Genomic DNA, 230686 nt, shown 5'->3' with positions numbered 1-230686 from the left:
GACCTGCTCGTTCGCCTGGGTGCGACGACGGAGACCGTGCCGCGCTGCGACCTCGCCGAGCGCCCGGAACGTGGCCTCGCCGTCGGAGTGCACCCCGGCCGGCCCCACGGCGAGCTGGAGTCCGCCGTCCGGGTCGACCCCGCCCACGGCCCGCTCGTGCAGCAGCCCGGTCGCGATCGCCTCCGCCGAGTCCGCGGCACGCTCCGGCTCGTCCCGCGCCGACCCGCGCACGAAGACCAGCCGTCCGCCGAGCCCCCGGACGGCGTCGACGGTCGCTGCGGCGAGCGCCACCGTGTCGTCGGTGGCCGCGTCCGCGGGCCAGTTCAGGTGGTGGTCGCCAACGGTCGTGACGCCGGACAGGAGGCCCTCCGCAGCTCCGGCAGCCGCCGCCAGTCCGTACAACTCGGGGTCGTGCCCGGCCCGGCCGTACGCCGCGGCCATCGTCGGCAGCCACTCGGCCATGGGGACGCCGCGGGTGCCGGGGAGGGTGCGGAAGGCGGTCTGCAGCAGGTGGTGGTGCGCGTTGACGAGGCCGGGCGTGACGACGCAGCCGGACGCGTCGAGCGTCGTGGCGAGGTCGCTGCCGTCGTCGAGGACGACGTCGCCCTCCCGTTCGGTGCGGGGGTCGACGAGGACACGGCGGGCACCGGTGACGGTCAGCATGCGAGGGATTCTGGCAGCCGCCTGTTTCCGGCCCGTGTCACCGCCGTGACGCGTTCCGATCGCGATCCGATCGCGTTCCGGCGGAGCCGCGAGCATCGTCCGGGAAACCCGGCGGTGACACCCGCGAAACACGGGCACCCTAGGTTCGCCCCATGACGCAGACCCTGATCCGCGCCGGCTGGGTGCTCACCGCCGCACCGGACGACTCCGCCACGCCCGCAGCGATCCGCGACGGCGCCGTGCTGCTCGACGGGGACCGCATCGCCGCCGTCGGCACCTTCGCCGAGCTGTCCGCCGCACACCCGGACGCACCGGTCCGCGGGGGCGCGTACGACATCGTGACGCCGGGCTTCGTGAACACGCACGGACACTTCAGCGAGGGGCTCATCACGGGCATCGGCTCGCAGTACACGCTGTGGGAGTGGCTGACGGCGCTGATCGGTCGCGTCAACCCGGTGATGACCCGCGAGAAGGCGTACGCCGGCACGGTGCTGCAGGGGATCCAACTGCTCCGGAGCGGCGTGACGACCGCGAACGACATGTTCTGCGCGGACCCGATGCCCGACGAGCCGGCCACGCCCGGTGTCGTGCAGGCCCTCGAGGACCTGGGCCTGCGCGGCGTCGTGTCGTTCGGCTCCGGCGACGTCGACCGCGACTTCGGCGCGACGCCGATCCTCGAGGAGTTCGAGGCGCTGCGCGAGGCCGCCGACGCCAGCCGCTACAGCACGTTCCGGGTCGGCGTCTCGTCGATCGGGCGGTACACCGACGACACCTGGCAGGAGCACGTCGACTACGCGGTCGCGGGCGGCCACGGAGTGCACGTGCACTTCCACGAGGTGCGCGAGGAGGTCACGGCCGCCCGGCAGCGCACCGGCCGCACGGCGATCGGCCACGCCGAGGCGACGGGCATGTTCCAGGTCCCGGTGATCGCCGCGCACAGCGTCTGGGTCGACCGCGAGGACCGCGAGCGCTACGCCACGAACGGCGTCGGCGTCGCCCACAACCCTGTCGCGAACGGCATCCTGGCCAGCGGCATCGCCCCGGTCGCCGAACTGCGGGCACTCGGCGTCCCAGTCGGCATCGGGGTCGACGGCCCTGCGTCGAACGACTCGCAGGACTTCCTGCAGGCGATGAAGACCGCGGCCCTGCTCGCCCGTGTCCGCGACCTGCAGGCCACCGCGATGAGCGCCCGGGAGGCGTTCGAGATGGGCACGATCGGCGGCGCCCGAGCCCTGCGCATGGAGGGCGAGATCGGCTCGCTCGAGCCCGGCAAGCGCGCTGACCTGGTCGCGTTCGACGGCGACTCCCCCACGCTCGCGAACGTGCACGACCCCTACCAGGCTGTCGTCTTCGTGGCCGGCAGCCGTGAGGTCCGCGACGTCTGGGTCGACGGCGAGCTGAGCGTCGCCGACGGCGACGTCACGAAGGTGGACGTCCGCGAGGCGGTGGACCGAGCACGACCGTTGGCCCGACAGCTGGTCGCCGAGGCGGGCCTGGAGCGCCTGTCGGCGCTCACCGGGGGCGCGCTCGACGACACCGAACGTCCGTAGCGGCGGACGCGATCCGGGCCGGGGACGCGCCGGACGGGAGGCGGTGCGCACGTCGTGTGCACCGCCTCCCGTCCGTCACCCCTCCGCTCGACGGCCCGTCACAGTTCCAGGACCAGGCGCGGGCAGCCGCGCCGGGCGCGCGACACGCAGACCATCATCGTGCGGTCGTCGGCCTGCTCCTCGGGACTGAGCACGGTGTCCCGGTGCTCCACCGCGCCCTCGAGGACGGGGGTCTCGCAGGTGCCGCACGTGCCCTCACGGCACGAGGACAGGACGAAGGCGCCAGCCTCCTCCGCGACCTCGAGCAGCGTGCGGTCGGCCGGTACCGTGACGGTCACGCCGGTGACGGCGAGCTCGACCTCGAAGGGTTCCCCCGGGGCGTCCACGTCGGCGGCCGGCTCGAACCGTTCGACGCGCACGCTGCCCGCGGGCCAGTGCGCGGCGGCCGACTCGACGGCGTCCATGAGCCCGCGCGGGCCGCAGCAGTACACGACGGCGTCCCGCGGCTCGGCGAGGAGTCCGATCACGTTCAGCCGCGGGTGCTCGTCCGCCGCGGCGACGACGACCCGGTCGGGATGCGCCGCCACGAGCTCGTCGACGAAGGCCATGCGGCTCCGGCTGCGACCGGCGTAGTGGAGTTCCCAGGGCGTGCCGGCGCGTTCCGCGGCGTCGATCATCGCCACGAGGGGCGTGATCCCGATGCCACCGGCGACGAACACCGCGGGCCGCGTCGGGTCGAAGCCGAAGTGGTTCCGCGGTCCGGCGACCACGACCTCGGCGCCGACCGCGAGCCCCTCGTGCACGGCGCGTGATCCTCCGCGGCCGTCCGGCTCCCGCAGCACCGCGATGCGCCAGTGCCCTTCGAGCGTGGTCGTGACGAGCGAGTACTGCCGCTCGGTGCCCGGCGCGACCTCGAGGTCGACGTGCGCCCCGGGCTCCCAGTCGGGCAGCGGCTCGCCGTCGACCGGTGCGAGGTCGAGCGCGACGACGTCGGTCGCGACCTGACGGCGAGCGGCGACCCGCAGGCGGCGACGCTCCGGTGCGGCGGTCACGCGACGTCTCCGCTCGGGACCGCTCCGGCGCTCGCGACCACGCCGGCACGCGGCGTCTCCTTGACCACGATCATGTGGAACCGGCTGCCGTCCGCGCTGCACCAGCGGTGCCCGGTGCCGCCGCGGTAGTAGGCGGAGTCCCCCGGTCCGAGGCGCAGGGGCGCCTGCCCGCGGAGGTCGAGCAGGACGTCGCCGGCGAGCACGGTGAGGAACTCGTCCTCGCGGTGCTCGAAGTACTCGCCGAGGTCCGTGTTCTCCCCGGTCCACTCGAGCGGCTCGAAGGCGTGCGGGCCGGCGTGCACGAGGAGCCGCGCCTCGCCGCTGGAGAACGGGCCGCGCGCACCCTCGCCCGCGCGGATCACCTCGGGGCCCCGGTCGTCCCGGTCCGACCGTTCCGGGGCGCCGGCGGCGAGCAGTTCGACCTGCGTGGTGCCCAGCGCCGCGGCGATCTTCTCGAGGGAGACCATGCTCGCGCGGGAGTGCCCGCGTTCGACCTGGCTGAGGAACGGGTGCGACAGCCCGGTCAGCTCGGCGACCTGCACGAGGGTCAGGCGTGCGGCGCGTCTGCGGGCGCGGATGTGCTCCCCGATCCGCTGGGTCTGGTCGTCGACGACGCGGTCGGTCTCGGTGGTGGTGCCGGTGCTCACGCGCACTCCTCTCGGCCTGGTGGTGGCGCTCCGACGCCCTCGCGCGGACGGCTGACGACCCGCCCGCCGGAACCGTCGTTCCGGGTTCCCGGTCGGACCGGGACGGGTGTCACACACGGCAACCGCCTCGAAACGAGAGGGAAACACTGCCGCCCTAGCATCGGAGATGTTGATGCGATCAACATTCTCACACACGATCAGGAGGCCCCGCATGGACGCCACAGCACCCCGTCAGGTCGGGCTCCTGCGCTCCGCGCTGCTGCCGGACGGACGCCTGGTCGACGTCGCGATCGACGGTGACACCGTGTCGGCCGTCGCTCCCGCCGGCACCCTCACCGCACCCGCCGACGCGGTGCTCGACCTCGACGGACGTCTGCTGCTCACCGCACCGGCCGAACCGCACGCGCACCTCGACAAGGCCCTGAGCGCCGACGCCATCCGCCCGCCGCTCGGCGACCTCGGCGCCGCGATCGCCTCGTGGTCCGCGCACGCCACCACGATGACCGTCGAGGACGTCGCCGACCGAGCACGGACCGCCGCGCTGGCCCTGCTCGCGGCCGGCACCACCGCTGTCCGCACCCACGTGGACGTCCTGAGCGGCCGCCGCACCGCGGACGACGCGCCCGCCTCGGTCGAGTCGGCCACCCGCGGCGCCCGGGCCCTCGTGCAGGTCCGTGACGAGCTCGCCGGCCTCATGGACATCGAGCTCGTCGCCCTCGCCGGGCCGCTCGCGCCCGACCACCACGTCGAGGCCGTCCTCGACTGCGGCGTCGACCTGGTCGGTGGTGCCCCGCACCTCGCCGAGGACCCGCTCGCCGACGTCGACCGACTGCTCGCGATCGCCGAGCGCCGCGGGGTCGGGGTCGACCTGCACACCGACGAGAGCCTGGACGGGCCGGTCACCCTCGACCACTACGCCCGCGCCGTCACGCGGCTGTCGCGCGACGAGCGCACGGGCCGGCAGTACTCCGCCGGGCACTGCGTCCGGCTCGGCACGCTCGTCCAGGAGCGCCTGGCCGAGGTCGTCGCCGACGTCGCCGCAGCGGACCTCGGCATCATCACCCTGCCGATCACCAACCTGTACCTGCAGGGGTGGCAGCACCCGGTGTCGACGCCGCGTGGGCTCACCGCGATCCGGGCGCTCACCGAGGCCGGCGTGCGGGTCGCCGCGGGCGCGGACAACGTCCGCGACCCGTTCAACCCGGTCGGGCGGAGCGACGCCCTCGAGACGGCGAGCCTGCTCGTGTCGGCCGGGCACGTCACGCCGGACCAGGCGTACGCGATGGTGAGCGACACCGCCCGGAGCGTGATGGGCCTCCCGGCCGCAGGTCCCGCCCCCGGACGGCGGGCCGACCTGCTCGCCATCGCCGCGACGAGCGTCACCGACGCGGTGGCCAACGCGCCCGCCGACCGCATCGTCCTGTCCCGCGGGCGGCTCGTCGCCCGCACCGAGGTCCGCACGACGGTCGCTGCACCGGCGTCCGCCCGTGCCGCGGCCCCCCTCCCCGCCTGACCCCTCGACCCCCACCACCACGAACCCGTGAACCGAGAACCCGAGGTGCCCGTGACCACCACCGCTCCGCCACCCGTCACCACGACGGACACGCTGCTCGACTTCCGGAACGTCGAGATGACCTTCCCGAACGGCACCGTCGCCCTGCAGGGCGTCGACCTCACCGTCGACCGGGGGCAGTTCGTCTCCGTCGTCGGCCCCTCCGGCTGCGGCAAGTCGACCCTGCTCCGCATCGCCTCCGGCCTCGAGTCGGCGTCCGACGGGACCGCCGACGTCGCCGCCGACCGGATCGGGTACGTGTTCCAGGACGCGACCCTGCTGCCGTGGCGCACCGTGCAGGGCAACGTCGAGCTGCTCGCCGAGCTCGGGCACGTGTCGAAGGCCGAACGGGCCGCCAAGGCCGCGCGGGCGATCGACCTGGTCGGGCTGAACGGCTTCGAGACGAACCTGCCGAAGCAGCTGTCCGGCGGCATGCGGATGCGCGTCTCGCTCGCCCGGTCGCTGACGCTCGACCCCGAGCTGTTCCTGTTCGACGAGCCGTTCGGTGCCCTCGACGAGATCACCCGCGAGCGCCTGAACGACGAGCTCCTGCGGCTCTTCGTCGAGCAGCAGTTCGCCGGGCTGTTCATCACCCACTCGGTGTCCGAGGCCGTGTACCTGTCCACCGAGGTCGTCGTCATGTCCGGACGCCCGGGCAGCATCGTCGGCCGGTTCGACGTGCCGTTCCCGATGCCCCGCGACCCCGACATCCGCTTCACCCCCGAGTTCGCCGAGCTGGTCGGCGAGGTCTCGCACGCGCTCCGGGAAGGACACCGCTGATGGTCACCCTGCAGGAGGTCGCCGAGACCCGCGCCGTCCGAGCGGCCGCACGCCGCACCGCCCCGCGCTCCCGCCGGAGCGTGTCCTGGTGGCAGCCGGTCGTCGTCCTCGCCGTGCTCGTCGGCGTCTGGTACGCCGCTGCCGCGTACTACGACCACGTCCGCGGCCTCGCGTTCCTGGTGCCGTACCCGCACCTCGTGGCGGAGGCGATCGTCGCCCCGACGATGCCCGACGGGTCGCCCTCGACCTTCGGCAGCGACCTCTGGTCCGCGCTCGGTCGCACCACGGTGGTGTCCCTCGTCGGCCTCGGCTTCGCGATCGTGATCGGCGTCGTCTGGGCGATGGCGATGGCGCAGGCGAAGTGGCTCGAGCGCTCGCTCTACCCGTACGCAGTCGTGCTGCAGTGCGTGCCGATCCTCGCGCTCGTGCCGCTCATCGGTGCCCTCTTCGGCTACGAGTTCGCCAGCCGGGTCATCGTCACGGTGATGATCGCCCTGTTCCCGATGGTGTCGAACACCCTGTTCGGGCTGCAGTCCGCCGACCGTGGGCAGCGTGAGCTCTTCCGGCTGCAGCGGGCGAGCCGGTTCGCCCAGCTGGTGAAGCTGCAGTTCCCCGCCGCGCTGCCGTCGATCTTCGTCGGCCTGCGGACCTCGGCCGGCCTGAGCGTCATCGGCGCGATCGTCGGCGACCAGTTCTTCCAGCGCGGCAACCCCGGGCTCGGCGTCCTCATCCAGGTGACCGCCTCGCGGCTGATGGGACCGGAGCTCTACGCGACGATCATCATCGCCTCGCTGTACGGCGTCGCCGTCTTCCTCGTGTTCGGACTGATCGGCCGTCTGGCCGTCGGTCGCTGGCACGACTTCAGCTGACCCGCGTCGCGGCGGCCTCCCCCCGGTGCACCGCGGCGCGGGTCTCCCCCGCCTTCCCCTTCCTCCCGTCCCCTCACCCGACCCACAGCACCACGAGACCCGCACCACGAACGGAGCCTCCATGCGCACCACCACCCGACTCGGCGTCGCCACCGCAGCCCTCGCGGCGACCGCCCTCGCCCTGACCGGATGCGCCGCCGGTTCGTCCGCCGGCACCACGGCGTCGACCGCCAGCGCGAAGGCCGCGACCGGCCCCGCGATCGACCTGTCCGACGTCTGCCCGGCGACGATCGTCGTCCAGACCGACTGGAACCCCGAGGGCGAGCACGGCCACCTGTACGAGATGCTCGGCCCGAACCCGTCGATCGACGCGTCGAGCAAGACCGTCACCGGCGACCTGTACGCCAACGGCAAGTCGACCGGCGTGAAGCTCGAGATCCGCGCCGGCGGCCCCGCGATCGGCTACACGAAGGTCGCGTCGCAGATGTACCAGGACAAGGACATCACCCTCGGCTACATGTCCACCGACGAGCAGGTGCAGTTCTCCGGCAACCTGCCCACCACCGCGGTCTTCGCCGAGAACGACTCGTCCCCGATGTCGATCATGTGGGACCCGAAGACCTACCCCGACGTGGACTCCATCGAGGACCTCGGCAAGGAGCTCGAGAAGAACGGCGGCGTCGTCCGCTACTTCAACGGTGCCGCGTACATGACGTACCTCGAGCAGTCCGGCATCCTGCCGAAGCAGGTCCTCGACGGCAGCTACGACGGCACCCCGTCGAAGTTCGTCTCCGCCGGCGGCAAGGACGCTCAGCAGGGCTTCGCCACCGCCGAGCCGTACATCTACCAGAACCAGGTCGCCGCCTGGGGCAAGAAGGTCGCCTACAAGCCGGTCTCGAGCACCGGGTGGAACCCCTACCCCGAGGCCATGTCCGTCCGCACCGGCGACCTGTCGAAGCTCGAGCCGTGCCTGAAGAAGCTCGTGCCCGTCATGCAGCAGGCCGACGTCGACTACCTCAAGGCCCCCGAGGCGACCAACGACCTCATCACCCAGCTCGTGCAGCAGTACAACAACGGCTGGACCTACGACTCGAAGGTCGGCGCGTTCGCGGCGTCGCAGCTGGTGAAGCTCGGCATGGCGAAGGACACCGACGGCTACATCGGCTCGATGGACGAGCAGCGCATGCAGGACTTCATCGAGAAGGCCACCCCGGTCTTCGCCGGCACCGGTGACGTGAAGAGCGACCTGAAGCCGTCCGACCTGTACACGAACGAGTTCCTCGACAAGTCCATCGGTCTGGGCAACTGACACCGGCCGAGCCGACCACATCCGGACGGGAGGCACGGCACACGTCGTGTGTCGTGCCTCCCGTCCGACGTCTCCCGCACCACCCACCCCACAGGAGTGAGCATGACCACCGTCACCCCCGCCTCCCCCACCGTCCCGGCCGAGGCGCTCGCGGCGCTCCGCGCCGAGCTCGTCGACCTGCTCGGTGAACGCGGCGTCAGCGCCGACGAGCGCACCCGCGCCCGCGCCTCCGTCGACGAGGCGACCATGAGCCCGATCCTCAGCGAACAGCTGCCGCTGGGCCTCGCCGACCTCGTCGCCTACCCGGCGTCCGCCGAGCACGTCGCCGCGACGCTCGCCGCGGCGGTCCGGCACGGCGTCCCGGTCACCACGCGCGGCAAGGGCACCGGCAACTACGGCCAGGGCATCCCGCTGCACGGCGGGCTCGTGCTCGACACGTCGCGGGCGCGCGCCGTCGTCGAGGTCGGCGACGGCTGGATCACCGCCGAGGCCGGCGCCTCGATGGTGGCCCTCGAGCAGGCCGCGGCCGCAGCGGGGCAGCAGCTCTGGATGTACCCGTCGACGGCGCAGTCCACCATCGGCGGGTTCCTGTCCGGCGGGTCCGGCGGCACCGGCTCGATCGCCCACGGGTCGAACTGGCAGGGGTTCGTCACCGCGCTCGACGTCGCACTGCCCGGCTCGGACGAGCTGCTGCACGTCGAGGGTGACGAGGCACAGCCGTTCGTGCACACCTACGGCACCGCCGGCGTCATCGCCCGGGCGACCGTCCGGCTCGAGCCGCTGCAGGAGTGGCGTGCGGTGTACGCGTCGTTCCCGACCTTCGAGGACGCCCTCGTCGCCGTCCGCACCCTGCGCGGACTCGACCCCGTGCCGCGACTCGTCAGCGCCGACCGGGCCGAGGTCGCCGCGACCCTGCCGTCGGACACGGCGATCCCGGACGACCGTGCGAGCCTGCGCGCGATCATCGACGACGTCGTGCTCGACGAGGCCCGCGCCCTGATCGAGCAGGCCGGCGGCACCGTGACCGACGTCCGCGAGGGCCTGCAGCAGACCACCAGGGTGTCGATGCTGTCCTACAACCACCCGATCTGGTGGCTGAAGCGGAACACCCCGGACACCGAGTACTTCCACGTCGAGGTCGGCGGCGAGGCGCTCATCGACCGGATCGCCGAGGTCGAGGCGGTCTACCCGGGCGGGATGCTGCACATCGAGGCGGCGCACGTCGGCCCGATCGGCATGCTCACCGCGCCCTACACCGGGGCCGAGGACGTCTACGCCGGCTACCCGGTGCTCCGTGAGCTGGGCGTCCGGGTGCACAGCCCGCACCAGTACTACGTCGACCACGGCGTCGAGGAGCTCGTCGCCCTGAAGCGGCGCACCGACCCCGAGGGGCTGCTCAACCCAGGGCACGTCATCGACCCATCGCTCGTCGTCAGCGGCGGTTCGACCGCCTCGGCGCAGCCCGTCGTGCCGGGGTTCGGCAAGTGAGCGGCGTGGCGCGGCCCGGTGCGGCTGTCCGCTCGCGTCTGCTCGCCGAGCTGTCGGGTCCGGCGGTCGCCGCCGGGATCGGTCCCGACTCGATCGTCGTGCAGCCGACCGGTGCCGTCGAGCACCACGGTCCGCACCTGCCGCTCGTCACCGACTTCCTGCTCGCCGACCACATCGGCGGCGCGGCCGTCGAGCGAGCCGCCGCCGAGGGCCTCGACGTCTGGCAGCTGCCGACGCTGGCGTTCACGAAGTCGGACGAGCACAGCTGGGCACCGGGGACCGTGTGGCTCGACGAGTCGACGATGTTCGACACCGCGGTGCAGGTCGGCCGGGCCGTCGCGCTGATGGGTGCCGGGTCGCTCGTCTTCGCGAACGGGCACGGCGGGAACGTCGCCCTGCTGCAGGTCGCGCTGCGGGAGATCCGGAAGCGGTACGGCCTGAAGACGTTCCTGATGCCGACGCTCGCGCGGATGCCCGGCCCGTCCGGCGAGGACGCGGACGAGCGCGGGCTCGGGATCCACGGCGGAGCGGCGGAGACGTCGATGATCCTGCACCTGCGGCCCGACCTGGTGGACATGTCGCTCGCGGAGCGGTGGGTGCCGGACCACCTGGCGGAGTTCTCGCGGATCGCGTTCAACGGTGGCCCGGTGTCCTTCGGGTGGTTGTCGAACGACTTCGGGACGCCCGGGGTCGTCGGGGACGCGAGTCGGGCGACCGCGGCGTACGGGCAGGCGCTCTGGGACCTGTCGCTCGACGAGGCCGTGGCGTCACTGCACGAGATCGCTCGGTTCGACCCGGCGGTCGCGAAGCCTGCGATCGGCGCCGGCGCCGGCGCGGGTGCTGCCGGCGCCGGTGCTGCTGGTGCCGATGCCGGTGCCGGTGCCGGTGCCGGTGCCAGCGGCGCTGGTCCGCTCGCGGCGGACGTGGTGGCGGTGCCGTGACCGTCCTGCCGGGGCAGGCGGCCGCGCAGGACGACGCTGCCGCCGCCCCGGCCGACCCGCTCGTGCTGGCGGCGTCGTGGCTGCCGTCGGCCGAGGACGGCCCCGGCCCGACGATGACCCTGTCCACGCTCGGCCTCGACGGCTACCCCTCAGCCCGGACCGTGCTGCTGTCGCGCTTCGACGGGGAGCGCCTGCACTTCCACACCGACAGCCGGAGCCGGAAGGCCGCCGAGCTCGCCGCACTCCCCCGCGCCGCCGTCACCCTCGTCTGGCCCGAGGCCGCACGGCAGCTCGTGGTCGTCGGGGACGTTGCACCCGTGACCGACGCCGAGGCCCGCGCCGCGTACGCCGCCAGGACCCGGTACCTGCAGGTGCTGGCGTGGGTGAACGACCACGAGGCCGCGGCCGACACCGCCGCACGACGGCGGGAGCTCTGGGCGGCGTTCGAGCACGAGCGGCCCGACACCGACCTGGAACCGCCGTCGACGTGGGCCGGGTTCGCGCTCACGCCGGTGCGGATGCTGTTCTGGCGGGGCGCGACTGATGCCGCGAGCAACCGGCTCGCCTACGAGCGCCAGGCCGACGGCTCGTGGTCGCAGGAGTCCTGGCCCGGCTGACGCGGTAAGGCTCAGTCCTGTCGACCTCGCCAGACGAGTGCGCCAGCGTCGTACTGGTGCTTGACCGTCGACCAACAGGCCCGGACACCGGCAAGTCGATCGGCAGAGATGCCCCTGCCGTAGCGCACCTTCACGCTCGCATCGTGCAGCACGAGGTACTCGGCGTAGATCGGATGGTAGAGCGTCCGGACGAGGTCGTTGACCCCGACGTCGCGCCTTCCGCCGACGATGCGACCTTCGTGCCGGCTGGTCTCGCGGTGCTGCACGGAGATGCGCGGATCGACCTTCGGGAGATCGACCAGCGAGTCGAAGAGCGGATCGACCAGGATCGCCGCCCGCACGCGGTGGTACGCGGCGTAGAAGTACGCAACCGCTGCCCACTCCTCGCCCCGCTCGTCGAGCAGCTGGGCAGCAGCGTCGTGACATGCGGCACGAGAAAGGCAGTCCGTCGGAGCCGTCAAGTTCTGTGTCTGCGGCACGTCAGACCATCGCGTAGCTCGGCCGGGACGTCACAGGTGCGGTTCGGATCGTGTCGACATCGACGAAGCGGAGGCGGAGGACCGCATCCTGGAGGAACAGCGCTTCGAGCTGCGCGAACGCGTTGGCAACGTCCAGCATCGCCCCCGTCGTCTCGTGGACCAGCGCCGCGCTCACCGTCGCGGTCAGGTCGGCAGCGTCGAGTGTCACGGACAGCGCGCTGAGTCGGTCGCGCCCGAATGATGCGACCGCGTGTTCCCCGATGGACTGCGCGAGTGCTCGAAGCTCAATTTCGCTCGTCATGGCGGCGACGGTAGCAGTGCGGATGGCCGGACCTCACGTATTCCACATACCTGTCGGTGCTGCAGGCGAGGATCGGGTCGGACGGGCGGTCGAGGTCACGACCGGCCGCGCGAGCGCAGCGTGACCTCCTGGATCGTCGCTGTCACCGTCGACGGGTCATCGGCCGAGGTCTGCGCCGAGCACGACCACGCGACCGGCTCCGTCACCGTCCCACGCTCCTCGCGCTGCACGGATGACTCGCCCGTGACGGAGGCCGATGCCGTCCCGCTCTGTCCGGCCGGACCCTGCTCGACGCCCGTCGAACGGGTGTCGACGACCTTCCACGGGGTCATCCCGTACTCGTCCCGCCACCACGCGACGATCGCCGGCCCGACCTTCGTCTCGCAGGCCGCCCGCGCGACGCCGTCGAACGCGGTCTGCTGCCGCGTGCACCCGGTGAGCGCGACGAGCACCACCACGACGACCGTGGCCGCGACGGTGCGGCTCCTCATGCCCTTCATGGTGCCGAACGCCGCGCGGCGGGTACAGCGCGGCGACGACGGAGTGCGCATCGCGGCCTGCGGTCGCCGGCATCGAACCACGTTCCCGACATCGAACCAGTGCGCGCGCCTGGTTCGACGTCGGAACCGTGGTTCGACCCTGCACTCGGAGCGGCCGCGCAACGCCCGCCGACGACCCGCGCCCGGCGCTACGCCCCGCCGAGCGCCCGCGTCGCCAGGTGCAGCGCGAGCCGGGTCTCCGGGTCGCCGAGGTCCACCCCGAGCAGCCGCTGCACCCGGTCGATCCGGTCCGCCACGGTGTTCCGGTGCACCCCGAGCACCGCGGCCGTCTCCGCCACCGAGGACTCCGCGTCGAGGAACGCCGCCAGGGTCGAGCGGAGCGCCCCGCCCCCGCGCTCCAGCGGCGCGAGGAGCTGCTCGGCCGCGGGCAGGAACGTGTCCGTCTGCGTCCACGCGAGCAGCAGCTGCGCGAGCCCGAGCCGGTCGACGTGCACGAAGAAGCCCGACTCCGGACGCGCGGCAGCCAGGCGGACGGCGTCACCCGCCTCGCCGAGCGTCCGCACGAGTCCCGCCGGACCGGCGTGCACGCTGCCGACACCGGCGTTCGTGTCGACCGCGGAGCGCAGGGCGTTCTGCGCCGCACGGACCGAGGCGGCGAGCGCGGCGACCGCGGCACGGTCGGGTTCGTCGGGCGTCGAGGACCACACCGCCCACCCGTCGGTCTGCTCCACGACCACGACGTCGAGACCGTGCCCACCGAAGGCCGTCTCGACCTCGCCCCGGAGCGCCACCGCGTCGACCGGTCCACGTGCGACGAGCCGGACGCCGACGTGCCAGGCGTCGAGCTCCCACCCGGCGGCGATGGTCCGCTGCACCAGTGGCGGCGCGGGCGCTCCGTCGGCGGCGCGGAGGTCGTCGAGCATCGCCATCCGGTAGCGGGCGTCGCGCTCGTCGTCGAGCCGGGTGAGCACGAGCCGGTGGCCGGCCGCCACCGCCGCCACCCGGAGCGCGGTCGCCAGCACCGCCCGTTCGGCGCGCAGCGGCGTCGTGGTCCCGACCGCGAGCCACGCCCGCGGTCCGATGCCGGTCGGGACGGGCACGGCCACGACGGTCTCGCGGTCGTCGGTCGCCCAGACCGGTTCGCTCGTCCCCACCGTGCGGGCGAGCAGTGCGGCGGTCGCCGGTGCGACGCCCGCCCCGCGCAGGGGGCGCCCCGACGCGTCGAGGAACCGGATCGCGTGGCCGAGCTCACGCTCGAGCCGAACGAACAGCTCGTCCAGGGCGGGCCCGGCGTCGAGCCCGATGCCCGCCGCGACCACGGCGGCTCGGGCAGCCGGCGCGTCGCCCGACCCGATGAGCTCGTGCACCCGGACGGAGGCCGCCCACGGATCCGGCGTGACGACCACCGCCACGCCGAGTCGCTCGGCGAGGGCGGCGGTGCCGGCTCCCGGCCGCGGCGTGCCGTCGACGGTCCCGACGACGAGCACGGGGACCCCGGCGGTCGCCGCGCGACGGAGCAGCACGTCGAACCGCGCGTCGAACCGTTCGACCGGGGTGAGCAGGACGACCGCTCCGTCCGCCGTCCCGAGCAGCCGACCGACGTGCTCCGGTGGGCCGACGAGTCCGCGCACCGTACCGACCGTGCCCGACGCCGGTCCGACGAGCAGCGCCGTGCCCTCCGGCAGCAGGGGCAGGAACTCGGCGACCGGGATCACGCTGCGACCTCCGGCACGACGTCGGCGTCGATCCCGAACGCCCGCGGCGAGACGCGCGCCGTCCGGTCCGGCGTCGCCCACCACCACGGCGCACCGGGCAGCACGAGCACGGCGAGCTCGTCCCCGACGCGTGCGCGCTCGGTGGCGACGGGACGCAGGGAGCGCGCGTCGACGACGACGATGCAGCTCGGCGTGCTCGCGACCGGCTCGCCGTCCACGAGGCAGTGCACCCACTCGCTGCCCGCCTCGACCCGGACGACGGCTCCGGTCGTCGCGTCGCGGATCGCCATCGATCCGTGGACGAAGGCGACGACGTCACCGCTGCGCTGCACGTCGAGCACGCGGCCGCGGGCGACGACACGCGCGCCCTCGATCCCGCGGACGAGGTCCTCGACCCCGCCCGCGGCAGCGGCGGCGCGACCGGCGCGCAGGGCCCGGTCGACACTCCCCGTGACGCAGCGCCCGGCGAGCACCGTGGCGTCGACCGGGCCGACCGCGAACGCCGCCCACCCGCCGCTGTGCGACACCGCCTCACGCCACACGGTCTCCAGGTCGCGGGCATCGGCCGTGTCGACCACGATGCGCAGGCCGCTCGACGTCACCGCCGCCGCGGTGACCACCGGCAGCGCGTCGACGAACAGGGACAGCTGGTCGATGCGCGGCGTCGCCCGACCGACCAGGTCCGCGTCGACGAGCGGCAGGCCCGCCGCGTGCGCCGTGAGCGCCGCCGCCGGCCCGGTGACGCCACCGATCTGCGCGGCGACGACCGCGTCGGCCCGACGGCCGGTCCAGCGCTCGACGGCGGCGAGCGCGTCGGGCAGCTCACGACCGCTCGGCGTCTTCTCCTCGAGGACCGTGGTCGAGCCGACGAGTCCGACGGCGACCACCGCGCCGAGACCGGCGTCGACCGGGACGACGGGCACCCCGCCGGTCCCGAGCGCGCGCCGGAGCGCGTGCGCCGTGTGGTCCACCTGGCCGCCACCGCCGCACCCCAGGAGCGCGGTGCCGCGTGCGAAGTCGTCGACGTCGTCGGCCTGGAGGCCCGTCACGACCCCGTCACGCTGCTCACCACGGTGCACACCAGCGATCCTCGCGCATCGACACCGCTCAGCGCGCCCCCACCGGGGTGCGCTCGTGCAGCTGCTCGACGGGGACGAACGCGTCGTCCAGGCCGAAGCACGACGGTCCGAAGACCGCGAGGGCCTCGGGGGTGCGCATCAGGTCCGGTGTCGAGACCCCGATCACCCGGACGCGCTGGCCGTAGCGCAGCCGCTCCGTGGTGATCGGTTCGGCGGTCTCCGCGTCGAGGACGCAGATCAGGTCGGGCACGACGGCGACCAGGCGGCCGTCCCGTCGGGCGACGAGGTTCTCGTTCTGGAACGCGATCTCCAGCTCGGAGCCGTCGGCACCCTGCACGACCGCGCGACCCTTCGCGAACCCGTCGACCGTGCGGCGCTCGACGTCGACGACCTTGCCGTCGAACAGCTCGCGCAGGTGCGTGTAGATCGTCTGCCCGAACGCCTCTGCGAGTCCCTCGACGGGGTCGCGGTGCTCCTCGCGTGCCCGGCTGATCGCGCGCCCGACCGACAGCGCCAGGGACAGCGTCCTGGGCACCGCGGTCGCGCGGACCTGGCTACCGGTCATCGCGTACTCGGCGATGTACGCGACACCGCCGAGCCGGATCGTCACGCCGCGGGCGAGCCACTCCATCTGCCGGTTGTCGTGCCCGGTGTCGATGACGACGCCGTGGCCGTTCTCGTCGCTGATCGCGAGCGGGGACCCGGGCACCCCGTACACCGAGAACGTCTCCATCTGCAGCTCGGGGAACGCACGGCCCATCCCGTCCGCGTCGACGACGGGCAGGCCGCCGGTGGCGCCGACGAGCAGCGGGATCATCGAGTTGATGCCGCCGCACTCGATCGGCATCGTCGCCGTTGCGGTCCGGCCGAGGTGTGCCTCGAGCCGCCGGAGGGCGCCGAGCGGCTCCGGACCCGCCGGCAGGCGCTCGAGCACCACGGTCGGGGCGCCCATCTGCGCGGTGGGGATGACGAGGGCGTCGTCGGGCACCTCGGAGGGGTCGAGGACCGTCACCGGGCCGTGCTCCTCGATCGCCGCCTTGACGAGCAGCATCCCGATGAGCGGGTCGCCGCCGCCACCGGTGCCGAGCAGCGCGGCGCCGCGGGCGAGGTCGGGCAGGTCGTCGACGTCGATGGTCCAGCTCATGCGTGTTCTCCCTCGCTGACGGTGCCGTCGTGGCGGACCGCCGGGGTGTCGTAGCCGAAGTAGCGGGGTCCGGCGAGCGCGAGGCCCGCCGGGGTGTGCCAGCGCGGGTCGGCCGGGGCCGTGACGATCCGGACGCGCGCGCCGAACCGCAGCCCCTCGGTGGTGATCGGTTCGCCGGTCTCGGCGTCCAGGGTGACGATCAGGTCGGGGGTGGTGGTGCGGACCGACCCGGCCACCTCGACCAGCAGGTGCTCGTTCTGGAACCGGAGCACGGCCTCCAGGCCGGTGTCGCTACCGGAACCGGCGATGCGGGCGGTCCCGCGGGCGAAGCCGGTGACGGTCCCCCGTTCGACGTCGGCGACCTTGCCCTCGAACACGACGGTGCCGCCGAGCACCGCGGTGACGGCGACCACGGGGTCCTCGTTCGCGGCGCGGGCGTCGACGAGGGCCTCGCCGATCGCGACGCTGAGCGACAGGCTGCCGCGGACGTACGACTGCTTGAGCTCGGAGCCGGACATCGCGTACTGCGCCGTGATCGCGGAGCAGCCCATCTCGACCGTCGCGGTGCGGGCGAGCCGCTCCGCCCACCGGTTGTCGACGGTGGCGAAGACGGCGGTGTTGCCCTTCTCGTCGGCGAGTGCCATCGGGGTCGCACTGATGCCGGACAGCGTCGGCAGGACCATCTGGACCTCGGGGAAGGCGCGGCCCATGCCGTCGCCGTCGACGAGCGGCAGGCCGAGCTCGGCCGCGGCGACGATCGGGCTGGTGGAGTTGACGCCGCCGACCTCGATGCAGGCGACGTGCGTCGGGGTGACGCCCAGGTGGGTCGCCAGGCTGCGGATCGCCTCGGCGAACTGCGCGCCGGACGGCAGCTTCTCCACCATCACGGTCGGGGCGCCGATCATCGCGACGTTGAGCACCACGGCGTCGTCGGGCAGGTCCTCGACCTGCACGACCGGCACCGGGCCGTGCTCGCGGACCGCGGCCTCGGCGAGCAGGCGGCCGATGTACGGGTCGCCGCCGCCGCCCGTGCCGAGGACGGCGGCGCCGCGGGCCAGCGCGGAGCAGTCCGCACCGATCTCGGTGAGCGGACGGACGGTGACCGGACGCGTGTCGGCGACGGGGGCCGTGACCGTCGTCGTCATCGGACCAGCGCCCCGAGCGCGAGGTCACCGACGGCCTTCGCCCGGATCCGGGTGGCGTTGCCGGGCAGGTACGGGATGGGGACCTCGTCGAAGTCGACGATCGCGACGCTCGACGGGTCGGCACCCGCGGCGACGGCGCGGTCGACCGCTTCCTGCCGGGCCTCGTCGACCACGGCGGAGCGCCGGCCGTCGCTGATGGCGTAGACCTTGTCGACCTCACCGGAGACCTGGGCGATCGCGGCGCCGATCGCGTTCGCCACGGAGTAGTGCTCGGGCCGGTGCACGGTGCCGAGTCCGGGCAGGGTGTCCGGCAGCAGGACGGAACCGCCGCCGACGGCGACCACGGGCAGCGGGTCCGACGAGGTGCGCATGCGCTCCACGACGTCGGCGACGCGTTCGGCGATCACCGCGAGGGCCCGTTCGGCGACCTCGGCCGGCACCCCGGCGACGCGGGAGGTGTCCCCGATGGCGCCCCGACCGCCGCGGACGGCCACGTCGGTCGCGGTCAGGGTGTCGCCGCCGAACACGAGCCCCTCCTCGGTGAGCCGGTAGCCGACCGAGTCCGGCCCGACGAGCGCGCCGTCCTCGCGGATGCGGGAGCCGCCCCCGATGCCGATCGACAGCACGTCGGGCATCCGGAAGTTCGTGCGGATCCCCGCGACTGCGACCTCGCCGGTCGCCTCGCGCGGGAAGCCACCGGTCAGCACGCCGACGTCGCTCGTGGTCCCGCCGACGTCGACGACCGCGCAGGTGTCGAAGCCGGACAGCACGGCCGCCCCGCGCATCGAGTTCGTCGGGCCGGACGCGAAGGTGGCGACGGGGTACCGCCGGGCGTACTCGACGTCCATGAGCGTGCCGTCGTTCTGGCTGAGGAACAGGGGTGCGTCGATGCCGCTGCCGGCGACGGACCCGGACAGTCCGTCGACGATGCGCTCGGCGAGTTCGCGGAGCGCTGCGTTGATGATCGTGGCGTTCTCGCGCTCGAGCAGTCCGATCCGACCGATCTCGCTCGACAGCGAGAACGCGACGTCCGGCCCGAGCTCGCCGGCCATGACGTCCTGCGCCCGCTGTTCGAACTCGTCGTTGATCGGGGAGAACACCGACGAGATCGCGACCGAGCGGATGCCGGCGGCGCCGATCGCCTCGGCGTGCCTCTTCAGCTCGTCCGCGTCGAGCTCGGAGATGACCCGCCCGTCGAACTCGTGACCGCCGTGCGCCAGGAACGCCCGACCCTGCACGGCGCCGACCAGGTGCCCGGGCCAGTCGGTGAAGGGCGGCAGGGACGCGGTCGCCGGCAGGCCGAGGCGGACCGCGGCGGTCGGGGCGAGGCCACGCGCCTCGATCAACGCGTTGATGAAGTGGGTGGTGCCGATCATCACGCCGTCGATGTCCGCCGAGGTGAAGTCGCGCTGCTCGCGCAGGCCGGCGAGGGCGGCGACGATCCCGGACGTGACGTCCTGGGTCGTCGATCGCTTCACGGCCGCGGCGACCGTGCTGCCGTCCATCAGGACGGCGTCCGTGTTCGTGCCGCCGACGTCGATGCCGATGCGCATGGGGTTCCTCTCGGGGTGGTGCGGGTGGTGGTGGAGCGTGCTGGTGGAGCGTGCTCGGGTGAGGCTGGAGCGGTGGGCTGGCCGGCCGTGCCGTGTCCGGATCAGGGGGCCACGGCACGGCCGGCGACGAGGTGGCGGTCGGCAGGGGGGGCGCCGACCGCCGGCTTCAGGGGGCCGGCGCGGGGGCGGGCGCGGCCGCGGGGGCCTCGCTCGTCGTGCCGTCGCCGACCGCTGCCGGTGCCTGCTCGGTGCGGCTGACCCCGACCCCGCGGACCCATCCGGCCTTGCCGGCGATCACGTAGAGCACGAAGGCGATGACGACGGAGTTGATCGACGGGATGCCGACGGCCACGAAGTACCCGACCAGTGCTGCGACGGCCCAGATGACGAGCGTCGCCGGGACCCACGTCGGACTGGTCGCCGGCAGGCCCTCGCTCTCGCTGAGCTCACGGCGCCAGCGCTTCACGACGAAGTACTCGGCGACCATGATCCCGGCGATCGGCGGGAACACGACGCCCAGCACGATGAGGAACGGGGTGAACGCGTCGAGGAACCCGACCGCCGCCAGGACCGACCCGACGACACCGAGCACGAGGGTGACGACACCGCGGTTCACCTTGCGGCCGAACACCACGTCGATGAAGTTCGTGACGCCGAGGCTCGAGCTGTAGATGTTCCAGTCGTTGATCTTGAACGTGCCGAGCAGGATCACGAGGATGCCGACCCAGCCGACGCTCGAGGTGATGACCCGGGTGATGTCGGAGGACCCGACGGCATGGGCGAGCAGCACGCCCGCGAGCCCGATGACGTACTCCCCCAGCGTGACGCCGAGCGCGGTCTGCTTGACGACGTCCCCGACGGAGCGGTTGAAGCGCGTCATGTCGGGCGTGATCACCGCGCCGACGATGAACCCGCCCGCCACGAGCGTGGTGCCGGCGACGAAGCTGAGCTCAGGGCCGGCCGGGGCCTTCGCGGCGAGCTCGGCGATCGAGTGCTGGCTCAGCTCGACCGTGACCGCCCAGCCGACCAGGATCAGGAACAGCGGCACCGTGACGTTCGCGAGCCACTGCATCGAGTGGAAGCCGCGGAGCACGATCGCGGTGACGAGCAGGCCGAACACGAGCGACCACGCCCACGCGGGCAGGATCGGCAGGATCGCGACGAGGCCGGCGGCGGAGACACCCGACTGGATGCCGAACCAGCCGATCAGGCTCAGGCCGATCGCCAGACCGACCAGTGCCGAACCGGCCTTGCCGAACCCGGTCCACCGGGCGATGACCGACGTGTTGAGGCCCTCGCGCATGCCGATGATGCCGACGAAGACCGACACGATCTCCAGGATCACGGCGCCGAGGGTGATCGCCCAGAACGCCTGCCAGAAGCCCATGCCGAACCCGAGTGTGGCGCCGAGCAGGAACTGGGACAGGGCGGAGATCTGCCCGAACCGCTGCACCGCGACCTGGAACCAGCCGTAGCGGGCGGAGGCGGGGACACGGGACAGGGAGTGGTCGTCGACGACGACGGACGGGGCTGGTGGTGCTGACGCTGCACTGGCCATCGGATGCTCCTGGGGGAAGGGGTGCCGGTCGGGGCGACCGGGTTGCCGCAACCGTAGTGACGACCCAGGAGCGGGTGAACGTGCAGGATGTCGTTACGGGCAGGTGAATCCGTGCAGTGTGCACAGGGCCCCGCCTGGGAATGTGGCCGCCAGCTCGGCGAGCTCGCGGGAGCGGGGTTCGTGGTCCGTGGTTCGTGGTTCGAACCGCTCGTCCGACATCGAACCAGCCATCCGGCCTGGCTCGATGTCGGATCCGTGGTTCGACACGAGAGCGCCCGGCCTGGACTCCGCGATGCGTCCGGGAACGACGAAGGCCCCGCCGCAGTGCGACGGGGCCTTCTCAGGTGTGCGCTCGAAGGGACTCGAACCCCCAACCTTCTGATCCGTAGTCAGATGCTCTATCCATTGAGCTACGAGCGCATCCGGTCTTGCGACCGATGCTGGCCTTGCGGCCGTGGAAGACTCTACAACAGGTGCGGCGCGGAACGCGAATCGAGCCGCCCCGCACGGAGCCCTCGGCGTGTCGCGGGCTCAGGCGATGGTCGGCTCCTCGTCGAACACCTCGGCCAGGAACACCCGCAACGCCTGCCACGAGCGACGGTCGGCGCGCTCCTGGTACTGCGCCCCGTGGTCCGGCGCATCGGTGCCCGGGACGGCGAACGCGTGCATCGCTCCCGAGTAGGTCAGCACCTGCCAGTCGACCGACGGCACGGCGCGCATCTCGTCCTGCCACTCCGCGACCTTCGTGTCGGGCACCATCGGGTCCGCTCCCCCGGTGAGCACGAGCAACCTCGCCCGGATCGCGGACGCGTCCGACGGCTCGTGCACGATGAGGCCGCCGTGGAACGACACCGCACCGACCAGGTCGGCGCCGGTGCGGGCGAGTTCGATCGCGCCCGAGCCGCCGAAGCAGTACCCCATCACGACGATGCGCGAGTGGTCGACGTCCGGGTCTTCGCGCAGGCGGTCGAGCCCGGCCGTCAGCCGCGCGCGGAACAGCGGCAGGTCCTGGTAGTACGAGCCGGCGACCTGTCCGGCGGTGTCGTCGCCCGGGCGGACGCCCTCGCCGTACACGTCGGCACCGAACGCGACGTAGCCGAGGCGGGCGAGCATGGTCACGCGGGCCTCGACGTGCTCGTTGACACCGTGCCAGTCGTGGATCACGAGCACGGCCGGGCGCGGGCCCGACACGGCGTGGTCCTTCGCGAGCACACCGAGGAGAGCGGTGCCCTCGTGGTCGTACCGGACGGGCTCGACGCGGACGTCGGAGCCGGCGGGAGCGGGGACGGTGGACAGGACGTCGTCGGTGGTCTTCACGTCACCGGACGCTACGCCGCGCGACCGACGGACGGACGGGAGGCGCGTGGCGAGCCCGCCACGCGCCTCCAGGCCGACACGGCGTCAGTCGGCCGACGCGGTGTCAGCAGTCGATGTTGTCCCAGCTGTCGGGACCGGCCGACCCGGCCGCGTACTCGTCGAGCGGTGCCTTCCCGTCGCGCCAGGCCTGCAGGAACGGCTCGACTACCTTCCACCCCTGCACCGCGCTGTCGCCGCGCACCGACAGGGTCGCGTCGCCCTCGAGCACCCCGGCCAGGACCTCGCCGTACGCACTGAGCCGGCCCGGGTTGAAGGTCACCGACAGGGCCGTGTGGTCGATCGTGTACGGGTCGCCGGGGCCGTTCACGTTGAGCTCGAGCTGCATCTCGTCCGGGGCGATCCAGATCCGGAGCTTGTCCGGCCGCTCGGCACCGGTCAGCCCGTTCGGCACGTGTGGCGAGTCCTTGAAGGTGATGACGATCTCACGGCGCTGCTGCTCGAGCGCCTTGCCGGAGCGCAGCGTGAACGGCACGCCCGCCCAGCGCCAGTTCGCGACCTCGAGGGTGAGCTGCGCGAGGGTCTCGGTGCCGAGCGAGGAGTCGACGCCGTCCTCGTCGACGTACGACGGCAGGTCGCGATCGCCGATCGTGCCGGCGGTGTAGCGCGCACGCTTGCCCGCGGCGACGACGTCGCCACCCCAGGGCCGCACGGCACGGAGCACGAGCTCCTTCTGGGTGCGCAGGTCGTCGGCGTCGATGGACGCGGGGGCCTCCATCGCGACGACGGCCATCACCTGGAGCAGGTGGCTCTGGATCATGTCGACCAGGGCACCGGCCTTGTCGTAGTAGCGTGCACGGCCCTCGAGCCCGAGGGTCTCGTCGTAGACGATGTCGACGCGGTCGACGTGCGCCGACGAGAGCAGCGGCTCGATGATGCGGTTCGCGAAGCGGAGCCCGAGCAGGTTGAGGACCGTCGAGCGACCGAGGAAGTGGTCGACGCGGTGGATCCGCTCCTCGGGCAGGAACGAGTGCAGCAGGTCGTTGAGGTGCTCGGCGCTCTCGGCGTCGGTGCCGAACGGCTTCTCGAGCGCGAGCCGCGTCCCCGACGGCAGGTCGAGGTCCTTGAGCACGGCGCAGCTCTTCTCGGTCACGGCCGGGGGCAGCGCGAAGTAGATCGCCGGGTCGTGGTCGCACGCCGCGAGCAGGGCCTTCAGGTCGTCGGCGTCGGTGACGTCGGCCTTGCGATACGTCGAGGCGTTGACCACGTCGACCAGCCGCCTGCTCAGCTTCTCGCCGCCGTCCTGCGCCCCCTCGTCCTCCTCGTTCTTCGAGGCCTGGGCGTTCTCGAAGGACGTGCGCACCTGTGCCTTCCAGTCCTCGTCCGAGATGTCCTCGACCCCGGCGCCGACGAGCTGGACGTCCCAGTCGTCCTTGACCTCGAGGAGGGTGGCGAGACCCGGGAGCAGCAGGCGCTTGGACAGGTCCCCGCTGGCTCCGAGGATGAGCAGGCTGGTCTGGAGGCTCGACATGCCCCCGACGGTACTCACGCGTTCCGGCGCGTGGCCGGGTTGCGTCGGTACGGTGGGTCCAGTCCGGCGCGAGGGAGCACCATGAGCAGTGGGTACGGAGGGCGGCGCATCCGCGTCGCCGTGGTCGGCACCGGGATGATCGCCGGCGTGCACGCCCGGGCCGCTCGGGCAGCGGGCGCCGAGGTCGTCGGGGTGCTCGGCCGGACGCCGTCCCGGTCGGAGCAGGTCGCCGCACAGCTCGACGTGCCCCGCGGCTACGCCTCGCTCGACGAGGTGATCGCCGACGCACCCGACGTCGTGCACGTCTGCACGCCGAACGACCAGCACCACCCGCAGTCGATGGCCGTGATCCGCGCGGGCATCAACGTCGTGTGCGAGAAGCCGCTCGCGATCAGCGCCGAGCAGGCCGCCGAGCTCGTCGCCGCCGCGGACGAGGCCGGCGTGGTCGCGACCGTGCCGTTCGTCTACCGGTACCACCCGGTCGTGCGGGAGATCCGCGCGCGGGTCGCAGCCGGGGAGCTCGGACGGCTGCTCGCCGTGCACGGCCACTACCTGCAGGACTGGATGCTCGACGAGGACGCCTCGAGCTGGCGCGTCGACGCCGGCGCCGGCGGGGTGTCCCGGGCGTTCGCGGACATCGGCTCGCACTGGTGCGACCTGGTCGAGTTCGTCACCGGCGAGCCCTTCGCGTCCGTCAGCGCCGCGACGGACATCGTCTACCCGACCCGGCCGGCGGCGTCCGGGCCGTCGTTCTCGGGATCCCCGGACCCGGACCCGGTGGCGGACGCCGGGCAGCGGGCGGAGGTCACCACGGAGGACACCGCGGTCGCGACCTTCCGGACCGGTACCGGACGCATCGGCAACGTCGTCGTCTCGCAGGTCGCGGCCGGGCGGAAGAACCGGCTGTGGTTCGAGGTCGACGGCACGCTCGGGTCGGCGGCCTTCGACCAGGAGCAGCCCGAGTCGGCGTGGTTCGGCAACGAGCGCGGTGCGCAGATCGTGGTCCGTGACCCTTCCCTCGGGTTCCCCGACCAGCGGCGTCTCGCGGTCGTGCCGGCCGGGCACCCGCAGGGGTACCTCGACGCCTTCGCGGCGTTCGTCGCCGACACGTACGCGGCGGTCCGCGCGGAGGGCGAGCGGTCGGCCTGGCCCGACGGGCTGCCCACCTTCGCCGACGGCGCCCGCGCGGCGTCGGTCATCGAGACGGTCGTCGCGAGCGCTGCCGACAGCACCTGGCGCCCGATCCCCTGACCCCGCCCACGACCTGAGGGCGTACAGGAAGCGGCGAGCACGGTGGGTGCATGAGCACGACCGTGAGCGACTTCGTCATCGACCGCATCAAGGCATGGGGCGTCTCGCGCGTCTTCGGCTACCCCGGGGACGGCATCGGTGCGTTCGACGGGGCCCTCGGCAAGGCGGACGGCAGCGAGCGCGAGCTCGAGTACGTCCGCCCGACGCACGAGGAGATCGCCGCGCTGATGGCGACCGCGCACGCGAAGTTCACCGGCGAGGTCGGGGTCTGCGTCGCGACGTCGAGCCCGGGTGCCTTCCACCTGCTGAACGGTCTGTACGACGCGCAGATGGACAACCAGCCGGTCGTCGCGATCGTCGGACAGCAGGGTCTCGCCTCGATCGGCAGCTTCACGCAGCAGGAGTCGAACCTCGAGCGCGTGTTCGCCGACGTCGCCTGCTACGTGGAGACCGTCGCGACGCCGGACGCGGTCGGGGTGGTGGTCGACACGGCCTTCCGCACCGCGATGCTCCGGAAGCAGCCGGCCGTCGTCGTGCTCCCCCACGACGTGCAGGCGATGGCGTACGAGGCCCCGGCCGCCGAGCACTGGGTGTCGCGGTCGAGCGACGTCGCCCCGTCGACCCGGATCGTGCCGCCGCAGGACCAGATCGCACGCTTCGCCGAGATCCTGAACGCCGGCGAGCGCGTGACCTTCCTGGTCGGTGCCGGGGCACGCGGCGCCACGGACCTGGTGCTCGAGGCCGCGGAGAAGACCGGCGCCGGCATCATCACGGCGCTCCGCGGCAAGGACGTCGTGCCCTCCGACGTGCCGTACCACACGCAGCAGGTCGGGCTCCTCGGCTCCCGCCCGAGCCTGACGCAGGTCAAGGAGTGCGACACGATCGTGCTCCTCGGCTCGAACTACCCCTACGGCGAGTACCTGCCCGCCTCCGGTCAGGCGCGCGGCGTGCAGGTCGACATCAAGCCGGAGCAGATGGGCCTGCGGTACCCGACCGAGCTCAACCTGTGGGGCGACGTCGGCGCGACGCTGCAGGCGGTCATGCCGCTGCTCCGCGACAAGCAGGACCACGCTTGGCAGGAGAAGCTCGCCGGCGAGATGCGCGAGTGGGAGGCGGAGATGCACCGCCAGGCCGAGGTGTCCTACGACGACGGCGTCAACCCGCGCCGCGTCATCAGCGCCGTGAACGAGCGGCTCCCCGAGGGCGTCACGGTCACCTGCGACGCCGGGACCACGGCCGACTGGTACGGCCATCACATCCGGCTCCGCCGCGGCATGCACGGCGACATGTCCGGCCGACTGGCGACGATGCTCGCGGCGATGCCGTACGCGGTCACCGCGAAGTTCGCCTTCCCGGACGCCCCGGCGGTCTGCACCATCGGCGACGGCGCGTTCCAGATGCTCGGCATGAACGAGCTCATCACCGTGAAGAAGTACATGGCCCAGTGGCCGAACCAGCAGCTCGTCATCGTGGTCATGCACAACGACGACCTTGGCCAGGTCTCGTGGGAGATGCGCACCGAGGACGGCAACCCGATGTGGTCCGGCTCGCAGGACGTCGAGACGATGGACTACGCCGGCTACGCCAGACTGCTCGGCTTCGAGGGCATCGCCGTGCACGGCGACGACGAGGTCGACGCAGCCGTCGAGCGGGCGTTCGCGAACCCCGGTGTGACGCTCATCGACGCGTACGTCAGCCGCAACGTGCCGCCGCTCCCGCCGCACATCACCGCCGAGTACGCCGTGAACACCGCGAAGAGCCTGCTGAAGGGCGACCCGGCGGAGCTCGGTGTCATCAAGGACTCGGCGAAGGCCATGGCTGCCGAGGCCGTCGAGCGGGTGAAGGGTGCACTGGGGCGCGACTGACGCCGAGACCGGGTCGGGATCTGTCCCCCGAACGGGAGGAACGTCCCCCGTGGTGTGAACAACACGTGACGTGTTGCGGCAACACCTGGCGCGTTGCCTGTGCGGTTTCGTAGGTTCAGCGCCGATGAACGCTCACACTCCCCCGCGTCGCCGGCGCCTGGCCGGGGCGTCCGCCCTGGTCGCCGCCGGCGTCCTCACCGCCCTCACCGTCCCGTCCGCCGCCCTCGCCGCCGAGGGTGACACCACCATCGACCTGTACAACGTCAACGACTTCCACGGCCGCATCGCGAAGTCGATCTCCCAGACCGACGGCAAGCCGACCCCGCGCGACGGCGACGCCGCCGGCGCGGCCACCCTCGCCGGCGCGCTCGAGCAGCTCCGCGGCGCCGACCCCTCGACGTCCGCCTTCGTCAGCTCCGGCGACAACATCGGTGGTTCGACCTTCGAGTCCTTCATCCAGGACGACCAGCCGACCATCGACGTCCTCAACCAGATGGACCTGTCGGTCAGCGCCATCGGCAACCACGAGCTCGACAAGGGCCAGGACGACCTGCGCGACCGCGTGATCGGCGGCCAGGGCGAGGGCGTCCGTGCGGCGCAGTGGGACTACGTCTCCGCGAACATCCTCGACTCCGCGACGGGGAAGCCCGCGTTCCAGCCCTACTCGATCCAGGAGATCAGCGGCAAGCGCGTCGGCTTCATCGGTGCGACGGTGGACCTGATCGGCCAGGGCCTCGTCGCCCCGGACGGCATCGCCGGGCTCGAGATGGGCGACATCACGACCGAGGTGAACAAGGTCGCCACCCAGCTCACCGACGGTGACACGGCGAACGACGAGGCCGACGTGCTCGTGCTGCTCGTGCACGACGGTGCGGAGAGCACCACGAAGCCGGGCCCGAGCGACGACTCCGACTTCGCTCGCGCGGTCTACGGCGTCACCCCGAAGGTCTCGGCGATCCTGTCCGCCCACACGCACCAGACCTACGCGTACTCGATCGTCCCGACCGGCGGCACCGTCGCCCGTCCGGTGATCCAGACCGGCTCGTACGGCTTCAACCTCGGCCACGTGCGGCTCACCGTCGCGGCCGACGGCTCCGTCACCGCCGCAGCGCCCGAGAACCTGCGCCTGGTCGACGGGACCTACACGCCCGACCCCGCCGTCCAGCCCACCGTCGACGCCGCGGTCAAGGAGGCCGACCGTCTCGGCGCCGTCGAGCTCGGCACGATCGACCGCGACCTGAAGCGCGCCGTGCAGTCGAACGGTTCCGAGAACCGGGGCGGCGAGTCCACCCTCGGCAACTTCGTCGCCGAGGTCCAGCGCGACCAGACGCAGCGCCAGGGCTCGCAGATCGCCTTCATGAACCCGGGCGGCCTCCGGGCCGACATCGCCTCCGGTGCGGTCACCTACAAGGAGGCCGCGGTCGTCCAGCCGTTCGCGAACACGCTCGTCGTGCTCGACCTGACCGGCGACCAGATCCGCCGCGCCCTCGAGCAGCAGTGGCAGCCGTCCACCGCGAGCCGACCGTTCCTCAAGCTCGGCGCGTCCGCGGGCTTCGCGTACACGTACGACCCGCTGGCCGCCCCCGGCGAGCGCATCACGGGCATGACGCTCGACGGTCAGCCGATCGAGTCCGACCGCACCTACAAGGTCACGGTGAACTCGTTCCTCGCGACCGGCGGCGACAACTTCGGTGCCTTCAAGGAGGCCGCTGCCAAGCAGGACAGCGGCATGGTCGACCTCGAGGCGCAGGTCCAGTACTTCAAGGAGAAGCAAGGACAGACCGTTGCTGTCCAGCAGGACCAGCGGTCCGTCGGTGTCCGGGTCTCCGAGGCACCCGACGGCAGCTTCGGCCCCGGTGACGCCGTCCGCATCGACCTGTCGTCCCTGACCTTCAGCAACGCGGCCGACCAGGGCGGCACCGTCTCGGTCAGCGCCGGCGGCCAGGAGCTCGCGACCGCCGAGGTCGACCCGACGGTCGTGGACACCACGGACGAGCAGGGTCGCGCGACCCTCGAGTTCACCGTGCCGGGCACCCCCGCCGCGGGCGCGCAGCCGCGTGCCGCCCGGGCTGCTGCACTGGCAGCCCCGACGGCGACGACCGACGAACCGCTCGTGGTCACCCTGCCGAACGGGCAGACGATCACCCTCGCGGTGACGATCCCGGTCGAGACGGCCGTCGAGCCGGACCCGGGCACCGGCACCGGTGACCCCACGGACCCGGGCACCCCGGGCGCGGGGACGCCCGGCACGGGAACGCCGAGCGCCGGCGCCCCCGTCGGCGGCGTCTCCGACGGCGGCCGACCGAGCGCCGCCCGCGGCGACCTGGCGTTCACGGGCGCCGACCTGGTGGTCCCGGGGATCGCCGCCGGCGTCCTGCTGCTCGCCGGCACCGTGGCACTCGTCCTGGCACGCCGGAAGCGCACCGTCGAGGACGCACCGGTCCTGACGGACTGACACCGCGCCTCCCGGCCGCGCGACGGGCCGCCCCACCTGGTGGGGCGGCCCGTTCCGCTGTCCGATCCCGGACGGCCACTGCTCCGCGCCAGCCTCGCGAGGTACGCTCCCCCTGTCGCATCGCGATGCGTCGCGCCGGGTCGTCCCCCCAGGGGGCGGGCGGTGGTTCCGTCCGCCGGACTCCGCGGCGCGGGTGCTCTCCGTCTCCAGGGAAACGACGGAGGGCACCCACCTCTGCGCCCCTGGCTCAGTGGAAGAGCTGCTCCCCCACGTACGAGCCCTTCCGCGGCGCCGGCGGCACGGCGAAGACACCGGACCCGATGTGCGACACGTACTCGTTCAGGCGGTCGGACGCCCCGAGCTTCCGCTGCAGCGTCGTGAAGTGCTCCGGGTCGTTCACGTACGCCGCGAAGAGCAAGCCGGCGTCGAGCTGGCCGTACTGGTTCAGTCCGTCCGTGTAGTTGTACCCGCGGCGCAGGATCTTCACGCCGCCGTTGTTCTCGTGCGCGGCGAGGGCGACGTGCGAGCGCGCGTCGATGGCGGTCCCGCCCTCGGTGCCGTGCGGCGCCCGGGCGTGGAAGTCCGGCGCCGTGTGCTCGGACCCGCCGGACAGCGGCGCGCCCTCGACCTTCGTCCGGCCGAACACCCGCTGCTGGTCGCTGACGACGTCGGCGTCCCACGTCTCCAGGTTCATCCGGATCTTCCGGACCACCTGGTAGCTGCCGCCGGCCATCCACCCGGCGTCGTCGTCGAGCCACACGAAGCGGTCGTACTCGTCGTCCGTGGTGATGTTCCGGGTGCCGTCCTTGAACCCCATGAGGTTGCGCGGCGTCGACTGCGTGGGGCCGGCGGAGGCCCGGCCGAACCCGATGACGGTCCACCGGACGGTCGCGGTGCCCCGGGCCATCCGCGCCAGGTCCCGTACGGCGTGGTACGCCACCTGCGGGTCGTCGGCGCAGGCCTGCAGGGACAGGTCCCCGCCGGTCAGCTGCTCGTCGAGCGTGTCGCTCGGCAGCGCGGGGATCGCGGCGAGGTGCGCAGGACGCTTCGCCGCCAGGCCGAACCGCTCGTCGAAGACCCCGGGGCCGAGTCCGACGGTGACGGTGAGCGACGCCGGGCCGAGGTCGAGGGCCTCGCCCGTGTCGGCACCGACGCCGTCGCCGTGCGCGGGTTCGACGCTGCCGATCGTCCGGCCGGCCTGCAGCTGCGCGATCGCGGCGGACCACCGAGCCAGCAGGACCTGCAGCTCGGTCGCGGTGGACGCCGTCAGGTCGAACACCATGAAGACGCAGTGCCGCTGCGGGGTGGTGCGGATGCCGCCCTGCGGCTGCCGGGCGGCGGTCGCGTAGAACGGGACCGACTGCGACAGGTCGATCGACTCGTCACCGTTCGCGTCCGCGGTGAACGGGTCGACCCCGGTCGCGGCGGCCGACCCGGCGACCCCGGCGACCGCGCCGACGCCCGCGCCGGCCGCAGCGAGCCCGGCGCCGATCAGCCCGCGGCGGGAGAACCGGGAGTCGTTCACGCCGTCGCGACCTTCTCGGCGAGCCGGGACAGCGGGTCCTGCAGCGCCTGGACCTGCTGCGAGATGCGGTTGGCGTCCTGCGCCTTCGCGGCGTCGTCCCACGTCGTGAAGCCCCCGAGCGAGTCCGCGTCGCGGAAGCCGTCCATCAGCGTGTTCGTCGCGTCGAACTGTGCGGCGATCTGCTTCGTCAGCGTCGGGTCGACCTTCACCAGGCCCGGCTTGAGGTACGCGAAGGCCTGTCGGGCCCCCTCGACGTTCGCGGCGAGGTCGACCAGGTCGATGTGGCTGTACGCTTCCTCCTCCCCGGTGACCTTGTTCGACTGGACCTCCTCGAGCAGCCCGGCGGCGCCGTTCGCCAGGTCCTCGGGCTTGTAGTCGATCGACGGCACACGCTCCGCCAGGAGCTCGACGTCGGCGGTCAGTGCCGCGGCGGTCTGCTTCGTCGAGGCGGTGATCGCGCCGGCCTGGAACAGGTCCTTCTCGACGGCGTGGAAGCCGCTCCAGCCGACGGCGTCGTCGAGGTTCGACGCGCGCATGTCGATCAGGTAGTCCAGGTTGCCGGCGTTGTCGGTGGCCGAGAACCCCTTCTTGACGAATCCGTCGACGTCGCTCTCGACGTGCTCGTAGAACGGGCGGGCGGCGGCGTAGTCGCGCTTCGCTGCCTCGAGGTCACCCGCGTCCACGTCGTGCTGCAGCTGCTGCACGGCCGCGACCATGTCGGTGACCTGGCCGTCGACGTAGGTCGCGTAGCCCTTCGCACCGTCGGCCAGCAGGGTGGCGGCGCTGCTGTTCGCGGTCGAGGCGGCCTTGCCCGTGACGGTGAAGTCGGTGAGCTCGCGCTCCGCGCCGGGGCAGTACACCTGGTACTTCCCGCCGCCCAGCGTGGCGGTGAAGCGGACGGCGTCGAGCCCGGGGGCCAGGTTCTCCTTCTCGCCCAGGATGCGCTGGTCCTGCAGGAGCTCCACCTCGGTGATGGCGGTGGACGACTCGTTGTGCACCGTGAACGTGACGGGGCCTGCGGGGACCGTCGTGGTCGACACGGCGCAGGAGTCGGATCCGTCGTTCGTCAGGGTGATGGTGACGCGGGAGACCTTCCCGGTGCCGCTCGACGCGTCGTCGGCGGGCGAGCCGGCCGAGCAGCCGGTCAGGGCGAGGGCGGTGACGGTGCCGAGGGCACAGAGGACGATCAGGGGGCGGGCGACGCGGGGTCGGGCGGCCAGGGGGCGGGCGGTCCTACCGAACGGCATGGTCGAGGCTCCTTGCAGGGACGTCGGCGGGCGGTCCGCGCGACGGGTCGGTTCCGGGGGTGGTGGTCGGTGGGGCGACCGCACGACGGCGGTCGCGGAGTGCGAGCAGCGCCTGGACGGCGGCGGCGACGAGGAGCACGACCGGCAGCCAGGTGTCCCAGAGCCGCAGCTCAGCAGCGCGGGTCCGCGCGGCGGCCAGCTCCGCGGTCACGCGGTCGACCCGGTCGGTCGGCACCGCCCACACCGTGCGGTCCAGCGTGGTGGTGCGCGCGGCCGGGAGGCCCCCACCGCTCAGCGTGAGCACGTCGCGTTCCGAGCGGGTCGCGTCCAGGACACCCCCACCGACCGTGGTCAGGGTGACGGTGTCGCGGACGGCCCACCGGGCCGTGAACGGCCCGGGGTCCGTGCTCGGCGAGATGCCGACGGGGACCCGACCGAAGAGCCCGACGAGGTCGTCGAGCGTCAGCGAGGTCGGGCGGTCCGCGGCCGGGACGTCCTCGGTGACCTGCCAGCGGTCGGCGGCGACGCCCGAGCGGGTCACGCGGCGGTGGGCCGACGCGGGGAGGGTGAGACGTGCCTCCCGGCCGGTGCCCGCGATGCGCAGGACGGCGGCCGCACCGTCGACGTCGGCCGTGACGGATCGTGCGTCCCCGGAAACCGCGGTCGTGCGCGGCAGGTCGACGCCCGTGCTCGGGACGGCCAGCGCCAGCACGACCGCCGCGGCCGCGAGCCCGGCGGCGACCAGCGAGCGGACCAGCGGGACACGCGCCGCCGACGGACGCCAGCGGCGTGGCCAGACCGCGATCGCCAGGACCGGGACGACGTAGAGCAGCCAGCCGGCCACCTCGATCACGCGGGGGTCGGCGGGGATGCCGAGCACCCCGGTGACGAGCGCGCCGCGGAGCGACCCGTTCGGGGCGAGCCAGCCGAGGTCGACTGTGCGCTGCTGGCCGATGACGATCCAGCCCGCCTCGTGGGCGTGCCGCAGGGCCGTGAGGACGAGGCCGCCGGCGACGAAGACGAGGAAGACGCCGGTCCCGGTGAAGAACCGGCCGAGGTCGAGCCCGACACCGCCCGTGTAGATGCCGTAGCCGACCAGGACGGCGACCGCGATGCCGATGACCGCGCCGAGGGCGGCCGTGCCGGTGTCCGACGACGCCTGGAAGGTCGCGAGCAGGAAGACCGAGGTCTCGAAGCCCTCCTTGAGGACGGCGAGGAACGCCATCCCGGCCAACGCCCACGAGGTGCCGCGACCGAGCGCCTCGGACGCACTCGCCTGCAGGTCCCGCGACAGCGTCCGTGCGTGCGTGCGCATCCAGACGATCATCCCGGTGACGAAGACGACGGCGACCGCACCGATGATCGTCTCCATGCCCTCCTGCTGGGCCTGCGGCAGGGCCTGCTCGACGAGCTGCAGGCCGAAGCCCACCGCGATGCTCAGCGCGACCGCGGCACCGACACCGATCCACATCGGGGCGAGGGGCGCGCGGTTGCGACGGAGGAACGCGGCGATGATGCCGACGATGAGCGTCGCTTCGAGGCCTTCGCGGAGGCCGATGACGAGGGTGGCGATCATGGCGAAGGTGAGGCTAACCTAACCAGCCCGCGGCTCGCCACTCCTGCGACGTGGGGTTTGATTGTTCTCATGAACGTGCTGACCCCGGAGGCCCTGGCGTCGGTCACCGACGTGCTCGACCTCGCCGGGGTGTTCGCGTCGGCACTGCTCGGCGGATCGCTCGCGCGCACGATGGACTTCGACCTGTTCGGGTTCCTCGTGGTCGGGTTCGTCTCCGGGCTCGGCGGCGGCATGCTCCGGGACACCCTGCTGCAGAACGGCCCGCCGGTCGCGCTCGTCGACCCGCTCTACCTGCCGGTGGCGATCGCCGGGGCGCTGGTCGCGTTCCTCGTCTCGTTCTCGGAGCTCACCTGGGACCGGCTCTTCACCGTGCTCGACGCCGCCGTCATCGGGTTCTGGTCCGTGGTCGGGGTCCAGCGCACCTTCGACGCCGGGCTCGGCTGGCCGGCCGCCATCATCATGGGCACGATCACGGCGGTCGGCGGCGGCGCGATGCGCGACCTGCTGCTCCGGCGCGTGCCCGCGGTGTTCGGCGGGAACGCGCTCTACGCGACCGTGGCCGTCGCCGCGTCGGCGGTGATGGTGGTCGCGTCGTACCTCGGGTCGCCGTCGATCGGGATCATCGCCGCGATCGTGCTGTCGCTCGGGCTCCGCTACGGCGCCGTCAAGCGCGGGTGGGGGCTGCCGAACGGTCGCGACTGGCAGCCGAAGTCGACGCTCGGCGCGCTGCTGCAGCGCGGCCGACGGCTCCGCCCGGACGCCATCCGGCTGCTCCGCCGTCCCGGACGCCGGACCGGCCGCGGGGCCGTCCGCAGCGACCGGGACACGCCCGACGACGCCTGAGCAGCCCGCGACCGCAGCACCGTGACGTCGGCGGACCGCCCACTCCGGACGACCGGACCAGCGTCGTCGGGGCACCCGCGAGGTACCATCGCTACCGCCGGGTATCGACCCGGTGACCACCGTCCTCGACGCACCGACACGACCCGAACGTGGCGGTCCACCGAGCGACGGGGCGGGGGCCCCGCTGGTGCCGCGCGTGCGACCGACGCGCGGCTCGGCAGGTCTCCGAGGACTGCACCGTCAGCGGGTGCGGCACGGCCCGCGCGCCACCGACGCGCGGGGATCGACCGGACGGCGCACCACCGTCCCCGACGACGATCACGGACCAGGACCCATGAGCGACGACGCCTCCTCCCCCACCCCCAGGACACCCCGCGCCGAGGTGCGCGAACGACTGCTCGTCGCCGGAGCGGACGTGTTCGCCGAGTCCGGCGTGCACGGTGCCCGGCTCGACGACGTCGCCGCGCGCGCCGGCTTCAGCAAGGGCGCCGTCTACTCGAACTTCTCGTCGAAGCAGGACCTCGTCGCCCAGGTCATGCAGCGCTCGACGAACCGGATCCTGGCGGCACTGCAGGAGGTCGTGCGCGAGGACGTCGCCGCCACGAGCATCGCCGACGTCGTCCGGGCGGCCTTCGGACGGTACGACCAGGGACGGCAGTTCGCCCTCGTCTCCGAGCTCCGCGGCTACGCCCTGCGGCACCCGGAGTTCATGCCCGAGTTCGTCCGGCAGCGCCGCGAACTGCAGGACGGTGTGCTCGACCTGGTGCGCCTGTGGTTCGGCGCACACCCGGAGGTCGAGCCGGGCATGCCGCTCGAGGACTTCGCGACGCTGCTCGTCGGCGCCAACGTGGGGATCGTCTTCGACGGGCCGGCGCTGCCCGGGGTGAACCCGGGCGACGTCATCGCGAGCCTGGTCGACGCGGTGGTGCGCCCGCGGCGCTGAGACGCGCGGCGCACAACGCGGCACGGCGGCACGGCGGCACGCAGCAGCGCCGCATGCACCGCAGCCGCCGCCGTGCACGCGCCTAGGCCGTGCGGCGGCTCCGCCGGCCCTCGTGGGACCAGGCGGACGAGGGCAGCAGGCTCGGCGGGAACAGGCGGGACCGGACCACGCGGGCCCGCGGGACGGACGCGTCGAGGGCGACCCGCGCCTCCAGGACGGCCCGCCGGAGCGCACCAGTGTCCACGCTCGCCGCACCGTCCGCGGCGAAGCGCTCGACGTCGACCGCGTCGACGATGTTCGTCAGCTGCGGGAGGACGGCCGCGGGCACGGCATCCGTCAGGCGCCCGAGCACGGCACGCGCCGTGCGGGCCGCTGCAGCGGCGTCACCGGGTGGCGCGAGCCCCGGGGCGTACCCGTGGTCGGCGACGTCGTCGAGCACCTCGCGCCAGGCCTGCAGGGCAGGTGAGCGCCCGGCGCGCACGGCGGCGAGCCGACGCCGCCGCCGGACGACGCGGACGACCCCCGGCGCGACGAGCACCGCGAGCAGGAGCAGCAGCCCGACCGCCAGGCCGGCGGCACCAGGGCCGCCGGCCCCATCCGTCGTGGCCGCGGCACCCGGCTGGGTCGACGACGAGGGTGTCGGGGTGGGCGAGGCCTCGGCGGGCGCCGTCTCCCCAGGGGCCGGCAGCGGGGACTCGGACGGCGCGGGAGCGGCTGTCGCGGACGACTCCGTGCCCGCCTGGGCCGCGGCGTCGGAGCTCGGCGTGGGCTCGAACGACACCCAGCCGGCACCGCGGATGTACAGCTCGGGCCACGAGTGCAGCTGGCGGTTCGAGACGGTGTACTCGCCGTCCTCGGTCTGGTCGCTGCTGGCTCGGTACCCGACCGCGATGCGCGACGGGATCCCGAGCGTCCTGGCCATCACCGCCATCGACGACGCGAAGTGCACGCAGTAGCCCTGGCGGACGCGCAGGAAGGTGTCGATCACGTCCATGCTGTCGCCGTCGTAGCCCTGCTCGACCGGCGCCGTCTCGGAGTAGGTGAAGAGGTCGCTCCGGAACCACTGCTCCAGGGCACGGGCCCGCGCGTAGTCGTTCGGCAGACCGCCGGCCACCCGCTGGGCGGCCGCGCGGATGTCGCGGGGCAGGTCCTCCGGCAACGCCAGGTCGGTGCGGAGCTGGGCGTCGCTCGGCGCCGTGAAGCCCCGGCCGTCGGTCCGCCCGAGGATCCCGCTCGCCGCGATCGCGTCGAGGTACTCCCCCGACCAGGTCGAGGCGCCGAACACCTGGTACGTCGAGCCGCGCTGGGTCACGGGACCGGTCGAGCGGACCGTGTTCGAGTCCCCCATCCAGCGCCACTGCGACAGGTCGAGGTTCGTCGACTGGGACTCGACGGACACGGCGCCGCCCGGCACGGGCAGGTAGTTGCTCGACAGGCCGCTGATCCGGATCGTCAGGTCGCCGCGGCTCGCCAGACGGGGGTTGACCCCGACCGCCCACTGCTGCTGGTCAGCGGTCTCCGCGTCGGTGGCGTCGGTCACCGTCGGCACCCAGTCGCCGGTGCCGAACTCGTCGAGGTCGGCGAGCTTGAGGTACTCCGGCTGCCCGTCGGCCGTGCGGTAGCGGAACACCTCGAGCTCGTTCGGCTGACGCAGGTCGCGGCCGAGTTCGAGCAGCGTGCCGGGACGCCCGGGCTGGATCGGCGCCTGCAGCGCACCGGTGACCCCGGACAGCCAGCTGGCGTTGATCGGGACGAGCACCGGGAGACCGACGGCGACGACCAGTCCGATGGCGCCCACGACCGCGGCCGGGAACGCCCGCTGCACCGGTCGGACCGACAGCCACAGGAGCCCGAGGAAGGCGATGCCGACCAGCACGACGAGCACCGGCGACGCCGGCTCCCCCGTGACGACGCCGGGGACGATGAGCACGACGAGCGCGGGCACGGCGGCGAGCGCGACCGTCGGGGCGATCGCGGCGAGGAACAGGGACACCCCGGCGACCCAGCCGATCGCGATGGTGACGATCAGCCGGATCGCGTCGCTCTGCGGCAGCGGCGCGGGGTTGAGCCGGATGGCGGCGAGCGCCTCGCCGAGGGCGCCCTGCCGGTCGAGCCACCCGAGCGGGGGCACGTCGTTGGCGACGGCGGCGACGCAGGACCCGACTACCAGCGTGGCGACGAGGGCGATGAAGCGCACACCGGGTGCCCGACGCCGGACGGCGAGGACGACCGCGACGAGCACCGCGGCGAAGACCACGCCGGACACCCACCAGGCGGTCCCCTGGACGAGCGGACGCATCGACAGCGCCGCGACCAGGACCGGGAGCGGCGCGAGGGCCACGACCCAGGGGCCGGGAGCGTCGGACCGCTCAGCCGGGCGCCCTGGGCGCTCGGTGCCGGCGGGCGTGCGGACGCGCTCGGCCGTCGAGGTCCCGCTCACCGGGTGCTCCCCTGCGCCTGGGCACCGGGGACGGGCACCACGAGCGTGCGCCAGCCGGCGCGGTCGAGGATCCCGCGCACCAGGGGGTCCGGCGGGACGATCGTGGCGAGGATGCCCCGGCTCGACCCGCTCGTCGCGGCGACGAGCTCGGCGGCCTGCTCGGCGGTGCACCGGCCGGTGACGACGGCGGTCATGCCGTGGACGTCGCGCCCGTGGACCTCCGGCAGGACCTCGGTGACGGGACGGGCGTCGGAGCGGACCCGGACGTCGGCGAGTCCGACGAGCACGTCGGTCAGGCTGCCGACGTCACCCGCGTGCCGCCCGGCGACCGGGGTGTGGTCGCTGACGAGCACGACGCGGGAGGTCCGCGCACTGAGCGCTCGCGCGACGCTCGCGGCGACGACGACCGCGTGCTCGAACGCCGCGTCGCCGCCGAGGTCGCTGAGCTCGGCGAGGTCGTCGCGGCCGATTGCCTGGTAGGTCTCGCGTCGGACGTCGATCGCGATGACGGCCTCCGGCGGTTGCGCCTGGGTGGTCTGTCGCACGTGGAGTTCGCCGCGCCGGGCACTCTGGGCCCAGTGCACGCGGCGGATCGGGTCGCCCTGCCGGTACGGCCGGAGCTCGCTGTCGTCGGCGGAGCCGCCCTGCCCGACACGGCCCTCGTCGGCGGAGACGGCCCCCGCGAGCGCACCGGTGTCGATGGCGCCGAGCGTGGTCGAGGCGGGGACGATCACCAGTTCCTCCGCGGGGACGACCGGCCGGTCGATGCGGAGCAGCCCGAACGGGTCCTCGACGCGGATGGTCACCGGGCCGACCAGGGTCCGGCCGCGGTGCATCGCCAGTGCCTCGACGTCGAGCACCGCCGGCGGTTCGTTCGGGCCGACCAGGGCGTAGGTCTCGGCATCGGAGACGCTGGCCAGGGCGTCCTCGAGCTGCTCCCGGACCAGCAGCGTCGTCCGCGGCCCGATCGGCAACGAGGTCCCCCGCAGGGTGATCCGCTCGCGATGGACCTCGCCGACCTGCACGACCGCGCGGGCCGTCGACCGGGTGGCACGCAGCGGCGCCGCGACGACGAGCGCCATCACGATGCCGAGCACGAGCAGCACGAGCAGCAGGAGTCCTGCGGAGACGGCGATGCTCGTGGTGGCGACGAGTCCTCCGCCGACCAGGGCGATCCCGGAACCGAGCACCGTCCACCCCCGTGCCGTCGGCCGCGGGAACGGTGTGCGGCGGAGCATGGCCGCTCCGCGCCGACCGGTGCGGAGCGCCCAGGACCGCACCGCACCGGCACGCAGCGCGGTCGTCGAGGGCCCTCTGCCGTCGGGCATCAGGAGCGGACGGCTGCCGAGGCGAAGGGCACGGCGGTGTCGGACACGATCCGGACGACCACGTCACGCGCCGTGTCCTCGGCGCCCCCGCCGAGGCCGCGAGCGACCGGGACGAGCCGGTGGGACAGGATCACCGGCGCGAGGTGGGCGACGTCGTCGGGTGTGACGAAGGCGCGACCGAGCAGCGCGGCGTGGGCACGGGCGGCCTGGGCGAGGTGCAGGGTCGCGCGGGGGCTCGCACCGAGCACGAGGTCCGGGTGTGACCGGGTGGCGCGGACGATCGCGACGATGTACGCCTCGACGTCGGGCGCGACGTGCACCCCGCGCACGGCGTGCACGATCGCGCGCAGCGTCTGGACGTCGACGATGGGTCGGAGCGAGGACAGCGGGTCGCGGGTCCCGCGCGCGGCGAGCATCTGGCGCTCGGCGTCGGCGCTGGGGTAGCCCATCGCGATGCGGGCCATGAACCGGTCGCGCTGGGCCTCGGGCAGCGGGTAGGTGCCCTCCATGTCGATCGGGTTCTGCGTCGCCACGATCATGAACGGCGACTCGAGCGGCCGCGTGACACCGTCGACGGTGACCTGCGCCTCGGCCATCGCCTCGAGCAGGGCCGACTGGGTCTTCGGGCTGGTGCGGTTGATCTCGTCGCCGATCACGACGTTCGCGAACACCGGGCCGGGCGAGAACCGGAAGGTGCCGGACGACTGGTCGTAGATGTTCACGCCGGTGACGTCGGACGGGAGCATGTCCGACGTGAACTGGATGCGGTTGACCGTCCCGCCCACCGACGCGCCGAGGGCCTTGGCGAGCACGGTCTTGCCGACGCCGGGGACGTCCTCGACGAGCAGGTGGCCCTCGGCGAGCATCACCGTGAAGGCGGTGCGGATGGCGTCGACCTTGCCGTCCACCACGGTGGAGACGGCCGCGACGACGTCGTCGCCCACCGTCCGGACGTGCTCGATCGGGAAGGCTCGGTCGATCTGGTCCGGCACGCAGGCCTCCTCGTCTCGGGACAGGTGTCGTGCATGCTACAACGGCGCGGTGACAGCCGCCGGGGGATGCGTCACCGATCATCCGGAAGGCACACCCGGACGCGACCACCCGGCGGACGGGAGGCGCGGGGCGGGCCCGCCACGCGCCTCCCGTCCGCCGGTCCGCACCTCAGGACGCCGACCGCCCGACCGCGTCCGTCGCGTGCTCGTGCGGAGCGCCCCCGTCCGCCGTGCGCTCGTCCGCGCCGTCCGCCGCCGCCCGCGCCGCCTCGGCGGCGATCAGCACCCGGGCTGCGACCGCGACCCCCTCCTCGCGCCCGAGCTCGGTGTCCTCGTGCTCGATGTTGACGCGCATCTCCGGGTCGACCTCGTGCAGCGCACGGAGGAACTCGGTCCAGTACGCGGTCGGGTGTCCCTTGCCGAGCGCGACGAAGTCCCAGGACGACGGCGACGGCCAGGCGTTCGCCCACTCGTCGCCGCCCAGGTTCGTGCGGGGCTCGTCCGGCGCGAGTCGGCGGAAGGAGTTGTCGAGCACGCCGTTCAGCGCCGCCGCCGGGTTGATCCGGACGTCCTTCGCGGCGGCGTGGACGACGAGCGGCCCGAGTTCGCGGACCACGGCGACCGGGTCCATCTGCTGCCAGAACAGGTGCGACGCGTCGAGCTCGACCCCCACGTTCGTCAGCCCACCGCGCTCGACGAGTTCGCGGATCGTCGCGACGTTGAACACGAGGTTCTGCGGGTGCAGCTCGAGCGCGACCCGCACGCCGTGCTCCCCGGCGAGCGCGTCGATCTCCTGCCAGAACGGCACGGCGACGCTCCACTGGTGTTCGAGGACGTCGAGCGCGGCGGAGTTCCACGCGTTCACCACCCAGTTCGGACGGCGCCCTCCGGGCTCCCCCGCCGGCAGCCCGGACATCGTCACGACCCGCGTCTGCCCGAGCCGACCGGCCAGGCGGATGCTGCGACGGACGTCGTCGGCGTGGGTGGGGCCGATCGCCGGGTCCGGGTGCAACGGGTTGCCGTTGCAGTTGAGCCCGGCGATCTCGACACCGGTGCCGGCGAACCGCGCGAGGAACGCGTCGCGGACGGCGTCGTCGACCAGGATCGCGTCGACGTCCGGGACGTGCACGCTGGGCAGGAACCCACCGGTGTTCAGCTCGATGCCGGTGAGACCGTTCGCCGCGACGACCCGCAGGGCGTCCTCGAGCGGGCGGTCGTGCAGGATCGCGTCGTACAGCCCGAGCCTCATGCGTGCACCGCCTCGGCGACCGTCTGCACCGCGCCGTCGGCTGCCGCGGACCGGGCCACCGCGTCGAGGACCTCCATGTTGTGGACGCCGTCGTGGAAGGTCGCGTTCGTCGGCAACGGGTCGACGACGCCGGCGACCTCGTCGAGGAACGCCCGCGCCTGGTACTCGAACATCTGGTTCTGTCCCCAGCCGACACCGGGCGCGTCCATCGCCATCCCGCCGGCGACGTACGGGTGGTCCGGTCCGAGCACCACCTGGCGGTACCCTCCGGTCCGCGAGCCGTCCGACTGCAGCGCGAGACCGATCTCGGACGGACGCTCCTGGTCCCAGCGCGCCGCGCCGTGCTCGCAGAAGGCCTCGACGACCAGGCCGTTCGGGTGGCTGGTGGCGACCCGGGACGCCTCGAGCGAACCGACGACCGTGCCGTCCCCGAAGCGCGCCGAGAACGTGGCGTAGTCGTCGTTCTCCACGACGGCGCGCTCCCCGGTCAGCGGGACGTCCTGCCCGCGCAGCGCGAAGCCGGCGGCGACCGGACGCTCGGTGACCGCGGTGGTGAACGTCCCGCCGGAGACGCTCGACACCGGCCCGGCGAGGAACTCGGCGACGTACGTCAGGTGCGAGCCGACGTCGGCGAGCGTCCCGGTGCCCGGTGCCCCGGTGAAGCGCCACGAGATCGGGACGTCGGGTGAGGCGCCGTAGTCGGTCCAGTACCGACCCGAGACGTGCAGGACCCGCCCGAGGGTGCCGTCCGTCACGAGCTCCCGGATCGCCGCGAGCCCGGGCGCGCGACGGTAGGTGAAGCCGATCCGTCCGACGACCCCGCGCTCCGCCGCACGGTCGGCTGCGGACGCCATCGCCCGGGCGTCCTCGAGCGTGTCCGACAGGGGCTTCTCGCACAGCACGTGCTTGCCCGCCGCGAGCAGCCCCTCGACGACCTCGCGGTGCAGGTGGTTCGCGACGACCACGCTGACGACGTCGACGTCGTCCGCCGCGGCCACCGCACGCCAGTCGGTGTCGTGCCGTGCGTAGCCGAAGCGCCGGGCGGTCTCGGCGGCGACGGGTTCGTACACGTCGCACACCGAGACGAGCCGCACCGGCGGCAGGGTCGGTGCGAAGAGGGACGGGGCGTTGCGCCATGCGGCAGCGTGTGCCTTCCCCGCCATGCCAGCGCCGATGACGGCGACGCCGATGCTGTCGACCATGCGTGCTCTCCTTCGAGACGAGTGGGACTCTGGAACGTTCCAGAGCGCACTAGACTGTACCGACGGCAGTGCATGTCCTGTCAAGCCCCGATCCTGCGATCCGTCCGGAGGCGCCCGTGTCGCACCGCTCACCGACGATCGTCGACGTCGCCGCACGAGCCGGGGTGTCGAAGTCGCTGGTGTCGATGGTGCTGCGGGACGACCCGGGCGTCTCCCCCGCACGGCGCGCGGCCGTCCTCGCCGCCGCGGACGAGCTCGACTACCGACCGAACCGCGCTGCCGCGATCCTCGCCGGGACCCGCACGCGCACCGTCGGCGTGGTCGTGGACGACTTCCGCAACCCCTGGTTCGTGCCGATGCTCGAGGGCGTGCGCACGGCACTGGCGCCGCACGGTCTCCGGCTGACCCTGGCGGACACCCGGGCCAACGCCCACCTCGGCACGTCACCGCTCGACGACCTCCTGGCGCTCCGCGTCGACGGGGTGGTGCTCGCCGCCGAGGGCTCCGCCGACACCGCGGTCCCGCCCGGCACCCCGGTCGTCGTCGCCGGCGAACGGGCGACGGTGCCGAGCGGACTGGACGTCGTCGCGTCGGACGAGGCCGCGGGCGGGCGGCTCGCGACCGAGCACCTGCTCTCGCTCGGCCACCGGCACATCGTCCACGTCACCGGCTCGGGAGGCCCGGCTGCCGCCCGGCGCGCAGCCGCCGTCGAGCGGATGGTCGCGGCCGGCTCCGCACCGCTCGTCTACGGCAGCGGCGCCACCGCCGAGTCGACCGGGTACGAGGGCACGCGGCGGGCACTGGTGGAGCACCCGGAGACGACCGCGGTGTTCGCGGCGAACGACGTCATGGCGATGGGAGCGATCGCCGCCGTGCGCGACGCGGGCCTCCACGTGCCCGAGGACGTCTCGGTGATCGGCAACGACGAGACGCCGCTCGCATCGTCACCGCTCGTCCGGCTGACCACCGTCGACCCGCACAACGACGAGGTCGGCCGGCTCGCGGCGGAGCGCCTGGTGGACCTGATCGGCGCTCCGCGAGGGCAGGGCGCGCCGGAACGGACGCTGGTGGCGCCGACCCTGGTCGTCCGGTCGACGACCGCGCCTCCCCGCGCCTGACGGAACGCTGCCGTCCGCGCGAAGCACCTCCGCCCCGACGAGACCCCGCGGGATCCGGCGTCGTCTCAGCAACGGGAGGGCGTCTCACGCGGACGCGGCCGCTTCAGAAACCCGCCAGCGCACTGAGTGGCACGACGCCGGAACGACAGAACCCCCGCCGGCGGCGGGGGTTCCGTGGAGTGCGGAGACGGAGGGATTTGAACCCTCGGTCCCCTCAAAGGGGACTCCACCTTAGCAGGGTGGTGCACTCGGCCTGACTATGCGACGTCTCCGTGCGCTCTCGCGAGCGCGTGTCCCACCATACAGGAGGACGAGCATCCTCTCGACCTCGGCACCACCGTGCTGCGCGCGCCGCCCTGTCCACCGGACGCCGCGAGCGATCGAGCGCGGGAGGTCGGGTCCCCTGAAGTGGGGACAGGTGGGGGTTGTCGGGTCGTACCCCGACGCCTAGCATCGACGGGACGCGGACATCACGTTCCGGGGGCATCACCTCCCCGTCGCCGCGACACAGCACCAGACGTCGTCCCCCCTTCTGCCGAGCCCGACGCACCCGACCGCGGCGGCCCGGAGGGGACGGCCAGGGGGCGCGGACCCTGTCCGCGCCCCCGCCCTGGGTGCCCCTCGGGCCACCCCCGTACTTCAGGCAGCCGAGCGGAACCGGTCGGGTAGCGCGATGAGGTCCTCGGCCAACCCGAGCAGCTCCGACGCGCACACGTCGGGCTGCGCACGCTCCGCTGCAGCAGCAGCCCGCTCGACCTGCTGCACACGAGCGCGCCGCCCGACGACGGCGTCGATCCCGTTCGCCACGGCGACGTCGTCGGTGAAGAACGTGTCGAGCACCGCGCGCTGCGCCACGAGCCAGTCGGCACTGACGATCGCACCGCGTCGACGCAGGTACCACGCACCGATCTCGACGAGCGCTCCGGCCTCGGTCAGGCAGGACCGGAGCACGTGTGCGTCGAACGGCTCGTCGACCCCCTGGCACCCGGGTGCCGGATCGGCGATCATCGCCCGCGCGACCCGCAGCCGCTCGACCATCTGCCCGACGGACCAGGGCGCGACCACGACCCCGACGTATCGCTGCACGCTGACGAGTCGCAGCGACTCGAGCGGGACGAGGGCTTCGCGCACCGGCGTCCGGGAGACCTGCATGTCCCGCGCGATGTCGTCGAGTCGGAGTCGCTGTCCGCGGCGGTAGACCCCGCGCAGGACGTTCTCGAGCAGCTTGAGGAAGACGGCGTCCCGCAGCAGGCTGCGTCGGATGCCGTTCGGGTCGGGGACCCGGTCGTTCCCTGGAGACGATGACCGATCCATCGCCCCAGGGTCACGCACGACGACCACCGGGTGCTCCGGAGGCGGGCGACCGGTGGAACGATCCGGTCGGTGTCGGGATGTGGAGGAGTGACATGCCGAGACCCTCCCAGCGAGAGGGTTTCGGCGCTAAACATCACGTATACGAAATACTACTTCTTGGACGCGTCGGTGAGGACCGACAAGGGTTGGGTGATGTCCTCCAGCCCCTTGCGCGCCGCATCGACCCCGAACACCAACGCCACGACCCCACCGGCGATCATCACCGCCGACCCGAGCAGGTACCCCCAGAAGAGCGGTTCCCGAGACGAACCGTCCCCGATGAACGCGCCGTAGACGGCGGGCGCGACCGCACCGAAGATCTGCGCGAGGGCGAAGAAGTACGAGATCGCCTGCGACCGCAGTTCGAGCGGGAAGATCTCGCTCACGGTGAGGTAGGCGCTCGAGGCACCGGCCGACGCGAAGAAGAACGAGACGCACCAGAAGACGACCTGCACCGTGGCACTGATCGCGTCCGCTCGGAACAGGAACGCCGAGGTCGCCAGCACGAGCCCGGACACCAGGTACGTCAGGAAGATCATCTGCCGCCGGCCCCAGGTGTCGAAGAAGCGCCCGAGGATGATCGGCCCGAGCAGGTTGCCGATGGCGAACGGGAAGAAGTACACCGACGTTTCCGAGGTCTTCAGCCCGAAGAAGTTCGTGAGCACCAGCGCGTAGGTGAAGAAGATCGCGTTGTAGAGGAACGCCTGCGTGATCATCATCGTCGCGCCGACCAGGGTGCGGGTCGGGTACTGCTTGAGCAGGACCCGCGCGATGGTGAGGAAGCCGACCTTGTCGAGCGGGGTGACGGTCATCGCCTTGGACCGGTCGACGTCGGGTAGACGGTGGCCCGTGCTCTTCTCGACCGAGTCCTCGATCTCCGACACCGTCCGTTCGGCCTCGTCCTCGCGCCCGTGCGTCATCAGCCAGCGCGGACTCTCGGGGATGTGCCGCCGCAGGAAGATGATCGCGATGCCGAGCACCGGGCCGAGGAAGAACCCGATGCGCCAGCCGATGTTCTCCGCGAAGATCGACGGGTCGAGCAGGTAGATGTTCGCGAACGCACCGAGCGCGGCACCGCCCCAGTACGTGCCGTTGATGGCGATGTCGACGTGCCCGCGGTACTTCGACGGGATGAGCTCGTCGATCGCCGAGTTGATCGCCGCGTACTCACCGCCGATGCCGAGCCCCGCGATGAAGCGGAACGCCGCGAGGAACCAGAAGTCCTGCGCCAACCCCGCGATGCCCGAACCGATCAGGTAGATCGCGAGCGTCAGGATGAAGAGCTTCCGGCGCCCGAGCCGATCGGACAGGCGTCCGAAGACGAGGGCGCCGACGACCTGCCCGACCAGGTAGATGGTGCCGAGCAACGTCACCTGCTGCGTCGACAGGTCCAGGTCCGCCTGGAAGCCGGCGTTCGAGACGATCTGGATCTCGAGGCCGTCGAGGATCCAGGACACCCCCAGTCCCACCACCACGCTCCAGTGGAACCGCGTCCACGGCAGTCTGTCCATCCTGGCGGGGACCAGGCTCGTGATCGCCCCGTTCGTCGTACTGCTCACGAGAGCGGACCGTACTCCGGAGATTCCAGGCAGGTTCCCAGTGCCAGCGCAGCTTTACGTCCTCACAGATTCAGGAAGTCGTGCGATGTGGACGGAAGGCGCGGGGCAGGCTGGCACCGCGCCTCCCGTCCGCCTCGGATCACGGTGACGCGCGACGTCACGGCCGCACCGGTCGCACGTCGGGATCGGTAGCGTGGCGGCGTGCCGCTGCAGAACTCGACCGACCGCATCCTGACCACGCACACCGGATCGCTCCCCCGGACGCCCGAGCTGACCGCGCTCCTGGTCGCCCGCGACCAGGGGAAGCCCTTCGACGAGCAGGCGCTCCGCGAGGAGACGGCCGCCGTCCTCGCGCGGACCGTCGACGCGCAGCTCGACGCGGGGATCGACGTGGTCAACGACGGCGAGGTCCCCCGCGTCGGCTTCTCGACGTACATCAGCGAGCGCCTGTCCGGCTTCGGTGGTTCGGGGCACCGCAAGCCCACGCTCGACAGCGTGAAGTTCCCGGAGTACGCGGCGTTGCAGGCCCGGCAGATCGACGAGGGCGCCGAGTTCGCCCGCGTGTGGGACACCCCTGTGGCCCAGGGCCTGCTCGAGTACGACCAGGAACGCGCCGGCATCCGCGAGGACCTCGACGGCTTCGCTCGCGAACTCGACCGGAACGCCGCCGCCGGCCGCGCGCCGGCCGGCACGTTCATCTCGGCTGCGACCCCCGGCATCGTCGCGACGACCCTGCTGCTCGACGAGGCGAACCCGCACTACCGCGACCACCGCGAGTACGTCTTCGCACTGGCGGAGCAGCTCCGCGTCGAGTACGAGGAGATCGTCGCACGCGGGCACGTCCTGCAGCTCGACGCTCCGGACCTCGCCATGGAGCGCGTGATCCACTTCGGCGACGCGCCGCTGGACGAGTTCCTCGCGGCCGTGGACCTGCACGTCGACGCCCTGAACCACGCGCTGCGGAACATCCCCAAGGAGCAGACCCGGCTGCACGTCTGCTACGGCAACTGGCAGGGGCCGCACCAGGACGACGTCCCGGTCGACGTGCTGCTCCCCCACCTGTACCGAGCCGAGGTCGGCTCGTTCAGCATCCCGTTCGGCAACCCGCGGCACGCGCACGAGTGCCCGGCGTTCCGCGACCTGCCGCTGCCCGACGGCGCGGTGCTCGTACCCGGGGTCATCGACGTGACGACGAACTACCTGGAGCACCCGCAGCTCGTGGCGAACCGGATCGTCGAGGCGGCGGAGGCCGTCGGCGACCCGACCCGGATCGTCGCGGGGACGGACTGCGGCCTGGCCACGTTCGCCAGCTACGAGTTCGTCGCGTCGGACGTCGCGTGGGCCAAGCTCCGCGCGCTCGTCGAGGGCGCCGAGATCGCGTCGCGCCGCCTGTTCGGCTGACGCTCCCGCCGCCCGGTCCCGGCACGCTCGACTGCGAGACGCCGGCGACGGCACGAGACGCACCCGATGCGGGGAGACGCCGCCGGATCCGGCGGCGTCTCGCGCGGTCGAGGGCGTCTCGCGGTACACGGACGCGGGCCGTGACCAGGCGGACGGGAGGCGCGTGGCGGGTCCGCCACGCGCCTTCCCTCGCGCATGTCGGTGCGCGGGCGTAGCGTGCGGACCGTGACCCGACCTGACATCCACACGGTCGGCGAGCTCCGCGCTGCTGGACACGTCCAGAAGTCGGTCCGCGCCGAGATCCGCGACAACCTCCTCCAGGCCCTGCGCGACGGCCGGGACCCCTGGCCCGGCCTGCACGGGTTCGAGACCACCGTCATCCCGCAGCTCGAACGCGCGCTCATCGCCGGGCACGACGTCGTGCTGCTCGGTGAACGCGGGCAGGGCAAGACCCGCCTTCTCCGCACGCTGCAGGGACTGCTCGACGAGTGGACCCCGGTGATCACCGGGTCCGAGCTCGGCGAGCACCCCTTCGAACCGATCACGACGGCGAGCATCCGTCGCGCCGCTGACCTCGGTGACGCCCTGCCGATCGCATGGGTGCACCGCGACGAGCGCTACGTCGAGAAGCTCGCGACACCGGACACCAGCGTCGCCGACCTGATCGGCGACGTCGACCCGATGAAGGTCGCGGAAGGACGCAGCCTCGGCGACCCCGAGACCATCCACTTCGGCCTGATCCCCCGCGGTCACCGCGGCATCGTCGCGATCAACGAACTCCCCGACCTGGCGGAGCGCATCCAGGTCGCGATGCTCAACGTGATGGAGGAACGCGACGTGCAGATCCGCGGCTACGTGCTGCGCCTGCCGCTCGACGTGCTCGTCGTCGCGAGCGCCAACCCCGAGGACTACACGAACCGCGGCCGGATCATCACCCCGCTGAAGGACCGCTTCGGCGCCGAGATCCGCACGCACTACCCGATCGAGCTCGCGGACGAGGTCGCGGTCATCCGGCAAGAGGCGCAGTTGACCGCCGAGGTGCCGGACGCCCTGGTCGAGATCCTCGCGCGCTTCACCCGTGCCCTGCGGCAGTCGAGCGCCGTCGACCAGCGCAGCGGCGTCAGCGCACGCTTCGCGATCGCCGGGGCCGAGACGATCTCCGCCGCGGCCGTGCACCGTGCGGCGCGGCAGGGCGAGGAGCACCCGGTCGCCCGGCCGATCGACCTCGAGACCGCGGTCGACGTGCTCGGCGGCAAGATCGAGTTCGAGAACGGGGAAGAGGACCGTGCCGACGAGGTCCTGGAGCACCTGCTCCGCACCGCGACGGCCGAGACCGTCCGCTCGCGCTTCCGCGGGATCGACTTCGGCGTGCTCGTCGAGGCGCTCGACGGCGGCACGATGGTGACCACCGGTGAGCAGGTCAGCGCCCGGGCGTTCCTCGAGGGGCTGCCCTCGATCGGCGAGTCGGACGTGTACGACCAGGTCTGCGAGCGGCTCGGTGCGACCGACGACGGCGAGCGTGCCGGCGCGATCGAGCTCGCGCTCGAGGGGCTCTTCCTCGCCCGACGCATCAGCAAGGAGTCGGGGGGCGGCGAGGCCGTCTATGGCTAGTCGGCAGAACCGCCGCCTGACCCGTGACGCCCGCTACGGCAGGTACGAGGGCGGACCGGACCCGCTCGCTCCCCCGGTCGACCTGTCCGAGGCGCTCGACGCCATCGGCGAGGACGTCATGGGCGGCACCTCACCCGAGCGCGCGCTCCGCGAGTTCCTGCGGCGCGGCGGTCAGACCCAGCGCGGACTCGACGACCTGATGCGCCGGGTCGCCGAACGTCGGCGCGAGCTCACCAGCCGGAACAACCTCGACGGCACCCTGCGGCAGGTCAAGGAGCTGCTCGACGAGGCCCTGCTCGCCGAACGCGGTGAGCTCGCCCGGAACGTCGACCTCGACGACGGCGACCGCGCACTGGCCGAGATGCAGCTCGACAGCCTCCCGCCGTCACCCGCGAGCGCCGTGCAGGAGCTTGCCGGCTACGACTGGAAGAGCCCGACGGCTCGGCAGAAGTACGACGAGATCAAGGACCTGCTCGGGCGCGAGGTCCTCGACCAGCGCTTCGCCGGGATGAAGCAGGCGCTCGAGAACGCCTCCGACGAGGACCGCGCGGCCGTCTCGGCGATGATGCGCGACCTCAACCAGCTGCTCGAGGACCACCGACGCGGCACCGACACGCAGGAGCAGTTCGACGCCTTCATGGCGCAGCACGGGCAGCACTTCCCGTCAGAGCCGAAGAACGTCGAGGAGCTGCTCGACGACCTCGCCGCCCGGGCCGCGGCCGCCCAGCGGATGCGGAACTCGATGACGCAGGAACAGCGTGACGAGCTCGACGCCCTGGCGCAGCAGGCGTTCGGCTCGCCGGACCTGATGGGCCAGCTCGGGCAGCTCGACGACAACCTGCGCGCGCTCCGTCCCGGCGAGGACTGGGGCGGTTCGGAGCGCATGGACGGCGAGCAGGGCCTCGGGCTCGGCGACGGCACCGGGGTGTTCCAGGACATCGCCGACCTCGACGCCCTGGCCGAGCAGCTCGCGCAGTCCGGGCCGGGGTCCGACCTGGCCGACCTCGACCTCGACGCCCTGCAGCGCCAGCTCGGGGACGAGGCAACGGTCGACGCCCGCACCCTGCAGCGGTTGGAACAGGCCCTCCGCAACTCGGGCGCGGTCAAGCGCGGCTCGGACGGTCAGCTGCGTCTGACCCCGAAGGCGATGCGGCAGCTCGGCAAGAGCCTGCTCAAGGACGTCGCCGAGCGGATGTCCGGGCGGCAGGGTGCCCGTGACCTCCGCCGATCGGGTGCCTCCGGCGAGCCCTCCGGTGCCACCCGTCCGTGGGCTTTCGGCGACACCGAACCGTGGGACCTCCCCCGGTCGATCACGAACGCCCTCGTGCGCACCGCCGCGGACGGCAGGACCGGGCCCGGCGTGCGCCTGACGATCGACGACGTCGAGGTGCAGGAGACCGAGGCGCGGACGCAGGCCTGTGTGGCACTGCTCGTCGACACCTCGTTCTCGATGGCGATGGAGGACCGCTGGGTCCCGATGAAGCGCACCGCCCTCGCGCTCCACACGCTGGTCAGCACCCGGTTCCGCGGGGACGACCTGCAGCTCATCGCCTTCGGGCGCGAGGCCGAGGTGATGGACGTCGACCAGCTCGTCGGCCTCGACGCGCAGTGGGACAAGGGGACGAACCTGCACCACGCGCTGCTGTTGGCGAACCGGCACTTCCGGAAGCACCCGACGGCCCAGCCCGTGCTGCTCGTCGTGACGGACGGCGAGCCGACCTCGCACCTCGAGCCGAACGGGCAGGTGTGGTTCGGCTACCCGCCCGACCCGGTGACGATCGCACTGACGGTGCGCGAACTGGAGAACGCCGGTCGGCTCGGCGCACAGACGACGTTCTTCCGGCTCGGCGACGACCCCGGGCTGGCGCGGTTCATCGACGCGATGGCCCGGCGGGTGGACGGCTCCGTCGTGGCGCCGGAGAACGACGACCTCGGGGTCGCCGTGGTCGGCTCGTACCTCGGGGCGCGTCGCGGCGGCGCGTCCTTGTTCGGCGACGACTGGTCGGGGTAGACGCGACCGGCTGACGGACGGGAGGCGCGGTGTCGGCCGGCACCGCGCCTCCCGTCCGTCACGCCCTGCGCCCGTCCGCAAGACGCAACCTCAGCGACAGCGCGCAGCGCTGTACCGTTGCGCGCAGTCGGCACGGTTGCGTTCCGCGGAAGGAGATCCGTCAGAAGAGGGGCCAGGGGACGGCGGGGCCGTGGCCGGGCGGCGGCGGGAACACGCCGACCGCCCGCAGGGCGGCACAGCGGGCACGCAGGTTGTCGACCTCATTGCGGGTCAGGTGCTCGGCGAGCGCGACGCCGAGGTCGCCGCGGAGTGCCTCGGACACGCGGTCGAGTCCCTCGAGCTCGTCGGGGTCCAGCGGCTCCCCGATCCAGCCCCACAGGACCGTGCGGAGCTTGTGGTCGACGTGGAAGGTCAGCCCGTGGTCGACGCCGTACCGGTGGCCGTCCGGCATGGCGAGCACGTGCCCGCCCTTGCGGTCGGCGTTGTTCACCACGACGTCGAACACGGCCATCCGACGGAGCGCAGCGGTGTCCTCGTGCACGAGCGTGACCGGTCGGTCGTGCTCGTCGATCGCCTCGAGCACGGGCAGCCACGGGGCGTCCTCGGCGTCGGCCTCGTCGGTCGGCACCAGGTCGACGGCGTCCTGCTCCGGGTCGACGTCCTGCCAGCGCTGGACCATGCCGGGGCCAAACGGACCGTCACCGAGCCAGGTGGGCGGCACGATCGACCAGCCGAAGGCCTCGGAGACCAGGTGGGCGGCGACCTCACGGCCGGCGAGGGTGCCGTCGGGGAAGTCCCAGAGCGGACGCTCCCCCTCGACGGGCTTGTACACGACGGACTCGCCGTCGAGGTCGGCGAGGAAGGTGGCGTTCGACGCCTCGCGGATGCGCGCCCGGATCGTCAGTGGGCCGTCGTACCGAGGAGCGGCGGAACTCATGCGGCGGGGCTCATGCGTCGCCGGGCCGTCGACCTGCTGCGACGACCTCGCGCGTGCGCTCGACGAAGGCCCGGGCACTGCCGACGGGGATCTTCACCTGGAAGACCTCGGCCGGCTCGGGCATCTCGACGACGGCCTCGACCTCGTCACCGTCCTCGTTCGTCTCGGTGACGATCTCGAGCTCGTCCTCGATCGGGTACGCCTCGATGACCACCTGCGCGGTCGCCGGGTCGAACCCCAGGCTCAGCGCGCCCGCGCGGAACTCGGGCTCCACCGGCTGGTCGAGCGGTGCGGCGTCGCGGAGCTCGGACGGTGCTTCCGGGGGGACGCTGAAACGGTTGTCCTCGACGGTGGCGACCTCGTCGAGGAGCTCGGCGACCTTGTCCGCGAGCACCGCCGACTGCTCCTTCTCGAGCGCGACGCTGGTCACCCGCTTGCCGTCGCGTGCCTGCAGGTAGAAGGCACGCTCGCCCGGGCGGCCGACCGTCCCGACGACGAGACGTTCCGGCCAGTCGAAGCCGTGCACGATGGTGGGCATGACCCGATTGTAGGAGCGTCCGGCTCCGTCCGCTCAGGGTCGCGCGGTCCCCGGCTGGCTGTGACCCACACCGCCAGCAGGACCAGGCTCGCCGTGGCCGGCGCCGCCAGCAGGACCGGGCTCGCCGTCGCCGGACGCTCCGGCAGCCGGTCGGGGATCACCGTGTCCCGCGCCGCCGCCGACCGCCGCGTCCCCGGTCGGGGCCGGCGCCGCCGCGAGCCAGGACAGGTCGCCCGAGTCGGTGTTCGTCGCGACGACCTCGGGCCGGTGCTCGCCGTAGCGGACGACGGAGACCGATGCGGGACCGACCGCGATCCGCTGGAACAGGTCGAGGTGCATGCCGAGCGCGTCGGCGAGGACGGACTTCACGATGTCGCCGTGGCTCACCGCGACCCACACCGCGGTCGGGCCGTGCTCGGCCTCGACCTCGGCGTCGATGCGGCGGATCGCGGCGACGGCCCGGGACTGCATAATCTGCATGGACTCGCCGCCGGGGAACACCACGGCACTCGGGTTCGCCTGGACCGTGCGCCACAGCGGCTCCTGCGCCAGGTCCGCGAGCTTCCGACCCTGCCAGTCGCCGTAGTCGGCCTCGGTGATCGCCCGCTCGACGCGCACGTCGGGGCTCCCCTGCTGGCGGGCGAGCAGCGCGCGGGCGGTCTGGCGGCAGCGTTCGAGCGGGCTCGTCACGAGCGCGGCGAGCGGGATCGGCGCGATGCGTTCGGCGGCACGGTCGGCCTGCTCGCGCCCGACCCGGTCGAGAGCGACCCCGGCGGTGCGACCCGCCAGGACGCCGGTCGCGTTCGCGGTGGTGCGTCCGTGCCGGACGAGGAGGACGGTCGCCATGCGGTCGATCCTAGGCATCCCGCCCGTGGGTCCACGGAGCGGCTGGCGGACAGTGGTCGGCCCCGCGCCGGTGATGCACGAAGATGGAGCGGTGCTCGTCTCCATCGTCTACATGAGCCGCTCCGCGGTGCCCTTCGACGACCACGCACTCGCCGAGCTCCTGCGCGAGGCGCGCCTGCGGAACGAGGCGCTCGGCGTCTCCGGGCTGCTCGTCGCGAAGGGCGGCCGCTTCATGCAGCTGCTCGAGGGGCCGGCGTGGAGCGTCGACGACCGCTTCGGTGCGATCGCGCGCGATCCCCGGCACGGCGAGGTGAAGTCGCTGGTCCGCGAGGAGATCGCGCGCCGACGCTTCGACGGCTGGTCGATGGCCTACCGGTCGCTCGACGACCGCGACGTCGCCACCGAGGAGGGGTTCAGCCCGTTCCTGTCCGGCACGATGGACTTCGCGCCGGAGTTCGACGGCACGAGCGCCGCGTGGCTGCTCAAGTGGTTCCGCGATCGCGAGCTCACCGACCGCTGACGCCGGCCGCATGGCCCTGCGGGCCCGCCGGCCGTGTCGCGCTGCGGGCCCGCCGACCGCTGGCACGGCTCAGCCCGACGCAGCTCAGCCTGCCGCGGCGAAGGTGTCCGCGACCACCCCGAGCAACCGCGTCCGGTGCGCGGGTGCCGCGGTCGCCTGCACGACCAGCCGCCACATCACGGCGACGGCCGGGTCGAGGTCCGCACGACCGCTCCGCACCTCGGCGACCAGCTGCACCCCGGTGAAGTAGGGCACGACCGATCCGCCGAGCTCCTCCGGGGTGAGGTCGGTCTCGAGCTCCCCGCTGCCGATCGCGAACCGGAAGACGTCGACGATGCCACCGATCCACTGCTCGTAGAACGACGACGTCGCTCCGGAGAACTCGCCGCGCTCGAGCGACAGCCGGATGCCGGCGCGGACGATCGGGTCGGTGCGGAGCAGGTCGGCGATGTGCTTCGACGCGCCGATCAACGCGGCCAGGGGCGAGGTGGCGTCGTGGCGCACCTCGGCGAAGGTCCGCGCGTTCTGCTCGTCGATCACCCCGAGGGCGAGCGCGAGCTTCGTCGGGAAGTGGAAGTGCAGCGTTCCCTGCGCGACGTCGGCGCGTCGTGCGACGGCCGCGATCGACGTGGCGGCGAAGCCGACACGGTCGAACTCCTCCGCCGCGGCCACCAGGATCTGCTCACGTTTCCCCACGTGACCAGTGTCACGGACGGGAGGCACGGTGCGGGCCGGCACCGTGCCTCCAGTCCGAGGGTGGTCGCGCTGCGTCGTCGTGGACGACGGTCAGGCGGCGTGACGGGCCAGGGTCATCCGCTCCTCGGGGACGTCCTGCAGGTCGCGTCCGCGGAACCAGCGGAGCAGCCAGTCGGCCGGCGAGCCGGCCAGGTCGGCGGGCAGGCCGGAGCGCTCGGTGAGGAAGGTGCTGAAGCCGGGCTCCTCGCGGACCTCGAGGTCCGAGGGGTTGCCGAACGCCATCGACCACCCGTCGAAGCGGCGGGTGTCGATGTCCTCGCGGGAGAGCGACTTGACGCCGTGGTGACGGGTGTCGCGCTCGATCGCGGCGAAGCGGTCCTCGACGCTCCAGGACGGACCCTCGAGCACCTGCATGAAGCGGCCGCCCTTCGCGAGCAGCAGGCCGGAGACACCGAGCGCGTCGTTGCGCAGGCGGGCTTCACGGAGCATGGCGACCAGCTGGTCGTCGGTCATCTCGTCGACGGCGACGGACATGTACACGAGGGAGGTGAGTTGGGTCATCGGCGCCAGTCTGTGTCCTGCTGCGGTGGAGGGTCAACGCGGTCGTCCGCACACCGCACCGTGGTGCGGTGTGCGGACGATCGGCGCTGGACCGCAGGTCCCGGCACGTCGGGTCGCGGGTCCCGGCACGTCGGGTCGCGGGTCCCGGCACGTCGGGTCGCGGGTCCCGGCACGTCGGGTCGCGGGTCCCGGCACGTCGGGTCGCGGGTCCCGGCACGTCGGGTCAGGTCAGCGCGAGGAGCGTGTTCACCTGCTCGTTCACGCCGGTCAGCGACGAGACGGGCTTGCCGTTCGCGTAGATGCCGTCGAACGCCGGCTGCACGAGGGCCTGCACGTCGGCGGGGTTCCGGGTGACGGGGAACAGGAACGTCGTGCCGTCCGCCACCTGCTCGGTGAACGCGGAGACGTCGAGCCCGCGCTCCCGGAACGCGGCGACCGCGGCGTCGGTGCCCGACCGGCGGGCCGGGAAGACGATGCCTGCGCGGCCGACGATCTCCTGCGCCGCGGCGCTGCCGAGGAACGCCACCCACTTCGCTGCGGCCTCCGGGTTCCTGGCCTGCTTCGTGATCGAGTCCCCGAGGCCGTTGAACATCGACGCTCGGTGCCCGATCGGCCCCTTCGGCGTCGGGGCGATGGCGACGTCGACGCCCTGCAGGTTGGCGTAGGCGCCGATCATCCACGACCCGTTGAACGACAGCGCGACCTTCTTCGAGCCGAGCTGCACGTCCGGACCGGTCGTGGTGGAGAACACCCCGTACTTCGGCATGTAGCCCTTCTCGGCGAGCCCGAAGTACCACGAGATCGTCTTCTGGAACGCGGGGTCGTCGTAGCGGAACGCGTTCCCCCACGGGTTCTTGTTCGTGTAGAACCAGTCGATCGAGCCCGTGAACGGGGACCACTGCGTCTGGCCGAAGCCGTCGCCACCGCTGCCGTTGGCGCTCATGCCGTAGACGGCCACGTTGCTCTTGTCGAAGCCGGGCTCGTCCCCGCGACGGCCCTTGCTGTCGATCGTCAGGTGCGCGACGGCCCGTTCGAAGGTGCCGCCGTCGTCGGGGTTCCACTCGAGTGCGGCGAGGTCCTCGGCGGTGTAGCCGGCCTTCGCGATCACGTTCCGGTCGTAGAACATCGCGACCGTGTCCCAGTCCTTCGGCGACCCGTAGCGGTGCCCGTCCCGACCCTTCCAGAGCTGCGCGAGGCCGGACTGGTAGTCGTCGTCGCGGATCGTGCTCGTCGCCTCGAGCTCGTCGAGCTTGTAGAGCACGTCGAGGTCGGCGAACTGCGGGAACTTCGACAGGTGGTCGGTGAAGACGTCGGGCGCGGTCCCGGCGATGAACCCGGCGGTGAGCTTCGTCCAGTAGTCGTTCCAGCCGAGCTGCGTGATGCGGATCCTGATGTCCGGATTCTCGCGCTCGAACGCCTTCGCGACGGCCTGGTAGGCGGGGAGCTGGTTGGCGTCCCAGAGCCAGTAGGACACGGTGCCGGTCGCACCACTGCGGGGGTTCGGCGTGCTCGGTGACGAGCAGGCGGCGAGGGCGCCGAGCGCCAGGGCCGAGGCACCGCCCGCGAACAGGGCGCGGCGGGAGATGGAGTGCGTCATGTGCGGGGGTCCCTACTTGATCCCGGAGAAGCCGATGGAGTTGACGATGCGCTTGGCGAAGACGCCGAACAGCACGATCATCGGGAGGGCGGCGACGAGGGTCGCGGCCATGAGGCCCGCCCAGTCGGTGCCGGACTGCGGGGTCTGCGACTTGAAGACGCCGAGCGCGACCGTGAGGACGCGGGAGCTGTCCGTGTACGACACCATCAGCGGCCAGAAGTAGTCGTTCCACGCCGTGATGTAGGTGAGCACCGCCAGGGTCGCGATCGGTGCCGAGGCCATCGGCAGGACGAGCCGGAAGAACACCCGGACCTTCCCGGCGCCGTCGATGAGCGCGGCCTCCTCGACCTCGCGCGAGATGCCGAGGAAGAACTGCCGGAGGAAGAACACCGCGAACGGGGTCATCAGCATCGAGGGCAGCGCGATCCCGAGCAGGGTGTCGACCAGGCCGAGCGACTTGATCAGCGTGAAGTTCGGCAGGAGCGTGAAGATCGTGGGGACCATGAGCCCCGCGAGGAACACGCCGAAGACCTTGTCACGGCCCGGCCAGCGCAGTCGGGCGAAGGCGTAGGCGGCTCCGGCGGAGAAGAACACCTGCCCGACCGTGATCATCGTCGCGGTGAGGACCGAGTTGAGCAGGTACTGCCAGAAGTTGATCGCCGCGCCGGAGCCGCCCTGCGCGAGGGCCTCCTCGGTGGACTGCAGGCCGAAGACCCGCTCGAACCCTCCCAGGCTGAAGCCGGTCGGCAGCAGTGAGGTGGGATCGGCGGAGATCGCGCCGTTCGACGACAGCGCCGTGCGGAGGATCCAGTAGAAGGGGAACAGGGTCACGACGATCACGGCGATCATCGCGGTCCAGGCGAGCACCCGTCCGACCGAGGGCTTCGGACGCGGGGGCTTCGCTCCGCGGGTGGTGAGGGCGCGCGTGGTGGTGGGTTCGACCACCGGGGGCAGGGTGCTGGTCATCGTCGACTCGCTTCCGGTTGCTTCGGTGGCCGTCAGTCCAGGTCGCTCTCGCCGGAGCGCGAGAGTCGGTACTGGATGATCGTGATGATGCTCAGGACGACGAGGAGTGCCACCGAGACGGCGGACGCGTACCCGAACTGGAACCGGCCGAAGGCCAGGTTGTAGATGTAGTTCTGCACGACGTTCGTCGCGTTCGCCGGACCGCCCTGGGTGGTGATCGCGACCGTGTCGAACACCTGGAACGACCCGATGATCGTGATGATCAGGACGAGCGACAGGATCGGGCGGAGCAGGGGCACCGTGATGCGCCAGAACATCTTCCACTCGCTCGCGCCGTCGATGCGGCCGGCCTCGTAGACGCTCTCGGGCAGTGCCTGGAGGCCGGCGAAGATGAGGAGCGCGGTGTACCCGACGTTCCGCCAGACGTTGATGAACGCGATGGTCGGGATGCCCCAGACGTCGCTCTGCAGGAACGGGATCCGACCGACGCCGATCGCCGACAGGACCTCGTTGCCGATGCCGAGCTGCGTGTCGAGGATCCAGAGCCAGATGAGCGCCGCGACGACGTTCGACACCAGGTAGGGCGCCAGCACGATGCCCCGCACGAAGGTCGACTGCGTGAGCCGGTGCATCATGACGGCGATGAACAGCGCCAGGACCGTCTGGAAGCCGATGTTCAGCACCACGTACTCGACCGTGACGGCCATCGAGTTCCAGAAGATCGAGTCCTGGACCAGGCGCTCGTAGTTCTGCAGGCCCGTGAAGACCGGTGGGGTGAGCAGGTTGTACGTGGTGAAGCTGAGCCAGATGCCCCGGATCGTCGGCCAGAGCAGGAAGACCGCGAAGCCGACCGACGCGGGGGCGATGAACACGAGCGCGAGCCACAGGTCGTTCCGCCGGCGGCGGCGTGGCGTGGTGGTCCGGGCACGTGCCGGGGCGGCGCTCCGTGCGGTCCGTGGTGGTGCCGTCACCAGGGGTGACGACAGTGGGCTCTCGGTGGCCATCGCGACTCCTTCGTCTGCGGTGGACTGACGTCGGCAGTCCGTGGCCGGGAATCTACACGTGGGGACTCGACGTCACAAGCATCGATTTGTGGCGCGCTCCAAGGGGTTGTCACGTGTAGAACGCTGTGGCAGGCTGGGCCGCGATCGCGACGGAGCGACCTGCTCGGCGACACGTCCCCCCACCTCGGAAGGTCCCTGATGATCAGCATCGGAATGGTCGGAGCCGGCCAGTTCGCGCCCCAGTTCGCCAAGCTCTTCAAGATCCACCCGGACGTCGACCGGGTGGTCGTCACCGACGTCGTCGAGGGGCGCGCCGAGGACCTCGTCGCCGCTCAGCACCTCGACGGCACGCTCGAGGACTTCGACGCCGTCCTCGCCTCGGACGTCGACGCCGTCGCGATCTTCACGCAGCGGTGGACGCACGGCCCGCTCGTCGTCCGCGCCCTCCGGGCCGGCAAGCACGTCTACTCCGCCGTGCCGATGGCGATCACGGAGGACGAGATCGCCGCGATCATCGAAGCCGTCCGCGAGACCGGGCTGACCTACATGATGGGCGAGACGAGCCACTACAACCCGGCCACCGTCTTCGCGCGGAAGCGGGTCGCCGAGGGCGCCTTCGGCCGGCTGTTCTACGCCGAGGGCGACTACGTCCACGACATGGACCTCGGGTTCTACGCCGCCTACCAGTACAGCGGCGGCGAGCAGTGGAAGCGCACCGCGAGCTACCCGCCCATGCTCTACCCGACGCACTCGGTCGGTGGTGTCCTCGGCGCGATCCCCGGGCACGCGGTCAGCGTCAGCTGCATCGGCGTCAAGGACGACCGCGACGACGGGGTGTTCGACAAGGAGGTCAGCCAGTTCGACAACGACTTCTCGAATGCGACCGCCCTCTTCGAGCTCGACAACGGCGGCGTCGTGCGGATCAACGAGATGCGCCGGGTCGGCTACCCGTCGCACCTCCGCGAGTCCCGCTTCCGGTACTTCGGCACCGAGGCGAGCTTCGAGCAGCTCGCCACCGTCAGCGTGTGGCAGGACAAGGAGGCCGTGCACGACGTCAGCGACCAGATCGACACCCGCCCGACGATGGAGCTCGACGACCCGCGTCTCGCCGACGTCGACCCGGCCCTCCGCGACGCGTTCGTCTCCGGCTACGCCCCGGTGCACGACGTCGACCGGCTGCCCGCCGAGTTCGACGGGGTGCCGACCGGACACGAGGGCAGCCACCACTTCCTGGTCGACGACTTCGTCCGCGCGGTCGTCGACGGGACGCTGCCCCCGGTGAACGCCTGGGTCGCCGCGCGGTACACGCTGCCCGGCATCGTCGCGCACCGCTCGGCCCTGCAGGGCGGCGTCCGGCTCCCGGTGCCGGACCACGGGGACGCACCCGTACCCGTCACCAGCACCGTCTCGTCTAGGATCGCGAGCGAGTAACCCGCCTCGTGCGGCCCGGCCCGGCCCCGTCCCGCGACGGAGCCGGGCCGCTCCTGTCGGCCCGAGCGGTCGACCGACCGACCGACGAAGGTGATCCCGTGAGCGTGCCGACCAACCCGAGGGCGGTCACCCGCGCGGACGTCGCCCGGTACGCGGGCGTGAGCACCTCGGTCGTCAGCTACGTCGTGCACGACGGGCCGCGCCCGGTCGCCGCCGAGACGGCAGCGCGGGTGCGTGAGGCGATCCGGGTCCTCGGCTACCGACCGAACGCGAGCGCCCAGGCGCTCCGAACCGGCTCGTCGAAGATGCTCGGTCTCATCGTGCCCGAGCTCGACAACCCCTTCTGGTCGGAGCTCGCGGTAGCGGTCACGCACGCGGCGGCCGCCCGGGGGTACGACGTCCTGATCGCGAACAGCGACGGGGACGCCCAGCAGGAGCGGGAGCGACTCCGCACCCTCTCCGCCCGCCAGGTCGACGGCATCATCGTGACGAGCATCATGACGCACCCGGACCTGTCGTCGACGACCGACCCCGGCATCCCGATGGTGCTGCTCAACACCTTCTTCGAGGTGCCCGAGTACGCGAGCATCGGCGTGGACGCCCTGCGCGGCGCCCGCGAGGGCACGCAGCACCTCATCGACCACGGCTACCGGGAGATCGGGCTCGTCATGGGGCACACCGGCTCGATGGAACTCCGCGAGCAGGGGTGGATGCAGGCCCTCCGAGCCGCCGGGCTGCCGGACGGTCCGATCGTCCGCTGCTCGTTCGACCGCGCCGGCGGCTACGAGGCGGGCCTGCGGATGTTCGACGGCGGCGCCGGACCACGGGCGGTGTTCGTCAGCTCCGACCTGCAGGCCGTCGGGCTCCTGCGTGCGCTGTACGAACTCGGGCTCCGTGCGCCGGACGACGTCGCCGTGGTGTCGTTCGACGGCGTGGCCGAGGCGGACTACACGAACCCGCAGCTCACCGTCGTCCGGCAGCCCGTCGAGGCGATGGCCGCGGCCGCGGTCGACCGGGTGCTCGCACGGGAGGACCCCGACGCCCACCACCTCGACCTGGTGCCGGCGGAACTCGTGCTCGGCGCGAGCTGCGGCTGCGACGTGCGGCGCTGATGTTCTACAGCATGTAGAGTCGGCGGTCGTGCGGCACGGTGCCGCACATCCGCCCGACAGGACCCCGCGCTCCGATGCCCGTCACCGCCCCGCCGCCGTCCCGCGGCTGGTTCACCCAGCTCCTCCTCCGTCTGCACTTCACCGCAGGGCTCTTCGTCGGCCCGTTCGTCCTGGTGGCCGCGCTCTCCGGCGCCGTCTACGCCGTTGCACCGACCATCGAGCAGAGCGTGTACCGGCAGGAGCTCACGGCGCCGTCGTCCGCGCCCGCACTCCCCCTCGCCGACCAGGTCGCCGCCGCCGAGCGGTACGTCGCCGAGCGCCACCCGGACGACACCGTCGCCGAGGTCCGACCGGCCCCGGAGCCCGGCACCACCACGCGCGTGATGTTCACCGAGGAAGGACTGCTCGAGTCCCAGACCCGCGCGGTGTTCGTCGACCCCGGTGACGCCGCGGTGCGCGGGGACCTGCCGGTGTACGGCACGTCGGGCTCGCTCCCCTTCCGCACGTGGATCAGCACCGTGCACCGCAGCCTGTTCCTCGGCGACGTCGGACGGCTCTACAGCGAGACCGCGGCCTCGTGGCTCGGGATCGTGTCCCTGGCCGGCATCGGGCTGTGGGCGTTCCGCCTCCGCCGAGCCCGACGGAAGCGTGACCTGCTCCTACCGGACAACCGCGTGACCGGGTACCGGCGGACCTTCTCGTGGCACGCGGCGACGGGCGCATGGGTGCTCCTCGGCGCACTGTTCCTGTCGGCCACGGGCATCACCTGGTCGCACTTCGCGGGCGACAACGTCAGCACGCTCCGCTCGGCGCTCAGCTGGCAGGCGCCGACGGTCGACACCGCACTCGACGGCTCGTCGGCGTCGGCGTCGGGCGGCGAGCACGCCGGTCACCACGGCGGCAGTGCGATGTCGATGGGCTCCCCGACGACGACGCCCGAGCAGTTCGACCAGGTGCTCGCGGTCGCCCGCGACTCCGGCGTCCAAGCAGCCGAGGTCCGGATCCGCCCGCCGGCGACGGCCGGCACCGCGTGGACGGTCGAGGAGATCAAGCTCAGCTGGCCGGTCGCGATGAACGCCGTCGCCGTGGACCCGAGCACGATGACGGCGGTGTCCGAGGTCACCTGGGCCGACTACCCGCTCATGGCGAAGGCCGCGAAGCTCGGCATCAACACGCACATGGGAGCACTGTTCGGGCTGGCGAACCAGGTCGTGCTGCTCCTGGCGGCACTCGGGATCGCAGCGATGGTCGTGTTCGGGTACGTCATGTGGTGGCAGCGCCGACCCGCCGGTGCGCGCTCCGGTCGCGCCCCGGCAGCGGGAGCGCTGGCCCGGGCCCCGTGGTGGGGCACCGCCGCGGTGGTCAACGTCGCCGTCGGCCTCGCACTGCTGCTGCCGGTCGTCGGGGTCACCCTGCTCGGGTTCCTGCTGGTCGACGCCCTCCTCGCCACCTCCGGTCGGCGGAGGGCCCGGCAGTAGCCTGACGGGGTGACCGGGGCGAGCACACAGGAGCAGCGGGGCTGGCGATCGACGGGTCGGGCAGCCGTGTACTGGGTCCTGGCGGGACTCGGCGTGCTGGGCGGTGCGGCCACCTGGCTGTTCCTGTTCCTCATGACGGAGGAGGCGACGCGCGGCGCGACCCCGGACCGCTCGGGCCCGAACCCGAACTCCGGCCTCGCGTTCGGCGGCCTCCTGGTGGGGCACGTCGTCGGCCTCGTCGTGCTCGTCCTCGCGGCGCAGTGGGCACGGCGCGACCCGCGGTCCGCGGTGCGGTTCGCCGCCGTCGCGTTCATCGCCGACTCGCTGCTCGGGCTCGTGCTGTCGCTCCTGACGACGGGAGGCGCGCTCGTGGCCCCGTGGCCGCAGCGTCCGTACTAGCCCTGAGGACGGTCCGGTCAGGACCGGGGACGGACGGGAGGCCCGTGGCGGTGTCGCCACGGGCCTCCCGTCCGTCAGGTGGTGCGGATCAGGCGGAAGCGGGCTCCGAGATCGCGTCGCGCAGCGCAGACGCGGCGGCAGCCACGTCATCAGCGCTGTAGATCGCGCTGCCGGCGACCGCGATGCGGGCGCCCGAGGCCTGCACGGCCTCGATCGTCTCGGTGGTGATGCCGCCAGCGACCGAGAACGGGACGCCCGAGGCCTCGCCGTCGCGCAGCAGCGTCTCGAAGGTGAAGCCCTCCTCGGCCTGCTCGTCGAGGCCGGCGTGCATCTCGACGAACGCGGCGCCGAGCGCGACGACTTCCTTCGCGCGGGCGGCCTTGTCCGGTACGCCGATCAGGTCGACGACGATGCCCTTGCCGTGCGCCTCGGCGGCCTTGACTGCACCGGCGATGGTCGAGTCGCCCGCGACGCCGAGCACGGTGACGAGGTCGGCACCGGCCGAGAAGGCGATGTCGGCCTCGAGCTCGCCGGCGTCCATCGTCTTGAGGTCGGCGAAGACGACCTTGTCCGGGTGGGCCTCCTTGATCGCGGTGATCGCGGAGAGGCCGGCGCTCTTGATCAGCGGGGTGCCGAGCTCGATGACGTCGACGTAGGGCGCGGCCTTGCCGGCGAGGTCGAGGGCGGCCTCGGTGGTGAGGGTGTCCATGGCGAACTGGAGCTGCATGGTGGTGTCCTTCCGGTGGTGGTTCGTGGGGGTGTCGACGGTGCGCTCGGATGGCAGGGGCGGTGTCACGCTCGCTGTCACTCGAGGTTGGCGTGCCGCGGCCACAGGTCGTCGGCGGAGTGCCCGCTGCGCTGCCAGAGCGCGTGGAACAGGGCGTCCCCGAGCAGTGCGACGCCCTGCTCGAACAGGCTGCCGGCGTACTGCGCCGAGGTCGTGCCCGACCGGTCGGTCTTCGTCGCCGCGGGGAGCACGAGCGTGGCGTCGGCGACCTCGGACAGCGGGGAGTCGTCCGTCGTGCTCACGGCGAGCACCCGCGCGCCGACGTCCGACGCGGTCCGTGCCGCCTGCACGATGCCACTCGTCGTGCCCGAGCCGCTCGCGACGAGCAGCAGGTCGCCCTGCCGGATCGCGGGCGTCGTGACCTCGCCGACGACGTGCACGTCGAGCCCGAGGTGCATCAGGCGCATCGCGGTCATCCGCAGCGCGAGGCCCGAGCGGCCGGCGCCGTGCACGAAGACGCGCTCGGCGCCGGACAGCAGGTCGAGGGCGCGCTCGAACGGCGCCTGGTCGGCACCGCGGACGGCGGCGATCAGGTCCTGGAGCTCGTCGCCGATCAGCCCGAGGGCGTCGGCGGTCGTCGTGGTGGCCATGGATCCGATGCTCCTCGCGCGGCGTCGTGCGCGCCGCTGCCCACGCAGGCGGCACACCCACCCGATCGGGTGGGGTCGTCCGTCCGGGTGGGACGGGTAGGTTCGGTCCTCGTGGAGACGGGACCGGACGCACCAGCAAGCCGGATCGCGGCGTCGGAGCACGCGCGGACGGTCGCGGAGCAGACCGACCGCCACGCGCTGACCCTCGAGTCGGTCCTCGCCGCCCTGCGCGCGGACCGCCTGTCCGACGCCGCTGCCCGCGCCGAGGCCGTCGAGATCGCCTCCGCTGCACTCGTCGAACTCCGGACCGTGACCGACCGGCAGCGGAGCACACTGCTCGAGCCCGTCACCGGCGCGTTCTCACGGCTGCGGGCCGACCTCCGCCCGCTCGTCCGGTTCGGGGACCTCGACGTGCAGTTCGTCGAGCCGCCGGCGACCGGCAGGGCCCTGCCCGGGGACGTCGCCCACAGCGCGCGGGCCATCGTCCGGACGGCCGTGCTCGCACTGGTCGACGACGGGGTCGCCCGACGGGTCCGCATCCAGTGGGACTGCGACGGGCGCAACCTGCTCATGCAGCTGCGGGACGACGGCGCCGGCACGCTCGACACCCACGACGACGCCGTCCGGCCGATCGCCGAGCGGGTCGTCGCCCTCGACGGCACGATGCGCGTCGACTCCACGCCGGGGTGGGGCTCGACGCTCGACATCTCACTCCCCCTCGATCCCGCACCCGGGGCGGTGGACCTGCCCGACGACAGCGGGCTGACCGAGCGCGAGCGCGACGTGCTCCGGCTCGTGGTGACCGGCGTCGGGAACCGGGAGATCGCCGAGGGACTCGGGATCAGCCCGAACACGGTCAAGTACCACGTGGCGAACCTGCTCCGGAAGCACGGTGCCCGCACCCGAGCGGAGCTCGCCGCCCGCGGCGTCCGTCCCTGAGCGCTGAGCATCGGGCGCGGATCGCCTCCGTGTCGAACCACGTTTCCGACATCGAACCAGCCACCCGGACTGGTTCGATGTCGCCTTCGTGGTTCGACGCGAGCGAGTCAGGCGCCGGGGGCGAGCACCTGGAACATGACGTGGTCGCGCCACTCCCCCGCGATGCGGATGTACTGCGGCGCGAACCCGTACCGCTCGAAGCCGTTCCGCTCGAGCGCCCGCTGCGACCCGGTGTTCTCCGGCAGGGTCTCCGCCTGGACCCGGTGCAGCCCGAGCTCCCGGAACGCATGGTCCACCGCGAGCCCGACCGCACGGGTCGCGTGCCCCTGCCGCGTCCGGCCGGCACGGATCCAGTACCCGAGCGCCGCGGACTGCAGCGCTCCGCGGGTGACGCCGCTCAGGGTGATCCGCCCGAGCAACTCGTCGTCGTCCCCCACGATCACGAAGGGCACCGAGCCGCCCCTCTGCGCGGCAGCGAGCAGGACACCGATGGTCGCTCGCTGTCCGGCCTCGGTGAAGTAGCTGTCCGGCCGCGTCGGCTCGAACGGCCGCAGGTGGTCGGCGCTCGCGCGGACGATCGCGGCGAGCTCGGCTGCATCGGACAGCTCGATCAGTCGGAGGCGGGTCCCGGTGCTCATGGTGGGGGGTTTGCGTTATCTGTTTCTGCCGTGTGGCCGCAGGGATGTGCGAGAGCGCTGCGGAAGCCTTGCATGCGTTGGAGGTGTGCTCTTGCATACGGTTGAGGGTAACGATAGCGATTTCCGCCCAGGATCAACCCTCGCTGCTCCGCACCTTCAGGGGCTAACCGAGCCGCCGGGGGACGACCGAACGCTCTCACCGCGTTGGAGGGCGAGGCAGACCGCTGTGCTGAGGAGGCACAGCGCCGCAGCAATCACGAAGATGCCGCTTTGGTACCCGGGCACAGTCAACGGGAGGACCGCGCCGAGGACGGAGCCAGTTTGGATGACGGTCATGAAGATGGCCGCGCCCTGTCCGACGTCCTTACCGGTGACACGGGCCAGGACGACCACACCGATGCTCTGGAACCCGGCTGCGAACGCGGCGTACAACACCTGCGAGGCAAGGATTGTCCCGTACCCACGGAGAGCGAACAGCACCAGGAACGCAACGACCGCGATGGCGCAGATCACGGCGAGCGTGGCGAACTCCCCCAACTTCAGGGTGACCTTGCGCAGCACAGGAAGCAGAAGAAGCTCCGTGACAGCAGTCACGATGAAGAGAGGAGCGATCGCTTCATTCGATATACCGACCTGCGTGGCATACAAGGGGAGATAAATCGCACGGAGCGTGTCGACCCCTTTCATGAGGGCGACGACCAGGATAGCTCCGGCCACAAGAGCTGCGGCCACCGTTCTTGTGTGTTTGCTAGACGGGTTCGCCCCGTTGTTGGCGGGTTCCCTTACAGCCCCCGAAAAATATCGGCTCCACGCGGTGAACGCAGAGATGGCCGCGAAGCCTGATCCGACGAGGAGTGGTTCGACCCCTACGAACGAGGCCGCTGAATAGACGCCGAGGCCAAGGATGAACCCTGCGACCATCGTCTGGCGAAGACGGAAGACTACTGCTCCGGGATCCGCACTGTGCATGGCGGCAACTCGGCCGAACACCTGCGGCACCGAAGTCGTCGTCGCGAGCATCACCACCGCTCCGATGTAGAGCAGGACGGGTCGATCGGCGCCATACAACACGAGGAGCGTCCCAGCCGGCACCGCAGCGGTAGTACCCCTCAGAGCACCAGCGGGGTACCCTCGCCGCCCCAACCGAGGAACCACACCGAGGCTGTACGCCACAACGACGGCCGCGCTGACGATGAAATAGACAACGATGTCAAGCTTGCTCAAACCGGCTGCGTGGAGGTGAACAGGTATTGCAACCGACGTCACACCGGAAAACACCGATGCTGCCAACAAGAGGACGGAGGCGCTGACGGCCGGACGAGGGCCCTGCCGCGACGGCGCCGGCAGGCCGCCTCGAGCAACGCTGGTGTTCGCCCGCACCGATTCCCTGCGACTCAACGGGCCACCCGAGGCAGAGACCGTTCACGGTCGTCAGAGTTGGCGATCAGAGTTTGACAGAACGAAAGCAGCTCTTGGAGCTGCGAAGCGAACCTCATCAGATCGTGTTCATGTACGCCCGCGCCCAAGCGACGCCGCATGCTGCCGGGCGCGATCGTTCGCACAGCGTCTGCGGCAGTCAACCGGCTCAGCGAATCAGCGGGGACCGCCTGGAGTGACGACGCCACTCGAACCTGACCGCTCAGGACGCTCGCTATGCCTTTGACGCTTTCCTGTACTCGCGGCTGCGACGTCCAGGGTGACTGAGCGACGACATCTCGGATACACGCCTGCACAAGCCCCTCGCGATCGCCCCACCAATCACGCGGCGGCTCGATCGACCACCGCTCTGCATTCGACCCCGCGCGTACGTAGGTTGTGGCCTCAGCAGTCGACCACTGCATGGCCGGGAACGCATGCAGCTCTTCCAAGGGCGCTCTGCGCCACCACGCGATGTCGGCGGAGTGGTGCGGGAGGAACACCGTCGCCCGCCGCGCTCCTTGGACGCCGTTGCCGACCAGGCTTTGGCCGACGTCATGCTCGACGAGGTTCGGGTTGCTGACGTAATGCCTGAGACCGTGCCGATACGCGAACTCGTGGATTGCGTGATCGTCAGGAACGTCCTCGGACACGTCCCGAAGGTCGCTGGCGAACTGCTTCGCTGCTGCTGCCGGCATTAGCACGGCCTGAGTACCGAGGTAGGTGTCCGGTTGCGTCACCCAAGAACGCCCAGCGATAGCCGCGACTCGGAGTGCATGCGAGGTAAACGATCCCCACTCCGAGAAGAAGCTCAGGAGAGCGTCGGGCTGTGCATCGGTGGCGCGAAGCACCTGCTCCTCGAAGAACTGGTGCGGGAACACGTCGTCCTGGAGCACCAGATGATGCGTCGCGTCGCGTCGCCAGGGAGCCCAGGCCAGCCGAGCGGCGCGGATCGTGCTCGCGGGACCGTCAGGGTCAGGGTCGTATACGATCCGCGTGGGCAGGTGCCGCATTTTCACAGCCAGCGCTTCTGCCTCGGAGGCGCGCCTGGGGTGCGCCATGATGGAGATGCTGATCGACGGGGAAGTCATCTGACACCTCTCCTCACCACGACGGCGCAGGTCCCCTGCACTCGACTCGAGACCATCACGTGACCGTGATAGCCGATTTGTGAACACCGTGGCTGATGTTCAGGTCGGCGGGGGCGAACTTGTTCAAGTCATTCCGCTTGAGGCCCGCCAGGACGATGCAATTCGAGGCCACGGCTCCGGTCATCCACCCGTCGTCGTACGGGGATCGAGAACGAAGGCGGTCGCCGGACCAGGTGGCCAAGTCGTCGGCGAAGGGTTCGAAGTCGGAACGTAGACACCAGACTCCGGACAGCGGCACTCCAAAGTGCTCCAGGTAAGTCCGCTCCCCGCCGGTGTACCAGAACTCGTCTAGCCAGGCAGGTAGCTCCCCAACCACGAAGTCTTGGCACTCCTGCACGCGGCGTTCGTTTACAGGCCCAGCTAGGCCGAATCGCTTGTTCAGATCAGATATGCCGAACGGTAGAAGGTGCTCTCTTCCGTCGCCGGAGATGATCTGAATACTCCCTCCCCCCACATTGATGGCATCCAAATCACTACCACTGCCCGAGGAGGACACGGCGGCTCTGAGAAGAAGCGCCTCAGCGCGTTGATCGATTATTTCCAGACTAATTCCGAGACCCTCGCACAGACGGGTGATCGCGGCACCAAGGCGCGCGTCCCGCCGGAAGGCAGCAGTGGCGACCGCCTGCACGGTCCGAAAATCGTCTACTTCAGCGAGGACGGATCGCAGAGTTGCTGCTAGGTTTTCCGGCTCGACCACGGTTTCGAGGACTCTCCAGGTCACCGTGCGCAAAAGCAACAACTCCTCGTCGTCGTCGCGACGATAGAGCTTCACGCTGTGACTGCCGAGGTCGAGGAGATAGGACCTATTCAACTCGACCGCCTATCCGACTTCGGCTGCCCAAGTCACCCGCGGACGCCATCAACGCACCATCGCGTCGTTGTGAGTCAGCTCGCGAACGATCTGCAACTCGGCTTCGAACCTCGACCTGATCTGCGGGAAGACTTCACTGAGGGTTCGTGTGTAACCCGCGATGTTCGGGTCATTCATCGGCTCAAGCGTCAGGATCTGAAGGCCTTGCGCGATAGCGTAGCCCACCTCCATGGTGGCGGCAGTTCCCAGGTAACCGTCGACATTCGCAAGAACCAGGAACGAAGATCGTCGGATCATCGCGAAGATTGAATCCTGCAACGCTCGGGGGTCCTCGATTGGATCCTCGTCGAGTAGAGCGAATTCTTCCCCGACGTTGACGACGATGTCACTAACGGGTGCCGTCACCAAAACGCTCTCGGCGACGAGAGCACGCTTGAGCGCCAGCATCTCGTCGAAGTGCTTGCGGTACGAGCCGCTGATGATGGTCTGCAGTGCGTTGCTGTTGGTACTCATGCTTGTTTCCCTGCTGCTGAGTCGAAGATTTGGTGGGAGCTGAAAATGCTGGACGGCGCTGTCAGCAGTTCAACGAGAAGGGCGGGCGAGCGATTGCCATCCTTTGCGTCCGGCGACGCCTGCTGGCGAGGCGGAAGACCATCGATTGCACGTCGAATTTCGCTCCACGTCGGCCGGTCACCGGTCTCATCGACGGCAGGTCCCCAAACCGGCCCAGCGTTCCGCTCAACCTTCATCACGCGCGCTGTTCCGATAAGTTCGGCTCGTCGCCCGTTCGCGGACCGCTCAGGATTGGGACCGGGAAGTACGACGGCAGGTATGCCGTCGGCGATGCTCCGAAGAGTCACTCCGTGGCCACCATGATGGACCATCGCACGTAACTCAGGACCGATGGCATCCAGGTCCCAAAGCGCTCGAACATGTACACCCGGAAGCCGATCTCGCTCGAAGCGGTTCGCCTCGTACTCCTCTCCGGTGGCGATGTAGATCGGCCCCGGCCAGTCGGCGAACGCGGCACCGAATTCCGCATCGATGGATCCGACCGTCCGGTAGAACAGAAGCGCTGATGGCGTGTCCACCTCCCGCGCGCTTGGACCGTTGAGCAGGCCTGTGTGGACGAGGTCCAATCGGTCGAGATAGGGACTCGTGATGGGCTCGAGTTCCGGTGTACTCGGAACTGCCATCCTTCCCCGCGCGAACAACCAACGCGCATCGTCCACAATCGGTTCGAGTTTCAACGAATCGAGGACAGCATTGATCGATTCGACCGGCGCGGTCCACGTTACTGGGATCGTGGAGCCGTCGTAGCAATACCCCGGCACCTGATTGTCCTGGCAAACGGATACAAATGGGATACTCTCGGCAAGAGCAGCTATCACCATCGGGATACGACAATCGTTGATGATGAAGGATGGTGCCAATCGACGGAGAACCTCGCGGTCCAAAGCGACCGCTCGTTCAAGCGTTTCCTGATCGCTCCACGCAAACCAGGGGTCGACACCTTCAGCCCACGGAGGATAGACCTCGGCTGTCCATCCGGCCATTCGGACTCGTTCCAAGTGCAACGAGTTGCTGTAGCCATACAGAGCAGGATCCCATCCCGCCTCCGCGAACGCCCCGCCGATTTGCATGAGTCTTGCGATATGACCGTTTCCGCGCCCCCAAGATGTTAGGAGCAATTTGGCGCGATCGACGCGTTCAGGCGTTCCTCGCATGGCAGGAAACACCGCATCATTGCCCAACGGTCCCGCGCTGCGGGACGACGGCTTGCGATGCCCAGAGGGGCGTTTAGAACTTGCACCGGCGACCCAGCCCCGGCCCTCGCGACGCACATCTTTCACAAATCTGACCCCCTCGTCAGTCCCTAATACTAAGAAGCAATTTTCGCTTCCCACGAACACTATCAACCTAACGAGCTGTTCACCAGATCGTCAAGCACTCGTCACACATTCTCAGGAGCGGCCCGAAGCGCAATTGAGCATGACAATACGCACCTCCGCCCGACGGATGTGGCGAGTCAAGGAAAGAGCGACCGTACACCCCCCCAAGCCTTTGTCCCTGCCCTGCCCTGCCTCTGCCCCTGCCCCTGCCCCTGCCCCTGCCTGAGTCGCTCCCTGTATCGGTTCCAGGGACGCTAGCAGGAGATGTTGCAGAACGCACTAGCCAGTCTGGCTGCACCGAAGTGCGTCATGGTGCTGCGCGCGGATCTCCGCCTGCATCACCGAGGACTGAATTCTGAAACTCCATACGAGGTGCTCGTGATCAGAGACCAAGGCCGGGGTTGTCCGTCGCCGCCAGACTTGACGCAACACACGACCGATCGATGGCTGCAGAATTCGCCCGGGTAGGCACCTGCTTCGCTGCGCTGTTCTCGAATGTTCCGTTGCACGTCCTGTCCGTGGTCATCGGCGGTTCGGCCCCGCGTGTGTTGGCGTGACAGGGGACTAGAGGGACGACACGGCGTGCGGACGCAGCAGCGCGAGATGATCCCGGCCGAGTTCATAGTTTCCGGGGTGCGCTCGGCCAGCAACGGTGTGCCTTGGGCCGAAACACGTCCAGCGATGGCTGCGCAGCGACTGCGCTGTCCCGCGATGCCCTCGTAGCGCGCTGCGCCCATCGGCGACGAGGCGAAGCGCCGACGAACGCCGCGACGCGTCAACCATCTTCTGGCGGTGCCGATGAGCTGAGCGATGCTCCGAACGAAGGCCGTCGAGAAGTTGGTGTTACGACCAGTTCTGCAGTATGCCTATCTATGGGTTGTCACACGCGTGCCGACCGACGCCTGACCCGAACGGACCTTCGATGCCTCGCACATATCGTCCTTTCCTCGTCGCGAAGCGCGGCGAGACCACTGCGTTGAGCGGCTTGGCAAGCTGGTCACAGTTCGAACCCGTCCTCCGGGTTCCATCACGCGAGAAGGATTGGCAGTCCGGCGGGTTCATGAAGTCGCTGGAGGCGCATGTCGATGCCGTGATCGAACGCATCGTCGCTGCAGCTGGCTCGCATCCCGTGTTTGTCGATATCGCTCCGCTCGGCACAGAGAGCCCCGTTCATGGAGTGCACCCGATGGCGTGGATCCTTGAAGAGGCAAGTCGGCTCGGCGTACCGGTCAAGCCGCTCGTCCGATCGACGTCCTCGTCGGCAGTCCTCGCCGCTGCGAGGGCTCACCACGCTGCGACTCAGGCTGGGGTGGGCGTGTACGTCGGGGTGGAGGATTGGGAGACCGGAGCGAACGCCTCAGGACGCAGCCTCATCGCGTCCGTCGGCATCCTGGACGGCGACATCGACGTCTTCGCCGACGCTGGCCCCGCACCGACCACAGCTACCCCGGGTGACATCGATCAGGAGGTCGATGCGCTGGTTGCCGGGCACACGTTTCGATCCGTCTCCGTCGGCTCCGCAGGGTTCGTCAGCACGCGCGCCCTCCCACGGGGGATCAGCCTGCACGACCGAGTGGATTTCACGACCTGGCAGTCGACGTACGGCATCCGCGCGGGACTCGCAAAAACGCCTATCGACTTCTTCGACTACGGCATCGAGAATCCGTGGTTCGCTCCAGAGGAAGTGAACCCCGCGTTCTTGTCGATCAGCGCGCTCCTCCGGTACACCGCAGGCACTGCGTGGGTCCTGACGAAGGGTGTCGATCTCTACAAGGGTCCGGGCGGATCGAGTCGGGGCGGGGCGGCCCTGATTCCGGCACTGACGGCGCTCGCTCACCACCCGCTCTACAAGGACGTGGTGGTCACCGACGCCGATGCTTGGATCGACGACGTCGTGGCGGGCAGCTCCGGGGTGACACCCGGGAACCCGGAAGCGTGGCGCCGGTGGGGCACCCTGCGGCACGTGAGTGTCACGGTGTCGCAGGTCTCCAGTCTCGCCTGAGCCGCAAACTCTCACGAACTGCTGCACGTAGTGCGCTCGTGGGAACGCTCTCCACGAGTGCTTCCCGCAGCTGCAGTCCGTTCTTTGATCGCATGCCGCGGTCAAGGCCTCGATCTGTCAAGACGCGAAGCGCTTCGTCACGCCACAGCAAGCTCGTTAGATACCAGGGGTCGACGTGACGATTTTTCCGCGGCCGCACCCTGCGCGTGAGCGCAACCCCACTTCGCGTCCGACGAGCTTCCAGCACGCCCCACCACTCGGGGATGATCCCCTTGGCCTGCTCGGCATGTCGATCTGAGACGACGAGCGTCACGTAGTCAAAGACACGCGAGTACACGCGGATTTGGGACGGCAAGCGTCGCAAGGTGTCGCGCTCGCTCTTGATCTCGAAGCCTCGAAGATGATCGCCGATCGTCGCGACATCGACTCGGGCTTCCCCGGCGATCGCCATCTCCTCGATCACCATTGGCGCCCCTGCCGGCGCAGTGAGCTTGCGCAGCAGCGCCACCCGCAGGTCGACATCGCTCGTCGCAGGCAGCCGCCGTCGCGCCGCGGCCCGATCCGTCGCTGAGACGAACCGGCCGGCAATGTCGAGTTCCAAGGTCACGCGAATTCGATCCTCCTCGGCTCGGAGCGAAGGTATCCGAGAGCAGTTCACCACGATAGCTGCGCACACGGTCGTCCGCCGGATGCGAAACGGTCGAGGTAACTCCCTGCAGCGCGCTGTGCGCGCCGGCCAGGATCAGGCCTTTGTCAGCGCTCGGGTTCGCGTCAGGGAGGGAGCGATCGTTCTCGGCTCGGATGACGCTGGAGGGCTTGGTTGGCCGTTCTGCGTATCGACCAGCGGCACGCGAAGCGAGTTGCGTATTCGCATGGCGGAGGTCGTCCGCGCCTCCTAGGGGGCGGATTTCGCTCGCGGATCGGGCGGGGCCTCGCCCGCGACCGCGTCCGCGCGACACGCATCACTGACGCAGTGACGGTCGGAACGAGCAGAGATACCGTCAGTGGATGAAGACGTTGGTCCTTGACACCACCGAACTCCGCAGGGACTGGACGTTGACCGGCCTGACGATGCGCTTGCTCGCCTACGCCTGTCGAGAGCAGTTCCTGAACGTGCGGGTTCCCGACGTGGCGTTAGAAGAGCTGATCGCGCACCATGGTCGCGCCGTGCAAGAGGCCCTCGATGGATGGCGGAAAGCTGGCCGAACTCTCCGTCAGCTCGGTCTGCCGACGGCAAGCGACGAACCCACCGAACCTGACTACCGTGCATACCTCGAAGACAGACTGTCGGAGCACCTCGGCTTCGACGTGCTCCCGCTGCCGGAAACGTCACACACCGAACTGGTCGCTCGCGCCGTCCATAGGGTCCCGCCGTTCAACGCCAAAGGGACGGGATACCGGGACTCGCTTGTGTGGGCGAGCGTCTTGCAGCTCGTGGGCAGCGGCCATGACGTGGTCCTGGTCAGCGCGGACCGCGCTTTTGGCGACGGCGCACTGAACACAGTCCTGGCTGAGGAGGTCGCGCGGACCGGCCGTGACGTAGAACTCGTCCATGACCTGACCCCGTGGTTGCTGCAGAATCTGCCCTGGCGCGCTGAGAATCTCGCGTCGGCGTTGGCGCTCGCCCGCGATGAGGAGTTCGCGCAATTCTTCCTCGAATCGGACGCGGAGGACCTTCTCTATCCGGAACCAGAAGTGATTGGCTTCGACCAGCCGCCGTACCGATACGACGTGACCGACGTGGAGTGGGCCGGCAGCTTCGAACGTGTCGGCACGAGACGCGGCGCGGACGGCGTAAGCGTCGCCGAGTACGACGTCACGGAGAGGGTCCGCTTCCAAGCTTCGCTTCCTGCGACCGCGCTCATCGATCCGGACTGGGAATCGACCCCCGACCGGGATCGTCAAGATGTCACTGGCTCCGTCGCACTGATTGTCCGCGTCGTCGTGCTGTTCGACGACGAGTTCGGCGTGCAGATCGACGACCTCTCCTGGCGCCGCGCCGACGGGATGCGAGGCGGGCCTGGGCTGCTCGCCAGCGACAACGACATCCCACTGTTCACTGACCCCTCAGACTTCAGCGCATAGCCCGGCCGAAGTCGAATCGGCTTGATAGCGGGAAGGAAGGCGACAGCACCAGCAACTCCTGGCTTCGACCGCCGGAGTGGCCCGCCGGCTGTCCGCCGCCTCCGTCGAAGCCGGGTACACGAGAGCCGGCGCGCGTTGTCGCTGAACCGCGACGCAGAGTGGGCGTTCGCCGCGTCGGGCCCGATCGAAGCTTGAGCCGGTTTGCCGGCGCAAGACGGTGCGCCGTCCAGGTCACCCGTTGACGATGTCGGCGGTGATACGAGCGGCGTCGTTGATGGGGATCGCGAACCCGATGCCGATGTTCCCTGAGCCGTAGCCGAGCGTTGCGATCGGGCTGTTCACTCCGACTACGCGTCCCTCACCATCGACGAGAGGTCCACCGGAGTTGCCGGGGATTGATCGAGGCGTCCGTTTGCACAAGTGGTTGCGTTGACCGTTAAGAGGTCCGATCGACGGCGCTCACGACGCCGGAGGTAACGGTGCCGTTCAGTCCGAGCGGCGACCCGACTGCGATGACCTGCTGTCCAATGCGCAAGTCGGCGCTCGTTCCGAGTGCCACCGCGCTCGGCAACGCCCCGGATGCTTCGATCACCGCAATGTCGCTGTCCTCGTCGCTCCCGACGACCCGTCCGCCCACCTCGCTGCCGTCCGGAAGCACCAATCGGACACGGCCCGCTCCTGCGACGACGTGGTGGTTCGTGACGACATGTCCGGCGTCGTCGAGCACGAACCCGGAGCCGCTACCCGGGTTCGGGCGGACCTGGACGACGCTCTGCAGGATCGTCCGCGCAGCGCGTTCGACGTTGGTCGTGAGCGCCGCGGCACCGCTGCGTTGCAGCTGCCGGGTGGCACAACTCCCGGACCGCTCACCAGCGGCATGGCTGGCTTCGTGGGCAGGCAGTAGCGGTCGAGACCCCGAAACTCGTGTCGCGAGAGTACGGGGTTGAGAAGGCTGCACCCTACCTCGAGCAGGTTCCCACTCGCCGCGGTCGAGGAGGTCGTGGGCAGCGGGTGCGCGAAGGCCTCGGCCTGTTGGGGGAAACAGGCCGAGGCCAGCGGTGCGAAGATCTCCGAAGATATCTTGCGCGCGATGCTCGAGCGCGGTGGGGGAACCGTCTCGAGCAAGATTAATAGTAAGCCCCGCTTGCGCGGCCGGTCCTTGATTTCGCTCTCAGCTCCTAGGGGTTCCTTCCAAGAGTCGCGCGGTCAATGGACCGCCTCGCGTCACGCCTGTATCCAAGCCCCACGATCAGCCTCCGGAGAACGCCTGACCCGCGGATGGCGACTCGTCAGGCCGAGAGGCCAGATCAGGGTGCCGGGTACGACGGCGGGCGGAGCGTCGGCCATTACGGTGCAATGACCGGGCACCCGCGGACGCTGGCGACGGAGCCCCGTCAGGCGTGCCGCGATGATCGCTGGCCGTTCGACGGACTCGTTTCACGAACGGTCCTCCCACCGACGATCAGCCCCTTGCGGGCAGCTGCGGGCACCGCGCAAGAGGATGCGGGCTTGCCTGACGGGCAGGTTCCCCCCAGAACGCATCCGAGTCGGCGCTGCTCGAGCGTCCGAGCATGCTGAGCGCGTTACGGCTCATCCCCCAAGCGCCGAGGCGCATCAACGCATCGTCGATGCTAAGTACGCGGGAAGGCAGGGACCGGCCTGCGGAGCGGAAGTAGGGTGCCACCAGCTCCGCGACCGGTTTCGGCCGTCGTTCTGCAGCATGTAATGCCGGCGGAAGGGTTGGGCGTTCCAGCAGCGCGACAATGCCCTGCGCGAGTCGCTCCGTGGTGATCGCGGCCACCTCGACGTCGGCGGCACCGAGCCAGGCGTCCTCCTCGAGCATGAACGCCGCCAGGCGGGGAGCGATCCAGCGGTCGCCCTGCCCGTGGACCACGTGCGGTCGGATGACGGTGCCGCCTGCGGCAAGAACCACGTCTTCCGCCGCTGCGCGGGCGATCGACAAGGGTGAGCTGGGCTGCCGCCTCGTGAGTGCAGCATCACCGAATCGCCCGAAGCTCCTTCCGTACACGCCGGTGGTGCTGAGGTAGAGCAGTCTCGCGCCGCTGCCCCCCACGGCGGCGGCTACCCGCTCCGTGGTCAGCACGTTCCCTGCCCAAAGGTCGCTGGCTGTCCCGGTGGTCGTCGTCGCCGCATGTACGACGACGTCCGCTGTGTCGACGTGCGGGCGGAGGTCGACGCTCCGAAGGTCGCCGATGACGGCACCAGGGGAAGCGTCCGCCGAATTCCGCACAACCGAGTTGACTGAATGACCTTGGGCGAGGAGAGCCTCGAATAGGCGCGCGCCGATGAACCCCGTCGCACCGGTGAGTAGCACCCTCATCAGCTCACCCCAGATCCGCTGGACGCCGTCCCGATACGCTGACCTGCATAGGTCGGCGGAAGGATGCGTGCATGCCAGACGAGCGAGCCCCGCAGCAAGAGCGGTCCCTGGCGCGACGCGCTGCGATTCTGGAGTCTGCAGCGTCGGTCTTCGACCGCGTCGGCTACGGGTCGGCGAGCTTGTCGCAGATCGCCACGGAGGCGGGTCTCGGACAGGGGCTGCTCTACTTCTACTTCCGCACGAAGGAAGCGATGGCGCTGGCCGTCATTCAGGCGCAGAACGAGCGTACGTTCGCCGTGATGGGTGAGCACGCCGACCCTCACTCGCCGTTGTCTACGCTCGTTCGAGCCTCGCGGGGCATCGGGGAACTGCTGCTGTCGGACGCCGTCGTGCGTGCCGGCATCCGACTGTCCCTCGAGCAGGGCGTGTTCGCCGAACCCACGTCCGACTTCTACGACCAGTGGATTCAGGGAGTCGTGGACGCGTTCACGGCTGCCCGTGACGTGGGCGAGATCAACGAGGTCGTCGCGCCGGAACGCCTCGGAGCGAATGTTGTGGCGTATTTCACCGGGGTGCAACTGGTCTCGAACGTGCGCACCGGACGTCAGGACCTGATGGGTGCCTTGGACACGATGTGGTCGGTGCTCGTCGAAGCGCTTGCGACGCCAGAGAACAAGGACCGGCTGCGCGAAGTCGTTGGCAACACCTTCGGTGATCCCGCGAATCATTGGGCTCCCGTCGCGAGCGACGCGGTCACCTGAACGCCGAACACGTTGTTCGCGACGACGTCCGCGGTGCCGACGACGCGGCCGCCGACGGTCAGTTCGCGACGGTTCAATAGCTCGAGTTCAACGACGGCGACACGGCGCGGCGTGGGGGTGTGGCGGTGGAACGCGGCTCGTCGCATCCACATGTTCCCGCTCCGCGCTCGGCGTTCCGCGTCGCCTTGGTAGAGCGCGACTTGGGACATCTGCGCCGTGAGCATCATCACCTCCAGGAAGGACACGCTCGACAGCACTGAGGTTCGCCGCTCGTAAGTGCAGCTCACCCGGGAATCGGTTGCCAATTGCACGCGGGTAGCCTCGCCCGTCCGCCAGTCATCGTCAGCGAGCGTCGGAGGCCGGGAGCGCGTCCACTCGGACTGCACCTTCAATGACCCCACGCTGTGGAGCAAGCGCACCGTGTCGGGAGCGGGGCGCTCGACGGCAGTGCGGATCGGGACCGAGTTGAGGTCGGTGAACGGCCGGGCACCCGCTCGGACGATGAGCGAGCGCTCGTATCCGTATTCACCCAACCAGCTCATCCGATCCGCGGCGAGAGCGGACCGCACGGCGCCGGCAATGCGAATTGCGTCCACGGTGCTCAAGTGCGCCTCGCGCGCGGCTCCAGCTTTCAGGGACCAGTCCAGCGGGTAGATCACTCTCGCGACGCCGTCCGCAGCGGCGTCAGCAGTTGTGACGAGGTCGAGCATCTCGAGACTGACACGGCGGTGACCGTCGCCCAGGAAGCGATCACGCGCGGTACCGAGGAACGCATCAAAGCCGACATCTGACGCGGCAGGCTCTGGCACGGGCAGGGAAGGCATGGACATTCGAACCCCTTTTTCGAGAATGGACGTCAGTTAGTTGGTCGACCACCCGAAAAACTAGGCGAAGACGAAAACTGGGCAAACACCCAGCAATGGGACTTGTGAAGCATCGATGCACGAACGGTGCTGCTGGCAATCGCTGACACTGAGCGGTCGACATCGGCGGTGCCCAGGAGCAGATCCGCTTGCCCGCCCTCACGCGCTCATGCGCTCATGCGCTGCGAGCGACGTGCTTTCGCCCTAGGTTTGGAAGTCGGGCGATCGGCCGACTCCTGCGCCGGCGGTGCGCAGCCGCCGGCGATCACTCGAGCTGCGTCGCCTGGCGAGGGCACGGCTGAACGCTGGAGGGAACCGTTGGCAACACATTGGGACGTGACGGCCCACGCGCGAGGCCTGATGGCCGAGGTGCTTTTCGCCGAGGCGCTGTGGCGAAGCGCGTCAGACACCGAGCTGTATGGCCCGCGGCACCCGTTGGTCGATGTCGGTTCCGTCGAACGGGACATGATGGTCGACGTAAAGCTCGCGCGGCGGTTGGTCCAACGGATCAGCGCCGGCGAGCCCGAAGAGTGCGTGGAGTGGCGCGGCGCGGCCCGTGATGAACAGGCGCGGCCGGGTGTGACGCACTTCGCCCTCGTGGGGATCGCCGATGACGCGCAGCTCAGGGTCGAAGACGACCCGACTGGGATTCTTCGCTTCGCTGGCACCGCTGCCACGGAATTCATCTACCTGGTCCCGCGGGACGTCGTGAACGACGCTAGTCCGGTATGGCTGTCGAGCGGAACGCCTGGACGCGGTCTGTACCGCCATCTGCCGATCGCCGTCGCAGCGCGGTACGAGTTCCCGGGCGTGACCCGCGAACTGCGCTAGTTGGCGCTGGCGCGGCACCGGTGATCCTCGACCGCGTGCAATGCGCTCCGTATGCCCAGCACCGCACACCAGTGCAACCCTTACCCTGCGGTCATCCGATCGCCTCAGCGTCGCGGTCAACAGTTCTCGCAGTGGAGTACGTGTCGGCCTTCGCGAACCGGCGCTACGCGCTACTCACATACGGGGACGCCTGCCACCGCCGCCTGGGGTCCGCGGGCCAAAAGGGCAGAGCGGCACAAGTTGAGTCGGAACTGCCGGATCGACGAGATAGCGCAGGTCGGCGCAGTGCGCCATCCGCCGCACCGCTGATCCCGGTGCCGTGAAGCGGTTGCGATTCGAACGCCGGCTACTGCGCACAACGGGCGACGGAACCCGAGACTCAGCGCCCGGCGTGCGGTGCCTCGTCTGGTGTGCGATTCGGCGAGTCGGCGCGTCGGCGTCGTTCGAAGTCATCCAAGGGATGCTCGAGGAAGTCGAGGATCGACACGACCGTCTGCCATCCGGGCTCGTGGGTCCTCGCTGTCTCCAGTTTCTGCAGCGCTGACAGCGTCATACCCGCGGCAACTGCCACCGCTTCGCGGGTCCTCCCCCGCTCCTCGCGGATGGCGCGCAGCACTGCGCCGACTTCTTGCGCCCCGGCGGGACGCTGCTGGAAGTGCTGTCTACCCGCTGCCATAGGTCGTACATTACTAGTAATTTCCTATCGGATGTCCGCCGATTCCGGTACACTCAAAGCAGATTCCAGAACCGGCTCCGCCGGGCCGGAACTACGACGTCAACCGCGAGGAGCGCTCTGTGCCCGATTTGAAGCTTGTCTCGTCCGAGGCCAACAGCCCCCGGGTGGCGGAGTTCTTCGCCGGCATCGGGCTCGTGCGGATGGGCCTGGAACGAGCAGGCTTCGACGTGTTGTGGTCGAACGACATCGAACCCGACAAGCGCGACCTTTATGCGAAGCAGTTCGGGCCGTCTGACGCGACCGCGAACCGATCGCACACCTTCGACCTCGGCGACGTCGGCGAGGTGACCGCAGCGAACATGCCCGAAGATCTCGCGCTCGCGTGGGCGTCCTTCCCGTGCACTGACCTCTCCGTCGCGGGTGCTCGGGCGGGGCTGCATGGCACCGAGAGTGGCACGTTCTGGGAGTTCACCCGCGTCCTGCGCGAGCTTGCCGCGGAGGACCGACTCCCCGCCGTCGTCGGCTTGGAGAACGTCGTCGGCCTCGCGACGAGCCACGGCGGTGAGGACCTCGCGGCGATCGTCCGGGAGCTGAACGTGCTCGGTTACTCAGTCGACGTCCTCACGCTCGACGCCAAACGATTCGTTCCACAGTCGCGGCCCCGGCTGTTCATTGTCGGCTCGATGGAGACGCCGGAACTTGCGGTCGGAGACGACAGTGCGCTCCGGCCCGACTGGTTGAACGCCGTGTACGCCGACCCGACCCTCCGCATGCACCGCGCCGCGTTGCCGACACCGCCACTGCCGTTGGCCTCGGGGTTCTCGGACCTCGCCGAGCGCCTTCCCGCAGACGACGCACGCTGGTGGGACGAGGCGCGGACCTTGGCTTTTGAGCAGTCGCTTTCCCCCGTGCAGCGGGAGCGGATTGAGGCGTTACGCGCAGCTCCGACCACGGTGCGCCGGACCGCTTACCGCCGCACCCGCAAGGGAGTGCCGGTCTGGGAAGTACGCGCCGATGACATCGCGGGGTGCCTCCGCACCGCGCGCGGAGGGTCGTCGAAGCAGGCGGTCGTCGAGGTTGGTGGCGGGTCGTTGCAGGTGCGGTGGATGACAGGCGTTGAGTACGCGCGCCTGCAGGGCGCCGACGACTACGACATCGCTGGCGTGCGCGACTCGAAGGTGCTGTTCGGGTTCGGGGACGCCGTGTGCGTGCCCGCCGTCGCGTGGCTCGGCGAGCACTACCTGATGCCTCAGGTGCGTGCGGCATCCCGAGCCGGCAACGAGTGGCCGCGCCTGGCTGAAGTCGGCTGACCCTCGACCGAGGGTTGGTCGAGCGCCCAGCTTCTCCATAGGATCATCTCGGCGGCTGGAGGGACCGGCACGCCGAGGGGAACCCGATGACGAACCCGACCGCCGACGAATCGATCTTCAAGGGCGTCGACCTCACGAGCACGCAGCTCTCCCGCGATGTCGAACTGATCCGCAAAGCGATCGGCGAGGCACTGAAGGTTGAGGATCCGACCCAGCCCGGCAAGCCGATCGGCAAGGCGAAGGCCGGCATCTACGCGTTCTTCGACTTCGACGGGGAACCCATCTACGTCGGCCAAACCGCCGAGCAGTTCTCCGCTCGCCTCGGCCGCCACCTGACGGGGATGCGCAGCGACAGTGTCGCAAAATTCGTCCTCGACCCGTTCGAGGTGTATGCCGTCCGGATGTGGCCGCTACCGCAGGTTGCAGCGCTCCCGCGCGGTGAGCGTCGGGCGCGGCTCGACGTCTACGAGTACAAGGTGCACGCCATGCTCGCCGAGCAGTCGAAGTTCGGCGCGGTGCTCAACGAGGGCACGATCACGCCCCAGGAAGACGTGGACGACCTCCCCGAGCCGGTGACCGTAGTGATCGTTCCCGACGAGATCTTCGCCGAGCGCGCCCACCCGGACGTCCGGATCGCCCGTCGGGCGCAGACCATCTCCTTGCTTGCACGCCACATCTCCGAGCGGAAGGTCTCGAAGGGACTTCGGCGCACCCTTCTCGTGCAGAGCGAACGCCTGCAGGACCTCGCCGCGCGGCGCAGCGCGGCGCTGGCCGGTACCGAGGACCCGGCCGAAGCCGAAGTCGCCGAGGACTGACCGCTCAACGCGAGCAGAGGAGCATCCCGTGTCGCTGCAATACCGCCTGATCGCCGAAGATGACCGCGCCGACGTCGCCGACGCCGCCGCCCGCGCGTTCTCCGTTTGGATCCGCGATCAGAAATCGTTCGACCTCGACGTCACCGCTCCGGGCAGGTGGAGCCCGACGGACGGAGTCGAGGTGGTTCACGAACGCTTCGGTGACGACGAGGTCGGTGCATCCCGGTTCGTCCTGCACGAGGAGTCGTCGTCAGCTCGGTGGTCAACCACCCTGACCGCGATGCGAGGCGACGGGACATCGTGGCTCTGGTTGGACGTGGAGTGGGTTAGCGAGTCCCCGTGGGGTCAAGCTCCTGTGGTGAAGCCGCCGCGTCTGGCGCAGTACCTCCTGGTCGATGGGACTGTCCACCAGGGCCCAGTGGTGCTGCCGCCAGCGCATTTCGTGGTCGAGACGGCCGAACAGGCACGAACTGTCGCAGCGTTGGCCACGCAGCCGGAGCGCCCCTCCCCCATCGTGCTGCTGTCCCACGACAGCCGAGCGAGCGCGCAACAGCAACAGGACCGCGCCCGCTTCCTCGCCCGGGAGCTGACAGGCGTCGCACCGCTCTACCTGCTCGGCCAAGACGCCTCAGCCGAGTTCAACCGGTCGATGCCGGATGACCTCAGCGTCTTCGCCGGGGCCGCACGCACCTACATGCCGGACCGGAGTCCGCTCGCCGGTTCGCTCGGTCGGCACCGCGTGATGGGGTCGCGCTGGTTCGAAGTTGACCCGCGGTCGGCGGCGACGCGTCTGGCTCGGCCGTTGGTGACCCGGGCATTGGCGGCTCGGCCCCCGGAGCTGTATCGCGATCGTCTACGGCCCATGATGCGCCAGCACGACGGCGCCGAACAGGATGTCGAACTGCTGCTCGCGCAAACGATCGCCGCGGAGGAACGGGCGGACACCGCTCGTCAGGAAGCAGCGGCGTTGCGGTTCGACCGGGACTTCGAGGTCGAAGAGCACGCCGAATCGCAGGCTGAACTCGACAGTGCCTTGGCTCGCGTTCGCTGGCTCGAGTCAGAACTCGACAAGGCGCGCGTGCACACCGCCGGCGTCGCGACGCCAGAAGAGTTCGAAGTGGAAGAGGTGGAGAGCTTCCGGCAGCTGCTCGACGAGGCCCGCACCCGGCTCCCACGCCTGCGACTTGGCGACACCGACGACACCGCGGTCGCGCTCGACGGTTGGCCCGCATCCACCGTGTGGGCGCGTCGAACCTGGCGCGCCCTCCGGGCACTGCAGTCATTCGCCGACGCGAAGGCGAACGGGTGGCGCGGTGATTTCATGATGTGGTGCAAGTCCAGCGCGTCCGGCGGGGAAACCATCCCGAGTGGATGGGTGTCGATGGTCGAGAGCGAAACCGTGGAGAACAACGCCGGCTACCGTGCAGCCCGCGAGTTCCCCGTTCCGAAAGAAGCGAACGATGCCGAGCGGGTTTTCATGTGCGCGCACGTGAAAATCGTCCCCGGGGGACGCCCCGCGCCAAGGGTGCACTTCTTCGACTCGATCGACAAGGACGGCAAGGTCCACATCGGATACATCGGCCAGCACCTGCCGAACGACCAGACGAACTGACCCCGAGCAGGGCAAGGAGTAAAGCATGGGCAATCCGTCATGGGGCCACGGCTATCGCCAAGGGTCCAGGGAGGGCTACCGCTCCGGGTTCGGCGACGGCACGAAGCGAGGCACGGCGCTCGGCGTCGTCGGAACCCTCGTTGTCGCAGGACTGATGCGCGGTGCGACATGGGGATACCGGGCGATGCGGGAGCGGCAGATCCTGAAGCACGAACGAGACCTGTCGACCCAGACACCGACCGACCCGCCCACGACTGAGGACCCGGCAGCCGACGTGTGAGACGCCTTTGCACCGCCGGCGCGAACAGCGCGACGAAGTACGACGGGTGAGAGTTCACTGCTTCCGAGGCACGAGAAGCACTGGCGTCCCTGTCGCCCAACTCCGTGTCCCGTCGACGTCACCCGGAGCACAACCGGTAGTCACCCTCGAGGAGCCGCGGCGTGCCGAGTTCAGGCGTGCGCACGGGGTGTGGACGGTCACGACCTCGACCGCGACCTCGCCGTCGCAGCCTCGCCCCCGCTACCGAAGGGCTGCGAAGAAGGAGGTCTTGAGGTTCTTGCCCTTGAACACCTGGTCCCGGGTGCCGTCGGGGTTCGAGGCCTGGTAGGTCTCGTAGGTTTCCTTCAACACCCTAAGGACCTGGGTCATCCGCCCCAGATTCGGGGACTTAGGGAGCCGGTGGTGGTTCTTGTCCCAGTGCACCTTGTCGGGCGCGTACGCCCGCAGCGTCTTCATCACGTATCCGACCGCGACGTAGAAGCGGCTGTTCGTGAAGTCGTCGAACACTGCGGTCGCTTCGTCGGACCGCAGGAACGCGTCCACTTGGCTCATCAAGGCGACGGCGGCCAGGTAGGACTTACGGTCGACGTCCTCGCCGAAGATCGTCGCGTAGAGCTTGTCGTCGTTGAGGACGCTCTGCGGTCGGGCGCGAGCGTCGTCGGGGCGCCCGAGCGCGATTGCGATCATGTACTGCGACAGGTCGGCCATGCTCACCACTCGGCTCGACGGCTTACCCGTCCCTCGGTACTGGTGCTTCCGGCGCTCGTAGTACCACCCCTGCGTTTCGAAGAACGCTTCGATGTCACGGTGCTGTTTCTCGGTCGCGTGAAGTTGCGCCGGCGGGATGCTGCTCTGCCGGTTGGTGGATGCGATCACCGCGTCGCGCACCGCCTCGTCGCCGGAGTCGATGATTCGAACCATCAGTCCCTGGTCAAGGCGGCCCGGCGAGATCGCGCCCGCCCGCTCTGCTTCATGCAGCACGTTCGAGGTCTGAAGGCCGTTCACCACCAGCGGGTTGGTCAACGAGACGCTTCGCGGCGGGGCGTCCTGAGCGGCGTCACAGAGCACCGTCACGCCGTTGTTCAACCACCAGAATGAGGGACCTGCGGCGGTGACGAGTGTCTCTCGGATGGAGGAGTTGACCTGGCCCTTCGCTCCGGAGTAGTCGCGCACGTTTGATTCGAAGATGCCCGGCCGCAGCTCGCTGCCGTCCTCCTGCCGGATGAACGCGAGGTAGTCCCGGAGGGTCACGAGCCCGATGAATGACTTGTCGTCGCGGATGAACTGACCGTTGAAACGCAGCGTCGACGTCGTCGAAGGCGTCGACGCCAGCACCTCGCACATCGCTTTCGCCCCGAGCAGCCGTGCGGTGACGGAAGCGTTGGTCGGGAGGAGCTTCCGCACCGACGCCTCCAGGGTCTGCCGTTTCGCCTCCGCGTCGTCGTTGTCGCGAAGGTTCTCCTCCGGACCCTTCGTTGCGTAGTAGAGGTGCACCCGGAACCGGGCGAACTTCCGCAACGTGTTCTTGTACAGGTCACGGAAGATGCCGGTTCGCTCGATCAGCGACCCGCTGAGGGTGGCCTCCAGCGCCTTTTCATCAGCGCTCAGCGACAGCGTCCGCTCGAGGGTGTCGCGCATCCTCGTGAGCGGATCGCTCTGCCATGCGTCGGTCCACTTCGCTTGGATTACGACGACATCGACCGCTGCGTTCTGGGGAAGGCCCTGAACAGCCTTGGCGTCATCGAGGACGAGCGGACTGTCGATATCGAGCACCTCGGACTCGTTCACGATGACGTAGAACCCGTCGATGCCGCCGTCGTGGTCGCCGCCGATGACGCCCTTCTTCACCTCGCTAGCACTGAGCCCGTAGTGCTTGGTCAGCTCCTGACCGCAGAAGTGCTCGAACGCTTCCCCCTCGGTGCTGTTCGGGAACTCCTGCGTCTTGAAGGACTGGAAGGCGCTCTCGAGCACCGCTTGATCAGGTGTCTGGTGAGCCACGAAGCGCCCCGCATCTGTGTCGGTCGGACTGGACGCGCCCGCGGACTGCGACGGACGCGACTTGAGGGTACTGTAAGTGGGTCATCCGACCAAGTACGGTGGCCGCCGGTCGCACGCGCCGGCTTCGTCGCCGGTCGGGGGACGCGCGTGTCATGCTGCACGAGTCGCGACGGGGATCAGAAGCACCGAAGCGGCGAGACGCGGCCGACAGTTGGAGCCGACGGAGGGATACGAATGAGCGACCAGCAGTTCGAGATGAATGTGGACCTCGCGGTCCTGCAGTCGCTCGGCATCAACCTGTACAGCAACGCCGCTGCGGTGCTGTCCGAGGTTGTGGCCAACGCATGGGACGCCGACGCGAACGAGATTTCGATCACCTGGAGCGCGAACGGCGAAGAGATCACGATCCAGGACGACGGGATCGGGATGAGCTTCGAAGACCTCAACCGCAAGTACCTGAAGGTCGGTTACCAGAAGCGCAGTCCCAACAACGACGGACTCAAGTCGCCGAAGTTCAGCCGCCCGTACATGGGGCGGAAGGGCATCGGGAAGCTCTCGGTGTTCTCGCTTGCGGACGACGTCACGGTCGCAACCCGCAAGGAAGGCGACCAGGCGCAGGCGTTGCGCATCACGCGCGACGGGTTGGAGACCGCGATCGGCGGCGGCGAGGCCTACCACCCGTCGAGCGAACCGGTGCCGGCGGACCTGCCGACGCACGGCACTCGCATTATCCTCCGCTCCCTGAACTCCAAGCGCGCTGGCGTCACCGTGAAGGCTCTGAGGCGACGACTGGCACGTCGGTTCGATGTGATGCAGTATGACCCCGCCGCGGCCGATCGCTTCCGTATCGTCATCAACGGCGAACCGATCGGGTTCGCGGACCGGGAGGACCTCGCTCGCATCGAGTACTTCTGGTCGTTCGGCCCTTCCTCCATCCCCGAGAGTGAGACCCCGAAGGTGCGACAGCGGTGGCAGCTCGACGGCACGGTTGACCAAGAACGCGGGTGGCGGCTCGGGGGCTGGTTCGGCACGGTCTCGGCGCCGAGTGACCTGCAGGACGCCGAAGACGCGCAGGAGTCGCTGCGCAACATGATCATCATGGCTCGCAAGCGGCCCATTCAAGAGGGCATCCTCGACCAGCTCCACTTCAACAAGATCTTCGGCAACTACGTCACGGGGCAGATCACGGCGGAGTTTCTCGACTCAGACGACGACTCGGACATCGCCACAAGCGACCGCCAACGGCTGATCGAGGACGATGAACGTGTCACGCTGCTGCGTGACACCCTCCGTGAGCGCTTCCTCGAGGCTGAACGGCACTGGTCCGAGCAGCGACCGAAGGACAAGTTCAAGGACCTGCTCGCCGACTACCCGTTCGTGCACGACTGGGTGGAGCACCGCGGCGCGGCGCATCGCGGTGCCGCACGCAAGCTGGTGCAGACGATCGCGGCGTTGCCGCTCGAGGACGAAGCGCCTCGCCGTGAGCTGTTCCGCGCCGGGATTCTCGGGTTCGAACGCATCGCCCTCGACGCCACGACTGAGGACCTCAACGAGTTCGCCGAGTCGGTGCGCGCCGATGACATCCTCCCGATGCTCGCGAGCCAGCGCTCCCTTGAGGACGCGCTCTACGCCCAGATTCTCCGGTCCCGCGTCGCGGCCATCGACCAGCTCGAGAGGTTGATCGACAAGAACGAACTCGAACGGGCTCTGCAGGAGCACCTGTTCAAGAACATGTGGCTGCTCGACCCGTCGTGGGAGCACCCGACGGCCAACCCGGTGATGGAGGAGAGCCTCAAGCGGATCCGGGCTGACGTCTTCGACCCCACCGAGGAGGAGAACGCCGATCAGGGCCGGATCGACATCAAGTACCAGAGCGCCGCGGGGACGCACCTCATCATCGAGTTGAAGCGCTACGGGCGCGAGTGCAAGCTCGAAGAGCTGTACAACCAGGGTGCGAAGTACCTCGAAGCGATCCAGGACGTCCTCGAGCGCACCGGCAAACGCAGTGACGGTCAGGACGTCGAGGTGGTGTTCGTGCTCGGGACACCCATGGATGCTGGACGCACGGGAACGAAGTCTGCAGACGAGGTCATCGAGGCGCGACTCGCGGCGATCAACGGCCGGGTGTTCTACTACGACCGGATGCTCGAGAACGCGAAGCGTCAGTACGTGGAGTACGGGACCGTGCTCGATGCGAAAAACGACGATCTCGCGAAGGTGCTCGCGTCCCTCGGACCCGTCGCCGACGTGGCGGCGGACGACGACGGCGCCGACGCTTCCCCTGAGACAGATGCGAACACGGTGGTCGCGCCGACGGACCAGGAGACGGAGCTGGCCGCTCCGATCGACGCATGAGCGACACGAGCGACACGAGCGACACGAGCGAAGCCTCGCAGCGTGTGGGGGAACCGGTCGCATCGTCGAGTTCGACGCACGCGGGGATCACACCGGCCCCGCCGGCTGTCGACGCGGCGCCGCCCGTGCTGCTGCGCGGCACTGATTGGGCTGAAGCCGACGGCATGACCTCGGATTTCCTTCGCGATGTGCTGCAAGCGGAGACGCTTGTCGTCCTCACCGGTCTGGGCACTTCCATCGGCGTCAAGACGACGGCAGGTGAAGCGCCGACGATGCCTGCGCTGCTTGACGCCGTGAAGGCCCTCCCATCGTTCGCCGCGGTGGAGACCTCCCTCAGCGTGGAGTCCAAGGGCGACGACACCAACGCGGGGAACGTCGAGTCGTTGCTGTCGGAAGCGATTCTGGCGAACACGCTGCGGCCGAGCGAGCGCTGGCAAGCGTTCATCGACGCGGCGGAGCGAACTGTCCTGGCGAAGTGCCAGTTCGTGCTGCCGAACACACCGCTCCCACACCACGAGCGACTGCTGCGCGCCGTCGCCCGCAGATCACCGAAACTGCCACGCACACAACTGTTCACGACGAACTACGACATGGCGTTCGAAACCGCCGCGTCGACGACGCGCACGATGCTGGTCGACGGGTTCAGCTGGTCAGGAACACCGACGTTCGACGGATCTTGGTTCGACATCGACTTCGTCCGGAAGCTGCCCGGCCGCACGTCGGTTCCCGAACAGAACGTCGTGCACCTACTCAAGCTGCACGGCTCGGTCGACTGGGATCAGCACGGCAGCCGGGTGACCAGGGCGAACGGGCACCCTGCCCAGCCGGTCTTGATCTACCCGGCGCAGAACAAGTACCAACTGTCGTACCGCCAGCCTTACCAGGAGATGATGGCGCGGCTTCAGGTGGCCCTCCGTCAGCCGAGCGTCGGGCTGCTGGTCATCGGGTACGGCTTCCACGACGCGCACATCAACGCGCCGATCGAGAGCGCGATCCGCAGCAACGTCAATCTGAAGATGGCAGCAGTCGCGCCCAACCTGCAGACGGTGGAACCGGACTCGATCCCAGCGGCGATGGAACAGCTCATCCGCGCCGGCGATGACCGATTCGCGTTGATCGCGGGGACGTTCGAGGATGCCGTGACGCTGCTCCCGACCCTGGAACAGGGCGATGATCGGGACGAGCACGTCGAACGCGTCGCGCTCGTCATGGACGAGCGGTGACCGCGCTGGTCGACGCCCGCCGGATGATCGGCACTGTCCTGTCGGTCTCCGGGACGACGATGTGGTGCTCGCTCGTCGATGCGGCCGCTCCGGCGCGGACGGTCCTCGGTGAACGGGTGCAGAACGGCGAGGTCGGACAATTCGTGGTGGTCGACGCCGACGGCAGTAGATTGCTCGGCCGCGTCGTGGAAGTCCGCGCGCACCGCGCCGACCTCCTGCGACGACAGGAGCGCGGGGACGGCGTCCCGGCTGATGCTCGAGTGCAACTGCTGGGCACCCTTGCCGCGAACGGCCGAGCGGACCGCGGCGTGGAGCGGTATCCCCTCATCGGTGCCGACGTGTATGCCGCACGCGCCGCGTCCGTGCGCGACGCGGTCGCCGCCGACAGCTCCACGAGCGTACGCATCGGCTCGTTCGGCACGGAAGGGCTGCCGGTGGACGTGCCCGTACAAGCACTCTTCGCTCGGCACCTCGCCGTCCTCGGATCCACCGGCGGGGGAAAGAGTTGGACCGTTGCGCGGCTCGCAGAAGCCGTGGCGGAACTCGGCGGCAGGATGGTTCTGCTCGACCCCACCGGCGAGTACGCCAGCCTCGCCAGCGGGGTTCGTCATCTGATCGTCGGTGACGACCGCACCGCCGGGACCCCGGCTGACGTGCCACACCATCACATGCGCGACATCGACCGGATCGCGTTCTTCTCCCCGTCGAGCGGCGTGCAACTGCCACGGATGCGCGCCGCGATCCGTCGGCTTCGTCTCGCACACGCTGCTGCGACGCACGAGACGCACAAGTCGGTGGTCAGCGACGACGGCTGCCTGCGGGTGGCCTCCACGACGCTTGTCACTGTCGACGCGGCGTTTCCCGGCGTCGCGGACGCCGAACACGCACCATTCGACCTCAGCAACCTCGCGAATCAGCTCGAGATCGACGTCAGCACCGAGGCGAGCGCGCGCAGCGTCGTCGGTCCGCTCCTGACGCGTATCCGCGACGTGCTGCAGACCGATGACATCATGCGGGTCATCGGTGGCGGCAACGGCGCCGATCTCGTCGCGGAGATGATGCACTGGCTCGACGACGGCGACGAACCGATCCTGCGGGTCTCACTCGCGGACATCCCGGCGACTCACGACTTACGCGAGATCGTGGTCAACGTGATCGGCAACCAGCTGCTGCAACGCGCACGGTCTGGAGCGTTCCGGGACGCTCCCCTGTTGCTCGCCGTCGACGAGGCGCACCAGTTCATCGGCGGCGCAATCGGCGACGAGGACATCAGCGCTCAGCTCGACGCGTTCGAGCGGATCGCGAAGGAAGGGCGCAAGTACGGCCTCAACCTCTGCATCGCGACGCAGCGGCCATCCGATCTTCCCGCAGGGCTGCTCAGCCAGCTGGGCATGATGATCGTGCACCGCCTCGCTGACGGCCGGGACCGGGCCCTCGTGCAGGAAGCCGCCGCGGAGACCGACCTTGATGCGCTGCGCTTTCTTCCGGGCCTTCAGCAGGGCGAGGCGATCGTGATGGGAGTCGACCTCCCGCTCCCGATGACGGTTCGAATTCAGCGACCGACCAATCCTCCGAACTCCGTCGGGCCCGACTACGCGTCCACGTGGCCTCGGCGGCGTTCCGCAACGGCTGTCATGTTCGAACCGCCGCGTGCGGAGGACGGCAGGGCGACGGGCTGACCGGCCGGTGTCTTCCGAAACACGACGGCACCGGCGTCGCCAGCATTGTCCCGAACGCCAGCGCTCGCCGAGCAACTGCCTGCACACGGCGCTGCCTGCGCGCCAACCGGCAACAGGCCACGTCGACGCACTCGCGCCGAGGTGGTCTCGCCCGACCTGAGGTGCCGTCGTGATCCGCGGGACCATACCTGGCCGCATGCTCAAACCTCGACCCGCCGCTACGTTCGCGGCTCGGACGGCCCCGACGCAGCGTCGTCCCCGCCATCGGCGTCGCGTGCACGCTTGATCCAGAACGCAACTGACGACGGATTCTCGTCGATCAGCTCGGCGATCTGACGGATCGAGAGGCCGAACTCCGTCGCCGCGACCATGAGATCGCGGCGATCGACTTCGCTCCGGCGGTACGTCTCGTTCGTCGATCGCAGCCGACGTACCACGTCATCGCGCGCGGCACGAGCGCGCGTTCGAATCTCGAGTGCCTCACGGTGTGGATTGGCCATGACGATCCTTCCAAAGTGACGACAGGCGCAGTTGAACGCGCGACCGACGTCGTGCGAAGATTGCTCCGCCGTCCTTTCATTGGAAGGGTGGCCACATCTCATATCAGCGCTACCGTTGCGATCATTCGGCCACTTTCCAGGGCTGCCGGCGACCGCGCGGATCGAGCCGGACGCAATCGCGCTCCGGCTCGCGCTGTTCTGGCACAGCGTACCGTCGCCTAGCGCACCAGCGCGCGACGCTGAAAAAGTTCACGACGAATATTGTGACGGCGCGGACGCAAGTTTTCTAGGCTAATCGCAAGCTGCTTCAGTCAGCTGCCGCGCCCCTGTCCGGCCTGCTAACGACATATGAGCCAAATGCGCGATCAGCACTTACTGTAAGCAATTTTCCGGCCGGTCGTCTGACTATTGCGCAGTCGGAGGATCGCGTGTTGAGTTCGTCCACGCAATGGACAGAACGACGGGCCGGGAGGCTGAGATGACGAAACCGCCGAGGCTGGACGAGCCTGCCGCTCGACGCGTGCAAGAGGACCGTGCCGCTCAACGGCGGCGGATCCGTGCTGCAGCTGCGGCGCTCCGCATGGATCCCATGTCATTCGCCTGCTGGATGCTCAACCATGCGCACCAGCAGCAGGCTCCGTCCGAGTATCGGCCCAAGCCGTGGCTCATCAGCGTGATCTCGGCGACGCGGCTGCACCGTGACGAGCAGGTCGTTGTCCGGCTCCGTCAAGGCTGGCGTTTCATCCTCACCTTCCACGGCAAGCCCTTCGCCATGATCGTCCCGCTCGAAGCGCCAACGAAGCCAACCTCGACGTCGAACGTCGGGCCGGAATGATGCCGGCGGAGGGCCCCGGACGCCAGCACGGCATGGACCGGCTCCGACTCAACGGTGCCGAGCGCCGACGGTGGCCGACCGTGACCGGCCGCATGGGCGACGACTTCACCATCCAGGGTGAGACCTCCGTCGCCGTCTCCGGCGACTGGGAATCCCGGGGGGAAGCCGTGTTCCCGCTGATCCGCCGCCTCGCGCGGCAGCACCCGTCGGTGCGCACCCTGCTGCACCTCGGCGACCTGCGATGGGTGCCCGCGCGCCGCGTGGGAAAGCAGCGGCTGCATCTCTACGACGGATTCCTGCCGAAACTCGACGCGGAACTAGGCCGCGCTCGGCTACGGCTCCTCCTCACACCCGGCAACCACGACGACTGGTCGTCGCTTCAACCGGCGTTCGTCGCGCATCCCGAGCGGCCGCGACGACTCACTCCCCACATCTGGGCATTGCCGCGCGGGCTCCGGTTTCACATCGGCGGCCGAACGTTCCTGTCGTTCGGCGGCGCCGTCTCACTGGACGCGGACCGCGGCACGGCGGAAATTCCCACGGACGACGACATGCGACGGGCCGCGGCCGGGGGCCGCGTCGACGTCTTGCTCACTCACGAGCCGTCGAACGCCGGTATCGCAGCTGTCGAGAGGGCCCTCGAGGCGCACCAGCGGTGGAGCGCGGATCGTCTGGACCTCTCGGCGTCGAGCCGACGCCGCGTCGATCACCTCGTGGACCAGGTCCAGCCGAGTCTCAGCTTCCACGGCCACATGCACGTGGGCGGCCGCGTCGACTCGGGGGGTCGGAGGACTGTGGCGCTATCTGTGATCGGCATGCCCGGGAACACGGTGATCCTGCGACTCGGGACGCTCGAGGTCGACTCTCTTGAAACGGCTGAGACCGAGTCGAACTCATGAGGGCCCGCTCCAGCGGACGATCCTGGCGAACCGAGACACTCGAACCAGTCGACCGCATCCGGAAGCGCGTCATCGAGCTTGCCGTCAGCCAGGGCGGACTGGTGACGCTGCCGCAGATCGCCCCTGCACGCGCTGCGCGGGAAGGACGACGAGCCATGGCGACGCTATCTCGTATGGGCGAGGTCGAACGCGTCGGAAGGGACGTGTGGGTGCATTGCGTGGCAGACCGGTCCGCCTTCGACTCGGCGCTGCGTGCGGAAGCGGTCTGGGTCCTCCTCGACCCCGCCCGTCCCGCATGGGCCCGTGCACGACGAGCGCGTGCCGGCGGAGAATCCGTTGCCGTGATCGGCGGCGGGGCCGCGTATCAGCGGTGGGGGTTCGGTCCGACCACCTGGCCTGCCGAACTGCACACCCCGGACGGCAACGCTGTCCGCTTCGCAAGCCTGGACGTCGAGGTGCGCCGGGAGGAAGTTGAGCCGGACGACATCGTCTGGTTCGGCCCGTTCCCCTACCTCGGCGTTGAGGCGACCCTCGCCGGATCGTTCGCGTGGGACGGCGACCTCGACTCCGTCGCCGCCGATCTCGCTGACGCCCTGTGGCGCTTGCATCCCGTCGACGGAGGACGACTGCGAAGGCATCTGGCGACCCTCCACCGGACCGATGACGAGCGGGCAGCAACCGTCGAAGCCGACAATCGGTGGGACGAGTTGCTTCGTCGAACGGGGCGATGGCACCCCTCAACCTGTCGGCGGTGCAGGATCAGCGTGGCGGCAGAACCGCCCGCCCTCGGACGCGGCGATTGCACGCTACCGTGCAGCACTCGACCCGGAACGGCGCGCACAGCTCTGGACGAGCGTCGTGCAAGAGTTCGCAGGGTCCTGAACGTCGACCTCGAGCCGTCCGATGCTCCGGTCATCACTGGGCCGCGGGGCCTCACCCTCTTGAGCGCAGTGGGGGCCACGCTGCGGCGCGGATGGGGATGTCGACGACGTTCCCGTCCCCAACCGCGCCGATGCAGCAGAATCTATAATCTCTATAATCGGCTGTCTGGTGGGCACCGGACTGTTGCCGACCGACGCTGGGAAGGCTCGGCAGGGCGTGATCCCCCGATTCGCCCCGACGCCGCTCCCCTTGCTGCAGGCGATCGTGCTGTCACCGGGTGCCTTCGTGCTGCGACGGCACGTATCCGCTCTTGCGCGGCGGCCGGGTCTTGGGTCCCTTTTGCCGGTGCGCAGGGGTTGGGCGCTGCGAACGGCGGCGCTTCACGACGGAAACGGTGCGGACGTCGGTTGATGTGAGGGTGACCTCGTCGCCGTACGCGGAGTGTCGCAGAGCGGTGTTGATGGCGATGCACCGGATGGCGAAGAGGACGGCGTTGGCGGTGGTACCCGTGACGGTGCTGCTGGCCCGTCGCATCGTGCCGAAGTTCTTCTTCAGGTCGGCCATCTTCGCTTCGCTGGCGTTACGCATCCCGTAGAGGGCCAGCCACTTGCTGGTGCCGTAGATGTACTTCTGCCGGATACGAATGTGTTCGTCAGCTTCGAGTGTCGGCGTTTTGTCGCACCAGCAGCCCCCGCCGGGAACACAGTTTGTGGGTGGGGCGCCGCGCTGTACAGCACGGTGGGGCTCGACGTTGGGGCAGTCGATGTGGCCGAGGTACGCGGGTCCGCGGTATTGCCACTTGCCGTCGGGCTTGGGGTCACCGTTTGGCACGAACGCGTACTTGGCACGTGCGTCGTACTTGGCGGTCAGCTCACCGCGTTCGGCTTTGGACATGCCTGGGTGGTACGCGGGCAGCTCGCGGAGCGCCTGCGGCAGCGCTTTTGTGAACAGCGTGCCGTCAATGATCACGACATGCTTGAACATCTTGTGCTTCATCAGCCCACGCTCGGTCCGTTGGTTGGGATGCAGATCGTGGACCCCGGTGATGCGCCGTCGGAGGAGCGGCAGTGCCCAGCGTTCTGCCACGGAGTAGCTGTATCCCCGGTCTGAGCACAGGGTGTCGACGGCGAAACGGTCGTCGATGCTGTCTAAGAGCGCGATTCCGGCGTCGCCCTTGTGCGATCCGGCAGGTCGGAGCACCATGCCTCGGATGAATTGCACGTAGTGCTCGGCGCCGTACCATCCGGCATCGACTAGGACGTGGGCGTCCCAGCCGACGAAGTTGGTGGACCGGTTGCCATTGACGACGGTGCGATATCCGCAGCGGGCGTCGATGTCGTCGCTGAGGATGAAGCGTCCGTCGGTGCCTCTGAGGAGCTGGCTGATCGGCAGACCCCACTTTTTTTCGTCCTTGGCGTGGTCGGGTACGTATTCGTCGTCGCCGTCGGGGCGCGCCAGTTGGGCACGGAGAGCAGCTGAGGTTTCGATGTCTGTGGAGTCCATCGCCGCGACTTTCGTCGCGGGGCACGAGTCGGGTATCGATGCTGCGATCAGCGTATTCAGGATCCTGTCGCGGGTGCTCAGCTCGGGGATGCGTTCCCGGATGACTCCGGCCTGGTCGACGCGGTGCGGGGAGTCCTCGTCGTCGATTAGCTCGACGAAGCCGTGGAACGCGCCGATCATCTTGTAGTAGTGCCACTTTTCGTGTGTCAGGCCCGCGCGGATGCGGTCCTGGTTACTCAGCTCCCAGAGCGCCCACTTCGCCAGGTCGAGGAACACCATGTCCCGGTCAGGCCGCTGCACCTGGTACGCGATCATGAGGATCAGCATGGTGCGAAGCGTGACGTGCCGTTTGGGGCCGGGTCGACGCTCGTCCCACCAGAGGACGCTTCGTTGGATGTCGGATCGGTCAATGATCTTGATCGCGAGAGTGATCGCGCGGCGGCAGCTCAGCGGCCTGGCGGCCGAGGCGGTGGTGGGGAGTCGGCCGTCCGCGGTGAGCCACGCGACGGCGTATCGGAGCCGGTCGAGGGTGCTCGTGCGGGTCAGCTCGCCATCGCCGTGGCTGGCGATACGGCCGAGCTTGCTGGCGTTCACGCGGCGTCTCCGGCGTCGTGGTCGGCGAGCAGCATGCCAGTTGGGTCGAACATGTCCAACCACTGTGGCTGGGATCGGGCTTCAGATGCGATCGACCCTCCGAAGTCCTGCGTTGTCAAGACGATGGAGGCCGTCGCGCCGCATCCGACGATGCGGCGCCGTCGGCGGGTGCGATCGAGGGCGTGCGCACCGCAGGCGAGCCAGCGACCGCGCGAACGAGGATGGGGGCGAGACCCGCTAGGGGTGGGAGTGGTTTTCATGCGTCGTACCCGGCGGCGCGTCGGAGGTCGGCGCGCGCCATGTCCTTTCGTTCATCGAGGTAGGGGATGGTGCTGTCGAATCGGTACGAGGCTTGACCGCCGTACTCGAGGATCCGGTTGAGAGGGAACCCGTCGTCAAGGAGTCGGACCAGCCACGTCGAGCGGAATCGTTCTGTGTCGGGCTTTGACACCGAATCCGGGATGACGAGACGGCTGCGCGGACGGAGGAGCGGATCGCGTTGTTCGGGCCGGAACGGGCCCGCGAGAGGCTCCACAGGATGGGAGGCCATGAGTGCGCGGACACGGTCGGCGTACTCTCGGCGCAGCGGGACGATTCGCTCGCGTGGAGATCGAATGTGCACGAGCAACAGGCCGTCGTCCTCGGTGATGTCGGAGCGAGCGATGTAGCGCAGCTCGGTGTTGCGGACTCCCGCTCCGACGCAGAAGCACACCCACGAGTCGAAGAAGCGGGTGCGCAGCCGCGTGGTCTGGAGCAGGACGGCTGCGTCGATGTCGGCTAGCTCGTCGGGTGTGTACGGCGGCGCGATGCCGCGATGGTTCCAGGTGGGGTGCTTGCGCTCCTGGGGTACTTTGCGGAGGGTTCCGCGTGCGACGCGGCGCAGACTGGTGCGGTACGCCTTCCGGGTGTTGTTCGAGATTGAACCGAGTCCCGTCGCCACGAACGCGTTGATGTGCCGCTCGCTCAGCAACACCTCCGGTGTGAGGTCCAGACCGAGTTCGTGTGCCCAGAAGATCTGTCTCGACAAAGCCTGTTGCACGGCCAGGAAAGTGGGCATCGTGGTGATGTCCGTCTGCAAGATCCACTCGCGCAGGAGGTGTTTGCCGGTCGTCTCCCAGAACGGACTCCAGCGGGACGGGGTGTAGCGGCCGAGCAGCATAGCCGCGTCGATCTCAAGCGGGCCGCCCTTCACCCGAGACAACAGCACCGGCGAGTCCTCGTCGTCGGTCACGATGCCACCACCGCAGGGACGGACTGTGGCCGCGTCGGCGGCGCTGGAGGCTGAGGCGACCGCATTGCTGTCCCTGGCGGACGCTTCGTCGGTCGGTGTCCGTTACGGCGACGCCGCAGCGGTCTCGGCGCAAGGCTTCGGTGTGACTCGTGGGTGTGGGTGGGGGCGTGTGAGGAGCGGGCATGCGGAACACGTCGCGATCCTTGACCGTGGTCAGTGGGCGCGTTAGTGTCGCAGATGACTTCCAGAGAGATGTCACTGCGAGGGCCGTCCGCTGCGTGAACAGCTAGGGCGGCCTTCCGCATGTTCCGCGCGGGAAGCGCGTGCATGCGGGGTTCAGGTCTCCTTGCGTTAGACCGTCTGCATCAGGCGCGAGCAGTCGGTGTCGGGGTGCCGGGAGCTGTGGTGGTAACGATGGCCCGTGAAAGCCGTCGCTCAAATCAGCTGGATGGCGCCGGCTGAGAGGATCCCTGCCGGTGCTATCAACCATGGCGATTCGGTGCGCGCCGCACCAGACCCTCCACCGGGCATCCTCGCTCAGGGCACGCCCATTTTCGCCTTGAGGACGGCTCGATCCGCATCAGGACGCGGATCGAGGCGTCTTGAAAAGCGGACACTCGTCACAGAAATTGGTCGGCGGCGAGCGTGCTGAATCGCGTACTTTGCTCGCGAGATCGTCCCAAGCAACTCATCGGCAGCAGCTCATCGCCGACCGCGACCAGCCCTAACCCTGGGCCGATCGCTCTCGTCGACGCCGACTGTCTCGACGAAAACTGGAGCAGTTCGAGCCGGGGGCTCATCCTTCGCTCACCCCGACGCGAGACTTCTGCGCTTCCACCAACGGCGCCAGCCAAAGGTGCCGGCGGCGTCGACCCTCAACCACTAAAGGGAGGTAGCGCGACGTCAACGACACAGGATGCCACGGCCGGTAAGCGTGCGCACCGTGGCGACCAACCGGGGAAGGCTTTCGCGGTCAGGACCCCGTTGCTGCGGTCAAGCGACAGCAGATTCGGGAGTGTGATGCCGGAGCTGCTCGCGGGGGTCCACGTCAGCGAGCACTCGGACGGTCGTTCCAGACCCAACGAGGCGCAGCGCCGTGCGCGGCAGCCCCATAGCTGCCAAGCCCGACCGAGCAACGCGGCCGTTTCCGGGATAGGCCCACTCGGAAGGGACGGACGCCGCGCTCAACTGCAAAGCGGCGGCGCGACGTAGAAGTTTCCCGGCCGCACCACTCACCTCCAAGAACCTGTCCGCACCTGTCCCGATGGGCTGCGCAACCGGACCGCACGCAGGAAGATGTCGGTCCGACCCAAGAATCACGGCGAGTGGCACTTCGCCTACTTCCCCGCCGATCAGGGTTCGCCCGGCACCGGCGGCGAGCAGCGATGCGATCGCCGCGTCCCCGACCTCGCCGGCGTATCCCCCTATCGAGGACGCAACATACGTTTGGGTCAGCCGCCGCAAGCCCCGACGCCGCTGCACCGCATCCCATCCGATCCAGCGATCACGGATCGGGTCATCGACCCGCGGCTCACAGACGCCGACAACCCCAACAAGTCGTCCTGCATGGCCGTCATCGACAACCAGAAACCGGGCGCGACGACCGTGGCCATGCGACGGATGCTCCGGAAGCGTAGCCACCGCCCACCGCCACAGAAGACCGTCGACGCTCCTGCCGTCGCGGACCGCCACAAGGCGCGGCCGCACAGTGGCCGGATCGATAGGTCCAACACCCAGACGGAGGTCCGCGCGAACACCACGACCCCACAGCCGGGCAGATTCCTCGTCGTTCGGAGCGGCTGCCCTTCGTTGAAGCGCGGCACCGTCTGCGGCGCGAACACCATCAGAAGTCAACACGAAGCCTTGCGCACGAAGGGCCATCTCGAAAGCTTTCCGTTTCGCCGGATCAGCTACGCCGCGACGACGCCTAGCTCGAGCACCGCCGACCGGCCTGCGCGCACCGCCCAACCAAACTGGCTGCGCGACGCGAAGCGTGTGTCCCGACCTCGCGGACGGCAACTCCTGCGCCATCACATACGGCTCGGAAGGTGCCGACCCGCCCACCAGGTTCAAGGCCCACACGTCGGTAGCCAAAACCGCGGCGCTTGTGATCTCCACGCCGGAGCCATTGCCTCGCTGCGCGGTCAACGCGACCGCGCCCAAGCTCAACAACGCAGACGTGCCCCGGAACCGGCCGATTTTGCATACGACCTCAACTGAACGACGATGAGCGAGGAAACCCCAGATCAGCGGGCCGAAAGGGCATCCGTCGACTACATCCGGACGACGGCGAGTCCCAGAAACCCGTTCCGGTTTCCGCGACTCGCCGCCCAAAATCGCAACCGCACATCCCCGCAACAACGCGGAAGTGGGTCGAGTTTCCGAAACCTCTCCGTCGGAGATTCCGAAAAGCCCCTGGTGCGGAGGGTGTGGGATTCGAACCCACGAGACATCACTGCCCACCTGTTTTCAAGACAGGCTCCATCGGCCGCTCGGACAACCCTCCATGACACGACCACGTGGCGAGACGTGATCGTGTCCCGGGCAGTCTAGCGGTCCACCGGAGCGGCAAGCGAGGCATCCTTCGATGCGCGGCAGTGCGCTCGGCCGGACGACCGGGAGGAGAGCCGAGACGGTCAGGCTCGTCCGGCAGGACGCGCAAGGCGCTCATTCGCCAGAGCGAGCGCACCCGGGAGGTTGAAGCCGCTCTGCGTCGTGCTCCGGTCGTCGGCCCGCGGCGTGTCGACCGCCGGCGCGAAGACGACGTTCGGGCGCTGGAGGAGCAACGTGCGCCAATGGTCGATGACTGCGTTGGACGCCGGAGACACGTCAGCGATGATGACCGGCAGTTCGGTCAACTGCATCATCATGAGCGCCGGGGAGTCCGCTCGGCCCTGCGCGAGGCGCATGATCGTGTCGAGCGATGCCGGGAACACGATGATGCACTCGGACCTCCCCGTGCGGCCGTCCCTCCAGGAGTGCGGCAGTGCGTCCTGTTCCCATTCGTCGAGCCAGACTTCTCCGTTCGCGAGCGCGCGTACGGCGTCGGTACTCACGAACCTTGTCGCGTGCGTCGAGACGGAGACGTTGACGACGACCTCCGGCGACGTGAAGCGCAACCAGTTGATCCACCAGGGCACGAGCGATGCTGCGACCGCCCCACTCACGTGCAGGTGCAGCTCGGCTCCAGCGAACGTCGGAAGGGTGTCAGGCATGGAAGCGTCCTTCCCATCGCGACACGAGGATGGGCTGCATGCGTTTCTCGGGAGGTGCCGCAGGGAAGTAGTTCAGCAGGAGGAACTGGAACTCCTGCGAGTCTCCCCCGGAGACGAGACCCGATGCTGCATCCCGCACGAGCTCGTACGCAGTGCTGCTCACCATCCAGTCGAACTGGGAGTAGTTCGCCTTCATCACCGACAGCTGCTGCATCGCGTCGAACAACGCCTTCGGCCCGCGGCTCTTCGGGTTCATCAGAACGTTCCAGAAGCCGTGCCGGATCGTCGGGGTGACGTCGACCCAGTCACTCGGAGCGGTGCGGGTCGACCCACCACGGGTCCGGACGAGCAGGTGGACGTTCTGCACTCCGGGATTCGGAGCGAAGAACCGCCAGCCCGGTACCGTCCAGCCGCCGACGTAGCGCCGCAGGTCCAGGTTGAACGAATCCGGCGTGTTGAACAGCGAGGTCGCGACGAGATGAGCGGTGATGGCGACGGCCGCAGCGGTGCCGGCGGCGCGGCGGAGGTCAACGGACACGGTCGAGCGCCTCCTCGATCACCGAGACGACCTGCGTGGCGTTCCCCCGGAAGCCGATCACGGACCGGTGGGACGAGGTCGGTACCAGCCGATGCTCCGCGGCGAGCTTGCGCGCGAGGCTCTCCTGCTGTGCCGCGTTCTCCTCGGATGCGACGAGGTACCGGACCGGCACGTCCCGCAGCGCGTCGATCGCTCCGGCGGTGGGAAGCTCGAAGTACTCCCGCGTCGCGCGGTAGACGTTCCGCGGGGCGAAGATGAACTGCAGGGTGCCGTTCTGCTGGTCGGGTTCGTACCTCGTCTGACGGGCGACTGCGTTCGGGGCGAAGTTGTAGACCCCGCTCAGCGCCGCGAACATCGTGTGCGCTTGCGACTGGAGGTACGTGCCGACGCGACGCCGGTCAGCGCGGTCTGCGTCGAAGAGGTCAGGATCCGTGCCGTCGACGAGGACGATCCCGGCGAACGCCCTGCCGTCCACCTGACCACCGGCGTAACCGGCGAGCACGAGCAGACCGATCGAGTGGCTCACTGCGATGAGGGGACCGCTCGAGCCCACCGTCCGCACCAGGGCTTCGACCGCGCGACCGGGAGCCGCGCTCGAGGTGGTCCGGCCGTAGCCCCGGCGATGGTAGGCGAGCACGTGAGCCGAGTGGGACACACCGTCCGCGACCCAGGCCCAGGCATCGAGGGCATTGCCCAGACCCGCTTCGAGGATCACGACCGGCGCAGTGTCGGCATCGACGGACGGATCCGTCGGTGGCACGTGCCGGTACTCGACGACGCCGTCCTCCAGCTCGAGCAGCACGGACCCCTTCAGGCCCGCGCGACGGTCTCGGTCCTGGGCCCGCTGGGCTGCGGCGTACGTACCGGCAGTCAGAGCGACTGCCGCCGTTGCCGTCAGCACCACCCGTTCGACGTTCGACGAGGGAAGCCGTTGTCGCGACAACGCGTACCCGACGGCTCCGTGCGAGCCGGTGAACCCCCACACGAAGCGTGGGAGCTCCATGACGGCGGCGACGGCGACGTGGAAGCCCTTCACTCCCCACAGCGCACGCCGGCCCCACCGCTCGGGGAGCAGGTAGATCAGGGGGAACGACGCTTCCCAGATCGGCGTGCTCCAGGTGAGCAGCCGGGCGAGGCGGGGACGGTCGCGGAGGAGCCGGGCTGCGGGACCGCCACCGTACGCCTGGGTCCGCACGATCTCCCCGAGGGCGTCGCCCTGCACCCAGCTCGATCCGAAGGCCTTGGAGATGCCGGAGATGAAGTAGCTCAACGCGGCCTGGTAGTTCACCGCGCGGAGGAACAGATCGTCCGACCGTGCGGCATCGGGGATCAGAGCAGACAGCGATCGGTACTGCGTGATCACCGCCGTCATCTGGTCGGCTCCGTCTCGACCGTACGGCGTGCGGATCTCGTTGAGCCGGTTGCAGAGGCCGATCACCACGTTCGACGCGATCTGGACCGGACGCCGGTTCCGTCCGAGGAGCAACGCGGTCGCACTCACGAGGTTGACGGCAGCGAGGATCTGCGGCGTCGTCGGGGAATCCAGGACGGTGAGCAGCCGGTGTCGGAGCGTACCGACTCGTGCTCCGCGGGCTGAGACCCCCCTGAGCAGGTTGTCACGACGGTACAGGCGACCGATCGTCATGGACTCGACCGAGGCCAGGATCTGCCCGATCGCGATCGGGGCCATCGTCGCGTTCACGGCGCCCTGGCGTCGGTCAGCGGGGGTCGGCGTGCCGGCATGTGCGGGTCGGCGCCGGAAGGTCAGGGTCATCTGAGGTGCACTGTTCCGTCTCGTCGGTGCTGGGCGTCGTGAGGACTCCGCGCCCGGTGACCGAGCGGCGGAGCGGCTCCCCGCCCGGTGACCGGACGGGGAGCGCTCGTTGCGCCTAGCAGATGAGGCAGATGGTGCTCCCTGCGACCACGTACTCGGCCGCTGCGGGCGTGAACACGACGGTCGGCGTGGTCATCGCCGGAATCGAGCTGTCTCCGCCGATCTCAGCGTCGACGGACCGGAGTGCGGAGTTCGCGAACGCCTGCACCTCGAGGATCTCTGACTGCATGTGACTCTCCCTTTCCTGAACGCCGGTGCCCCTGCACCGGCGGATTCGCCTCCCTCGGAGACGGCTGTGTCCGGCGTTCGAGCACGCCGAACAGGTCGACCAGGAGCAGTCGAGAGCACATGGCTCCAACACGCGGCGACACACCACTCAGGCGCAACGTTGCGCCGAGCGATCAGCACCCGCTCGCTCCCGAAGACATCGGTTGCGATCGGCGATCACGTTCGCTGCGACATGGTTCCCCCGTTCGCGCTGCATCGCTGCAGCTCCCCCTCGGGCGTGCTGATCAGCACCCCTCGCCACCGGATGCCCCTCGATCGGGTGACGTGACACGACGCTAGCAAGGTCCCTCGGTCGTGTCCAGGACCGCCGCTGGATCAGGGCCGCCGTGCCCACCGGACGACGAGGACGACGAGGAGGATCACCGCGATCGCCCCGGCGCCGACGGCGGAACCGACCCCCACGGCCGAGCCGACGAGGACGGTCAGCACGAAGGAGTCCATTGCCCACAGCACCCGGATGACCGGCATCGGGTCGCCCATGGCGGACGGCGCCGGGGTGAGGAGGAACAGCGGCGTCGGTCCTCGCAGCGCGTCGCTTCCTCGGGCCACCGCGGCGGCGACCGCCAGGACGACGGCGTGGACGAGCGCGACGACGGGCACCCCCGCAGCGACTCCCGTGCCGGCGGCCACCGCTCCCGTCACGAGCACGGGCGCGCCGAGGGGCAGGATGCCGTGACAGAGGAGCAGGACCCCATCACGGACGCCGTAGAGCGGAAGGTCCGACGCGACGCGCGCTGCGTGGTAGAGACCGGCCGACAGCGACCCCGTCCCCGAGTACACGAGCACGGCAGCGCCGACGCCGAGGAGCGCGCCGTACGGCCCGGAGACGGCTGCGACCACCAGGAGACCACCGCCCGCCGCCGACAGCAGCACGCCGGTCAGGAGCCGTTCCGGCGTCCGGACTACCGCGACGAGGTCCCGGACGACGACGAGGACGGCGACCGACCTCGACGTCACGACGGCACTGAGTCTCCGCCCCCACGAGGGCAGCGCGTGGTACGTGCCCGAGGCCGAACTCAGGTCGAGGCTGACAGCGTGCGCGATCGCCGTGTCCCACGCGGCGGCCTGCTCGGAGAGCCGCGCCGGTTCGACACGCTCGAGGAGTGCGGGGACGCTCGTGAGCGCGGCCACGGCGATCACCACGGTGACGAGGGTCGTGAGGGGCACGACCTCCGGCCGTACCCAGGCCCAGGCCCAGAGCGGACGGTCCGGCGAAACCAGCGCGACCCCGCCGAGGAGGAGCACGGCACCCGCCGCCCAGGTCGACACCCTCGGCACCGCCTCGCCGAGGAGCCACAGGACCGCCGCGACCGCGCCGAACGCGGCCCCGCGGACGACGAAGTCGACGACGGGACCGATCACACCCACGTCGCCCCCCAGCGCCGCTGAGCCGACCAGGCCGGCCACACCCGCGAAGCAGGACGCCACGCATGCCGTCGACAGCGAGACGACCCGGCCGAACGCCCGGATCCGCGGCACGTCGCTGTCCGCCAGGACGTGCACGAGGATCGGTGCCAGGACGGCCGGGCCGCGTCGGCGACCGACGAGCAGCGCAGTGGACCACGACGCAGTCAGCAGGAACGCTGCGACCGACGGCGCCATCGGTGATGTGAGCGTCGCCGACGCGGGCGGGGTCGAGAGACCGATCCAGGTCGCCCGGACGACCGGCGCCACCACGATGAGCCCGACGAGCACCAGCGCGTACGCGATGAACGCGCGGTCTCCCACCGTCCGCTCGTCGCGACGGCGCCAGATCTCGAAGACGGCCGCGGCGCGCTTCGTCATCGCGACCCGTCGGCGTCGAGGTCGACGACGTGGTCGGCCAGGCTGTCGGCGAGGGTCGTACTGTGCGTCGCGATGACGAGCGCCGCTCCAGCATCCCGGCGCCCTGCGAGGACGTCACGCACTCCGGCGAGTCGGTCCTGGTCGAGGCGTTGTTCCGGCTCGTCGAGGACGAGGACGTCGAACGGTCGAGCGAGCACGAGGGCGAGCGCCGCGACCTGGAGCTGCCCGGTCGACAGCTCATGCGGGAAGCGACGATCGAGCCGCTGGAGGTCGAGCGATCCGATCGTTTCGGCAGCGACTGCCTCCGCTTCGTCGGGATCGCTGAACCACGTCGCCGACACCATGCGGACGTGGTCGCGGATCGTGAGGTCCGGTGCCATCGGCGGCAGCCCGATCATCGCAGCGAGACGACGTCGGAACGTCGCGTCACGCTTGGAGATCCGCTCACCACCGACGGTTGCGCTCCCCGAGGTCGGCGTCCGCATCCCCGCGACGACACGGAGGAGCGTCGACTTGCCCGCGCCGTTGCGCCCCCGGACGACCACCGCCTGCCCGCGCCCGACCGCGACGCTCGTCCTGGGGAGGAGCGTCGTGCCGTCCACGACGACCTCGACGTCGCGCAGGTCGACCACGGTGTCCTGCTCGGGAGCTGTGGACCGACCCGGGACGGGGGTCACGACGCCGGCCCGGCGAGCACGAGCAGTCCGGAGATGCGACGGTCGTCGCGGAACGCGATGCGGGCGGTGAAGTCGCCCGCCTCGAACGCGAGGGGCGTGTTCGTGACGGTGAGCCCGGCGGAGCGCACGGACTCGGTCTCACCACGACGCTCGAACGCCCCCGCCGCGGCGATGATCTGCGTCCACGCGGCGGCGAGGCCGTCGGTGGTGACCGTCCGGAGCATCGCATCGTCGAACTGGCTGGTCACCTGGTCCCATCGTCCGGACGCGAGCAGGTCGATCACGGATGCTGCCAGCTCGGTCGCGTCGGGGAGCACGGCGATGTCGAGCGTCGCGCCGGTCGCCGGGTCGACCGGCTTGCCGAACCGCTGGAACGCCGCCTGCCGAGAGACCCCGAGGACGTCCCCGATCTGCTGCCACGTGACACCTTCATTGCGCGCGCGTTCCACCGAAGCCGCCAAGAGCGCCGTCGCCTGTTCACAGACGCGGTTCGCCGCTGCCACCGTGTCCAGTGGCTCCTGCCCGTCCCCGAGGACGGGCGAGGCGATGATGTCGCCGACGGCACGATGCACGTTCGACGCCTGCTCGTAGAGATTCGGTTGCACTCGTCAAGCCTACATTGACACGAGTACCCAGGCCGGACTCGAGGTGGCAGCGCCGGCTGCCAACCCCGCGGGAGCCTCAGGCAGCCGAGGACTACCGCGGCAGCGTGTCCAGCGCCGCGGCCAGCCCGTCGTCGGTCACGCCGCCGGTCAGCTCGTTGCCCGCGTCCACGACGTCGTCCGGAGCCTGTCCCATCACGACACCGCGACCCGAGGTCGACGCCCACCGCAGCATGTCGATGTCGTTCCGCCCGTCACCCGCCGCCATGACGCGGGAGCGAGGGATGTCGAGCCACTCGCGGACGCGCTCCATCGCGGTCGCCTTCGTCACGCCCTCGGGAGCGATGTCGAGCCACGACGTCCACCCGACCGAGTACGACACCTTCTGCAGTCCCATCCGCTCGACGACCTGCAGGAAGTCCTCGGTGTCGTGCCCGGGCGAGATGACGACCACGCGCGTGGCCTCGGTGCCGAGCAGCTGCTCGAAGGGCACGTGCTCACCGGCGACGGTCATGGTGTCGTCGGGGAAGTTCCCGGAGAGCAGGAAGTGCCCGGTCTCGTCCTCGACCCCGAAGGCGGCGTTCGCGAGCGCCCCGTGGATGACCTGCAGGACCTCGGTCGGGTCGAAGCGCTCGACGTGGACCCGGCGGTACGAGCCGTCGTCCTGACGAGCGAGGGTCAGGGCACCGTTGGCGCACACGACGTACTTCGAGCGGAGCCCGAGGCGCTCGAGCAGCGGGATCGTCATGCCCTCGCTGCGGCCGGTGGAGAGCATGACCTCGTGCCCGGCGGCTTCGGCATCGCGGACGGCGTTGATCACCGTGTCCGTGATGACGCCGTCCTCGCGCATGGTCGTGCCGTCGACGTCGAGCGCGACGAGCCACCGCTTCGTCCGCGCGGGCGCCGCGGCGCCACCTGCCGGAGCACCCGCAGCCGCACCGGCCGCGACACCACCGGACGCAGCACCGACTGCGGACGCGCCGCCCTGCGCCGACCCGTCGACGAACCGCTCGTGGGCACTCATCGGGGCTCGATGACCTCGACGCCGCCCAGGTAGGGACGCAGCACCTCGGGCACGACCACCGACCCGTCGGCCTGCTGGTGGGTCTCGAGGATCGCGACGATCCAGCGGGTGGTCGCGAGCGTGCCGTTGAGGGTCGCGACCGGAGCGGTCTTCCCGCTCTCGGTGCGGTACCGGACGTCGAGACGGCGGGCCTGGAACGTGGTGCAGTTCGACGTCGACGTGAGCTCGCGGAAGGTGCCCTGCGTCGGCACCCACGCCTCGATGTCGTACTTGCGCGCCGCGCTCGTACCGAGGTCACCGCCGGCGACGTCGATCACGCGGTAGTGCAGCCCGAGGTCCTGCATCATCGACTCCTGCATCGCGACGAGGCGCTGGTGCTCCGCCTCGGCCTGCTCGGGGAGCACGTACGAGAACATCTCGAGCTTGTTGAACTGGTGCACGCGGAGGATGCCACGGTTGTCCTTGCCCGCGGACCCGGCCTCGCGCCGGTAGCAGGTCGACCAGCCGGCGTAGCGGACCGGGTCGCCGGACTCGTCGAACGACAGGATCTCGTCGGCGTGGAACCCGGCGAGGGCGACCTCGCTCGTGCCGGTCAGGTACAGGTCGTCGGCCTCGAGCCGGTAGACCTCCGCCGCGTGCTCGCCGAGGAACCCGGTGCCCGCCATCGTCTCCGGACGCACGAGCGTCGGCGTGATGAGCGGCTCGAACCCGTGCTGCACCGCACGGTCGAGCCCGAGGTTCATGAGCGCGATCTCGAGCCGGGCGCCGAGGCCGCGGAGGAAGTAGAAGCGCGACCCGGAGACCTTGACGCCGCGCGGGATGTCGATGATGCCGAGGTGCTCGCCGAGGTCGGCGTGGTCCTTCGGCTCGAAGTCGAACTCGGGCTTCGTGCCGACCGTGCGGAGCGTGACGAAGTCGTCCTCGCCGCCCTTCGGCACGTCCGGCAGCACGACGTTGGGGATCGCGCGCACGACGCGGTCGAAGGTCTCCTCGGCCGCGGTGACCTCGGCCTGGGCCTCCTTCACCTTCGCGGCGAGGGCCTGCGCCTGCTGCACGAGCGCGGCCTTCTCGTCCTTCGGGGCCTTCGCTACGGTCTTGCCGAACGCGTTCTGCTCGGCGCGGAGCGCCTCGAACGACGTGATCGCAGCGCGCCGCGCGGTGTCTGCGGACACCGCGTCGTCGACGACGGAGACGGAGGCGCCGCGCGCCTCCTGCGAGGCCTTGATGAGGTCAGGGTTGTCGCGCAGGAGCTGCAGATCGATCACCGGATCATCCTAGAGGGCGCGTGTGACCGCCGGACGGGAGGCCCGTGGCGGCCCCGCCACGGGCCTCCCGTCCGTCACCCGGTCGCGTCCGACGGGCGCTCGTCGCGCAGGGCGGCGACCATCCCGCGCAGCAGGCGGAAGGCCGCTGCGCGGCCCTCCTCGTCGAGGTCGCGCGTCATGCGCAGCTCCACCTCGCGAACGGCCGCGCTCGCCGCCTCGCGCTGCCGCCGGCCTGCCTCGGTGAGCGTGGTGGGCAGCACCTTGCCCGACGTGGGGGTGGACGGCCGGGTGACGATGCCCTCGCGTTCGAGCTGCTGCAGGAGCGTGTTCATCGACTGCCGCGTGACGAAGGTGCCGCGCGCCAGCTCCGAGTTGGACATGCCGGGGCGCTGGGCGAGCAGTTCGAGGCACGAGTAGTGCGTGATCGTCATGCCGAGCGGGCGGAGGGCATCCTCCATGGCGGTCCGCAGCGCGCTGGCCGCCTCCTTCAGGGCGTAGCCGACCGAGCTGTCGAGATCGATACGGGCTTGACGCATGTCAGGAGTCTGACACATACTGCTTGTGTCAGGCATCTGACACAGACGAAGGAGCACACCATGCCCGCCACCGGGATCGACTTCACCTCGCTGCAGGTCCGTGACCTCGACGCCTCGCAGGCGTTCTACGAGCGGTACCTCGGACTCGTCCGCTCGCCCGCCGGGCCACCGCACGCGGTGGTGTTCCGGACCGAGCCGATCGCGTTCGCCCTGCGCGACCTCGTCGAGGGGACGGACCTGTCCGCCGGGCGGCCCGCCCTCGGCGTCGCGCTGTGGTTCCACGCGACCGACGTCCAGGCGATCCACGACGCGCTGGTCGCCGACGGACACCCGATCGTCACCCCGCCGTTCGACGGGCCGTTCGGGCGGACGTTCACGTTCGCGGACCCGGACGGGTACGCGATCACGCTGCACGACCGGCGCTGAGCCCGGGCGGCCCGGCTCGGGACGGCCCGGTCCGCCGCCCGTCGCTCGCCGGACCGGTCCGTGCCCGACGGCCGGTCGCTCGCAGGTGTCCGTCGGTAACGTCGGCAGCATGTCGACACCATCGGAGACTGCGCCCGCGGGCCAGGACGCCCTCCCGACCGAGCAGAAGACGGCAGCGGTCGTCTACAACCCGGTCAAGGTGCACCTGGAGACGCTGCAGCGCACCGTCGCGGAGCACGAGCAGGAGGCCGGCTGGGCCGAGACCCTGTGGTTCGAGACCACGGAGGAGGACCCGGGCGGCGGCATGGCGACGGCCGCGCTCGAGGCCGGGGCCGACGTCGTGGCCGCGGCCGGCGGTGACGGCACCGTCCGCGCCGTCGCCGAGGTCGTGCACGGCTCCCCCGCCGCCCTCGCCCTGCTGCCGAGCGGCACCGGCAACCTGCTCGCCCGGAACATCCCGTCGCCCATCGACGACCTGGCGGCGAGCGTCCGGACGATCTTCCGGGGCGAGGACCGCCCGATCGACTTCGGCCAGCTCGAGGTCGAGCGCGAGGGCGGCGAGCGCGAGCAGTTCGGCTTCGTCGTCATGGCCGGGCTCGGACTCGACGCCCGCATGCTCGCCAACACGAACGACGACCTGAAGAAGAAGGTCGGCTGGCTCGCCTACGTCGACTCGCTGTTCCGCTCGGTGCGCGACGCCGACGCCTTCGAGTTCCGTTACCGGCTCGACGGCGAGAGCAACCAGTCGGTGCGCGCGCACTCGCTCATCGTCGGCAACTGCGGCATGCTGCAGGCCGGCGCGACGCTCCTGCCGGACGCCGAGATCGACGACGGCGTGTTCGACATCGTCGTGATGCGCCCGCGCGGGTTCTTCGGGTGGGTCCGGATCGGCGCGCGGGTGTTCTGGGAGAACGCGATCCTGCGCTCGTTCCGCCGCTCGAAGATCGGGCAGACCCAGGTCGGCAAGCGCATCGCCACCGCCGCCCGCGAGGAACGACCGCTCCGGTACATCCGCGGCGAGGAGTTCGTGGCACGGCTCGAGCGTCCGGACGAGTTCGAGATCGACGGCGACCCCGTCGGCGAGGTCGTGGCGTTCAAGGCGAAGATCGACGCCGGTGGCCTGCGGGTGCGCGTCGCCGGCCCGCAGGACCAGACCAGGAACACCCGCCGGGTCGAGAACGCCCACAGCTGACCGGGGTCCCCGACTCCGACGGCCGCTGACCGCCGACCGCCGCCGGGCTCAGCCGGCGTCGGTCTCGCCGGAGACGATGGCGCGGAGCCAGTCCCGGGCCTCGACGAACGCCTCGTCCGAGTAGCGTGCGGAGACCTCCGGGCGGAAGCCGTCCGCCCGCGGGTACGAGCCGAGGAACGTCACGCGCGGGCTGAACCGTCGCAGGCCCAGCAGGGCATCGGCCACGCGCTCGTCGTGCACGTGGCCGTCGAGGTCGATCACGAACCGGTAGCGGCCGAGCTCGTCGCCGATCGGCCGCGAGGACAGCAACCCCATGTTGATGCCCCGCGTCGCGAACTGCTCGAGCATGTCGACCAGCGCACCGGGGTGCTCGCTCGGCAGCTCCACGATGACGCTCGTCTTGTCCGCTCCGGTGCGCTCCGGGATCGCGAGCGTGCGCGAGACGAGCACGAACCGGGTGACCGCCGAGGCGTTGTCGCCGATCGACGACGCGAGCACGGCCAGGTCGTGGTGGTCGGTGATCCCGGGCGGCGCCACCGCGGCGTCGGCGACGGGGTGCTCGTCGAGCAGCGCGGTCGCGGCGGCGACGTTCGACGACGCCGGGATGTGCCCGTGCCCGGGGACGTTCGCCTCGAGCCACCCGTGCGTCTGGGCGTACGCCACCGGGTGCGCGTTGACCGTCCGCACGTCGGACAGGGCGGTGCCGTGCCGGGCGACGAGCACGAAGTCGACGGGCACGAGGTACTCGCCCACGATCCGCACGCCGGGGATCCGCGCCAGGGCGTCCTGCGTCGCGCTGACCCCGCCGTCGACGCTGTTCTCGATCGCGATCACCGCGCCGACCGACCGACCGGTGACGACGTCGTCGAGTGCCTCGCCGACGTTGTTCACGCTCCGCCAGGGCTTGCCGGCCGCGGCCTCGACGAGCTTCAGTGCCGCCTCGGTGAAGGTGCCGGCTGGTCCGAGGTAGGAGTACGTGTCGGACGGCGTGGCACGGTCGGTCATGCGCCAGATCCTACTGGTGTACCAGCGGCCCGTGGCCCGATCGGCGCCGGGCGTCAGAAGCGGACGAGCATGGTGTCCGAGTCGCCGTTCCGCCCGACGGTGCGGAACCCGGCCCGCTCGTACGTGATCCGCGCCCCGGTGTTCCCGTCCTCGACGCTCAGACTGACGCCCGGCCACCCCGCGGCCCGTCCGGTGTCGAGCAGCCGGGCGAGCAGCGCCGTGCCGATCCCCCGGCCGCGCCCGCGCTCGTCGACGGCCATCCTGAGCTCCGGGACGTCCTCGGCCACGAACCCGTACCCCGGGTCGTCCGCCGGCAGGAACCGCACCCAAGCCACCCCGATCGGCCCGTCGCCGTCCACCGCGACGACGCCGTGGTCGCGGGCCGAGTCGAAGCCGACGACGTAGTGTGCGAACTCCGGACGGTCGAGGTCGGCATCGACGAAGGACGTCGTCTGCCAGTTCATCGCCGCGAGCATCGCGTGCCGGAGCAGTGCCCCGTCGTCGGCGGTCGCCTCCCGGAACAGCACACCGGCCGGGGCCGCCGGCGCGGATGCGGACGCACCGGACCGCGCTCCACCGGTGAGGCGCTCCTCGCAGAGCACCTCGTCCTCGTCACGCGGGTACGTCAGCGCCGCGAAGCGCCCCTCGGGATCGAGCCGCCCGAGCAGCGCACGCGTGATGCCGTCGAGCTGGCGGACCTGCTCGTCGCTCAACGCGTCGATGACGAAGCGACGGGCGGTCCGCACGTGGTCGGGCGCCGCCGCGACGATCGCCGCGAACCCCTCGTCGGTCAGCCGGACGTCGGTCGCGCGGCGGTCGTCGACGGACGGGCACCGGCTCACGAGTCCGCGCTTCTCGAGCCGCGACACCACGTGCGACAGGCGCGGGAGCGACGCGTTCGTCGCCGCGGCGAGCGCCGACATCCGGAGCGTGCGCGACTCGGTCTCGGACAGCATCGCGACCACCATGTAGTCGAAGTGCGTCAGGTCCGCGTCCCGCTGCAGCTGCTGGTCGAGCGCGGCCGGCAGGAGCTCCATGACGGCGACGAGCTTCATCCACGCGCGGAGCTGGTCGCGCGTGAGCCAGGGCGTCTCGACCGTCATGCCGCCATGCTAGCCATTGGTTGTCGATGCAACCAGTGGTGCCGTCCGTCGGCGAGCTCGGACGACCCCGACCACGAGGGCGACGACCACCACGGCGAGCAGGACCCCCTCGACCACGAGCAGCCGCGTCGTGTAGTCGAACGGCAGCACGGTCGGGTTCTTCTGCCCGTGGTGCTTCGCGGCGATCTCCGGCAGCACCACGAGGGCGAGCACGCACCCGAGCACGACGGCGGTCTGCACGACCACGAGCACCCCGGCGCCGAGCCGCCGCCCGGTCCGCCGGAGCAGGAGTCCGGCGCCCACCACGAACGGCGACAGGACCGCGTCGTGCAGCACGACCGCGCCGAGCAACCAGGTCGCCAGGCCCCAGATGCGGGCCGGCCGGACGGTCGTCACGAGCACGTACGCACCGAACGCCATCACCAGCACGCCCACGACGACGAGCACGATCCTCGCGGCCCTCATCGGATCACCTCGATCTTCCCGATCCACTTCGTCTGCAGCACACCGGGTCGTCCCGGCGCGATGACCCGGGCGGGGAACCCGTGGTCCAGGTCGAGCGTCTTCCCGTTCACCTCGAGCGCCAGGAGCGTCGTCGGGTCGGACGCGTACTCCGGGCCCATCTCGGTCACCCGGTACCCGCCGCTCTTCTCGAGGCTCGTGATCCGCAGGGCTGACGCCGGGTCGGCCTGCACCGACGCGAGCAGGTCGCGCACCCGGACCCCGCGCCACGACGCCATCTGGCTCCAGCCCTCCACGCACGAGATCGGCAGGTCCGCCGTGGCGGTGCCCAGGGCGACGAGCTCCGCCCGCGAGAACGTCCGCGTGACGTCCGGGCCGACCACGGTCAGTGCCCAGTCCGCCGCGGTCGCGGTCGCCAGCACCCCGGCCGCTCGTGCGGTCCGGTTCACCGGCAGGTCGTCCGGGCCGATGTGGCGCTGGCGTGCGCCGAAGACGTTGAGCGGTTCGAGCAGCCGGTTCGACTGTCCGGCGGTGAGCGCGACGACCCCGACGGTCGCCGCGGTGACGCCCGCCACGAACCCACGGCGTGCGATCCGCTGGCGGGACCCGCTGAGCGCATCGTCGCCGTGCTCCGGCCGGGAGGCACGACCCGTCCCCGTCCCGTCGGCGCCGTCCCCGAGACCCGCGCCCAGCGACAGATCACGCGCCGCGGACGCCGAGTCCGGTCGCGCTGCCCGAGTCTCGGCAGCACCCGCCGGCGCGGCCGGCGCAGCCGGCGCAGCCGGCGCAGCCGGGCCGTCCACCCACCGCAGCAGGCGGCCGGTCAGGCCACGGGGGTACGAGCCGACCGTCTGCTCGTCCGCAGTGCGCTCGCCCAGGGCGGGGCGGGCCTCCCGGCCGTCCGGCAGCAGCTCGCTGCCCACCGTCGGGTCCGCGACGAACCGGCCGTCCGCGTCGTAGGCGTCCCGTGCCCGCCAGTAGCGCGCGATGATCGGCAGCTTCGACGCGATGTGCACGATCAGCGACCCGATGATCACGTACGCCATCGCGTTGTGCACCTGACGGAACGGGAACGGCCACGGGTACCACTGGTACGTGTTGAGCAGACCGGTGCCGACCTGCACGATCGACGCGGACACGAGCACGGCGATCGACAGCCGCTCGAGCAGGTGCAGCACGCCGCGCACGGGCGGCACCTGTGCCAGCGCGGGCATGACGACGTTCAGCTTGGCGAGGAGCAACGGGATGATCGCGATGCCCGCCGTGATGTGCAGGCCCTGCGTGAACTGGTAGAGCTGCGTCGGCCGGGTCGGGAAGCGCATCCAGGGCAGCGGGTCCTGCAGCAGGTGGCTGTAGACGCCGGTACCGAAGCACACCACGAACGCGACTCCGAGCAGGCGCCCCCAGACCACCGCCGAGCGGGCGTTGCGGTTCGGCGAGGCCATCACTGCCCGTGCGTCCAGCAGGACCCGTCGGACGATCGGTAGCCTCGGGGAACCATGAGCAGACGACCGCGCGCCGCCTCCGTCCCGACGTCCGCGATCGTCTCGACGGTCCTGTCCGTCGTGGGCGTGCTGGCGCTGGCGGGTGTCATCGCCTTCGGCATCACGCATCTGGGGTTCCTCCGTGCCGGTCATCGTGCACCATTCGTCGCCTGGACGCTCATCGCTTGGACGGTCTTCGCCGGAGCAGCCCTCGCGTTGCGCTTCGTGCCCCGCGGGTGGATGACCCGGATCGTCCTCGGCGGTGCGGTCGTGGTCGGGGTCGCGGCGCTCGTCGGTCCGCCGAACACCAGTACCGACTCTGCCCGGTACGCCTGGGACGGCATCGTGCAGCACGCCGGGATCTCCCCCTACGCGTACACGCCGCAGTCGAACGCGCTGGCCGACCTGCGCCCGGACTGGCTCTTCCCGGACAAGATCGACGGCACGTGCGAACCGCTCGAGCCCCGGATGCGCGGCCTCGGCGACGGTGCTGACGGCCACTGCGTCGCGATCAACCGGCCGGACGTCGTGACGATCTACCCGCCGATGGCGCAGCTGTGGTTCGCCGGGGTCCGTGCCTTCGTGCCGGCCACCGCGCAGTACATGCCGTTCCAGGTCGCCGGGCTCCTCGTCTCGCTCGGTGTCACCGTCGGTCTGGTGATGGTGCTCCGCCGCATCGGTCGGCCGACCTGGTGGGCGGCGCTCTGGGCGTGGTCGCCGCTCGTCGCGTCCGAGGCGGTGACGAACTCGCACGTCGACGTCCTCGGCGCCGCACTGGCCACCGCGGGCGTCGTGCTCGTCGCCTTCGGTCGGCCGGTCTGGGGCGGGATCGCCCTCGGCGCGGCGACGGCCACGAAGCTCATCCCGGCGATCGTCTACCCACCCCTGCTCGGTCGGTGGCGGTACTGGTGGGCGATCCCGGTCGGCATCGCGACCTTCGCGCTGCTCTACGTGCCCTACGTGATCAGCACCGGTGTCAAGGTCCTCGGGTACCTGCCGGGCTACCTGTCCGAGGAGGGCTACGAGGACGGCTCCCGCTTCGCCCTGGTGTCGTACGTGGTCCCCGGCGACGCCGCGACGGTCGTCGTCGGGCTCGTGGTGCTGCTGGCCGCGGTGGTCTCCTGGCGCCTCGCTGACCCGGCACGGCCCTGGTCGGCCGAGGTGTTCATGATCGGTGTGACCTTCCTGGCCGTGACCCCGCGCTACCCCTGGTACGCGCTGCTCCTCATCCCGTTCGTGGTCCTCTCCGGCCGGTGGGAGTGGATGGCGCTGAACCTCGCCATCGCCCTGCGCGGGGTGTGGCCCTCGGCGCCGGCGTTCCGGTGGTGGCTCCTCGCCGCGGTGCTCGTGATCCTGGTCGTGACGCTCGTCCGGACCCGGCGCGAGGACTGGGTGCGCTGGGGGCGTCGACTCGACCCGCGCAGACGAGCCCGCGTCGGCGCGGGGTGACCTTCCCGATGATCCCGCGTCAGCGCCGGGGAGCCGCCCAGCCGTCCCGTCGGCGGGGCGCGGTAGCATCGGCCGGGTGACGGCACGGATCCTGCCCTCGACCGGCCTGCTGCGCCGGGTGCGCAGCGAGTCGCCGGCCCTCCCACCTCGACCCGACGACGACCCCGGCCTGGTCGACCGGTTCGCCCGGCGCGCCGTCGACCTGCGGGTCTCGCTCACCGAACGGTGCAACCTCCGCTGCACGTACTGCATGCCGGCGGAGGGCCTGCCGGTGATCCCGTCGGACGCCCTGATGACGGCGGCGGAGATCGACCGCCTGGTCGGCCTGGCCGCCCGTACCCTCGGTGTCCGTAAGGTCCGGTTCACCGGTGGTGAGCCGCTCCTGCGCGCCGACCTCGTCGACATCGTCCGCCGGTGCTCCGCCCACGACGTCGAGCTGTCGATCACCACGAACGCGATCGGCCTGGCGAACCGTGCGCAGGCCCTGGCGGACGCCGGACTGCGCCGCGTCAACGTCTCGCTCGACACCGTCGACCCCGACGTCTTCGCCGAGGTCACCCGGCGTCCGTTCCTCGACCGCGTGCTCGAGGGCATCGCCGCCGCGGCGGACGCCGGCCTCGGGGTCAAGGTCAACGCCGTGCTGCTCCGCGGGGTGAACGACCACCTGGCGGTCGACCTGCTCGCCTGGTGCCTCGAGCGCGGCCACGAGCTGCGGTTCATCGAGCAGATGCCCCTCGACCCCGGGCACGCGTGGGACGGCGCGACGATGGTCACGGCCGAGGAGACCCGCGCCCTGCTCGGCGAGCACTACCGACTCGAACCGGACGAGGCCCCTCGTGACGGCGCCCCCGCCGAGCGCTACCGGGTGTCCACGCTCGACGGCGCGCCGCTCGGCACCGTCGGGGTGATCGCGAGCATCACCGAGTCGTTCTGCGCCGACTGCACCCGCACCCGCCTGACCGCCGAGGGGCACGTGCGCTCCTGCCTGTTCTCGGACGACGAGGTCGACCTGCTCGGCCCCCTGCGCGCCGGCGCGGACGACGACGTCCTGCTCGACACCTGGCGGCGGGCGATGTGGGCGAAGCCGCGCGACCACGGCGACGACGCGGACGGGATCGTGCACCCGTCCCGCGGCATGAGTGCGATCGGAGGCTGACCGGTGACGATGATGCGGTTCTTCGCCGCGGCCCGGGCGGCCGTCGGACAGGACGAGACCACGGTGGACGCGATGACGCTCGACGAGCCCACGCTCGACGCGGCCCTGCGGAGCGTCACGGCGGCCGACCCGGACCGCTGGACGGCGCTGCAGGAGCGGTGCTCGTACCTGGTCGACGGCGTCACGACGCGCGACCGGTCGACGTCGCTCGACGGCGTCGCGACCGTCGACGTGATGCCGCCGTTCGCCGGCGGCTAGGGAGCCCCTCACCGGGGCGCGTAGACGCTGACCTCGTCGGGCTCGACGGTCATCCGGACGTCGGTGCCCGGTGCGAGGTCGAGTGCGGCGGCCGTCGCCACGGTCACGTCCGCCACCAGATCGCCGGCCTGCACCCGCACGAGACCGTCCCGCGGCTCCACCGCGGTCACCGTCCGCGCGAGACCGGGTCCGTCCCGACGTACACGGACGGCGGTCGGGTGCAGCGCCGCCACCGCGGGTCGGCCGGGAGGCACGGCGTGCGTCCCCGACACCAGCGCACCCCCGCCGTCGGGTGCGATCCCGGTCGCGGTGGCCGTCCCGGTGACCAGCAGCAGCCCCGAGAACGACGCCGCGAAGGGCGTGCGTGGCTGTCGGAGCACGACGGCGGTCGGGCCCTCCTCGACCACACGGCCGTCCTGCAGCACCACGATGCGGTCGGCGAGCGCGACGGCCTCGAGCGGGTCGTGCGTGACGAGGAGCGTCGGACGGCCCCTGCGCGCGGTGTGCAGGGCAGCGCGCACCTCGGCACGGGCGTCGACGTCGAGCGCCGTGGTCGGCTCGTCGAGCAGCAGCAGCACGGGGTCGGTCGCGAGCGCGCGGGCGATCGCGACCCGCTGCGCCTGGCCGCCGGACAGCGTGGTCGGTGACCGGTCGGCGAGACCGGACGCCCCGACGGCGGCGAGGGCCGTGGCGGCGCGGCGCCGTGCCTCCCGGCCGCTCGCGCCCGTGGCCCGCGGACCGAAGGCGACGTTGCCGGTCACCGTCCGGTGGGCGAAGAGGTCCGCGCGCTGCGCGACCAGGCCGACCCGGCGGCGGTGCGTCGGCACGGCCGTCAGGTCGCGGTCGTCGAGCACGACGCTGCCGTCGCGGGAGCGGAGGAGACCTGCGAGGGTCTCGACGACCGTCGACTTGCCGGCACCGTTCGGGCCGACCAGGGCGACGCACGCGTCGGGGCCGATCGTCAAGCGGACGTCGACGTCCCGCTCCGGGACGACGACGTGCGCGCGGAGTCCCGCTCCCCCGACCGTCACGTCGTCACCGGGCGGGTGCGCACCGTCGTCGTCCCGATCACGACGAGGGCGACGACGACGAGGACGAGCGCGAGGGCGACGGCGGTGTCCGGGTCGACCTCGCGCTGCAGGTAGACCTCGAGCGGGAGGGTCCGCGTGACCCCCTGCAGACTGCCGGCGAAGGTGAGCGTGGCGCCGAACTCGCCGAGCGCCCGCGCGCCGCAGAGCACCAGGCCGGAGGTGATGCCCGGGAGCGCACGCGGCGTCGTGACGGTCAGGAAGGTGCGCGTGGGCCCGGCGCCGAGGGTCGCGGCGACCCGCTCGGCCCGGCCGTCCCCGGTGCGGAGCGCCCCCTCGATCGACGAGACGAGGAACGGCATCGCGACGAAGACCTGGGCCATCACCACCGCCGTCGTGGTGAAGGCGATCCGCAGCCCGTGCTCGTCGAGGAACGCGCCGAGCACGCCGAGCCGACCGAACGCCGCGAGCAGGGCGAGACCGCCGACGACCGGCGGGAGCACCAGCGGCAGCAGGACCAGTGCCCGCAGGACCCCGACCCACCGCGACGTCGAGCGGGCGAAGAGCACGGCGAGCGGGTAGCCGAGGACGAACGAGACGCCGGTGGCCGCCGCGGCGGTGCCGAGGCTCAGCCCGAGTGCGGTGGTCGACGCGGGCGACGTGACCAGGGCGACGAAGGACGACCAGTCGACCCGGCCGACCATCGCCGCGACGGGCACGACGACGAACAGCCCGCCGAGGACCGCCGGGACCGGCAGCCACCACGGCACGGGGGTCCGCTGGTGGCCCCGGGACGTCCTGGTCGTCGGCGTCGTGTGCTCCGGCTGGCGCATCGTGGTCGTCGTCAGGGAGCGCCGAAGCCGGCGTGCGAGAGCACCTCGCGGCCGGCGTCGGAGCGGACGTACGCGGCGAACGACGCGGCGAGCGACGGGTTCGAGGACTCCTTGAGGACGCCGATCGGGTACGTGTTCACGGCCTCCGACGACTCGGCGAACGGGACGCCCTCGACCTTCCCCCCGGAGCCCTCGACGTCCGTGACGTAGACGAGCCCGGCGTCGGCCTGCCCGGACTCCACCTTGCCCAGGACGTCGGTGACCGACTGCTCCTCGCTCACGGGGTGCAGCTCGACGCCGGCGGCCTGCTCGACCTTCGCCGTCGCCGCGCCGCACGGCACGGGGGCGGCGCAGGTGACGACCTGCAGGTCGGAGGCGGTGAGGTCGCGGAGGTCGGCGACGTGCTCGGGGTTCCCGGGCGCGACCGCGATCTCGAGGGTGTTCGTGGCGAAGGCGCGGGGCCAGCCGGTCGCCAGGTCGGTCGTCGCGAGCTTCGCCATGTTCGCCTCGTCGGCGGAGGCGAAGACGTCGGCCGGGGCGCCGTTGCGGATCTGCGAGACGAGGTCGCTCGAGCCTGCGAACGAGAACGTGATCGTGGTGCCCGGGTGCTGCTGCTCGTACCGCTTCCCGAGCTCGGTGAAGGTGCGCTGGAGCGAGGCCGCCGCGAACACCGTGATCGACCCGGACGGGGCCGCGCTGCCCGTCGCCGTGCCGCTCGCCGTCGTGCCCGTCGCGCCGCTGCCCGTCGCGCCGCTCGGGGCGGGCTGGGTCGTGCACGCGGCCAGGGTCAGCCCGGCGACGATGATCGCGAGCGTGAAACTGGTACGCAGGAGCGGCTTCACGCAGCGATCTTATCCGCACCTGCGGTCAGCGCGTGGTGTGGCGTCCCTCCTGACGCCAAGCGGTGATCCCGCCGTCGAGCACGGTGACGGGCGGTGCTCCGTCCGCGCGGTCCGCGATGGCCCGCCTCGCCCACGCCGTGGCGCGCTTCCCGGACGCGCACACGACGACGAGCTCCTCGTCCGGAGCGGACGCGCCGAGGTCGTCCGGGGTCAGCGAGCCCGGGATGACACCGGTCGCGCGCTCCTCGTCCGTGCGGACGTCGACCAGCACGATGCCGGCGTCGTCGTCCAGCCGTCGGGCCAGCTCGGCGGGGGCGATCCGCGGTGGCTCCGCGAGCGTCGGCGCCGCGGGACGGACCGATCCGGGACCGCGACGGAGCCGGCTCTCGGTCCAGCGCCAGCGGCGGGCGTCGACGGTGAGCACCCGGCCGAGCAGCGGTTCACCGAGCCCGGCGACGAGCGCGGTGACCTGCGCGGCCATCACCGCCCCGACCGCGCCGCACAGCGCAGGCAGCACCCCGTCGGCGGCGCAGGACCCCTCGTCCGGCAGCGCTTCGGGGTGCAGGTCGTGGAAGTCGACCGGCTCATCGGCGGCGTCGTGGAAGACGGAGACCTGCCCGTCGTAGCCGAGGGCGGTCCCCCAGACGAACGGCACGCCCGCGGCGGCGCATGCGTCCGACACCGCACGGGTGACCTCGACGCTGTCCGCCGCGTCGACCACGACGTCGTGGTCGGCGACGTGCTCGGGCCGGAACCGCTCGGCCAGCGCGACGACCTCGACGACGGCATCGACGCCCCGGACCCGCTCGGCGGCGCACTCGGCCTTCGGACGCCCGACGTCGGCCGCGGCGAACAGGGTCTGCCGCGCCAGGTTCGACGTGTCCACGGTGTCGTGGTCGACGATCGTGATGCGGCCGAGCCCGGCACCGGCCAGGTAGGTCAGCACGGGCGCACCGAGGCCGCCGGCACCGACGACGAGGACGCGGGCGCCCGCGAGCGCGTCGAGCGCGGGCTGTCCGGCGCCGTCGAGGGCAGCGGTGCGCGACGTGGTCCGCCGTCTGGCGGCGAGCGCCGCGGGGTCGCCCGGCTCGGGCGTGGTCATCGTGCGCGCTCCGGGTGGTCCGGCACCTCGACGGTGACCATCGTGGCCTTGACCGAGGCGACCGCGACGGAGCCGACCTCGAGCCCGAGGTCGCGGACGGCCTCGGCGGTCATCAGGGACACCACGCGGTTCGGACCGGCCTGCAGTTCGACCTGGGCGACGACGCCCTCGACGACCAGGTCGGTGACGATGCCGACGAAGCGGTTCCGCGCCGAGCTGCGCACGCCGGAGGGGTCGTCGAGTCCGGCGTCGCGACCCCGGACGTGGGCGGCGAGGTCGCGTCCCTCGACCACGGTGCGGCCGGCGGCGTCCTCTGACCGGGGCAGCGTGCCGGCGTCGACGAGGCGTCGGACGGTGTCGTCGCTGACGCCGAGGTACCGTGCAGCGTCACGGATGCGGAGTGTCGTCATGGTGTCCGTGACCCTACGGCATGGCGAACTCTCACGGAGGAGACACCGGTACCGGGCACCTGCCCAGCCGGTGCCGCTACCGTCGCGTGCGTGACTGCACCCCAGACCGGCACCATCACCGTCCCCGCCTCCGCCGGGGTCGCGCCGGTGCGTACCCGCCTGCGGTCCGCCTCGACGGCCCTGCGCATCGCCGCGGTCCGCACGCCGGAACTCACGGTCGGCGCCCTGGGCGTCCTCAGCGGGGTGCTCTTCTCGTGGGTCCCGTCGCTCTGGTACGACGAGGCAGCGACGGTCACCAGCGCCACGCGCAGCTGGCCGCAGCTGTGGGCCGAGCTCCACAACGTGGACGCGGTGCACGGCATCTACTACGCGCTCATCCACGCCTGGTTCTGGCTCGTGGGGTACACGCCGTTCACCCTGCGCTTCCCGAGCGCGCTCGCGATCGGCGTCACCGCCGGGCTCGTCGTCGCGCTGGGCCGCCGGCTGGGCGGTCGACGACTCGGCATCGTCGCGGGCCTGGCGTTCCTCGCGCTGCCGCGCGTGCAGTGGGCCGCGGGCGAGGGCCGCCCCTACGCCACGGTCACGACGCTCGCGGTCGGCCTGACCCTCGTCGGCATCACGGCCGTCCGCCGGACCCGTTCCGGAGCGTCGACGTCGTCCAGCGTCCGTTGGTGGGTGGCCTACGGCGTGCTCGCCCTGCTGGCGGTGAGCTTCAACGTCTACCTCGCCCTCGCCGTCGTCTCGCACGCGGTCGCCCTGGGGTGGACCTGGCTGGCCGAGCGCCGGTCCCGCACCTGGAACCGGGGCGCAGGAGCCGGCGGCCCGCTCGTGAGCCGGATGGTCCTCGTGCGGTGGGTCGTCGCGGCAGCAGCGGCCGCACTGCTCGCGTCACCGCTGGTGCTCGAGGTCGTGGATCAGTCCAAGCAGGTCGCGTGGATCTCCGGCATCACCCGCCGCACCCCCGACCAGGTGTTCGCCACCGCGTGGTTCGGCGGCATCAGCGCCTACGCCGCGGTCGCGTGGACGCTCCTGGTCCTCGGGGCCGTCACGGCGCTGGTGGCCGCACACCGCCGGGTCCCCACCGTGCGGGCCCTCCTGCGTGCCCAGGCGGTCCGGATCGCCCTGCCGCTGGCGCTCCTGCCGACGGGTGCGCTCCTCATCGCGACGGCGCTCGGCAAGCACCTGTACTCCCCCAAGTACGCGTCGCTGAGCATGCCGTTCGTCGCGCTCCTCATCGCCCTCGCCGTCACGGCGCTGCGGCGCAGGGCGCTCATCGCGGCGCTGCTCGCGGTCTTCCTGGTCATCAGCGTGCCGAGCGCGATCGACGTGAAGACGCCCCGCGCGAAGCAGGACTCGACGTGGGCGAACGCCGCGTCGATCATCGCCGCCGAACGCGGCGCGAACGCCGGCGCCAACGAGGGGGTCGTGTTCGGCAGTGTCTACGGCCACCCGGGCGCCACGGCGGAGATCATCCGCGTCTCCTACCCCTGGGCGTTCACCGGGATGACCGACCTGGGCATCCGGAAGGACGGCGCCGAGACGGGCGTGCTCTGGAACCAGAACGGCGACCTGGCATCGACGATCCCGGCGCGCCTCGGCGACATCGACACCGTGTGGTTCGTCGGCGGCACCCCGAAGGCACGGAACATCCAGCCGGAGACGACCGAGGTCCTCGCCGAGCACGGCTTCCACGTCGAGCAGAAGTGGCGCACCGGGCGGGTCGTCATCACCGAGTTCGTGCGGGACTGAGTCGCGGCGGCCCGGCCGACCTGATCGTCGGTGCCCGGGTCGTCAGTGCACGACGCGGGCGCCGTGCACCGGCCCCGTCGCCCGGACCGCCACGAGCCCGGCGGCACTGAGCTCGACCTGCACCTCGAGCGCGGCATCGCGGTCCGCGACCAGGAACGCCACCGTCGGCCCGCTGCCCGAGACGATGCCCGCGAGCGCACCGGCCTTCTCGCCGACCTCGATCGTCGTCGCCAGCCCCGGCTGCAACCGCATCGCGGGCGCCTGCAGGTCGTTGTGCAGGCAGTCCGCCAGCAGGTCCGCGTCACCGGCCCGGAGCGCCTGGAGCACGTTCGCCTCGACCACCGGTGTCGTGGGTGCCGGACGGATGTCGGCGCGGTACCGCTCACGGTGCTCGTCGAGTGCGCGGTAGACCGCCGGGGTGGAGAGTCCGTCGTCGCTGAGTGCGAGGACCCAGTGGAACTCGCCCTTGGCCAGCGCCGGGCTGAGCTCGTCGCCCCGACCCGTGCCCACGGCGGTGCCCCCGGCGAACGCGAACGGCACGTCGGCGCCGAGGCGGGCCGCCAGGCGCAGCAGCTCGTCCCGCCCCAGCGCGGTGCCCCACAGGGTGTCACAGGCGAGCAGCGCGGCCGCGGCGTCCGCCGATCCCCCGCCCATCCCCCCGGCGACGGGGACCTGCTTCTCGACGGTGAGCCGCACCCCGCCGCGGTACCCGGCGGCCTCGGCCACGAGTCGGGCGGCGCGGATCGCCAGGTTCGATCCGTCGGTCGGGACCGCGCTCGTGTCGATCGGCCCCGTGAACCGGACCGAGAAGTCGTCGGCGGGCTCCGCGGTGACGTCCTCGTACAGCGACACCGCCTGGTAGGCCGTTGCCACGTCGTGGTAGCCGTCGTCCTGCAGCGCACCGACGGACAGGAACACGTTGATCTTGCCTGGGGCGCGCACCCGCACGCGGGTCGGTGCGGCCAGCGAGGTCATGCCCCCAACCTATCCCGCTGCGGCCGCCGCGAACCCCCGTGCCAGGTCGGCGAGGATGTCGTCCACGTGCTCGAGCCCGATCGACAGGCGGATGAGGCCCTCCCCGACGCCGGCGGCCGCGCGCTGCTCCGGGGTCATCTGCACGTGGGTCGTCGATGCCGGGTGCACGACGAGCGACCGCACGTCACCGAGGTTCGACACGTGGTCGAAGAGCTCGAGGGCGGCGACGAAGCGTCGACCCGCCGCGACCCCACCGGCCAGGTCGAACGCCAGGACGGCCGAGGGACCCTTGGGCACGTAGCGCTGCTGCAGGTGGTGCCAGGGCGACGAGGGCAGGCCCGCGTAGTGCACGTGCTCGACCTGCGCGTGGTCGTCCAGCCACGCGGCAACCGCTGCCGCGTTCGCCACGTGCCGGTCCATCCGGAGCGAGAGCGTCTGGATGCCCTGCAGCACGAGGAAGGCGTTGAACGGCGCGATCGCCGGACCGAGGTCGGCGGACAGCTTCGAGCGGGTGCGCTGGATGAACGCGCGGCGGCCGAACTTCTCGGCGAAGGCCGTTCCGGCGAACCCGGACTGCTCGACCGTCGTGAGCTGCGGGTACTTCTCCGCCTGCGCCGCCCAGTCGAAGTTCCCGCTGTCGACGATGACGCCGGCGATGGCGCTGCCGTGGCCGGCGAGGTACTTGGTCGCCGAGTGCACGACGATGTCGGCGCCGTGCTCGATCGGTCGGACGAGGTACGGCGTCGCGATCGTGTTGTCGACGATGAGCGGCACGCCGGCCTCGTGCGCGACCCCGGCCACCCCGGCGAAGTCGAGCACGTCACCGCGCGGGTTCGGGATGCTCTCGCCGTAGAACGCCCGCGTCTCCGGACGGACCGCGGCGCGCCACTCGTCGAGGTCGGTCGGGTCCTGCACGAACGTGAACGAGATCCCGAGGTCGCTCAGGGTCGAGTGGAAGAGCGTGTAGGTCGCCCCGTAGAGCGACGCCGACGACACGACGTGGGCACCGGCGCGCGCGACGCCGAGCACCGCCAGCGAGGTCGCCGCCTGGCCGGACGCCAGCGCGAGCGCGCCGACACCGCCCTCGAGGTCCGCCACGCGTCGCTCGAGCGCCGCCGCCGACGGGTTGTTCACCCGCGAGTAGGTGTGACCCGGCGCGTCGAGCATGAACCGGGCTGCGGCGTCCTCGCCCGAGGGGTAGACGAAGGCCGCACTCTGCGCGATCGGGGGCACGTTCGCGCCGAAGCCCGGATCGGCCTTGTAGCCCGCCCGGATCTGTCGCGTCTCGAACGCCCAGTCGTCCTCGACCGCCATCAGGCGACCGGCTCGGCGGGGACGGCCGCGCGCACGAGCGGGATGACCTGCTCGCCGAAGCGCTCCATCTCCTCGGCCTGCGGCGAGAACTGCAGCAGCAGGGTGTCGACGCCGGCGTCCTCGAACTCGCGGATGCGGTCGGCGACCTGCTGCGGGGTCCCGACGAAGCCGGGGCGCAGACCACGGTTCGACACCGAGTAGTCCTCGAGCGACGGGACGTGCTCGAGCTGCGACTTCGAGATGAAGTCCTGGTACGACTCGTACGCCTTCCCGTGGCGGACGTCGGTGATGCGCGCCAGCTCGGCCTGCGCCTCCTCCTCGGTCTCGCGGACGATCACGTACGCGGCCATCCCGAACGCCTCGAACGGGGCCGCACCGGCGTCCTCGCGGCGGCGCCGCATCTCGGCGATCTTCGTGCGGAGCTCGTCCACCGTGCCGCCGTGCGTCAGGTAGGCGTCGGCGAAGCGCGTGATCGAGCTCTTCCCCGCCTCGCTCTCGCCGCCGGCGTAGATGCGCGGTGTCACGCGCGGCTTCGGCTCGAGGTGCGTGTTCTGCACGTCGTAGTAGTCCCCCGTGAACGAGAACGGCGTCTCCGACCACAGGCCCTTCAGGATCGCGACGAACTCCTCGGTCCGTGCGTACCGGTCGTCGTGCTCCGAGAAGATGCCGCCGTACTGGCGCGCCTCCTCCGCCCACCAGGCGCTCACCACGTTGAAGGTGAACCGTCCGCACGAGATCTCGTCGATCGTCGCCGCCTGCTTCGCGGTCACCGCCGGCAGGTGGTACCCCGGACGCATCGCCGCCATGATCTCGAGCCGCTCGGTGGTCGCCGCCAGGGCCGCCGCCAGCGCCCACGCCTCGAGGCTCGGCGCCGCCGTCCCCTTGATGTCGTTGAGGTTGAGCTCCGGCACGAGCGTCAGGTCGAAGCCGATCCGCTCGGCTCGCTGCGCGAGCCGCTTGACGTAGTCGAAGGTGACGGGCATGTCCTCGTCCTCGACGTTGCGCAGCCAGCCGCCGAAGAGCGGGGTCCAGTATCCGAATCGCACGTGTGGTTCCTCAGGTGGGTCGTGACGGTCTGGAGGCGCGGGGCGGGCCCGCCACGGGCCTCCAGGCCGGTGGGTGGTGTCGTCTCAGGCCGTGGTCGCCGACGCGGCGTACGCCTGCTCGAGGAGGGCGCCGGTGAAGCGCGCGATCGCGCGCGGCCCGGAGACCGGCGCGACCGCCTCGACGGCGGGGTTGTAGTTCGTGTTCGTGTTCACGTCGTAGACGACGGTGCGGCCGTCCGTGGTCTCCATGAACTCGACGCCGGCGACCTGGATGCGCTGGTCGGCGAGGAACGTGCGGAGCTGCTGCACGAGCGGGTGCTCGGCGGTGACCTCGCCGCGGATGCTGAAGGCGGCCGGTGCGCCGGGCGCTGCGGTTCCGGACGTCTCGGTGCCGGGAACCTCGCACACGGCGCCCGCGATGACCTGGGGCACCTCGCACGCGTCGGCCGGGCAGAGCTCGAAGCTGCCGGCGCTCGTGTCGACCCGGACGGCGTAGACGAACTCGCCACCGACGAACTCGGCGCGGGTGATGAACGGCTCGCGCGCGGTCAGGAGCTCCTGGAGCAGCGTGATGCCGTCGACCGGAGCCTCGAACTCGGGGCTGTCGACGTGGGCGTCGAACTCGGCGAGGGTGTCGAACCGGCGGACGCCGAGGCCCTTGCCGCCCTGGTTGTGCTTCGTGATGAAGGGGACGTCGGCACCTCCGGTGAAGGTGCGTGCAGCGTCCTTCAGGGCCGAGGACCCGAACACGGCCGTGGTGCGGGGTACGTCGAAGCCGGCGTCGCGGAGCAGCCCGTGCTGGGCGACCTTCGACACCTCGAGTTCGAGGACGTGGCTGCCGTTCACGACCGTCGCACCGGAGCGCTCGAGCCAGCCGAGCAGCGCGCGGGCGTACTCCTTGCTGTGCTCGTTGCCGCGGGTGTGGCTCGACGCGGACATCCGCGACCAGTAGACGCCGGGAGCGGGCTCGGCGGCCAGGTCGATGCTGCCGAGGGCACCGCCGTCGGTGAGCAGGAGTTCCTCGACCGGGACCCCCTCGGCCGCGAAGGCCTCGGCGAACGGCGGGAACCACTCGGGGTTCTCGTGGATGACGTACACGCGCGGAGTTGTCACCCGGCCACCCTAGGCACGGTGTCCCTGGGGGTGCCAGGTGTGTGACGCGGGGTTGCGCCGCGCGTCCCGTGGCACAGGTCTCGCCCTCGCTCGTTCCTCACCGGTGTGCGAGGGTGGAACGCATGTCCCATCCCGTGCACGAGGAGACCGTCCGGTCCGGTCGAACGATGACGATCATCGGGTGGGCCGTCGTCGCCACCGCCGTCGGGATCGCGGCGCTCGTGCTCGCGGTGCCGACCGGGTGGCAGGACCAGCCGCCGACCGCGTCGGACGTCGGCGTCCTGGTGGTCACGCTCGCCCTCACGGTCGCGCTCGGCATCGGCTCGGTGCTGATGCGGATGACCGTCCGGGTGGACGAGGTCCTCGAGGTCCGGGTGCGTCCCTGGTGGTACCGGCGACGGATCGCCCCCGAGCAGATCACCGCGGCCGAGGTCGTGCACATGACGGGCGGCAACTCCGGCGGCCTCGGCATCCGGCTCGTCCCCGGCGGCACCGCGGTGTTGCTCGACGGTGGGCCCGGGGTGCAGGTCGCGATCCGCGGGGCTCGGTCACTGCGGTTCCGGTGCAACGAGCCGGAAGCCGTCGTCGAGGCACTGCGGGCGCGGGGCGCGTCGACGGACTGAGGATCAGCGCGCCGGTGTGGCCGCGCCGAACTGCTGCGTCCCGAGGACGCCGAGGAGCTCGAGCTTCTGCGCGTCCTCGCTCCCGGGCGGCGCGGTGAAGAGCAGGAGCGCCTGCGCCTGGTCGTCCGTGTGCAGCACCTGGCAGTCCACGGTGATCTGTCCGAGTTCAGGCTGCACGATCGTCTTGTTGTCCGACCACCGGGTCGCGACCTCGTGCTGCTCCCAGATCTCGCGGAAGGCCGGACTCCGGCGCTGCAGTTCGGCGACGAGCGCGGTCGCCCGGCGGTCGTTCGGTCCCGCGAGCCCGACGGCGGCACGGAGCGACGCGACCACCACCCGTCCGAGTCGTCCGTGCTGCTCGGGCGCGTACTTCGCCTGCTCCGTCCCGGAGACGAACCAGCGCCACGCCTGGTAGCGCTCGTTGCCCGGCAGGTCGACGGAGCCGCCGAGCAGCGCACGCGCGAGCCGGTTCTCGACGAGGGTCTCGCCCAGGTGGCTCACCACGATCGCCGGCGTGTCCTCCAGCCGGTCGAGCACCCGCAGGATGGCCGGGTCGACGTGGTCCGCGCGGTGCAGGCGGACCGGGGCGGTGTGCCCGGTGAGGTGGAACAGGTGGTCACGCTCGTCGAGACTGCACCGCAGCGCCCGGGCGATCGCCGCGACCATCTGCTCGGACGGCTGGGGGCCACGCTGCTGCTCGAGCCGCGTGTAGTAGTCGACGCTCATCCCGGCGAGGGCGGCGACCTCCTCGCGACGGAGTCCCGGTGTCCGCCGACGTGCACCGCTCCCGAGCCCGACGTCCTCGGGGCGCAGGAGCTCGCGGCGACGGCGTAGGAAGTCGGCGAGGGCGGATCGGTCCATGCCCCCATCGTGCCGTCCCGGCGCTCGGCGAGCCAGGGATCGGCGGTCCCCCGATGCACGCGCCCTGGAGCCACCCCCGTCACGGGAGCATCGTGGTCGTCATGGACACCACGAACAGCACCGTCTTCATCTCCGGCGCGACGTCGGGCCTCGGGCTCGCCCTCGCGCAGCGCCTGCAGGCCGCCGGCAGCACCGTCGTCATCGGCGGTCGCCGCCAGAACCGTCTGGACACCCTCGCCGCCGAGCACGGCTTCGGTACCGTCGTGATCGACGTCGCCGACGCGGACTCGATCGCCGGAGCCGCGGCCGACGTCATCGACCGCTACCCCGCACTCGACACCGTCGTCACCATGTCGGGCATCATGCGGAACGAGGACCTGCGTGACCCCGGGCACATCGACGACGCGCTCGAGACCGTGCAGACGAACCTGGTCGGCACGATCCGCCTGATCGACGCGTTCCTGCCGCACCTGCTGACCCGACCGGCGGCCACGCTCATCACGGTGTCGTCCGGTCTGGCGTTCGTGCCGCTCACCGCGACCCCGACCTACAGCGCCACGAAGGCCGGCGTGCACTCCTACACGCAGGCACTGCGGCAGCAGCTCGTCGGCAGCTCGGTGGAGGTGCTCGAGCTCGCGCCGCCGGCGGTGCAGACCGACCTGATGGGCGGGGCGGACTTCGGCGGCATGCCGTTGGACGAGTTCACCGACGAGGTGATGGGTCTGCTCGAGTCGGGTGCCGCGCCCGAGATCCTCGTGCAGAACGTGCAGCCGCTGCGCTGGGCCGAGCGTGACGGGACCCACCAGCAGATCCTCGAGGCGATGGCGGGCCGCGGTCACTAGGACCGGGCGCACCGGCCGGGAGCACGTCGAGCAGTGAAGGCCCCTCCGCTCGACGTGCTCTCGCTGTCCCAGCGGCGGTGACGTCGAGCGGGGCCGACGCTCGCGGAGTCGACGAGCAGCCGCAGGGTAGGCGACCCGAGGCCCAGTGCCAGCACTTCGTGTCCATGTCGACCGTCAGGAGAGTCGTTCTACCAGGCGTCGGCGCGACCGGCGCTTCGTACTCCAGAGGTGCGCCCGTCAGGCGGCGGCGAGCACCGTCCGTCCGAGCTGCACGAAGTCGTCCGGTGACAGCGCCTCGCCCCGGGCGGTCGGGTCGAGACCTGCGGCGGTCATGAGCTCCGAAGCGCGGGCGCTGGAGCCGAGCACGCCGGACAGGCTCTGCCGGAGCATCTTCCGGCGCTGCTGGAACGCGCCGTCGACGAGCGCGAAGACCTGCGCCCGCAGCGCCTCGTCCCCGGGGCGCTCACGCCGGTCGAACCCGACGAGCACGCTGTCGACGTTCGGCACCGGCCAGAACACCTGACGACTGATCTGCCCGGCGATCGACCACGACCCGTACCAGGCGGCCTTGACGCTGGGAGCGCCGTAGACCTTGCTGCCCGGACCGGCGGCGATGCGGTACCCGACCTCGGCCTGCACCATCACGAGCACCCGCTCGATGGTGGGGAAGGTCGCGAGCAGGTGCAGCAGCACGGGCACGGAGACGTTGTACGGCAGGTTCGCGACGACGTGCGTCGGCTCGTCGGGCAGTTCGTCCGCGGTCACGGCGAGTGCATCCTGGTGGACGACCCGCAGGCGCGCGTCGGGCTGCATGAGCGAGACGGTCGTCGGGAGCTGCGCCGCCAGTCTGCCGTCGATCTCCACGGCGGTGACGGACGCGCCGGTCTCGGTCAGGCCGAGGGTCAGCGACCCCAGGCCCGGTCCGATCTCGAGCACGCGCGAGTCCGGCGTGACCCGGCCGGCCGAGACGATGCGGCGCACGGTGTTGGCGTCGTGCACGAAGTTCTGGCCGAGCTTCTTCGTCGGGGTGACGTCGAGCTTGGCGGCGAGGTCCCGGATCTCCGCCGGGCCGAGCAGCGCGCCCACGGCTACTGGTCCACCGTGACGGGCTCGGCGTCCCACGCGCCGTAGACGAGCTCGGTCGTCGAGGCGATCTGCGCCGCGAGCATCGACGGATCGGTGCCGAGGGTCTCGGCCATCGACCGGAGCGTGAGCGGGATGAGGTACGGCGCGTTCGGTCGACCGCGGTACGGCGTCGGCGTCAGGAAGGGCGCGTCGGTCTCGATCATCACGAGGTGCCGCGGTGCGACCTCGAGGGCGTCACGGAGCGACTGCGCGTTCTTGAAGGTCACGGTTCCGGCGAACGACATGTACCAGCCGCGTTCGGCGCAGAGCCGAGCGAGGTCCGGGCCGCCGGAGAAGCAGTGGAACACGGTCTTCTCCGGAGCGCCGACACGGTCGAGCACCTCGACCACGGCGTCGTGCGCGTCGCGGTCGTGGATCGTCAGCGCGAGGTCGTGCTCCTTGGCGATCCGGATGTGCTCCTCGAACGAGCGGACCTGTGCGGCACGGCCGTCCTCGCCCGTCCGGAAGAAGTCGAGCCCGGTCTCGCCGATCGCCCGGACCCGGGGCAGCGCCGCGAGCCGTTCGATGCCGGCGAGGTGCTCGTCGAGCAGCCCCTGCTCGTCGAGGACGGGCGCCTCGTTCGGGTGCAGCGCGACGGCTGCCAGCACGCGGGGCTCCCGCGCGGCGATCTGCGCGGACCACTCCGACGTCGCCAGGTCGGTGCCGACCTGCACGACGCCGCGGACGCCGACGCTCGACGCGCGGTCGAGGTGTTCGCGGTAGTCGAGCGGACCGTCGCCGCCCTCGCCGACGCCGTCCGCGATCTCCATGTGCGTGTGGTTGTCGTACACCGGCACGACGAGCGCCTGCGGCAGCGGCGGGTAGCTCAGGTCGCGCTTCGAGCCGCCGGACGCGCCCTCGCCCCGGGCGCGGACGTGCGAGGCGTCGCCCGCGTCGGTCACGCTGCGCCCTGCTCGGGCTGCTGCTCGATGCGCGGGAACAGGCCGGACCCGAGCGGCACGACGGTCTCGGCGCCCTGCCACTCCCAGGCGCGGTCGACCCGCTGCTCGGTCACCGAGCCGCCGGCACCGATCGAGGCCCAGAGCTTCTCGGTCGCCTTCGGCATCACCGGGGACACCAGGACGTTCACGGTGCCGAGACCGCGGAGCGCCGTCGTCAGGACGGTACCGAGGCGCTCACGCTCCGCCTCGTCCTTCGCCAGCGCCCACGGCTCCTGCTCGGTGATGTACCCGTTCAGTGCGTCGACGAGCTCCCACACGGCGGCGATCGCCTCGTGCGGAGCGAACGCCTCGATCGCGGCGTCGGCACGCTCGGTGACGGACACCGCCAGGGCGTCGATCGCCCGGTCCGAGTCGGTCAGCTCGGCACGCTCGGGGACCGCGCCGTCGAAGTACTTCTGCAGCATGGCGACGAGGCGCGATGCCAGGTTGCCGAAGCCGTTCGCGAGGTCGGCCGAGTACCGGGCGGAGATGTCTTCCCAGCTGAAGTTGCCGTCCTGCCCGAAGGTGATCGCGCGGAGGAAGTAGTAGCGGAACGCGTCGGAGCCGAACGTGTCGGTGATCTCCGACGGCGCGATGCCGGTCAGCTTCGACTTGGACATCTTCTCGCCGCCGACGAGGAGCCAACCGTGCCCGAAGACGCGCTCCGGCACCGGGAGTCCTGCGGCCATGAGCATCGCGGGCCAGATCACGGCGTGGAAGCGGGCGATGTCCTTCCCGACGATGTGCACGCTCGGCCAGAGGCGCTGGAAGGCCTCGTCGTCGTCCGACCCGTAGCCGAGCGCCGTGACGTAGTTGAGCAGGGCATCGAACCACACGTAGAGCACGTGGTCGTGGTCCCACGGGATCTGGATGCCCCAGTCGAAGCTCGACCGTGAGATCGAGAGGTCACGCAGGCCCTGCTTGACGAAGGAGACGATCTCGTTGCGGACGCTCTCGGGCTGGATGAACTGCGGGTTCGACTCGTACAGGTCGAGCAGGCGCTGCTCGAAGTCGCTCATCCGGAAGAAGTAGTTGCGCTCGGCCAGCACCTCGACCGGGATCGAGTGGATCGCGCAGACCTGCTGCCCCTCGTACGCACCGGTACCGGGCACCAGGTCGCTCGGCTGCTTGTACTCCTCGCACCCCACGCAGTAGAAGCCCTCGAACTCGCCGGCGTAGATGTAGCCGTCGTCGTACAGCTTCTGCAGGAACGCCGTCACACCGCGCTCGTGGCGCTCGTCGGTGGTGCGGATGAAGTCGTCGTTCGCGACGTCGACCGTGTCGAGCAGCGGCTTCCAGGCGTCGGTGACGAGCCGGTCGGCCCACTCCTTCGGGGAGACGTCGTTCGCGCTGGCGGTGCGCAGGATCTTCTGGCCGTGCTCGTCGGTCCCCGTGAGCAGCCAGGTGTCGTCGCCGCGCTGGCGGTGCCAGCGCGCCATGAAGTCCGCGGCCACCTCGGTGTAGGCGTGCCCGATGTGGGGCACGTCGTTCACGTAGAAGATCGGCGTGGTGATGCTGAACGAGGACCCGTCGGACATGCGGACCATCCTACGGGCGGGCGGCGGGCCGATGACGCGCCCCGCGCGCCACCTGTGGAGAACCGGACGGGAGGCGTGTGGCGGGCCCGCACCGTGCCTCCAGGCCGTCGCCGGTCGCGTCTACCGCGCCGCGAGCGCGCCCTCGTACAGGTCGCGCTTCGACAGCCCGGTCGCGTCCGCGACCGCTGCGGCGGCCTCCTTCATGCGCGACCCGGCGGCGACCCGCTCGAGCACGAGCCGGACCCCGTCCTCGATGCTCGTGACGTCGAGCGCACCGGTGGACCCCTCGACCACGACGCAGATCTCCCCGCGCACCCCGTCGGCCGCCCACGCGGCGAGCGCGGCGAGCGAGTCGCGCCGGACCTCCTCGTGCAGCTTCGTCAGCTCACGGCAGACGACCGCGCGGCGGTCCTCACCGAACCCGGCGGCCATGTCGGCGAGCGTGTCGGCGAGGCGGTGCGGCGACTCGAAGAAGACCATCGTGCGCTGCTCCCCCGCCAGCGAGGCGAACAGTCGCCGACGCTCGCCCGCCTTGCGGGTCGGGAAGCCCTCGAAGCTGAAGCGGTCGGTCGGCAGCCCGGACACGGCGAGCGCCGTGAGGACGGCCGACGGTCCGGGCAGGGCCGTGACCGTCACGCCCGCGGCCGCAGCGGCCTCGACCAGGGGGAACCCCGGATCGCTGATCGCCGGCATCCCCGCGTCGGTGAGGACCACGACGTCCTCGTCGCGGGCGAGCTCGACGACCTCGGAGGCCTTCGCACGCTCGTTGTGCTCGTGCAGCGCGATGAGCCGTGGCCGGTTCTCGATGCCGAGCGCGCGCATCAGGTGGATCGCGGTCCGGGTGTCCTCTGCGGCGACCACGCTCGCGTTCGACAGGGTCTCGACGAGTCGGCGCGACGCGTCGCCGAGGTTGCCGATGGGCGTTGCTGCGAGGACGATCACCTCCCCATTCTGGTGCCAGGTCCGCCGTGGCGGCGATCCGTAGGATGCAGGCGATGACCAGCGAGCTGACCGACGACCGCACCGCCCTCGTCGACGGACCGGTCGGCTCCCGCCTCGACGACTGGTGGGGTCGGGTCCTGTCGACATCGCGGCGCGTCGCGCTCTGGCGGTGGACGGGTCCGATCGCGGTGACGCTGCTGGCGGCCGTGCTCCGCCTGGTGGGGCTCGGACACCCGCACTCGCTCGTGTTCGACGAGACGTACTACGTCAAGGACGGCTGGTCGATCGTCCACCTCGGGTACGAGGGCACCTGGCCGGCGAACCCCTCCGACGACGGCGCTCCGACGACCGACCAGCGCTTCGCGGACGGCGAGACCGACCTGTACTCGCGGGCGGCGGAGTTCATCGCGCACCCGCCGCTCGGCAAGTACCTGATCGGCCTCGGAATGCTGCTGTTCGGTGCGGACAGCTCGTTCGGGTGGCGGTTCACGGTCGCCGTGCTCGGTACCGCGACCGTGTTCCTGACCGCGGTCATCGCCCGGTCGCTGTTCCGATCGACGGCGATCGGGACGCTCGCCGGTTTCCTGCTCGCGATCGACGGGCAGGCCATCGTGCTGTCGCGCGTGACGCTGCTCGACGGCATCCTGACGTTCTTCGTCGTGCTCGGTGCGGGCGCACTGCTGCTCGACCGGCGGTGGGCGCAGCGGCGGCTCGACGACTGGGTCCGGCGGCGGGCGGACGACGGTCGGGACACGCTGTGGGGGCCGGTGCTGATCTGGCGGCCGTGGCTCCTCGCGATGGGCGTCGCGCTCGGCCTGGCGTCCGCGACGAAGTGGTCCGGCCTGTACTTCCTGGCGTTCTTCGCGCTGTACGCCGTGCTCAGCGACGTCGTGATGCGCCGCCGGGCCGGCGTGGCCTTCTGGTCGTCGAGCGCGTTCCTGCAGCAGGCGCCGGTGACGTTCCTGCTCACGGTGCCGATCGCCGCCGTGACCTACCTGGCCTCGTGGACGGGGTGGTTCCGGACCTCCGGCGGCTGGGACCGGAACTGGATCGCGTCCGGCGGGGAGCGCTGGACGGGGCTGCTCGCCTGGGTGCCGGACTCGTTGCAGAACTGGTGGCACTACCAGTCGGAGATCTACGGCTTCAACATCGGCCTGCACACCCCGCACTCGTACCAGGCGAACCCGCTGCTGTGGCTCGTCATGCAGCGACCGACGTCGATGTACTACGTCGGCACGAACCGCGGTCAGGACGGCTGCTGGGCGGACCGCTGCGGCGAGGCGATCACCGGCATCGCGAACCCGTTCATCTGGTACGCCTCGGTGATCGCGGCGGTCGCCCTGCTCGTGCTCTTCGTGCTGCGGCGCCGGTGGGAGTACGGCTTCGTGCTCATCGGCGTCGCGGGCGGGTACCTGCCGTGGCTGCTGTACACCGACCGAACGGTGTTCCAGTTCTACACGGTGGCGTTCGAGCCGTTCCTCGTGATGGGACTGGCCGCGGCGATCGGGCTCGTCGCCGGGTCACGGACCGATCCGCGGCCGCGACGGACGAGGGCGCTGGTGTGGATCGGGGTGTACCTCGGCGTGGTCGTGCTGGCATCGGCGTACTGGTACCCGATGTGGACCGGGCTGCAGATGCCGTGGGACTTCATCCGGTCGCACTACTGGCTGCCGAGCTGGCTGTAGCCGTCCCGTCGGGACGCGACGGTCCGGTCCGTGTCGGTGCGCCGCTGTCGGACGGGAGGCGCGTTGCGGCCCCGCCACGCGCCTGCCGTCCGGTGGGCCGTCGCGGCAGGATCCGTCAGGGCTGGCCGTGCAGCGCGCGTTCGATGGCGGCGCGGTCGAGTGGCGAGCCGACCATCGGGTCGGTGGTGCCGCCGGGCAGCACGCCCTCGAGCACGACCTCGGCGTAGCGGCGCCAGGCATCCGGGTCCTGCGCGCGGGTCGTGTCCGCGACGGCGCCGACCATGGTGGTGAGCATCGGGAGGTCGGCGTAGCTGAACCCGGCCCGCACGACCCCGGCGGTGGCGGCACGCTCGATGATCGTCGCGACCTGGCGCTCGAGCCGGTCGCGCTCGCTGACGATCGACGGTCGCGCCTTCCCCGCTCGCACGATGGCGTCGGCCAGGGCGCGGTCGCGTGCGCGGAACTCGAACACGCCCATCAGGTAGACGCGCAGTGCCTCGCGCGGATCGGTCTCCTGCGCGGCGCGGGCGGCGGCGGCGTTCATCGCCTCGAACTTGGTGGCGAGGAGCGCCTCGATCAGGGCGTCCTTGTCCGCGAACCGGCGGTAGACCGTCCCGACGCCGACCCCGGCCTCGTGCGCGATGTCGTTGAGCGTGACCGACAACCCGCGCTCGGCGAAGCACCTGCGGGCGGTCTGCAGGATCAGCTCGCGGTTGCGCGCGGCATCGGCGCGCAGGGGGCGCTCGAGGTCGTGCGCGGTGTCGGTGGTGCTCACGGCATCGACCGTAGTTGAAGATTCTGGGAACAAACGGATGCGGTACCTCCGTTTCGGTCTACACTCGACACAACCGGATGCACCACATCCGGTTCACCCTCCTCGCGAAGCGCTCGACGGCGCGTGCTCCGCCACCTCCACCCTTCTCAGAAGGAGGCTGCCGTGACGGCAGAACAGACCGTGCCGGCCCCGACCGGGTCGGTACCCACGACCACCGGCCGCGCTGCCGGCACCACGCCCGGCACCACCCTCGGCTCCGGCTCCGGCTCCGGCTCCGGCTCCGACCGGGCCAACCACCGCTGGATCGCGCTGGCGGTCATCGCCCTCGCCCAGCTCATGGTCGTGCTCGACGCGACCATCGTGAACATCGCCCTCCCGTCGGCACAGGCCGACCTCGGCTTCGGCACCGACCAGCGGCAGTGGATCGTCACCGCCTACTCGCTGGCGTTCGGCTCCCTGCTGCTGCTCGGCGGTCGCCTCGGTGACCTGTTCGGCCGGAAGACCACCTTCATCGTCGGCCTCGTCGGGTTCGCCCTGGCCTCGGTGCTCGGCGGCCTCGCGGACTCGTTCGGCCTGCTCGTCGCCGCCCGCGCGCTGCAGGGTGTCTTCGGCGCCCTGCTCGCCCCCTCGGCACTCGGCATGCTCACCACGACCTTCCGCGACCCGAAGGAACGCGGCCGGGCCTTCGGCATCTTCGGGTCGATCGCCGGCTCCGGTGCGGCGATCGGTCTGCTGCTCGGCGGCGTGTTCACCGAGTACGCATCGTGGCGCTGGTGCCTCTACGTCAACGTCGTGTTCGCGGTGCTCGGCGTGATCGGCGCACTCGTCTTCATGGCGAAGCCGCCGAAGGTCGAGCGGCCCCGCATCGACGTCGCCGGGGTCCTGACGATCACCGCCGGCCTGGTCGGCATCGTCTACGGGTTCTCGAACGCCGAGTCGAACGGCTGGGACGCCCCGCTCACGATCGTCATGCTCGCCGCCGGTGTCCTGCTCGTCGCCGGGTTCGTCGTGATCGAGACGCGCGTCGCGCACCCGCTGCTGCCGCTCCGGGTCGTCCTCGACCGTGACCGTGGAGGCGCCTTCATCGCGATCGGCCTCGTGGCGATCGGCATGTTCGGCATCTTCCTGTTCCTGACCTACTACCTCGAGCAGACCCTCGGCTTCAGCTCGCTGCAGACCGGGTTGGCGTTCCTGCCGATGCCGCTGTCGATCATGGTCTCGGCGACGCAGATCGGTGGGCGCCTCCTCCCCCGCGTCGGCCCGAAGGTCCTGATCTTCGCCGGTGGTCTCGTCGCGGCGACCGGACTCCTGCTGCTGCTCCGCACCGAGGTCGACAGCACCTACGCGGGCACCGTCCTGCCGGCGCTGATCGTCATCGGGCTCGGCATGGGCACGATCTTCTCGTCCGCCATGAACACCGCGACGACCGGGGTCGCCCGTGCGGACGCCGGCGTCGCCTCGGCGACGGTGAACACCATGCAGCAGATCGGCGGCTCGATCGGCACGGCCCTGCTCTCGACGATCTTCGCCGACGTCGTGAAGGACAGCCTGTCGGGGCTCTCGGCAGCGCCGACCAAGCTCCAGCAGGCCCAGGCCGTGATCGACGGGTACCACGTGGCGTTCGGCATCTCGGCCGGGGTGCTCGTGCTCGTCGCCCTGGCCGGCGGGCTGCTCATCAACCGACAGTCGGTGCGGCTCGCGAAGCTCGAGCACGCGTCGGCGGCCACGACGGGGAGCATCCCGGCCGCGGCGCACTAGGCAGCTGCGGCGGACCCCGCTGCTGCCGCTGCCCGGGCCGCCACGGTTGCTCCGCGCTGCGACATCCCACGCGTCGATCGACGCGTGGGATGTCGCGTTCGGCGTCCCGAACATGCTCGAGGACATCGCGGCGGGGGCGTCCGTGCAGGACGCAGCACGCTGAGCGGCACGGCAGTGTTCCGTGGTCCGGGCACCCCGACAGAACCGCTGTCGTACGACGTCGGCGGCGTCGCACGAGTCGCGCGGACCTGCGTGGTCCGGGCAACACGACAGAACTGCTGTCGTACGACGTCGGCGGTGTCGCACGGGTCGCGACGACCTGCGTGATCCGGGTAACACGACAGAACTGCTGTCGTACGACGTCGGCGGCGTCGCACGGGTCGCGACGACAGCGCCCGGCCCCGGCCCGGCCGAACGAACGGGCAACGTCCGCCCGTCCGGTGCGAGCGGATTCGGCATCCAGGCGCAGGGGACACTGGCGTTGCGCAGTGTGTCGGACATCCGAGGAGTCGTCGGAGGACCGCGTTACCGTGGGCGACATGGCCCCCGTCCTGACCTCGCCGCTCGTGTCGACGCAGTGGCTCGCCGACCACATCGGCGCCGACGAGCTCGTCGTGCTCGACGCCTCGGTGCACACCACGGGGGTCGGCACGGCGATGCAGTGGCAGGCCGCCCGTGACGCCTACGAGCAGCACGGGCACGTACCGGGAGCCCGGTACGCCGACCTGGTCGACGACTTCTCCGCCCCCGACGCCGAGGTGCCCTTCACCCGACCGAGTGCGGAGCGGTTCGAGTCCGCCGCGCGCGCTCTCGGTGTGACCAACGGCTCCACCGTCGTGGTCTACGACGACAGCGTCGGCGAGTGGGCAGCCCGGCTCTGGTGGATCTTCCGCGCGTTCGGCTTCGACGACGTCGCGGTGCTCGACGGTGGCTTCACCAAGTGGCGGGACGAGGGACGACCCGTCCGCGTCGGACCGCTCCGCGGCGAGGTCCCGCCGTCGTCCACGGAGTCGTTCCTGGCCGGCGAGGAACGCCCGGTGTGGGCCGACCACGACCGTGTCCTGCGGGCGGTCCGCGGCGACGAGCCGGCCGCGGTGGTCCTCGCGGCTCCCCCGTCCGCGCTCGGTGTGGGCCACCCCGGCGTGGTCCCCGGCAGTACGGCGATCACGACGGACGACGTGGTCGACTCCGACACGAACACCCTGCGCCGTGGGGCCGCGCTCGCCGAGGTGTTCGCGCCGGTGCTCGACGCCGACGAGATCGTGACGTACTGCGGTGTCGGCAGCGCGGCGTGCGTCGACGCGCTCGCCCTCACGCTGCTCGGGCACGACCAGGTGAAGGTCTACGACGGTTCGCTCGCCGAGTGGTGGCGCCTCGAACCGGAGCTGGTCGCGTCCTGACGTCCGTGCTGCCGGACGCCGGGGAGCGTCGCGGCACTAGCGTTGGCGCATGAGCACCAGACGCGCGGTCGTCCTCGGCGGTACCGGCGGGATCGGATCCGCGGTGGTCCGAGACCTCCTCGACGTCTCCGGCAGGGGCGGCGACGACTGGCAGGTCGACGTCGTCGCTCGTCGCGGCGGTCCGGCCGCCGATGCCCTGACCGCAGCCGGCGCCTCCTTCGTCGCCGGCGACCGACGCGACACGACCGTGCTCCGCGACCTCCTGCGCCCAGGTGCCGACCTGCTCGTCGACACCGTCGGGGTCACCCGCGACGACGCCCTGCAGCTGCGCCCGTTCCTCGACGACGTCGGTTCGACCGTGTTCGTGTCGTCGAAGGCGGTGTACGTCGACGACCAGGGGCGCCATGCGAACGCCGTCGACAAGCCCGTCTTCGGCGGCTCGGTCACCGAGCTGCAGCCCACCGTCGTCGCCGCGGACTGCGACCCGACCTCGCGAGACGGCTACGGCGCCGCGAAGGTCGCCGCCGAACAGGTCCTGCTCGACCACGGCGCCCCGGTCACGGTGCTCCGTCCGTCGAAGGTGTACGGCGTCGGCATCGGACGCCCGCGGGAGTGGTTCGTGGTCCGCCGCGCCCTCGACGGTCGGGAGCGCATCCTGCTCGCCGACCACGGCCGCGGTGTCGACCACACGACGGCCGCGAGCGGGATCGCATCCCTCGTGCGTCTCGTCGCCGACGCTCCCGACCGCCGCATCCTCAACGTGGCCGACGAGACCGCGCCCGACGTCCTCGAGATCGTGCGCACCCTGGCCGGGCTCGTCGACCACCGCTTCGACGAGGTCCTGCTCGACCAGGACGCCCCCACCTTCGTCGGGACGACCCCGTGGAGTTCGCCGTCGCCGTTCGTCCTCGACACGACTGCGGCACGCGCGCTCGGGTGGCAGCCCCCGCGGTACGCCGACGCCGTCCGTCCCGAGGTCGACTGGCTGCTCGAGACCGCGCACGCCGTGCCGGCCGGCGGCGACGTCCCCTGGGCGGAGGACCCGTTCTGGGACCGCATGTTCGACTACGGCCCCGAGGACGCCGCCCTGGCGCTGCTCTCGCTCGGCAGGGACTGACGCCGTGCCGCGGTCCGAGGTGCTCTTCGTCGGCGGCCGCTCCGGCGTCGGCAAGAGCACCGCGGCCGAGGCCCTGCACGACCTGCTCGTCGCGGCGGACGTGGCGCACGCCGTGATCGAGGGCGACGTCCTCGACCTCGCCCACCCGGCGCCGCACGTCGCCCACCCGGACGTGCGGCTCGCCGAGCGGAACCTGCGGACGATGTGGGCCGGGTACCGCGAGCTCGGACACCACCGGCTCGTCTTCACGAACACCGTGTCCGTGCTCGAGCACGAACGGCTCGCCGCCGCGATGGGCGACGACCCGCTCGTCACCGTGGTCCTGCTCCGCGCCTCCGACGCCACCACCGCCGGTCGACTGGCCCGGCGGGCGGGCGGCACGGTCCCGCAGGCGCAGCTTGCACACAGCACGGCGACGGCCGGGAGGCTCGACTCGGCCGTCGCGGACACGGTCGCGCGGGTGGACACCGACGGCCGCACGCCGGAGCAGGTCGCTCGTCGGCTCGCGGCACTGTCCGGCTGGCTCCCGAACGGACCGCGCAGGTGAGGGCTCGCGCACGAGGACGCCCCATCCGACCGTGCGGTCGGAGGGGGCGTCCCGGTTCGTGCTGGCCGGATCAGGCGGAGTGCGCCCGACGACGAGCCATGACCACCATGATGGCCGTGCCGATGAGGGCGAGCAGCCCGGCGGCGATGCCGGCCGGCGCCAGGTCCGCACCGGTGAACGCGAGCTGACCGGTCGGCGTCGTGGCCACCGGAGCCGTGCCGGCCCCGCCCTGACCTGCGGCCGGCGTGGTGCCGATCGGGGCGACGGCTGCGGTCACCGTGAACTCGACCGGGTCGGACGGGTCCGACACGACCGGCGCGCCGTCGGCGTCGACGACGGGCTCGCCGTCGGCGTCGAGCAGGAAGCCCTGCGCGACGGCGGTGTAGTCACCGGGCTCGACGGCGAGCGTGACGCTCCAGGTACCGTCTGCACCGACGACGATCGGGTCCTCCGGGTCGGCCGGCTCGGCGGCGCGGGCGGCCGGCTCGTCCAGCTCGTCGGTCGGGACCGCGACGAGCAGGATGTTGCTGCCCGGCGTGCCGGTGCCCTCGAACGTGACGTTCGGGCCGGTGACCGTCGCCCCGTCCTTCGGAGCGGTGATGACCGGCTCGTCGAGCACCGGGGTGGTCGGTGTGGTCTCGACGGCGGGCAGCGAGAACGCGACCGTGACGTCGCCCGTGCCGACGCCACCGGTGACCTGGGTCAGGCGGACGGACTGGGCGGTGGCGGCGTCGTCCGCGAAGGTCACGTCGACACTCCACTTGCCGTCGTCTCCGACGGTGGCCTGCACGAACGGGAAGTTCCCGGTGAGCGAGACGCGCGACCCGGCGGTGCCGGTGCCCGAGAACGTGACCGTCCGGGTGGCGGTGGTCGCACCGTTCTGCGGCGTCTCGACCACGAGGGTCTGCGTCGCCGGCAGGTTGACGTTCACCGTGACACTGCCACGACCGGCAGCGCCGACGATCTGGTTGACCGTGATCGACTGCGCGCGGTCCACGTCGTCCGGGAAGGTGACGTTGCCGGTCCAGTTGCCGGCGGCGTCGACCAGGATGCCCGTGACGGGCGACCCCGCGGACGGCACGAGCGCGATGTTCGCGGTCGGGATGCCCGTGCCGGACACCGTGACGGTGCGCGACGCGAGGTACTGCCCCTCGGTGGGGCTCGTGACCGTCAGCTGCGCGGGCGCCGCCGGCAGGTTGAAGGCCACGGTCTTCGGCTCGTCGAAACCGCTCAGTCCGACGATGCCGTCGACGAAAGCGGTCTGCTGGACCGGGGCGTCGGCGGCGTACTCGTGGTCGACCGACCACGCGCCGCTGTTCGGGACGTTGGTCCGGGCGATGACCGCGCCGTCCTGGGAGTCCTCGTGGATGATGATCGTCGAACCGGCGACGGCCGTGCCCGAGAACGTGACGTCTCGGGTCGGGGTCGTCTGACCGGCGGTGGGCGAGGTCACCACGAGCTCGCCCGGGGCGGCACTGGCGGATGATGCAGAGAGGAGTGCGCCTCCGAGCGCGAGTGAGACCACGGCTGGCACGGCCAGCAGGGTCCTCCACGACGTCTTCGTCACTGGGGTCCGTTCGTTCGGGCAGCCGTCACCAGGGGAGCGGCCACGGGAGGTGTCGCCAGGGAATTGAACGACCTCTCAACTCTAGGCGGCTGTGAGGAATCCTGTACGGATTGCGATGGATCATCCGTCTCACGCACTCCCGACCGTCGTCCGCGCGCTCAGCGGCGTCCGAGCACGCTTGGGGGCATGAACGACAACCGGCTCGGAACCGCGGTCAGCCCGTACCTGCGCCTGCACGCCGACAACCCGGTGGACTGGCGCGAGTGGGGGCCGGAGGCCTTCGCCGAAGCGAGGGAGCGGGACGTCCCGGTGCTCGTCTCCGTCGGGTACGCCACGTGCCACTGGTGCCACGTGATGGCGCGCGAGAGCTTCTCGGACCCCGAGATCGGGGAGCTGCTCCGTCGGGACTTCGTCGCCGTGAAGGTCGACCGCGAAGAGCGTCCGGATGTCGACGCCAGTCTGATGGCCTCCGCGAGCGCGTTCACGCAGCAGCTCGGGTGGCCGCTGACCGCGTTCGCGACGCCCGAGGGGCGGGTGTTCTTCGCGGGGACGTACTACCCGCCGACCCAGGTCGGTCAGGTCGGTTCGTTCCGGCAGGTCCTGGCGGCGGTGCTCGACGCGTGGACGGAGCGACGGCACGAGGTGGACGCGAACGCGGGCGCGATCGCCGCGGCGATCGCGCAGGGGGCGACGGCCGACGCTGCCGCGCGCGGGTCGGGGGTGGACGCCACCGCGCAGGGTGGTGAGCCGTCCGACGGAGCCGCACCGGGCCTCCCGTCCGTCGACGCGATCCGTGCCGTGACCGCGCAGCTCGTCTCTGCCGAGGACACCACGTACGGGGGCTTCGGCGGCGCGCCGAAGTTCCCGAGCGCGCCGCTCCTCGAGTTCCTCGGTGACGTCGCTGCCGACGGCGACGACGTCGCACGAGGGCTGCTCGACCGCAGTCTCGACGCGATCCGCACGACCGAACTGACGGACGACGACGGGGGTGTGTTCCGGTACGCGACCAAGCGCGACTGGAGCGTCCCGCACTACGAGCGGATGCTCTACGACAACGCGGGACTGCTCGCGGTCGCCGGCCCGGAGCAGGCCCGGGGCATCGCCGACTTCCTCCGGGACACGCTCCGGCGGCCGGATGGTGCGTTCGTCGCGGCACAGGACAGCGAGTCGACCATCGACGGACGACGGGTCGAGGGCGACTGGTACCGGTTGCCGCTCGACGAGCGTGGCCGGTTCGACGCGCCGCCGCTCGACGACCAGGTGCTGACGGGGTGGAACGGCCTCGCGATCCGGGGCCTCGCGCTCGCCGGGGCGCGGCACCCCGACGACGAGATGCTCGATCTCGCCCGCGGTGCTGCCGACGCGGTCCTCACCGCCCACGTGCGTGATCGGCACGTCGTCGTCCGGTCGAGCACCGCGCACGGCACGTCGTCCGCGCCCCCGACGATCGAGGACGTCGGACTGCTCGCCGAGGGGCTGCTCGAACTCGCGCTCGTCGTCGGCGAGGTCCGGTACGCCGTGACGGCACGCTCGCTCGTCGACGACGGGCTGGCGGGCCGGTTCGACACCGACCCGGTCCTCCGTGCCGCCGGTACGGCCACCGGCGAGCAGCCGCAGACGGCACTGCGGTCCGGCACGGTCGCGCTGGCGGGGGCAGCTGCGACGCTGGGTGCGCTCACCGGCGACCGGTCGCTCCGTGACGCCGCGACCCGGCTCGTCGCCGACCGTGCGCACACCGGGACGGAACGGCCGCTCGGCCACGCGGACGCCCTCGGGGTCGCCCTCGCCCTGCAACGGCCGTCGCGCGAGGTCGTCGTCGTGACAGAGGTCGTCGAGTCCGGGCGCGGTGACCGGATGCGGCGGACAGCCCTCGCAGCCCGCCGGCCGGGCACGATGGTGGCGACGGTGACCGCGAACCAGGCGCGCGCGTGGGCCGATGCCGGGTTCTCCCTGTTCATCGGGCGGGACGGCTCGTCACCGGCCGCGTACGTCTGCCACGACCACGTCTGCGCGCTGCCGGCGCGGGACGTCGCTGCGCTCTCCGACCAGCTGCGCTGACGCCTGACCCGCCCGGACCGCTATCCTGGAATGCTCATGTCTGCCACGCCCGTCATCACGTACCCGCCCGAACTGCCGGTGTCGCAGCGGCGGGACGACATCGCCGCCGCGATCCGCGACCACCAGGTCGTGATCGTCGCCGGCGCCACGGGCTCGGGCAAGACGACGCAGCTGCCGAAGATCTGCCTCGAACTCGGCCGCGAGTCGATCGGGCACACCCAGCCGCGCCGGATCGCCGCGCGGACCATCGCCGAGCGCGTGTCCGAGGAACTCGCCGGTGAACTCGGCGACCTCGTCGGCTACCAGGTGCGCTTCACCGACAAGGTGAGCGCGAACACCCGCATCAAGCTGATGACCGACGGGATCCTGCTCAACGAGATCCACTTCGACCGCGACCTGAAGCGCTACGACACGATCATCATCGACGAGGCGCACGAGCGCTCGCTGACGATCGACTTCCTGCTCGGGTACCTGAAGCGCCTGCTGCCCCGGCGCCCGGACCTCAAGGTGATCATCACGAGTGCGACGATCGACCCGGAGTCGTTCTCGAAGCACTTCGGCGACGCACCGATCATCGAGGTCTCCGGCCGCACCTACCCGGTCGAGATCCGCTACCGGCCGCTCGTCACCGACGACGCCTCGGACACGGACGACGGTGACGACACCGACCCCCGGACCGACGACAGCGGTAGCCGCGGTGCCGGCGGCGCGGACGACCGCGACGTGCTCCAGGGCATCACCGACGCGCTCGACGAGCTCGCACGCGAGGACCCGGGCGACGTCCTCGTGTTCCTGTCCGGCGAGAACGAGATCCGCGATGCGCAAGAGGCCATCGAGGGCAAGCGGTACCCGGGTACCGAGGTCCTGCCGCTCTACGGGCGTCTGTCCGCGGCCGACCAGCACCGGGTGTTCGAGCGCCGGACCACGCCGGGCATCCGTCGCCGCGTCGTCCTCGCCACCAACGTGGCGGAGACGTCCCTGACCGTGCCGGGCATCAAGTACGTGATCGACACCGGCACGGCCCGCATCTCCCGGTACTCGCCGCGGGCGAAGGTGCAGCGGCTGCCGATCGAGGCGATCAGCCAGGCGAGCGCGAACCAGCGGTCCGGCCGGGCGGGACGCACGAGCGCGGGCATCGCGATCCGGCTCTACTCCGAGGACGACTTCGCGCGCCGGCCGGAGTTCACCGACCCCGAGATCCTGCGGACGAACCTGGCGGCGGTCATCCTGCAGATGATCTCCCTCGGCTTCGGCGACATCGAGCGCTTCCCGTTCCTCCAGCCGCCCGACTCCCGCGGTGTGAAGGACGGCCTCGACCTGCTGCGCGAGCTCCGTGCGGTCGACGGCGACGGTCGGATCACGAAGGCCGGGCGGCAGCTCACCCGACTGCCGATCGATCCGCGGCTCGGCCGGATGGTGCTCGAGGCCGGCCGCCAGGGCGTCGGCCGCGAGGTCATCGCGATCGTCAGCGCCCTGAGCATCCAGGACCCGCGCGAGCGCCCGCTCGAGAAGCGCGCCCACGCCGACCAGCTGCACGCGCGCTTCGCCGACCCGACGAGCGACTTCCTCACCCTGCTCAACCTCTGGAACCACATCGAGGACAAGCAGGACGAGCTGTCGTCGAGCGCGTTCCGGCGCCTGTGCAAGGCCGAGTTCCTCAACCACCTGCGCATCCGCGAGTGGCAGGACCTGTACCGGCAGCTGTCCCGCGCGGCCAAGCAGGTCGACGTCCGCGTCGGGCAGTCCCGGTCCGAGGACGGCGACGCCGTGCACCGCTCCCTGCTCGCCGGGCTCCTCAGCCAGATCGGGCTGCGCGACAAGGAGAAGCGCGACTACCTCGGGGCGCGGGGCGTCCGCTTCGTGGTGTTCCCGGGCAGCGTCCTCGCGAAGAAGCAGCCCGATGCCGTGATGGCCGCCGAGCTCGTCGAGACGAGCCGGCTCTTCGCCCGCACCGTCGGACGGATCGACCCGGCCTGGGTCGAGCCGCTCGCCGGGGACCTGCTCAAGCGCACCTACGGCGAGCCCCACTGGGAGAAGAAGCAGGGTGCGGTCGTGGCCTACGAGCGCGTGACCCTGTTCGGGGTCCCGATCGTGCAGCGCCGCCGCGTCCAGTACAAGCGCGTCGACCCGGAGCACTCGCGGGAGCTGTTCATCCGGCACGCCCTGGTCGAGGGCGAGTGGGACGCGCAGCAGGCCTTCGACCGGGCGAACCGGAAGCTCCGCCGCGAGCTGGAGCAGCTCGAGGAGCGCACCCGTCGCCGCGACATCCTGTTCGACGACGAGCGCGTGTACGAGTTCTACGACGCCCGGATCCCCGCCGACGTCGCCACGACCCGTGACTTCGAGGGCTGGTGGCGGACGACCCGCCGTGAGCAGCCCGACCTGCTCACGATGCGCCGCCAGGACCTGCTCGACGAGGACGCCGCCGAGGCGGCCCAGGACGAGCAGGAGTACCCGACGCAGTGGCGCTCCGGCGACCAGCGCCTGGCGATCAAGTACCGCTTCGAGCCAGGAGCGCAGGACGACGGCGTCAGCGTGCAGGTGCCGCTGGCACTGCTCCCCCGCATGCGCGAGGAGGGCTTCGACTGGCAGGTCCGCGGTCTGCGCAGGGAGCTCGTCACCGCGCTCATCAAGTCGCTGCCGAAGCAGATCAGGAAGAACGTGGTCCCCGCGGCTGACTGGGCCGAGAAGATCGTCGCCGAACTGCCCGACGACGCCCCGACCGAGCCGACCGAGTCCTTCCGCGCGACCCTCGCCGCGGCGATCCAGCGGATGACGTACGTGCCGGTGACCGAGGCCGACTTCGACCTGTCGCGGGTGCCCGCGCACCTGCTGCCCACCTGGGCGGTCGTCGACGAGCGCGGCCGTCGCGTCGAGTCCGGCAAGGACCTCGCCGCCCTGCAGACGAAGCTGAAGGACCGGACCCAGCAGAGCGTCGCCTCCGCCACGGCGAAGGCAGCGGCCCGGCCGGGAGGCGCGGCGCGCGTCGCCGGGGCGTCCTCCGGCACGCAGGTGGAACGGTCCGGCCTCACCGCCTGGCCGTCCGACGACCTGCCACAGGTCCTCGACACGAAACAGGCCGGTGGCGTGATCAGGGCGTACCCGTCCCTGGTCGAGGAGGGCGAGGGCCCGAAGGCGACCGTCGGCGTCCGGCTCCTGGCGACCCCCGGCGACCGCGCGGTGAGCATGCCCGCCGGCGTCCGTCGGCTCGTGATGCACGCGGTGCCCTCGCCGGTGTCGTACGTGCAGTCGCACCTCACCGCGCAGGAGAAGCTCGCCCTGGCCGCCAGCCCCTACCCGTCGACCGCGGCGCTGTTCGACGACGTGCTGGCCGCTGTCGTGGACGCGGGCATCCGTCGCGCCCACCCGGACGGCCTCGTGTTCACGCGGGCCGAGTTCGAGTCGGTGCGGGACGCCGTGTCGGCCACCGTCGTCGACACCATGTTCACCGCGGTGTCCGAGGTCGCCGCGGTCCTGACGGCGCAGCGCGCGGCCGACAAGGCGATGAAGCAGGCCAACTCGATGGCCCTGCTGCCCGCGCTCACGGACATGCGCCAGCAGGTGGAGCGCCTGGTCTTCCCGGGCTTCGTCGCCGTCGCCGGACTCGACCGACTGCGCCGGATCCGGGTGTACCTGCAGGGGGTCGACGCCCGCGTGCAGAAGCTCCTGCAGAACCCGGGGCGCGATGCGACGTGGATGCGCGAGGTCACGGTCGCGACCGACCGCTACACGGACGCCGGGGGGACCTTCCCGCCGTCGACCGGCGCGCACCCCGAGCTCGTGCACGCCCGGTGGATGCTCGAGGAGTTCCGCCTCAGCCTGTTCGCCCAGGAACTCGGGACCGCCGAGACGGTCTCGCTGCAGCGCATCACGAAGACCCTGGCCGCAGCCCGCTGACCGGACTCAGCCGACGTCGGTGACCGGGGCGACGTCGGTGGCCGGGGCGACGTCGGTGGCCAGCCCCTCGACGACGGTGACGTTCGGCAGCGCGGCCAGCGTGCGGCCGGGCAGGAACACCTTCGCGCCGCGGAGCCCTGCGCCGACGACGACCTCGGGGGCGTCGAGCACGCGCGCGTCGACGTACACCGGCCAGTCCGCAGGGAGCCCGATCGGGGTGATCCCGCCGTACTCCATCCCGGTCAGGGCGACCGCGTCGTCCATCGGCGCGAAGCTCGCCTTGCGGACGTCGAGCAGCTTCTTCACGACCCGGTTGACGTCGAGCTTCGTCGACGCGAGCACCACGCAGGCGGCGTAGCGGACGTCGTCGCCGCGCTTCCCCGCGACGACGATGCAGTTCGCGCCGCCCTCGAGCGAGTACCCGTAGGCCTCGGAGAACGCCGCCGTGTCGGCGACGTCCGGGTCGATCGGCGCCGCCTGGATCGTCGACAGAACGTCGCTCGGCAGTGCGACGAGCGCCTGGGCGACGGGGATCGCGAGGAACCCGGTGGCGACGAGGGCGGGGGAACGGTCGAGCGTCGGCATGCCCCGAGCCTAGGGAGCACCCGACGAGCCGACGATCAGGCGGAGCGGTCAGGCGCGCTCGTGGATCGACCGGGCTCCCGGCACGGGCGGCGCCGGGTCGTCCGAGGCCTCGGGGTCGTCCGCCCGCGCCCACTTCACGGTCCACCGGACGAGCGGCTGCACGCGGTCCCACGCGGCGGTGATGTCCTCGAGCGAGCTTTCCAGCGGCAGGTGCACGAGCGCCGCGTAGTGCTGCATCCGGAGCAGGTCGATCCGCGGGTGGTCGGCGTCGTACCCGCGCGGGGCGGTCTTCAGCGGAGGGCCCGCGAGCTCGTACCCGGCGTCGGTCAGCTCGTCGAGCTCCCGCTGCAGCGCGGCCGCGGCCTGCGGGTGCTCGTCGATGGTCGTCCGAGCCGCCCGCAGCTGTGCGCGGGACGGTTCGTAGAGCCCGCCGCCGACCTGCAGCCCGTCCGCCCCGGCGCTGAGGTACATGCCACCGGCGGTCAACCCGGTGTCCTCGCGGTACGGCCGCTTGTCCGGGGTGAAGCGCAGGTCGCGGTGCTGCCGGAGCACCCGGCCCGGGCCGTACCGCCGCTCGGCCTCGTGCAGGAGCGCCTCCATCGGGTCGCGGACGTGCCGTTCCCAGTCATCACGGTGGTCCTCGAACCAGGACTTCTCGTTGTGCGCGGCGAGCCCACGGAAGAACGTCGCGAGCGCTGGTGAGAACGGCGTCGAGGGCATGCACCAGTGAACCGCCGCCCGGTGCACGCGCGTCGGCAGTCCGGGGTACGAGACTGACCGGGTGGACCGACTCCGACCGATCGACCTCGACCAGTGGCCCCGCGCCGAGCACTTCGCGCACTACCGGCGGGAGCCCTGCGCCTGGGAGATGACCGTCGACGTCGACGTCACGGCCTTCGTCGACGCCGCACGGGCCGCGGGCGCGAAGACGTACCCGTCGCAGATCTGGGTGCTCGCGACGGTCGTCAACCGGCACGACGAGTTCCGCATGCAGCTCACCGAGGACGGCGACCCTGCGGTCTGGGACGTGGTGCACCCGACCTTCACGGTCTTCCACCCCGACACCGAGACCTTCTCGGTGCTCGTCGTCGAGTACGACCCCGACGCCCGGGCGTTCCACGACGCCGTGGTCGCGACGACCGAGCGGTACCGCGACGACCACCGCCTGTTCCCGCAGGGCACCGGGCGCACCGACCTCTTCGACGTCTCGACGCTCCCCCGGACGTCCTTCACCGGCTTCGCACTGCACCTCACGGGCGCCGAGGACCACCTGGCCCCGGTGATCACGCTCGGGCGCTACCGGCAGGTCGACGGGTGCACGGTGATGCCGATGGCCCTCCGCATCAACCACGCGGCGGTGGACGGGTTCCACGCCTCGCGCTTCGTGACCGAGGTCGAGGAGCTGTTCGCGGACCCGTCCTGGCTCGGCTGACCGCGGACGTTCCCGGGTCCGACCAGGACCCGTCCCCCGGATGCACACCTCACGGGCACCGGCCGGGAGCACCGTGGCCGGCATGCACGACGACGAACTCACCGCCCTCGCGGTCTCCCGCGCCCTCGACAACGTCCACGACGGCGGCAAGCCCTTCGCCTGCCTGATCGCCCGCGACGGCGAGGTCGTAGTCGAGGCCGTCAACCACGTCGCCCAGACCGGCGACCCGACCGCGCACGCCGAGATCCGCGCGATCCGCGCCGCCGCGGAGCAGGGCATCTCCGACCTGACCGGGTACGAGGTCTTCGTCACCGCCTACCCCTGCCCGATGTGCCTCGGTGCGCTGTACTACGCCCAGCCCGACCGCGTGGTCTTCGCCGCGACGCGGGAGCAGGAGGGCGAGCACTACGAGGACGGCAACCGCCTGATGACGCTCGCGACCTTCTACGACGAGTACGCCAAGCCGATCGAGGAGCGCGCCCTGCCCACGGAGCAGGGCACGGTCGACGACCCGACGGCCCCGTTCCGCGAGTGGACCGCCCGCCACCCGTCCTGACCCCGACGGGACGACCACCGGACGGGAGGCTCGTGGCGGGCCCCGCCACGAGCCTCCCGTCCGGCTCCGGTCCCGGCGACCGCCGCCACCCGGACCTGAGGCGTCCCGCATCGACCCCGACGCCGCGACGGTCCAGGCTGGGACCGTGACCGACGACCGTCCCGCCCGTTCCTTCGGATCCGCCGTCGACGCCTACGAACGAGGCCGACCGGGCTACCCGGACGCCGTGGCGGCGGCCCTGGTGCCGGACCGTACGCCGCTCGTGGTGGACGTCGGGGCGGGGACCGGGAAGTTCACCAGGACCCTGCTCGGTCGGGCGGGCGAGGTCGTGGCGGTGGAACCGGACCCGGCCATGCGGTTGCGGCTGGCCGACCTGCTGCCGTCGGTGCGTGCGCTCGACGGCACGGGCGAGGCGATCCCGTTGCCGGACGCTTCGGCGGACGTCGTGACGTTCGCGCAGTCCTGGCACTGGGTCGACCGCGACGCCGGCGCTGCCGAGGTCGCGCGGGTCCTGCGCCCGGGTGGGACCCTCGGACTCGTCTGGAACGTCCGCGACGAGGCTCGGCCGTGGGCCGCGCGCGTCGGCGCGATCGTGGCGCAGCCGGAGGCCCGCACCGTGCAGCAGGAGCAGCCGTTGGTCGGAGCGCCGTTCGGCGCCGGGGTCCACGACACGGTGCGGTGGACACACGAGCAGGACCGTGACGCGTTCCTCGACATGATCGCCTCGCGCAGCTCGGTCATCCTCATGCCCGAGGAAGAGCGGCGTGCGGTGCTCGACGCGGTCCGGCAGGTGCTCGACGAGGACCCCGAGACGGCCGGACGCCCGACGATCCCGGTCGACTACGTCGCACACGTCCACCGGTACGTTCGACCCTGACGGCACGGTGCCGACGGGCCGGCGTCAGGGCGCCGGCGTCAGCCGGTAGAGCACCTGCGGGCGACCGCGACGACCGTACCGGTGCGCCAGGTCGATGGCACCCGTCGCGACGAGGTGGTCGAGGTAGCGCCGCGCGGTGGCGCGCGAGGTCCCCGTGGCCGCGGCGACCTCGTCGGCCGAGCGCGCGGTCACCGGGTCGAGGGCAGCGACGACGCGGCCGAGCGTGGTCGCACTCACGCCCTTCGGCAGGGCGTCCTCGGACGCGCCGGCGGAGGCACGGGTCGGGCCGACCACGCGCACCGACCCGGTGGCGAGCAGACGGTCGACGTCGCCCTGACCCATCGGCACGTCGCGCTGCGCGTCGTCGCGCGACCGTCGCTCGGCGGCGTAGGCGCGCAACCGGTCCTGCAGCGCCTCGCGGTCGAACGGCTTGAGCAGGTACCCGACCGGGTGCGCGGCGAGCGCCTGCCGGACGGTGACCTGGTCGCGGGAGGAGCTGACGACGAGGACGTCGGTGCGATCGACGCCGGCGACGTGCATGCGGTGCAGGACCTCGATGCCGCTGATGTCGGGCAGCCGCATGTCGAGGAGCACGAGGTCGACCCCACGCTCGACCGAGGCCAGCGCGGCGCCGCCGGACGCGACCGCCCCGACGACCGCGAACCCCTCGGTCGCGGCGACCCAGCGCGTGTGGAGCGCACGCGCGCCCGCGTCGTCGTCGACCACGAGCACGCGCAGCGGCGCGGACGCGGTCACGACTGCGCCGCCAGGTCGACGTCCAGCCGGGCACCGCCGAGCGCTGCCGAGCGCCCCACGACCACCGATCCGCCACGGTCGGTGGCGGTGCGCCGGACGACCGCCAGTCCGATGCCCCGCCCGAGGCCGGTCTCGTCGGGCTTCGACGACCACCCGCGGGACAGGACGCGGTGGACGTCGGCCGGGTCGATGCCGGGGCCGTCGTCCTCGACCGTGACCGTGACGCGTCCGTCCCGGGTGCCGGCGCTGCACGAGACGGTCGTGGCTCCGGCCTCGGCGGCGTTGCGGCACAGGTTCGCGACGACGAGCAGCACCGCGTCGTCGAGCACGATGTCGTCGGCGACCCGGAGGTCGAGCGCCGCACCGGCTGCGGCGAGTTCGGCGCGCACCGCGGCGACGGACGCCGTCGCCACCGCGCCCCGCCGCGGCGACCCGGCGCCACCGCCGCTCGTGAGTCCGGGTGCGACGGCGTCGATGTAGGCCATCGCGTCCTCGTCGTCCCCCTGCTCGACGAGCCCGCGCACCACGTGCAGCCGGGTGCCGAACTCGTGCGCCTGTTCGCGGAGCGCCTCCGTCGTCCACCGGACCTGCCGGCTCTCGGCGTCGACCGCATCGGCCCGCCGCAACCGTCGGGCGATCACGAGCGACAGGAGCACGCTCGCCAGGGTCGCGGCGACGAGGGCGCCGGTGCTCCACGGCAGCAGGGTGCCGAGGGCCCGTTCCCGGTCGGCCGCGATGGTCGACTCGAGCACCCCGACCGCCACGACCCCGACGACGTCGCCGTCCGCGCCCACGATCGGCACCTTCGCGCGGAGGGTCGTCCCGGAGGGACCGGTCTCGGTGCCGACGAAGCGCTCGCCGGCGAGCACGGGTGCGATCGTCGTCTCCACGGGCTCACCGCGCTCCGCGGGGTCCGGGTGGGTGATGCGCACGCCGTCGTCGTCCGTGACCACGACGTACGAGACGCCGGCGGCACCCTCGACGAGCGTGGCGATCGGCTGCAGCGCCGCGGTGGCCGAGGCGAGGTCGTCGGCGTCCGCGCGTGCACCGGGAGCACCGGCGTCGACGGCCGACGCCACGGCGTCCCGGACCTCGGGCAGGTCGGCCAGGCTCGAGGCGACACCGGACACCTGGTCGACGACGGACGTGCGGATGCTGCGCTCCTGCACGGCGACGGCGATCCCGGTCGTGACACCCGTCGCCGAGAGCACGATGACGCTCGGGAGCGCGAGGACCGCGATCCGTCGCAGCCGTCCGAGTCGTGCCCTGGTCACCGTGGCGTCCCCCTTCGGCCGCGACGCCGTGAGCGTCAATGAGCACATCTCCGCCCCCGGCTGCTCGTCCGGACGGCGGCTGCCATCGTACTTCTCGACCTGCGGCACGACGACGTGCGCAGGAGGGAGCCTTCCATGACAGAGCAGTCGACGACGGAGCCGCGTGCCCGTCGCCCCGTCGCGCGCGTGGTCGGAGCGGCCGTCGCGGCGGTGTCCATCGCGGTCGCCGCCTTCGGGTCCGTCACCTCGGCGGCGGCCGGCGGCGACCCCACCCGATCGGTCACGCTGGTCGCCCCCGCGGCGGCCGGTGGTGGCTGGGACGGCGTCGCGAGGTCGATGCAGCAGGCGCAGCGTGCGAACGGCATCGTGAACTCCGTCCAGGTCGTCAACATGCCCGGCGCCGGCGGCACGATCGCGCTCGGCAACGTCGCCCGGCTCGCGGGGCAGACCGACACGCTGCTCGTCGGCGGGACGGGACTGCTCGCGGCGGAGATCCAGTTCGGGTCCGCGGTCACCCACGACGACATCACGCCGCTCGCGGTCACCGTCGAGGAGTACGACGTCATCGTCGTGCCCGCGGACTCGCCCTACGAGACGCTCGACGACCTGGTCGCGGCGTGGCGCGAGCGTCCTGGGTCGGTGCCGTGGACGGGTGGCGGCTCGTTCGACCAGCTCGTCGTCACGGACCTCGCCGTCTCGGCCGGCATCGACCCGACGGACACGAACTACATCCCCTCGGACGGCGGCGGCGAGGCGATCCAGGCGCTGCTCAACGGCACGGCCGCCGCGGCGTCGGGCGGGTACCCGGACAACATCGACCAGATCGAGTCCGGCCGACTACGGGCCCTCGCGCTCGTCGCAGCCGAACCGGTCGAGGGCATCGACATCCCCACGGCGGTCGAGCAGGGACACGACGTCACGCTGACGAACTGGCGCATGATCGCCGCTCCGGGCGGGCTCGACGACGAGCAGCGGACGCAGCTCACGGACATCGTGCTCGACACGGTCGACACCCCGGAGTGGGCGGACGCGACGGAGCGGTACCACTGGACCGAGCGGATCATCACCGGCGGCGACCTCGACGCGTTCATCGACGAGGAACGCGGACGGATCACGGGACTGTACGAGGAGCTGGGCCGATGAGCCGTCCGAGCAACCCCACGTCGTCGTCCGCGGTCGTCGGGCAGCGGCTCACGTTCCGGGCCGACCCCGGTCGCGTCGCAGCGGTCGCGAAGGAGTTGACCACCCCGGCGCTCTTCACGGCCTTCGCGGTCTACCTCGTCGTCGGCATCGTCACGATGGAGGTCCCCGCCGGCACCGCTTTCCCCGGGCCCGCGGTCTTCCCCGGGCTCGTCGCCGCGGCGCTCCTGCTGCTGGCCGCCCTGCTGGTCGTGCGGTCGGTCCGAGCGGCGCGCGGGCGGCGAGCGGCGGCGGTCGACGCACTGCCGGAGCCCGGCGTCGACACCGTGGAGGCCGTCCACACCGTCGACGGCACCGGCACCGGCACCGCCACCGGTACCGAGACCCCGCGCGCTGTCCGCGTCGACTGGCGCTCCCTGGCCTGGGTCGTCCTGTCCTTCGCCGGCTTCGCGCTGCTGCTCGGCGTGCTCGGGTGGATCGTCGGCGCCGGGCTGCTCTTCCTCGGGGTCGCGAAGGGGCTCGGCGCCCCGGGCTGGCTGCGTCCGCTCGTCATCGGGCTGACCGTGAGCGCGATCAGCTACATCGCCTTCGACATGCTGCTCGACCTGTCGCTGCCCTCGGGCATCGTCGGATGGGAGTTCTGACGTGGACGTCCTCGGTCTCCTCGGTGACGGCTTCGCCGGCGCCCTGACCCCCGCCAACCTGCTCTGGGTCGTCGTCGGGTGCCTGCTCGGCACCGCGGTCGGCGTCCTCCCCGGCCTCGGCTCGTCGATGGCGGTCGCACTGCTGCTGCCCGTGACGTTCTCGCTCGACCCGACGGCGGCGTTCATCATGTTCGCCGGCGTCTACTTCGGCGGGCTCTTCGGCGACTCGACGATGGGCATCCTGATGAACACGCCGGGGCAGGCCTCGGCGATCGCCTCGACCTTCGAGGGCCACAGGATGGCGTTGAGCGGACGAGCGGCCCAGGCGCTCGCGACGGCCGCGATCGGGGCGTTCGTCGGCGGGATGATCGCGTCGGTCCTGGTCGTCTTCCTCGCGCCGGCCCTCGCGACGTTCTCGTCGAGCTTCGGGCCGGCGGAGTTCTTCGCCCTCGCGCTCTTCGCGTTCGTCACGACGTCGTCGGTCGTCACCGACGACGCCCTGAAGGGCCTCGGATCGCTCTGCCTCGGGCTCGGCATCGCGGTGATCGGGGTCGACGGCATCTCCGGTGCACCGCGCTTCACCATGGGTGTCCCGGAGCTGTTCGACGGCATCTCGCTCGTCACGGTGACGGTCGCGGTCCTGGCGCTCGGCGAGGTCATCTACGTCGCGTGCCTGGCCCGGCACCTGCAGGACGGCCGGATGGTGCGGACGACCGGCCGCCCGTGGTTGTCGAAGCGAGAACTCCGCGAGGCCGCGCCCGCCTGGCTGCGGGGCACCGCGATCGGCCTGCCCTTCGGCGTCGTGCCCGCAGGCGGATCGGAGATCCCGACCTTCCTGGCGTTCGGGCTCGAGAAGCGACTGGACGCCCGCCGGAAGGACCCGCAGTTCGGCAAGGGTGCGATCCGCGGTCTGGCGGCGCCCGAGTCCGCCGGCAACGCGACGACCGGCATGGCGATGGGCGCGCTGCTGTCCCTCGGTCTGCCCGTGTCGGCGACCGCCGCGATCATGCTCGCCGCGTTCCGCCAGTACGGCCTGCAGCCGGGCCCGCTGCTGTTCGATCGGTCCCCCGACCTGGTGTGGGCGCTGCTCGCCTCGTTCTTCATCGCGATGGTCGTGCTGCTCGTCATCAACCTGCCGTTCGCGATGCTCTGGGCGAAGCTGCTGCGCATCCCGCGGGCGTACCTCTACGCGGGCATCGCGGTCTTCTGCGGGCTCGGCATCTACGCGACGAGCGGCTCGGTGTTCGACCTGCTCATGCTGCTCGGCATCGGACTCGTCGGGTTCCTCATGCGGGCGCTCGACGTGCCGCTGGCGCCGCTCATCATCGGCATGGTGCTCGGCCCGCTGGCCGAGACGAGCCTGCGGGACGCGGCACTGAGCGCGGACGGGGACTTCTCGGTCCTGGTGGCCGGACCGATCCCCATCGTCCTGTACGCCGTGCTGGCGGTCGTGGTCGCGGCCACCGTCACGGGTCGGGTGCGGGCACGGCGGGCGGCGCGGCGCGAGCTGGTCGACGCGTAGCCGGATCGGGGGCCGGACACCGCGACGGACGGGAGGCACGTGGCGGAGCCGATCCGCGTCTCCCGTCCGGCACCGGGTCGGGTCGGGAGGCACGTGGCGGAGCCGATCCGCGCCTCCCGTCCGCCACGCGGCGCGCTACGCTCGACCGGTGCGCGCGACCGTGCGGGACGTGGCGGCCCTCGCCGGGGTCTCCCCGAAGACCGTCTCCAACGTGGTGAACGGCGGCGTGCCCGTCCGGCCGGCGACCCGCGAGCGCGTCGAGCGTGCTATGGCGGAGCTCGGCTACGTGCCGAACCTGTCCGCCCGCGGACTGCGCAACGGACGCTCCGGCGCGATCGCGCTGACGCTGCCGGAACTCGGCAACGCGTACTCCGCGGAGCTCGCGCAGTGGTTCGTGGAGCTCGCGCGCGAGCGGGGCTGGACGGTGCAGCTCGACCAGACGGGCAACGACGCTGAGCGTGAGCGCGAGCTCGTCTCACGGGCCCGCGCGCACCTGGTGGACGGTCTGGTGCTCAACCCGGTGTCGCTCAGCGCGAGCGTCCTGGCCGAGACCGAGGGGCTGCCGCCGACCGTCGTCATCGGCGAGGTGGAGCCCGAGCGGGTCGACCAGGTGCACGTCGACAGCCGCCGCGCCGCCCGGGAGGTCACGACCCACCTGCTCGACCGCGGCCACCGCCGGATCGCCGTCGTCGGATCGGCCCGGGCCTCCGACGCCACGGCGACGAGCGAGCTCCGCGACCAGGGCCACGCGGACGCACTCGGTGCGGTCGACCTCGAGGTCGACCCCTCCCTGCGCGTGCCGCTGCCGGCGTGGACGACGAGTGCGGCCGCGACGGGCTTCGCCGACTGGCTCGACACGCACCCGCTGCCCGACGCCGTGTTCGCGTACACGGACTCGATCGCGTTCGGCGTGCTGCACGTCCTGGCGGCCCAGGGCGTCCGCGTGCCGGAGCAGGTGAGCGTCGTCGGGTTCGACGACGTCGACGCAGCAGCCTTCGCGATCCCGGCACTCACGACGGTGTCGTTCGACCGACGGGCCTTCGCGACGGCGGCACTCGACCTGCTGACGCGACGCATCGCCGACCCGTCCGCTCCGCCGGAGACCGTCGTCGTGCCGCACCGCATCGTCGAGCGCGCGAGCGTCGCCCACCGCTGAGCCGGTGCGCGAGCCGAGGAGCGTACGGTGCGCCCCATGAGCGCTGCCGACCCCGCGATGCCCGTGCTGACGGCGACCGTCCTGCAGTCGCCCGACCCGGTGCGCCTCGCACGGTTCTGGGGCGCCCTGACCGGGTGGACCGTGCACGAGGACGGCCCGACCTGGCTGCGGGTCCGCCCGGCTGACGGCGGAGTCGGGCTCTCGGTGCAGTACGACGACGCCTACCAGGCACCGACCTGGCCACCGGCCCCGGGCACGCAAGGCATGCAGCTGCACCTCGACCTGCAGGTGGAGGACCTCGGCGCAGCGACCGCCCGTGCGCTGGAACTCGGCGCGACCGAGGCGGCGTTCCAGCCGCAGGACGACGTGCGGGTGCTCCTCGACCCCGACGGGCACCCGTTCTGCCTGTTCCTGCCCGGCGCCTGAGCGGCCCGGCGCCCGGCACGCGCGCGGCGGCACCGGCGCGAGACTCGGCCAGGCGGACGAGACTCGCGACTGGAAGCCGTGGAAGTGTCCGTCAGCGCGAGTCTCGGGGCGCCGACGGCCCGGAGCCGCCCGCTGCATCGAGCACGACCTCGCGGGTCTGCTCCGCGCCGAGGATCCGGAAGTGCCCGCCGACGGGCACCCGCACGTTCGTGGCTCCGGCGAGCTCGCTGCCGCCCGGGATGAGCGTGTCGAACACCCCGTACACGGACGTGATCCTGGCGTTCACCGCGAGGTCCCGCCCGAGTGCCGCGAGCACGGGGTCCGCCGCCCGGAAGGCCCGCAGGTGCGGCACCGGCGCCAGCCGCGCGTACACGGACCCGCCGAACGGGGTCGACACCGCCACCATCCGGTCGATGCGCTCCCCCTCCGGCAGCGTCATCGCGTACTTGCCGATCAGCCCGCCCTTGCTGTGCGCGACGACCAGCACCCCGCGGAGGTCCTGCTCCTCGAGGTACGCCAGGACCTCCCGCGCCGACTCCGGCACGGGCCGCAGGTTGTGGCGCAGGACGGGCAGCACGTGCACCGGGTGGCCCGCGTCGTGCAGGGCGTCCATCAGCGGTCGCATGAAGTGCCAGGTCTCGTACACGCCGGGCACGACGACGACCGGCTGGCCCGTCCCGGTCCGGTAGTCCTCGGCGGTCGTCGGTCCGGTGCTCCGCAGCTGCCACCGGGCGGCGTACCACCAGTCGAGCACGGCCCACCAGGCGCGGCGCAGCAGCGGCACACGGCCTGGAGGCACGGCCGCCGTCCCCGACGCCGCCGGCGTCCCCGGGGTGGCCCGGTCCGTCACCGCGCCGGCCCCGTCGCCGGGCCGTCGGTCGCCGAGTGCTCGCCGACCGTGTCCTCCGTCGTCTGCACCCGCCGGAACTCGTCGACCAGGGCAGCGAACGCTCCGGGCTGCCGGTCCTGCACGTGGTGTCCGCCCGGCAGCTCGACCAGGGCGCCACGACGCGCCGCGGTCGCGAGCGCCGCCGCCCAGTCCCGTCGCCCGATCGGGTCCTGGTCGCCGCGCACGACGAGCACCGGCTGCACGAGCTCCGGAACGGTGTCCTCGAGCCGGTACCGGAGCATCGGCCCGAGCTGCCGGACGTACTGCCGCAGGCTCCGCAGGTAGTCGGTGAGCACGACGAGGTTCATCCGCGGGGACTCGACGAGGCTGTCGCGTCCGAGGTCCGTCGCCTGCTGGAGCAGCGTCCGCCGCGCCGGGTCCACGACGGGACCGACCAGGACGACTGCGGTCACCGCGTCCGGGTGTCGTCGAGCCGCCTCGGCGACGACCTGGGTGCCCATCGACTGGCCAACGAGCACGAGGTCGCCGGCACCGCGCGACCGGACGGCCCCGACCACGAGGTCACCGAGCTCCTGCAGGTCGAGCGCCCGACCGGCCGGGGGCAGCCCGCCGAAGCCCGGCAGGTCGACGGCAACGGTTCGGTACGTCCGGGCGAGGGACCGCTGCGCCCGGGCGAACGAGCGGTGCGACATCCCGATGCCGTGCACGAGCACCACCGTCGGGGCGAGGTCGTCGTGCAGCCGTCCCGCGGGAGCGAGCGTCCGGAGCCGCACGCGCAGCCCGCCGACCTCGAAGGACTCCACCCGTGCACCCACGGTGCGAACCTACCCGGCGGTCCCCAGCGCGGTGCCAGCCCGGCCGGCGGGCACCGCTCGACGCCGGGTCGCCACGCCCCTATGCTCCGCAGCATGCGCAAGGTGACCTCGGGGCTGTTCGCATCGGTCGACGGTGTGGTGCAGGACCCGTACAAGTACCAGTACGACTCGTTCGACGCCGAGCTCGGGACCGCCATGACGGCGTGGATGGAGCGCACCGAGACGGTCCTGCTCGGCCGGCAGAGCTACCTCGAGTGGTCCGAGTGGTGGCCCCAGCACGAGGACGACCCCTTCGGCCGGTGGATCAACCCGATCGAGAAGCACGTCGCGTCGACCACGCTCGGTGAGGACCTGACGTGGCAGAACGCCCACCGGATCCAGGGCGACGTCGACGACTTCGTCCGCGAGCTCAAGGCCGGCGACGGCGGCGACGTCGCGGTCACCGGGAGCGTCACGCTCGTGCGCCACCTGCTGTTCGCCGGGCTCCTCGACGAGCTCCAGCTCATGGTGCACCCGGCGATCGCCGGCCCCGGACGGAGGCTCTTCGAGCCGACCGACCCGCCCACCCGTCTGCGCCTGGTGCAGAGCGTGGTGACCAGCAAGGGGAACGTGCTGAGCACCTACGCGCCGTTCGACGCCTGACGGCGGCGGGACGCGCCTCCAGGCCGGGTCCTGCGGGACCGCTCCATCGGCACCCGGACGGGCGGGTGGACGGACAGGTGCCGAGACCGGCGTACCCTTCTGGGTGGCCGTCGACCGCACCACACTGGAGAACACCATGTCCGAGGACACCCGCCCGCACGTCGTCATCGTCGGGGGTGGCTTCGCCGGGATCGCGGCCATGCGGGAACTCGCCGACGCCGACGTCCGCGTGACGCTCGTCGACCGCCACGTCTACAACATGTTCCAGCCGCTCATGTACCAGGTCGCCACCGGCGGCCTGAACGCGGGAGACGTCACCTACTTCCTGCGGAGCCTGCGGGCGAAGCAGTCGAACGCCGACTTCCGGCACGGGCTGCTCACCGGCATCGACACCGAGCACCGGATCGCCGAGATGTCCGACGGCGAGCACCTGCACTACGACTGGCTGATCCTGGCGAACGGCGTCAACACGAGCTACTTCGGGACGCCCGGTGCGTACGAGTACGCGTACTCGATGTACTCCCGATCGCAGGCCCTCCGGATCCGTGACGAGCTGTTCACCCGCCTCGAGCAGGCCGCCGCGCAGCAGGGCCCGGACGAGATCCGCGTCGTGATCGTCGGCGGCGGCGCGACCGGTGTGGAGATGGCCGGAGCCCTCGCCGAGCTCCGTGACCAAGCCCTCGTCGGGGCCTACCCGGAGATCGAGCGCGGCAACATCTCGATCACGCTCGTGCACCGCAGCGGGGAGCTCCTCAAGCCGTTCGCCCCGCGTCTGCGCCGGTACGCGGCCAAGGTGCTCCGGAAGCGCGGGGTGGTGCTCCGGCTGAACACCGGCGTCGCCGAGGTCAAGGAGGACGGGGTCGTCACCGCCTCGGGCGAGTTCATCCCCGCGTCGCAGGTCATCTGGGCCACCGGCGTCGCGGCGCACAAGGAGGTCTCGGGCTGGGGCATGCCGCAGACCCACGGCGGCCGCATCCAGGTGAACGACGACCTGAGCGTCAAGGGCGTCGAGCGGATCTTCTCGGCCGGCGACATCGCGGCGCAGGACGACGCGCTCGCGCAGCTCGCCCAGCCCGCGCTGCAGGGCGGCAAGCACGTCGCCCGACAGGTGAAGCGGCTCCTCGAGGGCAGGTCCACCGAGCGGTTCAAGTACTTCGACAAGGGCACGATGGCGACCATCGGGACGAACGCCGCGGTGGCGCAGCTGCGCGGCGGCATCACGATGGTCGGCCCCGTGGCGTGGGCGGCGTGGGTCGCGGTGCACATCGCCTCGCTGCTCGGCAACGGCAACCGGCTGTCGACGCTGTCGCACTTCTTCGTCCGCTACCTGTGGTTCATGCGGAAGCGCTCGATCCCGATCGTCGGGGACGTCCGGCCCGTGCGCCCGAACGGCGACCGCGAGCCGGAGCCCTGGCAGATGCAGAAGGCCGAGTAGCGCCGGGCGCTGCTGGCGGGCCTGCGCGCGGGCTCGGGCGCGGGCTCGGGCGGCGACCCGTGCGACAGTGTCGACGTCGTACGACAGCGGTTCCGTCGCGGCACTCGCACCGCACCGGCCCCGCGCGGCCCGCGCGACGACGTCGACGGCGTACGACAGCGGTTCCGTCGCGCCACTCGCACCACACCGGCCCCGCGCGGCCCGCGCGACGATGTCGACGTCGTACGACAGCGGTCCTGTCGTGCCACTCAGACCACGGCACCCGCACCACGCCACCCGCACCACGGCCACAGCCGCCGCGGCGGCTCAGCGCGCGGCGACGCGCGCGTACGCCCCCGCGGCGATGTCCTCGAGCAGGCTCGGGCCGGTCGGCTCCCACCCGAGGAGCTCCTGCGTCGCGGTCGACGACGCCGACATCTCCGCGCCGAAGAACCCGCCGATGAACCCGAAGTGCGCAGCGGCGTCCGCGGGGTCGACGCTCGTGACCGGCAGCCCGAGCGCGTCCCCGATCGCCGCCGCGATGTCGTGCGTGGGGATCCCCTGCTCGGCGACGGCGTGCAACCGGGAACCGGCCGGTGCCTGCTCGAGCCCGAGCCGCACCATCCTGGCGGCGTCCGTGACGTGCACGGCCGCCCAGCGGTTGCTGCCGTCGCCGACGAAGCCGGACACCCCGCGCTCGAGTGCGACCCCCACCAGGTACGCGATGAACCCGTGGTCCCCGACGCCGTGCGTGGTCGGGCTGAACCGCGCGGCGATCGAGCGGACCCCCTGGCCGACGAAGTCGAACGCTCGGTTCTCGCTGCCGCCGCGCGGGCTGTCGACGCCCGTGAACGGCGAGGGGTCGCGCTCCTCCGCCGGACGTCCCGGCGCCAGCGCGGCGACCCCCGAGGCCACGACGAACGGCCGGTCGGTGCCCACGAGCGCGGTCGCGAGGGTCTCGACGGCGGCACGCTCGGTGGCGTTCGTCGCCGCCTGGTCGGACCAGTCGTGCTTGTTCGCGAGGTGCAGGACACCCTCGGCGTCGGCCGCGCCCCGGGCGAGCACCGCGAGGTCGTCGAGGTCGCCGCGCAGGACGGTGACGCCCTTGGCCTCGAGCGCCGTCGCCGATGCGTCGGAGCGGGCGAGACCGGTGACGTCGTGTCCGGCGGCGAGCAGGTCGTCGACGGTGTGGGAGCCGATCCAGCCGGATGCCCCGGTGACGAAGACGTGCATGTGCGTTCCTTCCGCAGGGCCCACGACCCGATGTCATGGACTGACATCACCGTAGCACTCGATGTCAGCGACTGTCATCAGTAGGATCGTCGCATGGCGCGATGGCGATCCGGCACCCGGGAACGACTGCAGGCGACCGCGCTGCAGCTCTTCGCCGAGCGCGGCTACGACGAGACGACCGTCGCCGAGATCGCCGCGGCGGCCGAGGTCACCGAGCGCACCTTCTTCCGGCACTTCGCCGACAAGCGCGAGGTCCTGTTCGCCGGCCAGGACGACTTCTCCGGCATGTTCACCGGCCCGGTCGCCGACGCTCCCGACGGCACCCCGGCGTTCTCGCTCGTGCGTCGGTCGCTCGACGCAGCGTCGGCGTTCTTCCCCCGCGACCGGCGCGACTGGTCACGGGGACGGCAGCGGGTCATCGATGCCGTCCCGGCCCTTGGTGAGCGGGAACTCGGCAAGCTCGCGACCCTGAAGGTCCACCTGGGCAACGCACTGCGCGCACACGGGATCGACGAACCGGCGGCCACGATCGCCGCGGAGACGGCGGTCACGGTGTTCCACCTGTCCTTCGCACAGTGGATCGCCGACGGCGAGGACCGCGACTTCACCGCGATCGTGCACGAACGACTCGATGCCCTGACGCGGGTCGTGCACCCCGGTTCTTGAGCGTCCTCTTACCCGAGCAGGGCAAGCTCGTCGTCACCCGTTCGAACGATCCTCGCAGGGAGGAACCGTGGCGACGCACACCCTCGCGCCCGAGCACGCCCGGACGACCGACCAGAGCACCCCGGTCGGCCGTCGGTCCGGTGCTGCCCCGACGGCGCCGCCGCCCCCGCTGACCCGCCGGGCTCCGGCCCTCGACGGGCTGCGCACGGTCGCCATCGCCATGGTGATCCTCTACCACCTGCACGTGCCGCAGTTCGAGGGCGGCTTCGTCGGTGTCACGGTGTTCTTCGCCCTGTCCGGGTTCCTCATCACGACGCTGCTGCTCGGCGAGCACCGGAAGACCGGGCGCATCCGGCTCGGGAACTTCTGGCTGAAACGCCTGCTCCGGCTCTACCCGGCACTCGTCGCACTCGTGGTGGTCGGTCTGCTCCTCTGGAACTGGGTCGGCGACTACAAGGGTGCCTCGTTCGGTCCCGGCGAGGCGGCGTTCATCGCGCTGACCTACACGGGCAACCTGTTCCGCTCCTTCTGGGACACGACGCAGGGGGTCTTCGCGCACACGTGGTCCCTGTCGATGGAGGAGCAGTTCTACCTGGTCTGGCCGCCCGTCCTGGTGCTCCTCTTCCTGGTCCGCGCCCGCCGTCGGTGGCTGATCGCCGGACTCGGCACGGTCATCGTCGTGTGCTCGGTCGTCGCCGGCCTGGTCTACGCGAAGCCGAACGGCGGCGCGACCCCCGACGTCTACTTCTCGCCTGTCCTCGGGGTGGTCCCGCTGGCGACCGGCTGCCTGCTCGCCCTGCTGCTCGACGACGAGCGCATCCGCACCTGGGCTGCCGGCGTCGCCGGGCACGTCGCGACGTGGGCCGGCATCGTCCTGCTCGCCGGGGTCATGCTCTGGATCGGCGACGACTGGGCCCAGCACGCGTGGACCTTCAGCGTGGTGCTGCCGCTCACGGGTGTCGTCTCCGCGGTGCTCATCGGCGGGCTGGTGTCGGTGCCGTCGCCGCTGTCGGTCGCGCTCGCCTGGACGCCCGTGTCGTGGTTCGGTCGTCGCGTGTCGTACGCGGCGTACCTGTGGCACCCGCTCGTCATCGCGCTCCTCGACCCCTTCGCCGTCGGACCGTGGGGCAAGGTGCTCATGATCGCCGTCGCCGTCATCGTGGCGATCGGCGCCGCCTACGCCGTCGAGGTTCCCGTCGAGAAGGCGCAGAAGCGCTTCCGCGAGGCACGTCGCCTCGCCGCGGAGGACCGCGCCGAGCGCGCTCGCGTCACCACCTGACGACCGCAGTCGGCGTCCGGCGACGCGACCGACCGTCGGACGGGAGGCGCGCAGCACGGCCGCCACGCGCCTCCCGTCCGTCGGTGCCTGGGTGCGGGCGTCGTGACCGGTCCGTAGGCTCGCCCGGGTGACCTCGGAACGTGTCGACGTGCTGGTCGTCGGCGGCGGACCCGTCGGCCTGTTCGCCGCTGCGCTCCTCGAGCGGGCGGGCGTCACGGTCGCGGTCTGGGAACGACGCGGCAGCGACCCGACCGGCTCGCGGGCGATCGGGATCCACCCGCCGTCGCTCGACGCCTTCGCCGCGATCGGCCTGGACATCGCGGTCCTCGCCGAGGCGACGCTCGTCCGCACTGGCGTGGCCAGGAGCCGCGGTCGGGTGCTGGGCACGCTGTCGTTCGAGCGGGCGTCGCTGACACACCCCTACGTCGCCACCCTCGACCAGCACCGGACCGAGAGCCTGCTGCGCGGCCGGCTCGCGCCCGGGGTCCTGCGGACGGGCACGGCGGTGACCGGCCTGTCCCGCCGCGACGGGCGCGTCGTGGCGCACGGCGTCGGAGCCGACGGTTCCGCGGTCGTCGTCGATGCGGCCTTCGTCGTCGGTGCGGACGGGGCACGGAGCGCGGTGCGCGACCTGCTCGGCATCGCGACCTCGGGGCGGGACTACCGCGACCGGTACGTGATGGGTGACTTCGCCGACCCGGAGCCCGGAGCGGCCCGGTCGTCGGCGCTGGTCGACGTCGGGCCGGACGGCGTCGTGGAGTCGTTCCCGCTCCCCGGTGATCGGCGGCGGTACGTCGCCCTCGTGCCCGAGGACGTCGCGCCCGCTGCCGCCGGCGGCGCCCCGGATCCGGGGACCGCGGCACGGCTGGCCGCGATCGTCGCGGAGCGGACGGGTGCCACGCCAGACCCCTCGACCTGCACGATGACGAGCGGGTTCCGCGTCCGTCGCCGTGCGGCCGCGCGGGTCGGCGTCGGCCGCGTGGTGCTCGTCGGCGACGCCGCCCACGAGATCAGCCCCATCGGCGGTCAGGGCATGAACCTCGGGTGGCTCGACGCCGCCGCGCTCGCACCGCTGCTTGCCGAGGCGGTCCGGTCGGGGACGTCCGGTCCGTGGCGGGAGTCCGCGAACGCGTACGCCGTCGGGCGGCAGGCCGCGGCGCGACGGGCTGCGCGACAGGCGGAGCTGAACATGGCCCTCGGGCGGCCGACCGGTGCGCTCGGGTCGCTGGGGCCGATGGGTTCGCTCGGGTCGTTCGGGCGCGAGGCGCTGCTCCGGACGGTGCTGGCGCTGCCCACGGCGCACGGTCTGGCGGGTGTCTACGCGATGCGGTGGGCCTGAGCGGGGCTGGTGTTCCTGCGACTGCTGTTGCGGCCGGTGCCGGCGCTCGGGCTGTTGCCGACGCTCGGGCTGTTGCCGGCGCTCGGGCTGTTCCCGGCGCTCGGGCTGCTGGTGCTCGTCAGGCGACGAGTCGTGCGCCGGCCACGCCGAGTTCGACGACGAGCACGAGCGACGACGCGATGACGAGGCGGAACAGCGCCCGCGTGGGACGACCGGCGAACACGAGTCGGATCCCGACCGCCGCGAGCACGACCACCACGAGGGCACCGACGACCGCGAGCACGATCCCGGTGCTTCCGGCACTTCCCCCGCCGTTGCCGCCGGCGAGCTGGCCGCCGAGCACCAGCGCGGCCGCGACGACGAGCGACCCGAACGCGAGCGTCCCCGCTCCCCGGAGCCCCAGCCGGTGCGGGAACCCGCGGACGCCGGTGGCCTCGTCGTCGAGCAGGTCGGGCAGGACGTTGGTGCAGTGGATCGCGACGCCGAAGACGGCGCCGGTCGCGATCGCCCACCACGCCGGCCAGGCACCGGCCCCGCCGGCGGCGACCGACACGATGGGGAGCAGGCCGAACGCCACGACGAACGGCACGACGGACCAGACCGTGCGCTTCAGACCCGCGTCGTAGGCCCAGCCGGCCGCGACGAGGACGACGTGCGCGACCGCGGCGACGGGCCCGAGGGCGATCGACAGCAGCACGGCTATCGCGGCCGTCGCGAACGCCGCGGCCCGGACCGTGCCGACGGCGATGAGTCCGCGTGCGACGGGCTTGTCGCTGCGGCCGACGGCGCGGTCGCGGTCGGCGTCGATCCAGTCGTTGGCCAGGCCGATCGACAGCTGCCCTGCCACGACGGCGAGCGCCACGAGCACGATGAGCCACCAGGGGTGCCCGACGGCTGCGGCGATCACCGCGGCGAGGACCGTCACCGTGACGGTCGGACCGGGGTGCGAGGACGCGAACAGCAGGCGGACGGTCGAGGGCCTGCGGGTGTCGCTCACACCGGCGAGCGTACGGACCGACGGCTGCACGGGTCCGACGACCGCCAGCGGCCCGCGTCGCGTCGGGTGTCGACGCGGCACGGGCCGGGGCGCGCAGCGATCAGGCCGCGGGGATCAGGCCGTTCGGGTTGAGCACGTACTTCGTCGCGGCTCCCTTGTCGAACTCCTCGTACCCACGCGGGGCGTCGTCGAGGCCGATCGGCTTCGCGTTGACGTTCTTCGCGATGCTCGTCCGGTCGTGCAGGATCGCCATCATGAGCTGCCGGTTGTACTTCATCACCGGGCACTGACCCGTGGTGAACGACAGCGACTTGGCCCACCCGGTGCCGAGGCTGAGCGACAGGGCGCCCTTCTTCGCCGCCTCGTCGACACCGCCCGGGTCCCCCGTGACGTAAAGCCCGGGGATGCCCAGGGCGCCACCGGCGGCGGTGACGTCCATCAGCGAGTTGAGCACGGTCGCGGGAGCCTCGTGCCCAGAACCGGAGCCGTGGCCCTTCGCCTCGAAGCCCACGGCGTCGATGCCGCAGTCGACGAGGGGTTCGCCGAGGATCTGGTCGATCTGGTCGGCCGGGTCGCCCTTCGTCAGGTCGACGGTCTCACACCCGAAGCTGCGCGCCTGCGCGAGACGGTCGGCGTTCATGTCGCCGACGATCACCACGCTCGCGCCGAGCAGGAACGCGCCGGTCGCGGCGGCGAGACCCACGGGTCCGGCGCCGGCGACGTACACGGTCGAGCCCACCTCGACCCCGGCGGTCACGGCGCCGTGGAAGCCCGTGGGGAAGATGTCGGACAGCATCGCGAGGTCGAGGATCTTCTCGAGGGCCTGGTCACGGTCCGGGAACTTCAGCAGGTTCCAGTCGGCGTACGGCACGAGCACGTACTCGGCCTGCCCGCCGACCCAGCCGCCCATGTCGACGTAGCCGTAGGCGCTGCCCGGGCGGTCCGGGTTCACGTTGAGGCAGATGCCGGTCTTCCGCTCCTTGCAGTTCCGGCAGCGCCCGCACGCGATGTTGAACGGCACCGAGACGATGTCCCCCACCTTGATGAACTCGACGTCGGAGCCGACCTCGACGACCTCGCCGGTGATCTCGTGCCCGAGCACCAGGTCGGTCGGAGCCGTGGTGCGGCCGCGGACCATGTGCTGGTCGCTGCCGCAGATGTTCGTCGCCACGGTGCGCAGGATCGCGCCGTGGTTCACCTTGCGCCCGACGTTCGCCGGGTTCACGCCGGGTCCGTCCTTGAGCTCGAACGTCGGGTAGTCGGTCTCGATGACCTCGACCTTCCCGGGTCCCTTGTACGCGACTGCGTGGTTGCTCGCCATGTGATCCTCCTCGATCGGTCGGCGGCGGCACGTGCGGGGAGCGCGCAGCAATGCGGTGCGCTCCTCGTCCCGTCGAGGGGCCGTCTCCGTCGACGGGTGACCGGACTGTACCTCGCGTGCCCGAGGGCGACAAGAAGGGTGCGCGACTACCGGACGACCGGTCCCTCGCGCGCTCCTGCGGCACCTGCCAGGATGGCGCAGTGGGGTGGGACGAGAGCGGGCTGGACCCGGCGCAGGTGGCGTTCGTCGACCGGGTGCTCCCCGGAGCGACGATCGTGTCGGACGACTCGTGGGGCCTCCTCGACACCCGCGTGCTGCACGTCCGGAGCGGTGCCGGCGACCACACCGTCAAGGCATCCGGGCCGGAGAACAGCCACTTCCCGCGGGAACTCCTGGCACACCGGGAGTGGACCGCAGCGCTCGTCCGCGCCGGCGACACGAGTCGCCTGGTCGCCGCGGACGCGGAGAGCCGAGTGCTCGTGCTGGAACGGGTCCCCGGGCACCTCGCGCTCGGGACCCCCGACGAGACCGCTGCGGCCGTGCACCGACAGGCAGGCGCGATCCTCCGACGGCTGCACGACCAGGCGGCCCGCGCCGATGCGGAGTACCTGACGGCCGAGACCACGAAGGCACTCCGCTCCCTCGACGCCCCGCACCGGATCGAGCCCCCGCTCGAGGACCGCGCGCGGACGCTGCTCCGATCGTCGACACCGCACCCCGTGACGCTGGTGCCGACGCACGGCGACTGGCACCCCCGCACCTGGATCGTGCAGGACCGCCGGCTGCACGCGATCGACTTCGGGCGCTTCGCGTTCCGCCCGGCCACTGCGGACCTCACCCGTCTGGCGGTGCTCCACTGGGAGGGTTCACCCGAGCTCGAGCGGGCCTTCTTCGACGGCTACGGTGCGGACCCCCGCGAGGCGGACGACTGGCGGTGGCTGCAGCTGCGGGAAGCGGTCGGGACCGCGGTGTGGGCGTACGCCGTCCACGACGAGCGCTTCGAGCGCCAGGGGCACCAGATGCTCGAGCACGCCCTCGCCGCCTTCTGACACCGCGAGCGCTCAAGCCGACCGGAGCACGAGGTCCTTCCGGTACCAGCGGTCGGAGTACGGCTCGTCGTTGAACGCCTCGACCCGCCGGTAGCCGAGCCGTTCGTAGAGCGCACACGCCTCGGCGAGCTCCTCCCGGGTGTCGAGCTGCACCACGGCGACCCTCCGGTCCACGCAGGCTCGTTCGACGGCCTCGACCAGCCGTCGCCCGATCCCACGTCCACGAGCGTCGGGGCGAGTGAACACCTTGGTCAGCTCCGCGACCTCTCCCCGGAAACGTGCACCCGCGCACGCGACGGGCTCGCCGTCGTCGAGGGCGAGGAGGAGCACACCCGTCTCCCCCGTCAGGTCGTCAGCGGGTTCGTCCCGGAGCGCCCGGTCCACCTCGTCCGCCGTCGCCGGCCGGCCGTACCACCGCGAGGCGACCTCGCTCATGTACAGGCGCAGGATGCTCACGGCGACGGGCTCCCCGGGGAGCGCGGTCTCGATCGTCAGCACGGGGCGAGCGTACTGCCGCGAGCGACTGCGCTGATCGTTCCGGGCGTACCTGAGGGTTCCCCGCCGCTCTGGTACACCAGGCCGATCCGCGCGTACCAGGTCGATCCGCTCGTACGAGGTCGATCCGGGCGTACCTGGTCGTTCCTTTCCGTCAGGTACGCGCGTTTCCGCTTTCCATCGCAGCCGCTATGGGAAAAACGGCCAGCACAGCACAGCGCAGCGCCGGCCAGCCCAGCACCCGAGCCCTGCCCCACGCTCGGGTCCCCGCCCTCAGGCCGTCGCCGCCCGCGCCGCCGACCGCCCGCGCCGCCGCCCGAGCACCCCCGACGCCAACGCGATCCCGAGCAGCACCACGACCCCACCCACGGGCTCGTTCCACCGCAGCGGCTCCCCCAGCACGAGGACCCCCAGTGCCACCCCGACGACCGGCGTCAGGTAGGTCACCGTGGAGGCCCGCCCGGCGCCCCACGCCCCGACCAGCCGGGTGTTCCACGCGTAGGCCAGCCCCGTGCCCACTGCACCGAGCGCGACCATCGCGGCCACGATCCTCCAGTCCAGCTGCACCGGACCGGTGGCGATGACGGGCGCGACGAGCAGCATGAGCAGCGCCGCCAGGCTCAGCTGCACGGTCGCGACGGTGGTCGGGTCCTGTCCGCTCCCGACGCCGAAGCGGCGGAGCCACGCCAGGCCGATGCCGTACGAGGCGGTCATGCCGAGCAGCGCCAGCTGCCCGGGGACGGTGGCGAGCACGGCAGGGTCGCCGACCAGGTCCCAGGGTCCGACGAGCACGAGCACGCCGACGATCCCGAGCGCGATCCCGCCGAGCTGCCGTCGACCCAGCCGCTCGGACGGCACGAGCACGGCGAGCGCCAGCAGCGTCATGATCGGCGTCGTCGCGTTGTAGATGCTCGCCAGACCGGAGGGCACGGTCTGCTCCGCCCACGCCATGAGCGACGACGGCACCGCGTTCAGGAAGACCGCGACGACGAGCAGGTGCCCCCACACGCGCGGCTCCCGCGGCCACCGGCGCCGCGTGACGAGCAGCACGACCACGAGCGTGAGCGCGCCGAGCACGGTGCGCACGGTGGCGACCTGCTGCGGTGCGAGACCCTCGAGGCCGATCTTCGCGAAGAAGAAGCTCGAGCCCCAGGTGAGGGCGACCAGGACGTAGAGGAGGGCGTTCACGAGCGCTAGCATCGACCACCACGCGGGCATGTGTCGAACGACTGCTCCGCATGATGGCATGAAGGGAACGCATGGTCCTCTCGATCCAGCAGCTCCGCGCGTTCGTCGCGACCGTCGACGCCGGCTCCTTCACCGGCGGCGCCGCCGCGCTGGGCGTCGGCCAGTCCGCCGTCTCGCACGCGGTCGCCGGGCTCGAACGCGAGGTCGGCGGCCTGGTCGTCCGGCGCGGCGGCGCCGCGGTCGCCACCCCGCTCGGCGACCGCATGCTGGCGCACGCCCGCAGCGTGCTCGCCTCGGTCGACGCCCTGGAGGCCGTGGTGCGGCCCGCCACGGCCCGCGGCACCGTGCGCCTCGCCGCCGTGCCGACCGTCTGCCAGGGCCTGCTGCCGCGGCTCCGCGAGCTGTGGGCGGTGACGCTGCCCGACGTCGACGTGCAGGTCTACGAGGGCGACGACGACGAGATGCCCGAGTGGCTCGAGGGCGGCACCGTGGACGCTGCCGTCCTCGTCGACCCGGTGCCGGCGCCCGACGGAGGCGTGGTCGTCGCGCGGGACGAGATGAGCGCCGTCGTGCGGCGGGACCACCCGCTCGCGTCGAGCGCGGCGCTGACGCTCGACGACCTGCACGAGGACGGACTCGTCGCCGGCGGCGGTGGGTGCGAGCACCAGATCCAGCGCATGCACGAGCTCGCCGGGCAGCCGTTCCGCTGGGCGCACCGCGTGCGGGAGATGAGCACGATGTTCGGGATGATCCAGCGCGGCGAGGGCGTCTCGATCGTGCCGACGCTCGGTCGCGTGATGCTGCCCGACGACCTGGTGATGCTGCCCGTGGAGCCGCGGTACGTCCGGACGCTGGTGCTCAGCGGGCCGAGCTCGCGGCAGTGGCACCCGCTGGCGCAGGCCCTCGTCGACGCGGTGTGACGCGTCCCGCCGCGGAGCCTGAACGCCTGCACCGCGGCCTCGGCAGGATGGGACGCGTGCCCGACATCCACGTGAAGACCTTCCGCGACCCCGACGAGGCCACCGCCGAGGCTGCCGGCCTGGCCTGGCTCGCCGAGGCCGAGGACACCGGCGGCACCCGGATCGCCCGCGTGCTCGACCACCCGCAGCCGACCGTCCTGCACCTGGAGCGCATCGCGGACGGCTCCCCGACGAGGGCGCAGGCCGAGCGCTTCGGTCGGTCGCTCGCGCACACCCACGCCGCCGGTGCGTCGCACTGGGGTGCGCCCTCCCCCGGGTTCCCGACGAGCGGTGGGCTCCGGATGGGCCGTTCGCGCACGCCGTTCACCACAGCGGCCGACGCTCCGGCGAGCTGGGGCGCGTTCTTCGCCGAGTACCGCATCCGCGACTTCGTCCGCCGCATCGTCGACCGGGGCGGGTTCGACGCTGCCGAGGCCGCGGTGTTCGACCGCGTGGCCGACCGGCTCGAGGACGGCACGCTCGGTTCCCCGCAGCCCCGCCTCGTCGGGGACGCCCCCGCGCGGATCCACGGCGACCTCTGGGCCGGGAACGTGCTCTGGCCGACGGACTCCGCGGAGCCGACCGGCGCGGTGCTCATCGACGCCACACCGCACGGCGGGCACGCGGAGACGGACCTGGCGCTCCTGGCACTGTTCGGCCTCCCGCGGCTCGAGACCGTGCTCGCCGCGTACGACGCCGAGTCCCGGCTCGCCGACGGGTGGCAGGAGCGCGTCGAGCTGCACCAGCTCGCGCCCCTGCTGCTGCACGTGTACCTGTTCGGCGGGTCGTACACCGCCCACGCGCTGCGCGCCGCCCGCCGCTACGCCTGACCCGGTCGAGCCGAGCCGAGCAGTCAAGCTCCGGTCACTCTCGTTGACTTTGCTTTTACAGCGCTGTAAAACAGAGCACGCGCGACGAAGCGCACGAGGGAGTGACCATGGTCATGAGCAACAGGACGGCGACGACGGCACTGAGCCGCCGCGGGTTCCTCGCGAGTGCCGTCGGGGGGACGGCCCTCGGGGCGCTGACACTCGCGGGGTGCTCGACGCGGCCGCCGAGCGGCTCCGCCGCAGCCGGGACGACGTTGCGCTTCTACGAGCAGAAGCAAGAGGTCATCGCGTACTTCGACGATCTGCTGCGACGGTTCGAGCGCGAGCACAGCGGTCTCCACGTCGTGCACGACAGCACGGTGGCGATCGCACCGCAGTTCGTCCGCGGGGAACCCGCCGACGTCGGCTGCTTCAACGACAACCTCGAGCTCGCCCGGTACGTCGAACGCGGCGTGCTGCGTGACCTGGGCGACCTGCCGTCCGCGGCGAGGGTGCGCAAGGACATCGACGGGCTGACGACCCAGTACGCGAAGTTCGAGGACCGCACCAGCGTGCTGCCGTTCTCGCTCGCCGCCGCCGGCGTCATCTACAACAAGCGCATCTTCGCTGAGCAGGACCTCCCCGTGCCGACGACGTGGGACGAGTTCGTGGACGTCTGCACGGCGCTGCAGCAGACGGACGTCATCCCGGTCTACGCCACGGACCGCGACACGTGGACGCTGTGGCAGGGCTTGTTCGACTACTCGGTCGGGAGCCTCGTCGACACCGGGGTCTTCTTCCGAAAGATGAAGGAACAGGGGACGGACGTCGGCCCGGACTCCGAGGTCTCGTTCGAGAAGGACTTCGCGCTGCCGATGGAACGAGCGAAGACGATCTCGTCCTTCTTCAACCCCGACCACGCCACCCGCTCCTACGCTGACGGCAACCTGGCGTTCGGGCAGGGCAAGGTCGCGATGTACCTGCAGGGTCCATGGGCGCTCAGCCAGATCGCCCTGGTCGACGAGGACCTCCCGGTCGGTACCTTCGCGCTGCCGGTGTCGAACGACCCCGCCGACCGACAGGCGCGCGTCAACATCGACCTCGGACTGTGGATCCCGACCACCACGGCGCACCTCGACGAGGCCCGGGAGCTCGTCGAGTTCCTCATGCAGCGGGACGTCATCAACGCCTACAACCTCGACAACCTGGCGTTCGCGACCACCGAGGACGCTGCTCCGCAGAACGACGAACGCATCGCCGGCCTGCAGCAGTACGTCGACGACGGAGCGTTCTACCAGGGCGCCGGGACCTTCGTCCCCACATCGATCCCGCTCGGCAACTACCTGCAGACGGCGATCCGCAGCGGAGACTTCGAGTCCATGCTGCGGAAGCTCGACACCGACTGGCGGCGGCTCGCGGGCCGTTCGGCGACCGTCTGAACAACGGCTTCCGACACCGACGACCCGGCACCGCTGACACGGACCCAGGAGCTCCCATGACCATGCAGACCCCGCTGAACCCCGACACCGAGGAACCACGTCCCGGTCCTGCCACGACGGCGTCGCGCGTGCACCGACGCGTCGGCTCGCTGAACCGCACCGAGGGCGTGTACTACCTGTTCCTCGTGCCGGCCCTCGTGCTGTTCACGGCCTTCGTCGTGGCACCGGCCGGCGTCGGCGTCTTCTACAGCTTCACCGACTACCTCGGCTTCGGGCAGTGGCACTTCCTGGGCATCGAGAACTACCGCGCCCTCGTCTCCGACCCGGCGATCCTCGGGTCGTACGGGTTCACACTCGGCTTCGCCGTCGTGACGGTGATCGTCACGCAGGTGATCGCCCTGGCGCTCGCGGTCGCCCTCACGAAGCGGGTCCGCTTCGCCGGGGGGCTCCGCGCGGTGTTCGTGATCCCGATGGTGGTGTCCGGCATCATCGTCGCCTACGTGTTCAACTACCTGTTCTCGAACACCCTGCCCGCCCTGGCGACCTCGGTCGGCTTCGGTCCGCTCGAGCAGAGCATCCTCGGCGACCCCGACCTCGCCTGGCTCGCGATCGTCGTCGTGTCCGCGTGGCAGACGATCCCCGGCGCCCTGCTCGTCTACACGGCGGGGCTGACCTCGATCCCGACCGACGTCTACGAGGCCAGCTCGCTCGACGGCGCCGGCGCGTGGAAGCAGCTCCGATCGATCACGCTGCCGCTCATCGGCGGGTTCATCGTCATCAACACCGTGCTCGGCGTGAAGGGCTACCTCGGCGCTTACGACGTCATCGTCGGCCTCACCAACGGCGGTCCGGGCTCTGCGACGAGCAGCGTCGCGATGACGATCTTCACCGGCTTCACGAGCGGCGACTACGCCTACCAGATGGCCAACGCGACCGTCTTCTTCATCATCACCGTCCTCATCTCGGTCCTGCAGCTCGCGGTGACCCGCGGAAGGAACCTCCGACTCGCATGAGCGCCATCGACACCCGTTCCCCGGCGACCGCCGCCGCTCGCACCCCGAGCGACCGCCCGCGCCGACACCGGCTCGGTCGGTTCGACTGGCCGCTGACCATCGTCCTGGCGGTCGCGTCGCTCACCGTCCTCGTCCCGCTCTACGTCACGGTCGCGATGGCGTTCAAGACGCCCGCGCAGGCCGTGGACGGCAACGCCCTCTCGCTGCCGCTGCCGTTCAACCCGGCGAGCTTCGCCGAAGCGTGGACCCTCACCCGGTTCCCGGTGTCGTTCTCGGTCTCGGTGGCGGTCGCTGCGCTGACCGTCGTCGTGACGCTCCTGCTCAGCTCGCTCGCCTCGTACGCGATCGTGCGCAACTGGCACCGCCGGTTCTTCCGCTGGTCGTTCGTCTACCTGCTCGCCGCGATGTTCCTGCCGTTCCCCGTCGTCGCGCTGCCGCAGATCAAGTTCACGGCGATGCTCTCGCTCGACAACCCGATCGGGGTGGCGATCCTGCACGCGATGTTCCAACTGTCCTTCAGCGTGCTGCTCTACTCGGCGTTCCTCCGGTCAATCCCCGTCGAACTGGAGGAGAGCGCCCGCATCGACGGCGCGTCCACCTGGCAGATCTTCTGGCGCGTCATCCTGCCGCTGCTCGGGCCGATGAACGCGACGGTCGGCATCTTCGCGTTCCTGGCGTCCTGGAACGACTTCATGCTGCCGTCCCTCGTCACCGCGGATCCGGGGCTGCAGACACTGCCCGTGGTGCAGAACATCTTCCAGAGCCAGTTCGGCACGAACTACAACGTCGCCTTCGCCTCGTACCTGATGGCCATGGCGCCGACCATCGTGGTCTACCTCTTCGCGCAGCGCTGGGTGATCAGCGGCGTGACGCAGGGCGCCGTGAAGAGCTGACCCGAGCCCCAGGCCGACGCCAGCGCCCAGCGTGACCCGTGACGCGAGCGCGACCCACGCCTCCAGACCGACGACGGCCGCACCGGCCGGGACAGGACCACCATCGTGACCACGCCGCCCACCGGGCCACTGCCCACCATCCGCCCCTTCCCGGGATCCGATCCTGTCGCGTCCCCGGACGCCGTCGTGCAGGGCGACCACTGGCGTGTCACCGTGCTGCAGGACGGCCTGTTCCGTGTCGAGTGGAGCGACGACGGCGCGTTCGAGGACCGCGCCTCGACCTTCGCGATCCGGCGGCGACTCGACGTCCCCGAGTACACGGTCACGCGACGCGGCGACGGGGTCGAGGTGACGACGGACCGGGCGACGCTGCGGTACGACGGACGGCCGTTCTCGGCGACCGGGTTCGTCGTCGAGACCTCCGGGCCGGACGCGAACCGGTGGCGCTACGGGCAGGAGCCACGTGACCTCGGCGGCACCGGTCGGACGCTCGACGACGTCGACGGCCGTATGGCGCTCGAGTCCGGCGTCCTGGCACGGGACGGCATCGTCGCGCTCGACGACAGCGGGTCCTTCCTGTTCGAGGACGACGGCTGGGTCGGGAGTCGCGCGCCCGGACGACGTGACGTCTCCGTGTTCGCGTACGGGCGTGACTACGACGCAGCACTCCAGGCCTTCCACGCCGTCTCCGGGCCGCCGACGCTGCTGCCGAGGTGGGCGCTCGGCAACTGGTGGAGCCGGTACCACCCGTACTCGGACGAGTCCTACCTGGCGCTGCTCGACCGGTTCGCCGAGGAGCGCCTGCCGTTCTCGGTCGCCGTCATCGACATGGACTGGCACCGTGTCGACTCCGTGCCGCCCCGGTTCGGCGACGGCTGGACCGGGTACTCGTGGGAGCCGTCGCTCTTCCCCGACCCGGCTGCGTTCCTCGGCGAGCTGCACCGCCGCGGCATGCGCACGACGCTCAACCTGCACCCGGCGGACGGTGTCCGCGCGTTCGAGGACGCCTACCCGGCGATGGCGGCCGCGACCGGCGTCGATCCGGAGTCCGAGCAGACGATCGGCTTCGATCCGACCGACCCGGCGTTCCTGCGCGCGTACTTCGACGTGCTCCACCGCCCGCTCGAGGAGCAGGGGGTCGACTTCTGGTGGATCGACTGGCAACAGGGACGGACGACCAGCATCCCCGGGGTCGATCCGCTCTGGCTGCTCAACCACTTCCACCTGCTCGACTCGGCCCGGGACGGCGGGACGGGGATGACGTTCTCGCGCTACGCGGGCCCGGGGAGCCACCGCTACGCCGTCGGGTTCTCCGGTGACGCAGTGGTCTCGTGGGCGTCGCTGGCGTTCCAGCCGGAGTTCACCGCCACCGCGGCCAACATCGGGTACCCCTGGTGGAGCCACGACATCGGCGGGCACACCCGCGGGGTCCGTGACGACGAGCTCGCGACGCGGTGGGTGCAGTTCGGCGTGTTCTCCCCGGTCATGCGCCTGCACTCCGCGAACAACCCCTTCATCCGCAAGGAGCCGTGGATGTTCCCGGCCGAGTCCCGCGCCGCCATGGGCGCCGCCCTGCGGTTCCGCCACCGGCTCGTGCCCTACCTCCACACCATGAACCACCTCGCCGCCGCCGGCACCGCCCTGGTCCGCCCGATGTACCACCTCGAGCCGCACCGCGACGAGGCGTACCGGGTGCCGAACGAGTACGCCTTCGGCACCGAGCTGCTCGTCGCACCGATCGTCGAGCCGCGCGACCAGGTCACCCTCCGTGGTCGTGCCCGGGCGTGGCTGCCGCCGGGGACCTGGACCGACGTCTTCACGGGTACCACCTACGCCGGGGACCGGTTCGTCGAGCTCCACCGCACGATCGAGACCGTCCCGGTACTGCTCCGCGCCGGCGGGATCCTGCCGCTCGCCGCGCCGGAGGAGGTCGACGCGACGGTCAACCCCGCGGCACTCGAGGTCCTCGTCGCACCGGGGACGTCAGGGTCGTTCACCCTGGTCGAGGACCGCGAGGGACCTGCTGCCGTCGAGGGGTCGGACGGCCCACTGGGCGCCGACGGAGCGGGTCCGTGCAGGACGACGCTCACCTGGGACCGCGACGCCGCCACCTTCCGGATCGACCCCGCCACCGGTGACACCGGCGCCGTACCTGCTCGACGACGGTGGCGGATCACGTTCCTCGGCACACCCGCAGCCGGACAGGAGACGGCAGTCGTCGACGCGGGCCGGTTCTCCGTCGACGTCGAGGCCGCATCCGACGAGGGTGCCGTGCTCACGCTCGCCGGTGTCCCGACGGTCGGGGTCGACGCCCGCGACGCGGCACGCGACCTGCTCGAGCGGGCGCAGGCCGGCAACCCGGAGAAACTGGCCGCGTGGGAGGTCCTGGACCGGAACGCGCCGCGGGCGGACCGCATCGTCGAGCTCGAGTCCGTCGGGCTTCCCGGGTCGCTCCGGAGTGCGCTCGTCGAGCTCCTGGGGAGCGTGCACCCCGACGAGGCCTGACCGGGGCCGTCGAGGAACGACGCCGACGTCGTCCCGCACGGGTCGGGCGGACCCGCGGGTTCAGTCGACCGAACCGTCCGGGTACGGTGCGCTCTCCCCCACGAGCAGACGGTGTCCGACCGTCACGGACCGGCCGGCGCCGGGGCGGCCCTCGATGCGCTCACGCAGACGCTCGAGCGCCGCCTCGGCGAGCGCCACGGTGTCCGGCGCGACCGACGTCAGGCTCGGGACCAGGCTGGATGCGAGGCCGATGGCGTCCCACCCGACCACCGCGACGTCACGGGGGGCGTCGAGGTCCCGGAGCCGCATCGCCCGCAGGGCGCCGACGGCCGCCAGGTCGTCGCGGCAGAGCAGCGCGTCGATCGACAGGCCGGCGTCGAGCGCACGACCGAAGGCATCCTCGGCGCCGCGGGCATCGCCCACCGCGCGCGGGACGCAGAGCGACGGGTCGAAGGGCAGCCGTGCAGCGGCCAGCCCGTCGCGGTAGCCCTCGAGACGGAAGGCCGAGGTACGGGACAGCCCGCCGACCTCGTGGCCGAGGAACCCGATGCGCCGACGCCCGAGCGCGACGAGGTGCGCCACGGCCTCGGCGGCAGCTCGGACGTTGTCGATCGCGACGAGGTCGGCGCCCTCGGGCCGGACGTCCTCGCCGAGGAACACCACGGGGGTGTCGCCGCGGGCACGATCGATCTCGGTGGGCGTGTGTTCCTGGGGGTGGATGACGACGCCGTCGACCACGCCCGCCTCCCGCCCTCGGACGGCGGAGAGCTCTCCGCCGGCGGATCCGGCGGTCTCCTCGAGCAGGAGCTGGTACCCCTGTGCAGCGCAGACCCGGGAGAACACGTGCGCGAGCTCGGCGAAGTACGGGCGCCGGAGGTCGGGGAAGGCGAACGCGAGCATGTTCGTCCGGCCGGTCGCGAGGCGGCGACCGGCCACGTTCGGTCGGTACCCGAGCGCGTCGACGGACCGCTGCACGCGGGAGCGCATCGCGTCGCTGACGTGCTCGTAGCCCCGCACGACGTTCGAGACCGTCTTCATCGAGACGCCGGCGTGCTCGGCGACGTCCTGCAGCGTGACCCGTCCCACTCGCTCACCGTATCGTTGACGGCCGATTTACAGCGCTGTACATTCACGGACCATGAGCAGCGTCGCCCCCTCGGGTCCCCTCGACCCCGACACGGTCCCCCTCGCGAGCCGACAGGACGGCCGGTACCCGCGACCGCAGCTGGTGCGGCGCGACTGGGTGGACCTCTGCGGCCCGTGGGACTTCCGCCACGACGACGGGGACACCGGGAGGGAGGAGGGCTGGGCGACCGGTCTGCCGTCGCCGCGCACGATCACGGTGCCGTTCCCCCCGGAGTCGGAGGCATCGGGCATCGCCGAACCGGGGTTCCACCCCGTGGTCTGGTACGCCCGGACCCTGGGCCGCGACGAGCTCGCGGCCGCGGGCCACGGACCCCGCCGCCCGCGCCTGCTCCTCCACTTCGGTGCCGTGGACCACAGTGCACAGGTCTGGATCGACGGCCGGTTCGTCGGGCAGCACGAGGGTGGTCACACGCCGTTCACCCTCGACGTCACCGCCCTGCTCACGGACGGCTCCGACGCCGACGAGCACCTGCTCGTGGTCCGCGCCGAGGACGACCCGCACGACGTCACCCTGCCGCGCGGCAAGCAGGACTGGCACGAGGACGCCCACGCGATCTGGTACCGCCGCACGACGGGGATCTGGCAGACGGTCTGGCTCGAGGCTGTCCCCACCGGCGCGATCGACGCGGTCCGGTGGACTCCCGCAGGCCCGACCGCCAGCGCGCTGTCGGTCCGTTTCCGTGGCCCGGTGCCGGACGGCGCGCGGCTGCGGATCGCCCTCCGCTTCGACGAGCGGGACGAGGACCTCGGGAGCACGGAGTGGGACGCGACCCACAGCCACCCGACGCTCGACGTCACGGTGCCGGTCGCCCGCCAGCGCAACGGGCAGGCCGAGGACGAACTCACCTGGTCCCCGGAGACGCCGCGGCTCGTCGACGCCGTCCTCACCCTGGTCGACACGGACGGTCGGGTGCTCGACGTGGTGGGGAGCTACCTCGGCATCCGCAGCGTCGGCGTGGGTGGCGGCCGCTTCCTCCTGAACCGTCAGCCGTACACGATGCGCAGTGTCCTCGACCAGGCCTTCTGGCCGCAGTCGCACCTCGCGGCACCGCACCCGCTTGCCCACCGACAGGAGGTCGAGCTCGTCAAGGCGCTCGGCTTCAACGCGGTCCGGCTGCACCAGAAGATCGAGGACCCACGCTTCCTCTACTGGGCGGACCGCCTCGGCGTGCTGGTCTGGGGCGAGGCGCCGAACGCGTACGAGTTCTCCCCCACCGCCGTGCAGCGGCTCACCACCGAGTGGATCGCCGCGGTCGAGCGCGACGTGTCCCATCCGTCGATCGTCACCTGGGTGCCGCTCAACGAGTCCTGGGGCATCCAGCACGTCGTCACCGACCCCGCGCAACAGGCGTACGCCCGGGCGCTCGTCGACCTGACCCGGGCACTCGATCCCTCCCGGCCGGTGGTCAGCAACGACGGCTGGGAGCAGCAGGACACCGACATCGTCACGATCCACGACTACGAGGGCGACGGGGCGGTGCTCGCACGCACCTACGCCGACGAGACAGCACGCACCCGTGCCCTCGAAGGACTGGCGCCGTCCGGACACCCGCAGTTCGTCGGCGGGGCGGTCGACCGCGGGCAGCCGGTGATGCTGACGGAGTTCGGCGGCGTACGGTTCCGACCAGCCGGCCACGGACAGGACGGTTGGGGGTACACCTCTGCAACGGACGGCCCCGACTGGATCGCCCGTGTCGCAGCGCTGCACGACGCAGTGCGCGCGAGTTCGTTCCTCGCGGGGTCCTGCTGGACGCAGCTCACCGACACGATGCAGGAGACCAACGGCCTGCTGGCCGCCGACCGCTCGCCGAAGGTCCCGATCGAGCAGATCCGTCGCGCGGTGACCGGAGGGTGACCCGAGCCGCGTCGCTGCGGTCTTAGGGAGCACCAAGGCAGCACATCGGTACGGCCGACCTGGCGCGGCGATGCTCGCTGCCATGACCACCTACCCGATCCCCGTGACCGACCGTCACGACCGAGCGCACCCGGGAGCGCCGACGCGCCGCCCGGCCGCCGCCCGTCTGTTCCTCGGCGAGCGCGAGGACGCCCGCTGGCTCCGCCCGACCTTCTGGGCGCTCCTCGTCGTCACCGCCGTCGTGTACCTGTGGGACCTCAGCATCTCCGGGTACGCGAACAGCTTCTACGCCGCCGCCGTGCAGGCCGGCACGAAGTCGTGGGAGGCCTTCTTCTTCGGCTCGCTCGACTCGTCGAACTTCATCACCGTCGACAAGCCCCCGGCCTCGCTGTGGGTGATGGTGCTGTCCGCCCGGGTGTTCGGCTTCTCGTCGTCCAGCCTGCTGCTCCCCCAGGCGCTCATGGCCGTCGGGTCCGTCGCCCTGGTGTGGGGCACGGTCCGGCGCACTCTCGCCCGCCTCGGCGCGACGACCGCGAACGTCGGCGCACTGCTCGCCGGCTTCGTCGTCGCCGCGACCCCGGCCGCCGCGCTGATGTTCCGCTTCGACAACCCGGACGCGCTCCTCGTCCTGCTCATGACCGCGGGCGCGTACTGCACCGTCCGGGCGCTCCCGAAGGGCAGCTGGCGGTGGATCGCCCTGGCCGGCGTCGCCCTCGGTTTCGCGTTCCTGACCAAGATGCTCCAGGGGCTGCTCGTCCTGCCGGCGTTCGGCCTGGTCTACCTGTTCGCCGCCCGCACGAGCTGGGGCCGGCGTGCCATCGGTCTCGGCATCGCCGCGGTGTCCCTGGTCGTCTCTGCCGGGTGGTGGGTCGTCGCCGTGGCGCTCTGGCCCGCGGAGTCCCGTCCCTACATCGGCGGGTCGACGGACAACACGGTCCTCGACCTCGTGTTCGGCTACAACGGTCTCGGCAGGATCTTCGGCGGCTCCGGCAACGGTGGTGGCGGCATGGGCGGCGGCACCGCGGGCTCGTCGTTCGGCGGCTCGACCGGGCTCGACCGCCTGTTCTCGTCGGAGATGGGCCTCGAAATCTCCTGGCTCCTGCCCGCCGCGCTCATCGCACTCGTGCTCGGCCTGGTGGTCGTCGGCCGCCGGCACCTCGCCGACCCGGCCCGCGCCGGCCTGGTGCTCTGGGGCGGTTGGCTGATCGTCACCGGCCTGGTGTTCTCCTTCATGTCCGGCACGATCCACCCGTACTACACGGTCGCCCTCGCCCCCGCGATCGCCGGTCTGGTCGGCACCGGCGGCGCGCTGCTCTGGCACGCCCGCGAGCGCATCACCGGTCGCCTCGGCCTCGCCGCGATGGTCGGCGGCACCGCGTACTGGAGCTGGTGCCTGCTGAACGAGAACCCGACGTGGCTCCCGTGGCTGCGCTGGGTGGTCCTGGTCGGCGGGCTCCTCTCCGCAGCCGCGATCGTCGTCGGCAGCGTTCCCACCCTCCGCAAGGCGGTCACCGTCGGCGTCCTCGCGGGCACCCTGTTCGGCCTGACCGGCACCACCGCGTACGCGCTCGCGACGACGAGCGTCGCGCACTCCGGGTCCATCCCGAGCGTCGGTCCGGCGGGCAGCAGCTCCGGCGGGACCGGCGGCTTCCCCGGTGGCGGCGGACAGCCTGGAGGGACGGGAGGCCCCGGCGGATCGACCAGCGGCAACGACGGCGACAGCTCGCAGCAGGGCCCCGGCGGTACCCCTCCGAGCGGCACCGCCGGCCAGGCGCCCTCCGGTGAGATGCCCTCCGGTGAGATGCCGTCCGGGCAGATGCCGTCCGGTGAGATGGGCACCCCGCCCGGTGGCTCGGCCAGCGGCACCCAGAGCGGCACGTCCGACTCCTCGACCGACTCGACTGCCGACGGTGACGCCCCGTCCGGCGGCGGGATGGGCGGCGGGATGGGCGGCGGCGCGTCGACGTCGTCGGCGCTGGAGAAGCTGCTCACGGCCACGGACACGACCTGGGCAGCTGCGGTCGACGGGTCCCAGTCCGCGGCGCAGCTGGAGCTCGACACGGACACCGCGGTGATGGCGATCGGCGGCTGGTCGAGCGACCCGACCCCCACCCTCGCCGAGTTCAAGGCGTACGTGCAGGAGGGCAAGGTCGCCTACTACATCGCATCCGGCAACGGTGGTGGCCGGATGGGCGGCGGCTCGTCCACCTCGAGCGAGATCGCGCAGTGGGTGGAGGACACCTTCACCAGCACCACGGTCGGCGGCCAGACGGTCTACGACCTGAGCACGGCGGAGTGACGGCTCCACGATGAGCGGCGACGAGGACACGGCGGTGGCTAGGCTCCGGAGCATGGCGGACCGACCACTCCGGCGCACCGACGGCAGCCCCGTCCGTGTCCTCGTCGTCGACGACGAGCACGCCCTGGCCGAAGCCGTCACCCTCGCGTTCGAGGGCGACGGCTGGGCCGTGCGGGCAGTGCACCGCGGACGGGACGTGCTCTTCGCGGCGCGGGACTTCCTGCCCGACGTGGTCGTGCTCGACGTGATGCTGCCGGACATCGACGGGTTCGAGGTCCTCGAGCGGCTCCGGGACGCCCGCGACCCGGTCCGGGTGCTCTTCCTCACCGCGCGGGACGCCCCCGAGGACCGGCTCGCCGGGCTCACCGGCGGCGGCGACGACTACCTGACGAAGCCCTTCGGCATCGACGAGCTGCTCGTCCGCGCCCGCATCCTGGCCCGGACCGCACCGCAGGTGGTCGCGGCACCGGGGTCGTCCGCGGTCGTCGTCGGCGACCTCCGGCTCGACGAGGAGGACCGCTCCGTCCTGCGCGACGGCGAGCCGATCGAGCTCACGCCGACCGAGTACGAGCTCCTCCGCCACCTCGCCCGGAACGCGAACCGGGTGCTGTCCCGCGAGCAGATCCTGGCGAGCGTGTGGGGCATGGACTTCGGCACGTCGTCGAACCTCGTCGACATGTACGTGTCGTACCTGCGGCGGAAGCTCGACGCCGGGCGCGAGCCGATGCTGCAGACGGTCCGGGGTGCCGGCTACGTGCTGCGGCCGACGACGTGAGCCGGCCGGACCGGGTGGGTCGCGCCTCCCCCCACCGGCACGGCCGGCCCGCCGCTGGCGCGTCGGTCCGGAACCGGCGGCGTGGGCCCAGACCGTCGCGTGCCCCGTCGCTGCGGTGGCGGATCGTCGGGGCCGTGGCGCTGCTGCTCGTCGCGACGAACGTCGTCGTCGGGGCGGTGACCGTGGTCGCGTACCGCGAGTACCTGGTCGGACGGCTCGACGCGGAGCTCGCGACCGCGGCAGGGCGCACGCCGGGCGGGCAGCCGCCGTCCGGGCCGCCGCCGGACTCGTCCAGCGGTCGGCCGGACCCGGACAACCGGTTCATCGGTGCACCCGGACAGGCAGCCGACACCGTCGTCGCAGTCCTGCGCGACGGGGACGCCGTGCTCGCCGGGTACACGGACGCCGCGGGCGAGCAGCACGCCCTCAGCCGGGCGCAGCGGACCGTGCTCGCGGACGTCGAACCGGACGCGGACCCGACGACGGTCTCACTGGGGTCGCTCGGGGCGTACCGCGCGCAGGCGGTCACCCGGAACGGCGACGTGTTCGTGACCGCGCTGCCGCTCGGTGACCTGCGCGCGTCGGTCGTCCGGCTCGTCGTCGTCATCGGGAGCACGACGCTGCTCGCGCTCCTCGTCGCCGCCTGGGCGCTGACCCTGGCGGTCCACCGGTCGCTGCGCCCGCTCGAGCGGGTCGCGTCCGTGGCGTCGGGCGTCACCGCCCTCGACCTCGAGCGCGGCGACGCCGACATCGCCGCCCGGGTGCCCTCGTCGGACCTCGAGGTCAGCCGCGAGGTCGGGCAGGTCGGCACCGCGCTCAACCGGCTGCTCGGCCACGTCGGCCGGGCGCTCACCGTCCGCCGCGACGCCGAGCGGGGCATGCGCACCTTCGTCGCCGACGCCTCACACGAGCTGCGCACGCCGATCGCGACCGTCCGAGCCTACGCCGAGCTGTCCACCGGGACGCAGGACGTCGACGCACTGCACCGCAACGCCGAACGCATCGGCCGCGAGGCGGTGCGGATGGGCGACCTGGTCGAAGAACTCCTGCTGCTCGCCCGGCTCGACGCCGCAGCGCTCGACGCCACGGCACGCGACGCCGCGTCCTCGGCGGCCCGGTCCGGTGCCGTCCACGACGAGGTCGACCTGTCCGCCGCTGTGGTCGAGGCCGTGATGGACGCCAGGGCCACGGCCCCGGACCACCGGTGGACGCTGCAGCTCGCCGACGACCACCCCCTGACGGTGTCCGGCGACGCGGGACAGCTGCGGCGTGCCGTCACGAACCTGCTCGCGAACGCCCGGACGCACACACCGACCGGTACGACCGTCGTCGTGTCGCTGCAGCACGTCCCGGTCACCGAGGCCGACGGCGGCTCCGCGCGGCTGGTCGTGGCGAACGACGGTCCGCCGATCGAGGCCGAGGTGCTGCCGGTCCTGTTCGACCGGTTCACCCGGGGCTCGTCGTCCCGATCGCGGGAGCACGGGACGAGCGGACTCGGCCTCGCGATCGTCCGGGCGGTCGTGACCGCACACGGCGGGAGCGTCCGGGTCGTGTCGGAGCCGGGACGGACCGCGTTCACCGTCGACCTGCCGGAGACCGGGACCCGAGCCGACGCCTGACGATCCCGGTGCACGCCGCCGGGATCCCGCGAACCAGGATCGTCACACGACCGCCGTACTCGCGTCCGCAGGCCGCCGGGGCGCAGGCGGTTCCGCACGCCCGCCCGCACGCCCGACCGACCGACCGACGAGTACGCTGCGGGCACCAGCGGAAGGGGAACGCGATGGACACACGACACGGCGACGTGCGGGACGGCGATCCGCGAGCGACGGGCCAGCGGTTCACCCGGCTGCCCGAGCGTGCCCGCACCGAGGACCTGGTCGTCGAGGTCCCGGCGTTCGAGGACGACCGTCCCCAGCCCGAACCCGAGCCACCGGCCGCCGCCCCCGAGCTCGTCGCGGCGACCCGGTTCGCGCAGACCTCGCACGCGACGCCGACGATCCGGCGGACGCAGACGCGCGCAGGACTCTGGATCGCGGGCGTGCCCATCGCGGCGCTCGCCGTCGTCGCCGTCGTGCAGATCGTCCTCGGCACCACCGGCTGAGCCGTCCCGCCGCTTCTTAGGGGCACCACAGGGTGCTGCTGCGGTCCCCATCGGCACGCTGCCGAGCCTGGGCGACATGACGGAAGCAGCCACCCCCCACGAGAGCAGCACCGCCCTCGACATCGACATCGTCGTCCCCTGCCACAACGAGCAGGGCACGCTCGCCGCCCACGTCCGGCGTCTGCACCACTTCTGCCGGACGTCGTTGCAGCACACCTGGCGCATCACGATCGCCGACAACGCCTCGACCGACGACACCGCTCGGATCGCCGACGACCTGGCCGCGATGCTGCCGGAGGTGCACGCCGTCCACCTGCCGCTGAAGGGCCGCGGACGGGCGCTCAAGGCGGTCTGGGCAGCGTCCCCGGCCGCGGTGCTCGTCTACGTGGACGAGGACCTGTCGACCGACCTCGCGGCACTCGAACCGCTCGTGGCACCGCTGCTCTCCGGCCACTCCGACATGGCGATCGGCACGCGGCTCGCCGGGTCCTCCCGAGTCGTGCGGGGCGGCAAGCGGGAGTTCATCTCCCGCTCGTACAACCTGCTCCTCCGCAGCACGATGGGCGTCTCGTTCTCCGACGCCCAGTGCGGGTTCAAGGCGATCACCCGTCAGGCGGCGGACCACCTGCTGCCCCTCTGCGAGGACGACGCGTGGTTCTTCGACACCGAGCTCCTGGTGCTGGCCGAGCACGCGGGGCTGCGCATCCACGAGGTCCCGGTGGACTGGGTCGACGACGTGGACTCCTCCGTGCACATCGCGTCGACCGCCACCGAGGACCTCAAGGGCATGTGGCGCGTCTCCCGCGGTCTGGCGACGGGGCGCATCCCGATCGCGCCGGTGTACGACGCGATCGGTCGACAGCCCTTCACGACACCGCACGTGGGGATCGTCGGGCAGCTCCTGCGGTTCGGCACCATCGGCGTGCTGTCCACGGTCGCCTTCGCGCTGCTCTACGCGCTGTTCCGCCCGGCGATCGGCGCGCAGACGGCGGACTTCCTCGCGCTCCTCATCACCGCGATCGGCAACACCGCGCTGAACCGTCGCTTCACCTTCGGGGTGCGCGGCCGGGCGGGTGCCGGGGTCCACCACGTGCAGGGGCTCGTCGTGTTCGGCATCGCGTGGGCGATCACCGCGGGGTCGCTCGTCCTGCTGCACACGACCGTGCCCGGGGCCTCGCACGGCGCCGAGGTCCTCGTGCTCACCGGCGCGAACCTCGTCGCGACCCTGGTGCGCTTCGTCCTGTTCAAGGCGTGGGTGTTCCGCTCCCGGCGGCGCCCGGTGCTCGTCCGACCCGGAGCCTCCCCCGCAGCCGCACAGCCCGAGGACCGCCCGCTCCTCGAGCACCGCGCACGCTGAGTCTCTCCCCCTTCCCGGCCGGAACGGGAACGGGACCGGCACCGGGCCGGACGGGAGGCGCGTGCGGAACCCGCCCCGCGCCTCCCGTCCGGCCGGTCTGTTGCACCTGCGGTATACCAACCCGTAGCATCGGCTCACCGCACCACCCCCACACAGGGCCACGACCGCCACCACCGGTCCGCCCGCGGCGAGCGCTCCACCGATGCAGCCCTGGCCGTCCGCTGCCGGCTGAGCCCCACTGGACCCGCACGTGAACCCCTCCCCCTTCGGTCTGTACGACCCTGCCCGCGAGTCGAGCGACTGCGGCGTCGGCTTCATCACCCGCCTCGACGGCACCCCGAGCCACGACGTCCTCCGCAAGGGCGACGAAGCGCTCTGCTCGATCCCGCACCGCGGTGGCAAGTCCGCCGAGGGCGTCGGCGACGGCGCCGGCGTGAGCATCGACCTGTCGGTGGAGTTCTTCAGCGCGATCACCGGCGCGGCCCTGCGCGCCGGGCACTTCGGCGTCGCGAACTGCTTCGTGCCGTCCGACCCGGCCGAGCGTGCCGCCGCCGAACAGACCGTGACGGGTGCGATCGAGCACGAGGGCTTCGAGCTCCTGCTCGTCCGCGACGTCCCCGTCGACCACTCGGTCGCCCGCCCCGAGGCCGAGCAGTACCAGCTGCCGATCGTGCAGTGGGTCTTCCGTGCGCCCGCGTCGTGGGAGCGCTCGGAGGTCGACGCCGCCGCGAACCGTGCGCTCCTGGCCGTCGAGCGCGTCTCCTACACGCAGGCCGCCGAGGCGCACGCCCCGCACGCCGCCCTGTACCCGCTGTCGCTCAGCGCCCGGACGCAGATCCTCAAGGGCCGTCTGAACTCGGGCGAGGTCATCTCGTACTTCCGGGACCTGACTGACCCGCGGCACTCGGTGCGGACGCTCTACTTCCACACCCGGTTCTCGACGAACACCGAGCCGCACCCGACCATGGCGCAGCCGTTCCGCCTCATGGCGCACAACGGTGAGCTGAACACCGACCGGAAGAACCGCCTGTCGGACGAGGCCCTCGCCGCCGCCCGCACGCGCAGCATCGTCCGGCCGCCCGGGCAGTCGGACTCGAGCCGCCTCGACCAGACCCTGCAGAGCCGGGTGTTCGACGACGGACTCGACATCGTCGAGGCCGTGGTCACGCTGATGCCGCCGGCGTGGGAGAACGACCGCACCCTGACGCCCGACGTCCGCGACATGCTCGAGTACTTCTCGCTGTACGAGGAGAAGAACGACGGCCCCGCCGCGGTGATCTTCAGCGACGGGGACGTCGTCGGCGCGCGGCTCGACCGCCTCGGGCTCCGCCCCCTGCGCACCGTGCAGACGGCCGAGTACCTGATGGTGGCGTCCGAGGCCGGCCAGGTGGCCTTCCCGGCCGGCGAGGTCGTGCACCGCGGCCGGATCGAGGCCGGCGGCATGCTCGTCGTCGACCACCGCACCGGATCGGTGATGCGCACCGACGAGGTCCTCCGGATGCTCGCCGCCCGGCGCGACCACGGCACGCTCCTCGACGCCGCCCGCGTGCACCTGGACGACCTGCCCGCGCCGGACTACGACCGGGGCACCAGCACGCTCGGCTACGACGGCGACCTGTCGCTCGCCGGCCGCTACGTGGCGTACTCGCTGAACCAGGAGAGCTTCCGGTTCATGCTCGACCCGATGCTCGCGAACGGCTCGGAGCGCATCTCGGCGATGGGCTACGGCACCGCCATCAACGCGCTGAGCGACACCGAGGGCGGCATGGCGAAGTACTTCTCGCAGCGCTTCGCCCAGGTGACGAACCCGCCGCTCGACTCGATCCGCGAGGCCGACGGCATGTCCATGCGCGTCGCCCTCGGCAGCAAGCCCGACGGGACGGGCAGCGCCACCGGCAGCGGAACCGGCGCGCCCAGTCGGCAGATCGTGGTGGACTCCCCCGTCCTCGGGCACCTCGACATGGTGCGCCTGCGCGACCAGAGCATCGTGCCGCTCGAGCGCTTCGACATGCTCTACGTGCCGGTCCTCGGTGACGAGCCGGCGAACGCCGACGCGGTCCGCTCCGCGACGGAACGGCTCGCCGAGGCCGTCGTGGCCTTCGCCGAGCACTCCGGCGGCATCGCGGTCCTGACCGACCGCAGCGTGTCCTCGACGCACGCGCCGCTGCCCGTGATCCTCGCGGTGGCCGCGGTCAACCAGCGGCTCATCGAGACCGGGCTGCGGCTGCGCGTGTCGATCGTCGCCGAGTCCGGGCAGCTGCCGTCGTCGCACCACGTGGCGACGGCCCTGGGGTTCGGCGCGTCGGCCGTGTACAGCCTGTCCGCACGGCTCCGTGCGGAGGAGAAGTACCCCGCCGAGGCCGCCCCGGCCGGCGAGTACACCGCCACCGACCTGGCCCTGCAGCGCTTCCGCAAGGCCGCCGAGAAGGCCCTCGCGAAGACGATGGGCCGCGTCGGGCTGTGCACGGCCGAGAGCTACATCGGCGGCGAGTTCTTCGAGCCGAACTACCTCGACACCGGCGACGACCTGTTCGCCCGGGTCTTCCCGCACATGGCCGCCCCGGTCGGCGGTGTCGGCTTCGCCCGGATCGCGCAGGCCGCGACCGACTGGCACGAGCGCGCCCGGACCGTGGCGTCCGAGGGCCAGGTGCCGCTGCTCGGGCTCTTCAAGGAGCGCTCGGACGGCGCGGGCCACTCGTTCGGCGTCGCGAGCGTCCGCGGCTTCGGCGGCATGACCGAGGAGCGCCCGGCCTTCGAGCGCTCCGGTGACTCCGACGCGCTGCGGCTCCTGACGCTCCGACAGCTCGACGACTCCTTCGGCATCTCCGACGCCGCGTACCGGAACACCGGCTACGACCGGCTGAGCGACGCCGAGATCGACGCGCACCGGATCACCCCGGGCTACGTCACGTTCCTGCAGACCACGCACGACGAGCGGTCCCGCCGGCCCGCCGCCCTGCGCGACGTACTGGCATTGCCCGCGGACGTCACCGGCATCGACAAGGCGGAGGACTTCGCGCGCGAGCTCGGCCGCTTCGCGACCACCGGCAACACCAGCATCACGGTGCGCGGTCTCGCCGGCTCGCGTGACGACGCCGAGGGACTGCCGGGAGGCACGGGGCGCTTCACCCTGCAGCTCACCTCCACGGGACCCACGGGCGCAGCGCGTCACCGTGCCCTCGCGGACGGGCTCGCCCTGTTGCACCCCGGCACGGTCGACGTCGACGAGGTCGCCGACGACCACGTGACGCTCCGCGCCACCGGTGCCGCCGCCGAGCTGCTCGGTCTGCTGCAGCAGGCACCGGCGAGCGTCGACGTGGCCGCGGTCCAGCCCGCGCACGAGATCACCCGCACCCTGGCGTCCGGTGCGATGAGCCACGGCGCCCTGGTCGCGACGGCGCACGAGGCTGTCGCGCACGGTACGAACATGGTCGGCGGCATGTCGAACTCCGGCGAGGGCGGCGAGCACCACTCCCGCTACGGCACGATCCGCGGGTCGCGCATCAAGCAGTTCGCCTCGGGCCGCTTCGGCATCTGGGCGGGCTACCTCGCCGACCCGATGCTCGAGGAGCTCGAGATCAAGATCGGCCAGGGCGCGAAGCCCGGCGAGGGCGGCCAGCTCCCCGCCCCGAAGGTCACGGTGGACATCGCCGCGGCCCGGGGTGGCACGCCCGGCGTCGAGCTCATCTCGCCGCCGCCGCACCACGACACGTACTCGATCGAGGACCTCGCGCAGCTCATCCACGACTGCAAGGCCGCGCGGGTCCGGGTCGTCGTGAAGCTCGTGTCCTCCGAGGGCATCGGCACGATCGCAGTGGGTGTCGCCAAGGCCGGCGCGGACGTCATCAACGTCGCGGGCAACACCGGTGGCACCGGCGCCGCCGCGGTCACGAGCCTGAAGTACGCCGGCCGCTCCGCGGAGATCGGCGTGGCCGAGGTGCACCAGGCCCTCGTCGCGAACGGCCTGCGCCAGAAGGTCACGCTCCGCTGCTCCGGTGCACACCAGACCGGCTCGGACGTCGTCACGAGCGCGCTGCTCGGCGGGGACTCGTTCGAGTTCGGCACGACCGCGCTGATGATGCTCGGCTGCGTGATGGCGAAGAACTGCAACGTGAAGTGCCCGGCCGGTCTGACGACGAACGCCGAGGCCTTCGAGGGCGACCCCCGTGCGCTCGCGCAGTACCTACTCAACATCGCGCACGACGTCCGGCAGATCCTCGCGCGCCTCGGCCTCCACTCGCTCCGCGAGGCCCGGGGCCGTACCGACCTGCTGCAGCTCCTCGACCACCCGGCGTCCGTCGGGCGGCTCGACGTGCGGAACCTGCTCGCCCAGGTCCCCGAGGAGGTCGTCACCGACCCGGAGTACCTCGAGAAGGACTTCCGCACCGACGACGCGCTCATCGAGCAGGTGCGCGCGGCGCTCATCGACGGGCACGAGCCCGCGCTGGTCGTGGACGGCATCGTCCTCGGCAACGCCGACAAGTCGGTCGGCGGGCAGCTCGGCATCGACCTCGAGCGCATCCTCGACCACGAGCTGCGGGGCGTCGACCTGTCCGCGCACCCGGCGGTCACCACTGACGACCGCGGGCGTCGACGGCTGGTCGACGGTGCACTGACGATCCGCACGAGCGGCTCGGCCGGGCAGTCGTACGGTGTCTTCACGAACGACGGCACGACGCTCGACCACACCGGCACCGCGAACGACGGTGTCGGCAAGAGCCAGTCCGGCGGGCGGATCGTCGTCCGCGCCCCGGGCGGCGGGAGCGCCGAGCGGGGCGGCAACGTCCTCGTCGGCAACTTCGCCCTGTTCGGCGCGACCGGCGGCCGCACGTTCGTCGAGGGCGAGGCCGGCGACCGGTTCGCCGTCCGCAACTCCGGCGCGACCGCGGTGGTCGAGGGCCTCGGTGACTTCGGCTGCGAGTACATGACCGGCGGCGCCGTGCTCAACCTCGGCGGCTACGGCAAGGGGCTCGGCAACGGCATGTCCGGCGGCTTCCTGTACCAGTACGACCCGTCGGGCACGGTGACCGAGCGCGCGAGCACCGACTCGCTCCTCGTCTTCCCCGTGACCGAGACCGAGCGCGGTGCGTTCCACGAGGCCGCGGCGAAGCTCCTGCTCGAGTGGCACCTCGAGGCCACCGGGTCCGCCCTGGCCGAACGGCTGCTCGCCGACTGGTCGACCACCCGCGAGCACGTGTTCGTCGGGATGCCGCGCGCGCTCCTGCTCAGCCAGGACGCCGACGAGATCCTCGCCGCGGCGACCCGGAACGAGCTGCTCGACGAGCTCGCGGGCTCCGTCGCGACGGACCGGCTCCGCTCGTTCAAGCTCGACTACCGCGACCGCAAGACCGTGCTCGATGGCCGTGCCCCGACGCTCGGTGACCAGGGCGACGACACGTTCTCGCTGCTGTCGTCGTACACCGTGCTCGGGGTCGCCCAGGACGTGGCGCAGGAGCGGGTGCCGGGGGCCGCGCCGAACGACCCCCGCGTGACCGAGGCCGTGCGGAACCTCGTCCTGACCGAGGACTTCCAGGTGAAGCAGCGCGTCGTGAAGTACCTCCGCAGCACGTTCGACCGGTTCGCCGACGACGAGCTCGCGACCCTCATCGCCGTCAAGCGGCTCGACGACTCGAAGCGTGCCCTCGCGCAGCGGAACAACCGCAGCGCGGACATGCCGGGCACCACGGGGTGGATCATGCACCAGAACGCCAAGAACGCCGGGCGGGTCCGCGCGGCCCGCTTCGACGAGCTGCTCGCGACCGCGGCGCTCGAGGACATCGCCGCCCGTGCACCGCAGGCCCCCGTCGAGGCGGTGTCGGCATGAGCACGCTCCCTCCCACCGGGCAGCTGATCCCGGTCGACGCACCGTTCTCGGCGGCGCAGGAGTCCTGGCTCGCCGGGTTCATCGCCGGCATCGCGGCAGCCGGCAAGCGCGCAGCCGGCGGTGCCCCGACCACGACGGTCGACGTGCTCTTCGGCACCCAGACGGGCAACGCCGAGTTCCTGGCCGACGAGCTCGTCGCGGGCGCGAAGGCCCGCGGGCTCGGCGGTCGGGCGACCCCGCTCGACGCCGTGACGCCGGAGCAGCTCGCCGGGATGTCGCACGTGCTCGTCGTCACCTCGACGTACGGCGAGGGCGAGATGCCCGACAACGCCGGCCTGTTCTGGGACGCACTGCAGGCGAGCACCGTGCCCCGGCTCGAGGGCCTGCAGTACGCCGTCCTCGGCCTCGGCGACACGAGCTACGACGAGTTCTGCCAGGCCGGCAAGCTCCTCGACACCCGCTTCGAGCAGCTCGGTGCGACGCGGATCCACGACCGCGTGGACTGCGACGTCGACTTCGAGGACCCCGCCGCGCTCTGGAGCGCCGCGGTGCTCGACCGACTCGCCGCAGCGGCCGGTGGCCAGCCGGCCGCGTCCGGCCCCGCCGCCGGGGCGACCCCCTCGTCCGCCGCAGCCGTCGGTGCCGTGTCGGGTCGCGCCTCCCGGCCGGGCTCGCAGTGGACCAAGCGCACCCCGTACCGCGCGCCGCTCGTCGTCAACCGGCTGCTCTCCGCTCCGCGCAGCGCGAAGGAGATCCGGCACTTCGAGTTCGACCTCGGGGACTCGGGCATCGAGTACGCGGCCGGTGACGCGCTGGCGGTGGTCCCGCACAACGACCCCGCGCTGGTCGAGCAGCTGCTCACGCACCTCGGCGCAGACGGATCGGCGGACGTCGACGGGCGACCGCTCGCCGAGGTCCTCCGCACCGACCGGGAGATCCGGACGCCGTCGAAGGACCTCGTGGCCGACCTGGTGCAGCGGGCACCGGCGTCGGAGCTCGCGGCCGTCGTGTCGCACGGTGACAAGCACGAGCTCGACCGGTGGCTGTGGGGCCGTGACGTCCTCGACCTGCTCCGCGACGCCGGCAGTGCCGCGCCGACGATCGAGGAACTGCTCCCGACCCTGCGCGGCCTGCAGGCGCGGCAGTACTCGATCTCGTCGAGTCCGCTCGCGCACCCGGGCCGCGTCCACCTCACCGTCGCGTCCGTCCGCTACGGCGACGCGCACCGCACGCACGCCGGCGTCGCCTCGACGTACCTGGCGGACCGGGTGCAGGCCGACGGCGAGGTGGGTGTCTACCTCCAGCCGAACGCCGCGTTCGGGGTGCCCGCCGACGGCGACGCCCCGATGGTCATGATCGGCCCGGGCACCGGCATCGCCCCGTTCCGCGGGTTCCTGCACGAGCGGGCCGCCGCGGGGGCGACCGGGCGCAACTGGCTGTTCTTCGGCGACCAGCACCGCGACACCGACTTCGTGTACGAGGACGAGCTGACGGAGCTGCAGGAGCGTGGTGTGCTCGACCGGCTGGACCTGGCGTTCTCGCGCGACCAGGCCGAGAAGGTCTACGTGCAGACACGGATGCGGGAGCAGGCGGCGGAGCTGTACCGGTGGCTCGAGGACGGCGCACACGTGTACGTCTGCGGGGACGCGTCGCGGATGGCGAAGGACGTCGAGCAGGCATTGCTGGAGGTCATCCGGACCGGGCGGGGCCGCGACGAGGACGACGCGCACGCGTACCTGGCGGACCTGCGGCGCGCGAAGCGGTACGTGCGCGACGTGTACTGAGCCGCGGAAGAGGCGCTTCCGCTCGTGGGAGGCACTTCCGCACGTGGGAGGCACTTCCGCTCATGGGATGCCGTTCCTTCTGACACCCGACGGGCGGATCGGCATCCCAGGTCGCGTGCGATGGGTTGGTTCGCGCACGCAGGAGCGCGCGACGACGGACGGGAGGCGCGGTGCCGGCCGGCACCGCGCCTCCCGTCCGTCGCGGGTCGCGTCAGTCCTGCGCGGTCGCCTCGTAGTGCCGCGCACCACCGCGCACGCCCGCGAAGCGGTACGGCGCAGCCGTGACGCGGGGACGCTCGACGTCCTCGCTCGTGGCGGCGCCGGCGGCGTGCAGCTCCCGGTAGGCGTCGACGGTCAGCGGGACGCGTGCCTCGAGCAGGTCGCGGACGCGGCCCTGCCGACGGTGTTGCTGGTGGTCGGGTCGGACGATGCCGGTGATCAGCTCGCCGACGCTGCCCGAGCCGTAGCTGAACAGGGCGATCCGCTCCCCGGCCAGGTCGTCGTCGAGGTCGAGCAGCGCTGCGAGCCCGATCCAGAGCGAGGCCGTGTAGGTGTTGCCGGTCTGCTTGTTGTAGGTGAAGCCGAGCGCGAGCTCGGACTCGTCGAAGGGCACACCGACGTGCTGCGTGAGCTTCCGGTGCGCCTTGAGCGCCATCTTCGTGAACGGCTGGTGGTGCACGAACCGCGCGATGTCCCCGTAGGCCGGGCCGCCCTGCGACGCCAGGTCGTCCCACGCCCCGACGAACGCGTCGACGTAGGCGCTGACCGACAGCCGGCCGTCGACGAGCGCGGTCGAGCGGTCGTTCGGTCGCCAGAAGTCGTCGACGTCGGCGGTGAAGACGCCGGCGGCGGGCTCGATCTCGATCAGGTCGGGGTCCGCGGACACCAGGATCGCGGCGGCCCCTGCACCCTGCGTGGGCTCGGCGGCGGTGTCGACGTCGTAGCGCGCGACGTCGGCGGCGATGACGAGGACGCGCTCGTGGGGTGCCCGCGCGATGATGCCGAGGGCGAGCTGCACCGCGGCGGTCCCGCCGTAGCAGGCCTGCTTCAGCTCGACGACCCGGACGTTCTGCGGCAGGCCGAGCAGCCCGTGCACGAAGACCCCGGCGGCCTTGGACTGGTCGACGCCGGACTCGGTGGCGAACAGCACCGTGCGGATGCCCTCGACGCCGTGGCGGTCGATGACCTCCTTCGCGGCGGCGGCGCCCATCGTGACGATGTCCTCGTCGGGAGCGGGCACGCTGAAGGCGTCCTGACCGATGCCGACGTGGTACTTCGCCGGGTCGACACCGAGCCGTTCGGCCAGGTCGTCGAGCTCGAGCACGTGGTGCCCGGTCGCGATGGCGAGGTCGTGGATGCCGACGCGCAGGGTCTGCTGCGGTGCGGGCTGCTGCTGCTGCTGGGCGGTCATGCTGCACCTCCGGCGGGCTTCGAGCCGCGACGTTCCATGGCGACGTGCGCCGCCATCAGCTCCCCCGGGTTGGTCTGCGCGGCGAGCAGCGACAGCTCACCGCAGAGCACGGTCGCGGCGCACAGGGCGGCCAGGCGGCGGGCGTTCGCGCCGGGCTCGCGCTCCTCGCGGCACCCGAGGCGCACGAGGGCGTCCTCGACGACGGGCAGGTCCCCGCCCTTGCCGTTGCCGACCGTGCCGACGATCAGGTGCGGCAGCGCGGTGGAGAAGTACAGGTCGTCACCGCGGGCCTCGGCGAACGTGATGCCCTGGGAGCCCTCGACGATGTTCGCGGCGTCCTGCCCCGTGGCCAGGTAGAAGCCGAGGAGCATGTTCGCGTAGTGCGCGTTCGCGGAGCGCAGTGCTCCGGCGATGGTGGAGCCGACCAGGTTCTTCGCGACGTTGAGCTCGGCGATGCGCTCGGCACTCGACCGCAGCCGCTTCTCGACGATCTCGCCCGGGATCACGATCTCGGCGATGGTGTTCCGGCCGCGTCCGCGGATGCCGTTCACCGCGGTGGCCTTCTTGTCCGTGCAGAAGTTGCCCGAGACGCTGACGTACCGCAGGCCCGGCTCCCAGCCGAGGATCGCGGGCAGCAGCTTGTCCGCCGCCTGCGTGACCATGTTGTGGCCAGAGGCGTCGCCCGTGGTGAACGCGAAGCGCAGGAACAGCAGGTCGCCGACGATCTCGGGGTGCACCTCGATGAGCTTGGCGAACCGGCTCTGCCCGGCGACGATCTGCTCGAGCTCGTCCTGGCGCGCCAGGATCCGGCCGGCGGCGATGTGCGCGGCCGCCGCACTGTCGGCCTTCACGACGACCGATCGGGTCATCCGCTCGTCGACGACGGTCGCGACGATGCCGCCCTCGATCATGCGCGAGACGCGGGCCCCGCGACCGACGGACGGCCAGAGCGGCGACTCGTACGTGGCGAGGGGCACCTCGTACTCGCCCTCGACGGCGTTGCCGCTCACGCGGATCGGCCCCACCCACTTCGTGGGGATCGGGGTCAGCAGGTCGGTCATTCGACGCTCCCTTCGGGCGCTTGCACCGCGACGCTGAGGTGTCTGATGTCGTGCGCCTCCCAGGCGCGGTGGATGCCGGCGAGGTCGGTGTCCGCCGGGACGAGTGCGATGCCGCAGTCGCCGCCGCCGGCGCCGGACGGCTTCGCCGCCCCGCCGGCCGACTCGACGACGTCGCACAGGGTCGCCAAGCGCTCGGTCTCGATCTGCGAGCCCACGGAGGCACCGAGGCGCTGCAGGAGCGTCCGGGCTCGGCGCAGCGCGTCGAGCGTCATCGACGCATCGCCGGTCTGGAGGCCCGTGGTCAGGTCGTCGACGCAGGCGCGGCTGTCGTCGAGGAACGCCTGGTACCCGCCGTTGCGGTGCTTCCGGACCACGCTGACGAGCTTCGTCGTCGACGCCGGCGAGCCCGTCCAGCCGACCAGCAGTTCCAGGTCCTTCGGCGCCGGGAGCCGCTGCACGTCGAAGCCGGTCCAGGCCTCGGTGTCGTCGAGGATCGCGGTCACGGCGCGGCTGTCGAGCATCGCCACGAGGCGCTCACGGTCCGGCGCGCTGTAGCGGAGCCAGCCGCCGAAGGTGCTCGCGGCGAGGTCCCCGCCGGATGCGCGCGGGTTGACCCGGACGGTGGCGAGCAGGGCGACGCGGAAGCGGTCCCGCTGCGAGAGTCCGATGCCGTAGAAGCGGTCGAGCGCGCCGACGGTCGCGACGGTCACCGCGGCCGACGACCCGAGCCCGAACTTCCGTCCGCTGGCGTCGTCGAGCTGGCTCTCGATGCGCAGGTCGTGGAACCGGGGTGCGATCCCGCGCTCGGCGCGGAGCTTCTCGACCAGGTCGATCGTCGCCATCACGTAGTCGTAGGGGTGGTGCTCGCGGTCGAGCGCCAGGCCGTCCTCGTCCCGGGTCCAGGTCAGCGGCAGGTGCCCGTACTCCTCGGAGTGCACGCTCCCGGAGCCGTGGCCCTCGCTCACCCGGGCGGTGATGGCGCGGTCGAGGGCGATGAGCACGGACGGCTGCCCGGGCTCGACGACGGCGTACTCACCCGCGACGAACAGCTTGCCGTGGGCGCGGAACTCGATCACTCGGCGGACTCCTCCGGTCGGACGACACCCACTCCGGGTGCACCCGTTCCTTCGGAGCGGACGACCCGCGCGCCTGGTCCGGTGCCCGACTCGATGACGTCTCCCAGGCCGGCGAGGGCGGTCGCGACGGCGCCCCGGTCCTCGGGCTTCGTGAGCACGACGACGTTCGGTCCGGCGTCAGCCGTGGCGTACGCCTCGGTGCCCGCGGTGCGCAGCTCGGCGACGGCGTCGAACACCGCGACGCTGCGGGCGTTCAGGTACCGGATGGGCGGGAAGGCGCCCTCGATCGTGGCGTGCATGCGGAGGGCGTTGCTCTCGGTGAGCTCGCCGATGCGGGTGAAGTCGCCGGCGGCGCAGGCGTCGAGCATCTCGCCCACGGTCTCGGTCGTCGAGGTGACCCAGGCCGGGTAGAACGGCGAGGTCGCGATCGTGCGGCGCATCGCCTCGCGGGAACCGATCGCCTTCTCGCCGGCCGAGATCGTCACGACGACCATGGCCATCGGCGGGGCGGGGACGCGCTCGGCGTAGGAGCCCTGGTCGTCACCCGCGTGCCACACCGCGACACCGCCGGGGATCGACCGGGTCGCCGACCCGGACCCGCGCCGGGCGAGCCGGGACAGGTCGCGCTCGGACAGGTCGAGCCCGTACGCCGCCGCGGCCGCGGTCGCGAGCGCCGCGAACCCGGACGCGCTCGACGCGAGCCCCGCGCCGGTCGGCACGGTGTTCTCGGAGACGACGGCGGCACGGTCGGCGGAACCGGCGAGGTCGCGCACGAGGTCGAGGAACTGCTGCACGCGGAGCAGGGCACCCTCGGGCGCAGCCCCGCCGTTGAGCACGAGCGAGTCGGTCCCCGCCGCCCCGTCGAGCGTGACGGTCGTCGTGGTCGGGAACACGTCGAGGCCCATCGACACGCTGCCGGTCGCGGGCAGGGCGAGCTGCGCGTCGGCCTTGCCCCAGTACTTCACGAGCGCGATGTTGGGGTGCGCGACGGCGGTGGCGGTCATCAAGCGCGGGCTCCGATCGTGGTGGTCCAGGTCTCCGTCGCGCCCGCGGCACGGAGTGCGGCGGACACGCGGTCGGCGTGCTCCCCGTCCGCGACGAGCGCGAGGACGCATCCGCCGCGCCCACCGCCGGTGAGCTTCGCGCCGAGGGCGTCCGCACGGCGTGCGGCGTCGACGAGCCGGTCGAGGTCCGCGCTCGACACGTCGAGTTCGGTGAGCAGTTCGTGCGCGGCGTCCATCGTGGCACCGAGGGCCTGGGCGTCGCCATCCTCGAGCGTCCCCCGTGCGCGTCGCGCGAGGGCGCCGATCGCCTCGACGACGGTGTCGACCGAGGCGGGGTCGGCGTCGTGGCGCTCGCGGACGGCCGCGACGGCCGCGCGCGTGTGGCCGGGGACGCCGGTGTCCGCGACGACGAAGGTGAACGCCGCGCCGAGCGGGACGGGCTCGACGACGCCGCCCTCGAACCAGACGGGGACCTCGGCGACGACCCCCCGGGCGTCGAGCCCGGACGGCCGGCCGTGCGCGACGCGCTCGCACTCCTGCACGAGCTCGTGGTGCTCCTCGGGGTCAAGGGTCCGACCGAAGACGTCGGCCACGGCGGCGGTGACCGCGGCGGCCACCGCGGCGCTGGACCCCATGCCGCGGGCGGTCGGCACGGCGCTGTCGACCCGGACGTGCACGTGCTGCCCCTCGGCGCCGAGGTGGCGGAGCGTCGCGGTCACGGCGGTCACGGTGGGCAGGACCGCGGCGGGGGCGGTGTCGAGCGGCCCGGTGTGCACGGTGGACTCGAGACGGCTGCCGGCGTCGGGCGACACCGGGGTCGCGGTCGCGGTGACGCGGACGTCGAGCACGGGGAGCACCAGGGCGGGTACGCCGTACACCACGGCGTGCTCGCCGATCAGGATCGTCTTGCCGTGGGACGACGCGGTGCCGGTGCGGAGGGGGTTCCCTGCGCTCGGGGTCGCGGTGCTGTCGGTGTCGTGGTGGGTCATCGTGGGCTCAGGTCAGCCTAACCGGCCAGACAGGTCGCCGTCCGGCCGCAGGCTGCGAACAACCTGGTTGTGCACAACCGAGTTGCGTGCAAGACTGGCGGTATGCCGGTGACCGACGAGATGGTGTGCTTCTCGCTGTACGCGGCGTCCCGGGCCACGACCCAGGCGTACCGCGCGCTGCTCGAACCCTGGGGCCTCACCTACCCCCAGTACCTCGTCCTCGTGACCCTGTGGATCGAGGGCGACCAGACCGTGTCCACGCTCGGCGACCACCTGCAGCTCGACTCGGGCACGCTCTCACCGCTCCTGCGCCGCATGGAGCAGGCCGACCTGGTCCGTCGCGAGCGCCGCAGCACCGACGAACGCGTCGTCACGGTCACGCTCGGCGACCGCGGGCGCTCGATCCGCCCGGAGCTCGCCCACGTCCCGGCCCGCATCGCCGCCGGGATGGGCCTGTCCGACGAGCACGCCGCGCTCGAGCTCATCAGCACGCTGCAGCGCCTCACGGCCACCATGCACGCCGCCGCCGCGGACCCCGCGGTCGCGGCCGACTGACCCCACGAAGGAAGGAAGGACCCCCATGGACGTCCTCTACACCGCCGAGGCCCTCGCCACGGGCGAAGGCCGCAACGGCCACGTCGCCACCAGCGACGGTCGCGTCGAGCACGACCTCGCCATCCCGAAGGAGATGGGAGGCTCCGGCAACGGCGCGAACCCCGAGCAGCTCTTCGCCGCCGGCTACGCCGCGTGCTTCCACTCCGCGCTGCAGGGCGTCGCCCGCGCGCAGAAGGTGAAGATCACCGACTCGACCGTCGGCGGCCGCGTCTCGATCGGCCCGAACGGCCAGGGCGGGTACCAGCTCGCCGTCATGCTCGAGGTCGTCATCCCGGACGTCGAGCACGACGTCGCCCAGGCCCTCGCGGACGCCGCGCACCAGGTCTGCCCGTACTCGAACGCCACCCGCGGCAACATCGACGTCACCATCGTCGTCTCGGAGGACTGACCCATGACCGACACCACCCCCACCACCATGCGCGCCGTCGTCCACGGGACCTTCGGTGAGCCCGCCGACGTCCTGACCGTCGCCGAGCGACCCGTCCCGCAGCCCGGCCCCGGCCAGGTGCTCGTCCGGACCGTCCTCTCCCCGATCCACAACCACGACCTGTGGACGATCCGCGGCACCTACGGCTTCAAGCCCGAACTCCCCGCCGCGAGCGGCACCGAGGCGCTCGGCGTCGTCGAGGCCCTCGGCGAGGGCGTCGACCGCCTGCAGGTCGGCCAGCGCGTCGCCGGCGGCACCTTCGGCGTCTGGGCCGAGTACTACGTCGCCGACGCCGCCGGGCTCGTCCCCGTGCCGGACGCCATGCCCGACGAGTCCGCCGCGCAGCTCGTGTCGATGCCGTTCAGCGCGATCAGCCTGCTGCACTCGCTCGACCTGCACGAGGGCGACTGGATCATCCAGAACGCCGCGAACGGCGCCGTCGGCCGCATGGTCGCGCAGCTCGGCAAGGCGCGCGGCATCAACGTGATCGGACTGGTCCGTCGCGCCGAGGGCGTCGAGGAACTCCGCGAGCAGGGCATCGACCGCATCGTCGCCACGGACACCGAGGGCTGGCAGGACCAGGTCCGCGAGCTCACCGGCGGCGCGCCGATCGTCGCGGGCGTCGAGTCCGTCGGCGGGAAGGCCGCCGGCGACATCGCCTCGGTGCTGGGCGAGAACGGCACCCTCGTCGTCTTCGGCGCGATGGCGTCGCCGACGCTCGAGATCCCGTCGGGCAAGGTCATCTTCGGTCAGCTCACGGTCAAGGGCTTCTGGGGCGCGGTCGTCAGCAAGACCATGCCGGCCGAGACCAAGGGCCAGCTCTTCGGCGAGCTGATCACCCGCGTGCTCGACGGCTCGCTGACGCTCCCCGTCTCCGAGACCTTCGTGTTCGAGGACGCCCGTGACGCGGCGCGTGCCAGCGACACCGCCGGACGCGTCGGCAAGGTGCTCCTGCGCCCGTAGCGCAGGCACGGTCGCGACCACACGACTGACGGGAGGCACGGTGCCAGCTGGCACCGTGCCTCCCGTCCGTCACGTGGCGGGGACCAGTGCCCGCAGCGCCTCCGCCTGACCCAGCCAGCCGACGGGGCGGCCGTCCCGGTCGACCACCGGCAACCCGTCGGTGTCCGCCGCGTCCACGACGTCCTGCACGACGGACGCCAGACCGGACGCTGCCGGGACCGCCCGCACCTCGGACGCGACGTCGAGCACCGGCCGGTCCGCGACGTCCACGTCCGTCAGGACGGCCTCGCCGGCGGACCGCGCCGACACGACGCCGGCGAAGCGCCCCTCGGCGTCCACGACGACCACGGCGGCTCCCCCGGACGACGCGAGGGCGTCGAGCGCCTGCGCCGCGGTGGCCGTCACCGGGACGACCGTGCCGAGTCCCCTCGCTGCGTCACGTACCGTCCCGCTCGGGAGCCGACGGGCGGGGACCGCGGAGTCGGTGAGGTCCACGCCACGCCGACTGAGCTTGAGCGTGTAGACCGTGTCGCGGGACAGCACCTTCGACACGGCCGTCGCGACGACGACCGCGACGACGACCGGCAGGACGAGGGCGTAGTCGCCGGTGAGCTCGAACAGCATGATGCCGGCGGTGATCGGAGCACGGGTCGACCCTGCGAACACCGCCCCCATCCCGACGACCGCGAAGGCCGCGACCTGCCCGCGGAGGGCCGGGTCGACCGCAGCGGCGACCTGGCCGAACGCGGCGCCGGTCATCGCACCGATGAACAACGACGGCGCGAAGACACCACCGGAGCCGCCGATCCCGAGCGTCAGGGACGTCGCCAGGACCTTGCCGACGACGAGGACGGCGAGGAACCCGAGCGCGTACCGACCGGCGACACCGTGCTCGAGCACGGGGTACCCGACGCCGTACATCTGCGGCAGGGCGAGCAGCAGCAGCCCGAGGAGCACCCCGCCGACGACCGGCCGAGCCCACTCCGGACCGCGCGTCGCCCTCCAGAGCAGGTCGAAGGCATCCTCGACGAGGTAGAGCACCCGCGTGAAGCCGATCCCGACCGCACCCGCGAGCAGCCCGAGGAGCGCGAAGAGCAGGTACTCCGGCGGGGTGATGCCCCCGATGGCCGGCAGGTGCAGGAACGCGGTGTCGCCGAAGACCGCACGCCCGACGAGCGCGGCCGTCACGCTCGCGATCGCGACGGCACCGAACGACGTCGGGGTGAAGTCCCTCAGGAGCAGCTCGAGGGCGAAGAATACGCCGGCGACCGGGGCGTTGAAGGTCGCCGAGATCCCACCGGCAGCACCGCACGCGACGAGGGTCTTCAGCCGGACCTCGGGCATCCGCGCCCACCGACCGATCGTGGAGCCGAGCGCGGAGCCGATCTGGATGATCGGCCCCTCGCGCCCGACCGAGCCGCCGGCACCGATGCAGATCGCACTGGCGAGCGCCTTCACGACCGCGACACTGCCCCGGATCCGCCCGCCGTTCCGGTCGACCGCGAACATCACCTCGGGGACGCCGTGGCCGCGCGCCTCCCGCGCGAAGCGGTGGATGAGCGGGCCGTACAGGAGTCCGCCGACGACGGGCGCCAGGACGACGAACCCGCTCCCGAGCCAGGGCACCCACGGGTTCGCCGGGTGGCCGGTGGTCGCGGAGTAGTCGGTGTGCCCACTGAACACGAGGGTCGCGTGCTGGATGAGCCAGCGGAAGACGACGGCGGCCACCCCGGCTCCGGCACCGACGACCAGGGCGGGGATCGCCAGCCGGACGGCGGCGCCGCCGAAACGGGTCCCGGCGGTGTGCAGGTGGGCGCGGGCTGGAGCAGTTGCGGACACGGTCCTCCATCAGTTGTACGAGCACAATGATTGTACGTGTACAACTGTGGGGCGTCGAGGGCTACCCGCCGAAGCCCGAGACCTCCTCCGGGAGCGGCTCGTCCATCGCCGTCCGGAGCGCCCGCATGCCGGCGACCACGGTGGGGCGGTCCGACTCCGGCACCCGCTCCAGCACCTCGGCGAGCTCGCGGCCCCGACGGGCACTCACCTCGTCGACGAGCGCGCGACCACGCTCGGTGGCGGCGACGAGCACCTCGCGTCGGTTCAGCGGTCCGGGTCGACGCTCCACCCATCCCCCGGCCACCAGCCGGTCGACGTTCCGCGTGAGCGTCGACGGCCCGACCGCGAGACGCTCGGCGAGGTCACCGGCGCGGGTCGGTCCCAGCGTGGTGACGAGCACGATGAGCCGGAACTGCGGGACGGTGACGTGTTCGAGCGCGGTCGTCATGGACCGCGCGACGACGCCGAGCAGCCCCCGGGACGCCGCGAGCACCTCGTCGATGTCGGACATGCCCACCATCCTCGCAGTCCGTCACATGGCCTCCTTGATGCCGCGGCGCACGAGCCAGGCGTTGACCGGGTAGGCGCAGACGAAGCCGGCGACCATGGCGAACTGCATCGCGACCCAGAACTCGGGCGAGAACACGCTGGCCCGGCCACCGAAGACCGCCGGGAACACCGCGAGCTGCCACACCGCCATGAGGCCGTACATCCCGATCTGCCACGCGATGATGCTCAGCGTGTCCGCCTTGAGCGCGGCGACCAACCCGGCGCGGACCCCGAGCCCGCGCATCGGGGCGATCGCGAAGTACTGGAACCCGATGCCCAGCAGGTAGGCGAGCACGAAGTCCACGGCCCATCCGGCGACCATGCGGTCCTGGTAGAGCGAGCCGAGCCCGACCAGCGCACCGATCGCGGGGAACCACGCCAGCCCGAACTCGCCGACGAGATCACCGAGGGCGCACCCGGCACCGCAGTGGCTCGTGTCGATCGCGGTCCCGGCCCACCGCCCGTGGTCCGGCGCGGTGGCCCGGCCCCGCCGGAGGTAGAAGACCAGCCAGACGACACTGCCGAACAGCATCGTGAGCGGCCACACGAGCGCCATGACGCGCATGTGCGGAGGGTGCCGCACGACGTCGACGGCGACGAACACGGCGCAGCCGACCGCGACCACGAGCAGTGCGGCACACGTGACGGTGAGTGCGACCGGGAAGGATCCGGCGCCGAGTTCGACCACGCCCGACCTCCTGTACTTGTACGGCTACAACGACGGGCCGAGCCTACGGCTCGGGCGCGCACCCCTTCACAGCAGGACGGGGGACGGACGGGAGGCCCGTGGCGGTGTCGCCACGGGCCTCCCGCCCGTCGTCCCGCCGGGTCTAGCGGCGGGACGCCTTCTGCGGCACCGTGAAGATGTTGCCGGTGGTGACGCCCTCCTCGACCTCCTCGAGGGTGCGGCCGCGGCTCTCCGGCACGAACTTCCAGATGAAGAGCAGGGCGAGCACGCCGACGACGGCGAAGCCGAAGAAGGTCCCCGTGATGCCGGTCGCCGCCACGATCGTCGGGAAGTACAGCCCGAGGAACGCGTTCGCGATCCAGAGGCAGAAGACCGCGATGCCCATGCCGAGCGCACGGATCTGCGTCGGGAAGATCTCGGAGAGGATCACCCACGTCGCGATGTTGAGGAACGTCTGCATCGAGCCGACGAACGCGACGACCAGGAACAGGATCACCCACGGCCGCGCGGGGTTGCCCTCGACCAGGGTCATCGACGCGATGCCGATCAGGAAGTGGCACACCGTCGTCAGCGAGTAGCCGATGATGAGGGTCGTGCGTCGATTGATGCGCTCCATGTTGGCGAGGGCGATCACGCCGCCCACGACCGCGATGACCCCGGGGGCGATGTTCGCGATCAGGGCCGCGGACTCCTGGAAACCGGACTCGATGAGGACGGTCTGGCCGTAGTACATGATCGAGTTGATGCCGGTGAGCTGCTGCGCGACACCGATGCCCGCGCCGATGAGCACGATCCGGATCAGCCACTTGTTGCCGAGCAGTGTCCGCCAGCCACTGACCCGCTGGACCCGCGCTTCGGCCTCGTTCGTGCGCTTGATGTCGTCGAGCTCGGCCTTCGCACGCTCTTCCGACCGGATCTGTCCCAGCACGGACAAGGCCTCGCCGTAGCGGCCCTTCGACGCGAGCCAGCGCGGCGACTCCGGGACGCGGAGCATGCCGACGAAGAGCGCGATCGCGGGCAGGGCGCAGACGGCGAGCATCACGCGCCAGACGCCGTTGCCCTCGCCCCACAGGTTGCCGATGATCGCGTTGACGACGAACGCGGCGAGCTGGCCGATCACGATCATGAGCTCGTTCCGACCGGAGAGCGACCCACGGATCTCGTACGGCGCGAGCTCGGCGAGGAAGACGGGCACCACGGTCGACGCACCGCCCACGGCCAGTCCGAGCAGGACACGACCGACGACCATGACCCCGAAGGCCGGGGCGACGACGCACGTCAGCGTGCCGACGAAGAAGGTGACGGCGAGCAGGATGATCGTGTTCCGGCGCCCCCAGCCGTCCGCGATCCGACCACCGAGCATCGCGCCGATCGCCGCACCGAAGAGCAGCGAACTCGTGACGACACCCTCGGTCAGGTTGGTCAGGCCGAGCTCCTCCTTCATGGGGAGCAGCGCGCCGTTGATCACACCGGTGTCGTAGCCGAAGAGCAGGCCGCCGAAGGTGGCGACGAGCGCCAGGACGCCGAGACGGCGGCGGTGGGGACCCTCCCCCACCGGTGGAAGTGCGACGTTCGGTGCTGTCGGCTTGATGTCGACCATTCGTTGACTCCTTCGTCGGGTGATCGCGCGGCGTTGCGTGCAGCGATCGTAACCCGATTTCATGTCCTGTCAATTGGACATTCTGTCGACCTGACGTTTGGACCGATCCAAGAAACGCCTGATGAGCGAGGGAGCGGTCCGATGTGCCGCGGCCCGGAACGATTCTGGCGGACGGCGCGACGCCGGTCCGCCGGTCCCCCGGTCCGCTGGTCGAGGGCCCGACGACGACCGGCGCAGGGGCGGCCGAGCGGGCTCCGACGCGATGCCCGGTGGCCGAGGGGGTCGGAGCTGGACGGCCGACCACGAACGGCCGTCGCCGTGCCGCTCAGTCGGTGTCAGACGCGCCGTCACCGAGGACGTCGCCGAGCGAGGCCATCCCGGCCCCGTGATCGGTGTACCGACGCACGGTCCGGCGGGCTGCGGCGCTCGCTGCCCCACCCAGTGCCGGGTTCCGCCGCGCGGCGTCGGCGACGCGGCCCGCGTGCCCCGCGGTCGACAGCAGGACGTTCGCCAGCGCGCGGGCGGCACCGGGCTCCGGGACCCCGGTCACCGTCCAGGCGCTCCGCAGCTGCTCGTCCGGCGTGACCCCGCGACGGGTACCCATCCGGTGCCAGTCGGACAGCGCCCCCTCGGTGCGCTCGGCGGCCCGTTCGAGCTCGCCCGCACGCCGACGCTCGACCGCGCGGACGGCATCGGCCGAGGCGTCGTCCGTCCCGGGCTCGCGCCCCTCGACCGCGGCGGCACGCTGACGGGCAGCGGTGTCGTCACCGCCGGCCTCGGCGATGCGAGCGGCGTGGGCGGCCGCGGCGGCGGCGAGGATCTCGTGGCGGTCCATGCTCCGACGGTAGCCGCTCGCACCGACGGCGTGTGCCCCCGGACACATCCCCGTCCGCGCGGCACGTGGTGTCCCGGACCCCGCGGTAGCATCGGGAACCGAGGGGGAATCATGAACCGAACCGTCGCGACCGGCGCCACCGCTCTGGTCGTCGCCGTCGCGCTGTCCGGTTGCTCGCTGCTCGGCGGGTCCGACGGAGCGCTCCCGGCGCCCTCGGTCCCGCCGACGGCGAGCCGGACGCCGGCACCGACCGCCACCGCGACCGAGGACCCGGACGCCGCCCACATCGAGGCCTCGGCGACCCCGCGCGCTCCCACACCGGTCGCGACCGAGGCCGCCGTCCCCGACCCCGTCCTCACGCCGATCCCGGCCGGGACGGTCCTGACCGAGGGCGACGTCGCGTCGCCGAAGGGCAGCATCCACTTCCACTACCGTGTCGTGGCGGACGGCGACGACACCTTCACCGCGCAGTACACCGGCGTGACCTCGTCGCTCCCGGTGCCGATCGGTGTGGGGTTCTTCGAGCGGGAGCGACAGGTCGGTGACGGGTTGACCTACCCCGGCGTGGGCGACGCGGTGCTCGGCGGTCCGACCCCCGCGCCGGTGTCGAAGGACGTGCCGCTGGACGGATCGGGTGTCGACCCGTCCGGGCTCGTGACCCTGGTCGTGTCCTCGGCGGCCGACGCCGGGCAGACGGACCTGCCGATCGAGATCGCCGGTGGCAAGGTGCTCGCCGTCGCACCCGTGCGCTGGTCGGTGCCCCAGCGGCAGACGAACGTGCACCCGGTCGACGGGGGCGCTCGGTCGAACGCCGCCGGTCCGGTCACCGCGACGACGGCCTCCGGGGCGCCGCGGTCGTACACGGTCGCCCGCGACGACCTGATCGGTGACGTCGCCGCGCGCTTCGGCATCAGCGTCAAGGCGCTCGTCTGGCTCAATGACGACGTGCAGGTGTTCGGCGGAGACCAGTACCTCTACGAGGGCACGACGCTCAACCTCGACCCGCTCGCGCGCTGACGCGCCGCGCTGGCCGAGTCTCGGCCTGAGCGACACGTCTCGGAGCCACCCGACCGAGGAGTGTCGCGCACCGCGAGACTCGCCTCCGGGCGCAGCAGGCGGGGCGGGCGGGGCGACCACACGACGGACGGGAGGCGGGGGGGCCGCGGGGCCCCCGCCCCCCCGCCCCCCGGCTCGGGGGGGGCTACTCGCCGCGCAGCTCCAGGTACCGGGCGATGAGCGCCTTGGTCGAGGAGTCCTGCGACGCGAGCGCGTCCTGGTCGCCGTCGACCGCCGGGGCGATCTGCAGCGCGAGCTGCTTGCCGAGCTCGACGCCCCACTGGTCGAACGAGTCGATGCCCCAGATGGTGCCCTCGGTGAACACGATGTGCTCGTAGAGGGCGATGAGCTGGCCGAGGACGCTCGGGGTGAGCTCCGGCGCGAGGATCGACGTCGACGGCTTGTTGCCCGTGAAGGTGCGGGCCGCGACGATGCCCTCGTCGGTGGTGCCCTCGGCGCGGACCTCGTCGGCGGTCTTGCCGAACGCGAGCGCCTTCGTCTGCGCGAAGAAGTTGGCGAGGAACAGCGCGTGGACGTCCTGGCCCGGCTGCACGGCCTTCCCGTCGCCGGACTCGTCCTTGAGCGGACGGGCCGGCTTCGCGACGGTGATGAAGTCCGCCGGGATCAGGCGGGTGCCCTGGTGGATGAGCTGGTAGAACGCGTGCTGACCGTTCGTGCCCGGCTCGCCCCAGAAGACCTCGCCGGTGTCCGTCGTGACGGGCGAGCCGTCCCAACGGACGCGCTTGCCGTTCGACTCCATCGTGAGCTGCTGCAGGTAGGCGGCGAAGCGGTGCAGGTACTGCGTGTACGGCAGGACCGCGTGGCTCTGCGCACCGAGGAAGTTCGTGTACCAGACGTTGAGCAGACCCATGAGGACCGGGACGTTCTGCTCGAGCGGCGTGGTGCGGACGTGCTCGTCGACGGCGTGGAAGCCTGCGAGGAACTGCTGCCAGTTCTCCTTGCCGATCGCGATGACGACCGAGGTTCCGATCGCGGAGTCGACCGAGTAGCGGCCGCCCACCCAGTCCCAGAAGCCGAAGGCGTTCTCGGGGTCGATGCCGAACGCGGCGACCTTGTCGAGCGCGGTCGAGACGGCGACGAAGTGCTTGGCGACGGCGTTCGACTTCTCGTCGTCGGACGCATCGGTCAGGCCGAGGCGCTCCCAGAGCCACTGGCGGGCGAGGCGGGCGTTGGTCAGGGTCTCGAGCGTGCCGAACGTCTTCGACGCGACGATGAAGAGCGTGGTCTCCGGGTCGAGGTCCGCGGTCTTCTCGTAGATGTCGGCGGGGTCGATGTTCGACACGAAGCGCGCCTCGAGCCCCTCCTGCACGTACGGCTTGAGGGCCTCGTAGACCATGACCGGGCCGAGGTCCGAGCCGCCGATGCCGATGTTCACGACCGTCTCGATGCGCTTGCCGGTGACACCGGTCCACGAGCCGTCGCGGACCTGCTCGGCGAAGGCGTAGACCTTGTCGAGCGTGGCGTGGACGTCGGCGTCGACGTCCTGCCCGTCGACCACGAGGGCGGGCTCGATGCCCTTCGGCCGACGGAGGGCGGTGTGCAGGACGGCGCGGTCCTCGGTCACGTTGATGTGCTCGCCGGCGAGCATCGCCTCGAAGCGCTCGGCGACGCCGGTGTCCTTCGCGACCTGGAGCAGGGCGCCGAGGATCTCGTCGTCGACGAGGCCCTTCGACAGGTCGACGGTCAGGTCGGCGGCCTGGAACGTGTAGCGCTCGGCACGACCGGGGTCGCTGTCGAACCAGCCGCGCAGGTCCGGGGTGAAGCCGTCGGCGATGCCGGCGAGCTTCTTCCAGCCGTCGGTCGATGTGGGGTCGACGGGAGCGGATTCGGTCACTTCGGTCCTCCTGGGTACCTTCAAGACGTACTGGACCGCGGGTCACCGCAGCGCTGCGTCGCGGACCACGTCCGAGCGTAGTGCCGTCGGGGTGTCTCCGCGCACAGCCCGACGGCGGTCGCCCACGGGCCGAGCGACGAACCACCCGGCTCCGCACCCGACCGAGCGCCGCACGCTCGGCGGCTAGGGCAGGAGTGCTGCGAGGGCGTCGGTCACCGGGCCGTCGGTCGCCGCCCGCCAGCCCCGGCCCGCCCACAGGTGGAGTCGGTGCGGGTCCCCGACCGCGGCTGCCTCGCTCCGGATCGGCCGCGTCAGGTGGTGCAGGGCCGGGTACCCGAGCGGGGCGTCCGGGTGCGCACGGGTGAACGCGTTGGCGAGGCTCCGCGCCGGGCGTCCGGTGAAGGCGCGGGTCACGACCGTCCGGTCGAAGGCCCGGTCGGTGAGCGCGGCACGGTGGGTGGCGGAGGTGCCGGCCTCGTCGGTCCGCAGCACGGCGGTGCCGACGGCGACGGCGGCCGCACCGGCGTCCAGCTGGGCGCGCACCGCGTCGGCCGTCCCGAGTCCGCCCGCCGCGACCACGGGCAGCCGCACGGCGGCGGTGACCCGGCGGACCAGGTCCTGCAGCGGCACGGGCGCGGGTGTCGCTGCCGCGTCGAGGACCGCCGAGTGCCCGCCCGCCGCCTCCCCCTGCACGAGCAGCACGTCGACGCCGCGCTCGGCGGCCGCGCGTGCCTCGGTGACGCTCGTCACGGACTGCACCGTCAGGACGTCCCGGCGGCGGAACTCGTTGACCACCGACGCAGCCGGGATCCCGAAGGTGAACGACACGACCGGCACCGGGTCGTCGAGCAGCAGTCCGAGCTTGTCCGACCAGGCGTCGTCGTCCTCGTGCTTCGAGGGCAGCGGGCGCCCGGCGTCCGCCTCGAGCTCGGCGCGGTAGGCCTCGTACACGCCGTCGTCGACCGGCACGGGTGCCGGCACGAACAGGTTCACGCCGAAGGACCCGGTGCCGCTCGACCGGACCGCGGCGACCTGTGCGGCGAGTGCGTCGGCGTCGAGGTACCCACCGGCGAGCTGTGCGAGGTGTCCCGCGCGCCCCGCGGCCGACACGAGCGCGGGCGTGCTCGGCCCACCCGCCATCGGCGCGACGTGGACGGGCGCCGCGGCACCGAGGACACCCGGGAGGGATCGCATGCGCCCATCCTGCCCGCCCCGCCCCGCCCGGAGCCGGGGCCCGCCCCGCCCGCAGCCGGAGCGCCCCCGTCCGTCAGTCCGACGGCGTGAAGCGCCGCAGCCGCAGGCTGTTCGTCACCACGAACACGGACGAGAACGCCATCGCCGCACCCGCCAGGACGGGGTTCAGCAGTCCCGCCATCGCGAGCGGGATCGCCGCGACGTTGTACGCGAAGGCCCAGAAGAGGTTGCCGCGGATCGTCCGGAGCGTCGCCCGCGACAGCTGGACCGCGTCCGCCACCACGGTGAGCCGACCGCTGACGACCGTGACGTCGCTCGCCGCGATCGCCGCGTCGGTCCCCGCTCCCATGGCGATGCCGAGGTCCGCCGCCGCGAGTGCCGCAGCGTCGTTCACCCCGTCGCCGACCATCGCGACGGTCCGCCCCTCGGCCTGCAGCCGCCGGACGGTCTCGAGCTTGGACGCGGGGGTCGCCCTGGCGTGCACGTCGTCGATGCCGACCCGGTCCGCGACGGCGCGGGCGGCACCCTCGTTGTCACCGGTGAGCAGCACCGGACGCAGGCCGAGCCCGACGAAGCGGCGGACGGCCTCGGGTGCCTCGGGCTTCACGGTGTCGCCCACGACGACCGCGCCGAGCAGGGCACCACCCCGGGCGACGAGGACCGCGGTCCCGCCGTCCGCCTCGGCAGCACCGACCCGTGCGGCCAGGGCGTCGTCGACACGGACGGCCCAGGCCTCGGCGAGCCACCGGGCGGTGCCGACGACGACCACCTCGCCGTCGACCACGCCCTGCACGCCCGCGCCCGGGGTCGCGGTGAACTGCTCGGCGACCGGGACGTCGAGACCGCGCTCCCGGGCGGCCCGGACGACCGCGCGGGCCACGGGGTGCTCGGAACCGTCCTCGACCGCGGCGGCCAGCGCGAGCAGTGTCGCGTCAGCGTCGGGCGCGGCACCGATCGGGAGGACCGCCGACAGGCGCATCTCCCCCGTCGTCACCGTGCCCGTCTTGTCGAGCACGATCGTGTCGACGGCGCGGGTCCGTTCGAGGGCCTGCGGGCCGCCGATCAGGATGCCGAGCTGCGAACCGCGGCCCGTCCCGACGAGCAGGGCCGTGGGCGTCGCGAGCCCGAGCGCGCACGGGCAGGCGATGATGAGCGTCGCGACGGCGGCGGTGAACGCGGCGGTCAGGGAACCACCGGCGACGAGCCAGCCGACGAAGGCGACCACGGCGAGGCCGATGACGACCGGCACGAAGACCGCCGAGACCCGGTCGGCCAGCCGCTGGACGGCGGCCTTGCCGGTCTGCGCTTCCTCGACGAGACGCCCCATCCGGGCGAGCTCGGTGTCGGCACCGACGGCGGTGACCTCGACCACGAGCCGACCCCCGACGTCGATGGTGGCGCCGGTGACGCGGTCGCCCGGACGGACCTCGACGGGGACGGACTCGCCGGTGAGCATGCTGAGGTCGACGGCCGACGAGCCCTCGCGCACGACGCCGTCACTCGGGATCCGCTCGCCCGGGCGGACGACGACCACGTCGCCGACGACGAGCGAGGCGGCGGGCACGCGGGTCTCGACCGGACCGGACGGCCCGTCGCGGAGGACCGACGCGTCCTTCGCGCCGAGCTCGAGCAGTGCGCGGAGCGCCGCGCCGGAGCGCTGCTTCGCCCGTGCCTCCATGTACCGCCCGGCGAGGATGAACACGGTCACGGCTGCGGCGACCTCGAGGTAGAGGTCGCTCGCCTCGGGGTCGGACGCGAACCACGAGAAGGTCATGTGCATGCCGGGGCGACCGGCGTCACCGAGGAAGAGCGCGTACAGGGACCACCCGAAGGCGGCGAGCACCCCGACGCTGACCAGCGTGTCCATGGTCGCGGCGCCGTGCCGGGCGTTCACCCACGCCGCCCGGTGGAACGGGAGCGCACCCCAGACGGCGACGGGCGCGGCCAGTGCCAGGGCCGCCCACTGCCAGTTCGGGAACTGCAGGACCGGCACCATCGAGAGCAGCACGACGGGCACGGCGAGCACCGTCGAGACGACGAGCCGCTGCCGCAGGGGCGCGGTGGTGTCGTCCCGGGCGGAGTCGTCGTCCGCGTCGACGTCGTTCCCGGCTGCCGGCTGCCGCACGTGCACGGTCGCGCCGTACCCGGCGGCCTCGACGGCCGCCACCAGGGCAGCCGTGTCGACCGTGCCGGGATCGGTGACCGTGACCTGCGCCTGCTCCGTGGCGTAGTTCACCGTCGCCGAGACACCCGGCAGCTTGCCGAGCTTCCGCTCGACGCGGTTCGCGCACGAGGCGCAGGTCATCCCCGTGATGTCGAGCTCGACGACGCCGTCGCTCACCGGGTCACGACCTCGTACCCCGCCTCCGCGATCGCGGCGCGCAGGGCCTGGTCGTCGATCGGGCTGTCCGACGTGACGGTGACGGACGACGATCCGCCCGGCACCAGGTCGACGGCGACGTCCGTCACACCGGTGAGCTCGGAGACCTCCTCGGTCACGCTCGCCACGCAGTGCTCGCAGGTCATCCCGGTCACGGCGACGGTCTCGGTGGTCATGGTTCCTCCTCGGGAGTGGTGGTCGTGTGGGTCAGGAGCGGACGAGCCGGGCGATCGCGTCGCTCGCCTCGCGCACCTTCGCGTCGGCGGCGTCGCCACCCTCGGACACGGCCTCGGCGACGCAGTGACGCAGGTGGTCCTCGAGCAGCGACAGGGCAACCCGTTCGAGCGCCCGGTTCGCCGCGGAGATCTGGGTGAGCACGTCGATGCAGTACGTCTCGTCCTCGACCATGCGGGCGATCCCGCGCACCTGCCCCTCCGCGCGGCGCAGCCGCTTGAGCAGGTCGCCCTTGTCCTCGATGTACCCGACGTGTGCGTGCTGTGCGTTCGGCATCCCGACCTCCGTCCTCGACAACAGGGTACCCCCCTGGGGTATTCCTGCGGTCACGAGCCACTGTGCATCGCAAAATCTCCTGAGAATTATTCACTGATTGCCAGGACGGCCCGCACCCTCAGCGGACGGACCGCGCGGCCGGACGGATCGCCGCGCTGGTGCGGATCGAGCCGGGACGCACCGGACGGGAGGCCCGTGGCGGCGCCGCCACGCGCCTCCCGTCCGATGCCGCTCACGACCGTCACGGGAGCGCGCATCCCGGACAGTGCTGGCATGATGCGCGGGTGAGCACCTCGTCGACGAACGGTTACCGCCGGCTGCGGTTCACCGAGAGTGACGGCACCGACTACGCGCGGATCTTCTCCGCCGAGTACAACGGCAAGGACCTCGGGACCGAGACCTACGTCACCGAGGGCACCCGCTACGAGTACACGATCGTCGGCGACGACGACGTCACCCTCCGCACGATGCGTGCCGAGGGCGGGCGTCGGGGCGGGGTGATCGGCCCGCGGAGCGACCACGTGGTGTTCTGGCTCACGAAGGGCCGGCTCGAGATGCACTTCGCGGACCGCACCAGGGTGATCGAGCCGGGGAGCCCGTACATCGCCTCGGCGTCCGAGGCCTACCGCTTCGAGTCGGCCGACACCGTCTACAACGGCCTGCACGTGTCGGACCCGTTCCTCCGGTCGGTCGGCGAGGAGCTCGGCTACCGCCTGCCCGAGGGACCGCTGCTGTTCGACCAGCAGGACGAGGCGATCGCGCGACGCGAGCCGCTCCGTCGCCTGGTGCAGGACCTCGCACCCGCCCTGCTCGACGACCGCGTGGTGGGCTCGATGCGGACCGCGCTGAACCGGCGGCTCGCGGTGGTCGTGCTCGACACCTTCCCGATCCGCAACCGCGGCCAGGACGTCCCCGTGGCGAACCGCCTGCGCGACGCGATCCGGCACATCGAGGCGCACGCGCAGGACCGTCCGTCCGTCCCCGACATCGCCGCGGCGTGCGGGCTGAGCCAGCGCGGGCTGCAGGACGTCTTCGCGCGGACGCTCGGCACCACGCCGAACCGCTTCATGCGCGACCACCGGCTCGACTGTGTCCGTCGCGAGCTCCTCCGCGCGGTCGGCGACGAGGGCGTGACCCCCGTCGCGCGGCGGTGGGGCTTCACCAACCCCGGGCGCTTCGCCGCCGCCTACCGGGAGCGCTTCGGCGAGGATCCGGCCACGACCCTGCGGAGCTCGCGCGCCGCGCGGCCCGAGTCCGGCCGGACGTCCTGGCGGGTGCGGCGCGCCGTGGCGCACATCGTCGAGCACGCCGGCAGCGACCTGACCGTCGACGACATCGCCGACGCGGCGGGGGTGCGACCGCGCCGGCTGCAGCAGCTCTTCCAGCAGGAGTGCGGGCTGTCGCCGATGGCGTACGTGCGCTCCGTACGCGACGCTGCGTCGCGCAACACCGGGGCCGGTATCGGCGGCTCCGACTGACCGATCCCCGTCGGGGTACACGGAGAACCGTCGTTCTGGCGCTTTCCCTGGAAGAGCGCTGAATCAGCGGACACCCGCGTGACGAAGGTCGGTGTCAGCCCGTCTCATCCGTGAACAGCAACCGCTGGGAACGAGTCCCGGCGGGCACTCGAAGGGAGCAACCAATGGCTGACACCACCAACCTCACCTCTGCCGCCACCAGCTCGACCGGCACCCACGCGTCCGGCTCGACCTCGGGCAAGACCACGATCGACGACACCGTCGTCTCGAAGGTCGCCGGCATCGCCGCCCGCGAGGTCAACGGCGTGCACTCGCTCGGCAACGGCGCCGCCCGTGCCATCGGCGCGATCCGCGACGCGATCGGCCAGCGTGACTACGGCCAGGGCGTCAAGGTCGAGGTCGGCGAGAAGCAGGTCGCTGCCGACGTGACGATCGTGGCCGAGTACCCGGTCTCGCTGCAGCAGGTCGCCGACGGTGTCCGTTCGTCGGTCGCCCGCGCCCTGCAGCAGATCGTCGGCATGGAGGTCGCCGAGGTCAACGTCACCGTCCAGGACGTCTACATCCCGGGTGACGACGACGACAACGAGGACAAGAAGGAGTCGCGCGTTGAGTAACACACTCGTCGGCGCGCTGATCGGCGCCATCCTCGCTGTCGTGGCCCTGCAGTTCGGGTTCTGGGGCTTCGTCCTGGTGATCGTGTTCGGTCTGATCGGTGCCCTCGTGGCCGCGATCACCTCGGGCAAGATCGACCGCGGCGCCCTGACCGACGTGCTGACCGGACGCCGGAGCTCCCGGTGAGCGCCGGCCCGGGGAGCCTCCCGGTGAGCGCGGTCCCGGGCCGGGTCGAGATCACCGCCCGGGCGCTGACGGCGCTGGCCCGGGCCGTCGCAGCGGAGCGTCTCGGCGCCCCCGCGAAGCGGCTCCGGGTCGGGCTGGAGGACCACGACGGCGCGCTCGCGCTCGAGGTCACCGGCCCGATCGCCGCCGGCGGGGACATCGTCTCCGCCGCGACGACGGCCGCTGACACGATCCGCTCCCGCGTCGGGGACCTCTCCGGCCGACGGGTGGGTCGGACCCACATCGAACTGACCGGGATCGTGCGTGAGCACGAGGGCCGGGTCCGGTAGGAGGAGCCATCATGAGCACCGAACAGCTCGAGAAGCGGCTGCGTCGTCGCAGCATCCACCGGTCCCGGTCCACCGCCCTGGCAATCACCCTGATCATCGTGGTGTTGGTCGCGGCGTGGATCGGCACCGAAGCGGTCCTGAAGGCCATCGGGCAGGGCCCGCTGGTTGCGGACCCGCAGACCGTCGCCGACACCGCCCTGAAGCCCGACGCAGCGTTCACGACCATCGCCGAGGTCATCGCCGCCGTCCTGGTGATCCTCGGCATCATCCTCATCGTGTTGGCGATCAAGCCCGGCCGGCAGCCCCGGTCCGGGATCGACCGGGACCGCGGCGCGGTCGTGATCGACACCCGCATCCTGGCCTCCACCGCCCAGAACGCCGCCGCCCTGGCAGCAGGCGTCCCGGAGTCCAACACCAGTGCCTCCGCCAGGGGCCACCACACCGAGGTGCACGTGGTGCCCCTGTCCGGCATCCCCGTCGACCGCCATGTCGTGGAACAGGCGGTCCAGGACCGGCTCGGTCGGCTCGGCGGCAAGCACGGCTCGTCGGTGAAGGTCACCGTGGAACAGAAGGGAACCCTGGCATGACCACCACCAACCGCGGCTTCAACCGGGTCCTGCTGTTCCTGATCGGCCTGATCAGCATCATCGTCGGCGCGGTCATCGGCGCCGGTGTCCTGCAACCCGTCCGCGACGCCCTCGGGCAGGTCGTGACCCTGCCGGAGCAGGTCAGCGTCCCCGACACCGCCCTGTGGATCATCGCCGCCGTCTGCGCGGTGGTCATCGTCCTGGCGTTGGTCGTGGTGTTCACCCGCGGTGGCGGCGGCACCAGTGTCGCCGTCCGGGAACGCTCCGGCGACGACCAGGTCACCGTGAACGTCGCCCTCGTCCGGGACGTCATCGACCACGAACTCACCGGCATCCACGACATCGTCGGCTCCAAGGTCGACACGTACCTGGTGAAGCAGACCCGCGCGGCGCGGATCAAGGTCCACGTCCGCCGTGGTGGGGACGCGGTCACCGTCCTCGACGCCGTCGACCACGCCCTGAGCACCCTGGATGCCACCCTCGGCCGGCAGATCCCGGTCCTGGTCCACCTCACCGGCGGCACCCGCACCGCACTGGCACGCACCACCCGCGTCCAGTAACGCGACCACCAGCACCACCGCACCACCAGCACCACCAGCACCACCGCACCACCGCAAGCGGGCCGGACGAGGCGACCAGTGCCTCCCGGCCGTCACCACCGGGCGACAGCCCACGAGCGAGAAGGGAACCCACCATGGAACTCGACGACAAGATCAAGAACGCTGCCCAGGACCTGACCGGCAAGGCCAAGGAGGCCTTCGGCAACGCGACGAACAACGACGAGAAGGTCGCGGAGGGCAAGAAGGACCAGGCCGCGGCGAGCGCCAAGCAGACCGGCGAGGACGTCAAGGACGTCTTCAAGAAGTAGCGGACCACGGCCGTCGGCCCCCCCCGGGGGGCGACGGCCGTCCTGTTCACGAGGAGGAAGCCATGCAGCACGATCCGAACGCCCGGACGCAGATCACCGAGGTCGACCTGCCGTCCGAGCTGACCACCCCGCTCCCCGAGGATGCCGGGCCACTGGTGGTCGCCGCCCGCACCGCGGCGGAGACGGCGCTCGGCGTGCCGGGCGTCCACCACCTGGGCGGGCTCGTCGCCCGGGCCGCCGACCGCATGCGATCGCAGCTCGGTCGCACCGCCGGAGCCCCCGGCGTCCAGGTCGACGACAACGACGGCACGCTCGACGTGACCGTCTCCGTGGTCGTCAGCTACCCGCACCCGGTGCTCGAGGTCGCCGACGAGGTCCGCCGTCAGGTGGCCGCGGCGGTGTCGCAGCTCGGCGCCGGGCAGCCCACCACCGTCGACGTACGCGTGCTCGACGTGCACGGCCCCTTCGACGACGAACCGACGCCGGTCGACAAGGCCCGCGAGGCCGTCGGTGACGCGGTCGACCGCACGAAGGAAGCCGTCTCGGGCGCCGCGGAGAACGTCCGCGACGGCGCCGCCGAGGTCGCCGAGCGGGCACGCGATGCCGCGCGGGACGCCGCGGACGCCACACGGGAGGCCGCCGGCCGTGCGCGGGACGCTGCCGGTGACGCCGTCGACCGCGCTCGGGCGACCGCCGCCGACCTGGGTGACCGGGCATCCGACGCGATCGACACCGCCCGCGAAGAGACCGCGGACGCCGTCGACACCGCGCGGGAGAAGACCGCAGACGCCGTCGACGCCGCGCGGGAGACCGCGTCCGACGCGGCCGAGCGCGCCGCGGAGAAGTCCTCGGACGCCGGAGACGCGGCGAAGGAGGCGGTGAGCGCAGCGAAGGACGCCGCGGAGGACGCCTCGCAGGAGATCCGGGACCGTGCATCGAGTGCTGCCGCAGCGGCGACCGACGCCGCAGCGGACGCCGGTGCCGCGGCCTCGGACGCGGTCGACGCGGCAGCGAGCGCGACGAAGGACGGCGCTGCCTCCTCGGCACACGGCGACACGTCCGACACCGGGACGTCCGAGACCACCGGCACGTCCGACACGGACGAGCGCGTCGCCGCCGCCCTCGACGAAGCGGCCGACCGCATCGAGCACGCTGCCGACGTCGTCCGCGACGAGGCCGACGCCCACCACGACGGCACCGCCGCGCACCGCAGCGACGACGGCGAGGCTGACGCCGAGGCCCGGCGATGACCACCGCGTGGGCGGGACGACGGGGCTCGACCGCTCGTCGTCCCCGTCCGCGCGGTGTCTGGATCACGTCGGGCATCGGCATCGTGCTGGTGCTCGCCGTGGCCCTCGGTGCGTACCTCCCGCTGGTCGGGTTCCTCGGCGGGGTGACCGCCACCACCGCCGGACTCGTGCCGTTCCCGTTCATCCGGATCGCCCTCGTCACGCTGCTCGGCGTGGTGGTCGTCCTCGCCCTGCTGCTCTGGGCACTGACCCGGCGCCACACGGTCACGTCGGTCTTCGCGATCGTCCTCGCCGTCCTGGTCAGCCTCGCGGTCACCGCCTACCCAGTCGTGACGATCGCGATCGCCTCGGCAGATCGTGCCGGTGACGTCTGGCCGATCATCACCGATCTCTGGCAGCGCTTCACCGGCTGACCCGCACCGCAGAGCACCACAGTCCCACGACGGACCCGCGACCCGAACGCGGGTCCGTCGTGTTCTCCGTCCGCCGTCCGAGCGCTGCGGGTGACGCGGTTGCGCGTCGGTCAGCGTCCGGTGCGCGATCCGGTCCGGAGTCGCCGGAGCCCCTCGTCGATCGAGACCGTCGGAGTCCAGTGCAGCTCCGCCCGTGTCCGCCGCTGGTCGAACCAGTGCGCCGTCGACAGCTGCTCGGCGAGGAACCGCGTCATCGGCGGCTCGTCCGCACCGGGACGCACCCGCCACACTGCCTCGACGACCGAGCCGGCAGCGCGGGCGAGCGCTGCGGGCACGTGCAGCCGCGGTGCCGGGACCCCGGACGCCGTGCAGATCCCCGCCAGGAGCTCCCCCACGGGCCGGGGTTCGCCGTTCGTCACGACGTAGGCGTTGCCGTGCACCGCGTCGTCGGTCGCGTGCTCGAGCGCGGCGACCATCGCCGATGCGGCGTTGTCGACGTAGAGCGTGTCGATGAGCGCGGCGCCCGAGTCGAGGAGCGGCAGCCGCCCGGTGCGTGCGCGATCGACGATGCGACCGACGAGCTGGGTGTCCCCCGGCCCCCACACCAGGTGCGGTCGGACGGCGACGACCGCGAAGCCCGGCGCGTCCGCCGCGAGCGCCAGCAGTTCGGCGGCAGCCTTCGTGCGCGCGTAGTGCCCGCGCGCGGCGGTCGGCTCGGCGGGGTCGGCGGCGGCGCCCGCCAGTGACGATCCGGTGTGCGCCACGGACGGCGACGACACGAAGACGAAGCGGCCGACCCCGGCGGCACGCGCGGCGTCGACCAGCGCGCTCGTCCCGGCGACGTTGACGTGGGCGAAGTCGGCCGGGTCGCCCGCGAGCGACACCTTCGCCGCCAGGTGCACCACGGCCTCCACACCGTCCACCGCACGCGCGACCGCCGCGGCGTCGGTCATCGTGCCGAGGGCGTCCTCGGCCCCGTGGACCCCGGAGGGCCGACGCTGGAACGTCCGGACGTCGTGCCCGGCGTCGCGCACGGCGGCGGCCGTCGCCCGGCCGAGGAACCCGCTGGCCCCGGTGACGAGGACCCTCACGGGCGGACCATCCGGCCGCCGCCGAGCACCGTCGACGCCCACCGCGACAGCCGTGCGCGATCGACCTTGGAGTTGTGCCGGATGTCCGTCGGCAGGACCGGCACGACGAGCACCGCGGCGAGCGGGATCCCTGCTGCCGCACGGACGGCGGCGGCGAGGTCAGCCGACGCGAGGCCCGGACGTCGTGCTGCGGGGAGGGTCTCGACGACGGCGACGACCTGCTGGGTGCCCGCGGGCCCGGTCCCGACGATGCCCGCCCGGCCGACCCCGTCGACCCGCTCGATCCGCTGCTCGGGCCCGACCGGGGTGACGACGCCGTCAGGGGTCGTCACGACGTGCTGCAGCCGACCCTCGATCCAGAGGCGACCGTCGGCATCGAGGTGCCCGACGTCGCCGGTGCGGTGTCCACGCGGGTCCCCGACCCCCGCCCGCGACACACGGTCGGTGCGCCAGAGCCGGTCGTACCGGTCACGGACGTGCGGTGCGGCGACGACGACCTCGCCGGTGGTCCCCGCCTGGTCCGTCAGGGCACCGGTCGGCGCACCGTCGGCGTCGAGCGGCGCGATGCGCACGCGGACACCGGTGGCCGGTCGCCCGACGCAGATGCCGCCGTCGGGTGCCGCCCCGGCCGCCCGCACGCCGTCCAGGTCGACGTCGGTCATGAGGAGTCCCTCGGTCATGCCGTAGGGGGTGTGCGCCGCCGCGTTCGGCATGAGGTCGGTCGCCGACGCGAGGAGTGCCGCGGACACCGGCGCACCCGCGGACAGGAACAGGCGCACGCGCGCGAGCGTCTGCCGGTCGGCTGCGGTCAGCGCGGACGACGTCGCGACGACGTTCGCGAGCGCGGCCGGCGAGAGGAACACCACGGACGCGTCGGCCGCCGCGACCGCGTCGGCCACCGCCCGCGCCGTCAGGGTTCGCGGAGCGGTGACGTCCATGTCCGGTGCCACCGAGCGGGCACCGAGGGCGGGGCCGAGCAGGGCGAAGGGCGCGAAACCCGCGACCAGTCCGGTGCCGACGCCGACGTCGTACTGCGCCGCGAGGACGTCGCGCACCGCGGCGAGCTGTCCATGCGTGTACACGACGCCCTTCGCCGGACCGGTCGAGCCCGAGGTGAAGAGGACGGCAGCCGGGGCGTCCGGCGAGGGTGCTGCGGGCAGGTCCGCTTCGGCTGCGAGTCGGCGGGCGCCGCGTCGGGCGACCTCGACGAGGGTGTGCTCCACCCCGAGGGCCCTCCGCGCGGGGGCCGGGAGCGTGACCGTCGCGATGCGCCGTCCCGGCCAGCCCAGCGCGCGAGCGGCGGCCAGGCCCGGCAGGGCGCCGATCACCCAGTCCGGCCGGGCACCGCGGACGGCACGGGTCAGGCCGCGGAGCCCGAGCCCGGCATCCGCCACCACCACGACCGCGCCGATGCGGACGCACGCGTAGAGCACCGCCGTCAGGTCGGCGCCGGGCGTGACGAGCAGGGACACCCGGTCGCCGGGGCGGACGCCGAGGTCGGCGAGCCCGGCGGCGACCTCGCGGACCCGTCGGGCGAGCAGCCGCCACGAGACCGTGCGCGGTCCACCGGCGGCGGCCATCTCGACGAGCGCCGGGCTCGTGTCCGTCGCGAGGTCGTCCAGGGCCGCCCAGAGCGGGCGGTGACCGAGACTCGGGTCGAGCGACGCGTCTCGAGCCGCAGCGCCCGAGATCGGTCGGGCACCGCGAGACTCGGGTGCGTCCTGCGTGCCGCCGCCGGGTGCGTGGCCGTCCGGCAGGCGGTCACCGAGCCAGTCGAGCACCGTCCCCGCGACGTCGGCGTCGTCCGGCAGCAGGTGCCCCGCGCCCTCGAAGCGGTGCACGTCGGCGTGCGGCACCCGGTCGACCAGGTCGTCGAGGTACCGCTCGAGGAACACCGGGTCGCGCGGCCCCCACATGACCAGCGCCGGGACGTCGAGCGCCGCGACACCGGCGGCGATGCGGTCGAGCTCGGCGGCGCTCGGGTGGGTGGCGTCGACCGGGATGTCCGCGACGAAGCCGCCGATGCCGCCGCGACGGACGGCACCGCGGTACGGCGCGCGGTAGGCGTCGGCGACGGGACGGTCGAGCGCCGGGTGCGCGATCGCGAGCGTCGTCTCGAGGAACGCCGGGGTCAGCACCGTCCCGCGCCCGAGCACGCCGGGGCGCAGCGCGAGCCGCAGCGGGGCGGGGATCGGGGCGTCGTCGGGCTGGTGCACGGCGGTGTTGCACGTCGCCACGCCCACCACGAGGTCGGGGTGGTCGACCGCCCAGCCGAGCGAGACGACACCGCCCCAGTCGTGCCCGAGGGTGACGACGGGCCCCGTGAGCCCGAGCTCGTCGGTCAGGGCGCCGAGGTCGCGGACGCGGTCGGCCAGGCGGTGCTGGTCCGCGGTGCGCTCCGAGAAGCCCATGTCGAGCTGGTCGACCGCGACCACGCGCCAGGCCGGGCCACCGGCCCCGGCGGCGTCGAGCGTGCGGGCGGCGACGGACCGCCACAGGTAGGACCACGTGGGGTTGCCGTGCACGCAGAGCAGGGTGCCGACCGGCGCGACGCCGAGCGCCTCGAGCTGACCGGCCGTGTCGAGGAGGTGCCAGGTGCGCGCGGGGCGAGCCGAGCCTCCCGGCCGACCGTCCGTCGACGCGGGGACCGTGACCAGGCGGGACCAGGCCGGGTCGAGTCCGGGCAGGGGCGGCGGGAGCGTCGCCGGAGCCGTGCTGGCGGCGACGCGCGGGAGGCCGGACCTCACCAGCGCAGTTCCATCATCGCCGTGTTGATGCCCGAGCCGACGCCGCCGAGGAAGACGCGGTCGCCGCGGGTGATGCCGCCGCGGTCGACCTCGTCGGCCAGGGTGATCGGGATCGACGCCGGACCGACGTTGCCGTAGCGCTGGTACGTGGTCGGCACCTTGGTGCGCGGGATGCCGATGGCCTCGACGAACGCGTTCGTGTGCACGTCGGAGACCTGGTGCAGGACGTAGCGGTCCATGTCGGCCCAGTCGAAGTGCGCGCGTGCCTCGTTCCAGGCGGCGACGACGAGCTCCATGCCGCCCTTGAGCAGCATCTTCGCGTCCGTGAACATCCCGTCCACGCTGCCGACGCACAGGTCGTACCACTGCGTCGCCGCACGGGTGACGCCGCCGATGATGCGGTGCCCCTCGGGGTGGACGTCGGACGGGCCGAGCACGGCGGCCGCGGCACCCGACCCGAGGGTCAGGCTCGCGAACTCGCTCATGAAGTCCTTGCGGTTCCGGCCGCCCTGGTTCAGGCGGTCGATCGTGTTGAGCTGCACCTGGTCGGCGTCCTCGCCGTCCACGATGAGCGCGTACTTGATCTGCCCGGAGTCGATCATGCCCGCGGCGACGCTCATCGCGTTGACGAAGCCGAGGCAGGCGTTCGCGATGTCGAAGTTGATCGCCGACGTCGGCAGTCCGAGCCCGTGGTGCAGGCGGACGGCGACGCTCGGCTCGAGGTGGGGGCGCGTGACGGAGGTGTTGATGAGCAGGCCGACGTCCTCCGGCCGGATGCCCGCCTCGGCCATGGCGCGGCGGCCGGCATCGATCGCGGCGTCCTGGAAGGTCTGGCCCTCGCCCCAGTTGCGGCGCTCGGTGACCCCGGCGACCCGCTCGAGCAGACCGGTCGGGAGCCGGAGCCGACGCAGGGCTCCGCGGAGGC

Annotated in this window: 203 protein-coding genes and 3 tRNA genes (2 of these 206 only partly in view); 92 read left to right on the top strand and 114 right to left on the bottom strand. The window is 71.6% G+C overall.

The annotated features are described in order from the left end of the window. Window positions 1-663: the 5' portion of an amidohydrolase family protein gene (locus tag QUG98_RS04790; protein WP_289469477.1), read on the bottom strand. Its footprint begins 636 nt before the window's first position; only the first 663 of its 1299 coding nucleotides appear in the window; its start codon is at window positions 661-663; the stop codon falls past the left edge of the window. A gap of 152 nt (window positions 664-815) precedes the next feature. On the opposite strand from QUG98_RS04790, the gene QUG98_RS04785 reads away from it, so the two are divergent. Then, the gene (locus QUG98_RS04785) at window positions 816-2213 is read left to right on the top strand and encodes an amidohydrolase family protein (RefSeq protein WP_289469476.1); all 1398 of its coding nucleotides are present in this window, start codon (window positions 816-818) and stop codon (window positions 2211-2213) included. A gap of 98 nt (window positions 2214-2311) precedes the next feature. On the opposite strand, the gene QUG98_RS04780 is transcribed toward QUG98_RS04785, so the two are convergent. Both QUG98_RS04780 and QUG98_RS04775 read right to left on the bottom strand, forming a co-directional pair. Continuing rightward, window positions 2312-3265, bottom strand: a complete 954-nt coding sequence (locus QUG98_RS04780) for a PDR/VanB family oxidoreductase (protein WP_289469475.1) — start codon at window positions 3263-3265, stop codon at window positions 2312-2314. Beyond that, window positions 3262-3912 (bottom strand): helix-turn-helix domain-containing protein, encoded by a 651-nt coding sequence (locus QUG98_RS04775; RefSeq protein WP_289469474.1) that lies wholly within the window; start codon window positions 3910-3912, stop codon window positions 3262-3264. The genes QUG98_RS04780 and QUG98_RS04775 overlap by 4 nt, the downstream gene beginning before the upstream one ends. Before the next feature lie 211 nt (window positions 3913-4123). Between QUG98_RS04775 and QUG98_RS04770 the strand changes: the two genes are divergently transcribed. From QUG98_RS04770 to QUG98_RS04740, 7 genes are all read left to right on the top strand, one after another. Then, window positions 4124-5425, top strand: a complete 1302-nt coding sequence (locus QUG98_RS04770) for an amidohydrolase family protein (RefSeq protein ID WP_289469473.1) — start codon at window positions 4124-4126, stop codon at window positions 5423-5425. A gap of 27 nt (window positions 5426-5452) precedes the next feature. Then, window positions 5453-6244, top strand: coding sequence for an ABC transporter ATP-binding protein (locus QUG98_RS04765; RefSeq protein WP_289469472.1), 792 nt, complete (start codon window positions 5453-5455; stop codon window positions 6242-6244). Further along, a complete protein-coding gene (locus QUG98_RS04760) occupies window positions 6244-7113 on the top strand; it encodes an ABC transporter permease (RefSeq protein WP_289469471.1) in 870 nt (289 codons plus the stop codon). The genes QUG98_RS04765 and QUG98_RS04760 overlap by 1 nt, the downstream gene beginning before the upstream one ends. 121 nt (window positions 7114-7234) lie before the next feature. Then, window positions 7235-8422, top strand: coding sequence for an ABC transporter substrate-binding protein (locus QUG98_RS04755; RefSeq protein WP_289469470.1), 1188 nt, complete (start codon window positions 7235-7237; stop codon window positions 8420-8422). A 102-nt stretch (window positions 8423-8524) separates the two neighbouring features. Next, complete coding sequence (locus tag QUG98_RS04750; protein WP_289469469.1) at window positions 8525-9910, top strand: FAD-binding oxidoreductase; 1386 nt, start codon at window positions 8525-8527, stop codon at window positions 9908-9910. After that, window positions 9907-10851, top strand: a complete 945-nt coding sequence (locus QUG98_RS04745; RefSeq protein ID WP_289469468.1) for a creatininase family protein — start codon at window positions 9907-9909, stop codon at window positions 10849-10851. The genes QUG98_RS04750 and QUG98_RS04745 overlap by 4 nt, the downstream gene beginning before the upstream one ends. Then, window positions 10848-11468: a pyridoxamine 5'-phosphate oxidase family protein gene (locus QUG98_RS04740; protein WP_289469467.1), complete on the top strand. Its 621-nt coding sequence runs from the start codon at window positions 10848-10850 to the stop codon at window positions 11466-11468. The genes QUG98_RS04745 and QUG98_RS04740 overlap by 4 nt, the downstream gene beginning before the upstream one ends. Before the next feature lie 11 nt (window positions 11469-11479). Here QUG98_RS04740 and QUG98_RS04735 read toward each other — a convergent pair whose 3' ends face one another. From QUG98_RS04735 to QUG98_RS04680, 12 genes are all read right to left on the bottom strand, one after another. Beyond that, window positions 11480-11929, bottom strand: coding sequence for a hypothetical protein (locus tag QUG98_RS04735; RefSeq protein ID WP_289469466.1), 450 nt, complete (start codon window positions 11927-11929; stop codon window positions 11480-11482). 19 nt (window positions 11930-11948) lie between these two features. Continuing rightward, complete coding sequence (locus QUG98_RS04730; protein WP_289469465.1) at window positions 11949-12248, bottom strand: hypothetical protein; 300 nt, start codon at window positions 12246-12248, stop codon at window positions 11949-11951. 95 nt (window positions 12249-12343) lie between these two features. After that, window positions 12344-12739 (bottom strand): hypothetical protein, encoded by a 396-nt coding sequence (locus QUG98_RS04725; RefSeq protein WP_289469464.1) that lies wholly within the window; start codon window positions 12737-12739, stop codon window positions 12344-12346. Window positions 12740-12936: 197 nt separating this feature from the next. Further along, a complete protein-coding gene (locus QUG98_RS04720) occupies window positions 12937-14463 on the bottom strand; it encodes a PucR family transcriptional regulator (RefSeq protein ID WP_289469463.1) in 1527 nt (508 codons plus the stop codon). Beyond that, window positions 14460-15542, bottom strand: a complete 1083-nt coding sequence (locus tag QUG98_RS04715; protein ID WP_289469462.1) for a DUF917 domain-containing protein — start codon at window positions 15540-15542, stop codon at window positions 14460-14462. The genes QUG98_RS04720 and QUG98_RS04715 overlap by 4 nt, the downstream gene beginning before the upstream one ends. 28 nt (window positions 15543-15570) lie before the next feature. Then, the gene (locus tag QUG98_RS04710) at window positions 15571-16686 is read right to left on the bottom strand and encodes an S-methyl thiohydantoin desulfurase family protein (RefSeq protein WP_289469461.1); all 1116 of its coding nucleotides are present in this window, start codon (window positions 16684-16686) and stop codon (window positions 15571-15573) included. After that, entirely contained in the window at window positions 16683-17831 is a 1149-nt protein-coding gene (locus QUG98_RS04705; RefSeq protein WP_289469460.1) for an S-methyl thiohydantoin desulfurase family protein, read from the bottom strand. Before QUG98_RS04705 ends, QUG98_RS04710 begins: the two co-directional genes overlap by 4 nt. Next, the gene (locus QUG98_RS04700; protein WP_289469459.1) at window positions 17828-19384 is read right to left on the bottom strand and encodes a hydantoinase/oxoprolinase N-terminal domain-containing protein; all 1557 of its coding nucleotides are present in this window, start codon (window positions 19382-19384) and stop codon (window positions 17828-17830) included. The genes QUG98_RS04705 and QUG98_RS04700 overlap by 4 nt, the downstream gene beginning before the upstream one ends. Window positions 19385-19550: 166 nt before the next feature. Further along, window positions 19551-20942 carry a purine-cytosine permease family protein gene (locus QUG98_RS04695; RefSeq protein WP_289469458.1) on the bottom strand — a complete coding sequence of 464 codons (1392 nt, stop codon included), beginning with the start codon at window positions 20940-20942 and terminating at the stop codon, window positions 19551-19553. 347 nt (window positions 20943-21289) lie between these two features. After that, window positions 21290-21362, bottom strand: a tRNA-Arg gene (locus QUG98_RS04690). A 111-nt stretch (window positions 21363-21473) separates the two neighbouring features. Then, complete coding sequence (locus tag QUG98_RS04685; RefSeq protein WP_289469457.1) at window positions 21474-22259, bottom strand: dienelactone hydrolase family protein; 786 nt, start codon at window positions 22257-22259, stop codon at window positions 21474-21476. A 103-nt stretch (window positions 22260-22362) separates the two neighbouring features. Further along, the gene (locus QUG98_RS04680) at window positions 22363-23787 is read right to left on the bottom strand and encodes a glucose-6-phosphate dehydrogenase (RefSeq protein ID WP_289469456.1); all 1425 of its coding nucleotides are present in this window, start codon (window positions 23785-23787) and stop codon (window positions 22363-22365) included. Window positions 23788-23868: 81 nt separating this feature from the next. Between QUG98_RS04680 and QUG98_RS04675 the strand changes: the two genes are divergently transcribed. From QUG98_RS04675 to QUG98_RS04665, 3 genes are all read left to right on the top strand, one after another. Continuing rightward, window positions 23869-25038: a Gfo/Idh/MocA family protein gene (locus QUG98_RS04675; RefSeq protein ID WP_289469455.1), complete on the top strand. Its 1170-nt coding sequence runs from the start codon at window positions 23869-23871 to the stop codon at window positions 25036-25038. A gap of 50 nt (window positions 25039-25088) precedes the next feature. Further along, window positions 25089-26903, top strand: coding sequence for a thiamine pyrophosphate-requiring protein (locus tag QUG98_RS04670; protein WP_289469454.1), 1815 nt, complete (start codon window positions 25089-25091; stop codon window positions 26901-26903). A gap of 124 nt (window positions 26904-27027) precedes the next feature. Then, window positions 27028-29358 carry a bifunctional metallophosphatase/5'-nucleotidase gene (locus QUG98_RS04665; RefSeq protein WP_289469453.1) on the top strand — a complete coding sequence of 777 codons (2331 nt, stop codon included), beginning with the start codon at window positions 27028-27030 and terminating at the stop codon, window positions 29356-29358. A 247-nt stretch (window positions 29359-29605) separates the two neighbouring features. Here QUG98_RS04665 and QUG98_RS04660 read toward each other — a convergent pair whose 3' ends face one another. From QUG98_RS04660 to efeU, 3 genes are read right to left on the bottom strand one after another with little or no spacing between them, the layout of a single operon-like run. Continuing rightward, window positions 29606-30883: a Dyp-type peroxidase gene (locus tag QUG98_RS04660; RefSeq protein ID WP_289469452.1), complete on the bottom strand. Its 1278-nt coding sequence runs from the start codon at window positions 30881-30883 to the stop codon at window positions 29606-29608. Further along, the gene (gene efeO, locus QUG98_RS04655; RefSeq protein WP_289469451.1) at window positions 30880-32130 is read right to left on the bottom strand and encodes an iron uptake system protein EfeO; all 1251 of its coding nucleotides are present in this window, start codon (window positions 32128-32130) and stop codon (window positions 30880-30882) included. Before efeO ends, QUG98_RS04660 begins: the two co-directional genes overlap by 4 nt. Then, window positions 32117-33706 carry an iron uptake transporter permease EfeU gene (efeU, locus tag QUG98_RS04650; RefSeq protein WP_289469450.1) on the bottom strand — a complete coding sequence of 530 codons (1590 nt, stop codon included), beginning with the start codon at window positions 33704-33706 and terminating at the stop codon, window positions 32117-32119. The genes efeO and efeU overlap by 14 nt, the downstream gene beginning before the upstream one ends. 69 nt (window positions 33707-33775) lie before the next feature. Between efeU and QUG98_RS04645 the strand changes: the two genes are divergently transcribed. Further along, window positions 33776-34549, top strand: a complete 774-nt coding sequence (locus tag QUG98_RS04645; RefSeq protein WP_137767988.1) for a trimeric intracellular cation channel family protein — start codon at window positions 33776-33778, stop codon at window positions 34547-34549. Window positions 34550-34883: 334 nt separating this feature from the next. Next, complete coding sequence (locus QUG98_RS04640) at window positions 34884-35492, top strand: TetR/AcrR family transcriptional regulator (protein WP_082687784.1); 609 nt, start codon at window positions 34884-34886, stop codon at window positions 35490-35492. Window positions 35493-35574: 82 nt separating this feature from the next. On the opposite strand, the gene QUG98_RS04635 is transcribed toward QUG98_RS04640, so the two are convergent. The 5 genes from QUG98_RS04635 to QUG98_RS04615 all read right to left on the bottom strand — a co-directional run bounded on the left by QUG98_RS04635 (window position 35575) and on the right by QUG98_RS04615 (window position 42703). Further along, window positions 35575-37932: a transglutaminase TgpA family protein gene (locus QUG98_RS04635; protein WP_289469449.1), complete on the bottom strand. Its 2358-nt coding sequence runs from the start codon at window positions 37930-37932 to the stop codon at window positions 35575-35577. After that, window positions 37929-39260, bottom strand: coding sequence for a DUF58 domain-containing protein (locus tag QUG98_RS04630; protein WP_289469448.1), 1332 nt, complete (start codon window positions 39258-39260; stop codon window positions 37929-37931). Before QUG98_RS04630 ends, QUG98_RS04635 begins: the two co-directional genes overlap by 4 nt. Beyond that, a complete protein-coding gene (locus QUG98_RS04625) occupies window positions 39260-40252 on the bottom strand; it encodes an AAA family ATPase (RefSeq protein WP_289469447.1) in 993 nt (330 codons plus the stop codon). Before QUG98_RS04625 ends, QUG98_RS04630 begins: the two co-directional genes overlap by 1 nt. A 169-nt stretch (window positions 40253-40421) precedes the next feature. Beyond that, window positions 40422-41501: a sugar phosphate isomerase/epimerase family protein gene (locus QUG98_RS04620; RefSeq protein WP_289469446.1), complete on the bottom strand. Its 1080-nt coding sequence runs from the start codon at window positions 41499-41501 to the stop codon at window positions 40422-40424. Beyond that, entirely contained in the window at window positions 41498-42703 is a 1206-nt protein-coding gene (locus tag QUG98_RS04615; protein ID WP_289469445.1) for a Gfo/Idh/MocA family protein, read from the bottom strand. The genes QUG98_RS04620 and QUG98_RS04615 overlap by 4 nt, the downstream gene beginning before the upstream one ends. 116 nt (window positions 42704-42819) lie before the next feature. Here QUG98_RS04615 and QUG98_RS04610 point away from each other — a divergent pair, with 116 nt between their 5' ends. Then, complete coding sequence (locus tag QUG98_RS04610; RefSeq protein WP_289469444.1) at window positions 42820-43821, top strand: LacI family DNA-binding transcriptional regulator; 1002 nt, start codon at window positions 42820-42822, stop codon at window positions 43819-43821. Window positions 43822-44003: 182 nt separating this feature from the next. On the opposite strand, the gene QUG98_RS04605 is transcribed toward QUG98_RS04610, so the two are convergent. From QUG98_RS04605 to QUG98_RS04595, 3 genes are all read right to left on the bottom strand, one after another. Next, window positions 44004-44093 (bottom strand) — tRNA-Ser (locus QUG98_RS04605). A gap of 367 nt (window positions 44094-44460) precedes the next feature. Continuing rightward, window positions 44461-45135 carry a GntR family transcriptional regulator gene (locus tag QUG98_RS04600; RefSeq protein ID WP_289469443.1) on the bottom strand — a complete coding sequence of 225 codons (675 nt, stop codon included), beginning with the start codon at window positions 45133-45135 and terminating at the stop codon, window positions 44461-44463. A gap of 149 nt (window positions 45136-45284) precedes the next feature. Continuing rightward, window positions 45285-46733 carry an MFS transporter gene (locus QUG98_RS04595; protein WP_434533416.1) on the bottom strand — a complete coding sequence of 483 codons (1449 nt, stop codon included), beginning with the start codon at window positions 46731-46733 and terminating at the stop codon, window positions 45285-45287. A gap of 201 nt (window positions 46734-46934) precedes the next feature. Between QUG98_RS04595 and QUG98_RS04590 the strand changes: the two genes are divergently transcribed. The 3 genes from QUG98_RS04590 to QUG98_RS04580 all read left to right on the top strand — a co-directional run bounded on the left by QUG98_RS04590 (window position 46935) and on the right by QUG98_RS04580 (window position 51756). Then, a complete protein-coding gene (locus QUG98_RS04590) occupies window positions 46935-48134 on the top strand; it encodes a cobalamin-independent methionine synthase II family protein (RefSeq protein WP_289469442.1) in 1200 nt (399 codons plus the stop codon). Window positions 48135-48329: 195 nt separating this feature from the next. Further along, window positions 48330-49745: a MoxR family ATPase gene (locus tag QUG98_RS04585; RefSeq protein ID WP_289469441.1), complete on the top strand. Its 1416-nt coding sequence runs from the start codon at window positions 48330-48332 to the stop codon at window positions 49743-49745. Beyond that, the gene (locus QUG98_RS04580) at window positions 49738-51756 is read left to right on the top strand and encodes a vWA domain-containing protein (protein ID WP_289469440.1); all 2019 of its coding nucleotides are present in this window, start codon (window positions 49738-49740) and stop codon (window positions 51754-51756) included. Before QUG98_RS04585 ends, QUG98_RS04580 begins: the two co-directional genes overlap by 8 nt. 160 nt (window positions 51757-51916) lie before the next feature. On the opposite strand, the gene QUG98_RS04575 is transcribed toward QUG98_RS04580, so the two are convergent. The 3 genes from QUG98_RS04575 to QUG98_RS04565 are packed head-to-tail and all read right to left on the bottom strand — an operon-like array spanning window position 51917 to window position 54077. Continuing rightward, the gene (locus QUG98_RS04575; protein ID WP_289469439.1) at window positions 51917-52693 is read right to left on the bottom strand and encodes an SCO1664 family protein; all 777 of its coding nucleotides are present in this window, start codon (window positions 52691-52693) and stop codon (window positions 51917-51919) included. A gap of 10 nt (window positions 52694-52703) precedes the next feature. Continuing rightward, window positions 52704-53231 (bottom strand): DUF3090 domain-containing protein, encoded by a 528-nt coding sequence (locus QUG98_RS04570; protein WP_289469438.1) that lies wholly within the window; start codon window positions 53229-53231, stop codon window positions 52704-52706. Between the two features lie 33 nt (window positions 53232-53264). Next, a complete protein-coding gene (locus QUG98_RS04565; RefSeq protein ID WP_289469437.1) occupies window positions 53265-54077 on the bottom strand; it encodes an MSMEG_4193 family putative phosphomutase in 813 nt (270 codons plus the stop codon). A 91-nt stretch (window positions 54078-54168) separates the two neighbouring features. On the opposite strand from QUG98_RS04565, the gene QUG98_RS04560 reads away from it, so the two are divergent. Continuing rightward, window positions 54169-54597, top strand: a complete 429-nt coding sequence (locus QUG98_RS04560; protein ID WP_289469436.1) for a BLUF domain-containing protein — start codon at window positions 54169-54171, stop codon at window positions 54595-54597. Between the two features lie 84 nt (window positions 54598-54681). On the opposite strand, the gene QUG98_RS04555 is transcribed toward QUG98_RS04560, so the two are convergent. From QUG98_RS04555 to QUG98_RS04535, 5 genes are all read right to left on the bottom strand, one after another. Further along, complete coding sequence (locus QUG98_RS04555) at window positions 54682-55293, bottom strand: ScbR family autoregulator-binding transcription factor (protein WP_289469435.1); 612 nt, start codon at window positions 55291-55293, stop codon at window positions 54682-54684. A gap of 90 nt (window positions 55294-55383) precedes the next feature. Beyond that, complete coding sequence (locus tag QUG98_RS04550; RefSeq protein WP_058749657.1) at window positions 55384-55854, bottom strand: BLUF domain-containing protein; 471 nt, start codon at window positions 55852-55854, stop codon at window positions 55384-55386. Between the two features lie 223 nt (window positions 55855-56077). Beyond that, window positions 56078-57451 (bottom strand): ABC transporter substrate-binding protein, encoded by a 1374-nt coding sequence (locus tag QUG98_RS04545; protein WP_289469433.1) that lies wholly within the window; start codon window positions 57449-57451, stop codon window positions 56078-56080. A 12-nt stretch (window positions 57452-57463) separates the two neighbouring features. Beyond that, a complete protein-coding gene (locus QUG98_RS04540) occupies window positions 57464-58417 on the bottom strand; it encodes a carbohydrate ABC transporter permease (protein WP_289469432.1) in 954 nt (317 codons plus the stop codon). Window positions 58418-58449: 32 nt separating this feature from the next. After that, window positions 58450-59421: a carbohydrate ABC transporter permease gene (locus QUG98_RS04535; RefSeq protein ID WP_289469431.1), complete on the bottom strand. Its 972-nt coding sequence runs from the start codon at window positions 59419-59421 to the stop codon at window positions 58450-58452. Window positions 59422-59616: 195 nt separating this feature from the next. On the opposite strand from QUG98_RS04535, the gene QUG98_RS04530 reads away from it, so the two are divergent. The 4 genes from QUG98_RS04530 to QUG98_RS04515 all read left to right on the top strand — a co-directional run bounded on the left by QUG98_RS04530 (window position 59617) and on the right by QUG98_RS04515 (window position 63841). After that, entirely contained in the window at window positions 59617-60852 is a 1236-nt protein-coding gene (locus QUG98_RS04530; protein ID WP_289469575.1) for a Gfo/Idh/MocA family protein, read from the top strand. A gap of 98 nt (window positions 60853-60950) precedes the next feature. Beyond that, window positions 60951-61964, top strand: coding sequence for a LacI family DNA-binding transcriptional regulator (locus QUG98_RS04525; protein WP_289469430.1), 1014 nt, complete (start codon window positions 60951-60953; stop codon window positions 61962-61964). Window positions 61965-62038: 74 nt separating this feature from the next. Next, on the top strand, window positions 62039-63442 hold the full coding sequence (locus QUG98_RS04520) for a PepSY-associated TM helix domain-containing protein (RefSeq protein ID WP_289469429.1): 1404 nt from the start codon (window positions 62039-62041) through the stop codon (window positions 63440-63442). A gap of 9 nt (window positions 63443-63451) precedes the next feature. After that, the gene (locus QUG98_RS04515) at window positions 63452-63841 is read left to right on the top strand and encodes a hypothetical protein (protein ID WP_289469428.1); all 390 of its coding nucleotides are present in this window, start codon (window positions 63452-63454) and stop codon (window positions 63839-63841) included. A gap of 88 nt (window positions 63842-63929) precedes the next feature. Here the strand turns inward: QUG98_RS04515 and hxlA are convergent, their stop codons facing one another. After that, entirely contained in the window at window positions 63930-64568 is a 639-nt protein-coding gene (gene hxlA, locus QUG98_RS04510) for a 3-hexulose-6-phosphate synthase (RefSeq protein ID WP_289469427.1), read from the bottom strand. Between the two features lie 77 nt (window positions 64569-64645). Further along, window positions 64646-65218 (bottom strand): 6-phospho-3-hexuloisomerase, encoded by a 573-nt coding sequence (gene hxlB, locus QUG98_RS04505; RefSeq protein WP_289469426.1) that lies wholly within the window; start codon window positions 65216-65218, stop codon window positions 64646-64648. A gap of 111 nt (window positions 65219-65329) precedes the next feature. Here hxlB and QUG98_RS04500 point away from each other — a divergent pair, with 111 nt between their 5' ends. After that, window positions 65330-66157, top strand: coding sequence for a LuxR C-terminal-related transcriptional regulator (locus tag QUG98_RS04500; protein WP_289469425.1), 828 nt, complete (start codon window positions 65330-65332; stop codon window positions 66155-66157). A 107-nt stretch (window positions 66158-66264) separates the two neighbouring features. On the opposite strand, the gene QUG98_RS04495 is transcribed toward QUG98_RS04500, so the two are convergent. From QUG98_RS04495 to QUG98_RS04470, 6 genes are all read right to left on the bottom strand, one after another. Then, complete coding sequence (locus QUG98_RS04495) at window positions 66265-66795, bottom strand: GNAT family N-acetyltransferase (protein WP_289469423.1); 531 nt, start codon at window positions 66793-66795, stop codon at window positions 66265-66267. A 156-nt stretch (window positions 66796-66951) separates the two neighbouring features. Further along, window positions 66952-68019 carry an MFS transporter gene (locus QUG98_RS04490; RefSeq protein ID WP_289469422.1) on the bottom strand — a complete coding sequence of 356 codons (1068 nt, stop codon included), beginning with the start codon at window positions 68017-68019 and terminating at the stop codon, window positions 66952-66954. Between the two features lie 170 nt (window positions 68020-68189). After that, window positions 68190-69302, bottom strand: coding sequence for a hypothetical protein (locus QUG98_RS04485; RefSeq protein WP_289469421.1), 1113 nt, complete (start codon window positions 69300-69302; stop codon window positions 68190-68192). A 55-nt stretch (window positions 69303-69357) separates the two neighbouring features. Then, window positions 69358-70137: a Ppx/GppA phosphatase family protein gene (locus QUG98_RS04480; protein ID WP_289469420.1), complete on the bottom strand. Its 780-nt coding sequence runs from the start codon at window positions 70135-70137 to the stop codon at window positions 69358-69360. A gap of 87 nt (window positions 70138-70224) precedes the next feature. After that, window positions 70225-70689 carry a TIR domain-containing protein gene (locus tag QUG98_RS04475; protein ID WP_289469419.1) on the bottom strand — a complete coding sequence of 155 codons (465 nt, stop codon included), beginning with the start codon at window positions 70687-70689 and terminating at the stop codon, window positions 70225-70227. Further along, window positions 70686-71732, bottom strand: a complete 1047-nt coding sequence (locus QUG98_RS04470; RefSeq protein ID WP_289469418.1) for a hypothetical protein — start codon at window positions 71730-71732, stop codon at window positions 70686-70688. The genes QUG98_RS04475 and QUG98_RS04470 overlap by 4 nt, the downstream gene beginning before the upstream one ends. Window positions 71733-72990: 1258 nt before the next feature. Here QUG98_RS04470 and QUG98_RS04465 point away from each other — a divergent pair. Continuing rightward, window positions 72991-74070 (top strand): beta family protein, encoded by a 1080-nt coding sequence (locus tag QUG98_RS04465; RefSeq protein WP_289469417.1) that lies wholly within the window; start codon window positions 72991-72993, stop codon window positions 74068-74070. Here QUG98_RS04465 and QUG98_RS04460 read toward each other — a convergent pair. Beyond that, window positions 74039-74677, bottom strand: a complete 639-nt coding sequence (locus QUG98_RS04460) for a sce7726 family protein (RefSeq protein ID WP_289469416.1) — start codon at window positions 74675-74677, stop codon at window positions 74039-74041. The two genes, QUG98_RS04465 and QUG98_RS04460, sit on opposite strands and share 32 nt — an antisense overlap. Window positions 74678-75078: 401 nt before the next feature. Between QUG98_RS04460 and QUG98_RS04455 the strand changes: the two genes are divergently transcribed. Further along, the gene (locus QUG98_RS04455; RefSeq protein WP_289469415.1) at window positions 75079-76155 is read left to right on the top strand and encodes a PIN domain-containing protein; all 1077 of its coding nucleotides are present in this window, start codon (window positions 75079-75081) and stop codon (window positions 76153-76155) included. Window positions 76156-76386: 231 nt separating this feature from the next. On the opposite strand, the gene QUG98_RS04450 is transcribed toward QUG98_RS04455, so the two are convergent. The 3 genes from QUG98_RS04450 to QUG98_RS04440 all read right to left on the bottom strand — a co-directional run bounded on the left by QUG98_RS04450 (window position 76387) and on the right by QUG98_RS04440 (window position 78496). Continuing rightward, on the bottom strand, window positions 76387-76575 hold the full coding sequence (locus QUG98_RS04450) for a trypsin-like serine protease (protein ID WP_289469414.1): 189 nt from the start codon (window positions 76573-76575) through the stop codon (window positions 76387-76389). Window positions 76576-76591: 16 nt separating this feature from the next. Then, window positions 76592-76882 (bottom strand): S1C family serine protease, encoded by a 291-nt coding sequence (locus QUG98_RS04445; protein WP_289469413.1) that lies wholly within the window; start codon window positions 76880-76882, stop codon window positions 76592-76594. A gap of 735 nt (window positions 76883-77617) precedes the next feature. Then, window positions 77618-78496: an NAD-dependent epimerase/dehydratase family protein gene (locus QUG98_RS04440; protein WP_289469412.1), complete on the bottom strand. Its 879-nt coding sequence runs from the start codon at window positions 78494-78496 to the stop codon at window positions 77618-77620. Window positions 78497-78567: 71 nt separating this feature from the next. Between QUG98_RS04440 and QUG98_RS04435 the strand changes: the two genes are divergently transcribed. Continuing rightward, a complete protein-coding gene (locus tag QUG98_RS04435) occupies window positions 78568-79257 on the top strand; it encodes a ScbR family autoregulator-binding transcription factor (RefSeq protein ID WP_289469411.1) in 690 nt (229 codons plus the stop codon). On the opposite strand, the gene QUG98_RS04430 is transcribed toward QUG98_RS04435, so the two are convergent. Then, window positions 79221-80081 carry an AvrD family protein gene (locus tag QUG98_RS04430; protein WP_289469410.1) on the bottom strand — a complete coding sequence of 287 codons (861 nt, stop codon included), beginning with the start codon at window positions 80079-80081 and terminating at the stop codon, window positions 79221-79223. The two genes, QUG98_RS04435 and QUG98_RS04430, sit on opposite strands and share 37 nt — an antisense overlap. A 375-nt stretch (window positions 80082-80456) precedes the next feature. Between QUG98_RS04430 and QUG98_RS04425 the strand changes: the two genes are divergently transcribed. Continuing rightward, window positions 80457-80951, top strand: a complete 495-nt coding sequence (locus tag QUG98_RS04425; RefSeq protein ID WP_289469409.1) for a hypothetical protein — start codon at window positions 80457-80459, stop codon at window positions 80949-80951. A 379-nt stretch (window positions 80952-81330) separates the two neighbouring features. On the opposite strand, the gene QUG98_RS04420 is transcribed toward QUG98_RS04425, so the two are convergent. Then, window positions 81331-81567, bottom strand: coding sequence for a helix-turn-helix domain-containing protein (locus tag QUG98_RS04420; protein WP_289469408.1), 237 nt, complete (start codon window positions 81565-81567; stop codon window positions 81331-81333). A 179-nt stretch (window positions 81568-81746) separates the two neighbouring features. Here QUG98_RS04420 and QUG98_RS04415 point away from each other — a divergent pair, with 179 nt between their 5' ends. The 4 genes from QUG98_RS04415 (at window position 81747) to QUG98_RS04400 (ending at window position 85644) form a co-directional block, all read left to right on the top strand. Further along, window positions 81747-82937, top strand: a complete 1191-nt coding sequence (locus tag QUG98_RS04415) for a DNA cytosine methyltransferase (protein WP_289469407.1) — start codon at window positions 81747-81749, stop codon at window positions 82935-82937. 86 nt (window positions 82938-83023) lie between these two features. Beyond that, window positions 83024-83752 carry a GIY-YIG nuclease family protein gene (locus QUG98_RS04410; RefSeq protein ID WP_289469406.1) on the top strand — a complete coding sequence of 243 codons (729 nt, stop codon included), beginning with the start codon at window positions 83024-83026 and terminating at the stop codon, window positions 83750-83752. Window positions 83753-83780: 28 nt separating this feature from the next. Next, window positions 83781-85364 carry a hypothetical protein gene (locus QUG98_RS04405; RefSeq protein ID WP_289469405.1) on the top strand — a complete coding sequence of 528 codons (1584 nt, stop codon included), beginning with the start codon at window positions 83781-83783 and terminating at the stop codon, window positions 85362-85364. 25 nt (window positions 85365-85389) lie between these two features. Further along, window positions 85390-85644, top strand: coding sequence for a hypothetical protein (locus tag QUG98_RS04400; protein ID WP_289469404.1), 255 nt, complete (start codon window positions 85390-85392; stop codon window positions 85642-85644). 240 nt (window positions 85645-85884) lie between these two features. Here QUG98_RS04400 and QUG98_RS04395 read toward each other — a convergent pair whose 3' ends face one another. After that, the gene (locus QUG98_RS04395) at window positions 85885-87642 is read right to left on the bottom strand and encodes an AIPR family protein (protein WP_289469403.1); all 1758 of its coding nucleotides are present in this window, start codon (window positions 87640-87642) and stop codon (window positions 85885-85887) included. Between the two features lie 234 nt (window positions 87643-87876). On the opposite strand from QUG98_RS04395, the gene QUG98_RS04390 reads away from it, so the two are divergent. Genes QUG98_RS04390 through QUG98_RS04380 form a run of 3 tightly spaced genes read left to right on the top strand, consistent with a single transcriptional unit; the run spans window position 87877 to window position 92899 of the window. Next, window positions 87877-89997, top strand: coding sequence for a BbrUII/HgiDII family restriction enzyme (locus QUG98_RS04390; RefSeq protein ID WP_289469402.1), 2121 nt, complete (start codon window positions 87877-87879; stop codon window positions 89995-89997). Continuing rightward, window positions 89994-91220 carry an SIR2 family protein gene (locus QUG98_RS04385; protein WP_289469401.1) on the top strand — a complete coding sequence of 409 codons (1227 nt, stop codon included), beginning with the start codon at window positions 89994-89996 and terminating at the stop codon, window positions 91218-91220. The genes QUG98_RS04390 and QUG98_RS04385 overlap by 4 nt, the downstream gene beginning before the upstream one ends. Then, window positions 91217-92899 (top strand): ATP-binding protein, encoded by a 1683-nt coding sequence (locus QUG98_RS04380; RefSeq protein ID WP_289469400.1) that lies wholly within the window; start codon window positions 91217-91219, stop codon window positions 92897-92899. Before QUG98_RS04385 ends, QUG98_RS04380 begins: the two co-directional genes overlap by 4 nt. 218 nt (window positions 92900-93117) lie before the next feature. Here QUG98_RS04380 and QUG98_RS04375 read toward each other — a convergent pair whose 3' ends face one another. After that, a complete protein-coding gene (locus QUG98_RS04375; RefSeq protein ID WP_289469399.1) occupies window positions 93118-93399 on the bottom strand; it encodes an RNA polymerase sigma factor sigma-70 region 4 domain-containing protein in 282 nt (93 codons plus the stop codon). Between the two features lie 580 nt (window positions 93400-93979). On the opposite strand from QUG98_RS04375, the gene QUG98_RS04370 reads away from it, so the two are divergent. Together QUG98_RS04370 and QUG98_RS04365 are read left to right on the top strand one after the other, a co-directional pair. Continuing rightward, the gene (locus QUG98_RS04370; RefSeq protein ID WP_289469398.1) at window positions 93980-94234 is read left to right on the top strand and encodes a hypothetical protein; all 255 of its coding nucleotides are present in this window, start codon (window positions 93980-93982) and stop codon (window positions 94232-94234) included. Window positions 94235-94326: 92 nt separating this feature from the next. Next, a complete protein-coding gene (locus QUG98_RS04365) occupies window positions 94327-95133 on the top strand; it encodes a metallophosphoesterase (RefSeq protein ID WP_289469397.1) in 807 nt (268 codons plus the stop codon). Window positions 95134-96285: 1152 nt separating this feature from the next. Here the strand turns inward: QUG98_RS04365 and QUG98_RS04360 are convergent. The 14 genes from QUG98_RS04360 to QUG98_RS04295 all read right to left on the bottom strand — a co-directional run bounded on the left by QUG98_RS04360 (window position 96286) and on the right by QUG98_RS04295 (window position 111107). Then, window positions 96286-98112: a hypothetical protein gene (locus tag QUG98_RS04360; protein WP_289469396.1), complete on the bottom strand. Its 1827-nt coding sequence runs from the start codon at window positions 98110-98112 to the stop codon at window positions 96286-96288. A 256-nt stretch (window positions 98113-98368) separates the two neighbouring features. Beyond that, window positions 98369-99343, bottom strand: coding sequence for a tyrosine-type recombinase/integrase (locus QUG98_RS04355; protein WP_289469395.1), 975 nt, complete (start codon window positions 99341-99343; stop codon window positions 98369-98371). A 993-nt stretch (window positions 99344-100336) separates the two neighbouring features. Then, window positions 100337-101224 (bottom strand): Druantia anti-phage system protein DruA, encoded by an 888-nt coding sequence (locus QUG98_RS16570; protein ID WP_353067823.1) that lies wholly within the window; start codon window positions 101222-101224, stop codon window positions 100337-100339. Window positions 101225-101764: 540 nt separating this feature from the next. Further along, window positions 101765-101849: transfer RNA gene (locus tag QUG98_RS04345), tRNA-Ser, on the bottom strand. Window positions 101850-101979: 130 nt separating this feature from the next. Beyond that, on the bottom strand, window positions 101980-102558 hold the full coding sequence (locus tag QUG98_RS04340) for a CypD family RiPP peptide-cysteine decarboxylase (protein ID WP_289469393.1): 579 nt from the start codon (window positions 102556-102558) through the stop codon (window positions 101980-101982). After that, window positions 102551-103096 (bottom strand): DUF5819 family protein, encoded by a 546-nt coding sequence (locus tag QUG98_RS04335; protein WP_289469392.1) that lies wholly within the window; start codon window positions 103094-103096, stop codon window positions 102551-102553. The genes QUG98_RS04340 and QUG98_RS04335 overlap by 8 nt, the downstream gene beginning before the upstream one ends. Beyond that, window positions 103086-104870, bottom strand: coding sequence for an alpha/beta fold hydrolase (locus tag QUG98_RS04330; protein WP_289469391.1), 1785 nt, complete (start codon window positions 104868-104870; stop codon window positions 103086-103088). Before QUG98_RS04330 ends, QUG98_RS04335 begins: the two co-directional genes overlap by 11 nt. A gap of 115 nt (window positions 104871-104985) precedes the next feature. Next, on the bottom strand, window positions 104986-105159 hold the full coding sequence (locus QUG98_RS04325) for a cypemycin family RiPP (RefSeq protein WP_289469390.1): 174 nt from the start codon (window positions 105157-105159) through the stop codon (window positions 104986-104988). Between the two features lie 374 nt (window positions 105160-105533). Continuing rightward, window positions 105534-107003: a hypothetical protein gene (locus tag QUG98_RS04320; protein WP_289469388.1), complete on the bottom strand. Its 1470-nt coding sequence runs from the start codon at window positions 107001-107003 to the stop codon at window positions 105534-105536. Beyond that, complete coding sequence (locus tag QUG98_RS04315; protein ID WP_289469387.1) at window positions 107000-107635, bottom strand: ABC transporter ATP-binding protein; 636 nt, start codon at window positions 107633-107635, stop codon at window positions 107000-107002. Before QUG98_RS04315 ends, QUG98_RS04320 begins: the two co-directional genes overlap by 4 nt. A 41-nt stretch (window positions 107636-107676) precedes the next feature. Further along, complete coding sequence (locus QUG98_RS04310) at window positions 107677-108285, bottom strand: DUF3887 domain-containing protein (protein WP_289469386.1); 609 nt, start codon at window positions 108283-108285, stop codon at window positions 107677-107679. Between the two features lie 91 nt (window positions 108286-108376). Further along, window positions 108377-109306, bottom strand: coding sequence for an HAD family hydrolase (locus QUG98_RS04305; protein WP_289469385.1), 930 nt, complete (start codon window positions 109304-109306; stop codon window positions 108377-108379). Then, window positions 109303-110571: a serine--tRNA ligase gene (gene serS / locus QUG98_RS04300; RefSeq protein ID WP_289469384.1), complete on the bottom strand. Its 1269-nt coding sequence runs from the start codon at window positions 110569-110571 to the stop codon at window positions 109303-109305. The genes QUG98_RS04305 and serS overlap by 4 nt, the downstream gene beginning before the upstream one ends. Window positions 110572-110645: 74 nt before the next feature. After that, window positions 110646-111107, bottom strand: a complete 462-nt coding sequence (locus QUG98_RS04295; protein WP_289469382.1) for a MarR family winged helix-turn-helix transcriptional regulator — start codon at window positions 111105-111107, stop codon at window positions 110646-110648. Window positions 111108-111167: 60 nt separating this feature from the next. On the opposite strand from QUG98_RS04295, the gene QUG98_RS04290 reads away from it, so the two are divergent. Both QUG98_RS04290 and QUG98_RS04285 read left to right on the top strand, forming a co-directional pair. Continuing rightward, window positions 111168-111533 (top strand): VOC family protein, encoded by a 366-nt coding sequence (locus QUG98_RS04290; protein WP_289469381.1) that lies wholly within the window; start codon window positions 111168-111170, stop codon window positions 111531-111533. A 109-nt stretch (window positions 111534-111642) separates the two neighbouring features. Then, complete coding sequence (locus QUG98_RS04285) at window positions 111643-112725, top strand: diacylglycerol/lipid kinase family protein (RefSeq protein WP_289469380.1); 1083 nt, start codon at window positions 111643-111645, stop codon at window positions 112723-112725. Window positions 112726-112773: 48 nt separating this feature from the next. Here QUG98_RS04285 and pheA read toward each other — a convergent pair whose 3' ends face one another. The 4 genes from pheA to QUG98_RS04260 are packed head-to-tail and all read right to left on the bottom strand — an operon-like array spanning window position 112774 to window position 116740. Further along, window positions 112774-113730: a prephenate dehydratase gene (gene pheA / locus QUG98_RS04280; protein ID WP_289469379.1), complete on the bottom strand. Its 957-nt coding sequence runs from the start codon at window positions 113728-113730 to the stop codon at window positions 112774-112776. A gap of 53 nt (window positions 113731-113783) precedes the next feature. Further along, the gene (locus QUG98_RS16565; protein ID WP_353067821.1) at window positions 113784-114833 is read right to left on the bottom strand and encodes a GNAT family N-acetyltransferase; all 1050 of its coding nucleotides are present in this window, start codon (window positions 114831-114833) and stop codon (window positions 113784-113786) included. Between the two features lie 9 nt (window positions 114834-114842). Then, complete coding sequence (locus tag QUG98_RS04265) at window positions 114843-115298, bottom strand: hypothetical protein (protein ID WP_289469378.1); 456 nt, start codon at window positions 115296-115298, stop codon at window positions 114843-114845. Next, window positions 115295-116740, bottom strand: a complete 1446-nt coding sequence (locus QUG98_RS04260; RefSeq protein ID WP_289469377.1) for a molybdopterin-dependent oxidoreductase — start codon at window positions 116738-116740, stop codon at window positions 115295-115297. The genes QUG98_RS04265 and QUG98_RS04260 overlap by 4 nt, the downstream gene beginning before the upstream one ends. 54 nt (window positions 116741-116794) lie before the next feature. Here QUG98_RS04260 and QUG98_RS04255 point away from each other — a divergent pair, with 54 nt between their 5' ends. From QUG98_RS04255 to QUG98_RS04245, 3 genes are all read left to right on the top strand, one after another. Further along, window positions 116795-118228 (top strand): glycosyltransferase family 87 protein, encoded by a 1434-nt coding sequence (locus tag QUG98_RS04255; RefSeq protein ID WP_289469376.1) that lies wholly within the window; start codon window positions 116795-116797, stop codon window positions 118226-118228. Window positions 118229-118304: 76 nt separating this feature from the next. Further along, window positions 118305-119384 (top strand): GTP 3',8-cyclase MoaA, encoded by a 1080-nt coding sequence (gene moaA, locus QUG98_RS04250; protein ID WP_434533415.1) that lies wholly within the window; start codon window positions 118305-118307, stop codon window positions 119382-119384. 9 nt (window positions 119385-119393) lie between these two features. Then, window positions 119394-119642, top strand: coding sequence for a MoaD/ThiS family protein (locus QUG98_RS04245; protein WP_289469572.1), 249 nt, complete (start codon window positions 119394-119396; stop codon window positions 119640-119642). Window positions 119643-119650: 8 nt separating this feature from the next. Here the strand turns inward: QUG98_RS04245 and QUG98_RS04240 are convergent, their stop codons facing one another. From QUG98_RS04240 to QUG98_RS04220, 5 genes are read right to left on the bottom strand one after another with little or no spacing between them, the layout of a single operon-like run. Continuing rightward, a complete protein-coding gene (locus QUG98_RS04240) occupies window positions 119651-120673 on the bottom strand; it encodes an ABC transporter ATP-binding protein (RefSeq protein ID WP_289469375.1) in 1023 nt (340 codons plus the stop codon). Next, a complete protein-coding gene (locus QUG98_RS04235) occupies window positions 120670-121503 on the bottom strand; it encodes an ABC transporter permease (RefSeq protein ID WP_289469374.1) in 834 nt (277 codons plus the stop codon). Before QUG98_RS04235 ends, QUG98_RS04240 begins: the two co-directional genes overlap by 4 nt. Window positions 121504-121514: 11 nt before the next feature. After that, window positions 121515-122345 carry a molybdate ABC transporter substrate-binding protein gene (gene modA, locus QUG98_RS04230; RefSeq protein WP_289469373.1) on the bottom strand — a complete coding sequence of 277 codons (831 nt, stop codon included), beginning with the start codon at window positions 122343-122345 and terminating at the stop codon, window positions 121515-121517. A 25-nt stretch (window positions 122346-122370) separates the two neighbouring features. Next, on the bottom strand, window positions 122371-123447 hold the full coding sequence (locus QUG98_RS04225) for a HesA/MoeB/ThiF family protein (protein WP_289469372.1): 1077 nt from the start codon (window positions 123445-123447) through the stop codon (window positions 122371-122373). Then, the gene (locus QUG98_RS04220) at window positions 123444-123857 is read right to left on the bottom strand and encodes a TOBE domain-containing protein (protein ID WP_289469371.1); all 414 of its coding nucleotides are present in this window, start codon (window positions 123855-123857) and stop codon (window positions 123444-123446) included. The genes QUG98_RS04225 and QUG98_RS04220 overlap by 4 nt, the downstream gene beginning before the upstream one ends. 90 nt (window positions 123858-123947) lie before the next feature. Here QUG98_RS04220 and QUG98_RS04215 point away from each other — a divergent pair, with 90 nt between their 5' ends. Further along, a complete protein-coding gene (locus QUG98_RS04215; RefSeq protein ID WP_289469370.1) occupies window positions 123948-125606 on the top strand; it encodes a glycosyltransferase family 39 protein in 1659 nt (552 codons plus the stop codon). 42 nt (window positions 125607-125648) lie between these two features. On the opposite strand, the gene QUG98_RS04210 is transcribed toward QUG98_RS04215, so the two are convergent. The 4 genes from QUG98_RS04210 to QUG98_RS04195 form a co-directional block, all read right to left on the bottom strand. Beyond that, complete coding sequence (locus tag QUG98_RS04210; RefSeq protein WP_289469369.1) at window positions 125649-126581, bottom strand: 4-(cytidine 5'-diphospho)-2-C-methyl-D-erythritol kinase; 933 nt, start codon at window positions 126579-126581, stop codon at window positions 125649-125651. Window positions 126582-126590: 9 nt separating this feature from the next. Then, complete coding sequence (locus QUG98_RS04205) at window positions 126591-127895, bottom strand: O-acetylhomoserine aminocarboxypropyltransferase/cysteine synthase family protein (protein ID WP_058749645.1); 1305 nt, start codon at window positions 127893-127895, stop codon at window positions 126591-126593. After that, on the bottom strand, window positions 127895-128941 hold the full coding sequence (locus tag QUG98_RS04200; protein WP_289469368.1) for an LLM class flavin-dependent oxidoreductase: 1047 nt from the start codon (window positions 128939-128941) through the stop codon (window positions 127895-127897). The genes QUG98_RS04205 and QUG98_RS04200 overlap by 1 nt, the downstream gene beginning before the upstream one ends. A gap of 84 nt (window positions 128942-129025) precedes the next feature. Beyond that, window positions 129026-130054, bottom strand: a complete 1029-nt coding sequence (locus QUG98_RS04195) for an ATP-grasp domain-containing protein (protein WP_289469367.1) — start codon at window positions 130052-130054, stop codon at window positions 129026-129028. Window positions 130055-130176: 122 nt separating this feature from the next. Between QUG98_RS04195 and QUG98_RS04190 the strand changes: the two genes are divergently transcribed. Next, on the top strand, window positions 130177-130677 hold the full coding sequence (locus QUG98_RS04190; RefSeq protein WP_289469366.1) for a hypothetical protein: 501 nt from the start codon (window positions 130177-130179) through the stop codon (window positions 130675-130677). Window positions 130678-130680: 3 nt separating this feature from the next. Here QUG98_RS04190 and QUG98_RS04185 read toward each other — a convergent pair whose 3' ends face one another. Beyond that, entirely contained in the window at window positions 130681-131538 is an 858-nt protein-coding gene (locus tag QUG98_RS04185) for a helix-turn-helix transcriptional regulator (protein WP_289469365.1), read from the bottom strand. A gap of 101 nt (window positions 131539-131639) precedes the next feature. Between QUG98_RS04185 and QUG98_RS04180 the strand changes: the two genes are divergently transcribed. After that, window positions 131640-132380: an SDR family oxidoreductase gene (locus tag QUG98_RS04180; protein ID WP_289469364.1), complete on the top strand. Its 741-nt coding sequence runs from the start codon at window positions 131640-131642 to the stop codon at window positions 132378-132380. Window positions 132381-132617: 237 nt separating this feature from the next. Here QUG98_RS04180 and rsmA read toward each other — a convergent pair whose 3' ends face one another. The 4 genes from rsmA to rsmI all read right to left on the bottom strand — a co-directional run bounded on the left by rsmA (window position 132618) and on the right by rsmI (window position 136926). After that, window positions 132618-133466 (bottom strand): 16S rRNA (adenine(1518)-N(6)/adenine(1519)-N(6))-dimethyltransferase RsmA, encoded by an 849-nt coding sequence (gene rsmA / locus QUG98_RS04175; protein WP_289469363.1) that lies wholly within the window; start codon window positions 133464-133466, stop codon window positions 132618-132620. Window positions 133467-133468: 2 nt separating this feature from the next. Then, window positions 133469-134407 carry a TatD family hydrolase gene (locus QUG98_RS04170; protein WP_289469362.1) on the bottom strand — a complete coding sequence of 313 codons (939 nt, stop codon included), beginning with the start codon at window positions 134405-134407 and terminating at the stop codon, window positions 133469-133471. Beyond that, a complete protein-coding gene (gene metG / locus QUG98_RS04165) occupies window positions 134404-135984 on the bottom strand; it encodes a methionine--tRNA ligase (RefSeq protein ID WP_289469361.1) in 1581 nt (526 codons plus the stop codon). Before metG ends, QUG98_RS04170 begins: the two co-directional genes overlap by 4 nt. 120 nt (window positions 135985-136104) lie before the next feature. Continuing rightward, window positions 136105-136926 carry a 16S rRNA (cytidine(1402)-2'-O)-methyltransferase gene (gene rsmI / locus QUG98_RS04160; RefSeq protein ID WP_289469360.1) on the bottom strand — a complete coding sequence of 274 codons (822 nt, stop codon included), beginning with the start codon at window positions 136924-136926 and terminating at the stop codon, window positions 136105-136107. 53 nt (window positions 136927-136979) lie between these two features. On the opposite strand from rsmI, the gene QUG98_RS04155 reads away from it, so the two are divergent. Continuing rightward, window positions 136980-138611 (top strand): dolichyl-phosphate-mannose--protein mannosyltransferase, encoded by a 1632-nt coding sequence (locus QUG98_RS04155; RefSeq protein WP_289469359.1) that lies wholly within the window; start codon window positions 136980-136982, stop codon window positions 138609-138611. Window positions 138612-138726: 115 nt separating this feature from the next. On the opposite strand, the gene QUG98_RS04150 is transcribed toward QUG98_RS04155, so the two are convergent. Beyond that, window positions 138727-139386, bottom strand: coding sequence for a TetR/AcrR family transcriptional regulator (locus tag QUG98_RS04150; protein ID WP_289469358.1), 660 nt, complete (start codon window positions 139384-139386; stop codon window positions 138727-138729). Between the two features lie 162 nt (window positions 139387-139548). Between QUG98_RS04150 and QUG98_RS04145 the strand changes: the two genes are divergently transcribed. From QUG98_RS04145 to QUG98_RS04130, 4 genes are all read left to right on the top strand, one after another. Then, window positions 139549-141144: an MFS transporter gene (locus QUG98_RS04145; RefSeq protein ID WP_289469357.1), complete on the top strand. Its 1596-nt coding sequence runs from the start codon at window positions 139549-139551 to the stop codon at window positions 141142-141144. Window positions 141145-141683: 539 nt separating this feature from the next. Further along, window positions 141684-142544 (top strand): sulfurtransferase, encoded by an 861-nt coding sequence (locus tag QUG98_RS04140; protein ID WP_289469356.1) that lies wholly within the window; start codon window positions 141684-141686, stop codon window positions 142542-142544. A gap of 49 nt (window positions 142545-142593) precedes the next feature. Beyond that, the gene (locus QUG98_RS04135) at window positions 142594-143661 is read left to right on the top strand and encodes an NAD-dependent epimerase/dehydratase family protein (RefSeq protein WP_289469355.1); all 1068 of its coding nucleotides are present in this window, start codon (window positions 142594-142596) and stop codon (window positions 143659-143661) included. Between the two features lie 4 nt (window positions 143662-143665). Then, window positions 143666-144208 carry a DEAD/DEAH box helicase family protein gene (locus QUG98_RS04130; protein ID WP_289469354.1) on the top strand — a complete coding sequence of 181 codons (543 nt, stop codon included), beginning with the start codon at window positions 143666-143668 and terminating at the stop codon, window positions 144206-144208. A 70-nt stretch (window positions 144209-144278) separates the two neighbouring features. Here QUG98_RS04130 and QUG98_RS04125 read toward each other — a convergent pair whose 3' ends face one another. Beyond that, window positions 144279-145742 carry a hypothetical protein gene (locus QUG98_RS04125; RefSeq protein WP_289469353.1) on the bottom strand — a complete coding sequence of 488 codons (1464 nt, stop codon included), beginning with the start codon at window positions 145740-145742 and terminating at the stop codon, window positions 144279-144281. Window positions 145743-145961: 219 nt separating this feature from the next. Here QUG98_RS04125 and QUG98_RS04120 point away from each other — a divergent pair, with 219 nt between their 5' ends. Together QUG98_RS04120 and hrpA are read left to right on the top strand one after the other, a co-directional pair. After that, the gene (locus QUG98_RS04120) at window positions 145962-147833 is read left to right on the top strand and encodes a thioredoxin domain-containing protein (protein WP_289469352.1); all 1872 of its coding nucleotides are present in this window, start codon (window positions 145962-145964) and stop codon (window positions 147831-147833) included. A 36-nt stretch (window positions 147834-147869) separates the two neighbouring features. Beyond that, entirely contained in the window at window positions 147870-151730 is a 3861-nt protein-coding gene (gene hrpA / locus QUG98_RS04115) for an ATP-dependent RNA helicase HrpA (RefSeq protein WP_289469351.1), read from the top strand. Window positions 151731-151736: 6 nt separating this feature from the next. Here the strand turns inward: hrpA and QUG98_RS04110 are convergent, their stop codons facing one another. Beyond that, window positions 151737-152315 carry a YbaK/EbsC family protein gene (locus QUG98_RS04110; RefSeq protein ID WP_289469350.1) on the bottom strand — a complete coding sequence of 193 codons (579 nt, stop codon included), beginning with the start codon at window positions 152313-152315 and terminating at the stop codon, window positions 151737-151739. 48 nt (window positions 152316-152363) lie between these two features. Further along, entirely contained in the window at window positions 152364-153035 is a 672-nt protein-coding gene (locus tag QUG98_RS04105) for a DUF2461 domain-containing protein (RefSeq protein WP_289469349.1), read from the bottom strand. A gap of 61 nt (window positions 153036-153096) precedes the next feature. Between QUG98_RS04105 and QUG98_RS04100 the strand changes: the two genes are divergently transcribed. The 3 genes from QUG98_RS04100 (at window position 153097) to QUG98_RS04090 (ending at window position 155180) form a co-directional block, all read left to right on the top strand. After that, a complete protein-coding gene (locus QUG98_RS04100; protein WP_289469348.1) occupies window positions 153097-153747 on the top strand; it encodes a CatA-like O-acetyltransferase in 651 nt (216 codons plus the stop codon). An 82-nt stretch (window positions 153748-153829) separates the two neighbouring features. Then, the gene (locus tag QUG98_RS04095) at window positions 153830-154303 is read left to right on the top strand and encodes a nucleoside deaminase (protein WP_289469347.1); all 474 of its coding nucleotides are present in this window, start codon (window positions 153830-153832) and stop codon (window positions 154301-154303) included. Between the two features lie 145 nt (window positions 154304-154448). After that, entirely contained in the window at window positions 154449-155180 is a 732-nt protein-coding gene (locus tag QUG98_RS04090) for a class I SAM-dependent methyltransferase (RefSeq protein ID WP_289469346.1), read from the top strand. Window positions 155181-155204: 24 nt separating this feature from the next. Here QUG98_RS04090 and QUG98_RS04085 read toward each other — a convergent pair whose 3' ends face one another. After that, window positions 155205-155936: a response regulator gene (locus QUG98_RS04085; RefSeq protein ID WP_289469345.1), complete on the bottom strand. Its 732-nt coding sequence runs from the start codon at window positions 155934-155936 to the stop codon at window positions 155205-155207. Next, entirely contained in the window at window positions 155933-157210 is a 1278-nt protein-coding gene (locus QUG98_RS04080; protein ID WP_289469344.1) for an ATP-binding protein, read from the bottom strand. Before QUG98_RS04080 ends, QUG98_RS04085 begins: the two co-directional genes overlap by 4 nt. Window positions 157211-157345: 135 nt before the next feature. Here QUG98_RS04080 and QUG98_RS04075 point away from each other — a divergent pair, with 135 nt between their 5' ends. From QUG98_RS04075 to QUG98_RS04055, 5 genes are all read left to right on the top strand, one after another. Then, the gene (locus QUG98_RS04075) at window positions 157346-158353 is read left to right on the top strand and encodes a tripartite tricarboxylate transporter substrate binding protein (protein ID WP_289469343.1); all 1008 of its coding nucleotides are present in this window, start codon (window positions 157346-157348) and stop codon (window positions 158351-158353) included. Then, window positions 158350-158994 carry a tripartite tricarboxylate transporter TctB family protein gene (locus tag QUG98_RS04070; protein WP_289469342.1) on the top strand — a complete coding sequence of 215 codons (645 nt, stop codon included), beginning with the start codon at window positions 158350-158352 and terminating at the stop codon, window positions 158992-158994. Before QUG98_RS04075 ends, QUG98_RS04070 begins: the two co-directional genes overlap by 4 nt. Before the next feature lies 1 nt (window position 158995). Further along, window positions 158996-160516 carry a tripartite tricarboxylate transporter permease gene (locus QUG98_RS04065; RefSeq protein ID WP_289469341.1) on the top strand — a complete coding sequence of 507 codons (1521 nt, stop codon included), beginning with the start codon at window positions 158996-158998 and terminating at the stop codon, window positions 160514-160516. A 148-nt stretch (window positions 160517-160664) separates the two neighbouring features. Further along, on the top strand, window positions 160665-161672 hold the full coding sequence (locus tag QUG98_RS04060; RefSeq protein WP_289469340.1) for a LacI family DNA-binding transcriptional regulator: 1008 nt from the start codon (window positions 160665-160667) through the stop codon (window positions 161670-161672). Window positions 161673-161708: 36 nt separating this feature from the next. After that, entirely contained in the window at window positions 161709-162098 is a 390-nt protein-coding gene (locus QUG98_RS04055; protein ID WP_289469339.1) for a VOC family protein, read from the top strand. 91 nt (window positions 162099-162189) lie between these two features. On the opposite strand, the gene QUG98_RS04050 is transcribed toward QUG98_RS04055, so the two are convergent. Then, window positions 162190-162897 (bottom strand): esterase/lipase family protein, encoded by a 708-nt coding sequence (locus QUG98_RS04050; protein WP_289469338.1) that lies wholly within the window; start codon window positions 162895-162897, stop codon window positions 162190-162192. 47 nt (window positions 162898-162944) lie between these two features. Further along, window positions 162945-163763, bottom strand: coding sequence for an alpha/beta fold hydrolase (locus tag QUG98_RS04045; RefSeq protein ID WP_289469337.1), 819 nt, complete (start codon window positions 163761-163763; stop codon window positions 162945-162947). Window positions 163764-163856: 93 nt separating this feature from the next. Between QUG98_RS04045 and QUG98_RS04040 the strand changes: the two genes are divergently transcribed. Both QUG98_RS04040 and QUG98_RS04035 read left to right on the top strand, forming a co-directional pair. Further along, on the top strand, window positions 163857-164405 hold the full coding sequence (locus QUG98_RS04040; protein ID WP_289469336.1) for a dihydrofolate reductase family protein: 549 nt from the start codon (window positions 163857-163859) through the stop codon (window positions 164403-164405). Window positions 164406-164508: 103 nt separating this feature from the next. Next, window positions 164509-165840 (top strand): NAD(P)/FAD-dependent oxidoreductase, encoded by a 1332-nt coding sequence (locus tag QUG98_RS04035; protein ID WP_289469335.1) that lies wholly within the window; start codon window positions 164509-164511, stop codon window positions 165838-165840. A 306-nt stretch (window positions 165841-166146) separates the two neighbouring features. On the opposite strand, the gene QUG98_RS04030 is transcribed toward QUG98_RS04035, so the two are convergent. After that, window positions 166147-167052 (bottom strand): SDR family oxidoreductase, encoded by a 906-nt coding sequence (locus QUG98_RS04030; protein ID WP_289469334.1) that lies wholly within the window; start codon window positions 167050-167052, stop codon window positions 166147-166149. 93 nt (window positions 167053-167145) lie between these two features. Here QUG98_RS04030 and QUG98_RS04025 point away from each other — a divergent pair, with 93 nt between their 5' ends. The 3 genes from QUG98_RS04025 to QUG98_RS04015 all read left to right on the top strand — a co-directional run bounded on the left by QUG98_RS04025 (window position 167146) and on the right by QUG98_RS04015 (window position 170336). Then, window positions 167146-167718, top strand: coding sequence for a TetR/AcrR family transcriptional regulator (locus QUG98_RS04025; protein WP_289469333.1), 573 nt, complete (start codon window positions 167146-167148; stop codon window positions 167716-167718). Between the two features lie 67 nt (window positions 167719-167785). After that, a complete protein-coding gene (locus QUG98_RS04020; RefSeq protein ID WP_289469332.1) occupies window positions 167786-168997 on the top strand; it encodes an acyltransferase family protein in 1212 nt (403 codons plus the stop codon). 127 nt (window positions 168998-169124) lie between these two features. Continuing rightward, window positions 169125-170336: an FAD-dependent oxidoreductase gene (locus QUG98_RS04015; protein ID WP_289469331.1), complete on the top strand. Its 1212-nt coding sequence runs from the start codon at window positions 169125-169127 to the stop codon at window positions 170334-170336. A 118-nt stretch (window positions 170337-170454) separates the two neighbouring features. Here the strand turns inward: QUG98_RS04015 and QUG98_RS04010 are convergent, their stop codons facing one another. Both QUG98_RS04010 and fdhA read right to left on the bottom strand, forming a co-directional pair. Next, a complete protein-coding gene (locus QUG98_RS04010; RefSeq protein ID WP_289469330.1) occupies window positions 170455-171333 on the bottom strand; it encodes a UbiA family prenyltransferase in 879 nt (292 codons plus the stop codon). A 100-nt stretch (window positions 171334-171433) separates the two neighbouring features. After that, entirely contained in the window at window positions 171434-172654 is a 1221-nt protein-coding gene (fdhA, locus tag QUG98_RS04005) for a formaldehyde dehydrogenase, glutathione-independent (RefSeq protein ID WP_289469329.1), read from the bottom strand. Window positions 172655-172854: 200 nt separating this feature from the next. Here fdhA and QUG98_RS04000 point away from each other — a divergent pair, with 200 nt between their 5' ends. Further along, complete coding sequence (locus QUG98_RS04000) at window positions 172855-173703, top strand: phosphotransferase family protein (protein ID WP_289469328.1); 849 nt, start codon at window positions 172855-172857, stop codon at window positions 173701-173703. Window positions 173704-173715: 12 nt separating this feature from the next. Here the strand turns inward: QUG98_RS04000 and QUG98_RS03995 are convergent, their stop codons facing one another. Both QUG98_RS03995 and QUG98_RS03990 read right to left on the bottom strand, forming a co-directional pair. Next, the gene (locus QUG98_RS03995) at window positions 173716-174300 is read right to left on the bottom strand and encodes a GNAT family N-acetyltransferase (RefSeq protein WP_353067822.1); all 585 of its coding nucleotides are present in this window, start codon (window positions 174298-174300) and stop codon (window positions 173716-173718) included. Window positions 174301-174471: 171 nt separating this feature from the next. Further along, a complete protein-coding gene (locus QUG98_RS03990; RefSeq protein WP_289469326.1) occupies window positions 174472-175386 on the bottom strand; it encodes a DMT family transporter in 915 nt (304 codons plus the stop codon). 71 nt (window positions 175387-175457) lie between these two features. Here QUG98_RS03990 and QUG98_RS03985 point away from each other — a divergent pair, with 71 nt between their 5' ends. The 6 genes from QUG98_RS03985 (at window position 175458) to QUG98_RS03960 (ending at window position 183004) form a co-directional block, all read left to right on the top strand. Beyond that, window positions 175458-176306 (top strand): LysR family transcriptional regulator, encoded by an 849-nt coding sequence (locus tag QUG98_RS03985; RefSeq protein WP_289469325.1) that lies wholly within the window; start codon window positions 175458-175460, stop codon window positions 176304-176306. 56 nt (window positions 176307-176362) lie between these two features. After that, window positions 176363-177175, top strand: coding sequence for a fructosamine kinase family protein (locus tag QUG98_RS03980; RefSeq protein WP_289469324.1), 813 nt, complete (start codon window positions 176363-176365; stop codon window positions 177173-177175). 113 nt (window positions 177176-177288) lie between these two features. After that, window positions 177289-178593 carry an ABC transporter substrate-binding protein gene (locus QUG98_RS03975; protein WP_289469323.1) on the top strand — a complete coding sequence of 435 codons (1305 nt, stop codon included), beginning with the start codon at window positions 177289-177291 and terminating at the stop codon, window positions 178591-178593. Between the two features lie 56 nt (window positions 178594-178649). Further along, window positions 178650-179606 carry a carbohydrate ABC transporter permease gene (locus tag QUG98_RS03970; protein ID WP_289469322.1) on the top strand — a complete coding sequence of 319 codons (957 nt, stop codon included), beginning with the start codon at window positions 178650-178652 and terminating at the stop codon, window positions 179604-179606. Beyond that, window positions 179603-180499 (top strand): carbohydrate ABC transporter permease, encoded by an 897-nt coding sequence (locus QUG98_RS03965; RefSeq protein WP_289469321.1) that lies wholly within the window; start codon window positions 179603-179605, stop codon window positions 180497-180499. Before QUG98_RS03970 ends, QUG98_RS03965 begins: the two co-directional genes overlap by 4 nt. A 105-nt stretch (window positions 180500-180604) precedes the next feature. Next, entirely contained in the window at window positions 180605-183004 is a 2400-nt protein-coding gene (locus tag QUG98_RS03960; protein ID WP_289469320.1) for a glycoside hydrolase family 31 protein, read from the top strand. A 60-nt stretch (window positions 183005-183064) separates the two neighbouring features. Here the strand turns inward: QUG98_RS03960 and QUG98_RS03955 are convergent, their stop codons facing one another. Further along, window positions 183065-184090, bottom strand: a complete 1026-nt coding sequence (locus tag QUG98_RS03955; protein WP_289469319.1) for a LacI family DNA-binding transcriptional regulator — start codon at window positions 184088-184090, stop codon at window positions 183065-183067. A gap of 52 nt (window positions 184091-184142) precedes the next feature. Here QUG98_RS03955 and QUG98_RS03950 point away from each other — a divergent pair, with 52 nt between their 5' ends. From QUG98_RS03950 to QUG98_RS03915, 8 genes are all read left to right on the top strand, one after another. After that, window positions 184143-186005, top strand: coding sequence for a glycoside hydrolase family 2 protein (locus QUG98_RS03950; RefSeq protein WP_289469318.1), 1863 nt, complete (start codon window positions 184143-184145; stop codon window positions 186003-186005). Window positions 186006-186087: 82 nt separating this feature from the next. Continuing rightward, window positions 186088-188304 carry an ArnT family glycosyltransferase gene (locus QUG98_RS03945; protein WP_289469317.1) on the top strand — a complete coding sequence of 739 codons (2217 nt, stop codon included), beginning with the start codon at window positions 186088-186090 and terminating at the stop codon, window positions 188302-188304. Between the two features lie 52 nt (window positions 188305-188356). Next, window positions 188357-189079, top strand: coding sequence for a response regulator transcription factor (locus tag QUG98_RS03940; protein WP_289469316.1), 723 nt, complete (start codon window positions 188357-188359; stop codon window positions 189077-189079). Between the two features lie 134 nt (window positions 189080-189213). Further along, complete coding sequence (locus QUG98_RS03935; RefSeq protein WP_289469315.1) at window positions 189214-190698, top strand: sensor histidine kinase; 1485 nt, start codon at window positions 189214-189216, stop codon at window positions 190696-190698. Window positions 190699-190862: 164 nt separating this feature from the next. Beyond that, entirely contained in the window at window positions 190863-191183 is a 321-nt protein-coding gene (locus tag QUG98_RS03930; RefSeq protein WP_289469314.1) for a hypothetical protein, read from the top strand. A gap of 76 nt (window positions 191184-191259) precedes the next feature. Continuing rightward, window positions 191260-192540 (top strand): glycosyltransferase, encoded by a 1281-nt coding sequence (locus tag QUG98_RS03925; RefSeq protein WP_289469313.1) that lies wholly within the window; start codon window positions 191260-191262, stop codon window positions 192538-192540. A gap of 250 nt (window positions 192541-192790) precedes the next feature. Then, complete coding sequence (locus QUG98_RS03920) at window positions 192791-198364, top strand: glutamate synthase-related protein (protein ID WP_289469312.1); 5574 nt, start codon at window positions 192791-192793, stop codon at window positions 198362-198364. Then, window positions 198361-200148 carry a sulfite reductase subunit alpha gene (locus tag QUG98_RS03915; protein ID WP_289469311.1) on the top strand — a complete coding sequence of 596 codons (1788 nt, stop codon included), beginning with the start codon at window positions 198361-198363 and terminating at the stop codon, window positions 200146-200148. Before QUG98_RS03920 ends, QUG98_RS03915 begins: the two co-directional genes overlap by 4 nt. Before the next feature lie 211 nt (window positions 200149-200359). Here QUG98_RS03915 and QUG98_RS03910 read toward each other — a convergent pair whose 3' ends face one another. The 5 genes from QUG98_RS03910 to mvk are packed head-to-tail and all read right to left on the bottom strand — an operon-like array spanning window position 200360 to window position 205689. After that, window positions 200360-201559: a hydroxymethylglutaryl-CoA synthase gene (locus QUG98_RS03910; RefSeq protein WP_289469310.1), complete on the bottom strand. Its 1200-nt coding sequence runs from the start codon at window positions 201557-201559 to the stop codon at window positions 200360-200362. Then, the gene (locus QUG98_RS03905) at window positions 201556-202620 is read right to left on the bottom strand and encodes a hydroxymethylglutaryl-CoA reductase (RefSeq protein ID WP_289469309.1); all 1065 of its coding nucleotides are present in this window, start codon (window positions 202618-202620) and stop codon (window positions 201556-201558) included. The genes QUG98_RS03910 and QUG98_RS03905 overlap by 4 nt, the downstream gene beginning before the upstream one ends. Then, window positions 202617-203696, bottom strand: coding sequence for a phosphomevalonate kinase (locus QUG98_RS03900; RefSeq protein ID WP_289469308.1), 1080 nt, complete (start codon window positions 203694-203696; stop codon window positions 202617-202619). Before QUG98_RS03900 ends, QUG98_RS03905 begins: the two co-directional genes overlap by 4 nt. After that, a complete protein-coding gene (mvaD, locus tag QUG98_RS03895; protein ID WP_289469307.1) occupies window positions 203693-204700 on the bottom strand; it encodes a diphosphomevalonate decarboxylase in 1008 nt (335 codons plus the stop codon). The genes QUG98_RS03900 and mvaD overlap by 4 nt, the downstream gene beginning before the upstream one ends. Then, window positions 204700-205689 carry a mevalonate kinase gene (gene mvk, locus QUG98_RS03890; RefSeq protein WP_289469306.1) on the bottom strand — a complete coding sequence of 330 codons (990 nt, stop codon included), beginning with the start codon at window positions 205687-205689 and terminating at the stop codon, window positions 204700-204702. The genes mvaD and mvk overlap by 1 nt, the downstream gene beginning before the upstream one ends. A gap of 102 nt (window positions 205690-205791) precedes the next feature. Between mvk and QUG98_RS03885 the strand changes: the two genes are divergently transcribed. Genes QUG98_RS03885 through QUG98_RS03875 form a run of 3 tightly spaced genes read left to right on the top strand, consistent with a single transcriptional unit; the run spans window position 205792 to window position 207694 of the window. Further along, entirely contained in the window at window positions 205792-206244 is a 453-nt protein-coding gene (locus QUG98_RS03885) for a MarR family winged helix-turn-helix transcriptional regulator (protein ID WP_209442900.1), read from the top strand. Between the two features lie 25 nt (window positions 206245-206269). Then, on the top strand, window positions 206270-206692 hold the full coding sequence (locus QUG98_RS03880) for an organic hydroperoxide resistance protein (protein ID WP_058729284.1): 423 nt from the start codon (window positions 206270-206272) through the stop codon (window positions 206690-206692). A gap of 27 nt (window positions 206693-206719) precedes the next feature. Further along, window positions 206720-207694, top strand: coding sequence for a zinc-binding dehydrogenase (locus QUG98_RS03875; protein WP_289469571.1), 975 nt, complete (start codon window positions 206720-206722; stop codon window positions 207692-207694). Window positions 207695-207763: 69 nt separating this feature from the next. On the opposite strand, the gene QUG98_RS03870 is transcribed toward QUG98_RS03875, so the two are convergent. From QUG98_RS03870 to QUG98_RS03850, 5 genes are all read right to left on the bottom strand, one after another. Next, window positions 207764-209533 carry a chloride channel protein gene (locus tag QUG98_RS03870; protein ID WP_289469305.1) on the bottom strand — a complete coding sequence of 590 codons (1770 nt, stop codon included), beginning with the start codon at window positions 209531-209533 and terminating at the stop codon, window positions 207764-207766. Between the two features lie 61 nt (window positions 209534-209594). Further along, a complete protein-coding gene (locus QUG98_RS03865; RefSeq protein ID WP_289469304.1) occupies window positions 209595-210044 on the bottom strand; it encodes a MarR family winged helix-turn-helix transcriptional regulator in 450 nt (149 codons plus the stop codon). Window positions 210045-210065: 21 nt separating this feature from the next. Further along, on the bottom strand, window positions 210066-210770 hold the full coding sequence (locus tag QUG98_RS03860; RefSeq protein WP_058727282.1) for a DUF4396 domain-containing protein: 705 nt from the start codon (window positions 210768-210770) through the stop codon (window positions 210066-210068). Between the two features lie 142 nt (window positions 210771-210912). Then, a complete protein-coding gene (locus QUG98_RS03855; RefSeq protein WP_289469303.1) occupies window positions 210913-212370 on the bottom strand; it encodes a sugar porter family MFS transporter in 1458 nt (485 codons plus the stop codon). 325 nt (window positions 212371-212695) lie between these two features. Continuing rightward, a complete protein-coding gene (locus QUG98_RS03850) occupies window positions 212696-213205 on the bottom strand; it encodes a hypothetical protein (protein ID WP_289469301.1) in 510 nt (169 codons plus the stop codon). A 111-nt stretch (window positions 213206-213316) separates the two neighbouring features. On the opposite strand from QUG98_RS03850, the gene QUG98_RS03845 reads away from it, so the two are divergent. Then, a complete protein-coding gene (locus QUG98_RS03845; protein ID WP_289469300.1) occupies window positions 213317-214222 on the top strand; it encodes a LysM domain-containing protein in 906 nt (301 codons plus the stop codon). Window positions 214223-214406: 184 nt separating this feature from the next. Here the strand turns inward: QUG98_RS03845 and pgi are convergent, their stop codons facing one another. The 5 genes from pgi to QUG98_RS03820 form a co-directional block, all read right to left on the bottom strand. Then, complete coding sequence (pgi, locus tag QUG98_RS03840; RefSeq protein WP_289469299.1) at window positions 214407-216116, bottom strand: glucose-6-phosphate isomerase; 1710 nt, start codon at window positions 216114-216116, stop codon at window positions 214407-214409. A gap of 183 nt (window positions 216117-216299) precedes the next feature. Beyond that, a complete protein-coding gene (locus QUG98_RS03835) occupies window positions 216300-217310 on the bottom strand; it encodes a nitronate monooxygenase (RefSeq protein ID WP_289469298.1) in 1011 nt (336 codons plus the stop codon). Window positions 217311-217383: 73 nt separating this feature from the next. Beyond that, window positions 217384-219651, bottom strand: coding sequence for a heavy metal translocating P-type ATPase (locus QUG98_RS03830; protein WP_289469297.1), 2268 nt, complete (start codon window positions 219649-219651; stop codon window positions 217384-217386). Beyond that, window positions 219648-219866 (bottom strand): heavy-metal-associated domain-containing protein, encoded by a 219-nt coding sequence (locus QUG98_RS03825; protein ID WP_289469296.1) that lies wholly within the window; start codon window positions 219864-219866, stop codon window positions 219648-219650. The genes QUG98_RS03830 and QUG98_RS03825 overlap by 4 nt, the downstream gene beginning before the upstream one ends. A 31-nt stretch (window positions 219867-219897) precedes the next feature. Then, entirely contained in the window at window positions 219898-220200 is a 303-nt protein-coding gene (locus tag QUG98_RS03820; RefSeq protein WP_289469295.1) for a metal-sensitive transcriptional regulator, read from the bottom strand. Between the two features lie 284 nt (window positions 220201-220484). Here QUG98_RS03820 and QUG98_RS03815 point away from each other — a divergent pair, with 284 nt between their 5' ends. The 9 genes from QUG98_RS03815 (at window position 220485) to QUG98_RS03775 (ending at window position 225923) form a co-directional block, all read left to right on the top strand. Beyond that, window positions 220485-221678, top strand: a complete 1194-nt coding sequence (locus tag QUG98_RS03815; protein ID WP_289469294.1) for a helix-turn-helix domain-containing protein — start codon at window positions 220485-220487, stop codon at window positions 221676-221678. A 164-nt stretch (window positions 221679-221842) separates the two neighbouring features. Next, window positions 221843-222292 carry an Asp23/Gls24 family envelope stress response protein gene (locus QUG98_RS03810; protein ID WP_058750404.1) on the top strand — a complete coding sequence of 150 codons (450 nt, stop codon included), beginning with the start codon at window positions 221843-221845 and terminating at the stop codon, window positions 222290-222292. Then, window positions 222285-222476 (top strand): DUF2273 domain-containing protein, encoded by a 192-nt coding sequence (locus QUG98_RS03805; RefSeq protein WP_058727293.1) that lies wholly within the window; start codon window positions 222285-222287, stop codon window positions 222474-222476. The genes QUG98_RS03810 and QUG98_RS03805 overlap by 8 nt, the downstream gene beginning before the upstream one ends. A gap of 23 nt (window positions 222477-222499) precedes the next feature. After that, window positions 222500-222805, top strand: coding sequence for a hypothetical protein (locus tag QUG98_RS03800; protein WP_137768135.1), 306 nt, complete (start codon window positions 222500-222502; stop codon window positions 222803-222805). Window positions 222806-222816: 11 nt separating this feature from the next. Beyond that, complete coding sequence (locus QUG98_RS03795; protein WP_289469293.1) at window positions 222817-223392, top strand: DUF6286 domain-containing protein; 576 nt, start codon at window positions 222817-222819, stop codon at window positions 223390-223392. Further along, complete coding sequence (locus tag QUG98_RS03790; RefSeq protein WP_289468642.1) at window positions 223389-223952, top strand: hypothetical protein; 564 nt, start codon at window positions 223389-223391, stop codon at window positions 223950-223952. Before QUG98_RS03795 ends, QUG98_RS03790 begins: the two co-directional genes overlap by 4 nt. A gap of 134 nt (window positions 223953-224086) precedes the next feature. Next, window positions 224087-224260: a CsbD family protein gene (locus QUG98_RS03785; RefSeq protein ID WP_289469292.1), complete on the top strand. Its 174-nt coding sequence runs from the start codon at window positions 224087-224089 to the stop codon at window positions 224258-224260. Between the two features lie 62 nt (window positions 224261-224322). Next, a complete protein-coding gene (locus QUG98_RS03780; RefSeq protein WP_289469291.1) occupies window positions 224323-225510 on the top strand; it encodes an Asp23/Gls24 family envelope stress response protein in 1188 nt (395 codons plus the stop codon). Further along, window positions 225507-225923, top strand: a complete 417-nt coding sequence (locus QUG98_RS03775; protein WP_289469290.1) for an MFS transporter permease — start codon at window positions 225507-225509, stop codon at window positions 225921-225923. Before QUG98_RS03780 ends, QUG98_RS03775 begins: the two co-directional genes overlap by 4 nt. Before the next feature lie 110 nt (window positions 225924-226033). Here QUG98_RS03775 and QUG98_RS03770 read toward each other — a convergent pair whose 3' ends face one another. The 3 genes in view from QUG98_RS03770 to QUG98_RS03760 are tightly spaced (each overlapping or abutting the next) and all read right to left on the bottom strand, a layout consistent with a single transcriptional unit that may run on beyond the window. Continuing rightward, the gene (locus tag QUG98_RS03770; protein ID WP_289469289.1) at window positions 226034-227014 is read right to left on the bottom strand and encodes an NAD-dependent epimerase/dehydratase family protein; all 981 of its coding nucleotides are present in this window, start codon (window positions 227012-227014) and stop codon (window positions 226034-226036) included. Continuing rightward, window positions 227011-229761, bottom strand: a complete 2751-nt coding sequence (locus tag QUG98_RS03765; RefSeq protein WP_289469288.1) for an alpha/beta fold hydrolase — start codon at window positions 229759-229761, stop codon at window positions 227011-227013. Before QUG98_RS03765 ends, QUG98_RS03770 begins: the two co-directional genes overlap by 4 nt. Beyond that, window positions 229758-230686: the 3' portion of a 3-oxoacyl-ACP synthase III gene (locus tag QUG98_RS03760; protein ID WP_289469570.1), read on the bottom strand. Its footprint extends 145 nt past the window's final position; only the last 929 of its 1074 coding nucleotides appear in the window; the start codon falls outside the window, past its right edge — the gene reads right to left on this strand; its stop codon occupies window positions 229758-229760. The genes QUG98_RS03765 and QUG98_RS03760 overlap by 4 nt, the downstream gene beginning before the upstream one ends.

Source organism: Curtobacterium subtropicum, assembly GCF_030362975.1.
Taxonomy (GTDB): domain Bacteria; phylum Actinomycetota; class Actinomycetes; order Actinomycetales; family Microbacteriaceae; genus Curtobacterium; species Curtobacterium subtropicum.
The sequence above is the reverse complement of the archived record's forward strand: the minus strand, read 5'-3'. Positions and strand labels throughout refer to the sequence as shown.

Coding starts and splice junctions, on each gene's coding strand:
- QUG98_RS04340 (WP_289469393.1), bottom strand. CDS start 102,558: ATGCCTGACACCCTTCCGACGTTCGCTGGAGCCGAGCTGCACCTGCAC.
- QUG98_RS03950 (WP_289469318.1), top strand. CDS start 184,143: ATGAGCAGCGTCGCCCCCTCGGGTCCCCTCGACCCCGACACGGTCCCC.
- QUG98_RS04470 (WP_289469418.1), bottom strand. CDS start 71,732: ATGGCCGGATGGACAGCCGAGGTCTATCCTCCGTGGGCTGAAGGTGTC.
- QUG98_RS04565 (WP_289469437.1), bottom strand. CDS start 54,077: ATGGCGACCGTCCTCCTCGTCCGGCACGGACGCACCACCGCGAACGCG.
- QUG98_RS04095 (WP_289469347.1), top strand. CDS start 153,830: ATGCACGACGACGAACTCACCGCCCTCGCGGTCTCCCGCGCCCTCGAC.
- QUG98_RS04440 (WP_289469412.1), bottom strand. CDS start 78,496: ATGAGGGTGCTACTCACCGGTGCGACGGGGTTCATCGGCGCGCGCCTA.
- mvk (WP_289469306.1), bottom strand. CDS start 205,689: ATGACCCACCACGACACCGACAGCACCGCGACCCCGAGCGCAGGGAAC.
- QUG98_RS04620 (WP_289469446.1), bottom strand. CDS start 41,501: ATGAGGCTCGGGCTGTACGACGCGATCCTGCACGACCGCCCGCTCGAG.
- QUG98_RS04540 (WP_289469432.1), bottom strand. CDS start 58,417: ATGACCAGCACCCTGCCCCCGGTGGTCGAACCCACCACCACGCGCGCC.
- QUG98_RS04025 (WP_289469333.1), top strand. CDS start 167,146: ATGGCGCGATGGCGATCCGGCACCCGGGAACGACTGCAGGCGACCGCG.
- QUG98_RS03970 (WP_289469322.1), top strand. CDS start 178,650: ATGACCATGCAGACCCCGCTGAACCCCGACACCGAGGAACCACGTCCC.
- hrpA (WP_289469351.1), top strand. CDS start 147,870: ATGTCTGCCACGCCCGTCATCACGTACCCGCCCGAACTGCCGGTGTCG.
- QUG98_RS04205 (WP_058749645.1), bottom strand. CDS start 127,895: ATGGCGGTCGAGGACGACTGGGCGTTCGAGACGCGACAGATCCGGGCG.
- QUG98_RS04075 (WP_289469343.1), top strand. CDS start 157,346: ATGACAGAGCAGTCGACGACGGAGCCGCGTGCCCGTCGCCCCGTCGCG.
- QUG98_RS03790 (WP_289468642.1), top strand. CDS start 223,389: ATGACCACCACCAACCGCGGCTTCAACCGGGTCCTGCTGTTCCTGATC.
- QUG98_RS04265 (WP_289469378.1), bottom strand. CDS start 115,298: ATGAGGGCCGCGAGGATCGTGCTCGTCGTCGTGGGCGTGCTGGTGATG.
- QUG98_RS16570 (WP_353067823.1), bottom strand. CDS start 101,224: ATGGCCCTTCGTGCGCAAGGCTTCGTGTTGACTTCTGATGGTGTTCGC.
- QUG98_RS04670 (WP_289469454.1), top strand. CDS start 25,089: ATGAGCACGACCGTGAGCGACTTCGTCATCGACCGCATCAAGGCATGG.
- QUG98_RS04185 (WP_289469365.1), bottom strand. CDS start 131,538: ATGGACCGATCCGCCCTCGCCGACTTCCTACGCCGTCGCCGCGAGCTC.
- QUG98_RS04455 (WP_289469415.1), top strand. CDS start 75,079: ATGAAGACGTTGGTCCTTGACACCACCGAACTCCGCAGGGACTGGACG.
- QUG98_RS04295 (WP_289469382.1), bottom strand. CDS start 111,107: ATGCGTCAAGCCCGTATCGATCTCGACAGCTCGGTCGGCTACGCCCTG.
- QUG98_RS04055 (WP_289469339.1), top strand. CDS start 161,709: ATGAGCGCTGCCGACCCCGCGATGCCCGTGCTGACGGCGACCGTCCTG.
- QUG98_RS04140 (WP_289469356.1), top strand. CDS start 141,684: ATGGCCCCCGTCCTGACCTCGCCGCTCGTGTCGACGCAGTGGCTCGCC.
- QUG98_RS04770 (WP_289469473.1), top strand. CDS start 4,124: ATGGACGCCACAGCACCCCGTCAGGTCGGGCTCCTGCGCTCCGCGCTG.
- QUG98_RS03885 (WP_209442900.1), top strand. CDS start 205,792: ATGCCGGTGACCGACGAGATGGTGTGCTTCTCGCTGTACGCGGCGTCC.
- QUG98_RS03975 (WP_289469323.1), top strand. CDS start 177,289: ATGAGCAACAGGACGGCGACGACGGCACTGAGCCGCCGCGGGTTCCTC.
- QUG98_RS04730 (WP_289469465.1), bottom strand. CDS start 12,248: ATGACGAGCGAAATTGAGCTTCGAGCACTCGCGCAGTCCATCGGGGAA.
- QUG98_RS03810 (WP_058750404.1), top strand. CDS start 221,843: ATGGCTGACACCACCAACCTCACCTCTGCCGCCACCAGCTCGACCGGC.
- QUG98_RS03875 (WP_289469571.1), top strand. CDS start 206,720: ATGCGCGCCGTCGTCCACGGGACCTTCGGTGAGCCCGCCGACGTCCTG.
- QUG98_RS04120 (WP_289469352.1), top strand. CDS start 145,962: ATGAACGACAACCGGCTCGGAACCGCGGTCAGCCCGTACCTGCGCCTG.
- QUG98_RS04245 (WP_289469572.1), top strand. CDS start 119,394: ATGATGCGGTTCTTCGCCGCGGCCCGGGCGGCCGTCGGACAGGACGAG.
- fdhA (WP_289469329.1), bottom strand. CDS start 172,654: ATGGCGAGCAACCACGCAGTCGCGTACAAGGGACCCGGGAAGGTCGAG.
- QUG98_RS03775 (WP_289469290.1), top strand. CDS start 225,507: ATGACCACCGCGTGGGCGGGACGACGGGGCTCGACCGCTCGTCGTCCC.
- QUG98_RS04290 (WP_289469381.1), top strand. CDS start 111,168: ATGCCCGCCACCGGGATCGACTTCACCTCGCTGCAGGTCCGTGACCTC.
- QUG98_RS03825 (WP_289469296.1), bottom strand. CDS start 219,866: ATGACCACCGAGACCGTCGCCGTGACCGGGATGACCTGCGAGCACTGC.
- QUG98_RS03835 (WP_289469298.1), bottom strand. CDS start 217,310: ATGCGATCCCTCCCGGGTGTCCTCGGTGCCGCGGCGCCCGTCCACGTC.
- QUG98_RS03865 (WP_289469304.1), bottom strand. CDS start 210,044: ATGTCCGACATCGACGAGGTGCTCGCGGCGTCCCGGGGGCTGCTCGGC.
- QUG98_RS04135 (WP_289469355.1), top strand. CDS start 142,594: ATGAGCACCAGACGCGCGGTCGTCCTCGGCGGTACCGGCGGGATCGGA.
- QUG98_RS03855 (WP_289469303.1), bottom strand. CDS start 212,370: ATGGTCGACATCAAGCCGACAGCACCGAACGTCGCACTTCCACCGGTG.
- QUG98_RS04210 (WP_289469369.1), bottom strand. CDS start 126,581: ATGACCTCGCTGGCCGCACCGACCCGCGTGCGGGTGCGCGCCCCAGGC.
- QUG98_RS04110 (WP_289469350.1), bottom strand. CDS start 152,315: ATGCCGACGCTCGACCGTTCCCCCGCCCTCGTCGCCACCGGGTTCCTC.
- QUG98_RS03820 (WP_289469295.1), bottom strand. CDS start 220,200: ATGCCGAACGCACAGCACGCACACGTCGGGTACATCGAGGACAAGGGC.
- QUG98_RS04640 (WP_082687784.1), top strand. CDS start 34,884: ATGAGCGACGACGCCTCCTCCCCCACCCCCAGGACACCCCGCGCCGAG.
- QUG98_RS04030 (WP_289469334.1), bottom strand. CDS start 167,052: ATGCACGTCTTCGTCACCGGGGCATCCGGCTGGATCGGCTCCCACACC.
- QUG98_RS04370 (WP_289469398.1), top strand. CDS start 93,980: ATGGATCCCATGTCATTCGCCTGCTGGATGCTCAACCATGCGCACCAG.
- QUG98_RS04760 (WP_289469471.1), top strand. CDS start 6,244: ATGGTCACCCTGCAGGAGGTCGCCGAGACCCGCGCCGTCCGAGCGGCC.
- QUG98_RS04285 (WP_289469380.1), top strand. CDS start 111,643: ATGTCGACACCATCGGAGACTGCGCCCGCGGGCCAGGACGCCCTCCCG.
- QUG98_RS03880 (WP_058729284.1), top strand. CDS start 206,270: ATGGACGTCCTCTACACCGCCGAGGCCCTCGCCACGGGCGAAGGCCGC.
- QUG98_RS04550 (WP_058749657.1), bottom strand. CDS start 55,854: ATGACCCAACTCACCTCCCTCGTGTACATGTCCGTCGCCGTCGACGAG.
- metG (WP_289469361.1), bottom strand. CDS start 135,984: ATGTCCGACGGGTCCTCGTTCAGCATCACCACGCCGATCTTCTACGTG.
- QUG98_RS04070 (WP_289469342.1), top strand. CDS start 158,350: ATGAGCCGTCCGAGCAACCCCACGTCGTCGTCCGCGGTCGTCGGGCAG.
- QUG98_RS04615 (WP_289469445.1), bottom strand. CDS start 42,703: ATGGTCGACAGCATCGGCGTCGCCGTCATCGGCGCTGGCATGGCGGGG.
- QUG98_RS04320 (WP_289469388.1), bottom strand. CDS start 107,003: ATGACGAAGCGCGCCGCGGCCGTCTTCGAGATCTGGCGCCGTCGCGAC.
- hxlA (WP_289469427.1), bottom strand. CDS start 64,568: ATGCAGCTCCAGTTCGCCATGGACACCCTCACCACCGAGGCCGCCCTC.
- QUG98_RS04475 (WP_289469419.1), bottom strand. CDS start 70,689: ATGAGTACCAACAGCAACGCACTGCAGACCATCATCAGCGGCTCGTAC.
- pheA (WP_289469379.1), bottom strand. CDS start 113,730: ATGACCGACCGTGCCACGCCGTCCGACACGTACTCCTACCTCGGACCA.
- QUG98_RS03985 (WP_289469325.1), top strand. CDS start 175,458: ATGGTCCTCTCGATCCAGCAGCTCCGCGCGTTCGTCGCGACCGTCGAC.
- QUG98_RS04630 (WP_289469448.1), bottom strand. CDS start 39,260: ATGCCCGACGGCAGAGGGCCCTCGACGACCGCGCTGCGTGCCGGTGCG.
- QUG98_RS04305 (WP_289469385.1), bottom strand. CDS start 109,306: ATGAGTGCCCACGAGCGGTTCGTCGACGGGTCGGCGCAGGGCGGCGCG.
- QUG98_RS04705 (WP_289469460.1), bottom strand. CDS start 17,831: ATGACGACGACGGTCACGGCCCCCGTCGCCGACACGCGTCCGGTCACC.
- QUG98_RS04580 (WP_289469440.1), top strand. CDS start 49,738: ATGGCTAGTCGGCAGAACCGCCGCCTGACCCGTGACGCCCGCTACGGC.
- QUG98_RS04585 (WP_289469441.1), top strand. CDS start 48,330: ATGTCGGTGCGCGGGCGTAGCGTGCGGACCGTGACCCGACCTGACATC.
- QUG98_RS04700 (WP_289469459.1), bottom strand. CDS start 19,384: ATGCGCATCGGCATCGACGTCGGCGGCACGAACACGGACGCCGTCCTG.
- QUG98_RS04225 (WP_289469372.1), bottom strand. CDS start 123,447: ATGACCACGCCCGAGCCGGGCGACCCCGCGGCGCTCGCCGCCAGACGG.
- QUG98_RS03780 (WP_289469291.1), top strand. CDS start 224,323: ATGCAGCACGATCCGAACGCCCGGACGCAGATCACCGAGGTCGACCTG.
- QUG98_RS04545 (WP_289469433.1), bottom strand. CDS start 57,451: ATGACGCACTCCATCTCCCGCCGCGCCCTGTTCGCGGGCGGTGCCTCG.
- QUG98_RS03940 (WP_289469316.1), top strand. CDS start 188,357: ATGGCGGACCGACCACTCCGGCGCACCGACGGCAGCCCCGTCCGTGTC.
- QUG98_RS04040 (WP_289469336.1), top strand. CDS start 163,857: ATGCGCAAGGTGACCTCGGGGCTGTTCGCATCGGTCGACGGTGTGGTG.
- QUG98_RS04105 (WP_289469349.1), bottom strand. CDS start 153,035: ATGCCCTCGACGCCGTTCTCACCAGCGCTCGCGACGTTCTTCCGTGGG.
- QUG98_RS03930 (WP_289469314.1), top strand. CDS start 190,863: ATGGACACACGACACGGCGACGTGCGGGACGGCGATCCGCGAGCGACG.
- QUG98_RS04155 (WP_289469359.1), top strand. CDS start 136,980: ATGACCAGCGAGCTGACCGACGACCGCACCGCCCTCGTCGACGGACCG.
- QUG98_RS04385 (WP_289469401.1), top strand. CDS start 89,994: ATGAGCGACACGAGCGACACGAGCGACACGAGCGAAGCCTCGCAGCGT.
- QUG98_RS04785 (WP_289469476.1), top strand. CDS start 816: ATGACGCAGACCCTGATCCGCGCCGGCTGGGTGCTCACCGCCGCACCG.
- QUG98_RS04695 (WP_289469458.1), bottom strand. CDS start 20,942: ATGGCCAGTGCAGCGTCAGCACCACCAGCCCCGTCCGTCGTCGTCGAC.
- QUG98_RS04675 (WP_289469455.1), top strand. CDS start 23,869: ATGAGCAGTGGGTACGGAGGGCGGCGCATCCGCGTCGCCGTGGTCGGC.
- QUG98_RS03845 (WP_289469300.1), top strand. CDS start 213,317: ATGAACCGAACCGTCGCGACCGGCGCCACCGCTCTGGTCGTCGCCGTC.
- QUG98_RS04255 (WP_289469376.1), top strand. CDS start 116,795: ATGAGCAGACGACCGCGCGCCGCCTCCGTCCCGACGTCCGCGATCGTC.
- QUG98_RS03910 (WP_289469310.1), bottom strand. CDS start 201,559: ATGACCGCCCAGCAGCAGCAGCAGCCCGCACCGCAGCAGACCCTGCGC.
- QUG98_RS04430 (WP_289469410.1), bottom strand. CDS start 80,081: ATGCCTTCCCTGCCCGTGCCAGAGCCTGCCGCGTCAGATGTCGGCTTT.
- QUG98_RS04465 (WP_289469417.1), top strand. CDS start 72,991: ATGCCTCGCACATATCGTCCTTTCCTCGTCGCGAAGCGCGGCGAGACC.
- mvaD (WP_289469307.1), bottom strand. CDS start 204,700: ATGACCGCCACCGCCGTCGCGCACCCCAACATCGCGCTCGTGAAGTAC.
- QUG98_RS04410 (WP_289469406.1), top strand. CDS start 83,024: ATGACGAACCCGACCGCCGACGAATCGATCTTCAAGGGCGTCGACCTC.
- QUG98_RS04260 (WP_289469377.1), bottom strand. CDS start 116,740: ATGGCCTCGCCGAACCGCAACGCCCGCTCGGCGGTGGTCTGGGGGCGC.
- QUG98_RS04390 (WP_289469402.1), top strand. CDS start 87,877: ATGAGCGACCAGCAGTTCGAGATGAATGTGGACCTCGCGGTCCTGCAG.
- efeO (WP_289469451.1), bottom strand. CDS start 32,130: ATGCCGTTCGGTAGGACCGCCCGCCCCCTGGCCGCCCGACCCCGCGTC.
- QUG98_RS04330 (WP_289469391.1), bottom strand. CDS start 104,870: ATGACCCTGACCTTCCGGCGCCGACCCGCACATGCCGGCACGCCGACC.
- QUG98_RS04520 (WP_289469429.1), top strand. CDS start 62,039: ATGCCCGTCACCGCCCCGCCGCCGTCCCGCGGCTGGTTCACCCAGCTC.
- QUG98_RS04665 (WP_289469453.1), top strand. CDS start 27,028: ATGAACGCTCACACTCCCCCGCGTCGCCGGCGCCTGGCCGGGGCGTCC.
- QUG98_RS04750 (WP_289469469.1), top strand. CDS start 8,525: ATGACCACCGTCACCCCCGCCTCCCCCACCGTCCCGGCCGAGGCGCTC.
- QUG98_RS03945 (WP_289469317.1), top strand. CDS start 186,088: ATGACCACCTACCCGATCCCCGTGACCGACCGTCACGACCGAGCGCAC.
- QUG98_RS04435 (WP_289469411.1), top strand. CDS start 78,568: ATGCCAGACGAGCGAGCCCCGCAGCAAGAGCGGTCCCTGGCGCGACGC.
- QUG98_RS04645 (WP_137767988.1), top strand. CDS start 33,776: ATGAACGTGCTGACCCCGGAGGCCCTGGCGTCGGTCACCGACGTGCTC.
- QUG98_RS04325 (WP_289469390.1), bottom strand. CDS start 105,159: ATGCAGTCAGAGATCCTCGAGGTGCAGGCGTTCGCGAACTCCGCACTC.
- QUG98_RS04575 (WP_289469439.1), bottom strand. CDS start 52,693: ATGAGTTCCGCCGCTCCTCGGTACGACGGCCCACTGACGATCCGGGCG.
- efeU (WP_289469450.1), bottom strand. CDS start 33,706: ATGATCGCCACCCTCGTCATCGGCCTCCGCGAAGGCCTCGAAGCGACG.
- QUG98_RS04235 (WP_289469374.1), bottom strand. CDS start 121,503: ATGCGCCAGCCGGAGCACACGACGCCGACGACCAGGACGTCCCGGGGC.
- QUG98_RS03915 (WP_289469311.1), top strand. CDS start 198,361: ATGAGCACGCTCCCTCCCACCGGGCAGCTGATCCCGGTCGACGCACCG.
- QUG98_RS03905 (WP_289469309.1), bottom strand. CDS start 202,620: ATGACCGACCTGCTGACCCCGATCCCCACGAAGTGGGTGGGGCCGATC.
- QUG98_RS04220 (WP_289469371.1), bottom strand. CDS start 123,857: ATGACGACACTCCGCATCCGTGACGCTGCACGGTACCTCGGCGTCAGC.
- QUG98_RS03965 (WP_289469321.1), top strand. CDS start 179,603: ATGAGCGCCATCGACACCCGTTCCCCGGCGACCGCCGCCGCTCGCACC.
- QUG98_RS03925 (WP_289469313.1), top strand. CDS start 191,260: ATGACGGAAGCAGCCACCCCCCACGAGAGCAGCACCGCCCTCGACATC.
- QUG98_RS04600 (WP_289469443.1), bottom strand. CDS start 45,135: ATGGATCGGTCATCGTCTCCAGGGAACGACCGGGTCCCCGACCCGAAC.
- QUG98_RS04680 (WP_289469456.1), bottom strand. CDS start 23,787: ATGTCGAGCCTCCAGACCAGCCTGCTCATCCTCGGAGCCAGCGGGGAC.
- QUG98_RS04190 (WP_289469366.1), top strand. CDS start 130,177: ATGTCCCATCCCGTGCACGAGGAGACCGTCCGGTCCGGTCGAACGATG.
- QUG98_RS03785 (WP_289469292.1), top strand. CDS start 224,087: ATGGAACTCGACGACAAGATCAAGAACGCTGCCCAGGACCTGACCGGC.
- QUG98_RS04180 (WP_289469364.1), top strand. CDS start 131,640: ATGGACACCACGAACAGCACCGTCTTCATCTCCGGCGCGACGTCGGGC.
- hxlB (WP_289469426.1), bottom strand. CDS start 65,218: ATGGCCACCACGACGACCGCCGACGCCCTCGGGCTGATCGGCGACGAG.
- QUG98_RS04485 (WP_289469421.1), bottom strand. CDS start 69,302: ATGACTTCCCCGTCGATCAGCATCTCCATCATGGCGCACCCCAGGCGC.
- QUG98_RS03850 (WP_289469301.1), bottom strand. CDS start 213,205: ATGGACCGCCACGAGATCCTCGCCGCCGCCGCGGCCGCCCACGCCGCT.
- QUG98_RS04535 (WP_289469431.1), bottom strand. CDS start 59,421: ATGGCCACCGAGAGCCCACTGTCGTCACCCCTGGTGACGGCACCACCA.
- QUG98_RS04375 (WP_289469399.1), bottom strand. CDS start 93,399: ATGGCCAATCCACACCGTGAGGCACTCGAGATTCGAACGCGCGCTCGT.
- QUG98_RS04725 (WP_289469464.1), bottom strand. CDS start 12,739: ATGAGGAGCCGCACCGTCGCGGCCACGGTCGTCGTGGTGGTGCTCGTC.
- QUG98_RS04710 (WP_289469461.1), bottom strand. CDS start 16,686: ATGAGCTGGACCATCGACGTCGACGACCTGCCCGACCTCGCCCGCGGC.
- QUG98_RS04365 (WP_289469397.1), top strand. CDS start 94,327: ATGGGCGACGACTTCACCATCCAGGGTGAGACCTCCGTCGCCGTCTCC.
- QUG98_RS04570 (WP_289469438.1), bottom strand. CDS start 53,231: ATGCCCACCATCGTGCACGGCTTCGACTGGCCGGAACGTCTCGTCGTC.
- QUG98_RS04755 (WP_289469470.1), top strand. CDS start 7,235: ATGCGCACCACCACCCGACTCGGCGTCGCCACCGCAGCCCTCGCGGCG.
- QUG98_RS04400 (WP_289469404.1), top strand. CDS start 85,390: ATGGGCAATCCGTCATGGGGCCACGGCTATCGCCAAGGGTCCAGGGAG.
- QUG98_RS03795 (WP_289469293.1), top strand. CDS start 222,817: ATGAGCACCGAACAGCTCGAGAAGCGGCTGCGTCGTCGCAGCATCCAC.
- QUG98_RS16565 (WP_353067821.1), bottom strand. CDS start 114,833: ATGACGGTCGAGACGCCCTGGCTCACGCGCGACCAGCTCCGCGCGTGG.
- QUG98_RS04495 (WP_289469423.1), bottom strand. CDS start 66,795: ATGAGCACCGGGACCCGCCTCCGACTGATCGAGCTGTCCGATGCAGCC.